Consider the following 230,686-nt stretch of genomic DNA (forward strand, 5'->3'; position numbering starts at 1 on the left):
GCGCGCGAGGTCACGCTGAGCGACGCGATGATGCATGATCTGGCGGGCTATACGCCCTTCGCCGGCCGCAAGCTGCGCGGCTGGCCGGTCACGGTGCTGTCGCGCGGGCGCGTCATCGTGGCGGACGGAAAACGTTCGGTCGAACCAGGCTCGGGCCGCTTCCTGCCGCGCGCGGGAGGCGAGGCGGCGAAACCGACCGGGCGCCTGATGCCGGACATGGACCCCGAGCAGAATTTCGGCGCGACCCTGCTGTGATTCATTTGCCGCAATGTCGGATCGAGCGATGAGAATCCTTGTATTCGGCGGCACCGGTTTCGTCGGACTCAATATCGCTGCGGAACTGCTGGCGCGCGGTCATGCGGTGACATTGTTCGACCGCGCGGGTCTGCCGTCTGACGCAAGGAGGGATTTTGCCTCTCACCGGGATCGGCTGACGGCCATCCAGGGCGACGTCACGGATAGTCGAGCCGTGGAAGCGGCGATTGCCGCGGGCTATGACGCCATCATTCTGGGGGCCGCGATCACCGCCGGACCCGAGCGTGAGGCGAGCGATCCCGAGACCATTTTGCGGGTAAACCTGTTGGCTCAGACGCCGATCCTGATCGCGGCCCGAAGCAGCGGCGTTAGACGCATCATCAATCTGTCGTCTGCGGCAGCCTACGGCGCGAGCGCATTCCGGAGCGTGCTGCTCGATGAAGAAACTCCCTGCGATCCGGCCTCACTATATGCCATCACCAAATTCGCGTCCGAGAAGGTCGCTGCGCGTCTGGCCGGTCTCTGGCAACAGGAGATCATCAGCGTGCGGCTGAGCGCCGTGTTCGGGCCTTGGGAGCGGAGCAACGATGTGCGCGACACCCCAAGCCCGCAGGTGCAGATTCTGGCCGCGATTCAGGAGGGGTACGAAGCTGTTCTATCGCGTCCGGGGGTGAGGGATTGGATCTATGCGGTGGATGTCGCGGAAGCCGTGACATTACTGATCGAGGCCGCGAGGCCGAAGCATCTGCTCTATAACATTTCAAGCGGCGTGGAATGGTCGGCGTTGCGATGGGGTCAGGAGCTTGCCGCGTTGCAGCCGGGCTTCGTTTGTCGGCTGACGGATGCCGGTGAGGTGGCGACGGTCGACCTGCATAGTCCAGCCGACCGGGCGCCGCTTTCGGTCTCTCGGCTGGCAGAGGAGTTCGGCTGGCGCGCGCGGTTTGGTTGCACGGACTCGGCCGCTGATCTGAACCGTTGGTGGACCGAGCATCGAGTGGGAAACCTGACATGAGACTGGCAGGGCGGACTGCGATCGTGACCGGCGCCGGCTCCGGCATCGGCCGGGCCAGCGCGGTGCTTTTCGCGAAACAAGGCGCCCTCGCTGCGCTGGTCGATCGCGACTACGCAGGCTTGCAGGAGACGCTGGCGGCGATCGATGGCGCGAACGGCCAAGCCTCGCTGTATGTCGGCGATGTCGGCGAGGCCGATTTCGCAGAAGATACCGTGGGCGATGTCATGGCGCGGCGTGGGCGGCTCGATGTGCTGATGGCTGCTGCCGGCATTTCCTGCGGCGGAACGGTGCTGACCACCGATCCAGCCGATTGGGACGCGGTGTTCCGCACCAATGTCGGCGGCACCTGGCTTTGGTCGCGCGCGGCCGTGCCGGAGATGCAGCGGCAGGGCAGCGGCTCGATCATCACGCTGGCATCGCAACTCGCGATCGCCGGCGGCAAGGGCAACAGCGCCTGTATCGCCGCAAAGGGGGCGATCATCGGCCTGACCCGGACGATGGCGGTCGATTTCGCCACGGATGGAATCCGCGTCAATGCGATCGCGCCGGGCGCCATCGACACCCCGATGCTGCGTCGCAGCTTTGCCCGTCACGCCGACCCTGAAGCGGCGCGTGAAGCATCGCGCAACCGCCATGCGATGAAGCGGTTTGGCAAAGCAGAAGAGGTGGCCGAGGCCGCGCTGCATCTTGCCAGCGATGCGTCGTCCTTTACGACCGGCACCGTGATGGTGGTCGATGGCGGTTGGCTTGCCGCATGAGCGGCGCCCTTATCGCTCTCGAAGCTCAGGTTCGCGCCGATCTTGCCAAGACCGCGCATCCAAATGCTGCGTGGCTTACGCCCAGGCTCGGGCCGGACGACAGACCGGCACTGGACGTGCTCGTGGTCGGCGCCGGGCAATCGGGCCTCGCGACGGCGTTTGGACTGACGCGCTCGCAAGTGAGCAGCACCCTCGTGCTCGACAAATCTGCGAAGGGACGGGAAGGACCGTGGCTGACCTATGCCCGCATGCATACGCTGCGCAGTCCGAAGCATTTCACCGGGCCCGATCTTGATATTCCGAGCTTGACCTACCAGTCCTGGCACGAGGCGCGCTTCGGCGAGGAGGATTGGCGGAATCTCGACCTGATTTCGCGCGAGCTTTGGGCGCAATATCTGCTCTGGTTCAGGCACGTCCTGGACCTGCCGGTGCGAAACGAGTGCGAAGTCATCGAGATCTCGCCCGCGGCCGGTGGATTGCTCGCGGCCAAGGTGCAGACCGCCGATGGCGTCGACACTGTTTTTGCGCGCAAGATAGTGCTGGCGACGGGGCAGGAGGGCATGGGCGACTGGACCACTCCGGAGCCGCTGCGCCATCTGCCGTCGTCGCTTTGCGTGCATGCGGCGCATCCAATCGATTTTGCGTCCTTGCGCGGCAAACGGGTTGCAGTGATCGGTGCCGGCGCTTCGGCCTTCGATAATGCTGCGACGGCACTGGAAGCTGGTGCGGCGGAGGTGCATCTGTTTTGCCGCAGGGCGGAGATCCAGGTGATACAGCCCTATCGTTGGCTTACCTTCCGTGGCTTCCTTCGCCATTTTTGCGATCTGGATGATGCCTGGCGCTGGCGCTTCATGCGCGCCGTTCTGGAGATGCGGGAAGGCTTTCCGCAGGCGACCTACGATCGCTGCGCCAGCCACGCCAACTTTCATTTGCAGGAGGACGCGCCGATCGACGCCACCAGGGAAACGGCTCATGGTGTCGAATTGCAGACGCCGCGGGGCGTGTTCGCAGTCGACTTCGTGATTTGTGGCACGGGGATCGACATGAATTTTGCAAGCCGGCCCGAGCTGCGAAACTGCGCCGCCAACATCGCGACCTGGGCTGACCGCTACCAGCCACCGTCGGACGAGCGAAGCCCGCGGCTCGGGCGCTTCCCCTATCTCGCCGACGACTATGCGCTGATGGAGCGCGTCGCCGGTGAAACACCGTGGATCGCGGACATTCATGTCTTCGCAATCGCCTCCACCATGAGCTTCGGTGCTTCGGGCTCGTCGATCAATGCGATGACCACGGCGGTGCCGAAGCTCGTGCATGGGTTGACACGCGGCCTGTTTCGCGCGGACATCGAACGGCACTGGGCCTCGTTCAAGGCATATGACGTGCCGCAGGCGGTTGTCACGCGGCAAGCGCCGGCTACGGGCGCGGAACGATGAACGGTTTTCGATGTCACTGGGGAGCTTCGCTCATACCATGCTTGTGTTTCCGGCGGGCCCGACTGGCATATCCCTTGCTTTAAGTTGATGTTCTCGTTCAGAAAATAAACGTGGCAAAACAGGGAATAAGTCCGATGAGCGTTACAGGATCCAGGCGTCTGCTTTCGGTGGTCGCCTCCATCGCGTTGTCACTGGCGGCTGGATCGGTGCAGGCGCAAACGCGTTCCGAAACGTTGCGCTACGTGACCGGGGCATCGGTGAATACACTCGATCCGAATATTCCTGGGTCGACCCGCGAAGCTTTTGCGGTGAGTCTTAGCACCTACGACCGGCTGGTTTCCTTCGGCCGCAAACAACTCAACGGCAAATGGGTGTTTGATCTCGGCAAGATCACGGGGGAGCTGGCGGAATCCTACGAGATCAGCCCGGACGGGTTGAAGATGACATTTCGCCTGCGCAAGGACGCCAAATTCCAGGACGGCACGCCGGTCACGGCGGAAGATGTCAAATGGTCGCTTGACCGGGTCGTCACGGCGCCGGTCCTCGGCAAGGCACAGCTCCTCACGGGATCGATGACATCGGCGGACCAGTTCAAGGTGATCGATCCACTGACCATCGAGGTGACGCTGCCGAAACCGGACAAGCTTGCCTTGCCCAATCTCGCCACCATCTATCCGATCATCTTCAACTCCAAGGTCGCCAAGGCCCATGCGACGGCAGATGATCCCTGGGCATTGGCATGGTTGAAAGAGAACACGGCGGGCAGCGGTGCCTACAAGATCGAGAGCTTCAAGCCGGGTGAACAGGTGATCATGGCACGCAACGAGGCCTGGAATCGCGGAACGGCCGACAAATCGGCGTCCTTCAAGCGCGTCATCGTGCAGTCGGTGCCGGAGCCGGCGACACGCGCCAACCTGGTCGAGCGCGGCGATGCCGATCTCGTCATCGATCTGCAGGCGAGCGACGTCCAGTCGCTCGAGGCCAAAGGCAAGCTGAAGGTGATCTCTACGCCCCAATACAATGCCGTCACCTTCATTTCGATGAACAACCAGATCCCGCCCTTCGACAACGTCAACGTACGTCGCGCCGTCGCCTTTGCGTTGCCCTACGACGACATGTTCAAGGCAGCACTGTTCGGCCGCGGCTCGCCGCTGTTCGGTGCGGCATGGGCGGATGGCAAGCCAACGAGCGGCGCCTATCCGATCCCGCAGCCGGTGAAGCTCGATCTCAATAAGGCCAAGGAATATCTGAAGGCGGCAGGCATGCCTGACGGCTTCTCGACCACGTTCAGCTTCAATGTCGGCCAAGCGTCGACCGCCGAACCGATGGCGGCCCTGGTGAAGGAAACGCTGGCCAAGATCGGCATCAAGGTCGATATCCAGAAGCTGCCGGACGCGCAGATGTCGACGCAGATCAATGAGAAGAAGCTTCCCTTCTTCACCGAGGGCATCGTCGCCTGGCTGCCGTCGACTGACTATTTCTACCGCAACTTCTACACCGGCAATCAGCGCTGGAACTACTCATCGATCAACAATCCGGAACTGGTAGAGATCGCGCAGAAGGCTCGTTTTGAACCCGATGCGGCCAAGTATGAGGAAGATGGCATCAAGCTCAACGCCATCCATTTTAGCGAGATACCGCAGATACCGCTCTGGCAGCCCAGCCAGGACGCCGTGATGGCGTCCTCGGTCGAAGGCTACACCTACCAATTCCACCGCCAGGTCGATTATCGCGATCTTAATCGCAAGTAACCGGTAGGTCAGATGGCGGCCTTTGGAGCAACGGTGATACGGGCGGGCAGGCGCTTACTGTCCTCGCTGCCGGCGCTCTTTGGCGTGCTCGTCTTCACCTTCCTCTTGATGCGGGTGTTGCCGGGGGATCCTGCGGTGTTCTTCGCCTCCGGGCCGAACGCCGGCAAGGAGGAGATCGAGGTCATCCGCAAGCAGATGGGCCTCAACAAGCCGGTGCCGGAACAATTGATGCTGTATCTCTATGATGTCGGCAGCGGCAATCTCGGCAGATCGATGATGACCGGGCAACTGGTCACGAAAGATCTCCGTGAGCGGCTGCCGGCTTCGTTGGAGCTCACCTTCACGGCATTGCTGATCGCGTTGCTCTCGGCGGTGCCGCTCGGCGTGCTGGCGGCCCTGAGACCGGGATCCATCATTGATCACGGCGTGCGGTTTTTCTGCGCGCTCGGCGTCTGTGTACCGACGTTCGTTTCTGGCCTGTTGCTGATCTATGTCTTCTATTACCTGCTCGGGCTTGCGCCCGATCCGACCGGCCGGGTCGATATCTTTGCGTCGCTGCCGCCAAGGCGGACCGGCTTCCTGTTGATCGACTTCCTGATCGCCGGCGATTTCGATGGATGGTGGGCCGCCTTCAAGCAACTGATCTTGCCGGCGCTGAGCATGGCGCTGTTCGTGGTGGCGCCGCTGGCGCGCATCACGCGGGCCTCGATGCTGGTCTCGTTGGGCAGCGATTTCGTGCGTACCGCGCGTTCCGTAGGTCTTCCCTGGTGGCGGGTCGTTGTCACCTATGCGTTGCGCAACGCCATCCTGCCGGTCATCACCATCGCGGGCATCGTGTTCTCGACCATGCTCGGCGCCAATGTCCTGGTGGAAAAGGTGTTCTCCTGGCCGGGCGTCGCCTCCTACGCGCTCGACGCGTTGCTCTCTTCCGATTATGCGCCGGTGCAAGGATTTGTGCTGCTGATGGCGACCGTGTTCGTGATCGTCAATCTGCTGGTGGATCTTCTTTATGGCATCGCCGATCCGCGGGTGACAATCGGATGACCAGTGCGACGCTTCGCCATGCCGGCTGGATTCTGCGCGGCAACCCGCTCACCGCCGTTGCCGCTGCCGGCGTCTTCCTGCTTGCGCTGATCGCGATCCTCGGGCCGTGGATCGTGCCGTATGATCCGATCGTTTCGAATGTCTCGCAAGCCCTGATGCCGCCGAGCGCCGCACACATCGCCGGTACCGATCAACTCGGCCGCGACGTGTTCAGCCGCCTCATCGTCGCGGCGCGGCTCGATCTCGCCATTGCCGTATCGGCGGTCGGAATCTCCTTTGCCATCGGCGCCGTGATCGGCGCGATCTGCGGCTATACCGGCGGCCGGCTCGATCGCGGCGTCGGCCGTTTCGTCGACGTCGTGATGGCCTTTCCGCTGTTCGTGCTCGCCATGGCGATGGTTGCGGCGCTCGGCAATCGGGTCGAGAACATCGTCATCGCGACCGCCATCATCAATCTTCCATTCTACATCCGCTTTGCGCGGGCGGAGGTGAATGTCCGTCGCAATGTCGGCTGGGTCGAAGCGGCGCGCGCCTGCGGCGACAGCCATCTCTCGGTCGTGCTGCGCTTCCTGCTGCCGAACGTGCTCCCGGCCATGGCGGTGCAAATATCGCTCAATCTCGGCTGGGCGATCCTCAATGCTGCCGGACTGTCCTTCATCGGCCTCGGCGTCAAACCGCCGACGCCGGAATGGGGCATCATGGTTGCGGAAGGCGCGCGCTTCATTTCCACCGGCAAATGGTGGCTGGTCGCCTTTCCGGGCCTGGCGCTGATGCTGACGGTGCTGTGCTTCAACCTGCTCGGCGACGGGGTGCGCGATATTCTCGACCCCCGCATGCGAACATGACCGCTTCGCTGCTGGCATTGCGCGACCTGCACGTCAGCTTCTCGACACGGCGTGGCCTTGTCGAGGCGGTGCGTGGCGTCACGCTATCGCTCGGCGAGGGCGAGATGCTCGGCCTCGTCGGCGAGAGCGGCTCGGGCAAGTCCGTCACCGGCTTTGCGATCACGCGGCTGCTCGATGCGGCCGGGCGGATCACGGCAGGCCATATCCAGTTTCGCGGGCAGGACATCACGCGGATCTCGGCGGGTGATTTCCGCCATCTGCATGGCGCGGCGATGGCGATGATCTTCCAGAATCCGCGTGCAGCGCTCAACCCGATCCGTGCCGTCGGGGACCAGATCGCCGATGCGATCACGGCCCATAAGCGAATGCCGCGCGATCAGGCGCGCGCGCACGCGCTGGAGCTGCTGCGCGCCGTGCAAATTCGCGATCCCGAAAAACGGATGGCCGCGTACCCGCACGAACTCTCGGGCGGCATGTGCCAGCGCGTGATGATCGCAATGGCGATTTCCTGCAACCCGGCGCTGCTGATCGCGGACGAGCCGACCACGGGCCTCGACGTCACGACGCAAAAGGTCGTGATGGACCTTCTGACCGGGATTGCGGCTGAGCGCGGCATGGCAACCATCCTGATCACCCACGATCTCGGTCTCGCCGCCCGCTACTGTCGCCGCGTCGTGGTGATGGAGCAGGGCCGGCTGGTCGAGGGGGCCAAACCGAAGACGCTTTTTCACTCACCACAGCACCCCTACACCAGGCGTCTGGTGGCAGCGTCGCCCACGGCGAAGTCGCGGATCGCGGATTTGGTGCCGCAGGAGGAGAGGGGGCGGCATGCTGCGATGCCCATCGCGCCGCGGCCGCAGCCCGCACCGGGCACGCCGCCGCTGTTGGAGGTGCAGAAACTCGCAAAGCGGTTCGATCAAGGTGCCGCGGCAGTGGTAGACTTTTCAATGACGATCAGCGCCGGCGAGAGCGTCGGTCTGGTCGGCGAATCCGGCTCCGGTAAAAGCACGACGTCACGCATCATCTGCCGGCTGATCGATCCGAGCGAGGGCGAGATCGCGTTCGAGGGACAGTCGATCGGCCATATCCCGGCCCGCGATTTTCACCGGTCGCCGTTCCGCAAGGATATCCAGATCGTCTTTCAGGATCCGAACGACAGCCTCAACCCGCGTTTCACGGCCTTTGACTGCATCGCCCATCCGCTGCTGCGGCTTGGCGGCATGCGCCCGGGCGACGCGTTGCGGCAGCGGGTGGAAGAGTGCGCGCAGCGGGTTGGACTAAGGATCGAATTGCTGACGCGCTTCCCGCATCAGCTTTCGGGTGGTCAGAAGGCCCGCGTTGGCATCGCCCGCGCCATCGCCTGCCGGCCGCGCCTCTTGGTGCTGGACGAGCCGACGGCGGCATTGGATGTTTCGGTGCAGGCGGTCGTGCTGCAACTGCTCGACCGGTTGCGGCGCGAGGATGACCTCGCCTTCCTCTTTGTCAGCCACGACCTCAACGTCGTTCGCATGATGTGCGATCGGACCATCGTGCTGCAAAACGGCCGCATCGTCGAACAGGGTGAGAGCCGGGCGATGTTCGACAATCCGAAAACCGCTTACACGCGCGAGCTGGTCGAAGCCGTGCCGCATATCGAGCGAGAGCTGGCTGAGTTCGCGACCTGAGATTATTGACGGGCACGACACCTGCAGGGCGATGCGCGACGGCGTGCGGGTTTGTCGAGGTCGCGCTTGCATAGGTGCCCAGCAAAATAGCTGTGCAGCTTGCCGCGGATGCGGTCAATGGCATGGAAATTGCTGAACATTTGGCTACAGTTCGTCGGTCAGAACGTGGAGAATTTGGAATGCGTGTGGGAGCCGAAGTGCGGCTTGCCGTCGATATCGGAGGCACGTTCACGGATATCGTCTTGGACGTGGGCCAGGATCGCAGGACGCGCAAGGTGCTGACGACGCCCGCGCGACCGGAGCAAGCGGTGCTGGACGGGATGCGTCTCATTCTGGCGGACGCGCGCGCCCACGTATGCGATATCGACGTCTTCATTCACGGCACGACGCTTGCGACCAACGCCATCATCGAACGCCGCGGCGCGAAGACAGCGCTTGTCGGGACGCAAGGCTTCCGCGACGTACTCGATATCGGTACCGAGAGCCGCTACGATCAATACGACCTTGCAATCGACAAGCCGAAACCGCTGGCGCCGCGCGCCCTGCGTTTCACGGTCCCCGAGCGCATCGACGCGCAGGGCGCCGTGCGGTTGCCGCTCGACGAAACCGCCGTGCGAGCCCTCGTGCCCGAGCTACGCGCGCAGAATGTCGAAAGCGTCGCCTTCGCCTTCCTCCACTCCTATGCCAATCCCGAGCATGAACGGCGCGCTGCCGCGATCCTGAAAGAGGAAATGCCGGGCATCTGGGTAACGCTGTCGTCGGCGGTGTGCCCTGAAATCCGCGAATACGAGCGGACCTCGACTGCGGTGGCCAATGCCTATGTGCAGCCGTTGATCGATGGCTATCTCGCGCGCATGGCCGAGGGGCTGCAGGCCGAGCAGTTTCGCGGCGCCATCTATCTCGTGACCTCGGGCGGCGGTGTCACCTCGATCGAAACGGCGCGGCGCTTTCCGGTGCGCCTGGTCGAATCGGGGCCGGCAGGCGGCGCGATTTTTGCGGCGCAGATCGCGGCGCGCCTCGGCGAGAGCAGGGTGCTGTCCTTCGACATGGGTGGCACCACCGCGAAGATCTGCCTGATTGAAAAGTACCAGCCCGAAACCTCGCGTGTGTTCGAGGTCGATCGCGCCGCCCGTTTCCTGAAAGGGTCCGGCCTGCCGGTGCGCATTCCCGTGATCGAGATGGTTGAGATCGGCGCCGGGGGCGGCTCGATCGCGCAGGTCGACACTCTGAAGCGCGTTACGGTCGGCCCCGAGAGCGCGTCATCCGAGCCGGGGCCGGCCTGCTACGGCCGCGGCGGTCAACGCCCCGCCGTGACGGATGCGGATGTCGCGCTAGGCAAGATCGATCCCGACGCATTTGCAGGCGGGACGATCAAGCTTGACCCCGAACTGTCTAAACAGGCCTTATTGCGCGCCATTGGCGAACCGCTGGGACTGTCGGCGGAAACTTCGGCCTACGCCGTGCATGAGGTCGTGTGCGAGAGCATGGCGAGCGCCGCCCGTGTGCATGCGGTCGAGCGCGGCGCCGTCGTTGGCCAGCACACCCTGATCGCCTTTGGTGGCGCTGCGCCGCTGCATGCGGCCCGCGTCGCCGAGAAGATCGGCGTCTCGCGCGTGATCGTACCGTCCAATGCCGGCGTCGGCTCGGCCGTCGGATTTCTTGCGGCGCCCATCGCCTATGAGCTGGTGCGCAGCCGTCATGCCAGGCTCGATGCGTTCGATGTTACAGCCGTATCCGACCTGCTGGATGAGATGGTGACCGAAGCGCGCGCCCTGGTCGAGCCCGGCGCCGCCGGTGCGCCAGTGCGCGAACGACGCGCCGCCTTCATGCGGTATGTCGGGCAGGGACACGAGATCACGGTCGAGCTGCCGAACCGGCGGTTGACGGCCGCGGATCTTGCAGGCCTGCGCCAGGCCTTCGAGACGGATTATGCGGCCTTGTTCGAGCGGTCGATTCCGGGAGCTGCGATCGAGGTGCTAAGCTGGTCGGTGCTCGCGACCACCGAGCCGCGCAATCCGTCGCGCGTTGCGGAGGTGACGCGCAAGCCGGCCGGAAAAGCCGCGGGCAGCCGCAAGTTTTTCGATGGCCGCGCGGGGAAGGTCGTCGAGATTCCGCTATATCACCGCGACCAGATGGCGCCAGGGGCGACCATCGCGGGACCCGCTGTGATCGCGGAAGACGAGACATCGACATTCGTCTCGACGAGCTTCGACGCCCATATCGACGGTGCTGGCAGCATCGTCATGGAACGGAAGGCGGCATGACCATGAATGAGTCTAGCGGCGCGAGCCTGATCGATCTGCAGATCATGTGGCACCGGCTGATCGCCGTGGTCGAAGAGCAGGCGCAGGTCCTGCTGCGTACGGCGTTCAGCCCGATCGTGCGCGAATGTGGCGACCTCTCGGCCGGTGTGTTCGACCTCAAGGGGCGTATGTTGGCGCAGGCGGTGACGGGTACGCCGGGCCACGTCAATTCCATGGCCGAATCGGTCAAGCATTTCATCGCGCATTTCCCGATCGAGACGACGAAGCCGGGCGACGCCTACATCACCAACGATCCCTGGATGGGGACCGGCCATCTCAACGATTTCGTCGTCACCACGCCCTGCTTCAAGGACGGCAAGGTGGTCGCGCTGTTTTCCTGCACCAGCCATTTGATGGATATCGGCGGTATCGGTTTCGGGCCTGACGCCACCGACGTCTTCATGGAGGGGCTCTACATCCCGATGCTGAAGCTGATCGATCAGGGCGCCGTCAATGAAACATTGATGGCGATGATCCGCAGCAACACGCGTCTGCCGATCGACACCGAGGGCGACACCTATTCGTTGGCCGGCTGCAACGATGTCGGCTGCCAGCGCCTTGTCGAGATGATGCGCGAATTCGAGATCTCTTCGCTCGATGCGCTCGGCGATTTCATCTGTGACCGCTCGCGGGAAGCGGTGCTCGCCGAGATCGCCAAGCTGCCGAAGGGCGTCTGGCGCAACAACATGGTCGTCGATGGCTATGATGCACCGGTCACGCTCGCCGCGACACTGACGATCTCGGAAGAGGGCATTCACGTCGACTTCGACGGTACCTCGGGCGCCTCGAAGTTCGGCATCAATGTGCCGCTTTCCTACACCACTGCTTACACCGTGTTCGGCCTCGGCTGTGTGGTGGCCTCGCAGATCCCGAACAATGCGGGGTCGCTCTCGCTTCTGACTGTCGCGGCACCCGAGGGCTCGATCCTTAATGCACCGAAACCGGCGCCGGTGGCGTCGCGTCATGTCATCGGCCAGATGCTGCCCGACGTGGTGTTCGGCTGCCTCCGTCAGATCATTCCCGAGCGGGTGCCGGCCGAAGGCACGTCCTGCCTGTGGAATCTCAATGTACGCGGACAGACGCGCAGCGGCGCCGGCGGCAATTACGGATTCTCGATGGCAGTGACGAGCAACGGCGGTACCGGCGCGCGCTTTGCCAAGGATGGATTATCGGCCACGGCCTATCCCAGCGGTGTACGCGGCACGCCGGTCGAGATCGCGGAGACGCAGACGCCGTTGATCTTCTGGCGGAAGGAGCTGCGTCCGGATTCGGGTGGCGCCGGCCGCACGCGCGGAGGTCTCGGCCAGATCATCGAAGTCGGCAGCGGCGTCGATGCTCCGTTCGACATTCTGGCAGCCTTCGACCGTATAGATCATCCGCCCCGCGGCCGTGATGGCGGCTGTGACGGCGAAGCCGGCTATCTCGGACTTAAGTCGGGGCAGAAGCTGCGCGGCAAGGGCTTTCAGACCGTGCCGCCGGACGATCGGCTGGTGGTGATGACGCCAGGCGGCGCCGGGATCGGCGACCCCGGGGAGCGCGCGCCGGAAAGCGTGCGCGATGACATCGAAAGCGGCCTGGTGTCGAACGAGAATGCGGTTGCGGTTTACGGTTTCGCGGGCTGACGCGTCCGGCGGTGGCATGTGTTTCGATTTCAACAAAAGGAGAGGGCGTATGATTACGCGACGGACTTTCACAGCGGGAGCAGCGACGATGCTCGCCGCCGGCCATCTCTCGACGCGCGCCATGGCGGCAACGGCGAGCTGGGACTTGTCGACGGTGTGGCCCGACGGCAATTTCCACACCCACAACGCCATGGCTTTCGCCGATGCGGTCAAGAAGCAGACCGATGGCGGCGTCAACATCACGGTGAAGGCCGGCGGCCAGCTCGGCTTCAAGGGCCCTGAGCATCTGCGCGCCGTGCGCGATGGTCTGGTTCCACTCGCCGACGTGCTCAACATCCAGCAGGTTGGCGACGAGCCCTTCATGGGCGTCGAAAGCATTCCGTTTCTCGCCGTCTCCATGGACGAGCTGAAGATCCTGCACAAATATGTGCGGCCCGAATACGACAAAATCGCCGCGCGCAACAACCAGAAGATTCTCTATATCGTGCCATGGCCGACGCAATATCTTCACCTCAAGGTGAAAGTGGCGGGCGTCGATGGGCTGAAGAACATCAAGATCCGCGTGCCCGACAAAAACGCCGTCGACATGCTGAACGCGGTCGGCATGGCGCCGGTCATGATTCCCTGGGGCGAGACGATACCGGCGCTGGCGTCCGGCGCGGTCGCCGGGGTTTCGACCTCGGCGGTGTCCGGTGTCGACGGCAAGTTCTGGGAGTTCATGAAGTACATCTATCCGACCAACCATGTCTGGTCGTCGCAGATGCTGACCGTCAATCTCGATTCCTGGAAGGCGTTGAGCGCGGATCAGCAGAAGCTGGTCGCCGACATCGCCGCGAAGATGGAGCCGGATTTTTGGGCGAATTCGCTCAAGGCCGACGTCGATAGCCTCAATCGCCTCAAGGACGGCGGCATGGAGGTGGTGTCGGTATCGGATGCGATGATGACGGATATCCGCGCCCGGACCGCGCCGCTGCTCGAGGCGTTCCTCAAGCGTGTGCCGGCTGCGGACAAGCCGGTGCGGGCCTATCTCGCTGAAATCAAGCGGTAGGAGCGTGGCGTGGTGAGCGTCCTGCCTGCTCCCCCGGAAAGCCTCAACGCAGCGGCGCCGGTGCCGTTGCGCATCCTGCTCGACGCGATCGACCGGCTAGGCCGGCTCGACGGCTGGATCGGCGGCGGCTGCCTGCTGACACTGACGCTGTTGATGCTTGCCGAGGTCGCGACGCGTTTGCTGTCGAACCTCCTGCCGCTCTTTCCTCCGAGCATCTCGATCGCCTGGGAGTATTCCTCCTATCTGATGGCAGCCTCGTTCACCTTCGGCGCTGCCATGACGCTGCGTGTCGGCGGCCATATCCGTGTCGTGCTGCTGCTGAAGAATGTACCGGCGCCGGTCCGGCGTGCGCTTGAGATGCTCTCGGCGTTCGCCGGCTTCGTCTTCATGGCGTTCCTGACCTGGGCGATGGCCAAGTTCGCCTGGGGATCCTTTACGCGCGGGCAGCTATCGACCGCAAGCGACACGCCGCTGTGGTTTCCGCAAGCCGTCGTCACCTTCGGGATGCTGCTGCTGACGCTGCAATTCCTGGCGCGCGCCATTCAGGCGGCGCTCGGGCTGCCGCTCGAAGATCATCGCATGAAGGCGTCGCCCGTGGAATGACCACGCGCGCAACAAAGGCCAGCGCCGCCGCTCCCGTCGTCGGAAAGCACGTTCCATGACCATCGAAGTTATCAGCCTGTTCGTCATTCTGTTCGCACTGCTGGCGGGAGGCCTCTGGATCGGGCTGACCCTCGCGTTCACCGCGACCTTGCTGCTTGCGATGTTCCGGTCGATCCCGCTCGACAAGCTGCTTCCGCAATACGCCTGGAACATCCTGACCACGCAGGAGCTGTTGGCTCTGCCGCTGTTTATCCTGATGGGCGAGCTGTTGTTCCGCACCCGGTTATCGCGATCGCTGTTTCAGGGGCTGGCGCCGTGGGCCGGACTGCTGCCAGGACGTCTGCTGCACGTGAACGTGATCGGCTGCACGATCTTCGCGGCGATCTCGGGTTCGTCGGCGGCGACGACGCAAGTGATTGGCCGCATGTCGCTCAACGAACTGCTGCGCCGGGGTTATTCCAGGGATATCGCGATCGGCTCGCTCGCAGGCGCTGGCACACTCGGCTTTCTGATTCCGCCGTCGAACATCATGATCATCTATGGCGTGCTCGGCGACGTCTCGATCCTGAAGCTGTTCACTGCCGGAGTCCTGCCGGGCCTGTTGCTGGCGGGGACTTTCATGGCCTGGGTGATGCTGCACACCACCCTGAACCGCACGCTGGTGCCCGAGGCGGAGGCGAAGCTCGCGCTGGTCCCCTGGCGCGAGCGCTTCGCCGCCCTGAAGGACCTTGCACCGGCTTTATTTCTGATCGCATGCGTGCTCGGGTCGATGTATGGCGGCCTTGCGACGCCGTCGGAGGCGGCAGCGGTCGGCGTGCTCGGCGCGGCGCTGGTCGCCTGGGGCCAGGGATCGCTGTCGCAGCAGGTGATGCGCGATGTGGTGATCGGGTCGGTGATCACCTGCTCGATGATCGCACTGATCGTGCTCGGCGCTTCGATCCTCGGAAACGCCGCGGCGTTCCTCGGCATTCCGCAATCCGTAGCCGCGTTTGTGAAAGGCCTTGGCCTGTCGCCCTTCATGCTGATCGTCGTGCTGATCGGCTTCTACCTTGTCCTCGGTTGTTTCCTCGATGGCTTTTCGATGATCGTGATGACGCTACCGATCGTGCTGCCGATCGTGAAGGCCGCGGGCTTCGATGACATCTGGTTCGGAGTCTTCCTCGTGCTTGCCGTCGAGATGGCGCAGATCACGCCGCCGGTCGGCTTCAACCTGTTCGTTATCCAGGGCCTGACGGATGACGGGCTCGGCTATATCGCGCGCGTGACCTTACCTTACCTGACCATTATGGTCGGCTTCGTGCTGCTGCTGACCCTTTTTCCGAGCATCGTCACGATCCTGCCCAGACTTCTCTACGGATAGGCCGCTCTCACGCTGTGGAAGACTACTGCGACGTCGCCGGCGCGACGCGGCCGCCTTCAGAACCGAGTGGCGTTCGGCATCGCGCCGCCATCAGTGTTGACCGACGGGCAGCCCATTCAGTTCGTCAAGCGCCTGCCGCATGACCTCCACCAAATCCAGGGCCACAGGCGATGGACTGCGCTGCGGTGGAAAGACGGCGGCGAACTCGAAATCGATCCGCGGCAGGAAATGGCGCGCGACGACGCCTCGGCTCGCGAACTCCTGCGCCGTGAAGGGGTCGCAGATTGCAACCCCAAGCCCGGACGACACCAGCCCGCACATGATCTCCGACAGGCTGGTCTCGACCCGCAGGACGCGACGAACGTCATCGCGGTTGAAGGCCTGATCGATCAGATGACGGCCGGTCGATCCCGCCGTCAGCGACACGAAAGTCTCGCCCTCGAAATCGCGCGGCGCGAGTACAGCCTTGGCCGCCAATCGATGGCCGGCCGGCAAGATCGCAACGCGCGCGGGCGCCGGCAGCCGGACGCAGGGCAGGCCGGAATGGGCAATCGGCACCTCGGCAAAACCGATGTCGCACTGGTGGTTCAAAACCCAGTCGATCACGATCGGCGAGATGACGCCAAAAAAAGACAGATTCAGGTTCGGTCGGTCTTTCAGGAATCCACCCGCCAGCCGCGGCAGATAGCCGTTGGACAGCGCCGGCAGTGCTGCGATCCGCAGCGTACCGGTCCGGCGGCTGCGGATTTCTTCGGCGGCCGTGGTGATGCGTTCAAGTCCGATGAAGGACCGCTCGACTTCCATGTAGAGCGCTGTTGCGGATGCCGTCGGCACAAGGCCGCTGCCGCGTCTCTCGAACAGCTCCATCTTCAACAGTGCCTGAAAATCCCGCAACAGCCGGCTTACGGCGGGCTGAGTCACAGTCATCAGCTTTGCCGCCTCCGTCACGCTGCCTGTCAGCATCATCGCGCGGAAGGCTTCGACCTGCCGCGAATTGATCCGAGCCATGCCTGCTCCCATCCATAACATTTCGGCATGTAGTAGGTGCCATTATTCATTGGACGGCGAAAGCTCGGATTGCGATCTTTTTCATCAAGACCGAGCGCCGCCAATTTTTTGGGCGGCGACGGATCGAAGCAAGCCGGCGAAGCCGAAAACCTCCGGTGCGGATCCGATACGTCGTACCGTGATACCGATGAACAGGGTGCAAAGTGCCCCATTCGCGGGAGGGCTGAGCCGATCAAATGAGGATGTGCTCCGGGTGCCACCTCGCAATCGGTGTTGGAGATCGATCTATATGAAGCATCTCTTCCTTGTGACAGCCGTCAGCATCGCGACGTTGGCCTCAGCCCCGTCGGCGGTTTTTGCGCAACAGAAGACGCTATACGTCGCGGGGTACGGCGGCTCCTTCGAGAAGACGATCCGCGACGAGGTGATCCCGGCCTTTGAGCAGGCCAACGGCGTCAAGATCGAATATGTCGCCGGAAATTCGACAGACACGCTTGCCAAGTTGCAGGCCCAGAAAGGTAACCAGCAGATCGACGTGGCTATCGTCGACGACGGCCCGATGTACCAGGCGATCCAGCTCGGCTTCTGCGGCAAGATCGATGGTCTGCCTGCCGATCTCTACGAGGCAGCGCGCTTCAAGGACGACCGCGCGGTTGGCATTGGTCTGGTGGCAACCGGTTTGATGTACAACACCAAAATCTTCGCGGAGAAGGGCTGGGCGCCGCCCACTTCCTGGAACGATCTCAAGGATCCGAAGTACCAGAAGCAACTGGTCATTCCGCCGATCAACAACACCTACGGCCTGCACGCGTTACTGATGCATGCCAGGATGAACGGTGGCAGCGAGGCCAACGTTGATGCAGGCTTCAAGATCTTCAAGGCCGAAATCAATCCCAATGTCCTGGCCTATGAGCCTTCGCCGGGCAAGATGACCGAGCTGTTCCAGTCCGGCCAGGCCGTGCTGGCGGTGTGGGGTACGGGCCGCGTCCAGAGCTTCGCCAATACCGGCTTTCCCGTCGACTTCGTTTATCCGAAGGAGGGTGCGGCTACGCTCGTGACGACCGCCTGTCCAATCGCCAAGCCCAACGCATCGCCGCTCGCCTCGGCATTCGTCAAGACACTGCTCGAGCCGAAAACACAGCTCGTGATGCTGAAGGACTACGGCTATGGCCCGGTGCTGAAGTCCGTCGTGGTGCCGCCGGAACTCGGCAAGATGGCTCCGATCGGCGAGCGCGCGGCGAAGCTTTATACGCCCGACTGGACCATCATCAACGACAAGCGCGAGGAATGGACCAAGCGGTGGAATCGGGAGGTCGAGCGCTGAGCTGAGGCTCAGCGCCGCCGGCCCGGATTTGGCGATAGCCCGCGCGACGCCACAGGCCTCCATCGACCTCCGCTACAGCAGCATCCGAAAGTACATCCATGTCCTTTCTCGAACTCGACCGTATCGGGAAACAGTTCGGCCCGCAGACTGTCGTCGATGATTTCAGTCTCGCGGTCGGCAAGGGGGAGTTCGTTTCCTTTCTCGGTCCGTCGGGCTGCGGAAAGACCACAACGCTGCAGATGATCGCGGGCTTCCTCGATCCCTCGCGCGGCGCGATCCGGCTCGAGGGGCGTGACCTGACGGCGGTGCAGCCGGCGAAGCGCGGGCTCGGTATCGTATTCCAGAGCTACGCGCTGTTTCCCCATATGACCGCGGCCGAGAACGTCTCCTTTGGCCTCGAGATGCGGCGTGTACCGCGGGCCGAGCGCGCCGAGCGCGTTCGCGCCACGCTGGCGATGGTCGGGCTCGCCGGTTATGAGGACCGTTATCCGCGGCGCATGTCCGGCGGCCAGCAGCAGCGCGTGGCGCTTGCCCGCGCGCTGGTGATCCGGCCGAGCGTGCTGCTGCTCGACGAGCCGCTGTCGAATCTCGATGCCAAGCTGCGCGAGGACATGCAGATCGAGCTGCGCCAGATCCAGCGCAATCTCGGCACCACCACGATCCTTGTCACCCATGACCAGATCGAGGCGATGTCGCTGTCCGACCGGATCGTGGTCATGAGCCAAGGCCGGATCGAGCAGATCGGCACGCCGCAGGAAATCTATGAGCGGCCGGCCTCGGCCTTCGTGTCCCAATTTCTCGGCAAGACCAACGATTTCGCCGCGACCGTCGACGAGACCGTCGCTCCGGCGCGGGTGGCCGCCGGCTCATGGAGCGCGCCCGCGCCTATAGGTTCCGTCGGTGCGGTGACGGTCAGCGTGCGGCCCGAGCGGATCGGCTTCGGTGACACCGGGCTGGCGGCGAAGATTGTCACCCGGATCTTCCAGGGCAATCACTGGCTGTTTCAGTGCGAGACTGAATGTGGCCCGGCGACCGTGATCCGTCAGAACGATGGCAAGTCGCAGCCCGCCGAGGGCGAAGCTGTTCGGCTCACCTGGCTGCCGGAAGACATGAGTCTGCGGCGCGCTGGAGGTGCTGCATGAGCGCCGCCGTCGATACTGCACCGGCAAACGCTGCACCGACGGCTGACAAGCACGAGGCGCGCGCGGCGTGGGCGTTGACCGCACCCGCGCTGTCGCTGTTCGTCGGCGTGCTGGTGATCCCGCTCGCCATGACGGTGATGCTCTCGTTCCACGACTGGGGCCAGTACAAAGGCATCGAGCCGGTTTTCATCCTGAAGAACTGGCACGAGATCGCGACCGATCCGTACTATGCCGAGATGTTCTGGCGGACGTTCCGCATCGCGCTGCTGACGACGCTGATCACCGCCGCGTTCGGCGCGCCGGAGGCCTACATCCTCAACCGCATGAGCGGACGCTGGAAGAGCTTCTTCTTGCTCGTGATCCTCGGCCCATTGCTGATCTCCGTGGTGGCGCGCACGCTCGGCTGGGCGCTCCTGTTCGGCGGCAACAACGGCCTCGTCAACAAGCTGCTGATGTCGCTTGGGCTGATCGGCTCGCCGCTGCCCTTCATGTTCACCGAGACGGGCGTGGTCGTCGCGCTCGTACACGTAATGATGCCGTTCATGGTGCTGTCGGTCTGGGCTGCGCTGCAGCGCGTCGATCCGCAGATCGAGAACGCCGCCTTGTCGCTCGGCGCCAGCCCGCTCACGATCATCCGCCGCATCGTCCTGCCGCAGATCATGCCGGGCGTGCTGTCCGGCGCGATCATCGTGTTCTCGCTGTCCGCCAGCGCTTTTGCGACGCCCGCCATCATTGGCGGCCGCCGGCTCAAGGTCGCGGCGACGCTCGCCTATGACGAGTTTCTCAATACGCTGAACTGGCCGCTCGGCGCAGCGGTTGCGGTCTTGCTTCTGGTGGCCCTCGTGATGATCGTCGTCGGCAGCAACGCGCTGATCGAGCGACGCTATGCCGAGGTGTTCCGATGAGGACGAATGGCCCGCTCGCGCTCATCTTCCACACGATTTTCGTCGTCTTCATGCTGGCGCCGATCGTGGTGGTCTGCCTCGTCGCGTTCACGCCCGAGGGGTACCTGTTGCTGCCGACCACCAGTTTCTCACTGCGCTGGTTCAGGACGATCGCGAACTATCCCGAGTTCGTCCATGCCTTCTGGGTGAGCCTCGGATTAGGTGCGCTGTCCTCGATCGTGGCGCTCCTGTTCGCGGTGCCGGCTGCGCTTGCCATCGCCCGTTACAGTTTTCGAGGCCGCGACGCCCTCGCAGCGCTGTTCCTCTCGCCGCTGATGATCCCGCATGTCGTGCTGGGGATCGCCTTCCTGCGCTTCTTCACGGCGATCGGCATGGGCGGCAGTTTCGCAGGGCTACTGGTCGCTCATGTGGTGGTGGTGTTCCCGTTCGCACTCCGGCTGACGCTGGCTGCGGCAACCGGCATGGACCGCTCGGTCGAGATGGCCGCGATATCGCTAGGCGCCGGCGGCTGGACGTTGTTTCGCCGGGTGACCTTGCCTCTGATCCTGCCGGGCGTCATCAGCGGCTGGGCGCTGGCCTTCATCCAGTCCTTCGACGATCTGACCATGACGGTCTTCCTGGCGGCGCCCGGCACCGAGACGCTGCCTGTTCGCATGTTCCTCTACATCCAGGACAACATCGATCCGCTGGTGACCTCCGTCTCAGCCAGCGTGATCGCAATCACCATGACCGCCCTGATCCTGCTCGATCGCTTCTACGGGCTCGACCGCGTGCTCGCCGGCAAGAGCGATTCAGGGCGCTAGGAGAACCCAAGGAAAACCTATGTCAAAGGAATATGACGTCGCTGTCGTGGGCGGCGGCCTGCTCGGCTCCGCTATCGCCTGGGGTCTGGGCCGGCTCGGCAAGAAAGTCGTTGTTCTCGACGAGGGCGATATCGCCAAGCGCGCCTCGCGGGCAAATTTCGCGCTCGTCTGGGTGCAGAGCAAGGGCTTAGGCATGCCGGCCTACACCGGCTGGACAATGCGGGCGTCCGAAACCTGGGGCAAGCTCGCCGCCGAATTGAAAGATCAGACCGGGCTCGACGTCGCCCTGCAGCAGAATGGCGGCTTTCACCTGACCCTCGGCGAGCACGAGTTTGCGCAGCGCACCCAGCTTGTGACGCGCATGCACAATCAGGTGGGCGCGGCTGACTACAAAATGGAGATGCTGTCGGCGTCGGAGGTCAGGAAGATGCTGCCGCTGATCGGCCCCGAGGTTTCGGGTGGCAGTTTCTGTCCGCTGGACGGACATGTGAATTCGCTGCGCACCTTTCGCGCGTTCCACACCGGACTGAAGTTGTTCGGGATCGACTATTTCCCGGAGCGGCCGGTCTCGGCGATCGCCAGGAGCGGCGGCGAATTCCGGCTGTCGACCTCGCACGACGAGATCCGCACAGGGAAGGTCGTGCTCGCCGCCGGCAACGCTAACCAGACGCTTGCACCGATGGTCGGCCTGTCGGCGCCGATGGGCCCGACCCGCGGCCAGATCGTGGTGACCGAGCGCACCATGCCGTTCCTGCCGCATCCGTTGACCACCATTCGGCAGACCGACGAAGGCACGGTGATGATTGGAGACAGCAAGGAAGAGCAACTCGACGATCGCACGCTGAATCATTCGGTCAGCGCCGTGATGGCGGATCGGGCGCAACGCATGTTCCCCCATCTGGCGCGTCTGAACGTCGTGCGGACCTGGTCCGGCATCCGCGTGATGCCGCAGGATGGCTTCCCGATCTACGATCAGTCGGAGAGTGCGCCGGGCGCTTTCGTCACCTGCTGTCATTCCGGTGTGACGCTCGCCTCCAACCACGCCTTCGATATTGCCCGGATGGTGGCGACGGGCGCGCTCGAACCGGAGCTCGTCGGCGCGTTCTCGGCCCGTCGCTTCGACGCGAGTCACGCCGCGACAAGCAGTGGCTACTACTGACATCGACGCGACGCGCACGCGAGAGAAAGGGACGAAGAGGCATCCAATGTTCAAACGATTCGATCAGGACAGCAGAAGACCGGTGCACATCGTCGTGGACGGGACCGCCGTCGAGGCGCGCGAGGGCGATACGGTTTCCGCTGCGCTGCTGGCCTCCGGCCGTGACGTGCGCCGTGCGACCGCGGTGAGCGGCGCGCCGCGCTTGCCCTATTGCATGATGGGCGTGTGTTTCGATTGCCTTGTCACAATCGATGGTGTCGGCAATCGCCAAGGTTGCCTGGTGCCCATAGCTGAGGGCATGCAGATCGAAATTCAGAAGGGCAAGAGGGAGATCGGCCGATGAATGCGGCTCCCAAGCGCGATAGCTATGATGTCGTAGTCATCGGGGCAGGGCCCGCCGGGCTGGCCGCCGCTGCGACCGTGGCCGAGGCTGGCCTGTCGGCGCTGCTGCTCGACGAGAATGCCGGCCCCGGCGGCCAGGTCTGGCGCGCCATCGCCTCAACCCCGGTGACGGAACGCGATCGTCTCGGCGCCGACTATTGGGCCGGCGCGGACCCCGTCCAGGCGGTGCAATCGAGCGACGCCGAGATTATCCAGCGCGCGACCGTCTGGAGCCTTGACCGGAATCTCGAGGTTGGTGTGTCGGTCGGCGGCGCGTCGTCCTTCGTCAAGGCGCGTCGTGTGATTCTGGCGACCGGTGCGCTCGAGCGGCCGTTTCCGATTTCAGGCTGGACCCTTCCGGGGGTGATGACCGCGGGCGCCGCGCAGACGATGCTGAAGTCATCTGGCCTCGTGCCGGACGTGCGGACGGTGATCGCCGGCCAGGGACCGCTGCTTTGGCTACTCGCCGCGCAGATCCTGCGCCTGGGTGGAAGCATCGACTGCATCCTCGATACGACCGAGCGTCAAAACTATTTTGCCGCGCTGCCTCACGCCTTCGCCTTCATGACTTCGCCCTATTTCTCAAAGGGACTTGCCATGATGCGGGAGGTGCGGGCGAAAGTGCCGGTGGTGACTGGAGTGAGCGAACTCGCTGCTGCCGGCGACGGCCAGCTCGCAACCGTGAGCTTTGTCGCCGGCAGCCGACGCGAGACGATTCCGGCTGAGTTGCTGCTACTGCACCAGGGGCGTGGTGCCCAATGTCAACCTCGCGATGGCGGCCGGGATCGAGCATCGCTGGGACGACCTGCAGCTCTGCTGGTCGCCCGTACTCGATCGTGACGGCAGTACGTCGGTCGAGGGCGTCGCTATCGCCGGCGATGGTGCCGGGATCGGCGGCGCAGGGGCTGCAATTGTCCGCGGACGTATCGCCGCTAGAGCTGCGGTCGAGGCCCTGTCGCCTGCGGCCGCCGCGAAGCTCGCACCCATGACGATGCTCAGATCATCGCTGGCCAAGGCCGAACGCGGCCGCGCCTTCCTCGACACGCTGTTCCGTCCCGCCCTGCAGTTTCGCATCCCCTCAGGCGACACCATCGTCTGCCGCTGCGAGGAGGTGTCGGCCAAGGATATTCTCGACGCCGTCGCGATCGGTGCGACCGGTCCCAACCAGCTCAAGGCGTATCGTCGCACCGGCATGGGTCCCTGCCAGGGCCGGCTCTGCGGTCTGACAGTCACTGAGTTGATGGCGCAATCCCGCGGCAAGACGCCCCAGGAGATCGGCTATTATCGGCTGCGCGCACCGGTAAAGCCGATCACGCTGGCGGAGCTGGCGGCGGTGCCGAAGGCAGAGGCCGACGTCCAGGCGGTGGTGCGCGGATGACGAAGCTCGCGGATGCCATCATTGTCGGTGGCGGCATCCATGGATGCTCGACCGCACTTCATATGTGCCTCGCCGGCATCAAGCCGGTGCTGATCGAGAAGGACTATGCCGGCCGCCACGCCTCAGGGGTGAATGCCGGCGGCGTTCGCCAGCTCGCGAGGCATGTCGCCGAGATCCCGCTCTCGATCCGCTCGATGGGAATTTGGGAGCGGATTGAGGAGCTGGTCGACGATTCCTGCGGCTTCGAAAGCCACGGCCAGGTGCTGGTCGCGGAGAACGACGCCGAATTCGAAGCGTGTCGCGCGCGCGTCGCCGAGCTGAACGCACTCGGCTTCACCCACGAAGCGCTGATCGACGGGCCGGAGCTGCGGCGGCTGGTGCCGGCGGTGGCGGAGAGCTGCCCCGGCGGGGTGGTGTCGCGGCGTGATGGCGCGGCCGATCCGGCTCGAACCACCACCGCGTTCCGCCGCAAGGCTGCCGCGCTCGGCGCAACCGTCTGTGAGGGCAGAGCGGCGACCAACATCCGAAAGCAAGATGGGTTGTGGCGGGTGGATGTCGGCGCCGATACCTACGCAGCGCCGGTGCTCGTCAATGCCGCCGGCGCCTGGGCCGGCCGTATCGCAGCGGCGCTTGGCGAGCCGGTGCCGGTTGAGACCGTGGCTCCGATGCTGATGATCACCTCCCGCGTGCCGCATTTCATCGATCCCGTGGTCATCCTGCGCGGCCGCAAACTCTCCTTCAAACAGTTCGCCAACGGTACCGTGCTGATCGGTGGCGGGCATCTGGCAACCCCGGACCAGGACCGGAACGAGACCGTGCTGGACTGGCGCAGCCTCGCCATCAGCGCACGCACCGTGTTCGAGCTATTTCCCGTGATGCGCGACGCCACCATTGTCCGCGCCTGGGCCGGCATCGAGGCGCGGACGCGCGACGAACTACCCATCCTCAGCGCCAGCGCCCAGCACTCAGGGCTTTATCACCAATTCGGTTTTTCACTGCATGGCTTCCAGCTCGGCCCCGGCGCCGGCGCCGTGATGACGGAGCTGATCACCAACGGCGGCACCCAAACACGGATCGGCGATCTCGGCATCGACCGCTTCCTTCCCTTCACACCCTAGAAACCAAGATGAGGACATCATGAGCATCATCCGCAACATCCGTACGCCCATCATGCACCGCGCGGTTGAAGCCAATGGATTTGTATTTGTTGGCGGCACGATCGCCGACGACACCAGCGTCTCGATGGGCGAGCAGACCCGCAATATCCTTGGCAAGATTGCCGGCTATCTGAAGGAGGCGGGGACGGACACGTCCCGCGTTGTCAGCGCCTCGATCTTCGTGACCGACCTGTCCGGGAAAAAGGAGATGGATGCGGCATGGACCGAGTTCTTCGGCGACAACCTGCCGGCGCGCGCAACGGTCGGTGTGGCCGATCTCGGTGGCGGCGCCCTGATCGAAGTGGTGGTCACCGCGCTCAAGGGTTGACCGCGCCGACTTGCTTATCCCATGCCGACTGACTTTTCATCCTGTCGCGCAGAGGTCAAGCAGCTAAAGGCCTTCTCGAGCTGGACGTCGTACCTTGTGGCCAGCGCCTCGCAATGGCGAAGCCTACTTGCCAAACTTCTCATGTAACAGCGGCCATAGCCGGTCCGGCTTGAACGGGGTCGCCGTAAAGCGGATACCGGTGGCGTTGGCGATGGCGTTGCCGAGCGCGGCGGCGACTGGGTTGTATGGGCTTTCGCTCATCGATTTGGCGCCCATCGGCCCCAGCGCGTCCGACGTGTCGGCAAAGAGCACCTCGGTGCGGGGAATGTCCGCAAAGGATGGCAGATGATAGTCGCGGAATTTGGGATTGATGACCCGGCCGTTGTCGTCGATCACCATTTCCTCATAGAGCGCCGCGCCCAGCGATTGAGCTACCCCGCCCTCAACCTGGCCACGGCACTGCATCGGATTGGCGACACGGCCGGCATCGGCGGCCTGCACGCTCTTCAGGATCTTGAGTTCGCCGGTGTATTTGTTCACGGCGACACGAAAGCCCTGTACATTGAAGGCGACGGAGCGCGGCGTGCCTGTCGAATTGCCGCTGGCGCTGAGAACCTTGCCGAGCGCGTGCGCGGACGCGGCGAGCAAAGCAAAAGGGGTGCGGCGCCCGGCACAGACCGTGGCGTGGTTGTCGAGGGTGCACGCGTCCGGGTTTTCGCCCAATAGTGACGCCGCGAATTGCTTCAGTTGGCCGGCCAGCGCCTCGGCCGCGGCTTGCGTGGCGCGCCCGGCGACGAAGGTCCCGGCGCTGCCATAGGCGCCGGTGTCGTGGCCGCCATGTGCGGTGTCGGATTGCAACAGACGGATTCGATCAACGGTCGTCGCCAGCGCGGACGCGGCGATCTGACGATGCACGGTGCTGGTGCCATTGCCGAATTCGGCGGTGCCGACCGTGAGGTCAAAGCCGCCATCCTCGCGCAGCGAAATGCTGCAATCGGCGAAATGACCGGCTGGCGGCACGGTGTCGATCATGGTCAGCGCGATGCCGTCCCCAGTCAACCAGTCCGCGGAGAGCGAAGGCGGAGGCGCCTCGGCGGCCATCGCGCGCTCGACCAGATCCAGGCATTGATCGAGGCCATAGCTGCCATAGAGCACGTCGTGATACTCGGATTTCGGTGGCGACAGCATGGGATCGCCGGGTTTGACGACATTGCGGCGGCGCATCTCGAACGGGCTGATGCCGAGCTGCTTTGCCAGTTCGTCGATCGCAGCTTCGACGGCGATCAAGGTCTGCGGCAGGCCATAGCCGCGAAAGGCTCCGGCGGGCACGGTGTTGGTATAGGCGGCGATGCCGTCGACCTTCTTGTTCGGGCAGTTATAGACGCCGATGCATTCGCCGACCGAATGACGCAGCACCGGGCCGGCGTGGTTGCCGTAGGCCCCGGTGTTCGAGAGCACGTCGAGCTGCAGCGCCGTGAGTTTGCCGTCCTTGTCGGCGCCTGCTTTGACGGTGACCCGCATCGGATGCCGCATCGAGGTCGCGATGAATTGTTCTTCCCGCGTCAGTTCGAACTTGACCGGGCGGCCGGTCTTGATCGCTGCGAGCGCGAGAATGTCCTCGACGAACATTTCCTGCTTGCCGCCGAATCCGCCGCCGACGCGCTCACAGAATACCCGCACCTTGTCCGGCGGGAGATGGAAGAGGTCGGCCAGCGTACGCCGGATGAGAAATGGCACCTGCGTGCTGGAGCGGACGTTGAGGATTCCATCGGCATCGACCCAGGCAAGGCCGCCATGGGTTTCCAGCGCCGCATGCTGGACTCGCTGGGTCGTAAAAGTACCTTCATAGGTGACGGCGGCCTGCGCCAACGCGCTTGCGACATCGCCAAATTCGCCATGGGTTTCTGCCACGATATTGCGGCCTGCGTTCGCGACGCGGTTTGCCGGCGTCTTGTCGCCGTGAATCGCAGGGGCGCCCGGTGTGATGGCGGCTGTGGGATCGACCACAGCCGGCAGGATTTCGTATGCGACGTCGAGTTGCCGGCAGCCTTCCTCCGCGGCGGCTTCAGTCTCGGCGATCACGGCGGCGACCTTCTGTCCGATAAAGCGGACGACATTGTCGAGCACACGTGTGTCGTCCGGATCCATCCAGTCCCACTCGTGCCGAGCGGTTGAGAACAGGCAGTCCGGCGCGTCTTCAAACGTCAGTATCGTGTGCACGCCGGGGACGCTGAGCGACGCACGTTTGTTGATCGAGATGATTTTTGCGTGCGGATGCGGCGAACGCAGCAACTTGATGTGCAGCATACCTACCGGCGCAACATCGAATGTGTAGCGCGCTGCGCCGCGCACCACCTGCGGTCCGGCTGGGGCAGGGAGGCTGCGGCCGAATGCGGTGCCTGCGGCGGCGTCTTCGATGTTGTTCTTGCCGCTCAGCGCATCCTCAATCGCGCGATAGCCGGTACAACGACAGATATTGCCTTTCAGCGCGGCGCCGAGGTCCTGCCGCTGCGCCTGGTTCAGCGATGCGCAGGTCAGGATCATGCCGGCTGTGCAGAACCCGCATTGAAACCCCTGCGCGTCCAGAAACGCCTGTTGCATCGGGTGAGTGCCGCCATCCGCCGCAAAGCCTTCGATCGTCGTCACGGCGTGACCGTCGGCGCGGAAGGCAGGAATAAGACAACTATGCACCGGCTCGCCGTCGATCAGCACGGTGCAGGCGCCGCAGTCGCCGGCGTCGCACCCCTTCTTGACGCCGAATTGGCCAAGTTCGCGCAGGAACGTGCGCAGGCATTGGCCGGGTTGCGGCGTTTTGAAAAACTCCCGGCCGTTGATCTGGAACGTCATGCGTAGGCCATGCTCTGCAATTCAACGCGGATTTCTTCCGCGAGCCGCAGCGTCATATGCTTGCGCCATATTGGCTTGCCGTGAACGTCGCTGTGATAGAGGTCGTCGGCGATGCACTGAAAAATCGCTTCGCGCAATTCTTTGCTGTTCGGGATTCCTGCAAAGGACAATCGAACAGGCCGCTTGGTCGATGCCGTAATCGTCAGCGCCAATCCGCCGTCGCTGGTCGCGCTACCGATCAGAAGTGCAGCCGAGCGGCCGACCGGCGTCAGCGAAATCTGGCGGAACGCCGAACGCCGCCTCAGGGCCGCGAGCGGGATCTCAACTTGCCGCAACAGATCGCCCGGCGCGAGCACGTTACGCTGATCGCCGATTACGAAATCAGCGACGGGAATTTTCCGCTCACCGCCATCGGCCTGCCAGATCGTGCAGACACCGTCGAGCGCCGAGGTCAGCGAGATCATCGGTCCCGCCGGCAGCGACATGCAGATGTTGCCGCCGACGGTGGCCGTCTTCCAGATCTTGAAGGAGGCGAGAAACGCGCGGCAGCACTGGTTGATCAGCGGCGAGGCGATCCATTCCGGCGGACAGGCCAGCGCATCGAGTTGCGCCACTGTGCAGGTCGCCGCGATTGAAAGCCCGGTCTCGCTGATGGTCAGCGCCGGCCATTTCAGATCGGTAAGATCGATCAGCCGCTTTAGATGGGCCTGCGGTTCCGAGAACAGCCAGGTCCCGCCCGCGAGCCAGGCGTCGCCCGCCGTCCAAACGGGCAATTGATCCCGCGTCGTCGGATGGGCAACCGCGGTAACAGTGTTCAGGTCCATGGATACACCAACGCTTTCAAGTAGATGTGTCTCCAACTATGAAGGCTTGCAAGTCCAGCGCCAAGTTGCCATTCGGGTTGGGACGGTCCTTGCAAGAGGATGCCGTTCGCAACCACGCCTTGGCAAATCAGGTGGGATCATGGACCAAACGCAGGCGATCTGGATCAGGGATCCGCTTTCCATTCTCGCTGACGGCGCCGAGCGCGGCCTCGTGGTCCGCGGCGGCAAGATCGTCGAACTGGTGCCGCGCGGCCGGGAGCCGGTGACCGCAAATGCCGTCGCCTACGACGCCGGTGCCCATGTCGTGCTGCCGGGGTTGATCAATACGCACCATCACTTCTACCAGACGCTGACGCGGGCACTTCCGGCGGCGCTGGACCGCAAACTGTTTCCATGGTTGCAGGCACTCTATCCGGTCTGGGCGCGGCTGACACCGGAATCGCTCCACCTGGGTGTCACCGTAGCGATGTCGGAACTGCTGCTGTCAGGCTGCACGACCACGACCGATCACCATTATGTGTTTCCGGCCGGACTCGAGGACGCCCTCGACATCGAGGTCGCGGCCGCGCAGCGGCTCGGCATCCGCGTGCTGCTGACGCGCGGCTCGATGGATCGGTCGCAGAAGGATGGCGGGCTGCCGCCCGACAGCGTGGTGCAGGACGAGGATATGATTTTGGCCGACAGCGAACGCGTGGTGGCAAAATACCACCAGCGTGGCGGGGATGCGATGACGCAGATCGCGCTGGCGCCGTGCTCGCCGTTTTCAGTGACGACCTCGCTGATGCGCGCGACCGCCACACTTGCTGACAAGCTCGATGTCCGCCTGCATACGCATCTGGCCGAGACCGAGGACGAGAACAAGTTCTGCGAGCAGATATATGGCTGCCGTCCGCTGGATTATCTCGAACAATGCGGCTGGTTAAATGCACGGACCTGGCTGGCCCACGGCATCTTCTTCAATTCCGACGAGATGAAGCGGCTCGGCAAGGCCGGGACCGCCATCAGCCATTGCGCCTGCAGCAACCAGATCCTGGCGTCGGGTTGCTGTCCGGTCTGCGAGATGGAGGAGGCGGGGGTTTCGATCGGGCTCGGCGTCGACGGCTCGGCGTCGAATGATGAATCAAACCTGATGCAGGAAGTCCGCGCGGCCTTCCTGCTGCAACGGGCACGCTACGGTGTCGGCCGCGTCAGCCACAAGGACGCGCTGCGCTGGGCCACCAAGGGCTCGGCGGCCTGCATCGGGCGGCCCGAACTCGGCGAAATCGTGGTCGGGAAGGCCGCCGATCTTGCGCTGTTCAAGCTCGACGAACTGCGTTTCTCCGGCTATGGCGACCCCTTGGCCGCGCTGGTGCTATGCGGTGCGCATCGCGCCGATCGGGTGATGGTCGGCGGCAACTGGGTGGTGCGGGACGGCGCGATCCCCGGTCTCGATGTACCCGACCTGATCCGCCGTCACAGCGCCGCCGCGCGCGCGATGCACGAGAGGTGAGTTGGTCTACTCCCTCGCCCCGCACTTGCGCGCACTTGCGGGGAGAGGTGAAGCGAGCCCTGTCCTTACTTCCCGGGAATCTTCTCGTCGATGCCCTTCACGTAAAAATTCATGCCGAGCACCTGGCCATCGTCGAGATGGGTGCCGCCTTTGCATTCGACTTCCTTGCCGTCCTGGCCGACGATCGGGCACTTGAATGGCTGCAGCTTGCCTTCCGTGATGGCAGCTTCGGTCTCCATCGCCAGCTTCTTCACGTCGTCGGGCATGTTGGTGTAGGGCGCCATCACGACGAGCTTGCTGTTCAGTCCGCCCCAGAAATCTTCCGACTTCCAGGTGCCGTTCAACTCGGCCTTGACACGCTCGATATAATAGGGGCCCCAATTGTTCATGGTCGAGGTGAGCTGCGCCTTCGGTCCGAACTTGATCATTTCGGAATCCTGGCCGAACGCCAGCTTGCCGCGCTCGGCGGCGACCTGCATCGCGGCAGGGCTATCGGTGTGCTGCATGATGATGTCGGCGCCCTGGTCGATCAGCGCCTTGGCGGCATCGGCCTCCTTGCCGGGATCGAACCAGGTGTTGGCCCAGATGATTTTGACCTTGATGTTGGGGTTGATCGTCTGTGCGCCGAGCATGGTGGCGTTGATGCCGGAGATCACTTCCGGAATCGGGAACGAGGCGATGTAGCCGAGCACGCCGGACTTCGACATCTTGGCGGCGATGATGCCCTGGATGTAGCGGCCCTCATAGAACCGTCCCGAATAGGTCGACATATTCTTGTCGCGCTTGTAGCCGGTGGCGTGCTCGAAATGCACGTTCGGATACTTCTTGGCGACCTTCAGCGTCGGCTCCATGTAGCCGAACGACGTGGTGAAGATCAGCTTGTTGCCGGCGCGTGCCAGTTGCTCGATCGAGCGTTCGGAGTCCGGGCCTTCGCTAACATTCTCCAGAAACGTGGTTTCGACCTTGTCGCCGAATTCCTTGATCATCGCGAGGCGTCCAAGGTCGTGCTGGTAGGTCCAGCCGAGATCGCCGACTGGTCCGAGATAGATGAATCCGACCTTGAGTTTGTCGGCGGCGGAAGCGCCGAACAGGCCTGCTCCGGTAACGAGCATCGCTGCAGTCGCCGCGATGAGAATCTTTTTCATGGAATTCTCCGTTTTTCTGACGGGTGGGCGGTCTCTCCCGATACGCGGCGCCCCGTCGCGCGCGCTTCGGGCACATTTATCGGTCGGGCACGAAGACGGTCCCGAGCGCCGCAGGCGCGGTCGAGCCACCGGTTCGTGCACGTGAAATCAGGACAAGGACGATGACGGTCGCGAGATAGGGTAATGCCGACATGAATTGCGATGGGACACCGACGCCCCAGCCCTGCGCATGAAGCTGTAGGATCGTCACCGCGCCGAACAGATAGGCGCCGATCACGAGGCGTCCCGGCAGCCATGACGCGAACACGACCAGTGCCAGCGCAATCCATCCGCGCCCGGCCGTCATGCCTGGAATGAAGAACGGTGTGTAGGCGAGCGGCAGATAGGCGCCGGCGAGGCCTGCGCAAGCGCCGCCGAACATCACCGCGAAAATCCGGATCCTGAGCACGGGATAACCAAGCGCGTGCGCGGAAGCGTGATTGTCGCCGACAGCCCGCAGGATCAGGCCGGCCCGCGTCCGGTAAAGGAAGAACCAGACGCTGGCGACCAGTGCCAACGAGAGATATACGAAGGAGTCCTCGCCGAACAAAATACGCCCGATCAGCGGGATGTCGGTGAGGCCGGGAATAGAAAGATGCGGCGCCAGCGAAATCTTTTCGCCGACGAAGCGGGAGCCGATCAGGCCGGAAAGGCCGATTCCGAGAATGGTCAGCGCGAGGCCGGTGGCGACCTGATTGACCGCCAGTCCCAGCGTCATCAGCGCGAAGATCAGCGACATCAGCACGCCGGCGACGATGCCGCACAGCGCGCCGATGACGACCGAGCCGGAGAGCCAGGCGCCGCCGAAGCCGCAGGCCGCGCCGACGATCATCATGCCCTCGACGCCGAGGTTGAGCACGCCGGAGCGTTCGGTCACGAGTTCGCCGGTCGCAGCCAGCAGCAGCGGCGTGGAAGCCGCCAGCACCGCAAGGATGATGGCCTCAATGAGCTCCACGGGACACCTTTGGCGACGCGAAAATGAGCTTGAACCGGTAGAGGATGAGGGAATCGCAGGCGAGCACGTAGAACAGCAGAATGCCCTGGAAGACCTTGGTGACATCCAACGGAATTTTCATTGCGATCTGCGCCTGCTCGCCGCCGATGAAGGTGAGCGCCAGGAAAAGTCCTGCAATTAATATTCCAACCGGGTTCAGCCGCCCCAGGAACGCGACGATGATCGCGGTGAAACCGTAGCCCGGCGAGATCCCGGGCTGCAGATGTCCGACGGGGCCTGCGACCTCGATGATCCCGGCAAGGCCTGCCAGCGCGCCCGAAATCGCGAAGGTCAGCAGGATCAACTGATTGGAATTGAAACCACCGAAGCGCGCGGCGCGCGGGGCGGCGCCGACGACGCGGATTTCAAACCCCTTGATGGTTTTGCCGAGCAGCACCGCGCTTGCGGCGACCACCAAGAGCGCAATGACGCCGCCAAGATGCAGCCGGCCGCCCTCGATCAGCACGGGCACGGTGGCGACCGGATCGAACCCGGCAGTGGTCGGGAAGTTGAAGCCTTTCGGATCTCGCCACGGACCGCGCACGAGGTAATCGAGCAGGAGGTCGGCGACATAGACCAGCATCAGGCTGGTGAGGATTTCGCTGGCGCCGAACCTGACCTTGCAGATTGCCGGTATCAGGGCGTACAGCGCGCCGCCGATCGCTGCCAGCAGCATCATCGCCGGCAATACCCACGGGCCGGCGTCGGTGCCCTGCGTCTTTACCGCAAGCCAGCTTCCGGCGACGGCACCGATCAGGAATTGTCCTTCGCCGCCGATGTTCCAGGCGTTGGCGAGGTAGCAGAGCGACAGGCCGATCGCGATCATCACCAGCGGTGTTGCCTTCACTGCGATTTCCTGCAGCGAATAGCTGTCGGTCAGGGGATCGATGAAGTAAACGCCAAGCGCGGTGATCGGGTTCTTTCCAAGGATCGCAAACAGGAGGCTCATGGTCACAATCGTCAGGCCGATCGCGATCAGCGGCGAAATCAGCGCGATCGTGTTCGACCGCTCGGCGCGCTTTTCAAGCACCAACTGCATGCGCCGCTTCCTTCTGCTCCAAAGTGCTTCCCCCCATCAGCAGGCCTAGTTTCTCGCGGCTCGTGTCGGCGGTTGGCAACGGCTCCGACAGATGGCCATGGAACATCACGGCGATGCGGTCGGTGATTTCAGCGAGTTCGTCGAGGTCCTGGCTCGTCACCAGCAGCGCAGCGCCGCTGGCGGCGAGATCCAGCAGGGCCTGCCGGATCACGGCGGCGGCGCCCGCGTCGACGCCCCAGGTCGGCTGGCTCACGACGAGGACCACCGGGTTGCGCAGGATTTCGCGACCGACGATGAACTTCTGCAGATTGCCGCCGGAGAGGCTGGCGGCTTCCGGGTCGCGCTTGGCCTTGCGCACGTCGAAGGTTTCGGTGGCGCGGTCGACAGTCTTCAGCGTCGCGGCGGTATTGACGAAGCCGTGCAGAACCATGCCGCTCGCGGCGTGGCCGGTCAGCAGCGCGTTCTCCGAAAGCTTCATGCGCGGCGCAGTGCCGTGGCCAAGCCGCTCCTCGGGAACGAAGGCCGCCCCGAGCTTGCGCCGCTGCGTGATCGAAAGGTGCCCCGCTGCATGCCCGTCTATGATAATTGTGCCGGGGTCTTGTGCCAGCCGTTCTCCCGACAAAGCGGCAAAAAGCTCGTCCTGACCGTTGCCAGCGACACCGGCGATGCCCAGGATTTCGCCACCCTTGAGCTCGAAGGAGATGTTCCGAAGCCGCACACTGTGCGGATCGTCCGGCTCGAGGCTGAGGTCGTTGACGACAAGCCGCGGCACGGTGGTTTTCCGGTTGGCGGGAACCCTCACTTCCTTGATCTCGCTGCCGACCATCATCCGCGCGAGCGAAGCCGCGGTCTCCGCTTTGGGATTGCAGGTCGAAACCTTCTTGCCGCCGCGCAGGATGGTGGCGGTGTCGCAGAGCTGCTTCACCTCTTCCAGCTTGTGGCTGATGTAGAGGATCGCGCGGCCCTCGGCCTTGAGGCGATTGAGCACGACGAAGAGCTGGTCGGCTTCCTGCGGCGTCAGCACCGCGGTCGGTTCATCGAGGATCAGGAATTTCGGATTTTGCATCAGCGCGCGCACGATCTCGATGCGCTGGCGTTCGCCGACGGATAGTTGCCAGACCTCGCGTTTGGGATCGAGCGGAAGCCCGTAAACACGAGATACTTGCTCGAGGCGCGCTGACATGTCCCTGAAAGATTCCTTGCCGTCGAGCCCGAGCGCAACGTTTTCTGCCACGTTAAGATTGTCGAACAGCGAGAAGTGCTGGAACACCATGCCGATGCCGCGGCTGCGCGCTTCCGACGGTCCGGAGAGAACCATCGTCTCGCCCTGCCAGCGCATTTCGCCTTCGCTCGGCTGGATCAATCCGTAAATGGTTTTGACGAGCGTCGATTTTCCCGCGCCGTTTTCGCCGAGCAGTGCGTGGATCTGCTGTGGCCAGATATCGATGTCGATCGCCTCATTGGCGAGGAAGCTGCCATAGCGCTTGGTCAGGCCAACCGTCCGGAGCAGCGGCGTGGCACCGATGGGCAGCTCGGCAGGCGTCGAATCCAGCATTCGTAATCACGCGTCCCAGGAAATGGTGCCTCAATATTGGGCTAGTTTCGGCTCGCGCGTAAGTGGAGAAAAAGCGTCAAGCCTTGCTCAACTCTTTGGCAAGCAAAGCGCCTTCCTGGTCCTTGATTGCTTGGCTTTACGAAGCATTTCCGGATCGCAGCGCGTTGTCCAGGTCGGCCGACAGCGCCCGATCGATGTTGCAGATTTGTAACGGTGCAGACCAATTCGAAACTGTCTCGTCGGTCCTGACGCGAAGTTGAGCAGTATTACTGCGAGCTCAGGGCTGGTGGTTCGTGGGCCTGCCGTTACGGGCTACCTATTCCAGACCCCGGCGTGAACCGCCGCGGCTTCGTCCTCAAGCAACGGGCCCACCACTTCGGTCGCGCGTTGCCCGCTGGCGAACACGTCGCGGCAGGGCAGGTTGAGGGTCGGATTTTCCGGATGGTTGCCGGTGAGATCCCGCAGCCGGTGTTCGCTCAGGCCGTACACCAGGCGGCCGATGCCGGCCCAGTAGATCGCGCCTGCGCACATCGCGCATGGTTCGGCGGACGAATACAGCGTAGTGCTGCGAAGGATATCTGGCGCGACCGTGGTGCAGGCCTGTGTCGCCAGCAGGCGCTCGGCATGCGCCGTACCGTCATGCGACGGCATATAGCCGTTCTCGGCTTCGATCAGTACGGAGCCGCGCTGGTCGACGAGCAGGGCGCCGAAAGGATGATTGCCACGGGTCATGGCGCGGCGAGCGACGTGGAACGATTGCCGCAGGAAATGCACATCGCGTTCCAGCGGGCTCAGCGAGGAAATATCGACCATCGGTCCTGACCGTCAATGCCCCGCCGTGGGCCGCCCGATTTCGGTGAGATTGGCCTCGCTGGCGCGCGCTTCATGAATCTTCCCGCCGGAACAATACGCCTATCTCGCTCGGCGAAACACATATGCGTCTCGCGCAGGTGGCTGTCAGGCATGAACTGCAACCTTCAACGCCTCGGCACGGATCTCTTCGACAAGCCGCTCCTTCAGCATGACGAATTCGGCCGTGGTCTTGATCTTGTAGGATCGCGGATGGGGTAGATCGACCGCGATTTCGGCTTTGATGCGGCCGGGACGTGCGCTCATCACGACGACCCGGCTGCCGAGGAAGATCGCCTCTTCGATGTCGTGCGTCACGAACAGCACGGTCTTCTGGTCGCGCTCCCAGATTCCGAGCAGCATCTCCTGCATCAGTGCGCGGGTTTGATTATCCAGCGCTCCGAACGGCTCGTCGAGTAACAGGATCTTGGGATCGTTGGCAAGGGCGCGCGCAATAGCTGTGCGTTGCTGCATGCCGCCGGAGAGTTGCTTCGGCCAGTGATTTTCAAATCCCGAGAGGCCGACCCGATCGATGAAACCATCGGCGATCTTGCTGCGCTCCGCCTCGGAAATCCCGCGTTCGCGCAGGCCGAACGCGATGTTTTCGCGAACGGTCAGCCACGGAAACAGCGTGTACGACTGAAACACCATGCCGCGATCCGCGCCAGGTCCCGTCACCTCGAGCCCGTCCAGGAGGACGCGGCCGCTTGTCGGCCGATCAAGGCCTGCGATGATGCGCAGCAGCGTGGATTTTCCGCAGCCCGACGGGCCGAGGATGGTGACGAAATCATTGTTACCGACGCTGAGGTCAGTCGGTTCCAGAGCCCGCGTTGGCACATTGCCCTGGCGCGCAGGGAAGGTGCGCGAGACCTGATCGATCTTCAGCTTGGTCATGCCAATTTCCACGGAAACAGCCAGGCGTTGAAGGCCTTGAACAGGAAGTCCGACACGAGGCCGATCAGCCCGATGACGATGATACCGAAGATGATCTGACCGGTGTTGAGCAGCGCCTGGCTGTCGGTGATCATGTGGCCGATGCCCGAGGATGAACCGATCAGCTCGGCGACGATGACGTAGGTCCACGCCCAACCCAGGACCAGCCGAAGGATTTCCGCGATCTCGGGAGCAGACGAAGGCAGCAGCACGCGGCCGATGATGCCGCGGTCGCTGGCGCCCAGGGTGTATGCTGCTTCAACGAGGTCGCGCCGTGTGCTGCCGACGTTCACAGCGATCATCAGGATGATCTGGAACACCGAGCCGATAAAAATGACCAGCAGCTTCTGCAGCTCGCCGATGCCCGCCCACAGGATCAACAGCGGGATGAAGGCTGACGCGGGCAGATAACGGGCAAACGAGACAAACGGCTCCAGGAAAGCCTCTATGGGCTTGTAAGCGCCCATCAGAACGCCGAGCGGCACGGCGATGATGGCCGCCAGCACAAAGCCGCCGACCACCCGCCAGATTGTCATGCCGATGTCGAACAGGAAGCCATGCTTGGTCAGGAGCTCCCAGCCTTCCTGCAGCATGGTCAGCGGGTTGGCGAGAAACGTTTTCGAGACGTGACCGCCGAAGGTCGCCCACGCCCACAGGGCCACGAACAGCACAAAGAACGCGAAGCCGTAGACCGCGCGCTGCTTCGATGTCACGGGATCGAGGGGACGTGTCACAAGGCAAATTCCTCAAAGCGGTACGTTGATCATGGGAAGTCCCGCTCCCTCACATGTGGAAGCGGGACCGGCGCGACGCGACCGAAGCTACTTGATAAAGCTCGTATCAACGAGGTCATCGATTTTCGGAATCGACTTGATGATGCCGATCTCCAGCAACAGGTCTGCAGCTTCCTTGGTAAAGGCCTGGAATTCGCCTGCGAAGAATTTCTGGTTCGCGGCCTTGTCCTGCCAGCGCAGATACTTTGCCGAGTTGCCGAACTGCTCGCCGGACTGCTTCACATCGGAACCCATGATCTCGTAGGACTTGGCCTGGTCCTTTTCGATCAGGGCGACGGCCTCGAAATAGCTGTCGGCCAGTGCTTTCGCTGCCTTCGGGTTTTCGGTCAGGAATTTCGGCGTGCAGCCGAACGTGTCCATGATCATCGGGTAGTCGAGCGTGGTAGCAATGATCTTGCCCTTGTCCGGCGCGGCACGCACCGTCGACAAGTAAGGCTCATAGGTCATGGCTGCATCGTTCTGGCCGGACACGAATGCCTGCGCCGCTGCGGCTGGCTCCAGGTTCACTACCGTGACGTCCTTGACCGAAAGGCCGTTTTTCTTGAGCATCCAGGCCAGGGTGAAATAGGGCGCCGTGCCGGGTGCAGACGCGGCGACCGTCTTGCCCTTCAGATCCTTGATCGAGGCGACATCGTTCCGCGTTGCCATGCCGTCGGCGCCGTAGCTTTTGTCGAGCTGGAAGATCTGCTTGGTGGCGACGCCATTGGCATTCCAGGAAATCCAGGTTTCGACCGTGGTTGCCGCGCACTGGATGTCACCTGAGGCGACGGCCAGATGCCGGTCCTTCTGCGGGATCTTCCTGATGGTCACGTCGAGACCGTTCTTCTTGAAGATGCCGGCCTGGTTGGCGAGCGTGAGCGGCGCAAACCCGGTCCATCCGGAAATTCCGATGGCGACCTTGACGTCCTGCGCGATGGCTGGTGCGGACACAAGAAGGGCCGCGGTTGCCGCGAATATTCCAAGATTACGCATGGCTGAATTCCCTTTGCTGGTTAATGGATTGCGTTCTGTTCGTCCGTTCATCCGCTTGCGCGTTGCTGCTGCATCAGACGCTGATGCATCAGGTACTGGTACCTCAACTGCTGGTACCTCGCTGCTGCATAAATTGTGCCGTACTTCACATGCATCGGTCTGCCTCTCAACCGCCCTTGAAGCGGGCAACCAGTTTGTGAGATTCGCCCGGATAGAGCAGGCGCACGGCCGTCAGCGGCTGTGCGCTGCGCCAGGTATGGCGGTCGATCACGAGGCACGGCGCGCCGATCGCTATCTCCAGGGCCGCTGCGGCCTGCTGGTCGGCCACAATAGCGCAGATCGAATGTTCGGCTTCCGTCCACGGGACATGATGAAGCAGCCACGAGCCGGGCGGTTCGGTCGCAAAATCCGCCGTGGCCGCCTCGGGCACGGCGTCGAGATCGATCAGCCTGTCCTCGATGGCGAAAGGTACATCATCCGCGCTGTGCCGGCATGCGATCGCGATCACCTTGCTGGTTTTCCGTGCTCCGAGACGGTCGCGGTCGGCGGCCGTCGCGGCGCGGTGCGAGCGCTGGATCAACTCATAGCCATAACTGCGGCCGAGCGCGGTAATCTCCGCGCGGATGTCGGCGATCTTGAGCACCGCCGACAGGAATGTGGGGCGGCGTACAAAGGTGCCAGCCTTTCGCCGCCGCTCGATCAGATCAGCTTGCGCCAGTTCCGACAGCGCCTTGCTCACCGTCATGCGCGAGCAGCGATAGCGCGCCATGAGCTCGTGCTCGAACGGGATGCGGTGACCCGGCGGCCATTCGCCGGTCAGGATCCGCCGCTCGATGTCGAGCCGGATCTGCTTGTACAGCGTCGGCTTGTCGGCCGCCGGGAGTTTCTCGCGGTCGGTGGCAAGGCTCATGCCACGAGCCTCCGCACTGCCGCGTTGAATGCGTCGCGCGCCTGCTGGCGGAGGCGGTGACGTCCATTCTCGACGAGCTTGTTGCCGCCTGCCCAGACACAGGCGACGGCGGGCGCGCCTGCCGCAAAGATCCAGCCGTCGAGGATCGTATCCCCGCGGCGTCCGGCGAGCGAGGGATGCGTGGTGTCGAGAGTCACGATGTCGGCGCGCGCACCCGCCTGGAGGCCGACGACCGGTTGTGCGAGTGCCTGGGCGCCGCCGGCGAGTGCAGCATCGAATAGCGCGCGACCGGTTGAGACGCCGGGACTGCCGGACAACACATTGCGCTCCCGGTGTCTTAGCCGCTGGCCATACTCAAGCTGGCGCAATTCGTCGGTGACGCCGACCAGCACGTTGGAATCGGTGCCGACGCCGAACCGGCCGGCTGCGTCGAGGAATTCGCGGGCTGGAAAAATGCCGTCGCCGAGGCTTGCTTCAGTAACCGGGCAGAGCCCGGCGACCGCGCCGCTTCTTGCAAGCGCGGCGGTTTCTGTTGTGGTCATGTGGGTTGCGTGAATGAGACACCAGCGCCGATCGACGGGCGCATGTTCGAGCAGCCACTCAACCGGCCGCCGCCCCGACCAGGCGATGCATTCATCGACTTCTCTTGTCTGTTCGGCGGCGTGAATATGCACCGGTCCGCCTTCGGCCAGCGGTGCAATGGCCGCAAGTTCATCAGGCGTCACGGCCCGCAGGCTGTGCGGCGCGACGCCGACATTGGCGCCCGGCAGCGCGCGGATGGCTGTGCGCGTGGCGGCCGTCAGCCTGGCGAACTGGTCGACGGAGCAGATGAAACGGCGCTGGCCGGCATGCGGTAGCGCTCCACCGAACGACCCGTGCGCGTAGAAACTCGGCAGTAGCGTGAGCCCGATGCCGGTGATCTCGGCGGCCCGCACAATTCGCGTCGCCATCTCCGCAGGGTTTGCGTAGGGTGCACCATCGCGGTCGTGATGCAGATAATGGAATTCCCCGACGCGGGTATACCCATGCTCTAGCATCTCGACATAGAGCAGCGTTGCGACGGCTTCGGTGTCTTCCGGCGTCATCTCCAGCGCGAAGCGATACATCGTCTCGCGCCATGTCCAGAACGTGTCCGCGGAATTGCCGCGCGTTTCGGCGAGCCCTGCCATGCCGCGCTGGAACGCGTGACTATGCAGGCTGGTTATTCCGGGGATTGCCAACGGGTGGCGTTCATCGTGTTCTTCCGGCGCCACGCCGCTCGTGACCTGCGTGATGGTGCCGTCGGTCACCACCACCTGCACGTCGTCGGCCCAGCCTGAAGGGAGCAGTGCTGATCCGAAATGCAGAGTGGACATGTTTCCAAACCGGCTGGACAGAATACCAACACGATTTTATGTATAGACATATTGATACCCCCGTCAAGGTTCCGCCGTTGAGGGAGTGCCGCATGGCTGAGCGCTTCGATCGTATCTGGCACAATGCCCGGCTCGCCACGCTTCGGAAGGACCTGCCCGAGCTCGGCGTGATCGAGCCCGGCGTGATCGCTGCGCGCGGTGGCCGCATCGTCTTCGCCGGCAGCCGTTCTGACTTTCCATCGGATGCCGATGCGGCCGAACGCATCGATTGCGCGGGGCGGTGGATCACGCCCGGACTGGTGGATTGTCATACCCACCTGGTATTCGGCGGAAACCGCGCGCACGAGTTCGAGCTGCGGCTGCAGGGCGCAAGTTACGAAGAGATCGCGCGCGCGGGCGGCGGCATCATCTCGACGGTCGCAGCGACGCGAGCATCCAGCGAGGCCGAACTTGTTGCCGGGGCGCTGCCGAGGCTCGACGCCCTGATCGGCGAGGGCGTGACGACGCTGGAGATCAAATCCGGCTATGGGCTCAATACGGACACCGAGATGCGTCAGCTCGCGGCAGCGCGTGCGTTGGGCCGTAACCGGCCGGTCACGATCCGCGCGACGTTTCTTGGCGCGCACGCGCTGCCTCCGGAAGCGGAGGGCGACAAGGATCGATACATCGATCTGGTTTGCCGGGACATGCTGCCGGCTGTGGCGAAGGCCGGGCTCGCCGACGCGGTTGATGGCTTCATGGAAGGCATCGCGTTTTCAGGAGAGCAAACGGCGCGCGTGTTCCGCGCCGCCAAGGTGCTGGGATTGCCGGTCAAACTGCATGCGGATCAGTTGTCGAACCTCGGCGGCGCGGCGCTTGCCGCGCAGTTCTCCGCCTTGTCTGCCGATCATCTGGAGCATACGGATGAAACCGGTGTTGCCGCCATGGCGCGGGCAGGCACACTAGCGGTGCTTCTGCCAGGCGCGTTCTACTTCATTCGCGAGACGAAGAAGCCGCCGATCGAGCTGTTCCGTGTCCATGGCGTGAACATGGCACTGGCGACCGATTGCAATCCCGGCAGTTCACCGCTGACGTCCCTTCTGCTCACCATGAACATGGGCGCGACATTATTCCGGATGACGGTTGCCGAATGCCTCGCCGGCGCGACCCGCGAAGGCGCGCGTGCGCTGGGTATTCTGGATGAGACAGGCACGCTCGAGGCCGGCAAATATTGCGATCTCGCGATCTGGGATATCGACCGGCCGGCCGAACTCGTCTACCGCATAGGCTTCAACCCGTTGCACTGCCGGGTATGGAGAGGGCGATGAGCGATAAGGACTCAGCCATTGTCCTTTCGCCTGGAAAGGCCAGCCTCGACGATCTCGCGCACGTGCTTGCCGGCGCGGCCGTCGAGCTCGATCCATCATTCTGGCCGCGCGTGGAGGCCGCGTCACGCATTGTGGCGGAGGCCGCGGAGGCGGAAGCGCCGGCCTACGGCATCAATACCGGGTTTGGAAAGTTGTCGTCGAAACGAATTCCTCCGGCACAGACCGCGCTGCTGCAGCGTAATCTCATCGTGTCGCATTGCTGCGGGGTAGGGCCCGCAACGCCCGAACCGATCGTGCGGTTGATGATGGCGCTGAAGATCATTTCGCTGGGACGAGGTGCCTCGGGCGTCCGCCGCGAAATCATCGAGCAGCTCCAGGCCATGTTGGCGCGCGGCATTTATCCGCTGGTGCCGCAGCAGGGATCGGTGGGGGCGTCCGGCGATCTGGCGCCGCTCGCGCATATGACCGCCGTCATGATCGGCGAGGGGCAGGCGCTTGTCGATGGAAAGGTTTTGCCGGGTCGCGATGCGCTGGCCGTCGCCGATCTTACGCCGCTGACGCTGGGGCCGAAGGAAGGCCTTGCCCTGATCAACGGCACGCAGTTTTCAACAGCCTATGCCATTTCCGGATTGTTGCGCGCCCATGGCCTCACCTGCGCTGCGCTGGTGACGGGGGCGTTGTCGGTCGACGCGGCCATGGCGTCGACGGCCCCGTTCCGTCCGGAGATTCAGCAATTGCGGGGGCATGCCGGGCAGATCGCGGCCGGCGCAACACTTACAGCGCTGCTCGAAGGCAGCGATATCCGCATGTCGCATCTCGAGGGCGACGAGCGGGTGCAGGATCCCTATTGCCTGCGTTGCCAGCCGCAGGTGACCGGCGCCGCGCTCGACCTGTTGGTTCAGGCCGCCCGCACGCTGACGATCGAGGCCAATGCCGTCACGGACAACCCGCTGGTACTGGTTGACACCGGCGAAATCGTCTCCGGCGGAAATTTTCACGCCGAGCCGGTCGCCTTTGCTGCTGATCAGATCGCGCTTGTCTTGTCCGAGATCGGCGCCATCAGCGAGCGGCGCATCGCGACTCTGGTCGATCCCGCGCTGAACTTCGGACTGCCGCCGTTCCTGACCCCCGATCCCGGTCTCAATTCCGGCTTCATGATCGCCGAAGTCACGGCGGCCGCACTCTATGCCGAGAACAAGCAACGCGCCACAGCCTGCTCGATCGACTCCACGCCGACCAGCGCCAATCAGGAAGATCATGTGTCGATGGCCGCGCACGCGGCACGCCGGTTGTCTGACATGGCTGACAACCTTGCCACCATTCTCGGCATCGAGCTGCTGGTTGCCGCGCAAGGCATCGGTCTGCGTGCGCCGCATTCGACCAGTCCTGCGCTGGCGGCGGTGATCGCAGCGTTGCGCGAGCGGGTGCCGGCGCTTAGTGACGATCGTTACATGGCCGGCGATCTCGCGAAGGCAACAGCGCTGGTTGAAGCCGGCACATTGCCGGCCGCCGCGATTTCGGTGCTTGAGAGCAACCCGTTTCCAATCCTTGCCGAGAGAGGCCATTTATCATGAACCGTCGACTGGACAACGACCGTACGATCCGGGCGCCCCGCGGGCCCGAGATTAGTGCCAAGAGCTGGCTGACGGAAGCGCCGCTCCGTATGCTCATGAACAATCTCGATCCCGACGTTGCCGAACGGCCGAGCGAACTCGTCGTCTACGGCGGCATCGGCCGTGCCGCGCGCGACTGGGAAAGTTTTGATCGGATCGTTGCCTCCTTGCGCAAGCTCGAGGCCGACCAGACGCTGGTCGTCCAGTCAGGCAAGCCGGTAGGAATCTTCCGCACCCACTCCGATGCGCCGCGCGTGCTGATCGCGAATTCGAACCTGGTGCCGCATTGGGCGACGCTCGATCACTTCAACGCCCTCGACAAGCAGGGGCTGATGATGTTCGGGCAGATGACCGCCGGATCGTGGATCTACATCGGCAGCCAGGGCATCGTGCAGGGAACATACGAAACATTTGTCGAGGTCGGGCGGCGTCACTACGGTGGCAGCCTCGCGGGCAAGTGGATCCTGACGGCAGGCCTCGGCGGCATGGGCGGCGCGCAGCCGCTTGCCGCGACGATGGCCGGGGCATCGATGCTTGCGATCGAATGCCAGCCGAGCCGCATCGAGATGCGGCTGCGCACGGGCTATCTTGACCGGCAGGCGAGCACGCTTGACGAGGCGCTATCGATCATGGCGCAGGCAGCAGAGAACAAGCAACCGATCTCGGTCGGCCTGCTTGGCAATGCCGCCGATATTTTTCCCGAGCTGGTGCGTCGTGGCGTGAGGCCGGACATCGTCACCGACCAGACCAGTGCGCACGATCCGATCAACGGCTACCTGCCAAAGGGATGGACGCTCGCTGAATGGGAAGCGAAACGCCAGGACAATCCGAAAGCGGTTGAAGCGGCCGCCAAGAGCTCCATGGTCGGCCACGTCCAGGCTATGCTGGATTTCCACGCACAAGGCATTCCTACGCTCGACTACGGCAACAATATCCGCCAGATGGCGAAGGATATGGGATTGAAGGACGCATTCGATTTTCCCGGCTTCGTTCCGGCCTACATTCGTCCGCTGTTCTGCCGCGGCGTCGGGCCATTCCGCTGGGCCGCACTATCGGGCGACGCCGAGGACATCTTCCGGACCGATGCCAAGGTGAAGGAACTGATGCCGCACGATAAGCATCTTCACAACTGGCTGGACATGGCGAAGGCGCGGATCAAGTTTCAGGGACTGCCGGCGCGGATCTGCTGGGTTGGCCTTGGCGATCGCCACCGGTTGGGCCTGGCGTTCAATGAAATGGTGGCGAGTGGCGAGCTGAAGGCGCCGATTGTCATCGGCCGCGATCATCTCGACAGCGGCTCGGTTGCGAGTCCGAACCGCGAAACCGAAGCGATGCGTGATGGCTCGGATGCGGTTTCCGACTGGCCGCTCATCAATGCGTTGCTCAACTGTGCCAGCGGGGCGACATGGGTATCGCTGCATCACGGCGGCGGCGTCGGCATCGGCTATTCGCAGCACGCCGGCATGGTGATTGTCGCCGATGGAACCCCGGACGCTGCGCGCCGCATCGAACGGGTGCTTTGGAACGATCCTGCTACGGGTGTCATGCGGCATGCCGACGCGGGCTATGAGAGTGCGATTGCATGTGCCCGAGCCAACGGGCTCGATCTGCCCAGCCTGGCGTTGTAGCGCATTGGAGGCGTTACGCCGATGGTGCGCGCCGGGCGCGATGTTCCCTCAAGACAGCGAGAGTGGCCATGGTGAAACCGTTTCCGTCGAAGACCCTTATCGGCAACCACGTGCTGCATCCCGAAACGCTGATGCTGAACTATGGCTACGATCCGCAACTGTCGGAAGGAGCCGTCAAACCCCCGGTCTTTCTGACCTCCACCTTCGTGTTCAGGACCGCCGAAGACGGCAAGGACTTCTTCGATTACGTTGCGGGCCGGCGCGAGCCGCCCGAGGGGATGGGTGCGGGCCTGGTCTATTCGCGGTTCAATCATCCCAACAGTGAGATCGTTGAAGACCGGCTTGCCGTCTATGAACGTGCGGAGTCCTGTGCGCTGTTCTCGTCCGGCATGTCGGCGATTGCGACCACGATCCTGGCCTTCGCGCGGCCGGGCGACGTGATCCTGCATTCTCAGCCGCTCTACGGCGGAACGGAAACGCTGCTCGCGAAGACGCTTGCCAGCTTCTCGATCGGAGCCGTGGGCTTTGCCGACGGCATCGACCAGGTTGCTGTCGAGCTGGCGGCCGACGACGCCATGCGAAAGGGGCGGGTAGCGATGATTCTCATCGAAACCCCGGCAAATCCGACCAACGGGCTCGTTGATATTGCGATGGTCCGCCGTATCGCCGACAACATCGGCAAGGCGCAGGGCCACACGCCGCTCATCGCGTGTGACAATACGCTGCTAGGGCCGGTCTTCCAGCGGCCGATCGAACATGGCGCTGATCTTTCGCTGTACTCGCTGACGAAATATGTCGGCGGCCATTCCGACCTGATCGCTGGCGCTGCGCTCGGCTCAAGAGCCCTCATGAAAGACATCAAGGCGCTGCGAGGCGCCATCGGCACCCAGCTCGACCCTCATTCCTGCTGGATGCTCGGCCGGTCGCTCGAGACGCTGAGCTTGCGCATGGACAAGGCCAACCAGAATGCGCGGCTCGTGGCGGATTATTTACGCGACCACGACAAGGTGGAGAGGGTTCACTACCTCGCTCATCACAACGAAGCCTCCGACGCCGGCCGCCTGTTCGCGCGACAATGCCTGGGCGCGGGCTCCACGTTCTCGTTCGACATTGTCGGCGGTCAGGCGGCGGCGTCCCGATTTCTGAACGCGCTGCAAATCTTCAAGCTGGCGGTGAGCCTGGGCGGCACGGAGTCGCTTGCCAGCCTGCCGGCAAGCATGACCCACTCTGGCGTTCCGGTTGAAATCCGTCAAAAAATAGGCGTCCTCGACTCCACGATCCGACTGTCGATCGGCATCGAACACCCGTCTGATCTGATCGCAGACATTGCGCAGGCATTGAATCAGGCATAGCCGCATTGGCGCGTCTCTGAAAGACGACCTGAAGGCAACGTAAAGGGGCCCCAGCGAGCGGAGTCCTCGATATTCCGGCCCAACCGCTTCGGTGCGGGATGTCTCATGTTAAGTCTCCTCGGCCCCGGGTGACCGCGCAACGCGCATTTTCGGGTGTCGGGAGAGTCCGATCTTGATCGTGACCAGTACCGGCGCGGCGATCACAAAAAGCAGGGCGACTGCATTGAACGCTGTGTCAAAGGCGATCACGGTGGACTGAGCAGTGACGATCCGGCCCAATAGGCTCGTGGCAGCCCGGCTGGCGGCCGTCGCGTCCATTCCTCTTGCAGCGAGCATGGCTGCCGTCGTCGTCAGCCGTTCGCTGACCGCAGGAACGCCTGCGGTGATTCTGGCGCCGAGCACCGTAAGGTTGGCGGTGATGTTATGGTCGATCAGTGTCTGGAGTCCGGCAACGCCCATGAGACCACCAAGCTGGCGACCTGTATCGAAGAGACCTATGCCGTACGCGAGGTTGCGGTCGTTGAGGTTGCTGAAAGCGATCAGGGTGATCGACAGAAACAGGAAGCCAAGGCCCAGGCCGCGCAACAGGATGGCCGCCATCATGTCGTCCGCTCCGCTTTCGCTGGTCGAGCCGGACAGCATCCACATTGCAACCATGATCATCAAGATGCCAAAGGGCACCGTGGCGACCGGAGCAACGCGGCGGACCTGCATGAGGAAGGCGGCCAAGAGGAGCGTGCCAATGAAAAACGCGCCACTTGGCAACAGGAGCCGGCGTCGGTCCTCCAAAGCTGACATCAGCGAATTCGGCGAGGTAGTGCGCTTGGTGAATTCTGCGAAGGCGTCGGCGGCTTCGATATCCAGAGCGCCAAGGGACGTCGCCAAACGCTTCTGCGCATCCTCGTGAATGGCTTATTGTAACGAGCAGGCTCGGCATGATGACAGGTGTGCAGTAGTAATGGGGAACGCCGAAGGTGCCTCCAAGCACATGGCCAATTCCGTGGCGTGCTTCCATCGGGATGCGTGCCTGGAGGCCAAAAGAGGTGCAAGACGGCGTGCCTTCCCGATCACGCTCGACAAAATCGTGCCCGAGCTGCCCGCTCAAGCGGAGATGCTGCGCGGTGCCGGTTCGAGAGCGTTGATAACGTCCTTTCCTGCGACCGTGATCGGTCGGCTGATTGGAGGCGGCGCGCCCTCCAACGCTGGCAGGCTAATGGCCGCGTGTAGTCCCTTCGACTTGTTGGTCAAGGCTATATCTCCGCCGTGGTGGCGGACAATGGTCCGGGCGATGGAAAGGCCGAGACCTACGCCTCCTGTTTCGCGGTTTCGCGAATTCTCCACCCGGAAAAATGGCGTAAAAACCTGCTCCTGGGCGCTGTCGGGAATACCGGGTCCATCATCCGAGACAATGATTTCGATACTATCTGCGCGCCTCTCCACGCTGACGCGTGCCCGCTCGCCATAACGGATGGCATTCTCGACGAGGTTACGGCACGCGCGGCGGAGTGCGTCTGGTCGGCAGCTGTAGCTGATCTTCTGTCCCTCCGAGAAAGAGACGTCATGACCAAGTTCGGCAAGATCGTCGCAGAGACTCTCCACGAGGGCCGAGAGGTCCACGGTGCGCGTATTTTCTGCGGTTGCATCTTCGCGGGCGAATGCGAGAGTCGCCTCTGTCATCGTCTGGATCTCGGTAATGGTGGAGAGCATTTTCTCGCGGACGTCCTCGTCGGGCACGAATTCTGCACGCAAACGGAGCGAGGTCAGAGGTGTGCGCAAATCATGACCGATGGCGGCCAGCATTCTGGTGCGGTCGTCGACGAAACGGTGTAGTCGCGCTTGCATGCGATTGAATGCCTCGGCCGTACGTCGGATATCGTCGGGGCCGGTTTCCGGCAGCGGTACGATCTCTTGACCACGACCAAGAGCTTCAGCCGCTACGGCGAGGCGGCGCAATGGTTGCGCAATGCCGCGCGCGGCAAATACGGCAATGATGGACAACGACAACGCCGAAAGGCCGAGCGCTAGGGTGGATTTGGAGGTCCAGAAGCCGTCTTGCGCGGGTTTGGCAAATGCAGTGTTCAGCCATGCGCCGTTCGCCAACTGAACGGCCAAGCCCATGCCGGTGGCGTCATCGAGATAAAGAAACTTCGCTGGTCGGGATAGCGGCCAGGCTTCCGGCTTTAGGTCGACCCATTGTGAGGAGGTGGCGCTGCTGCTGGCAGTGTTTCGGGCGAAATCCGGTCTCACCTCGGAGGGCACGCTGTGGCCGGGAAAGGACACGCGCGGCAATGGCTGCGCCAAGCGCTCCCATGCCTCCTCCCGCCACGCGGAGGCTTCCTTCAGACCGTTGGTCGATATCCAATATCTCGCTGAGCTGGTGTTACTGGCGTTCAGGATATCGGTCTGCAGTGCCGGAGGCGTCGCCTCCAGAACCCGGGCGAGCGAGGCGCATCGGCTGAATATCTCGCCCTTGGCGGCCTTCCGAATCGCCTGCCCATGCTCGTCCCAGGAAATGAAGAACACGATTGCTTGTGACAGCATGAGGGACAGCAGCGTGAAACAGATGAAGCGGGCGGCAAGGCTGCGCTTCCACAAGCTCATCATGGCTGCTCGACCTCTGCGACGAGGCTGTATCCACCGCCCCAGTGAGTCTTGATCAAGGCTGGTACTTTCGGGTCGGCCTCGATCTTCTTTCGCAAGCGACTGACCTGATTGTCGATGCTCCGGTCGAACGGATCGGCATCTCGGCCAACGGTCAGGTCAAGGAGCTGATTGCGGCTGAGTACCAGGCCCGGATGATCGAGAAATGCGCACAGCAGGCGGAACTCCGCCGTGCTGAGGGGCACAGCAACGCCGTCGTCTCCTAGCAACTCGCGCCGGTTGACGTCAAAGGTCCACCGATCAAAACGTACAACCTTGCTCGCGAGCCGGCCCTTTTGCGGCGGCAGGCTTTGGACTCGTCGAAGCACCGCCTTGATGCGGGCCAGGAGTTCGCGGGGATTGAACGGCTTGGTCACGTAGTCATCGGCGCCTACTTCCAGGCCGACGATTCGATCGGTCTCCTCCGTCATGGCAGTCAACAGGATAACGGGGAGGTCCGTGGTGCTGCGCAGATGACGGCAGAGGGACAATCCGTCCTCGCCTGGCATCATGATGTCAAGAACCACGAGGTCCAGAGCATTTCGTTCGAGCAAACGGCGGAGTGCGACAGCGTTTTCCGCAAGGCTGATGCGGTAGCCGTGCTGCATCAAGTATTTGCCGACCAAGTCGCGAATGTCGCGGTGATCGTCCACGACGGCGATGTGCGGTGTCGAGTCCATCCGGTTGCTCCGTTCCGCATCATAGTGAAGTCCAGCACCCAACCCACCGAAAAAGTGTAACAGAATGTATCGGTCGCATACGGTCGACGGAGATCAGATCCTGCTGCATAGCGTCCCTGACAGCAAAGTGACGTCAGATCGGGATCGCAAGATGCCGGCCCGATTCCGAGTGGAACCGTTCCTTATGTGCAGCTTCCTGATCTAGGGCTGAAACATTCTAGGCACAAGCTGTCGAAGAAGGTTGTCCCGGCGCACCATCTTTGTCGCAAAGTGTCGCATACATATGTCCTGCCAAGACCTGATGCAATTTGGGAAGCCGCAGCGAAAAGCAAGGTGATTGAAGAGCGCTGACGGGAGCAGTCATCAGCGAAGACGCTCCAACCTGTCGCGAACTATGCAATGCAGCATCCCTGAGACAGATCGCGACAATTCCCGATAGCAGCCGGCAAAGTTCTGCGACAACCGGACCTCATCGTGCGCATGTTCAACGAAACAGGAGCGCTACATGTGCGCGATGGACGCCGTTTCCCATAGGGCAGTTCCGGAAATCTCGAGAGGCTCATCGGCCGGGAACGATGATGACGACGCTACACAGAAGGGGCGGCCTCTTCGCAGGGCCGCACTTCGAATAAGTTGGCTGCTCGTGCTCGTGTTGCGGAATGCCTCGACCTCGGCCACGCCCGTTGATTTGACGTATGATGCAAGTCGCATGGCCATTTCGCGTCTCGTGACAGAGGGCAACTGTTTGACCCCTGAGCCACATCTCAGGTTCGTATGCGGAGAGCCCGTTCGAAGGCAGAAGCGATCTCGCGCGATCTCTGATCTGCAAGGGGAATTATGGCTCAGTGAATCAGATTTCGCAGTCGTTTGAATTCAAAGCCTTACGCAAGCCACCAAACGCGCTTAGCCGACAGGGCCCGGTGCCGCTGGCGGCCTTTCGCCGCTCGGAAATGGCGGTTCGCTTGACATCGGCTTTCTTTGGCTTCGACTTAGGAGAGGCGGCGATAGTAACCTTTTTTGATTTGGCATCGTGCCGATGCCGGTTGATCACGCTCGGCGGCTCCGCAGAACCGATACTGACGCCTTCCGACGGAGAAATGCTTTCGTCGACTAGAGCAGGCTGCGCTGGCGCCTCACTGCTGGCAGCGGTAATTTCAAGTTGATCAGCCTTCGCCAACGCACCACGTGAATCGGAAATGCCTACGGTTGTCTCGGCAACGGACGGGACGACTACTACTGCACTACGCGCTGGCGGTCTGAGTTCCATTGCCGCGAGTACTCCTACACCCAATGGGATGAGGAGGCCCAACAACATCATTCTCAACATGATGCTCCTCCGACTTTGACTGGTGCCGGCGAAAATTCTCCGATGCAATGAGGCAACTTGGCGGCGGCTGACCTAACGACCCGACCCCCGTACCGGGCGGTTGCCGACAGGGTTAACCGCCGGTTTAGATGTTCCTGACGCACCGCCCAGAGACCTTTGCAATCGCGCCGCATAAGTCGCCAGCCATCTCCTGAGTTGGTCGGTCGGTGCCGCTTTCATGCACGGCCGAACACCGGATGCGAAGCTTGCCGGTTTATATCTCGTATTGACTTCCGCTCGGGGCCAGTCGGTGGCAAAATCACTGTTCAGCAAGGCAATCGCCTTAGCGGGTGGTCACGGCTGGCCAAGGGTTTACAGTCAGCGAGCCGAAAAGAGCCGGTCAATATGAAACCAGTATTCACACTGCCACGCCGTGCCCTCGGTCGGACGCGGCTTCCGGTTTCTGTCCTGGGATTCGGAACCGCGCCGCTTGGCGATCTCTACGTGCGACTGGACGACGGCACGGCCATCGATACGGTGAAACGGGCGTTCGAGCTGGGCATCAATCTCCTTGATACTTCTCCGCTCTATGGCAACGGCCTTGCCGAACATCGTTGCGGCGCCGCGGTCAGGCGCGTGCCGCGCCAGGACATCGTCGTCTGCACCAAGGTGGGTCGCTGGATGGATCCGTTTCATGGGCGAGGCGACGGTTCCGGCTTTGCAGGTGGGCTGCCGCACCGGGCAGTGTTCGATTATTCCTATGACGGCACCATGCGTTCGGTGGAACAGTCGCTGTTGCGGCTAGGGACTGACCGGCTGGACCTGTTGCTGATCCACGACGTCGACGTCTGGACTCATGGTCTCGATGCGATCGACAAGCGGTTTCGCGAAGCGATGGCTGGCGCCTATGTGGCGCTGGACCGGCTTCGCGGAGAGGGCGTTGTTGCGGGCATCGGGATCGGCGTCAACGAGGCCGAGATGTGCGTTCGTTTCGCGCAAGCCGGATCATTCGATACAATGCTGCTCGCCGGGCGCTATTCCCTGCTGGAGCAACCGGCGCTGGCGGAGTTTCTGCCGCTTGCGCAGCAACAGGGAATCGGTGTGTTGCTCGGCGGCGTATTCAATTCAGGCATTTTGGCGACCGGCGCGGTGAGCGGTGCCAAGTACAATTACAGGGATGCGCCACCTGAGATCCTGGCAAAGGTGGCGCAGATCGAACGCGTCTGTGCTGCGCATGACGTTGCCCTGCCAACCGCGGCGTTGCACTTTGCTCTGGGCCATCCGGTGGTGGCGAGCGTTGTGCTGGGCGGCCAGAGTCCCCAGGAGGTTGAGCGCAATGTCGCCGCGCTGTCCAGCAAGGTGCCAACCGCGCTTTGGGCAGATCTGAAGGCCGAGCGTCTGCTGGATGCGGAAGCGCCCGTTCCGTTGTCGGTAGCCGGCTGATGCGGATCGATGCGCATCAGCATCTGTGGACACTCGCTCGCGGCGATTATGGCTGGCTGACGCCCGCGCTCGCACCGATCCATCGCGACTTTTCCCTTGCGGACCTGGCGCCGCACCTCGCTGCCGCTGACATCAAGGGGACGATTCTGGTGCAGGCTGCCCCGACCGAGGCGGAAACCATGTTTCTGCTCGACATCGCGGCGAAGGCGCAGGTGGTGCGGGGCGTGGTCGGCTGGACGGATTTTGACGTCGCCGACGGCGCGGCGCGCATTGATGCACTCGCCGCGCACAAGCTCCTGGTTGGGTTGCGGCCGATGGTGCAGGACATTCCCGACGACGATTGGCTGCTCCGCCCAGCCTTGGCGCCGCTGTTAGCGGCCATGGCCCGAAACGGACTGGTGTTCGACGCCCTGGTGCTGCCGCGCCATTTGCCGCGACTGCTGCGGCTGGTCGACGATCATCCCGACATGCAGTTTGTGCTCGACCATTGCGCCAAGCCCCGGCTTGCGACCGGAGAGATAGCAGATTGGCATCGCGATATCGCGCTGCTTGCTGAACGCCCCAACATCGTCTGCAAGCTATCGGGATTGGCGACAGAGGCCGCAGCGGACTGGCAAATTGCGGATCTACGGAAGGCGGTGGATCATGTCGTGGCATGCTTCGGGCCGCATCGCCTGCTATGGGGAAGCGACTGGCCGGTGGTCAATCTGGCGGGCGGTTATGAAAAATGGTTTGTCGCCGCCGAAGCCCTGCTGGCTGATCTGTCACCGGATGAAAGGGAGGCTATCTTCGGCGCCAACGCTGCGCGCATCTATCTCTCAAGCCGAGGACGGAATGTTGAGGCCATTGATCGCCTGGCTACTTTCCCGCGCCGGTGGTCAAACCGCTGACGATATAACGTTCAACAAGTATCCCGACGATGACGAGCGGAGCGATGACGCCGTCGACAGCGCCGCCATTGACCACCAGTTGATGCCCTGCGAGCCGGTTTGATGACGCAAAGGTTTCGTTTTCTTCACGGCTTTTCCACGGCTCTGTTGTTTCGCCAAGCTAGGTCGTGTCGGGGGCGATGACGCCCTTCTTGAAGACGAAACAGCCGTAGAACCGCCGTTCGCCGGTCTGGATCACGCAATAGGCATTCTTCGCACGTTCATAGAAGGCAAATCGCTCGACCGAACCCATCGACAAGGCACGTCCCTGTGTGGCGTCGATTTCCTTCTGGACCTCAAGCTGCACGGGAGGGATCTCGTCGGGCTGACCGACGATTTCCATCCGCAACGCCGGCTTTTCGACAAAGGAGTCGAGCGGCAGGACTGAAAGGACGGCTCGCGCGGCCCGGGCTGCGGTGACATTATCGATCCGCAGGAGGCGGCCCAGCACGGTCTGACGGGCAACCGCGTCGGCTGGGAAATTGGTGTCACAGAGGACGAGATCGTCGCCATGACCCATGGCGCGCAACGCGTAAAGGACGTCGGCATTCAGGATTGGATCGATCGATATCAGCATGCTTTGCCTCCCACAGTCTCTCTTTGGCAGCGGACTGTCTGGCTCAACAATGTGGCCGCATCCGCCTGTCCACCATAGCGCATGATTGAACCGAGGGCCGGCAGCCACGCCTGTGTTCTTCGGTAGATGGTCGTCCTGAAGCACCTTGCAGAGACGACGGACGGCGGACGCAGCGCTCGCCCCGGCAACGCCTCGCAGATATACATAGATACCTTTCTGTTCCAGTGACGTGGTTGTTTAGCAGCGGCATTCCAAGCATCAACCCATCAACCACCAAACCACAATGAGAACAGATCGCCGCAGTTGCGGCGAACCACCGCTGCCTTGGACGGGAATCGTGTGCCTGCGCCGGCATTTGACCAGGATGTCCACAAACCATCTCTCGATGGCCAGTCCTTATCTGACGAAGCCACTGGCTTACCCGAACTATTATGGCGTCGCCGCTGAGCAAACGATCGATTCACCATTCCTGCGATCAATTCGGCGTCACCGTCGAGGAGCAAGAGCGGAAGTCTGACACGCAACAGAAATCCCGGGTGGACATCATTACGACCTTGCATTGTATTGATCGCAAACACTGACAGTCCTTCGTCGGGGCGGAACGCGGTCACGGCTGCTTTTCATCGCGATCATCCGGTTCGGCACAAACAGAGGCCTCTGAAAACGGAGCGTAGCGCCGCTTCATGCGGCAGTGGCCAGATGCAAGGAAAAGCAATCGACAAAAACGCGAGTACCGGTCTCCTGCCAGCGTCAGCTCTGGGTCGTTGTAACGATCTGATCTGCCGTAGCGTCCTTTCGCAAGGCAAGGGTCAGGTTCGCTTGAAGGAAAAAAGCAATGGCGACCACAATTGGCAACCTGATCACCCTCGATGGGGAATTCACCGATTGGCAGCCGAGCAGCACCGTCGAGAGGCCAACAAACACCGTCGCTGAGTATCAGATCTACGGGTCCCTCGTCGACGATGCGGCGCTCGGCAAGAACTATGTGCTCGGCATCAACGCGACGGTGGCAACGGATCCAGCGATCGCCGCCTTTACCTTCATCTATCTCAACACCGATCAAAGCACGGCGACCGGTTATACGCCGTTCGGCAGCGTGGGCGCCGAGTACTACGTGCAGTTCCTCCCGGACGCAAACAGCGTGCTTCAGCCCTATCTTTACTCGGTGACATCTGCCGGCGCCGCGACCCTGCTCAACGACGGTGCGCCGCTTAATTTCGGCATCTCCAGTGATGGCAAGAGTGTTGAAGTAGCGATCCCGCAGGCGTTACTGACGCCACCCGCGGGTACCGCACCCACCTCGATCAATTTCGCCGCCCTGATCAACAACGGCGCGGCGGCGCTGCCGGCCGACTTCAGCAACAGTCCGCAATACACCATCACCGATCCATCGACGCTGGTCGCCGTCGACCACACGATCAAGAAGGTCGGCATCGTTTATTCCGCGACGACGGCCGCATTGTATTTTGGCGGCGGATCGGTAGGAGAAACAGCCTATGCCGATTTGTTCATGGCGGCGCAGCATCAGGCCGAAGCTGCCGGCGTCTCCTATGATCTCTTGACCGAGGCCGACCTCACCAATGTTGCCAAGCTCTCGCAGTACAGTGCGCTGATCTTCCCCAGTATGGAGAATGTCCAATCGACCCAGGTCGCCTCGATCGTCAGCGCCTTGAGCCACGTGGTCTACGACTATCACGTGCCGATTATCACGGCGGGCAACTTCCTGACCAATGATGAGAGCGGCGCGCCGCTGCAAGGCAATTCGTACGCCAACATGCAGGCACTGCTGAACGTGACGCTCGGCGGGTTCGGTACGGCGACCTATTCGGTCACGGCAGATCCCCAGGCGCTCGCCAATAACAACCCGGTGGTGGCCGGCTACGCGGCCGGCGAACTCATCGGCGGGGCCAGCGGCGAGTTCGCAGGGACGACGGCAGGCTACTACAGCAACACCGGATACTTGACGTTTTCGGGTGTCACGCAACCGGCGACCGTGCTGGCCGACATCAACATTCAGGGCGGTGACGTGCTCGCCGGCGTGGTTCAGACGACCACCGGCGGCACCAACACCGTGTTCGCGACCACGGGCCTGCTCGGCGACAGCAACCTGCTCCAGCACGCCATCCAGAACGCGGTATTCGGCACGACGCCAAGCCTGGCGCTCAACACCTCCCGCATGACCGGCATCGTCGCCTCGCGCACCGACTTGGATCAGTCGCAGTTCCCCTCCGACGTCTCGCCCGAGGGCGGCCAAGCCGGCATCTACGACGTCATGATCCCGATCCTGCAGCAGTGGAAGCAGCAGTACAATTTTGTCGGCTCCTACTACGTCAACATCGGCGACAATGCCAATCCGGCCAACCAGAATTTCACCAACTGGGCCGTGTCCGCTCCCTATTATCAGGCGATTATTGCCATGGGCAGCGAGATCGGCAGTCATTCCTATACCCACCTGATCAACCCGCCCACCGTCGACGCCAATGGCAATCCGGTGTCGAACTGGGGCGAGAACACCAACACGCTCTACGTCACGCCACCTGCCAACGGTTCGGCGCCGAACTGGACGTTCGACTACGAATTCGGACAATCGAACACGATCCTGCAGCAGCAGCTTGGCATCGCGATTGCCGGAGCCGCCGTGCCCGGCGCCGGCGAGACCGTGACGACCTCCCAGAAGATCCTGCAGTACTACCAGACCGTGGGCGGGCTCACCGGCTACGTCACCGGCGGCTGGACCGGGGCAGGTTCCGGCTATCCCAACGCCTTTGGCTACATCGACGCGACCAATACCGGTTCGGTCTATATCGCACCCAACATCACGTTCGACTTCACTGAGATCCAGTTTCAGAACAAGACACCCGCCGAGGCGCTGGCCGACTGGCAGGCGCTGTTCAATCAGCTCTCGGCCAACTCTCAGGCGCCGATCATCGTTTGGCCGTGGCACGACTATGGCGTGACCAACTGGGCGACCGACGAAACCGGGAGCGCGCCGAACTATACGACCCAGATGTTCACGGATTTCATAGCCTACGCGTACAACGCCGGCTACGAGTTCGTGACGATGGAGACGCTCGCCGCCCGCATCGCCGCGCAGCAGAAGGCGACGCTCTCCGAGACCACCAATGGCAACCTCATCACCGCGACCGTCACGCCGAATCCCACCGCGCCCGATCTCGGCGGGATGGCGTTGAATGTGATCAACGGCGCCACCGGCCAGGTCATTCAGAACGCTGGCACCTGGTATGCTTACGACAGCGACAGTATCTTCCTGCCGTATGGCGGCGGCACCTTCACCGTCACGCTTGGCACAACGCAGGACGATGTCACCCATATCGATGGGCTGCCGATGCGCGCCGACCTGCTATCGGTGACCGGCGACGGCTCGAATCTCGCCTTCGCGATGAAGGGTGACGGCGTCGTCGACGTTCATGTCAAGACGCCCGATGCGAATGTCGTCTCGATCCAGGGGGCCCCCGCGGCCACGCTGATTGGAACCGACCTGTCCCTGCTATTCAATGACGGCGCGCTGGCCATCTCATCGACTTCGTCGCAGGGGGTGCCGGTTCAGCACAACGTGGCGATCTCCGACGGCGCAAATGCGGTTACGTCGAGCGGCGCCGATATCGTCTTCGGCGGCACCGCCAACGACATCATCAACGGCGAGGCCGGAAACGATGCTCTCAACGGCGGCTCCGGGAACGACGCGATCAACGGTGGAACTGACAACGATAGTCTTGCCGGCGGGGCAGGCAATGACACGCTCGACGGCGGCACCGGGACCAATACCGCGGTCTATTCCGGGACCACGATAGACTATAGCTTTATACTGAATACTGACGGCAGCGTCACCGTAACCGACGTGCGTACGGGTTCGCCTGACGGTACGGATACCGACATCAACATCCAAAATTACCGGTTTGGCAACGGGCTGGTGCTGACTCAGGCCATGCTGCCTTTTGCCGTTGTCACCGGTACCGCCGGCAATGACGTTTTGACCGGCTCCGCCGCCGCGAATTCAGGCCAACTCATCCTGGGGCTGGCGGGCAACGACACGCTGACGGCGGGAGCGGGCGGCAATAATACCCTGGACGGCGGCGACGGCAATGACACGCTTCGCGATGCGGGTGCCGCTGCCGCGGCAGGCATTGTCGATACCATGATCGGCGGTGCGGGCAACGATACCTATGTCGTGACGAGGACAAACGACATCATTGTTGAGCAGCTAAATGCCGGCGCCGATACGGTCCGCGTCAGCATTGGCAGCTATCTGCTTCCCGACAACGTGGAGACCCTTGTTTATACGGGAACCACTGGCGTCAACGCTATCGGAAACGGGCTGGACAACACGTTCAGTGGCTTTAGGGGCAGCAGTGTGCTCGACGGCAGCGAGGGCACTGACACCGCCGTGCTGACCGGCTTGCTCGGACAGTACACGGTCACCACGAATCCGGACGGCAGCGTCACGTTTGCCGATACCAGGTCAGGCTCGCCGGACGGGACCACCACATTCAAGAATTTCGAACTTTTCCAGCTCAGTGATGGGCTTACCCTGACAGCGTCACAGCTTACCTCGGCGGCCATTGTTAACGGAACCAGCGGCGACAATGTGCTGACGAGCGCGGTGCCAGGCGCCCTCATTTTTGGGCTCGGAGGCAACGACACCCTGACGGCAAATGCCGCCAATCAGATTCTGGACGGGGGAGCAGGATCAGACATCCTGAACGACAACGGCCAGACCGGGATATTGCTCTTCGGCGGCGCGGGCAATGATACTTACAATGTGACACAGGCAGGGACTGTCGTCACGGAGCTCGCAAATAACGGTACCGACACCCTGCAGACCTCACTTCTAAGCTATCAACTTCCAGGCGGCGTCGAAAGGCTGGTCTACACCGGCAGCGGAAGTTTTGCCGCGACGGCAACCGCTGCTGGCCAAACGATTACTGGCGGAACAGGTGCAGATGCGCTGGGTGACGGTGGCTTCGCCAACGTCACGCTTCGTGGTAATGGCGGCGCAGACACGTTCACTGTAACCAACGCCTCGACCATCGTTAACGAGTCGAGTGGCAGCACGAACTCAACGGTATTGACCACGCTCTCAAGCTACTCATTAGGTGGCAACGTTCAGAACCTGACATTCGCCGGTACTGGCGCCTTCACCGGTAACGGCAATGGTCTGGCGAACACGATGACCGGCGGTACCGGGAACGACACTCTGTCTGGCAGCGGAGGCGCCGACACGCTGATTGGCGGAGCGGGAAACGACAGGCTATCCGGCGGCGGCGCCGCCGATACGTTCGTGTTCGCGCCCGTCAATCCAACCACGACGAACGGCGTCTACGCTGCGGGCTTCGGTCAAGATGTGATCACCGACTTTTCGGCCAACATGAACAATAGCAGCCACGACGTTCTGCTGTTCTCGTCCTCCATGTTTGCCCCCGGTACGACCGCTGCCGCGTTCGTCAATGGTACGGCCCAGAACGCCGCGGGTGGCCTGGTCTCCGTCGTGCAATCGGGTAACAACGTCGTCATCTCCATTGATCCGACAGACACGATCACGTTGAACAATGTATCGCTTTCGGTGCTCAAGAGCGGCGCTGCCGTCGATATTCACTTCGTCTGACTATCGACCAGAGGAAGAGGAAGTGGTGCGCTTACAAGGCGACTATCCCGTGATCCGATCTTCTGACCTCGCGGCCGCATTCCGGGGGTTTCGCGGCGCCGTCTTCGCTGTCTCAGTGATCTCCGGAATCATCAATATGCTGGCGTTGACCGGTTCCATCTACATGCTGCAGATCTATGACCGCGTATTGTCGAGCCACAGCGTGCCAACGCTCGTTTCGCTGTCCGTCCTGATGTTCGTACTGTATGCGTTCTATGGGGCCTTCGACCTGCTGCGCAACCAGGCGTCAGGCCGCGCGGCTATACTGTTCGACCGCCGCATCGCGGGCCCGGTACATGCCGCGGTCGTAAACTTGCCTCTCAAGGGAGCATCAAGGTCGACGGCGCAACAGCCGATGCGCGATGTGGACGTGATCCGTGGCTTTCTAGCTAGCGGTGGTCCGGTCGCCTTCCTCGATCTGCCATGGATGCCTATCTACCTAGCGTTCGTTTTCTTGCTGCACCCGTGGCTTGGCGTGATGTGCCTCTCAGGGATGTTGCTGCTCGTTCTGCTCACCCTCCTGACCGAACGGCTTTCGCGTGAAGAAGTACAGGCGAGTGCGCGTGCGGACGCCGCGCGCAAATCCATCGCCGACGCAAATGTACGAAATGCTGAAACACTACAGGCCATGGGATTCGCCGGACGCGCCATCGACCGGTTCGAGAAGGTCAACGAGAGCTATTTGATGCTGCAGACCAGGGCCAGCGACGTGATCGCGAAACTGACCGCTGTGTCAAAGTTCCTGCGTTTGGGACTGCAATCGGCCATCCTTGGACTGGGTGCATACCTTGCGCTCCGCGGTGAGCTTACCGGCGGCGCCATCATTGCCGCGTCGATAACCTCTTCCCGGGCCTTAGCGCCAGTCGAACAGGCAATCGCGCATTGGCGTGGCTTTTTGGGCGCGCGGCAAAGCTTTGATCGTCTTTCGAAGGCGCTCGTCGGCCTTCCGGCCGCTCGTCGGCCGTTGGTCCTTCCGCCGCCGGTAGAGCGGCTGACGCTGGAGAACGCGACAGTCTGCCTGCCCGGCGTCGACCGGCTGGTCCTCTTCGACGTCAGCTTCGAAATGCTGGGCGGCCAGGCTCTGGCCATAATAGGTCCGAGCGCGGCGGGCAAGTCGTCATTGGCGCGCGCAATTACCGGCGTATGGCCGCTGCAGCGCGGCTCCATCCGTCTCGATGGGGCCGAGCTCGGTGGTTGGTCGCTCGAAGAGCTGGGCCGACATATTGGCTATCTGCCGCAAGATGTGACGCTGTTCGAAGGTACGATCGCAGAAAACATCTGCCGCCTTGAGGAGGAGAAAGATAGCGTCGCGATCATCGCCGCGGCCAGAGCCGCAGGCGTCCATGAGATGATTCTCCGCTTGCCGGATGGCTACGAAACGAATGTCGGCCCCGATGGTTCGGCATTGTCAGCCGGCCAGCGCCAGCGCGTTGCGCTTGCTCGAGCGCTGTTTCGCGATCCATTTCTGGTCGTGCTCGATGAACCGAACTCGAATCTCGACGCCGAGGGCGAGCATGCATTGTCAGCCGCGATCGAGGGGGTTCGAAGGCGTGGCGGCATTGTGCTTGTCGTTGCGCATCGGCCCAGCGCACTAAACGCAGTCGACCATGTCGCCATGCTCAATGCGGGGCGGTTGAGCGCGTTCGGTCCGAGGGACGAGATACTGAAGAAGGTATTGCTCCATCCGGTTCGGACCGCCGTCAGTTCATGAACTATGAAGCAGGAGTAGTTTCGACATGACTGCTTCGGTTGTGGCTCTCAAGAAAAACTTGCAGCCGTCGAGCGCGGGTCGGCTCGCGGTCAGGGCGGCGGATATCGCCGAGGTGCGAAGGCCGCTCATGATCGGCTTGGCCCTTTCCATTGTGATCGCGCTTGCCCTATTCGGCTGGGGGAACGTCGCGGCATTGTCGGGAGCGGTGGTCGCCAACGGGATGGTCGTGGTCGAGGGCAGCAGCAAGAAAGTTCAGCATCCGCAGGGTGGCGTTGTTGGAGAGATTCTCGTGAAGGACGGCAGCCGTGTTTCGGCCGGTGATCTGCTGGTCAGACTGGACGATACACAAGCACGCGCCTCGTTGGGCATTGTCACATCGCAATTGACGGAGCTGCGCGGACGCAAGGCGCGTCTCGCCGCCGAGCGCGACAATGAGCATGAACTGGAATTTCCGCCCGATTTCACTGCGTCGGCACCGGAGGCCGAACGAGTGGCCAGCGGTGAGCGACGCCTATTCCAGGTTCGGCTCGCATCGGCGAACGGGCAGAAGGCGCAGCTCGACGAGCGAATCAAGCAGAACGAGGAGCAAATCAAGGGGCTCATGCAGCAGAGCACGGCCAAGACACGGGAACGTTCGCTGATAGGCGAGGAGTTGTCGCGGGTCGATGATCTCTACAAGCGAAAACTCCTGCCGGTGACGCGTGTCCTTAGCCTGCAGCGCGACGAGACCCGCATAGAGGGCGAAGTCGGAACGTTGACGGCGCAAATCGGCAAACTGCGTGGCCAGATCGTTGAGACGCGACTTCAGATCATTGCCATCGATGACAACCGGTTTTCCGACGCGCAAAAGGAGCTGCGTGAGATCGAAGGTCGCATTGCTGAGTTGCAGGAGCGAAAAATTGCAGCCGTAGACCAACTGCGGCGTGTCGAGCTCAGAGCTCCGATCGACGGGACAGTTCACGAACTCGGAGTCCACACCATTGGTGGCGTGGTCAATCCTGCGGAACAGTTGATGCTGATCGTTCCGAGCAGCGATTCACTGTCGGTCGACGTTCGCATCCCGAGCACCGAAATCGACCGGCTGAAAATCGGTCGGCAAGCCACACTGCGCTTCACCGCATTCAACCAGCGCACTACGCCGGAGGTCAAGGGCGTCGTTACAAGGCTTTCTCCAGACGCTGTCCGGGAAAAAGAGTCGGGGCAATTCTACTACACTGCTCGCATTACACCCGACAATGACGACCTCGCGCGCCTCGCGGACCAGCGGCTGGTTCCGGGAATGCCGGTTGAAGCTTTCATAGAGACATCGCCAAGAACCGCATTGTCATATCTGACGAAGCCTCTCACAGATCAGTTCGAACGCGCTTTTCGTGAGCGTTGAAGGTCTCGGCTCAAGCTATGGGTATATCAACAGGCCTCCGTATCTGGCTGATTGCTGTCGGTTTTGCGACCATCGATGTCATGGCTGGATACGTTGCCGTCGCGCTGGCGCAGGAGCCGGTCCCGGTGAAGCGGGAGATATTGGCGCTCTATGATGGCGCGCAGGAGGGAGATGCCGATCTCACGCGGATTCATCGTTTCGCCGAACTTCCGCTCAATCATTTGGGCTATGTTCTGCGATTTCATGACATTCGAAACAAACTGCCGGACCCAGCCGAAATAGCGCGTTACCGCGGCGTGTTGACCTGGTTTGTAGGATCGGTGGCCGATAGCAATACCTATCTCGTATGGGCAAGTCAGGTCTCGCGCTCGCCACTGCGCTACGTTATTCTGGGTGATATCGGCATCCCTGTCAGCACGGCCAATATCCCGGCGATCAATCGATTGTTGCAGGCGGCCGGTGTGCATCATACTGGAGACCACATCGCCCCGGCGCTGAGTAGTCGCATCGTGCGAAAAGATCCGAGGCTGACCGAGTTCGAATGCAAGCTTGGTCCTGTTCTGCCCGACTATCCGGTGATTGGCGCGAGCGGGTCAAGCACACGAACAGGCTTGGTCGTGGAAACACCGGCTCCGGACGGTAAGCGGAGCGCAGTGCTTGTGGCCATCGGTAAAGAAGGCGCGTACGCGGCATTGAATTACGAATTCTGTCACGGCCGCCCACCGCTATATCAAGGTAGATGGCTGATTGATCCCTTCGTGTTCTTCCGTGCTGCGTTCGGTTCCGGCGATCAACCGATCCCGGATACCACCACCGCTTCGGGCAACCGCCTCTATCTCAGCGTGCTCGGTGACGAGGGTTGGACTCGATCCAGCAAGATCGAGGGTTTCCGGGATACTGCGGCCACGGCGGGCGAAGTTCTTCGTCGCGAACTGATCGAGCCATTTCAGGACTTGCCGACGACAATTGCGCTGCGGGACGAGGAAGCCGGTGAATCGGGTAAGAGGGGAAGACAGAAGCACCGGATCGTACAACGTCTTCTGGGCAGTCCGAACGTAGATCTGTTGCGTCGCCGCATGCCAGCACCGCTTTCAAGATTTGATACCGAGTATCCCTCGGTTTCAAATCTCTCTCCGCTTGCGAGCGCCGGCCCAGATCGCCTGGTCAACCAGCCGACAAGCGATGACACTGCTTACGCGAATACGGGCCCCGTCGGTGAAAATGGGGCCTTGGCGCTGAGGGAAACCATAACCAACACCGATACGCCACTTCGTCTTAAGCCATTTAGCCTCAACTACCATGCACACGCGGGTGAGTATCCGGCTCTGCTTGGATCCATCAAGGATCGGCTACGTGACGCGCGCCTGGCTACGCTCACGCCGATATCAGCAAATCGTTACGCTGCCATCGTCGATGGGTTCTCAAGCACACGTATTGATCGCATTGGCAGCGCGGCCTGGCGGATCAGCAACCGGGGCGGGCTGCAGACGGTCCGGTTTGATGCTGCCGATGGCCGTGAAGTGGACGTCCGCTCGAGCGTCGGCGTCATTGGACAGAAGCGACAGGGGACGACGCTATACGTTGCGCTCGACGAAACGATTGAATCCGCTGTAGTTTCTCTCACTCCGCTGGCATCCAAGCGTCCGGTATCCGGTAGCCTTGCTCTCCGCGAAAGTCGATGGCTCGTGCGCAAGGTCGTGAAGGACGAGTGCGATTTGAGCTTTGAGGCGCAAGGCTACGGTGACGGTTCGTTCACCTGGTCCGGCGCCATTTCCGACCGCTACATGATCACCGTCGATCGAGCGGGCGAGGAAGTTTGGCAGCAGACAGCAGAACCGGATGAAACAGGGAATGTAAGGTTTGTCGTGGCTGTCGGCGCCATCGTCCCCGTCACGGTTAGAATGAAGTGCACCGGCGTGGCTCACTTCGCGCGACAGTAAGCGTGCAAATGGCTGATCCAATAGATCGCCTCTGATGCAAGTCAGATTTTTGCATTGGCTTTTGATAGAACGGATAAATAAGCTCCTATTCACAGACAGCCGACATTGTTGACGACAGAATATTTTGCGTAGTGCTTGTCGGATATCACCAAGCCAGGAAGTGACGCCTAGTAAAAAAAAGCTTTTGTGGGTGCAAGTGTCGCCGCTCGCGCCTGAATTTTTAGTTTCAGGGCCGAGTTTGACCGACACCGTCGCCATGATGATGGAGTCGACGTATGAATAAGATCTTTTGGTCAGGCGACCGGCCTGCGGTGAGTGTTGCCCTTGAAGTCTGTGAGCCGCCGCCGGTCATCATACGGCAAGCTGTTGTCATGGCGGGAGGCAAGGGAACACGGCTGTTGCCTTATTCGGCTGTGTTCCCGAAGCCCCTCATGCCGCTCGGCGACATGCCAATCCTGGAGCTCCTCCTGCGAAGAATGAAAGCCGCCGGTGTCCAGGAGGTCATCCTGGCGGTTAATCACCTTCGACATCTGATCGAGGCCTATTTCGGCGATGGTTCGGAGCTCGGCCTACGCCTTTGCTATAGCAGCGAGACCAAGCCGCTCGGCACGGCCGGCGCGCTCGGCAACATGCTGGATACTCTAGACGAAACATTCTTTCTGACAAACGGCGATCTGCTCACCACGATGGACCTCAGGCGTATGGCTCTAAGCCATATTGCCGAGCGCGCCGATGCGTCGATCGGAATCTATGAGCGTGAAAACAAGATCGATTTCGGATTAATTGAGTTCGACACCAGAAACCGGCTTTGCGCCTATCGGGAAAAGCCGTCGAGCAAATATCATGTCAGTATGGGTGTGTATATCCTCCAACGAGAGGCCGTTCGGGCCCATGTTTCGGACGTCGACTATCTGGACATGCCAAACCTGCTGCTGAAGATCAAAGCCACCGCCGGAAATGTGGTCTGCTTCAAGGATGATTGCGTTTGGCTCGATATTGGACGACCGGACGACTTCGCGCTTGCCCAGAAGATGTTTGAGGAGGATCGCGACGCATTTTTAGGCCATGCGTAGCGCGGTCGTAACTGGCGGGAAAGGCTTTATCGGGCGACACCTCGTCGAGGCGCTTCGGCGGCGGGGTATCATTGTTACGACGCTCGGCAGAAGAGTATCCGGCGGTGCAAGTGATGCAACGCACATTATGCTGGACGAGGTATCGTGGCACTCCGGGGCTCTTGACCGCATCTTTGGAGACGTCGCACCGGACTGCGTGTTTCACCTCGCTGGCAGGTTGCAGGGAACTCCGGCAGAGCTTACTCATGCGAATGTGGAGCTGACGGAAAGCCTTCTGCGCGCCCTCAGGCGAACGGGCCTGCGACCGCGATTGGTGGTGGCGGGCAGCGCCGCGGAATACGGGTCGGCAATCAGGGACGGCGAGCCGATTTGCGAGACGGCAATCTGCGAACCGCTATCGGTGTATGGGGCGAGCAAGCTTGCCCAGACGCGAGCGGCTCTGGCGTTTGCAGACGCTACCGGTACATCCGTTCTGGTGGCGCGCATCTTTAACCCGTTGGGTGCACACATGCCGACGCATCTTGCAATCGGTGATTTTGGAAACCAGATCGCATCGATGTCCGGGGGGAGGGGGACGTTGCGCGTGGGAAACATCGACGTGCGCCGTGATATGATCGACGTCGAGCAAGTCGCCACACTTCTGTGTCAACTATCGGAACGTCCCGACGCTCGCGGTGTGGTGAACCTCTGCAGTGGCCAGGCGCCACTTCTGCGCGATCTCATCGAGATGCTGATTAAGGAGTCGGGACAGGAGGTCGATATAGAAGTGGATTGGTCGCGGGTGCGAGGGAATGAACCGCGCGCGATCATAGGAAGCGTCGACCGGCTCGCAGAGCTTGGATCTCCGCCCTGGCCGATCGACTTTCCGGCGGTGATCGCCCGTATCTATCGAGGGCTGGTCGACAATAGGGCGCAAACGTCGTGATCCCTGGAAAGTCGCTTTATCGGCGACCGGTGTCCACGGCAAACGGACAGACGCGGCGCGGCTTTCTTGCGGCCACCGCTACCGTCGGACTCTTGTCTGCTGCGCCTGGAAAGCTCAGCTCAGCCGAGGCGGGAGCCATAGGCACGTCCGGGAAGCCGATCCGATGGCTTGCGTTCTACGGCGTGACAGCCGAAGAGGCTGTCCTCGCCACCTACGACATCGTGGTGTTGGATCCGGCCTTCCAGGGCTCGATCGATCTGGTCGCCCGCGGGGGCGCGTGGGTCTGCGGCTATCTGAGTTTAGGCGAGATCAGGGCCGATGACCCGTCCCTGATGTTCCTCGATCATGCGGCGCTGCTACCCGAAAATCCTGACTGGCCGGGAACCCTTCGCGTCGACATCAGGCATCCTTCGTGGCGTTCGCTCGTTCTTGACAGGCAGATCCCGTCGTTCGCGTCCAGAGGCTTCAGCGGCCTGATGTTCGATACGCTTGACACGCCGCCCTATCTCGAGGCTCTGGATCGCATTCGTTTTCATGGCATGCGGGAAGCCGCGATCGAACTCGTGGGGGCCATTCGCACGCGCTGGCCGAAGATGATGCTCATCATGAATCGCGGCTTCGCCTTGCTTCCCGATGTAGTCCAGAAGATCGATGCCGTTATTGCCGAAAGCCTGATGACGTCGCCAGATAGTCCGACCGGACGATACGTCTGGGTTGGTGCCGACCAGTTGGAACTGCAACTCGCGCTGCTAAAGCCGGCCAAGCTCAGAAACCCGCCACTGCCAATTCTGAGTCTCGATTATTGGGATCCTGACGATACGAGGACCATTGCGGAAATCCGCCATCGGGAGCGCGAACTCGGTCACCACCCCTATGTTGCGACGCGATCGCTCAATCAAATCGTACGGGAGATCCGCTGAGCGAGGACGTGCCGATTTTAACGCGGTGACTACCGGCGGCAGGCGCAGGAACGACAATCTGACTCAAGTCAGAGTTCGGGGTTGGCGCTTCCGCAACTCAGCGGATACAAAAATTGGAGAGCGTGAGCCCCGTCCTCGCGAGAATCGCAGCATGTCGACCACCTCAATCAAGGACGACTTTGGGGTCAGGGCGTTATCGCCAGACTATGGGGGGGCTGGGGGCAATCAAGGCAGCAAGGACGCGGCTTATCGGGAGCCGAAACTGCTGCAGGCATTCATCGAATGGCGCAAGCCTGCACTGGAAGGTTTGGTGTTGTTCGCTATGATAACGGCCCTGCAACGTGGGGTCGTTGGTATCGACCGGGTCGCGGGTCTGCCGCATCCCTACTGGCTGCCGGTGCTTCTGGCATCTTGCCAGTATGGACTCGGTGGCGGTGTGATCGCAGCGCTGACAGCCTCCGTACTACACTGGCTTTGGCTTTCGCCGCCATCAGGTGCGCAGGATTTCTATGAGTATATCGGCATGGCAGCCGTTCAGCCCGCTGCTTGGCTGGCCACGGCCCTTGTCCTCGGCGGGCTGCGCAATCTGCATATTCACCAGAGCACTGATCTGACAAATCAGCTTGCGGTGTGCCGTCGCCGCGCGGATGATCTGGGCGCGGGCCTCGCGCGAGCCGCGGCAGAGATCAATGCCCTTGAAAGGCGTATTGCTGGCGACATGCAAAGCGTAGCGGCGCTGTCGCGAAGCCTTTCCTTGATCGATTTGCGCGATCGACAGACAGCGGTAGAGAGCTATGGCGAGCTGTTCCGCGTCGGAACAGGAACGGCGACCTTTACAATCTATCTGAAGGGTCGCGAAGGGTATGTGCCCGTCTGGGCGGTTGACAAAGATGTCGCTTGCGCCACCGGGGAGACGCTGTCCGTGATCGCCATGGACGCCATGATGGCCGAGACCACGAAGTGTGGGGCGGACAAGGACGTTAGAAGCAGCAAAGGCGGCTTGGAGCGCTACGTCGTTCGTGTGCCGCCAGCGGACCACGGCGCGGAGGAGTTGGCGGTGATCGTCTGCGATCTGCGATCGACACAGGGCATAGGGCATTTTCGTCGGCGTGCCGATGAGTTGAGCCGCGCCCTTGCGGCGATTTTGAACGCTTGTCCGGATCGGCCGCGGGGGAGCGAAGCATGAAGCCTGCTACGGCTTTTGATGCCGCCCAATCACTCGCCGGTCGCGACAATAGCGTCCCGTTCTTGCGGGTTGATGGTACGTCCGGGACAACTGGCTGGCTGCTGGCTGCCATTGCCGGATTGCTGGTCTGGCAAATGGCGTTGTCACTCGCGCTTCTCGGCGGGGCCATTGAACTCGGTGCCTATGCCGTCATCCATTTCGCCGCTTGTCTCGCATTGGGCACCTTCCTGATCCGGCGCCTAAGCACCGCCGTGAGCGATGATCGATACTCCACGGCTCTGCAGGTGGTGGTCTGGTCCGCCGTTGCAGGACCGTTCGGAACGTTCGTCGCGGCGGCTCTGCTAGTCCCCACCAAGGAGCAAGTCGGCCTTGGGATCGCCGGTGGCGATGTTGATAGCCTGACGAGCGACGACCACGCGATCGGGAATGCCGAACGTCTGCACATTTCCCTGCTCGATCATCGCATCCGTCTTGAGGGTGCTTCTCATGTCCACCCACTGATGGATGTGCTCGTCGACGGCTCGCCATCCGAAAAGCTCGAGGCGCTGGGCGTGATCTATCAGAGATACGAAACCCAGTTCAGTCCGGTCCTCAAGCGTGCGCTTCGGGACCCCGACGCTTCGGTTCGGGTTTTGGCAGCGACCGTAATGGCCAGACTTCATGCGGCTTACAGCAGCAGGATTGGCGATTGCCAGTCAGCTGCCGCGACCGGACCTGCACTGGGTGCAAACTGGCGAAACCTCGCCGAGGTGCGGCTTGCTTATGCCGAGAGTGGGTTGCTCGAAAGCTCGCGTGCACGCGTACAAGTCGAACTCGCTGTTGGCGACCTCGTACAGGCAGTTGAGCTTGATCCGGCTGATCTCGCCTCAGCCAGTCGTCTCGGCGAGGTTCGGCAGCAATGGCAGCGCGGGCATCGTGATTGTTCATCAGGTGTTTTTGGTCAAGGCAAGTTGAAGCAGTGGGTTGACAATGACCGCCAATGTTGACGTTTGCCTGGTCGTCGAAGGTGGCTATCCCTACGCGGTCGGCGGGGTAGGCTCCTGGATCGATGCGCTGATGCGAGCGTCTCCAAGGCTCAGATTTCATGTCATTGCGATAGGCGTTTCCAGCCAATCGCGGCGCAGAAGCTATGTCCTTCCTTCCAATGCTGTCGATGTCACCGACGTTCTTCTGGATCGGTGCCCTCGTGGAAGGATTCCGACGTCACGCGATGCCGACGGCATCAAACGGCTTCTTCGACTTCTGGAAGACACGCTGACCAGCGGCGATGCGTCGACGTTCGACGAGTTGATCAACCAGTTGCGTCTCACCGGTTTCGGCCAGGCGGCGTTGCTTGATTCCAGGGATGGCTGGCGAGCGATGGAGCAGGCCTACGAGCGGCTCCTGCCCAACGGGCCTCTACTCGATTTTTTCTGGTCCTGGCGTTTCCTGGTGCGCAGCCTCCTGGCGGTATCGAGCACGCGCTTGCCGCGGGCTCGAGTGTTTCATTCAGTTGCGACCGGATTTGCCGGCCTGGTGGGAAGCTACGCAAAAATCACTGCAAAAGCACCGTTGCTGGTCACTGAACACGGGATTTATACCAATGAGCGTCGTATCGAACTTGCCGTTGCGGACTGGCTGTTCGACTCCGGGACCGGCGGATTTGGCGTCGATGGCGCGCAGGCCGAGCTACGCTCGATCTGGCTTAAAGCATTTCGGTCGTTTTCTCGCATAGGCTATTCGTTTGCCGATGCAATCACTACCCAATACCGCGCCAATCAGTCCTTTCAGCGCGCGGACGGCGCCCCTGACGGCAAGCTTTGTATCGTCCCCAATGGCATTGACGCCGCTCACTTCGCTTCGAACCCGCGAGACTCGGCACCGCGCCGACCAACAGTGCTGATGATCGGGCGGATCGTACCGATAAAGGACATTCGTACCTTCATCGTAGCCGTCACTCTACTGCGGGACCTCGTACCGAATGTGAGCGCAATCCTCATTGGCCCGGAGGATGAGGATCCCGAATACGCCGCAAGTTGCCGCCAACTGGTCAGCCAACTCGGCGCCGAGGCGTCGATCGAATTCCTCGGGCGCGTACCCGACGTAATGAAATACCTGCTCTCGTCGGACGTGCTGGCACTTTCCAGCATCAGCGAAGCTCAACCCATGGTCATGCTGGAAGCCGCAGCGGCCGGACTGCCGGTGGTGTCGACCGACGTCGGGTCCTGCCGCGAGATTATCGAGGGCTTCGACGGGGACCCCGTCGAAGGCAGCGGAGGAATCGTGGTCGAGCCTTGCAATCCGAAGGCGATGGCGGAAGCCTTGGCTACGATCCTGCTCGACGACATCGTGCGAGCGCAAATGGCTGAAGTGATGCGGCGACGCGTCTCGACGTACTACCACAAGGACCGCATTACCGGTCTTTACGAAGGGCTCTATGCCAATCTCATCGCGCGGCCCGCAACTTGCGGCGAAATGGACAACCATGACCAGCGTCAATATCACAATTGAAAGGATGACTCGGCGCGGCACGCTCTCGAGCGTATTCGGTGCCTATTCCTATGCTGCGCTTCTCGTCGCCGGACCATGGATTTTTACCGTGATCGGGATTTTTTGCCTGGGCACCGCGACGTGCGACGCCAACTGTGCCGATCTGACGGTATTTCGCTCGATCGTGATCTATAACTCGATGTATGCGCTGATCGTCACCAGCCCGCTGGCATTTCTAGCTGGCCGGTACGTATCCGAGCAGTTGGATGCCGGGTGTGCTGAATACGTCTTCTGCGGGCTTGTCCTTTCGCTCGCCATCTTTGGCCTCCTGAGCATCGCGGTGGTAATGCCTTTCTACGTCTACGCAACCACGCTCGACCCCGTCGAAAAGATCGCGAGCATTCAGAATTCAGTCATGATCGGATGCTCGTGGTTGCTCATTCCGTTTCTCGGGGCATTTCGGGCCCATAACTCCGTTCTGATCGCTTTTGGTGCGGGCGCCGTTTCGATGCTTGTTCTCGGCAGCACGTTGCGAGACCCGCAGGTCACGTCACTTCTGCTGACTTTCAACGCCAGTTTCGCCATTACGAATGCGATCCTGCTTGCCGCTGTGGTGCGTCGCATTGGCACGAGGATCGTAGTCGACCCTGAACTGAAGCTGAAGCTCGGAAGAAATTGGGAGCTGATGGCCGCCGGAGCCGCTTACGCCCTTGGGTTGTGGATCGACAAGATCATCATGTGGCGTTCCGCGCCGTCTGGCGGTCTTCTTGTCGCGGGCGGGCTGCAGACGATGCCGAGCTACGACACTGCAATGTTCTGGGCGCAGCTGTCGTCGATACCTGTCATCGCCGTTTTCTTTGTCCATGTCGAGACACGGTTTTCCGTGCTGCTCCGTGCGTACCACAGGCGAATGCAACAGCAGGCGAGCCTGCGGGAGTTGAATGAGATCGTCAAGGATATAGGATCTTATGTGACTTCAAGCATGTTCGGCCTGTTCGCCACACTCGTTGTCGTTGCCGTTATGATGGTCATGTTCTCGCTTGCGTTCATGGACGCGCTTGGCCTTCGGCCGACGTATATGAGCATACTGCGCGTATCGCTGTGCTCCATGGCATTCTATGCGAGCGCAATGTTCTGTTTCACGTTCTTGCTGCACCTTGATCTGCGCCGGCCGGCGTTACAGATCGTGTCGATCTTTCTCGTGCTCAATGCCACGCTCACCGCGGTGCTTCTGCCGTTCGGTCCGGAGTTCTACGGATATGGAAACATGATCGCTGCCGCCGTAGCTTTACTGGCCGGGTTCGCGTTCATTCTGAGGGAGCTGTCCTGGCTTCACTACCATGCCTTTATCACCAACAATCCGTCACTCTAGGAGAAATCCGGCAATGCACGGGAGGCGACATGGAAGCAGCGTTCCGCAGATTGCTGGCGATTATCTGCGAGACCTGCGCGCCAGCACGAGTGGCGGGGCAGCTCAAACGGGAGAACCCTAGTCATGTGGAACGGCAAGAAAGTGCTTGTTACCGGCGCCGGCGGGTTCATCGGAAGCCACCTCACGGAGGGGCTCGTTATGGCCGGCGCGACGACGACGGCGATGCTTAGATACAACTCCGGATCGCTGATCGGAAACCTCGAATTCATCGAAGGCGATGCGCGCAAGGAAGTGCGGATCGTCAGCGGGACCATAGAAGACAGCGATTTCGTATATAAGGTCGTCGAAGGCCAGGATATCGTCTTTCACCTGGCGGCGTTGATCGCCATTCCCTATTCGTACGAGGCACCCCGCAGCTACGTCCGCACCAACATCGAAGGCACGTTGAATGTACTCGAGGCGGCCCGGCGGTACGGCGTCTCGCGAGTAGTCCACACGAGCACATCCGAAGTCTATGGTACCGCACTCAAGACGCCGATTGACGAGAGTCATCCCCTACAGGGGCAGTCGCCGTACTCCGCGTCGAAGATCGCCGCCGACAAACTGGCCGAGAGCTATTACCGTTCATTTTCGACGCCGGTGACGACACTGCGGCCGTTCAACACATTTGGGCCGCGTCAGAGTGCGCGTGCGTTCATCCCGACCATCATTTCACAGGCGATCAAGCGCAATGAGGTTCGGCTCGGCTCTCTCATCCCCGAACGGGACATGACTTTTGTCGGCGATACAGTCGCCGGCTTCATGGCGGCGGCAACGGTCCCCGGTATCGAGGGCAGGACGATCAATCTCGGCACCGGCGAAACGCACTCGGTCGGCTGGTTCGCGGAACGAATTCTTGGGCTGATGGACGTTGACAAGCCGATTGTCGAGGACGATGAGCGACGGCGCCCTCCATTGAGCGAGGTAATGAAGCTCGTATCGGACAATGCGCAAGCGCGGGAGGTGATGGGCTGGTCGCCAAAAGTGTCACTCGACGATGGCCTGCGGCAGACCATCGAGTTCGTCAGGAAGCATCCCGCGTTCTATCAGACTGACAGATACGTCAGATGAGTTGCGTCTCGAATTGATGGTCGTCCATATGGGAAGAGCACGTCAGTTCATTGTCGTGGTGATTGTCTCACTGCTTGTCGCGGCGGCGCTGTTGTCGCCTGGTCGTGAGGAACAAGTCGCCATGCTCGCAAGCGAAGGGCGGCACAACGCTGCGATTGCGCTTCTCGAGCGGCAACTGGCTGGCTCTCCTCGCGATCCTGACTTTCTGGCGGCGCTCGGCCGCTCCCACGCCGCGCTTGGCGAGGTGGATAAAGCAATAGACGCCTTCGATGCCTACTTGACTGTGCGGCCGGACGATCTGGCTACGCGCGAGAGGCAAGCTGTCCTTCTGCTCCAGAGCGGATCGATCGATCGCTATCTCGACGCGGCAGCGCAGGTAGTCGCGGCGAAACCGTCTCCGAGTCGGGTAACCCGGCTTATTGAGCTGTTTCGTTTGTACGGCCGCGTCGAGGACGAATTGGCTGCGCTGCGGACCTATGCCGGCATGGCAATGCTGGAGCCGTCCCAACTCGAGCGGTTGGGAGCGATGCTCGCCGAACGAGGGGATTGGGGCGAGGCGCAGCGTTGGCTGGAGTTGGCAGACCGGAACGCGCAGCCTGGGGACTGGCAAGGACGTCTGCTGCTGCTGGAGATTGCTATCCAGAGTAACCAGCTGGATTCGATATACGAGAGGGCGCAGGCCTGGATGAAGGCGTGGCGAAGTGCCTTCCTGTCGGGAAGGCTGATCCTCAGGATAGCACGATCGGGGCACACCACTCCCGCGACAGGATTGGCGCTCAAATACACGGATCTGATGCCAGACGACACCTTCGAGGTCGCCGGTTTGCTTGCCCGTAGAGGATACCAGGGCCTCGCGCATCAAATGCTGGTCAGGTGGGCAGAACGTGTCCCCAAACCAACCGGAAGGGAATTGCGTGCGTTCGCCCAGGCGTCGGCATTGCTTGGCGACATGAGCGTGCCACTTGGCAAGCTGGCTCGGTTGGCGCGCGATGGATCGAACGTTGCAGCGCTTGGAGAGCTGGCCGAGGAATTGTCAGATGCATTCGGTCAGCCGGCTCTGATAGCGATGCGGCCGCTGCTGTCGAAAGAGGCTCTGTTGGCGCGGCCGCTGTTTGCGGCGGAACTCTCCTTGTTCGAGGGCAATCGGGAGATGGCGCGCTGGTTCTTGAGCCGGATCGAACCCGCAGAGCTTCCAGCGGACCGGCTCGCAGCCTGGCTCGGGCTGCTGAATCGGGTCGAAGCGGATGCCGACGTGTTCAGACGGCTCGCGGTGCTATGGTCCGCCGGACGTCTGCCGGCAGAATTGATACCTCACCTTGCCAAACAAGCCGTGAAGATGGGCGACTTCAGAACGCATGATTTGATATGGGCGTCTGCGAGGCAATAGCCGGACGCAAGCCGTCGAAATGCCGTGCCTAGCTGCCCGGCTCCTTAAGTAGCATCTATTGCTGACACAAGTCAGATTTTTGCGCTGGCGTTGCAGACGAAAAGAAGTATGCCAGTTCTGGGCCATACTCGGTTTCCAATTCGTCCCGTATGCCAAGAATGCATTGAAGCGATAGGTTACATTAGAGAGAAAATCGGATTCGCCGACGCTGGCTTTCAAAGCCAATCAGGAAGTGGAGCGACCCCATGCGCGCCATAATCAGAAATTCCGTTCTGGCCATCATGGCGGCTGCCGTGTTTGGTGGTGACATGGCCTACGGTCAAGGCAGCTTGTCGGAGCGCGGTACAGTGGACGGCTCCGCGCCTGCGCGGACTCCAGTGGGTAACCCGCCGCTCGGCATCGGCGACAAGCTCAAGATCGCTTTCTACGAGACGATCGATTTGGGAGCCGGCAAGCAGAATGAGCCTCAGGGCGCGCTGCGGACCTACTACCAGCGCATGGATCTGGGCGGCGACTACACCGTCGAGCAGGACGGCACCATTTCAATTCCGCTACTTGGGCGCTTTCCGGTCGACGGAAGGAATCTCGACGACCTTCGCGCCGACCTGGCCATCTCGTTCACGACCATCATCGGGCGGAGTGCGAACCTCGACGTAAGGATCCTCGACCGCTCTCCGATCTATGTGGTCGGACGGGTGAAGAATCCTGGGGCGTACAAGTACGTACCCGGAATGATCGTGCTGCAGGCTATCGCGCTCGCCGGGGGGCTCGATCGAGGTGAGGGAAGTGTCTCCGGCATGATCGAGGGTACCCGGGCGATGGAGAGGTTGCGAAGCGCAAGCGTTCAGATCAAGCAGTTGCTTGCACGCCGTGCGCGGCTGGAGGCGGAACGGGATGGCATTTCCACTCTGCCGATACCCGTCCAATTGACGAATTCGGCCGGCGAGCGAACCACGCGCACGTTCCTTGCTACAGAAAATGCGATCCTTCGTGCTGAGCAAGCCAGGCGTCGACAACAAGACAAGGAGATTGCGTCGCGCGTCGCGGCGACGCGGAAGGAGGTGGAAGCGCTGAAGCGCAAGCTTGACCAGGTCGATGCCCAGAGAAATCTGAGAACCGAACGTCTGGACGATCTGCAAAAACTCAAGGACCGCGGTTTGGTGTCCAGCAACACTGTCCTTACGCTGCGCTCGGAGTTGGCCGATATCGAAGCGAACCGCCAGGGTAATCTCGTCGCGGTCCTGCAGGCAGAGACGCGTCTTGCCGAGGCGGAGGGTACTAGCGTACGGCTCGCCTTCGAAAACACGGCCAATCTTGCGAACGCTATCGCCGCGGTCGACCGAGAGATCACAGCGACGCAGGAAACAATGATTTCCTCCAGCGTTCTGGCGACAGTTCTCAACAGATCCAACGGCGGTGGAATCCGAGCAGAGTCGTTCGAAATTGTGCGCCAGTCGAAGGAGGGCGCAATAACTCTTCAGGCGACGGAGACGTCGCTATTAATGCCAGGGGATGTCCTGAAGATCAATTCCGATATGGCTCCCACTGTAGATCCAGGCTCGTTCTGGTTGCCGCAACCGGAATTGGCGACGCCACATGTTCACCGCACCGTCGAAAGATGAGTCCCCCGATGACTTCGCTTGCTGTCACGGGTGAAGATAAGGGTCGGTAACGTTCACCGTTGTCGCGCCGAAGTTGATGAGCATAGGGGGTGGCTGGGCAAGTTTACTCTCCGATCGGGGCTCTGTCGCGGCACCGCCGACTTTGCTTCTAGTCCCCTGCAACATTGGCGCGCTTTCCGGTGCCCGGCCGCGGTCCGCAGCCGTTGCAGCCGGGCTGTAACGTAAGTGGCAGCGTTCTTCCAAGGCGGTAGCGCCGTGCGGGGCTATCCGGATGACTAGCCTTTCGGAGTACTACTCCAAAAGATGATATCCGTTTGGCGATATCCTTTGGGAGTAGTCCTTATAACCAGCGATGATACCGGAAAACGAAATTCCTGCTTACGACGTATAGCCCCTTTGCCCTCAGGTAATCGGCGCGAGCAATGGTAACATAATTTTGCTGAAATTGGCGACATGGGCGCAATTCGGAGTCAACCATGGGGGCGAGGGCTTCCGATGAAAATGCGGCAGATAGCGCTTGTCGAAAATTCGCGGCCGACGTTGCTACCTCCACCTACGGTATCCTCGGCCAGATTTCTTGAAGTAGTATGCGAGCAAGGCGAGTGCTTGCAGTTACGGCCGCAGCAACGCGTTCCGCTTCCTCCAGAAGACAAGGTGATCGTTCTGAGGGAAGGCATGCTCGCAATAGACGCGATGCCTGAAAGAGGAAAGCTGCAAGTACTGGACTTCCTCGGGGCTGGAGACATTGTCTCGGCATCGGCTGTCCTGCCCACGCCGGGTGTGTCGTTACGGGCAATCACGAGCACGTCGCTCGTCTCTCTGGATCCTCCTGCCGCCGATCGGGCGCTGCCAGCGTACGATTATTGGAATTTTCTGATCGCGCGCTGCGTGAACCAATTGGCTCGTGTGAACATTCATCAGCTGATGATCGGTCGCCTCGAGACCGAGCCGCGTGTCGCCTCGTTCATTCTGGGTCTCGCGCTGAGGAGCATCCGTAACGATATGTCTGAAGTGACGGTCGAGCTTCCGATGTCGCGCACAGATATCGCCAATTATCTTGTCATCAACTGCGATACCTTGAGCAGGACGATGATGAGATTCTGCGATTGCGGATTGATCGAACGAAAGAGCCGTCATGCCATTCGAGTCGTGGATATTGATGCGTTGAGGAACAAATCGCCACTCGCCTCACTGCTGTCAGCGGTATTTGAAAACGGAAGCTCCCGTTCGACGGCCAGCTTCGCGCGTTACACGAAAAGAAGCGCGCCCTCGCCGTTTGTGCACGAGCATCGTTGTGTCATTCCGCCGGTCGCAGCGACCGGCCCATTCTTACCTTCTGGCACAATGCACCCTTATGCCTTACGTGACCGCTAGCGGGATCGGAGACGAAGATGTGTGGAATCGTCGGTGTCGTGGCTCAGGGACCCGCTGTTGCTCCAATTATCGATGCGTTGAGGCGGCTCGAATACCGAGGATACGATTCCGCCGGCATTGCGACGCTCGAAGATGGTCTTCTCACGCGACGGCGTGCAGTCGGAAAGCTCGATAAGCTCGAACGAAAGCTTGATGGTGAGCCGCTCGCCGGCCTAATAGGAATCGGGCACACGCGTTGGGCAACGCACGGCCGTCCGAACGAAACGAATGCTCATCCGCATGCGGTCGACGGCGTCGCGGTCGTCCACAATGGCATCATCGAAAATCATCGCGAATTGCGCAAAGAGCTCGAGCTGGCCGGAGCGCGTTTTACCACGGACACCGATACCGAGGTGATCGCTCATCTTGTAAGTCAACAACTCAAAGGCGGCTGCAAGCCGGTCGATTCGGTACGGAACGCGCTGCCTCGCCTGGAGGGAGCGTTTGCTCTCGCGTTTCTGTTCGAGGGCCACGAGAACCTTATCATAGGAGCCCGCAAGGGATCGCCGCTGGCCGTTGGCTACGGTAGAGGCGAAATGTTCCTGGGGTCCGACGCGATTGCTATTGCGCCGTTTACCGACATGATCAGTTACCTGGAAGACGGCGACATCGCAGTTATCACGCGACAGGGAATCGAATTCCTCAATATGGACGGCAGGTGCCTTAAACGTTCGGCAGCCAAGATCGCTGGCTCGGCCATCTTGATTCAGAAGGGTGAGCACCGGCACTTTATGGCCAAGGAAATCCACGAACAGCCGAGGGTGGTTGGCCACACCCTTGCACAATATATCGACGTTGCCAGCGGCAAGATCACGTTGCCGAAGGAAGTAGAGCTGGAGCTTCGCAACATTGATCGAGTGTCGATCACGGCTTGCGGAACCGCGTTCTACGCCGGGCTGATCGCCAGGTACTGGTTCGAACGGTATGCAAAGCTACCGGTGGAGATCGACATAGCGTCCGAATTTCGATATCGCGACCTGCAGCTGGATACTGGTAACCTGGCAATTTTCGTGTCGCAGTCCGGAGAAACCGCCGATACGCTCGCTTCGCTAGAGTTTGCCAAAGCTCATGGGCAACGCATTCTTTCAGTTGTCAACGTGCCGACGTCAACGATGGCGCGCGCGAGCGAGATCGTGCTCCCGACGCTCGCCGGCCCGGAAATCGGTGTTGCTTCCACCAAGGCGTTTACCAGCCAACTGGCGACGCTGGCGTGCATTGCTGTTGCGGCCGGGCGCGCTCGGGGCGTGCTTTCGGCCGACGAGGAGATGCTGCTGGTGCAGGCTCTCGCGGGCGTTCCAAGCTACATGGGATGTGCACTCGAACTAGAACCCAAGATCTGTCAGCTTGCCCGTAAGATAGCGCGGGCTCGCAATGTGTTGTTTATCGGCCGCGGAACGAACTATCCATTGGCGCTGGAAGGAGCACTCAAGCTGAAGGAGATAACGTACATCCACGCCGAGGGTTATGCTGCTGGAGAACTCAAGCATGGGCCGATCGCACTTATCGACAAGAATCTCCCGGTCGTCGTGATCGCGCCCAGCGACATGAGTTTCGAAAAGACCATGTCGAACATGCAGGAGGTGATCGCTCGCGACGGCCGCACGATCCTCATTACGGATCAAAAAGGGGCATCGCTTGCGGCGGCAGCCTGGTCGACATTGATCGTTCCAGACGTGCCGCACCTGGTGGCGCCGCTCGTGTTGGCTTTGCCGTTACAGCTTCTTGCGTACCACACGGCGCTTGTTCTGGGGACCGATGTCGACCAGCCGCGCAATCTCGCCAAGTCGGTGACTGTGGAATAATTCCGCGACGCTCGTTGCAGGCGACAAACTATGCGTTCGAAGGACTGCCGCATCTCTCGTTTGGATGGAGTTCGCTTTCAAATCTCGTCGTCGGAGCCGAAGGAGTCGGTCTCGCTATTCGGGATATCTTCGGCGGGGCCTGCGTACAGGCCGCGCTGGATTGCCAAGATCGCAGCCTGTGTGCGATTTTTCGCCCCAATCTTGCGAAGGATTGATTTCACATGAATTTTTACAGTCGATTCCGCGATATGGCAATTGCGGGCGATGACCTTGTTGGAGTCGCCCCGGCAGAGACAGCGCAGAATGGCCTGTTGGCGGCTTGTCAGCATTGGCTCGGAAATATTGAGAGTCGAGCAAACAATCGGGAGGTCGCCAATGTCTCCATTGAACTCGAGGTAAGGCACCTGATCATACAAGAGTGAGCCTTGCGGTTGATGAGCAATGCTCGAATGTCCGTTTCTCTCGCGTCTCGGGATCGATATGCCGCCCTGATGCGGGGCAACCGCAGGCGGTCGCTCTGTCGGCATGTCGTGGGAAAAGTCTGGCCCAGGAGAGGCGGCCATGTTTGCCGATCTTTCGGCCTGGATGGCCACAGCCGGGAAATAGGTGCCACCATGCAGAACGAAAGATAGTGCCTGCAGGGCAAGGCCCGGATCCATGGAATTGGCGAGGTAGCCGCGGGCTCCCGAGTTCATCGCGGCGAGTATGCTTGCTGTGCTTGTATCATCCGCGAAAATCGCCAGCGCGGCTTCCGGACGCAGCGCATGCAACACCTGCATCTCGGCCAGTATAGCGCTCGTTGAGGGACTGGAACAGCCGACACTGAAAAGCAGCAGGTCGCAATCGTGCGCTACGATCCTGGCGTGCGCGTCTTCGGGCAGAAGGGAAACAAGTACAACATTTTCGCTTCTGGCCCAGAGTTTCAGGAAACTCTCGACCGTCGCCCGTCGAAACGCCATTGCATCCACAATGACAACTGTTCTTTGAGACGGAGCTAACATAACGCATCACTGACTTACTATTTGAGAAATATTCCTAGGCCCCAAAAATAGTACGACGATGAGAAAAGATTAGCTTATAGGCGCAGGATAGTTCCCCGGCCCTTTTCGCCTCATTCTAGAACGATAACTGCTTCGTTATCAACACATTCTACCATAGAGCGGCGCGATGAAATGTCAGCAATCCGATTGACATTTCTGATACCGGGGACGACCCGCGTCTCTTCGTTTGCGGGTTCTATGATCGCTAAGGATGTTGTCATCTGGAGAAAAATCAGTGGTTGAATTGGGTCTCCGCTCATTCCGCTCAGGGCGGTTGTTGCGGCATTTGAAAGCTCTGAGGCGCACAAATATCAGATGTCAGCGTTGTTGCCGCGCTATGACTTCGTTGTCATCAATCCATTGACCACCGAGTCGATGTAAATGATGAAAGGATAGCTTCAGCCGCAAAGCTCCAGTTTTCAGAGGCAAGTAAGTAAACGTCACCGCGCGTGTGCATTCGGAGTTTCGTGTGCGCCATGTGTGCACTGAGAATGCAGATCTTGGCGTTTTGGGCTTCCAACCGGTTGATATGCTTTCTGGAAAAACAAAATATATCAAAGCTCGTTCGCGCCAGCATGTTGGCCTGGCGAAAGGAAAGCTCGTGGTCGTGAAGCCGTCGTATCAATATCCGACGACCTTGTCGCCACTCGCGGCATCTTCGGGTATTCAGTGCGGGCCAGTCGGTGATTACAAATTATGCAGATCGAACTAAAAGACAGCAGATAGCACCGTGGTGCTCAATTGAATCGGGCAGTAGCGCTGTCGCGATTGGAGTGGGCCGCGACGATGCGCTGCATCATGTCGACGAATGCGGCTTGCTCCCTTTCGCTCAAACTATCGATCGTAGCGTGGTGCGCGGCTCGCGCCGAGGCCTCGATTTTTGCCAGAAGCGCTGCTCCGGCCGCGGTCAATTTACAGAGCCGCGCGCGGCGGTCCTCATCATCTACTGCTCTCTCGACGAAATTGCGGACGGCCAGCCGCTTGAGCGCTCCGGTCGTCGTCGTCCTGTCCAGCGCAATATCAGCCGCTAACGTGGTCTGATCGGCGGTTTTTCGCACCGCTAGCGCCGAAAGCAGGCTGTACTGCAGCGGCGTCACCTCGAATTCTCCGCACGCTTCCTGAAACAGCGCGACGTGAATCTGATGCAGCCGCCGGATCAGAAAGCCCGGTCGTTCTGACAGTGGCCATGGGCGGTGCTTGATCTCACCGCGACGATTTTTTGCCTTCCGCAACGCACTCTCCCAGCCTCGGAACATCAGCGCGAATAGCTCGATTCGATCGGCTTCGCCACGCATGGATCATGGCATGAAGTTTGCTTTTGTAAAATACGAAGTATGCTTCGTATTCTGGCGACAGCGGCGACCAACTTCGCCGGCGAGGACAGAGGAGATCTTTCCATGGCTATCAGCGCCACCTTCGACCGGCTTCTGCGCGGCGGCCGCGTGATCTGCCCGGCCTCTAGCATCGATGGCATCAGGGACGTCGCCATTCGCCACGGCAAGATCGCGGCCGTGCAGAGCGACATCTTGCCGACCAGCGCCAGAGAGGTGATCGACGTAACCGGCAAACTGGTATTGCCGGGCCTCATAGATACCCATGCGCATGTCTATCAATATGTCACCGGTCGGTTCGGCATGAATGCCGACATGGTGGGCGTGCAGTCCGGCGTGACGACGTTGGTCGATCAGGGCGGTCCGTCCTGCATGACGCTGGCCGGTTTCCGGCACTTCGTCGCCGAGCCTGCGAAGTCGCGCGTTTATGCCTTCCTGTCGGCTTACCTGGTCGGTGGATTGGAGGGCCATTACTATCCGCAACTCTATAGCCCTGAAGGTGTCGATATCGACGCCACGGTGAAGGCGGCGACAGCCAATCTCGACATTGTTCGCGGCATCAAGGCCCATGCGGAAATCGGCGGTTTCGCGCGTTGGGGCATTCGCGTCATCGAAATGGCAGCCGAGATCGGACGCCGCGCAGATCTGCCGGTCTATGTGCACTTCGGCCAGCTCTGGGGCCTGCCCGAAAGCGGCACCAACGGCGAAGACGTCGATACGATTCTGGCGCGCGTGATCCCTTTGCTGCGAGAGGGCGACGTGCTGGCGCATCCGTTCACACGCCACCCCGGCGGTTTCGTCAACCGCGAGGGTGAAGTGCATCCCGTGATTCAGGCGGCGCTCGATCACGGCTTGGGGGTCGATGTCGGTCACGGCAGCCATTTCTCCTATCGCCTCGCCAGGAAGGCGCTCGCCGCCGGCATCATTCCCACCACGCTCGGCGCGGACATTCACGGCTACAACACCCACGTGCCAGCGCCTGCCGGCACGCCCGACCAGCATGAGGACGACGAAAATCATCCCTTCGCCGGTCAGGCCAAGTTCAGCCTGGTCCAGGCGATGAGCTCGATGTTGGCGCTCGGCCTCACGCTCGAACAGGTCGTACCGATGGTCACCTCCAATCCAGCCAGAATGCTCGGCCGTGCCGACGAAATCGGCGCCCTTGGGATTGGCAGGGAGGCCGACGTCTCGGTGCTTACGCAGCAGAGCGGACGATTTGTCCTTCGGGACAATGAGAACAATGAGGTCGTCGCCGAGCGTCTGCTGCAGCCTGAGTTCTGCCTGCGTGCCGGCACGCGATACGACGCAGTGGCGCCAATTCTGCCGCAGGCAGTTGCGGCCTGAGGAGGTCACGTCAGGTCGATCGGGGAGAACGTCACCGTGCGCAATGAGCGCGAGTTTCCTTCCGCAGGCGGAGCGGGCGCCGGACAAGGCGTCGGCGCCCGGCTGCCACGAAAGGAAGACGATCGATTGATGCGTGGCCGTGGCCAGTTCGTTGCCGACATTCGCCTTGCCGGACTGCAGGACGTTGCTTTTGTGCGCAGCCCTTTGGCGCATGCGCTGATCCGCGGCATCCACGCGCCGGAGCGTTGTCGCGGCAGCATTTTCACCGCGGCGGACCTCACCGGCGTCAATCCGATCCGCGCAGTTTCGGGGTTGCCGGGATTCAAGATTTCCGAGCAGCCAGTGCTTGCCACCGGCAAGGTGCGCCAGGTCGGAGAGCTCGTCGCGATGTGCGCGGCGCCGACGCGTGCTGAAGCAGAGGACATCGCGGCGGCGGTGACGCTTGATCTCGAAGAGCTTCCAGCCGTACATGACATGCGGGAGGCGCGCGAGCCGGGCTCGGCACTGGTGCATGAGCATTGGGGCGACAACGTCTTTCTCGAAACCAATTTCGAGGTCGACATCTCCAGGGCGTTCGATGCGCCGATCAAGGTGTCACGCGAGATATCGACCGCGCGGCAGTGCATGTCGCCGCTCGAGGGGCGCGGCGTGGTCGCGACCTTCGATCACCGCCTCGACCAGCTCACGCTCTATTCCTCGGCCCAGATGCCGCACATCACGCGCAGCGGGCTTGCCGAGTGCCTCGGCATGGAGCAGGGCCGAATCCGTGTTGTTTCGCCTGACGTCGGCGGCGGCTTCGGGCACAAGGGAATCCTGCTGCCGGAAGAAGTCTGCCTTTCCTGGCTGACGATGCGTCGCGGCCATCCGGTGCGCTGGACCGAGGACCGTCGCGAGCATCTCACCGCGAGCTCCAACTGCCGCGAGCATCACTACAAGATCACCGTCTATGCCGATCGCGACGGCCGGCTGCGGGGCATCGACTGCGAAGCGACCGTCGATTCCGGCGCCTACTCGTCTTATCCGTTCTCGGCGTGCCTTGAGGCGGCGCAGGTCGCCAGCATCCTGCCGGGGCCTTACTTGATGCCGGCCTATCGCTGCCGGACGTTTTCGGTCGCGACCAACAAGTGTCCGATCTTGCCTTATCGCGGCGTGGCGCGCACCGGCGTGTGCTTCGCGCTGGAATTGATGCTCGATCTGGTCGCGGCGGAAGCCGGGCTGGAGCTGGGCGAAGTGCGTCTGCGCAATCTGGTGCAGCCCGAGCAGATGCCGTTCGACAACATCACCAACAAACATTTCGACAGCGGTAACTATCCCGAGGCGATGCGACGGGCGCTTGCGTCCATCGACGTCGAGGGCGTGCGGGCGCGTCAGCGCAAGGGCGAGGTAGATGGACGCCGGATCGGCGTCGGCGTCTCCATCTATTGCGAGCAGGCGGCGCACGGGACGTCAGTCTATTCCGGCTGGGGCATCCCGATGGTGCCCGGCCACGAACAGGCGTCTGCGCGCTTGACGCCGGACGGTGGCCTCGAACTGCGGGTGGGGGTGCATTCCCACGGTCAGGGGATGGAGACAACCCTCGCGCAGGTCGCGCATGAGATGCTGGGCGTCGACGTCGTCAAGGTGCATATCATCCTCGGCGATACGGCGATGACGCCGTACTCCACCGGCACTTGGGGCTCGCGCTCGATGGTGATGGCGGGCGGTGCGGTCGCAACCGCCTGCCGCGAACTGGGCGAGCGCGCCAGACGCATCGGTGCGAAGCTGTTGCAGCACGATCCGGCTGCGGTGGTGCTGCAGAACGGCGAAGTGCGCGGCGTCAACGGCAGCATCACCTTGAAGGAGATCGCCCATACCTGGTATCGCCGGCCGCAGGATCTGCCTGCTGACGTCGATCCCGGAGGACTGGAGGTCACGGCAGGCTACAAGCCGCAGCGCGATACCGGGACCTTCAGCTATGCCGCACATGCCGCGGTCGTCGCCGTCGATCCGGATCTGGGAGAGGTCGAAATCCTTGACTACGTCATCGTTGAGGACGGCGGCGTTCTCGTCAATCCGATGGTGGTGGACGGCCAGATCTATGGCGGTCTGGCGCAGGGCATCGGCACTGCGCTGTACGAGGAGATGCCGTTCGACGCGGCAGGTCAGCCGCTGGCGACGACGCTCGCGGACTATCTGCTGCCTGGTCCCACCGAAGTGCCGGCGCCGCGTCTCGATCACATGGAGACCCCGTCGCCCTATACGCAGTTCGGCGTGAAGGGCATCGGCGAGGGTGGCGCGATAGCACCGCCGGCAGCGATCGCCAATGCCGTCAACGACGCACTGCGGCCGCTTGGCGTGGAACTGATGCAGTCGCCGATTACGCCGTATCGCGTCGTCGAGGCGGTTCTGGCTGCGCGCGACGCAGAAAGGCCGGCGGCATGAAACCGGCGCCTTTCGGCTACGAACGTCCACGCGACTTGCAGGCGGTATTTGCCATGCTCGGGGAGGCCAAAACTTCCGCCAAGATCATTGCCGGCGGCCAGTCGCTTGGTCCCATGCTCAATCTGCGGCTGGTAGAACCACAGTTGATCATCGACATCACTGGTCTTGCCGAGCTCAAGCAGGTCGAGCGTCGCGGCGACGAACTCGTACTCGGGGCCTGTGTCACCCACGCCGACATCGAGGACGGACGCATTCCGGACATTACGCGCGGCGCCATGCAGGGCGTCGCCGGCAACATCGCCTATCGCGCCGTTCGCAATCGCGGCACGGTAGGCGGGTCGCTCAGCCACGCCGATCCCGCGGCAGACTGGGTATCCGCGCTCTCGGCGCTGGGTGCGAAATTGACGCTTCGAAGCTGCGCCGGTGCGCGGATGATCGCGATGAAGGATTTTATCGTCGGCGCGCTCGAATGCGCGTTGCGCGCCGGCGAGATCGTAGAGACGATCCATGTCCCGACGCTGCCGTCGTCAGCGCATTGGGGTTACTTCAAGAGTTGCCGAAAGACAGGCGAGTTCGCGCATGCGATCGGCGCGGTCCTGATTGACCCGAGCGCCGCAACTGCCCGCGTCGTCATCGGCGCGATCGATGCCGCGCCGATCGTTATCACCAATACCGCAGAACTGTTCGGCGGACGCATTGCCGGCGACTACAAGGATCGCTTCGATCCGCGCGTGGCGGATACCATTCTCGCCAAGGCCGGCATATCCAGCGCCGCCCGTCGTCATATTCATGTAGGTGTGCTGAAGCGTGCGGTCTGCGAGGCTGCTGCATGAGCATGATTGAACTCATCGTCAACCAACGCGCGGTGCGGGTATCAGCGGAGCCGCGCACCAACCTCGCGGATTTTGTCCGCGAAAAACTCGATTTGACCGGCACGCATCTCGGCTGCGAACACGGCGTCTGTGGAGCGTGTACGGTGCTGCTCGACGGCGTGCCGGCGCGCTCGTGCATCACCTATGCGATGGCCTGCGAAGGAGCAGAAGTCACCACGATCGAAGGGCTCGATGAAGACAACGTTACGACGGAGCTTCGTGCGGCCTTCACCCGTGAGCATGCACTGCAATGCGGTTACTGCACACCGGGAATGCTGGTCTCCGCGCGTGATCTCGTGCTGCGCCTGCCGCAAGCCGATGAGCGGCTCATCCGCGTCGGCCTGAGCGGCAATTTGTGCCGGTGCACCGGCTATGTCGGCATCGTTCGGGCGGTCCAATCTGTGATCGAAGCGCGGCGCGCCCGCAATATCGCGCCCGAGCCGGGCGGAGGACGGAAGATCCTGGGCCCCGTCGGCTCGGGTCGAAGCGTGCATGATGGGGCGGGCCAAGCCGAGCGCATACCGCCGGTGGGAAGCGAACAAACGTCGCCCGAAGCTGCCAGTTCGGTCGCGTCGATTCCGGACTTCATCCCGGCCACCGTTCTGGAGCAGCAGTTCACCGTCGCGCACCCGCCCGAACAGGTCTTTGCGATGTTTGGCGACATCGCAGCCGTTGCGGCCTGCCTTCCCGGCGCGTCGTTGACGGCGCCACCGAAGCCTGAGCGCGTCGAAGGTGCCATCCGCGTCAGGATTGGTCCTATTGCCGCGACATTCTTGGGTGCTGCGCGCGTCGACCGCAGCCCGCTCGATATGTCCGGCCGCATCGTCGGCATCGGTAACGACCGGCGCAGCCGATCGTCGACCCAGGGCGAAATCCGCTATCGGCTGATGCCGATCGAGCAGGGGACGCGCGTCGATCTTTCCATCGGGTACACGCTCACCGGAATGCTGGCGCAGGTCGGCAGACCCGGGCTGGTGCGCGATCTCGTGGCACGATTGATCGCGGAATTTGCCGACAATCTCAACCGCTGTCTGTCGGGTACATCACCGGCCGGTGCCGCTCCGGCCGAGCTGAGCGGAATGGCGCTGGTTTTCGGCCTTTTGCGGGCGCGGGTCGTGCGTTGGTTTGGTCGTTTCTCGTCCAACAAAGACGGAGCGGCGTGATGGATCGACGTTTCCGTGTGGTGCGGAAGCTACGGGGTTCGAACTGTAGACAGATTAACAGCGCGAGATTGGAGAAGGATATGACACGGACTTTCAGAATTGCTCGGGCGATTGCGCTGGCGGTCGCCTTCTTGAGTGGTGCCGCTGAGGCTCAGACCATCAAGATCGGCGTCAACGAGCCCCTCACAGGCGCGTTCGCTGCTTCCGGCACCTACGTCGTCAACGGCGCCAAGATCGCGGCCGATGAGATCAATGCGAAAGGCGGCATTCTTGGCAAGAAGCTCGAACTCGTCATCGAAGACAACAAGAGCAATCCGACAGAAGCGGCCGCGGTCGCTGAAAAACTGATCACGAGTGACAAGGTGCCAGTCCTGATGGGGGCATGGGGCTCGAGCCTGACGCTTGCCGTGATGCCCAAGCTGATGGAATACGAAACGCCGATGGTGGTCGAGACCTCTTCGTCGGGCAAGATCACCACAACCGGCAATCCCTACATCTTCCGCATCTCGCCGCCGTCGGCGATTGAGGCCGCGGCCTTCAAGGGGATCGTCGACAAGCTCGGGTTGAAGAAGGTCGATTTCCTCGTCATCAACAATGACTGGGGACGCGGCACCGCTGAGGACTTCAGCAAGATGATGAAGGAAAAGGGGATCACGATCGGGGCCGTCGAGACCATGGATCAGGGCGCTCAGGACATGAGCGCACAGCTCTCGAAGCTCAAGGGCACCGATTCCGAGACTATCATCGTGACCACTGCGGTGAACCAGCTCACGCTCATCTTCAAACAGGCTGCCGCACTGGGCCTCAAGAAGCGCATCATCACCACCGGCGGATCGCAGAATCCGGATCAAATCATCGCGCAGGCAGGGGCTGCGGCCAACGGCACTATGCACCTGACGACCTTCCTGCCCTGGTTTCCCGACAAGACGCCGAACCCGGAGGCGACCAACTACTTCATCGCTGAATGGAAGAAGCGCGGCTTCGACTTCGCTGGCTGCACTGAGAGCTTCCGCGGCTATGACGGCATCCGTACCGCGGCAGCCGCGATCGAGAAGGCGGGCAAGGCGGAGCCTGCCGCGATCAAGGCGGCTCTGTGGGATATCAAGATCAAGGGCCTGAACGGCGACATCGTGTTCCGGAAATCCGGTCCCGAAGGCAAGGAGAGCGGCCAGAGCTAACCCAACGTCTATCTGATCGAAATCACCGACGGCAAGATCGGCATGAAGACACTCTGACGTCACGAGACTGACCGTCGAGGGCCGCGACAGACCGCCGTCCTCGACGGCATCGGATATCCGGGAGCCACCTTGAGCGAATTTCTGCAACATCTGGTCAACGTGCTAGTGCTCGGCGGCACCTATGCGCTGTTGGGCATAGGTCTCACCTTGATCTTCGGCATCATGAACGTCGTGAATTTCACGCATGGGGTGCTGTATACATTCGGCGCCTACATCATGTTCATCGTGGTGCATCAGCTCGGGGTTAACTTCTTCCTGGCGCTGCCGCTCGCTGTTGTCGCCGGCTGGCTTCTTGGCGCGGCGGTCGAACTGACCTTGCTGCGACCGCTGCGCGGCTCCGACATCGACACGACGATGTTGGTCATGATCGGTGCCTGGATCGCGATGCAGTCCGGCGCCCTGTGGATCTGGGGCGGCGTGGCGAAATCGGTATCGACGCCGTTTCCCGAATCGCCGCTGGTGCTGGGTCCGGCATCCGTGTCCTGGTTGCAGTTGTTCGTGCTCGCCGCGGCCGCGATGCTGATCGTCGTTACCTATCTCCTGATCAACAGGACAAAACTCGGTTGCGCGATGCGGGCGACGTTTCAGGATCAGGACACCGCCTCGCTGATGGGCGTTAATGTCGACCTGATCTACACCTCGACGTTTGCGATCGGTTCGAGCCTTGCCGCCGCGGCGGGTGCGCTGCTCGGTCCGGTCTACGTGATCTTCCCGCAAATGGGTGATCTCGCCGCTGTTAAGGCATTCGCGATCGTGATCCTCGGCGGGCTTGGGAACATCACCGGCGCGGTCATCGGCGGCTTCATTCTGGCATTGGCGGAGGAACTGGGTGCCGGCTATGTCTCATCGGGATATCGCGACGCCATGGGCTTTTTGATCATTATCGCGGTTCTGATCTTCAAGCCGACCGGACTTTTCGCTCGCTCGGAGCGGGTTGGATGAAGTCAGGGATCGCCATTCTCACGGTCGTCGCGTTTGCATCGGTACCGCTCTGGCTGCGCGATCCGTATCTCATGAACGCGCTGATCACGACCGGCATCTTCATCATCGGCGCGATGAGCCTCAATCTGCTGCTCGGGTTCACCGGCCAGCTCAGCCTCGGTCACATCGCGTTCTTCGGCATTGGCGCCTATGTGAGCGCATTGACGTCGCTTGGTTTTGACGTCGGCTTGCCCTTCGGCATCCGCATCGTTCACGTTCCCTGGCCGCCGATAGCGGGCTTCGTGTTGGCCATCGTCGTTGCTGGATTATGCGGATATCTCGTGGGGCTGCTCTCGTTTCGCGTGCGCGGCGCCTATTTCGTGATCGTGACGATTTCCTTCGCCGAAGTGGTCCGGCTGGTGGCGCTGAATTGGGTCGAACTGACGCAGGGCCCGCTTGCGCTGACCAATATCCCCTCGATTACAATCGGATTGCCAGGTCTCGGAGATCTCAGCCTCCGCACCAAGCTGCAGAACTATTACCTCGTGCTTACCGTCGCGGTCATTACCCATCTGCTGATCTCGCGCCTCGTCCATTCCCATTTCGGCCGCGCCATGCGCGGGCTGATGGAAAACGAAACGCTGGCGGTATCAGTCGGCATCGACGTGACGAAGACGCTCACTTTGGCGGCCGTGATCTCGGCAGGGATCGCCGGCGCAGCGGGCAGTCTCTACGCGCACTACATCCGGATCATCGATCCCGAGGTGTTTGCCTTCATCAACACGGTGACGATGGTGATCATGGTCATCGCCGGTGGCAAGGGCTCGCTCGCCGGTCCTATCGTCGGCGGCATGATCTTCGGACTGCTGCCTGTGTTCTTGCGCCCGATCATGGCGCCGGAGGCGCAATGGATCGCCTATGGCGGCGTACTGATCGTCATTCTGTTCGTATTGCCGCTCGGCATCGTGCCGTCGCTGGCCCTGCGATTTGCGAAGCGGCGGGAACGGATTGAACCGATTGCCCCGGTCGCGTTTTCCGAGCGCGACGCCAAGGAGCATGCGTGAAGACGGTTCCCGCGACGGCTTTGAGGGTGGAAAAGGTCGCCGTGCATTTCGGGGGGCTCGTTGCGCTCTCGGACATGAATTTCACGGTCGGCGAAGGCGAGATCGTCAGCCTGATCGGACCTAACGGTGCTGGCAAGACGACAGCGTTCAATGTCGTTACCGGCTTCCTGGATCCAACCCGTGGCGCTGCGAGCTATCGCGGGACGGCGCTCAATGGATTGAAGCCGCATCAGATCGCCGACCTGGGATTGATCCGGACCTTCCAGCGCACCAGCGTTTTTCCGAACGACACCGTTTATGACAATCTGCTGGTCGGGCTGCACCGTCAGGGCAGGGTGAGCCTGCTCGAGGCCGTTCTGGGCCTGCCGCGCGCGCGGTCTTCGCAGCGGCGCTTGCGGGAACGCGCCGGTGAACTCGTCGAATGGGTTGGGCTCGAACGCCGCGCCCACGATCTTGCCGGCTCGCTGTCCTATGGCGAGCAGCGTCTTGTCGGCGTGGCGCTGGCGCTGGCGGCCGAGCCGTCGATGCTGCTGCTCGACGAGCCGGTCTCCGGCATGAATGCCTCCGAAACCCATACCTTCGTGCAGTTGGTCCGCAACATCCGCGATCGCGGTGTCACCATCCTGCTCGTCGAGCACGACATGCCGATGGTGATGAGTGTTTCGGATCGGATCGTGGTGTTGAACTACGGCCGGATCATTGCCGAGGGTTCACCGGACGTGATCCGGAACGATCCAGCCGTCATCGAGGCCTATCTCGGGCAGGGAGCGACACGTGCTTGAAATCCGCGATATGGTATGCGGCTATGGTGGTGTTACGGCCTTGCGCGGCATTTCGCTGGAGGTCAAGGCCGGGCAGCTCGTCGCCTTGATCGGTACCAACGGCGCCGGCAAGAGCACCACGCTGCGCGCCATCTCCGGGCTGGTTGCGCCGCGTTCCGGATCGATGTTGTTCGAGGGCAAGGATATCGCAGGCGCCAAGCCACCGCGCGTGGTGGCCAGCGGGATCGCGCATTGTCCCGAAGGACGGCGGGTATTTCCGCGCATGACGGTCGAGGAAAATCTCGATATGGGTGCCTATCTGCGCACCAAATCCGCGGAGATATCGGAGGACCGCGCTCGGATCTATGCCGAGTTTCCGCGCCTTGCCGAGCGGAGAAAGCAGGCTGCCGGCACCCTGTCGGGCGGTGAGCAGCAAATGCTGGCGATCGGCCGGGCGCTGATGTCACGTCCACGCCTGATTATGTTCGACGAGCCTTCCCTTGGGCTCGCGCCCAACATCGTCGAGCGAACTTTTGCGATCATCCGCGGCATTCGCGATGCCGGCACGACGGTGCTGCTGGTGGAGCAGAACGCGTTTGCGGCGCTCGAAATGTGCGATCACGCCTATCTGCTGGAAGGTGGCCGCATCGTTCTCTCAGCGACTGGCGCCGATATGATCGAGAACGAGCACGTTCGGAAGGCCTATCTTGGCGGATGAGCGGACCGAAACGGCGGCGTTGCAGGGCGACAGGCAATGGATCCCGGTCTGCGGGCTCAGCAGGCTGATTTCACAGACGATCGTCTGCGTCCGCGTGACCGGGCTCGATTTGATCTTGGTCTGGAGCGAAGGACGCGCGGTAGCCTGCGAACGGATGTGCCCGCACGAACAGGCTGACCTCAGCCTCGGACACTTGTCGGGAGGACGCCTGTTCTGTCCCCGTCACGCCGCCTCATTCGATCTCCGTAGCGGGCAGATTTCCTACGGCTGGCCGAGCCGGCCGCTGCGGCTATACCCGCTCCGGATCACCGACGATCGGGTCTGGATGGACGCAGGCGCGATCAAGGCGCTGATGCCGTAGACAACGGCTACCCGACCAGCTTTCGGGCGATATCGACCAGTGCGCCGTCAGGACGCCGCAGCTCGCTGAGGATACTGAAATGGTCTGCGCCTTCGATCGGAAAAAGCTTGCCCGGCGCGCCCGCGGCAATGCGCGCTTCATGAAGCTTGATTGAATCGAAAACCAGCGCCGGCAGTTCGGCCATGCCGTAGGCGATGTCGAGGCGCTTGTGGACGGCGGGAAGGCGAAGCGGCGAAAGTCTTGTGATTTCCTGGTCGGTCAGCTTCAGCGCATTGTTGAGCCCCGTATCGCGGATGGGTACAAGATCGTACACGCCGGAAATCGCCAGTCCCGCGGCGACGCGCGGATGATCGAGCGCCATTGCGACGAGATGGGCGCCGGCCGACCAGCCCGAGAGTACGACGGGCCCGGAGATGCCGTATGACTCTCCGTTTTGGGCCAACCAATCGAGCGACCGGGATATCTCTGTCACGATCTCCGTCAGCGACGCGTCTGGGGCCAGCGAATATCCGGGAATGGCAACCGACCAGCCATGGGCCGCGACGCCTTCGACCAGCATGGCAAACACTTCGCGCGAATTGCGCTGCCAGTAACCGCCATGCAGGAAAACCAAGCAGGGAGCTGTCTTCTCGGCGGCCGGATAGAGATCGATCTTCGTCTTTTCGCGGTCGCCATACGGCATATCCAGAAACGATTTTCGGCTGGCACGAAGCGTTTCGGACAACCGGTTTCTTTCCGCGATCAGCGCTGCACTGTTCCTTACCGCTGCGTTGTTGTCATATGCAGCGTCGCGCTCCGCTTGGGAAAGCGCGGCCCAGTTCGGCCGAGGATCTGAAGGCCTATCCTTCGTCGCCATAGTATCGTTCACACCAGTTGCTCCTTAAGCAATATCCATGCGCTCTCAGGAGCAGTATATTCGCGCGGCCCGCACCGGCAATCGAAAGATCGGCAAGTGCTGGTGCTTTACATCGTGGTACACTTTGGCAAACTCTTGCCTAGCACTGGAGTTTGGCAATCAAGACAAACACCGGCCCAGAATGCAGATACGACCAGGCAACGATGATTTGCTGCTGATAATCGATGTGCAGAACGATTTCTGCCCTGGCGGCGCGCTAGCCGTTGCCGATGGCGAAGCTGTGGTGCCGGTCATCAATCGTCTCGCCCAACGCTTCGACCATGTGGTGCTGACCCAGGACTGGCATCCGCCAGGCCACAGCTCTTTCGTCACGTCGCATCCGGGAGCGAGCCCCTTCGAAAGTGTCGCCATGCCATACGGTCCGCAAACCCTTTGGCCCGATCATTGCGTCCAGGGCACCGCCGGGGCGGCGTTTCATCCAGAACTCGTGGTCGACCGGGCAGAGTTGATACTCCGGAAAGGCTTCCGCCCCGAAATCGACTCTTATTCTGCGTTTTTTGAAAACGACCGGCGCACGCCTACCGGCTTGGCGGGTTATTTGCGCGACCGCGGTCTGCGGCGAATCTTCCTGGCCGGACTCGCCACCGATTATTGCGTCCACTATTCCGCCGTGGACGCACGCCGGCTCGGCTTCGATACAGTGCTTGTTGAGGCCGGATGCAGGGCCATCGATCTGGCGGGCTCGCTCGACGCGGCCTGGGCCGGGATGGCCGCCGTCGGCGTGCAGCGTGTCAACGATCTTTAGCGCAGCCGTCGCTTAAGCGACCTCCCGGCGGGCCTCGATCCCGTTGAGCGCGCCGGCAACCGGCACGCGAACGCGCAGCGAATTGCCGGGCAGATAGGCGATCGGCATATCCTCGATCTCGATCGTCCTCGAGCTGCCGGGATCGGCGCCGGCGGTGATAGCCTTACGTTCAGCGATTTCCAGCGGGCGACGGCGGCGAGCAGCTCGGTGATCTGCCCGCGGATCCAGAGACGATCGGCGCCGCCTTGACGCCTTCGACCGGCAGAGACAGGTCGATCTCGCCGCAAGGTTGGTGGCACGGCAGCTCACGCTCGGCCATTCGCCGCAGCCGCCGATCACCACGCTCGCGCATGCGGTGCTGCGCGAAGATGCAGGTTTCCATGCGTATCAGTTGCTGGAGGCGGGAGTCCGGCAATTCGGCGTGTGGGGCAACACGGACGAGGGCCGGCACATCCTCGTTGCGGTTACCGCTACCTGGCGGCCCATTCTCCGACCGAACGCGCGTCACTGCAGACAGCCGACATCGCCCGACGATGCGGGGTGGCGAGCTGCATCAAGAGGCGCGATCGTCCTGACGTCACGCGTTGAGGGCGTACCAAGGGCGATCTGAAAGCAGACCTGACGCGCTGCGATCTTCGCCGCGATCCTGGCGCGTGCTTCGTCGCGTTCGATGCGTGGTAGCGTCAGCTGCAGGTGGTGGTGCACCCTGTCGGCTTCGGCTTCATCCAACTACTACAGCTTGTAGCCGATCTTTCGCAGCAGGTCCTTCCGCCACGCAATGTCGGCGTCGGTTTCGACACCCAGCGGCGAGGCGCCATCCACCACGCCGAGCACGCCTCGGCCGAGCTCCGTTTGTGCGACGATCACCTGTGTCGGGTTGGCCGTCGCGCAATAGATGCGGCAGACCTCGGGCACCGCGCGCACCGCAGCCAGTACGTTGACGGGAAAGAACCCGTCGCCCAGAAAGATCAGGAAAGTGTGGCCGGCGCCGATGGCCAATGCGTTGTCGCGTGCGAGGGTAAGGGCGGGTTCGTCATTGCCCGACCAGCGCACCAGCCGCTTGCCAGAGGCCTCGCAGAAGGCCAGCCCGAAGCGGATGCCCGGAACCGCGCCCACCAGCGCCTCGTGGAGGTCCTCCACGGTCTTGATGAAATGCGACTGGCCGAAGATGAAGTTGGCGTCGTCCGGCTTGACGATGGGCACCACGGTGAGTTCCATGGCTGCGCTCCTGCAGGGTGAGCTACGCATTCCATGGTAGGCTGCCGGCAGATGATTGCAAGCCGCCACAGGCGGCTGATTTCGCTGCCACTTCCTCGTGGGGCTCGAATACCTGGACCGCTTCGCCGGCCGCGTTGATGGCGCGGAACATCACGGCGGCCCGCGGGGGGCCATGGTCGCGGCAGCAAGTCCGCGAGCTTTCATTACCGGGAATGATGAGCGATAATCACCAGCGGGATGGAAGCGGTGCACGGAGATGGTGAGGGCCGATGCCAGAGCGGACACACAGTCGATACAGCGATATCGCCGTCCACCCAGAGCGAGAGGAGCCGACGGCTAACGGTTAGCGAGCCATAGGATCAGGGAAAGGATCACGCTGACCAGCAGCGATGTTGCGAGCGGGATATAAACGCGGAGGTTGTCGCGCTCGATGACAATGTCGCCGGGCAACCGGCCCAAGCCGATCTTGTTGATCACTGGCCATAGCAGCCCAAGCGCAACGAGCGACAAGCCGAAGATGATGAGCAGACGCGAGATCGACATTGCGCCGAGCCTACGATCACGATGGGTGAGCCGACTGAGGGAGAGCAAGCGGGATTTGGCGTTTTGCGTGCTGCTGTGACCGCGTCCGTCGCACGGCTCGGATGGGTCAGTATAGCGTTTTCGAGCGAAGTGGACACACGCACTTGGGCAGGCCGACACCATGATTGCACTGTTCACGGATTTTGGGTTGCACGGCCCGTATACGGGTCAGATGAAGGCGGTGCTGCACCAGATGGCGCCGGGTATACCCATTATCGACCTCTTCGCCGATGCGCCAGTCGGCAATCCCAAGGCATCGGCGTATCTGTTGGCGGCCTATGCTGCATGGTTTCCGGTGCGAGCCGTCTTTCTCTGCGTTGTCGATCCCGGCGTCGGCGGGACGCGGCCATCCATTTTTCTCGAGGCCGACGGCCGCTGGTATATCGGCCCCGGCAACGGCTTGTTTGAGTTGATCCAGCGCAGAGCTCAAGAGACGCGCAGCTGGGACATCGACTGGAAGCCGAAGCATCTCTCGGCCAGCTTTCACGGGCGCGACCTCTTCGCCCCAGTGGCAGCTATGCTGGCGCGCGGTGATCCGCCCCCCGGCCGGCCACGTCACGATGGCGCAGATCGCAGGGAAGACTGGCCGGATGACCTCTGCGAGATCGTTTACGTCGATCACTACGGCAATGCGATGACCGGGCTGAGGGCGGCTATGCTGCCGCCCGGCGCCAGGCTCACCGCGGTGGGTCGGGTTCTGGACCGCGCGAGAACCTTCAGTGATCTGCCGCCAGGCGCGGCTTTCTGGTATGAGAACTCCAACGGGCTTGCCGAAATTGCCGTCAATCAGGGGCGGGCGGACCGCGATCTCGGTCTTGCCATCGGCAGTCCGGTCGAGTTTGTCGCATGAACAAAGGTCTGCCGCTTTGACTCGAAGGCAACATTCGACCAAACAGCGCCCTCATCCGCATCGGCCGAAGCCGCCGGAGCGCCGCCACAAGCCGCAGGCTAGCGCTAACAGGCGCCTTGCTGAGCAGACCCGCAAGATCCTGCGCCAACACTACATGAGCAAATACCGGGTGCAGTGAAATCGCGAAGACTTAACTTTGAAGCAAGTCTCCGGCAGTTCTCAAGCTTGCCACGAACAGACATTCCGCGTGTGGCTTGACTGTGCGTGTGTCGCGAAGGTGGAAGTACTCCGCGACGTGGCTGCCGCGCGCGGACCGTGAAAGATGCAAGCTCCTTGAAATCGCCGGTGGCTGCGCGATAATCTGCTGCTGGACGGCGCGTCGCTCCGCAGTCTCCGCGAGGATGCCGGAGGCACCGGTACAGGCCTTAAATACCGTCAAGATCCGCTCGGCCAGGCCTCACGTCCCAAACCTCATGCGGCTGCTGCGCCTCAGCCCTGTCCGGATGCAAGGACTCATTGTGATGTTGCAGCTTGGCACGCCGGCCGCAGCGTCGGCGGCCTCCGCTTGGTGACCGTCGCGGCTACCGACCACCAGACGGTCCCCGACACTTTAGGGCAAGCGGTGGATTTGAGAAGTCAGCCCATTGGTCGAGGGAGGATGTGCTATGAGAGCCTCGCCAGACTATTCGCGTCGTCGCTTCCTTCATGCCGGCGCAGCAGCAACCGTTGTCGCTGCGGCGACAACGCCCGTTCGTGCGGCCGCTCAGGCGGGTACGCAGCCGCCACCCTCGACCGCGACGGCGCCGCGGATTCTGCGCAAGCCACCGCTGCCTGAATTGGAGCGCATCGCCAAATCCTACAACTTGGCTCTCAGCCGCGACGATCTGACGTCGTTTCGCAACCTCATGGACGGCGTGCTGGCGTCGTACCGTCGCCTCGACCAGTTCGCGGAGCCGACATTGGCGGTGAAGTACCCGCGGGACGCGGGGTTCCGTCCACCCGCCTCGGACAATCGGCTCAACGCTTGGTACTGGAGGTGCTCGATCAAGGGCGCAGCTTCGGGGCCTCTCGCGGGCAAGAAAATCGCCATCAAAGACAATGTGTGCGTCGCCGGCATCCCGATGATGAACGGTTCCAATGTGCTGGAGGGCTACGTCCCCGACGTGGACGCGACCATTGTGACCCGCATCCTCGATGCCGGTGGGGAGATCGTCGGCAAGGCCGTGTGCGAGCATCTTTGCTTCTCGGGCGGTAGCCATACCTCCGACACTGGGCCCGTGCTCAATCCTCACGATCCGAAGCGATCTGCCGGAGGCTCCTCCAGCGGCAGCGCGGCGCTCGTCGTCGCCGGCGAGTGCGACATGGCCATCGGGGGCGACCAGGGAGGGTCGATCCGAATTCCCAGCTCTTTCTGCGGAGCGGTTGGCCACAAGCCCACGCACGGGCTTGTGCCATACACAGGTGTTTTCCCGATTGAATTAACACTTGATCATACCGGGCCCATTGCCCGTACCGCCGGCGATGCCGCCCGGCTTCTCGAGGTGCTCGCCGGGGCCGACGGCCTCGACCCGCGCCAACCGGCGGGACTGCGTATGGAAGCCTATACCAAGCAACTCACCGGCGACGCCCGCGGCCTGCGGATCGGGATCCTTAAGGAAGGGTTTGGCTGGCCCAATTCCGAGCCCGATGTCGACGCCATGGTGCGCGAGGCGGCGCAGCGCTTGACGCGAGCGGGGGGAACCGTGATCGAGGTATCGATCCCCCTCCACCGCGACGGAATCCATATCTGGAATGCTATCGCCGTCGAGGGCGCCACGGCGCTGATGGTCGCGGGCAACAGCATGGGGACCAACTGGAAAGGGCACTACACGACTTCGCTGCTGGACTTCTACGGCCGGAGCCGGCGGGTGCGCGCCAACGACCTTTCGGAGACCGTCAAGCTCGTTGTCCTGCTCGGCCAGTACATGCAGGACAATTACCAGGGCCGCTACTACGCGAAGGCCCAAAACCTCGCGCGCGTGCTAAGCGCCGCCTACGATGAGCAACTCAAAGGCGTCGATCTCCTGCTCATGCCGACGTTACCTTTGAAGGCCACGCTACTCCCACCGCCGGACGCGAGCCGCGAGGACTACGTTGCGCGGGCACTCGAGATGATTTCCAACACTTGCCCGTTCGACGTCACTGGCCATCCTGCCGTCTCGGTTCCGGCAGGCGTGTCGGCAGGGCTCCCTGTTGGCATGATGCTGGTCGGACGCCATTGGGAGGACGGCACGGTGTTGCGTGCGGCTGACGCGTTCCAGATCGTCGGGTAGACGGCAGCAGCGAATTGCCGGCTAACGGCAGCGCCGGGGTCCAAGGTTCGGAAACAGGATGCCCGCGAGCCGGCGAGCGACGCGGCTGCCCTGACATCGATGCCGGGCTCGCCTGCCGACGTGGAGTCGGGGTCTCGTGCCGGGATCATGCGGAGGTCAGGTCATGGAGGTCGAACGTACTACATTCGGCACCATCACAATTGACGGGAAGATCTGAACACGACGTGATCGTTCGTCTGTCCGGCGAAGTGGCAAGGCGGAAGAAGAAGCTATCGAAGAAGTACTACGGCATCTCGCATGTCCTCTCGAAGGACGAAGCGAAGTTCGTCTTTGAGGACGGATGCGAGCAGCTAATTCCTGGCTCGGGCCAGATGGGCAACGTGCATCTATCGCCGCAAGCTGAGGCGTACTTTGCGAAAAAGGGTTGCGCGGTCCTGTTTCAGCCGACGCCTGAGGCATCCATACGTTCAACAACTCCTGCGCGAAGAAAGATTGGCCTTTTTCACGTTAGCTCCTGAATCGGTGAACTGCATACTCGAAGACCTGCTACTGCAAGTAGCGCGAAGCTACGCCATCGTCGGTCGCCCGCTTTTTCATTTATACCAACTGATGCCCGCGAACGGCTTCGGTCGGTCAAGCCGGGACTTGTAGGACTTTCGATCCGCTGTAATGTAAGGGATGCATGCGGAATCCGTATGGCTGCTTCCCGAAGGGCGCAGCGCACAATAAGCAGGCGCGAACCAACGTGCCGGTTTTAGATAGAGACCGACATGGCCGTTGGCGGATCGTTTGACACGTTCCCCAAGCTGCTGGCGCGAAATGCCGCGCGGTTTAGCAGCCGTCCTGCGTTTCGGCACAAGGATCTCGGCATCTGGCAGACGTGGACCTGGGCCCAAGTCGCAGAGATCGTGCGCGCTTACGCTGCGGGCTTGCATCGGCTTGGACTGCAGCCGGGAGACACGATCGCCATCGTTGGTTCCAACCGGCCGAAGCTCTATTGGACGCTGATGGCAGCGCAGGTGCTGCGCGCGATTCCGGTTCCGGTTTATTCGGATGCAGTGGCTGACGAGCTTGCTTATGTCCTCGCTCACGCTGACGTGAGGTTTGTTGCGGCGCAAGATCAAGAGCAGGTCGACAAGGTCTTTTCTGTATCCGACCGGGTGCCGCATCTCCACAAGGTCGTCTATGACGAGCCGCGTGGCCTCGATGACTACGATCACGACCGGTTGATCGGAATCCGCGATGTCATCGAAGATGGCCGAACCGCGCTTGCGGCCAGCGCGGCGCTCGGCAGGCAGATCGATGAGTTCATTCGGCAGGGTGAAGGTTCTGACATCTCGATCATCCTCTACACCTCGGGAACGACCGGCGCGTCGAAGGGCGTCATGCTGTCGGCGCGAGGCTGCATCGACGCTGCGACTGACACCGTCAGGTTTGACAGCCTGACCGACAAGGACGTGGCGCTCGCCTACCTGCCGCTCGCCTGGGTTGGTGATCATTACCTCAACTATGCACAGGGCATTGTCGCCGGATTCTGCATGGCGTGTCCCGAGAGCAGTGAGACGATCGAACAGGATCGGCGCGAGATCGGACCAACCTTCTATTTCGCCCCGCCGCGTGGATTCGAGGCCATGCTGACGCGGGTGATGATCCGCATGGAGGACGCTGCAGCCATTAAGCGGCGCATGTTCAACTACTTCCTTGGCATTGCGCGGCGGTATGGCGAGTCGATTTTGACCGGAAAGTCGGTGCCGCTGTCTGGCCGGCTGCTCTATGCGGTCGGGCGTTTGATGGTCTACGAGCCCCTCAAGAACGTTCTTGGCCTGTCTCGCGTGCGCGTCGCCTACACTGCAGGCGAGGCCATCGGTCCGGATCTGTTCGCGTTCTACCGCTCGATCGGATTAAACCTGAAGCAATTGTACGGCCAGACCGAAGCGTTCCTTTACGTTACCTGCCAGCCGGACGGTGAGATCTACTCCGATACGGTCGGCCCGGCTGCACCGAACGTCGACATCCGCATTGCGGAAACAGGCGAAGTGCAGTTTCACTCGCCGGGCATGTTCGTTGGATACTTCAAGGATCAGGCAAAGACCGCGGAGGCCATGACGTCCGACGGCTACGTCAAGACCGGCGACGCCGGTTTCTTCGACGAGAAGACCGGGCACCTGAAGATCATCGATCGCGCAAAGGATGTTGGTCGGCTGGCTGGCGGCACGATGTTTGCGCCGAAGTATCTTGAGAACAAGTTGAAGTTTTTTCCCAACATCAAGGAAGCGGTCGTTTATGGCGACTCCAGGGATTTCGTTTGCGCCTTCCTTAATATCGACCCGGTCGCTGTGGCGAACTGGGCCGAACGCAACAACATCGCATACGGTTCCTATCAGGAGCTGGCGGGGCATCCGCTGGTCTACGACATGGTGGCGAAAGATGTTGCCGAGGTGAACCGCTCCCTCGCGGAGGGAAAGGTGCTGGCGGGTGCGCAGATTCGTCGCTTTCTCATTCTGCATAAGGAACTCGACGCAGACGATGGCGAATTGACCCGCACGCAGAAGGTTCGCCGCGGGTTCATCGCCGAGCGATATGCGCCACTTGTCACGGCGCTCTACGACGGTTCGCATGAAGCCGACATTTCCACCGAGGTCACTTTTGAGGACGGCCGCAAAGGCGTGATCGCGGCACGGGTCAGGATCCGCGACGTGGAAACAATTGGTGCGGCGGAACCTTTGGGGAGAGCCGCATGAGAATGCCGGACACGAGCGAAGTCCTGCTTCAGGTCGAGGGCGTGTCGCTGGCGTTTGGCGGCGTGAAAGCGCTGAGGGACGTTTCGTTTGACATCAGGAAAGGTGAAATTCGCGCCATCATCGGACCGAACGGCGCCGGGAAGACTTCGATGCTCAACGTCGTCAACGGCTTTTATCATCCCAATCGCGGCGTCATCACCTTCAAGGGAAGGACCCGCGCCGAGATGCAGCCGTTCGAGGCGTCCCGGGGCGGTATCGCGCGCACCTTTCAGAACGTCGCACTGTTCAAGGGAATGAGCGCGCTCGACAATATTATGGCTGGCCGCACATTGAAGATGCGCCGGGGACTTCTGTGGCAGATGCTGCGCTACGGCCCTGCGCTGGCGGAGGAGATCGAGCATCGGCACCGGGTCGAGGAGATCATTGATTTTCTGGAGATTGAGGCGATCCGCAAGGTGCCGGTTGCGCGTTTGCCATACGGCCTGCAGAAACGCGTCGAACTCGGCCGCGCCCTTGCGATGGAGCCGGATCTTCTTCTCCTCGACGAGCCGATGGCAGGCATGAACCTCGAGGAGAAGGAGGACATGTCGCGCTTCATCATCGACGTCAACAATCATTACGGCACGACCATTGCGCTGATCGAGCACGACATGGCTGTGGTGATGGATCTCTCCCATCGCGTGGCGGTGCTCGATCACGGCGTGAAGATCGCCGACGGCACGCCGGATGAGGTCAAGGAGAATAAGGGCGTCATCGACGCCTATCTCGGCGTCGCGCACTAGGAGCATTGCGTGATCGGGTTGGGTCAATTTCTCGAAGTGCTGATCGGTGGATTGATGTCCGGCGTGCTGTACTCGCTGGTCGCTCTCGGTTTCGTGTTGATCTTCAAAGCATCCGGCGTCTTTAACTTTGCGCAAGGCGCAATGGTGTTGCTCGCCGGGCTTGCGCTGGTTCGCTCGCTCGACCTGCTGGTGGCATGGGGTTTCCCGCTTTGGGCTGCGATCATCTTTGGCTTTGGCTTCGCTGCCGTGATCATGGCGATAACCGCCTGGCTGATCGAGCGGTTCGTGATCGGGCCGCTTGTCAACCAGGACGGCCTCACGCTGTTCATGTCCACCATCGGCGTAACATTCATCCTCGAGGGTGCGGCGCAGATGATCTTCGGTTCCGATGCTTACCCTTTGCGGCTATTTCCGACGGACGCCTGGTTCCTGTTTGAAAATCTCTTTCCCGGTGGAATTCTGGTCAACAAACTGGATGTCTGGGGCGGCTTTATCGCCGGCATTCTGGTCGCGGGCCTCGCGATCTTCTTCGAGCGTACCAAGACTGGTCGCGCACTCAGGGCGGTTGCCGACGACCACCTGGCCGCGCAGTCGGTCGGGATTCCAATCAGCTGGATCTGGTTCGTGGTCTGGCTTGCTGCCGGTCTCGTCGCGCTTGTTGCGGCGACCGTGTGGGGTACCAAACTGGGCGTACAGTTCTCCATCACGTTTCTCGCGCTGAAGGCCTTGCCGGTTCTGATCATCGGAGGCCTTACCTCGGTTCCAGGGGCCATCGTCGGCGGGCTCATTGTGGGCGCGGGCGAGAAGATCGCCGAGGTGTTCCTGGGGGCTCATATTGGTGGCGGTATCGAATATTGGTTCGCCTATGTGCTGGCGTTGGCGGTGCTGCTCGTACGGCCGCAGGGGCTGTTCGGCGAGCGGATCATCGAACGCATCTGAGACGAGGAGTTCGTTGTGCTTTATCGTGAGGCCGGCCAATTCAAGACGACCTATGCGGAGGATATGGCGATCTTCCCGATCCGCCAGGACCGTATGGCGCTCGCCATCTTGCTCGGTATCGCCTTCATTGGCGTGCCGCTGCTGGCCGACTTCGATATTTGGCCGTTCGGCAGCGACTATCTGCTTCGCGCCATTCTGCTGCCCTTCCTGATCCTCGCGCTCGCCGCTATCGGCGTAAACATTCTTGTCGGCTATTGCGGTCAGATCTCGCTCGGCAGCGGCGCGTTCATGGCCATCGGCGCCTATTCTGCTTACAAGCTGGGGACCGGTGTTCACATTCCGCTTGCCTGGCTTGGCTTCGCGCTGTCGATCCCGCCGCTGCCCGTACTGGTAGCCATTCTGCTCGGCGGGCTCATGGCGGCTGTTGCCGGAATCCTCTTCGGTATTCCCAGTCTGCGGATCAAGGGCCTCTATCTGGCGGTCGCAACACTCGCAGCGCAGTTCTTTTTCGACTGGGTGTTCCTGCGGGTGTCGTGGTTCACCAATTATGCGCCGTCAGGGTCGGTCAATGCACCGACACTAGACTTCTTCGGTCTGAACGTAGGCACGCCGATCGAGCGCTATATGCTGTGCCTGATCTTCGTAACGGTGTTCGCGGTTCTGGCGAAAAACCTCGTTCGCGGCAATCTCGGCAGACAATGGATGGCGATCCGCGACATGGACATCGCCGCCGAGTTGATCGGTATCCGGCCGCTCTATGCAAAGCTCACGGCTTTCGCGGTTTCTTCATTTATCATCGGCGTGGCGGGCGCACTCTGGGCGTTCGTCTATCTGGGCTCGTGGGAGCCGCTCGCCTTCTCGATCGACCGCTCGCTGCAGCTTCTGTTCATGGTGATCATCGGCGGCCTCGGATCGATCATGGGTTCGTTCGTCGGTGCGGCCTTCATCCTCATTCTGCCGATCATGCTGAACCTGATTCCAACCCAGCTCGGTGTGCCGATTTCGACGGAGACGATTACTCATCTGGAGTTTATCATCTTTGGATCGTTGATCTGCTATCTTCTCATCAAGGAGCCACACGGGTTTGCCCGGCTTATATCGATTGGCAAGGAGAAGCTCAGACTTTGGCCGTTTCCTTACTGAAGAGCGATCGGGTTGAGATCGCACGCGGGTGACGGCCGTTGGTGGAAGGAGTGAGGAAGCAAAGCCCCCGACACAAAAGAGGGCTCAAAGAGGAGGACATCAATCATGCTACGCAACAAACTGATGCTGGCTGCAGCCATCCTTTCGGGCGGGGCGCTTGCCTCTCCTGCTGCAGCGCAGAACGAGCAGTTCATCCCGATACTATCCTACCGAACGGGCGCGTATGCCGTGAATGGCGTGCCGTACGCAAACGGCGTGGCCGACTATTACAACCTTATCAACGAGCGCGACGGCGGCATTAACGGCGTCAAGCTCATGGTCGAGGAATGCGAGACCGGCTATGCCACCGACAAGGGCGTTGAATGTTACGAGCGGCTCAAAGGCAAGGGTCCGACCGGTGCAGCCTTCATCAATCCGCTGTCGACCGGCATTACATTCGCCCTCACCGAAAAGACCGCAACCGACAAGATCCCGATTATCACGATGGGCTATGGTCGCGCCGATTCGAAGAACGGAGCCGTGTTCGCGTACAATTTTCCGCTGCTCGGCACGTACTGGTCCGCAGCCGATATCGCGATCCAGCACATCGCCAAGGAGGTCGGCGGTTTCGACAAGCTGAAAGGCAAGAAGATTTCGCTGCTCTACCACGACAGCCCTTACGGCAAGGAGCCGATCCCGATGCTGCAGGTGCTGGCAAGGAAGTACGGCTTCGAGTTTACGCCGATCCCGGTCACGCACCCCGGTGTCGAACAGAAGTCGCAATGGCTGGCGATCCGCCAGAACCGGCCGGACTATGTCCTGGTCTGGGGCTGGGGAGTCATGAACGGCACGGCGGTCAAGGAAGCCGCGGCCGTTGCCTATCCGCGCGACAAGATGATCGGTGTCTGGTGGTCAGGGGCGGAGCCGGATGTAACACCCGCTGGCGATCAAGCCACAGGCTATAAGTCGCTTATGCTTCAGCATGGTGCAGGCAAATTCCCCGTGCATGCCGACATCGAAAAATACGTCTATGCAAGGGGCAAGGGGTCGTCGTCGGAGCCTGGCAAGGTCGGCGAGGTTCTCTACAACCGCGGCATGGTGAACGCCATGCTCGGGATAGAGGCGATCCGCAAGGCGCAGGAAAAATTCGGCAAGAAGCCTCTCACGGGCGAGCAGGTCCGATGGGGTTTGGAAAACCTCAACCTCTCTGAAGCCCGTATCAAGGAAATCGGCTTCGAGGGCATGTTGAAGCCGATCAAGATTTCCTGCTCCGATCACGAGGGCGCGCGGGAGGGGCGCGTGCAGCAGTGGGACGGCAAGGGCTGGAAAGTCATCTCCGACTGGTACACGGCCAACCAATCCGACACCGAGCCGCTCGTCGACGACGTTTCCGCGAAGTATGCGGCGGAGAAGAAGATTCAGCCGCGCGACTGCTCGAAAGAAAGCTGAGCACATCTCGGCGATCCAGGAGGAGCGTTCGCTCCTCCCGGATCTTCGGAGAGCCGATACCGTCTGGAGAGAGTAGCGTGTCAAACCGTAAGGCGCCCACGGCGACAGAAGCGGCAGCGCCGTTTCTGTCGGTCAACAATATCGAGGTTGTCTACGATCACGTCATCCTCGTATTGAAGGGTGTATCGCTGGATGTGTCGCGGGGCGGTATTGTCGCGCTTCTCGGTGCCAATGGTGCGGGCAAGACAACGACGCTGAAGGCGGTCTCCAATCTGCTGCATGCGGAGCGTGGCGAGGTCACCAAGGGCTCGATCCTGTTCGACGGCGTCGAAGTGCAGTCCCTGTCGCCAAACGATGTGGTGCGGCGCGGCTGCATTCAGGTGATGGAGGGACGGCGTTGCTTTGCTCACCTCACGGTCGAAGAGAATCTCCTGACCGGCGCCTTTACGCGGACCGACGGCAAGGCAGCGATCGCGCAGGATCTGGAGCGAGTCTATGCCTATTTCCCCCGTCTCGGGGAGCGGCGTGGTTCGACCGCCGGCTATACGTCAGGCGGCGAACAGCAGATGTGCGTGATCGGCCGTGCGCTGATGTCGCGCCCGACGATGATCCTGCTCGACGAGCCTTCGATGGGCCTCGCGCCGCAGATAGTCGAAGAGATCTTCGAGATCGTGAAGGATCTGAACGTCAAGGAAGGTGTCTCGTTTCTTCTCGCCGAGCAGAACACCAATATGGCACTCAAATACGCCAATTACGGATATGTCCTCGAAAATGGCCGCGTGGTGATGGATGGCGAGGCGAGGGCGCTCGCCGCAAATGAGGACGTCAAGGAATTCTATCTTGGCGTCGCCGGGGAGAAGCGAAGATCATTCCGCGATGTGAAGCACTACAAGCGGCGCAAACGCTGGCTCATTTAGGCAATGGCGCCAAGCGATCGGCGCGCGTTGAGGCGCGCCGCGCGAGGCGTGGCGCAAGACCAGACCGTGGTTTGTCTCACACCGGCATCCGATCAGTGCAACATCGATGTCGGTTTGGTCATCGAGGCAAGCATACCACGCGTCGTTCCGCCAAGAATGATGTGTGCGCCGAATGTTTCCGCAACCGATAAGGCGTAGTTGGAACGCCACCTTGCGATGTCCCGTAAGACAGGTTGACAAGAATATCTTTGATCATGTGTCTGCCTCCAGTTAGGTGTTATGTTGCCAAAGAAGCCATGCGAACTCCGAGAGTCTCAGCAGCGGGATCGGAAACGCGAACCGAAACGCACCGTGTCGGAAAAAGAACGACGATCGAGACGCCTCCGCTCCCCCCAAGCAATGTTTCACGGAACGATTAGATCAGAAACGTGCGTCTGCGACCGAATTCGCATATGTACGTAGCCCTAGGCTGTAGCTCCCACATCAGAGCAGGCCTGTTCGAAGCAACACTCGCCATCAGCCTCAGCTGGTCGCGAATCAACGACGGGTTCAAAGTGGGCCGTTCTAGCAAAGCGCGCGTTGTCAGCAGGGCAGCGAAGCGAAAAAATTCTTCACCGCGGACTGCGACCTCTACTTCATCCCCCCTAGGGATGATGGCCCTCCATCTGCTCGCGCAATGGAGAAAGTCTGGCCGCAAAGGCCTCGTCTTTCTTGCTGAAAACGAGAATAGGGCCGAGCGGCTGGGTGCCATCATTCATGCCCTCGACCCTTCATGCGATGTACTCGTTTTTCCGAGACTGAATACGCTGCCTTTCGATCAACTGGAGCCATCGCACGAAATCGCGGGTAGACGAAGCTCGGTCTTGAGGCGCCTTGCCAAGCCTGAGAAGCCGATCCTGCTCGTGTCCACGGCAGAGGCCGTGATGGAGCGCTTGCCTACGCTGGCGAGTTGGTCCCGCGTGGTCATCCGTTTGAAAGTGGGCGCGGCGTTTTCTGAGCAAGAACTTCGGGCGCGGCTTGAGGCCCTCGGATATGACCTCGATGACGAGGCGGACTATCCCGGCGGTGCGCTGTTTCACGGGAAGACATTCGAGATTTTTCCCGCCGGTGCGCTTGGCCCGTTCAGAGTAGAGCATTCCGGCGGGGTGATACGTCGGATCGTGGCGTTCGATCCGACAGAACATGACATCGTTCTTGAGACGAAGGAGCTTCTCATCGACCCGATGTCAGAGCGGCTGGCGTTCGGGAATAGACGCGGAAAACGCTCGACCCTGTTCGACTATTGTGGTCGTGCCAAGTTGACAGCGGATGCAGGGGTTTCAGCGCATGCCGACGGCTGGCTTAGCACCATCGAGGAGGCGGCCGGTCGCGCTGACAGAGAGCGCGAATACCTCGGGAGGCGCGAATGGAAGCAGGCGACCAAGCGTATGAACGTGTTGTCGCAAAAGGCATCTTTCGCTCCCACACCGGACTTTTCGCAGGTCGCATCACCCAGGAAGGCGCTCCGCGCCTTCGTCGACGCGACGCAACGCGCCGGTTCACGGCTGGTTTTCGTCGCGGCGCAGGAGGACGACCTGCGCGTGATGGAGCGGATGAGCGGTGTCAAGGCGGAGCGCTTTGCGGATTGGAAGGATGCGACGGCCGGACGGAACCGGGAAGCGGCGCTTCTGGCCGACTTCGATAGGGGTTTTGTCATGCCTGGCGGGAAACCTCTTGTTGTCGTCACTGCTTCCGATGTGCTCGGCAGCAGGGCTCATCATTCGCAGCCGATGGCTAGAAGCTGGAGCGCGGCTTTCGACCACGCAGATGTGCCCGAGCGGGGTATAGTGGTCGTTCATCTGCAGCGGGGACTAGCCTTGCTCGACGGCTTGCAAACCGTGGCAACGGGGAGCGGGTCGTCTCGCGAAATGATCAGGCTCGTATTTGCGGGAGACGATGCCGTTCTCGTTCCGCCCGCCGACCTGACCATGATCTGGCCATACGCGTCGGAGCTCGGCGAGTTGAGCCTCGACAAAGCCGATGGAAGTACCTGGTGGACTCGGCGAACTGAGGCGGAGCACGAAATCCAAATCGCCGGCAAGCAGCTTTCCAAACACATCAGCCAGCGACGCCGCCGACGCGCTCCGAAACTTGTACCCCCTGGTCCCGCCTACGAGAGGTTCGTCGCGCGCTTTCCGTATTTCACGACGGTCGACCAAGCGAAGGCCATTAGGGACGTTTTGGATGATCTTGCGTCGGGCCACCCCATGGACAGGGTCATTTGCGGCGACGTCGGGTTCGGCAAGACCGAGGTGGCGTTGCGAGCCACGGCCGCCGTCGTGTTGTCAGGGAAGCAGGTGGCGATCGCGGTACCGACGACGGTCCTAGCAAGACAGCATGTCGCGACTTTCCGCAAACGTTTCGCACCTTTCGGTATCGAAGTGGGAAGTTTGTCGCGGACCGATTCGGGTTCGGAGGCGAGAGGGGTGAAGGAGGGGCTGAAGAGTGGAAAATTGAAGGTTGTGGTCGGAACGCAGGCTCTCGCCTCGAAGGACGTGAAGTTCGCCGGCCTCGGACTCGTCGTTATCGACGAGGAACAGCATTTTGGGGCGGCAGAAAAGGCGACACTTTCCGGGCTGGCCAAAAGTGTTCATAACCTTTGGATGAGCGCCACGCCGATTCCACGGACTCTCGCCGGCGGTCTTGCTGGCTTCAGGGATCTCAGCATCATTGCCTCTCCGCCCGTTCATCGACTCCCGGTCGTCACCAGGATCGCTCCGCTTTCGGATGCTGCTATTGCCGCGGCATTGCTGCGCGAGCAAAGGCGCCATGGGCAGAGCTTCTTGATCTGTCCGCGTATTCAAGATTTGGACCCGATGCTGGCGCGCGTTCAATCGGTGGCCCCGGATCTCCGCATCGTCTGTCTGCATGGCAAGCTGCCCGCCGACGACATAGACGACCGAATGATGAGCTTCGTCGAAGGCGCGGCGGACGTGCTGCTGGCGACCAACATCGTGGAGAGCGGTCTCGATATCCCACGTGCAAACACGATCGTGGTCTGTTGGCCCGAAAGGTTCGGTCTTGCGCAACTTCATCAACTCAGAGGAAGGGTGGGACGCGGTGGGATACGCGCGTTTGCGCATTTGTTGACCGATTCGGACTCGGAGCGATCTGAGAAGCGATTGGCCGTTCTGCAGGAGTTCAGCAGACCGGGCGCAGGTTTTGCCATCAGCGCGCGGGATCTGGACCTCAGGGGAGCGGGGGATGTGCTTTCAAAGCGGCAGTCGGGCCATGTGCAGGTGTTCGGACCCGTGCTCTACAGCCACCTTCTAAAATTGGCCTCGGAGAAAGCCGACGATAGGGCGGCCGACCTGTGGGTGCCCGACCTAAATCTGCCGGTAGGGGACATGTTGCCCGCGGGCTACGTGCAATCGGAGGCGGTTCGGCTGGAAATCTACGGTCGCGTTGCCAGATGTCGAAGCGAAGATGAGCTGGACGATTTGGAGGAGGAGACTTCCCGTCGCTTCGGCAGATTGCCTCCGGCGGCCCGCGATTTCTTTGCCGTAGCAAGGCTCAGGATCGAGTTCAGGCGAAGAGGAATCATAAGGTTTGATGTCGGCCCGGATGCCGTAGCCGCGACATTTCTGCCGGGACGGCTTCGGAAATCCAGGGCGCGATCGCTGCAACGCGACGGCGATCGGGTCGTCTACATCAGTAACGGTGGTCGTGAAGGAGCGCTTAGGAAGGTCGAAGAGTTCCTCGATCTTCTGGACGAGTGACCGCGGCCACTCACAAGCTCCACGTAAGATGTGATTAAAAATGGCACGGTACGGATCCGTCCGGAAACCCGTGAATCGTTTGTTGCGTTGCTTTCACGGAGCACACCTGGTGGGGAAGCGAGTGAGATATCGAGCACGGCGGGCACGCGGTGCTGGAGCATCATGGGAGAAGAAAGCATTTGATGAAGATGATCAAGGGACCGGCGATATTCCTCGCTACGTCAAGGACGCAGAGTTCAACCCGACGGGCTGACGGAGCCACTAGAAGCAAGCGGCCATAAGCAGGCCGCGTGGCGCACGGACCCGTCCCGATCCGGCGCGGGCGGGTGCATCGGCGACATCGGCACCCACGCCTTCAATCTCGCCTGCTTCGTCACTGGACTTGAGCCTGACGAACTACTCGCCCAGCTCTCGACCTTCGTTGGCGGCCGGCGTCTCGATGACGACGTCCAGATCCTTCTCAAGTGGAAGGGAGGTGCCAATCAAGTGGAAGGGAGGTGCCAAGGGTATGCTTTGGGCGAGCCAGGTCGCGGTCGGCAATGAGAACGGCCTAAAGCTGCGCGTATATGGGATCAAGGGCGGCCTCGAATGGGCACACGAAAATCCGAACTATCTCTGGTTCACGCCTTACGGGCAGCCCAAGCAACTCTTGACCCGCGGCGGTGCCGGCGCCTTGGTCGAGGCGGGCCGTGTCACCGGTGTGCCATCGGGGCAGCCCGAGGGTTATCTTAAGGGTTTCGCAATAATCTATGCTGAGACGGCGCGCGCCATCCGAGCAGCACAGGCCGGCAAAGCGCCGGATCCGGCGATGATCTTCCCGACCATCGAGGATGGCCTCGCCGGCGTGAAGTTCATCGAAGCCGCGGTGAACTCATCCTCGAGCAATGGCGGCGCCCTGGGTTCGGATCGCGTAAATGCCGACGTATTAACTTTGCGCGCCGAAGGCGAGTCATAGAGCGGGCTTCGACTAAGCTCGGGCCGACAACGTTCTAAGTAGGCCTAACGGATCCGTGGGGGAGCTATTGGACCGCCACGCTACGTGCCGGTCAGAGCGAACAACAATTAGCTTGCGATCCAGCTCGGATGGTTTTTCTCCGACATCGAGAAGCCTGAGAGGCACGCTGTAAGCCTCCGCGTATTTCAAAAGGAGGGTTACATCCAAACCAGGATCAGTTCGTACCAGCGTGTAGTAAGGTCCCAGCCTGTCATAGATAGATTCGCCCTCGGACAGCCAGAAATGCGGCAGTCGCGCCCCCGGCACCGTTGAGGGGGTGAAGCTTCCCATCGTGTATTCCGGCGCCGTTGTGCCATCGTAGGCGATGATGGGGGAGTTCGCGTAAAAATATCCAAAGTTCAGGCCGGCGCAGCAGTATTGTTGAACGTTCAGCTCATATGCGGCCTTACCCAAAGCTTCCCTTAGTTCGTCGCCCTGCTGTCCGCTCTCCTCAATGTCATCCGGTACTGCGCTTCTTTGCTCAAACATGGCGTGCGCGTGGTTCATGGCGAAATGAGACACTTGAGCCGTAATCGGCATGCGTTCGGCTTCATAGGCGTCGAGTATTGCATCGCTGGCCCAGCCCTTCAGATGAGCGGCAAGAAGCCACGCCAGATTTTCGGCGTCCGCAATTCCGGCGTTCATGCCGTAGCCTGCATAGGGTACCCAGATGTGACTGGCATCGCCGCATATGAAGACACGACCTTGCCGGAATCGATCCGCAACCAATCTTCTTCCAATCCAATCCTCCTTGCTGAGAACCTTGTATTGAAAGTCGGGACCAACGCCCAGAATGGTACGTATGGATGCGTTCCGATCGACGCTTTCGAAGTCAGTTTCGTCAGGCTTCAGATAGTTGTGGACGAGCCAGCGCTGCTTGCCGTCGATCGCGTATACGTTTCCGCAGCGTCTTGGGTTGAGTGAAAACATCGCCCAAGCCGGCGGCACCACCATCTTTGCTATGAGATCCGGCGCCTCTACGTAAGTGGACTGAACGCGTTGGACGACCGGGTCGCCTTTGAACGCAGCGCCGATCTGCTTGCGCACCGCGGAACTGCCGCCGTCGCATCCGATGAGAAATCGCGCGCGGAATTGCTGTTCGTTGCCGGAGGCCGATGTGGCGAACGCGGTTACGCCAGACTGATCCTCCTTGAATCTTGAATAGGCAGTCTCATTGAAAATGGTGATGCCATCCGTACTAGCTGCTCGCTGAAACAGGATGGGCTCAAGAAATATCTGATTGATGCGGTGTGGCGGTTCGGGAGTAGGCCACCAACCGTCAGGCCCGGACTTATCGGAGTAGCGATACTTCCTGGCGGGAATCTTGATCCTTGCGATCTCGATGCCGAGGGTCGTGGTCCTATAGCTGACATCATTGGGATAGTCCTCCGGCAATCCGGCATTTCGCAGGTCTTGCGCGACTTTGAGGCGCCGAAAAATCTCCATCGAGCGGGCGGAGACATGATTGCACTTCACACTCGGCGGTTCGCCGGCGGGACGACGTTCTATGATTCCAACGCCAATCCCGCGGGAAGCCAGATCGAGCGCCAGCGTAAGCCCTACTGGACCGGCGCCTACGATAAGTACATCAAACGATGCGGTTTCAGTCAGCATGAGGAGATTATCTCTTGGCAAAGGGCGGGGGTACCAGCCGAAGCAGATGCCAAGGACTCGGCATGGGGCCCTTCGCCTCGATCAAAATCGGTCCAGGATTTGATGCGCGTTCGACAAGAAGTCGCTCCAAATCGGACGGCCCTTCGGCGAGCTTGTAGGGAATCTCGAAAGCGGCGGCGAGCCGGTCATACTTTGGATTACATAGCTGAACGCCAAACTCTTCGCCGAACTGATCCTGCTGCATCTTGCGCACATTTCCAAAGTGACCGTCGTTGAAAACGACAATCGTCACGTTGAGATTGTACTTCCTTGCCGTCGACAGCTCCTGCAGTCCCCAGCCGAAGCCGCCATCCCCATTAATACTTACGACCATGCGCTTGGGATTGGCCGCAGCGACCCCGAGAGCGGTCGGAAACCCGTATCCAAGCGTGCCTTGATAGCCTGGTGTCAGGAAGGTGTGCGGTTGATAAACCGGATAAGCCAGCCGCGCAAAATAACCAACTTGCGTGAGTTCGTTGACCAACACTCCGTCATCGGGAATTCCTGCTCTCAGGGCCCGAACCCAGGCCCCTTGGGGTTCGATTCCGAACATCTGCTCACGTGCAGAAGCCCTTCGTTTTTCAAAGTCGACATCGCAGGGCCGACGTTTTGAACAGGCCGCATCGAGTGCAGAGAGCGCCAGCCGACAGTCGGCCTTAATCGCAATATCAGCCCGTCTCGGCGCTCCGAATACAGCTTCATCAAGGTTGATAAAAATGTAGGTCTTGTCATCGGGCGGCCAGGCCGGCTTACCCATTGCCGTCTCGACAAAGCGGCTGCCAACGACGAGAACGACGTCGGCCAGCGAAAAGAGATCGCGGCCTTCAAGCGTGTTGAATGCAAGGGGGTGCCGGTCAGATACGGCACCTTTGCCGTTCTCGCCCATGACGATCGGCATCTGAAGTTTTTCAGCGAGGGCCTGCAGTTCGAGGGAGGCGTTCGATGCGATCACGCCGCCTCCTACATACAGGACGGGAAAGCGGCAGGCCGAAAGCACCTCAGCGGCGCGTTCGATCTCCGCAAGCGGAGCACGATCTGTCCCAACAGGTTCCGCAGGGTCGACCAGCGGTATATCGGCGGTCGTACTCAGGAGATCATGTGAGATCTCGATTCCTACCGGTTGGGGGATTCCCTTCTTCAATTGCTGAAATGCCTGTCTGACCAGATTGGGGATGTCCTCGGCGCGGGATGCACGTCCGTTCCACTTGGTCACCGTGCCTAATATTTTCGTTTGGTTGCGAACTTCATGAAGGAGCCCGAGCCCCTTCCCAACGGCTGACGAATGAATGTCGCCGCAAATGCAGAGGACGCGTGAATTGCAGGCATAAGCGGTGGCGAGCCCCGCCATGGCGTTTAGAAGGCCGGGGCCCGGCACCACCATACAAACGCCGATTCCGTTCGTTGAACGGGCATGTCCGTCGGCCATATACGAGGCCGCTTGCTCGTGTCTCGCCACAAGGTAGCGAATTCTGTCCTTCATCTTGCGAAGCCCGTCGACGGCCCAGTCGAGCTGAACGCCTGGCACGCCAAAGACATCAGTGACGCCCTCCAGCGCGAGCTGACGCGCAAGAGCGTCTCCGCCGGTCTGTTCCATTCAATCGCCTCCGGTGCCTTCCCGACAAACGTTGGGGACGTTATGTTGACTTGAGACAGATGTCCACTGTCCGAACACCGAGCTTAATTGCGGGCAAGAACCTCGAGGGAAGTTGCATGGACACGTTGACATCAAGGACACGCTGGATCCGAGCACCTCATTCAATCCTCATAAGACGCTTCCAAAAAAATTGAGCCCGTTCGTTCGAGCGCTGCCGGGGCTACTTGACCCGTTTCTTTGGTGTCACTAGAATTGAACATAATGTCCACTAGATGGACAGCCTAGGAGAGCGCGAGGAACACAGAATGATGGCGCCGGGTCCACTGGAATCTCGTCGTGATGACTTCGCTCGACCGCGCTTCAACTCATCGTGGTGGTCGTCGCTGCGTCGGAGCGCTAGCTGCCTTGCGATGCTCTTCACCGTTCTGGCCAGCTCGCAGGGGCTGGCGCAGGAGTCGCGGCGGCCCGTCACCTTCGTTGTTCCGTTTTCGCCCGGAACCGGCCCCGACATCATCGCAAGAATAATTGCTGAAAAACTGCAGCCGAAGCTTGGTCAGCCCGTTATCGTCGACAACAAGACGGGCGCTAGTGGCAGCATTGGATCGCAAATGGTCACGCGCGCTACGCCGGATGGCCATACGCTGGTCGTAACTGCTGACCCGCCGTTCACGGCTAATGTCAGCCTGACGAAGCCGGTTATCTACGACCCCGTTAAGGGCTTCACGCCCGTCATTGAAGCTGCAGTAGGAACGCTTGCTCTCGTCGTCCATCCTTCTCTGCCGGCCAGTTCGATCAAGGAGCTGATCGCGTACGCGAAGGGTCGTCCTGGAGAGATCAATTATGCTTCGCCTGGTGTCGGCACTCCGCACCATCTCGCGATGGAATTCTTCAAGCTCACGGCAAAGATAGATTTGATGCACGTGCCGTTTCGAGACTCGGCTGGCGCGATCTCCAATCTCATAGGAGGCCATATCAGTGCGATGTTCCTGCCGGTTCACGTGGCGCTTCCTTTGGCGCCGGACAAGGTAAGGATTCTTGCGGTAGCGACGAAGACGCGCGCGCCGCAGCTTCCGGATCAGCCGACGTTGGACGAACTAGGATTCGCCGGTTTTGATGCGGATATCCGCTACGGTGTTCTCGGGCCGCCTGACATGCCGCCGGCTATCGTCGCGCGCTACAACTCGGAGATCGGGGAAATTCTTCGCTCCCCCGATGTGGCAGAGAGATTGGCAAAACAGGGATTGAGGCCAGTTGCTGAAACGCCGGAGAAGTATGTGGCCAACATTGTTCAGGACCTTGCGAAGTGGAGCCGTGTTGTCACGGACGCCAAGCTCTCGACGGACTAGCCCCATTCTGCCGACTAAGCGCTGATAGCGCTGATCGCATTCGACCAGCAACCTGGAGAACACGATATGTCCCATAGCCGTTTTGATGATCCGGATAAGCTCGTTGATACGGACAGGGGCTTCGTTAGCCGCGAAATTTTCGTTGATCCTGACCTCTACAAGGAGGAGTTGGAGAAGGTTTTCACCCGTGCCTGGCTGTTCATCGGGCACGAGAGCCTGATCCCCAAACCCGGCGACTTCTACACAACCCGAATGGGAGAGGAGTCTGTCATTCTGTGCCGGGACAAGCAGGGCATCGTGCACGCGTTTCTCAATTCGTGCCGTCATCGCGGCATGAAAGTGTGCCGCTATGAATCCGGGAATACCTCGCTCTTTACATGCCCATACCACAGTTGGACGTACACAACTGATGGCAAGCTCCAAGGCGTGCCCCATTTTAGAACCCTGTACGAGGGGCTTGATCGAGAGGCAAATTCGCTCGTTTCAGTTGCCAAGCTTGCGATTTACAAGGGAACGATCTGGGCCACCTGGGACAAGGATGCTCCCGATTTCATCACCTATCTCGGCGACGCGAAGATTCATCTCGACCAGGCGCTCGATTGCCGTGATGGCCGGAGCGGCGGTTCCGAGGTGATCGGCGTACATAAGTGGATTTTCCCGGCGAACTGGAAATTCGCCGCCGAGAATTTTCTCGGCGACACCTACCACAATCCGAGTCATCGCTCTGTCGATCTTATCGGCATCGGGCCGAGCGCCGCAGCGGGAAAGAAGGGGCGCCGGGACGACGAGCTGGAAAAGGCGCAGCACGTTTGGATCAGTTTCCCGGAAGGACACGGCGTTCATAGCGCGATCCAACCCGAAGAGAATGAGTATATCGAATCGTTTCTGGATAACCCGGTGCTGGAGCAATATTTCCGTCACTGCTTCGAGGAGCGCAAACGGCGACTCGGAGAGCAGGCGAGGCTGTTGCCGTTCGTCGGCACGATTTTCCCAAATACGTCGTATCACGGGCGTCAGCCTCGCGGGCTTTGCGCCTGGCACCCACATAGCCCGACCTCCACCGAAGGGTGGCGGTTCTTTCTGGTCGACGCTGATGCGCCGCAGGAAGCCAAAGACTATCTACGTCGCTACTACATGCGCTACTCGGGTCCGGCCGGGATGACCGAGCAGGACGACATGGAGAACTGGCTCTATGCCACCGCTGCCAGTATGGGGACGGTCGCTCGCCGCTATCCGTTCAACTATCAGCAGTCGCTTGGTGCCTGGACGAAAGAGCACGCTCTCGGTGGCACTGTCAGCCTCCAGATTACCGAGGAGATTGCGCGCGGCTATTACGCGCGCTGGAAGTCGTACCTCAGGGGTGCCGCGTGGGATGAACTCCTTGGTGTTAGCGGAAACTTGCCTCAGAGGGCAGCAGAGTGATTCCATCGCGCGTAGTCATCGTGACGGGCGGGACCTTCGGGATTGGCCGCGCCATTACCCTTGGCCTTGCCGCACGAGGGCATTCCGTGGTCGCGTTCGGACTTGAGACCGCGCAGGTTTCGAGCACCGCTGCCAACGCTATTCCGAGCCTGGAAGCTGAGATCAAGCAGCGCGGCCTTCAGGCCGTGCTGATGGAGGCAGACGTTTCCAGTGCCGAGGACGTCGCTCGGGTCGTCGATCAAACGCTGGGGAAGTACGGACGAATCGACGCACTCGTGAACAATGCCGCAATCGGTCCGCTCGGTACCGTGCTCGACATCGACGAGGCCCTGTTCGATCGCATCATGGCGGTGAACCTGAAGGGGCCTTATCTGTGCAGCCGCGCGGTGATTCCGCACATGATCAGGGCCGGCGGTGGTGCAATCATCAACGTAGGCTCAGGCGCCGGCTGGGGAAAACCAGGCATGGCGGCTTACAGCGCGAGCAAGGGGGGACTCGTGGCGCTCGGGACAGCGACCGCCTACGATTTCTTGCACCATCATGTTCGCGTCAACACGGTGGTACCGGGCGGCGGCGGCATTGTGACCGGGATGAGCCTCGGTCGGGTAGGCCGCGATCCGTCGCGGTTCGGTCAGGGCGCGCCCGGGACCGCAGCCGGCCGTGCCGTGAATGGCGAAGACGTCGCCAACGTCGTCGCCTTCCTGATATCACCGGAGGCGGAGACGATCTCCGGAACAATCATCGATGTCGGTTGCTTTGCCCATCAGGGTGGCCCCGTACCAGCGAAGCCCGCGACCCACACTATCTAGGCCCTCAAGGAGAACAGCATGGCCGCCGTGCTTGAAACCATCCCGCCGTCGCCGACCGGATCAGCCGAGCTTCCGCGCACGGACGCTCACTATCGGCTGAGGGCAGATATCGAAGAATTCCTCTATGCGGAAGCCGAACTGCTCGATGAGCGCCGGTTTCGCGACTGGCTCGATCTGCTTGCTGATGACATTACCTATTTCATGCCGATCCGCCGCAACGTCAAATTCGGGCAGCATGGCGAGCGAGAAAACACCCGCACAGGGATCGGGATCAGCTGGTTTGATGAGGACAAGTGGACGCTGACGAAACGAGTCGACCAGATCCTGACGGGCGTTCACTTCGCCGAGGAGCCGCTGTCGCGTGTTTGCCACATGGTAAGTAACGTCCAGATCAAGAAAGTGTTGCCATCCCTGGATGATCCGCGCGAGGTCGAAGCGCGATGCCGCTTCTTGATTTATCAGAATCGGGTCGAGTACGAGACCTATACGTTCGTCGGGAAACGCACGGACGTGCTCCGCATGACTGATAACGGCTGGAAGATCGCGCGGCGTGAGATCATCCTCGATCAGAATGTGCTCCTGGCAAAGAACCTGTCGGTATTCTTCTAAGGCGCGGCAATGATCAACGTTCTGACCCTCAAACCGGGCGACCGTCTCGAGCTTGAAGACGGGACGATCGCTGAGGTTCTGGAGAATATGGACGACGGAATGTGGGTTCAGGTTCGTTACCTTGAGGTTGCGCGAAATCCTGCGGAGGTCGGCGACATTGAGCTCTGCCATGCGCAGGATATTGCAAAGCTTCTGAATGCGACCTGAAATGTCGAGGTTCCGGGACAGACCTATGCTTCGTTTCGATTACCTGCCGAGCGACTTTCACCCGCTGTTCCTGTTTTTGGGCGAGCGCGAAGACCTGACGGCGTTAGCAGGCCTCCTTCGTATGTTTGCAGAGGGACGGAGATCTTTCGACGTCGGGGAGCAATTGCCCGGCGCCCGCTCAAAAGCGAAATTGACGGTTGTTCCGGAAGAAGGAGGCGCAGGAAACTACGGATTAAAGCCTGATGGGCCGGGCAGTTTCCGGTGGGGCCTCAATGCGTGGCAGGCTGAAGAGATCGCCCGACGTATTGAGCTTCTTGCCGCCGCCAATAACAAATCGGGATCCGAAATCATCGAATTGGGCACGGAGGACGAGATTCCCGTCAAGATTTCCCTTGGAGAGTTCACGGACGACTTTCTCGTCCGACGCTTTTAGCGCGGCAATGCGACAACGGCAGCGCCGTGTCTAGGGCTGCTGTCGAACCTTGCGGGTACTTTCAACCTCAGGCGCCGCGACGCCAGGGCGCTTTGGTCGATATCCGAGCTGAGTTGAAAGCGTGCTGGCCGCACCCACAACGAGCTTGGCAATCTTCGGAACGTCGGAGTCATTCACGCGTGCGGTCGGCCCGAAAACGCCAATCGATCCGATGACCTCGCCGTTGTGGTTGAAAAAGGGAGCCGCTACGGCGACCGCGCCAAGAATGACTTCACTTCTGCTCGTTGCATACCCTTGGGCGCGAATGGCCTTCAGCGCGGTGACGAACTCGATTTGCCGGGCCTTGCTGAGAGCCTTGCTGATCGCTGCCGCCTGCCTATCCTCGTCAAGAAAGGCGAGGATCGCCTTGCCGGTTGCCCCGACGACGAGGCCGCCTCTGTCTCCGATGCCCCTTGCAATGTGCAAGACGTGATGGCTCTCCAGTTCGAGAACGCAGATCCGATGGTCGTCCTGCATGACAAACAGTGCGGCGGTTTCGCCGGTTTTCTCGCGAAGGCCCGCGACGATGGGTCTCGCCACATCAATGAGCTTGATTCCAGACAGCCACGCATGCGCGAGATGCATCACGCCATGGCCTAGCCTGAAGCGTTGAGGATCACCTTCGGCAGTGATCAGCCCGGTGCCTGCGAGAGTTTGCAGCAGCCGGTATAGGGTCGGTCGGCTCAGTCCCACGAGACGCTGGATTTCGAGAACGCTCATCACGGGCGTTTCGGCCGTGAAGCACTGCAGAACCGCGATGGCTCGATCGACAGCCCTGACCGTCGACAGGGATTCGCCGCCGGACTTTTCCGCGCGACGGCGCTGACGACCTACGCTGTTCGAGTCGGAAGATGAGGCGACTTTTTTGGGCTTACGTTTCACGGGCGATCACGAACTCATGGAACTTCCTTGTACCGGCGGTCCGGGCCCCGGTCAAACCGTCGCACGTGCTTCCGGAGACGTGCCTTGGGATCGAGGTGTGTCCGCAACGCTAACCGTGCGGAGGGTCGTCCTTTCGAGGGGTTCCTCCAGCAGAGTTGACCATCTTGACGCTCCGCAACTGACCCTCTAGCCTCCATATTGAACATGATGTCCATGCAATGGACACATCCATCCGGTGCAAGCCGGCCAAAGAAATGACAGGGAGAAAATGGATGAGCGCGATCTCGCGTCGGACGGTTTTGCTGACCGGCTTGCTGGCTCCGACGATTGTCTATGGTCAGCATTTTCCTTCGCGCACTGTCACCATCATCATCCCGTTCGCTCCCGGCGCGTCCAGCGACGGGGTGGCGCGCATCGTGGGAGAAAAGCTCGCGCAGCTTCTGGGGCAGCCTTTTGCTATTGAAAATCGACCTGGAGCAGGGGGGACTACGGGACTAATCGCTTTGGCGCGGTCGAGTCCCGACGGTCATGCAATTGGAATTGGGGCGACGGGTGCGCTCGTTATCAATCCTCACGTGCCCGATGCGAGCCCGAACTTCGAACCTCTGCGCGAGCTAACGCCGATCGCAAAGCTCGTCGATATTCCCCTGGTGCTTGTTGCCAATCCGGACGCTGGCGTTAGATCGCTCAAGGAACTGATCGACCGCTCTCAACAGAAAGTGGATGGATTTTCCTACGGTTCGACGGGCGTGAACTCCTCGCAGCACCTCGCGATCGAGCTTCTCAAAAAGGCAACCAAGGCAAACCTCGTCCATGTGCCTTATCGCGGGAGTGCTCCCGCTATGACCGACGTTCTCAGCGGCCAAATCCCGCTGTGTTCCGTCGACCTGACTTCGGCGCATCCGCACATCAAGGCGGGAAAGGTTGTGCCGCTGGCGATCATGTCGGCCCGGCGGGTTGATTTGGTCCGCGATATTCCAACGGTCGCAGAACAGGGTGTGCCGAACTTCGAAGTCTCCGCGTGGCTTGGCATGCTTGGGCCGGCAGGTATTCCGAACGAAATCGTCGTGCGGGTGTCTGAACATATCAGAACCTCGCTCGCTGATTCCACGGTGCGTGAGCGGGTGCGCCAGATTTCATGCGTTGATGCTTATCTCGACTCGTCGGATTTCACGGCTTTTCTCCAAAGAGAGTCAGCCAAGATGCGCGATCTGGTCCGTTCAGGCTGAAACGACAAGCGCGAATAACTGAGAGGCCGGTTCTGCCAGCAAACTGACCGCAGCCGACCATTCACATGCCGGCCGCTGGCCAACACTTTGGAGAGCACCATGAATGGACTTCATCGCATCTGGTCGCTGCTGCGCCTCGTAACAGTAACCATCGCCTTCTCGCCATTGATTGCCGGAGCACAGCCGCAGGCCTCCTCCTCTTATCCAAACCGACCAGTTCGCCTTGTTGTCGGCTTTGCGCCCGGCGGCAGCAACGACATTCTGGCGCGCGTGCTGGCGGAAAAATTGCACAAGGCCCTTGGCCAGCCGGTGATCGTGGAGAACAAGCCAGGAGCGGGCGGGGCCACGGCAGCAAGCTTCGTCAAAAGCCAGGAGCCGGACGGATACACGCTCATGGTTGGAGCGAGCGGCGCGATGGTCGTGGGGCCGGCCGTCTCGGCACAAACGCCGTATGACACCAAACGTGATTTCCAGCCGATCAGTATCCTGGCGACTTTCCCTCTCGTATTGGTCGTCTCGGCGGATGCGCCCTTCAAGTCCTTGCCCGAGTTCATTGAATGGACGAAGAAAAATTCGTCCAGCGCAAACTATGCGAGCGCCTCTCCAACGTTCACGCTCGCGTTTGAACTGCTGAAACTCAAGACCGGCGCGACGCTGCAGCGCGTTTCATACCGAGGCACTAACGATGCGGTGGTCGCGGTTTTGTCCAAGCAGGTGACTGCGGCGATGACGGACACGCTTCCCGCGATGCCGCTGATCAAGGACGATAAGCTTCGTGCCTTGGCAGTGACAGCGTCAGCCAGACTGCCGCAGCTGCCAGATGTTCCCACGATCGCAGAAGCAGGTGTTGCCGGTGCTGAAGCCATCTTCTGGTCGGGATTGTTCGCGCCCAAAGGCACGCCGAAGGACATCACGGCGAGCCTTGAAGCGGAAGTGCATAAGGTAATGCAGGACGATGAGGTGCGCCAACGTCTCCGAACCCTCGCCACGGAGGCGGCGAGCAGCACGTCGCAGGAGTTCTCCGCGAGGATCACATCGGAGCTGCAGTCGTGGAGCGCCGTCGCGAAATCGGCGAATGTTCAGCTCGATCAATGATGGCCGCCGGCAGCTAAACGTGATTTGGAACCGTTTTGGATCGATCCGGCTTTGGAAGGAAGCTTCCTTCAGCATGACACCATCACCTCAAGCAATGCTTGTGCCCGAGAGGTCCGTACGCGTTCGAGTGCGCGTTCCAGCGCGCCAGGCAATTCTTCGCCCCGTTCAACCCGCTCGGCGTACGCGCCGTGCGCGCGTGCAATGCCACAATAATCGGGAGACGGTTCTAGGGATGTAAGTGGCATTTTGTTCGCATGAGCCGCTGCGCCGTTTGGATACATGCCTACCGTGGCGCGCCGGACTGCGTTCCAGATGCCGTTATTGAAGACGATCGTGAGGACAGGCAGCCGATGCACCGATGCCATGTGATGACAGGCAACCGGATTGGAGAATATGTATGACCCGTCGCCGACGCAGGCAATGACTTCACTGGTGGGATCAGCAAGCTGCGCGCCGAGGGCGGCCGGCAGTGCCCATCCAAGGCCCCCCGCTTGTGGAACGGTGAAAAGGGTTCGAGGCTTCTCGAACGTCATCGCAGCAGGTTCGCAAGCCAACTCGGAAAATACGATCGCTGAAGCATCTTTGGCTTGTGAAATGCAGTGGCTCACCCAAGCCGGGCTCATTGGCGCGCCGCTACCTGCTTCAATCCGGCTTCGAACCTGCTGTCGGAGGGCGGCGCAGCGGGCGTGGATATCGCGACGGCGATCGCTGATCTGCGCGCCGTCGAGGTCCTCGTGACTAGCCAACGTCTCGTCAAGGGCTCTTATCGCCTCTGCGGGGCTGCCTGTCAGTAAGACATCAAACTGATAGCCGCGCATTGGAACGCGGGAAAATAACGGATCGGAACCGATCGCGATGGTCTTGCATCCGGCCGGCAGCGACACCTGGTCAGGGATCCACGGGACCATCGCATCCAGCACGAGCACGATGTCGGCTCCGCGCAGCCAGTCAGCCGGATCTCTGCCAATGTGCATGGGATGGCTGGTGGAAAGCGAGTTGCGCGTGGCCCAGAACTCGCAAGTTGGTAATGCATACCGATCCACGAATTCTGACAGCGGCTCGAAGTCGCCGGTACCGGTGCCTCTCTGCGCAATGACGAGCGGCGACTTCGCGTTCGCAAGCAGTTTTGCGGCCTTTGCGATGGCTTCGTTGCGCGGCCGGCCCGATCGTGCGGCCGCGGACGTGCGGGTTCGGACTTTGGAATCCGAGACCTCCGCGAGGGCTTCCCTCGGGAGACTGAGATACACTGGCCCTGGCGGCTCGCTGGTAGCCAATGAAACTGCGCGTGAAACGACATCAATGGCTTGGTCTCCATACCGAAGCTCATAGTCCCACTTCACGAACTCTCGCACCATCGCCGCCTGGTCGCGCATTTCCTGCCCCCAGTGGATCGGGGTTGTGCGGCTGCCGGCCCGCCCTGTCTCCGTGATGGGTGTCCGTCCTGAGCACACGATCACCGGGACATTGTCTGACGCCGCGTTGATAATTCCCATGGTTGCGTTCGCAAGTCCAACGTTGACGTGAACCATGACAGCCTGGGGGCGACCTGTAACAAGATAGAAGCCATGCGCCATACCCATGGCGACGGCTTCGTGCGACACGAGAAGTGGTGTGGGAAACGACAATTGTGTCGTCGACGCCCTGGCAAAGGCTTCGATGATGGGCGGAAAGTCGGTCCCTGAGTTCGAGAACAGGTACTCGATCCCGTCTGCTTTCAACTGCGAAAGGAATGCCTCGGCACCCGATGGAAAGCCAACAGCGTCCTTTCGGGCATCGCCTGACCCGAGAGCAGGTTGGTTGCGACTTCCGCGTTCCGTATTCATCCCATCGCTCCCCTGGTACCGATCGAACGCGCCGCGGTTTTGCCGTTGGAGAGAACCTGAACGGAGGGTCCGATGCAGTTTCACGCTTAATCTTCGACTTGCCTCGATGCCACTGTCCGTATAGTGGACATTAAGATCATTTCTGCGCAGATTGAGGAGCAGGTCGCTTGGTGTCAAGCGGCGAGGGGCCTTGCAAAACGATGGAGGGGATGCATTGAGCGACTACCGCGGCACGACCATCGCACGAAGGCTGTACGCCTGCCATCGTCTGCAGAACGTCCTGAGGCTGAGCCAATGAGCAACGCGTCTGTTGTCATTGTTGGTGGCGGTCCAGTCGGAATGGGACTTGCGATCGAACTTGGTCAGCGGGGCATCAACTGCACCGTCGTTGAGCGCTACAAGCAGCCGCAACGCATTCCCAAAGGTCAAAATCTTACGCAGCGCACCATGGAGCATTTCCACTTCTGGGGTATCGAGGAACAGCTCCGGGCTGCACGAACAATTCCGCGTGAGTACGGAATCGGCGGGCTGACTGCCTACAAGACGCTTCTCGGCCCCTATACGTATGATTGGATGCAGCGGGAGCTCGTTCGGCCCTTCTACTTCACCGATAACGAGAGATTGCCGCAATACGCAACGGAAGCCGTTCTGCGCCAACGCGCCGACGAGATACCCGCAATCCAGACGCTGTACGGATGGACCGCCGAAAGCCTGATCCAGGATGCTCGCGGCGTCGATGTCGTGGTTGCCGAGCGGGAAGGGGGTGAACGCCGGACACTGAGGGCCGACTATGTGGTTGGTTGCGATGGTAGCCGTTCGCTGGTCAGAGAGCATGCTGGTATCAGCCAGATCCGTTCGGAGCATGACAGGCTGATGGTGCTCCTCGTCTTCAAGTCGCACGGGCTGCATCGGCTTTTGGAACGCTACCCCGGCAAGTCCTACTACAACATTCTCGACCCCGAGCTTAAAGGTTACTGGAAGTTCTTCGGGCGTGTAGATCTGGGAACAACCTGGTTCTTCCATGCTCCCGTGCCGCTAGGCACGACGAAAGACAATTTCAATTTTCGCGAATACCTCCATTCCGCCGTCGGCGCCGAGTTTGAGCTCGAGTTCGAACATATCGGCTTTTGGGAGCTGCGGATTGCCATCGCAGATGCCTACCGAAAGGGGCGGATCTTCATCGCAGGCGATGCGGCTCACAGCCATCCGCCCTACGGCGGCTATGGGGTCAATACTGGCCTGGAAGACGCGAGGAACCTCGGTTGGAAGCTTGCGGCCGTGTTTGAGGGATGGGGCGGCGACAAGCTCCTTGATTCCTACGACGAAGAGAGACGGCCGGTCTTCAAATCGACTGCGCGTGACTTCATCGAGAAAGCGATTGAGACGGATAGGTCCTTCCTGGCGCAACATAGCCCCGAGCTGAACAAGGGCGCGTTTGAACGCGCGTGGGAGGCGCGTCGCTCCGGTGCCCCGTCCGAAGTCAATGCCTTCGAACCAAATTACGAGGGCTCCCCAATCGTATGGGGCCCCACTGACGCCAATTGCAGTGCGATTGGCGCACATACGTTCACGGCGCGTCCCGGGCATCATCTGGCTCCCGCATCATTGTCAAGCGGACGCAATGTCTATGATGAGCTTGGAACAGGCTTCACGCTTTTGGCGCTGGATGTCGACGATGCTGCGGTAAAGGCGTTTGCATCGGCGGCAACGGCGCTAAACGTGCCGCTAGCAGTGATCCAGGACAGTCGTACCGGCGAACGTGCGCGTTACCAGGCGGCGCTGGTGCTTGTTCGACCGGATCAATTCGTCGCGTGGACGTCAGACAATGGTGAAGTTGATCCGCAAGCGGTTCTAAAGCGAGTGACAGGCTCGATAAACAGCACAGCGACGCCCTTTCGATCTTCTTCATCAGCAATATGCTGAAAAGGTGCGCCGGCCAGCAGCGTCTGTGAATTTGGCTTGTCACGTCAGCATAGCAGTTCGCGCGCAATCACCATGCGTTGGATCTCGTTGGTGCCTTCGAGTATCTGGGTCAGCTTGGCTCGCGCATCATGCGTTCGACCGGATAATCCATGGTATGGCCGTATCCCCCCGAAAATCTGAACGGCATCGGTCATGACGTTCATAGCCATATCGCTACTAATGCACCTGGCCATGCTGGCAAGGATGTTCAAGCGCTTCCGGTCGGCGGCATCGCCTGCGCGGGCACATTCGTAGACCAGCGCGCGCCGCTTCAATCTGCATGAAGCGCTGGGCTTCGCGAAACCGGCACGCTACTTTGCTGCCGAAGTAGATGGGACCGACCAGGAGGGTACAAACTACCGCGGTACTGCACGAGGTGATCCGGTACTGCAATGCTGTACCGGAGAGGCACGGCATCATCGCGAGAAGAACAGGCGATCGGCTTAAGCTTTGAATTTGTGCAGGCCCAAAAATCAGCTATTCCAGACGAGATGATAAAGCGAAACAACATCAATACGTTATCGCATCGATTTTGCGTTGCCCCGGTGATGGATTGGAGCGAGAGTTCAAGTTTTTCAAGCGGTTAGAAGGCGACGTGTGCACGATGTGTGCACCGAGAGATCAAGAATAATCTAACGAGGGCCCCAGAAGCTTAGGCCGCTTAGAGACTTACCCCTGGGTCTTCGTCGGATGCGTACTCTTCTCGACCATCCGGCGCGGCTCCAGAAAGGCGGGGGGAATAGGACCCTTTGGGCAGCTTGGGGATGCGCAGTTCGACCGCACTGGCGCGCGTCTCCCAGTTTCGGTTGCGATAGCCGTTGCTGAGCACGGCACCCGGAGCTCTTCTCGCCGAAGCCAGCGCCGGTCAGTCCTTCGACCTCCAGAGCTCTATCAGCTGCTGGATGGCAAAGCCGATCATCTCGCGCAGCAGATCGGCGTCTGGGACCTTCTCCACAAGCCTGCGAAGGTTCATCATCTCGTCGATCATCGGTGGTCCGTCGAATCGGATTGGTGCTAGTAACCCGACCCTACCGGACGAATCATCGATGACCACCGCGAAGCCGCTCGGTCGCTACGGCGTTATGTGGGACCACCCGTCGCGAGCGGCTTCGCTATACCGAGCTACATCACCTCAAGGGACACGACCCGTGTGTGTGTGATGCGCGAGCACGAGGAAGTAGTATGATATCAGGTGCTTGGAGATCAGAGGAAGTTTATCCCAACGCCAAGAGAGTAGAAACAGCGGATATTGCCTGGGAGTGGCTCCGCCGCGATCGCGAGTACCAAAGAGCGTATCAGGCGCTGGTCAGCGACCAACGATCGCGCGGGATGACGGACGATTTCCGACAGCAATGGGGGCTGTCCTTTCGCGGCTGATCCGCAAAAGGCCTTCGACAAACAAACGATTTTCTGGGCGCCCGAGGCTCTGTCAACGGTGCTACCGGTCCGCGGGGCTGTCTGCTCGGTAGTCTCCAGGGGGTATGCCTTCGATATCGCCAGATTGGAGGGTGGCGAGTTTCGTCCTGCGCCAGATGGATGGCATGCCATTGTGCCACTCGGAGGCGCGGACCATCGCCTTTTGTTGAGAGAACTTCGACCGACCGGCTCATTGCTTGCTGTCGAGCTGCCGCTCGACTCCAATTTCGACATTCGCTCGCAAGCAGCCCTTCGATTTTGGTCGGCGCTCGAACTGCGTCCCCTCGGGCCTTGCCCGTTTGCTCTGTCTTTCCCGCGTCGGCACCGGCTTATCCTTGCTATGCGTGCCATGGATGGGTGGCTGGAGGGAAACAGCTATCGCGAAATCGCGCAATGCTTATTTGGGAAGCATCGTGTCCCCGATCGGAACTGGAAAACGCACGATCTACGCGGCCGTACCATTCGCTTGGTCCAGACGGGGCTAGCTCTGATGCGGGGCGGCTATCGCGCATTGCTCCGTCATAAGCGCAAAGACATGCGCGACACTTCCTGAACATTCGGTGCTTCGCATTGAGGTATCGAATATCGATCCCCGATCCGCGTCTCCCTCGCACATCGCCTCGCCGTTGTGATCTCCGCCGCGCCTGACGATCCGACGACCCCGTCTGCGAGCAAAATGATGACTGAAAAAATCCGAAGGTCTGTCACGTAGATTGGGGCCGGGATCAACAAGGAGGCTGCTTGATCGACTTTGTTGCATCAATGAATGAACTGGCGCACTCTAGAGCTGCGGAGTCTTCTGGAGCTGTTACCGGCGCCAGGAGGTTAGCAGTCGCCCAGATCCGCGAGCAGTGAGGCCGCCAGGCCTTCTTCGGCGATAGAAATTGATGCTGCATCACCGTTGGCAACGCCGGGTCCCAGACCGCGTCGACCGCCTTCCCTGCAAGGGGTTCTGCAATGGTCGGTGCGGCCCGGAGGGCAGCCTCGTAATCGTCCGCGCAGAAACGCCACGGTTGCGCACCGTGCTCTCGCATGACGTGATTGCCTATGCGTATTCCTGGCCAGTCGAAATCGCCATGATAAAGAAGTCGAGCGCCGGCGGACGCAAGTTGAGACAGGAGGCATCGCTGCGCAGCAGCCGGCATGCCGTCAGTGCAGACCACCGGAGCACAATTGGGCCCCCAGCGATCGGCAGCGATCGAAAGCAGGTTTGCATTCTCGCAAACATATACTTCGCGCCCGGCGACGTTCCATGCGGGCGACGAACGTAGCAAAGCGCGCAGCGATGCGTACGCCGGCTCTCCTGGCGGCCTTCCGTAGCTTTCTGTTTCGCTCGTGGGAAGATTCAGGAAGAGCGCAGGGCGTGCCAATTCATTGACGAGAACACCCACCTTCGCCCAGGTGTCGCGGTCTCGTTCGCCGCTCTGTCTCTCTTCGTCCGGGATCTCCTCCATAGAGTCATCGTAGGCTTATGGAATCCTTGATAGCCATCGGTTGTCCTCCGTCGGTGCCGTTGACCTTTCCCGTGCGAACGGCGAAATCCTTCGTCGGCATCGCCGCGGTCGCCACGCGGCTCAGGCTCGCGAGCGACGACGGTTGCCGCCGTGAAGGGTTGGCTTGGGCAGCACTGAGTTTCGAAAGTGTCCCGCCGCAGGCGCCATCGGCTGGTAGGCTTGAAAATGTTCCCCATCTGTTCTATGCAGTCAATATCCTCGCTGGGCCAACACCCTGCAAATCCCAGCCTTGCCTACTTTAAGAGGCGTTCGCGTCAATCCCTGGTAATTAACCTCTATATAAGGCATTGCGCTAGTCCGATTTGACTATTATAGAAGGCGTATCTGGCTAAAAGTGCCAGATTGACTATTATAGGCGGCAGGTATGGACCTTATTGAACTGGGTGAGTGTGTTAAGGCGGCCCGTAAATCCAAGGGATGGTCGCAGACCAAGCTGGCACATGCTGCAGGCGTCAGCCGCGCACGACTAGAGGCGCTTGAGAATGCGCGCCTTGCGGAAATGGGCATCAAACATCTGCTTCGCATCTTGAATGCGTTAGATCTCGACCTGCGGTTGACGCAGTTTAATCGCGGTCGCCCGACACTTGAGGATCTGGCAGCGGAGGAGACTCGCTAATGCTCCGCGTCTGGACTGATCAGCAGTCGGCTGGACATTTGGACCGCCATGGACCGCGTGGGACAGCTTTCGTCTACGAGCCGAAAGTGGCAACCGAACGTGCAGTCTCGATTACCATGCCGGTGCGAACAGCATCTTGGAATACGCAACATGGTCTTGCGCCGATATTCGACATGAATCTCCCGGAGGGGGCGCTCCGGGCGTACCTCATGCGAAGTTTTGCCAAGGCAACCGGAACGTTTGATGATTTCGATTTGCTAGCGGTCGTTGGACGAACCCAGATCGGGCGCATCCGTTACTCTGATCTTGATGCCGAGCTAAGCGAGGACGTTCCATTCCAATCGATCGACGAGATACTCAGCGCAAAGCGCGGTGGCGAGTTGTTTGCTTATCTGCTTGAGAAGTTTGCGGTCCATTCAGGGCTTTCGGGCATCCAGCCCAAGGTGATGATCCGCGCTGTCGACGACGTTGGAAAAGGTGCAGGTGATCGCCAGTCCCAGAGCTTCCGCAGCGCTACACACATCGTGAAGTTTTGGGACCCGAACGAATATCCCGAGCTGGCTGCCAACGAACATTTCTGTCTGTCGGCCGCAAAAGCCATAGGATTGACCGTTCCGGATTTCCAGCTTTCGGACAACGGTGCCGCCATTGTTGTAAAGCGCTTCGATATACGGCTTGACGGCACTTATCTGGGCTACGAGGACTTTTGCGTCCTCAACGGTGTACCCACTATCGAGAAATACAATGGTGGCTACGAAACACGCTTGTTCAAGCGTGCTCGCGAATTCATCGATCCTGCTGGGCAGCGCAACGCGCTAGAGGATCTATTCAAGTTGTTCGTCCTCAATTGTGCACTTCGCAATGGTGACGCACATCTGAAAAACTTCGGTGTCATCTATGAAGATGTAACTGGTGCTGCACGTCTTGCGCCGGTCTATGATCTCGTCAGCACGGTGCCCTATTTGCCGAAGGACGGCATGGCGCTCACGTTGAATGGTTCGACCAACTGGCCGGACCGCAAAGCGTTGGAGCGTCTTGGTCAAACCCGCTGCGATCTTTCCCTGCAGGCCATCAATAGGATCGCTGAGCAAGCCGCGGACGTTCTGGCGAAGTTGGCACCGGAGGTAACGAAGTATTTCAGCGAGAATTCCGCTCATCGCGAGATCGGAGATAAACTTCTGGCGGCCTGGCAGAAGGGCATTCGCGAGAGTCTTGGCTTTTCGAGTGTCGTACTCGTATAACCAGACGTCTTGCGACGTCGGCATAAATGCGGCGCCGTTCCAGGTGTATGCAACTGCGGGTCACCATCGTTTGTTCGACAAAGCCCGCATGACATCGTATCGCTATTTTGATCGAGGCGCGAGAGGGCAGCAACGCACAGAGACTCATGGCCGTGCTCGATCTGGATTCGCCGTCGATGGCGGCCGACCGCGAGCGATTGTCGGCTGAAACGGCCGTTGCGGTAGAGGCGTCGACACCGAGACATGGCTGGAAATTACGGCGGCTGGCCGCCGCCGGCATCCTGCAATTCATCCACGGATTCCGAACGCTTCATCGCGCCTCCGGCTGGGAGCATGACCCCGAGCCGTCGGCCCACGATCGTATTCTTGCCCGAGGGCGATGTGGGCACTGCGGGTCATCGGCCCTGTTCGCGCGAGAACGGCGATCCCGGTTCCCCTGTAGATCGCCTCGATCTCCGGGCTTCGGTACAGATCCGCGGATGCTCGATCGGCCATGGCCTTGAACGGCGCATCGTCCCTGCGCAGCATGATCCCGTAGGGTTCGGCCTTCGAAAAAGTCTCGTCGCTGATGATGCAGGCAGATGGGTCCTTCGATCTCGCGATCGCGACGGCGAGGCAGCCGCATGCCGTGCGCTCGCGACGTGGTGGCGCACCATTGGGCCGCAAAGCTGTTCGCATGTGGAGCTTCCGCCGGCCCTATGAATCGGTGAACTGGATTCATCGGCTAGTGCATAAGGTCGTTTGTGCATCTCCCTTCGTTGCCAATAACCTTCAGCGTCCCGAACGCACAAAGTACCTTGGTACATCTCGCCAGGCGGACACAATCCACTTCCTCCGCGAAGGTGTCCGGAGTCACGGCAAGGCACCACTACCTACACCCGAACGGGCGTAACCGATATCATGCCAACCATCCGAACGTTTGCGATCCGAATTGACGACTCGGCTTTTGGCCTGCCGTGGTGACATTCTTTCTTGAGTTCGGGAGCGTCCGTCCAGTCGGCGCGAAGCGATTTCGGTAGGGCAGCAGCCATGGGTGTTCGGAGTGTATCGGACGGCGGTCACCTCGGCATCAAGTATCCGCTCGGGTACGATGCACCAGGCTCGTGGTGGCTTTCCGCGGATTCGTGGCCACTCTTCCCGACCCACACGGGAGATAACAGCGCCGGCAATGGCGGCAACGGTTATTTTGCCGGGAGCCTGATCGGCAAGAGCTACGCTGCTTTCGAGCCGTTCAACGTGGCGCAGGCCGGCTCCCATGCGACAGCCGACGCCTATCAGACGAACATTGCGTATTTTGATCAGTCCGCGACCCAGATCGCGGGAATTGGCGGTGATGGCGGCAATGGGAATGCCGCATTGGGCGGAAACGTCGGCGCGTTCGGGTCTGTCGGCCCTGGCGTGATCGCCACCGGTGACAACAGCGCCGGCAATGGCGGCGATGGCTACTTCTTCGGAGCAATGGTGCACGCTCCTGTCGCGGTCTATGCTCCGATCAACATTGCGGTGGCAGGATACAATTCCAGTGCCCACGCTGATCAGACGAACCATGTGGTGTTCGATCAATCCGCGTTTCAGATGGCCGGCGTCGGGGGGGATGGTGGGAACGGCAATGCCGCGACTGGCGGAGATGTGTCTGTCTCCGGAACTGGCCACGGGCCCCACCAAACCATCGGCGGGTCAGGCCTCGCGTCCGACCACGGCGGGATTGGCTCCAATGCGATCGCGAGCGGGGATAACCACGCCGGCAACGGCGGAGACGGATACTTTTACGGGGGCGTCGTTCACGCGTCCTTTGCGTTATACTATCCGATCAATATCGCGGTGGCAGGATACAATTCCAGTGCCCACGCTGATCAGACAAACAATGTGGTGTTCGATCAATCCGCGTTTCAGATGGCTAGCGTCGGGGGTGACGGCGGGAACGGCAATGCCGCGATTGGCGGAAGTCCGGACCTGTTCTCGTCCATCTTCGATTTGATCGGCTCTGACGTCATCGCGACCGGCAACAACGGCGCCGGCAACGGCGGCAACGGCCATTTCTCGGGAAGCATGGTCGACATCGACGTGGCGATCTACGCCCCGATCAACATTGCGGTCGCCGGATACAATTCAACAGCCGACGCTCATCAGAGCAACGATGTCGTGTTCGATCAGAGCGCGATCCAGATTTCCGGAATCGGTGGTGACGGCGGCCACGGCAACACTGCGCTTGGCGGCGATTTCGCCATGCACCTGTTGTCGGACCTTCACTTGCTGGATCATGTCTAAACGGGGCTCTCGATTTTTCATTTGACGCAGTTTCTTGACGCGCACCGGTCTCCACCCACGGATCAAGTCACAAGGCATGCTTCGCTCGAAAACGCTCCAGCGGCATTGAAGCTCACCGGATCTCGGCGGCGAGACGGTAGCATTTCGGGCGTACACCGTTGCCACAGGGTGGCATCAGCTTTGGCGGCTAGACCGCTCCGGTGTCCAAATCCAAAATCCTTGCTGTCCACATTGGGACGCACAGTGCGCAAACCATCAGGGAGATTCACATGTCAAAGGCTAAGGTAATGTTTCCTTCCGATACGATCGCGTTCAAGGACGTCGACACCGGCGGCAACAGCGCAGGTAACGGTGGAGACGGCGTCAACACGGGTAACATCAGCAGCAGCCCAAGCATCAGCTTCAACCCCTACAACAAGGCGGAAGGCGCCGACGTGCACGTCAAGACCGGCGATCAGGTTCACCAGAAGGCGGACTGGGACGCCGGCGGCGCGAACGCGGAGGCGGAGAAGCATTCGAAAGCAGAGACCGGAAAAGCCGTATCGAATGGCGACCAGGAATCGGACAGCGGCCACAACAAATCCGACGTGGACGCCAGCACGACGGCCTATCAGGAAAACTACCTCAAGGCCGACATGAGCCAGACTGTGATGGCCGGCATCGGCGGCGACGGCGGCGACCACAACAAGGCGGAAGGCGGAGATGTCGACTTCAAGGCCAGCATCGAGTCCGCGAACCTGAACGACGCGCTTAACAACTACGAACACTACCATATCGACGATTCAGGCATGTTCGTGCACGGCTGATCGACACCTCCAGGAGCAGAGAACCGGCGGCCAGGGCTGCCGGTTCTCACTTCGCCGCGAGGTCGGCGAACAACTGGGTGGCAAGGGTCGGACTTCAGATCTCTGGCGGGGACCGCAATGCTGATGCCACCGCTCCGGCTGCAAACGATCTCACCACCGCGGACGCCGTTGAAGGTGGCCTTACGGGCATGCGCGGGATCGCTCGGACTCGTTTTTGCGTATAGCTGCAGCTATAATCTCCTTCTCCTCGCGCCTTCCATCTATCTGCTACAGATCTATGATCGCGTCCTGTCGAGCCGCAGCGGCGATACGCTCCTGATGCTGACGCTGATCGTTGCGTTTACCGTCGTGGTTGGCGGAGTGCTTGATGCACTGCGCCGCGCTGCACTGGGCCGGATGGGCGAGTGGCTTGAGGAAGAACTCCATCCGGCAGTGCTCTCCGCGTGCTTCAAGTACGCCTATGAAGCGGATCGGGCGCGGGCATCGGAAGCATATCGCGATCTTACGTCCCTGCGTCAGTTCGCTCAGTCCGGAGCTAGCTCGACGCTGTTTGACGCGCTCTGGACGCCGCTCTTTCTCGGCGTCCTCTTCCTTGTGCATCCGTTGCTGGGAGTGATCGGCGCACTCAGCGCGCTTCTCCTGCTTGGTCTCGGGCTTGCCGGAGACTGGCTCACGCAAGGCCCGCAGGCGCGCTCGGCTGCCGCACTGACGAAGAGCCAGGGGTGGTTCGCCATGGCCGTCGGAAATCTCCACGTCATCAGGGCGATGGGAATGCTCGACGGAGCCGCGCGCTTCATCGGCCAGGCTGCGCAGGATGCAAGGAGCGAGCAGGCGGTGGTGCAACGCCGCCACGAGACCATCATGCTGATCTCCAAACCCGCGCGGGCGCTGGCGCAGGTCCTGATCATGGGCACTGCCGCCTGGCTCGTCCTGGAACAGAGTAGAAGTGCTGCCATCATCTTTGCCACGAGCATGCTGTTCGGACGCGCGCTCGCGCCCATTGAAGGGGCGATTGCGGGATGGAAGGCTTTCGCGATGGCCCAGGCCGCCTACCGCCGGCTCAACGACATCATGGCCGCTGTCACCCCGGTTGCGAACATCAAGGCTCTCCCGGACAGGCCGAAGGGCAACCTCATCGTCAACAATGTTGGCGCCGTCATGCCAGGGTCGAGCCATTTGATGCTAAAGGATGTGTCGTTCAGTCTCGCGCCTGGTGAATGCCTTGGCATCATTGGTCCATCCGGCTCCGGCAAATCCACACTCGGCAAGATCATCACCGGAATCTCCGCTCCGACGGTAGGTTCGGTCCTGCTCAATGGCATCGACGTCTTGGCCGTGCGCGATCTGGGAGGCGGCCGGCGCCTCGGATACCTGCCGCAGGATATCGATCTCTTCGGAGAAACCGTAAAGGACATCATTGCACGGCTGGACGACGCGGATTTGCAGAAGGTCATTGAAGCAGCAAAGCTGGCCGGCCTTCACGAGACGATCATTCGGCTGCCGCAGTCGTACGATACGGTCGTCGTTGGCGGAGGGGCCAATCTCCCGCGTGGTTTTCGCCAGCGCCTCGGCCTTGCACGGGCGTTTTTTGGCGACCCGCACCTCGTGGTCCTCGACGAGCCGAACTCCAGCCTGGACGCTCTCGGCGAGCGCATGCTCTTCGACGCCATTGAGCGGATGAAGGCGGCCAATACAACTGTCATCATCATCACCCACCGGATCGGGATCCTCGGCGCAACGAACAAGCTTGCCATCATGGAGGGCGGTGCGGTCAGCGCATTCGGTGACAGCAAGGAAGTTTTCGAAAGGTGTTTGACACGCCCCCAAGTTGCTTCGCGCGAATCTGTCTCATGAAAATTTCATTCGCTCACATCAACATTCGGGAGATTCCACGATGGCTGGTGTCAGCGGCGCTGGCGTTTTGCGACCGGCTGCGCGGTGTCACCTGGCTCCGCATCAAACGTTTTCACCGTCTCTTTGCCCGGAGGGGATGGGATCGTCTGAAAATTGCATTCGCTCACGTCGAGATGTGGCAGGTGCCACGGTGGTTGAGATCGGCGCCGCCGGCGCTCCGCGACCGACTTCGCGGTGTCACCTGGACAGGCAACCTGCTGGTTTGCGGCTTTGTCGTTGGTCTCGGTACCTGGTCAACCTATGCCCCCCTCGAGAGCGCAGCGATTGCCGTCGGCACCGTCGAGTCCGAGTCGAGCCGCAAGACGATTCAGCACCTTGAGGGTGGCATCATCAGGGAAATTCTGGTCGCGGACGGCGACGTTGTCCGCGCCGGACAAACGCTGATCTCGTTGGAGGACACCAAGGCGCGCGCCGAAGCGCAGAGCCTCCAAGGCCAGTTGTGGGAGGCGACGGCACGAGAAGCACGGCTGCAGGCGGAACAGCATGGAGAGGAACAAGTGTTGTTTCCGGCCAGCTTGGAGATGGCGCAGTATGCTAGTTCGTCGGTCGCAGATGTCCTTGCGGGGCAGCAAGCCATCTTCGAAACGCGTCGGCAGGTCTTTCAATCGCAAGCGGCCGTAAATCGGGAGAAAAGGTCGCAGGTGGAGAAAGAGATCGAGGGCCTCAGGGCGCAGGAAAGCGCGGCCTCAAGGCGCATCGAAATCGTCCGCGAGGAAGCGGCGACCGTCGCGATGCTCGTTAATAAGGGGCTTGAGCGGCGTCCGCGCCTTCTGAACCTCGAGCGGGAGATGGCTGACATCGAGGGGCGGCGGGGTGAGATTGTCGCGCAGATATCGCGCGCCGGGCAGGTTATCAACGAATCGCAGGCGACTCTTCTCAAACTCGAGAACGACCGCCAGAACGAGATCGCGCAGTCGCTGCGCGAGGTGCAAAACCAGATTTTTCAGATACGCGAACGACTGCAGGCGGCCGACGACCAACTGTCACGAACGGCGGTCAAGGCGCCCCAGGACGGCGTGGTGACGGACCTGAGGATTCATACCCCAGGCGGCGTCATTGGCGCCGGCGCACCTCTCATGGACCTGGTTCCCCGGCAAGATCGGCTCATCGTAATTGCGCGCGTCAGGCCCGAGGACATCGATGTGGTCCGTCCCGGACTGGGCGCGGACGTGAACCTCCTGCCTTACAATCAGCGGCGCGTACCACGGCTCCATGGGACTGTGACGCACGTTTCTGCCGACCGTCTGGTCGACAAGCGCACGGATCAGCCCTACTACGCAACGAAGATTCGAGTGCAAGATCCGGCAGGCGCGGGGATCGATGGTGTCCAGATTATTCCGGGAATGCCGGCCCAAGTGTTCATCAAGACGGGTCGCGGCACCGTGGCGCTCTACGCTCTCAGGCCTCTGCTCGACAGCTTCCACGGCGCGTTCCGTGAGGACTAAGCTGCGACCAGAACTGCGAGTTCAGGAAACTCTCAAGATGATCGCACGCGTGAGGGCTGCGCATGACCGTTGGCTCGCCGGCTCCAGCGAATGACCGCCTCGGTGCGGTTATGCGCGGAGCATTTTCGCATGATACGTTGAATATGCATTTTTACGGTGTTTTCCGAGAGTTTGAGCCTGACGGCAATCAACTTGTTGGGAAGGCCGAGCTGCAGCGCCTCGAGCACATGTTGTTCGCGTGGCGTAAGGTCGACCATCGCCTTCTCCGGCACAATCCTGGTGGCGCCGTTACCTTCGTTAGCTCCGAATAGCTCGGGCGCGTCGGGACATTCCGATATCGCCTTGAAGTTCGACGCTCCATTTTGCCCAACGATCGGTAACGGTCGGTAGACCCCGCCGGCAAGAACCAGGCGCAGTCCGGCGATAGCGACTTCGACCGGGATCGATGTCGGAAAAAAGCCGCGCACTCCCCGTTGCATCGCAGCTGAAGCCGTCGCATCGTCGTTGCGATTTGACAACACGGCAACAGACGCTTTCGGGCAGGATTCTGCGAGGAGGGCAAGGCTTTCCTCGATCGAAGGGTCAGTGATCTGCTTGTCCCCGATATTCAGCGCAATCAAGCGGATATCTCTGCCGGATAATGAGTTCAGGCCACTCGTCGTTGCCATCTCGACGATCTCGAATCCAGTGAGTTCTCTCTTGAGGATATTGAGGATGCACGTACGCGCCAGGACATGTTGCTCGATGATCACGAGCACCGGCGGTGACCCCTGGGCTAGTTCCGCGAGATTAATAAGATCGTTGTCCATGATATCCTCGAGTTCAGAGAAACGCTGAGTACTCCACCAGTTTTGATTTCCATTTTCCATGGAGCAAGTCTGCCCCACACACTCTGCAGCGAATTGCTGCTGATCGCGACGTGCTTCCGACTTTCAAGTTCGTCAGGAACGTCGTCAGGGGACCTTCTGGTCCGTTGCAATAGATCTTGGCAGCGGTTCCGTTGTTCCAGGCTAGCTGCTGCAAATATTGCGATACGCGCTCGCCGCCGCCGAATTCGCGGGACCGTCGACGACGTATGCTTCATCTTCCGTCACGAGATATAGAAACGGCCTATCTCCGGTATCTTCGCCCGACGGTTTCTTTCCTTTGACACGGCCGCAAATGGTGTCGACGGACTTTCCGAGCGTATTTTTGCGGATGGCCCGTTTCATCTCACCGAACTCGGCAGATGCCGGGTCCTCCAACTTCGCAGCAATCGTGGTCCTCGCCTTGATAATGACCGGATCGGACATCTCAGCGGGCCGACCAGATGCCGGAGCCTCGACTTTCGCTTCGATCATGGTGGACTTCGCCCTTTTCTCGGCGAGTTGGGGCCTGTCGCGGACGTCGGCAATCGACGGCTTTTCCGTCTTCGTCGCGATCGTGGACTTGAGTTTTGTTGTCGCGGAATTGGTCTTGGATGACGCTGGCGCCGGTTCAATCGACCGACTGACCGCCATCCCGTTGAGACAGCCGGACCCGCTCGCGTCCGTGCATGCTTCCATGCTCGCTTGCGGCGGTAATAGGCAGCTACAGCCAACCAGGGTCGCAGCCAGAACACCAATGAGAAGCGTTCTCATGCTAATCCCTCATAAGGGGCCTGAGTTCTGCTCGCACTTCTTGCGACGATCTATGTTGCGCTGGTTGTCTATCATTTGCGCAAAAGTATTAACTGCTGCTTAAACGCCGGTCCTTCGCCGCAGCAAGCTCTTGCATCGTTGTGCCGGCGCATCACAGTTCACGGTAGGTGAGCACTTTTCGTGGCGGATCGGGTCACACTGCTCAGCAGGTCGATATCTACTCCACTTAGCGCTATCATCACGGCCTTGCTGGACATCATTGCGACCGCCATCCTGCGAATGGCGCACGATAGCGTTCGCTCTCGATCACTGAGACATCTGGGAGCGCGCGTCGCTAGCAAGAACTCTCGGATCGCAGGAGTGATCGGGTTCGGTTGTTGCTCGCCAGTCGCCATATGTCGGTGAATTGCGGCACGTTTACTTTTCACAATTCGCTGCGGCTGCGCTCTATGCTTGCGCGTGGGAACGCGCACCATCGCTCCGACCGACAGCGCAAGTGCATCTTGCCGGTAACCGGGAGTCATTAATCTTCTTGCGTTCATTATGGAGGGCGGGAATCGGCCTGCTCACTCCATCTGTCGTGACGATGCTTCCAGGATTTTGGCTCGTTCTCCAAGCGCGGACGCAGACGGATCAAAAATTGAGCTGGATCAGTCCGAACGCACCATGCGCGACCTTTCCCGTCCCGCCGAGGCTAACCGGGTAGTCCCAGTTGGCTGAATATTCCACCGCCACCTTCAGCCCATCCATGACCCACTCGCCTCCGGTAAGGAAAAGCCGGTGTTGCGGGACGAATCCGATCCGGGTTGGCACGCCGTTTTGCAGGATCGATGCGCCCGCCATGTCTTTGCTGCCGGAATATCCCACCGAGATGAAATCGCCCTGCGCGCCGATCTCCGTTATCCACGGGTTCCAGTCGAACTGGTAGGCAATCGAGGCCTGCCAAGTCATCGGCATCATGTTCCGCGCAATGCCGAGCCCATCGACAAACCTGGCGTCCTGAATTGCGGCATTTACCTCGCCCACGAAAGCGAACGGGCCGAAACTGGTCTTGAGGCTCGCGGCCACTCCAGGAATCCGGCCGATCTGATTCAGGAACGGTAGGTAGGACGTACGCAAAAATCTGCTTTCGAAAACGGAGGTGTCGTAGTCGACATGGAAGTCAAGGGTCCATGGACAAACCAGCGAGTCCTTCAACTGATCATAGGGCACGCCGCAATGGCCCCTCGTCCGGAAGCCGAGACTGGCATTGTAATCGTCGATTTTCGTCCGGCCGGGGATGATGCTGTCGCTGCCTCTGTAGGTCATGACTGAGCCGTAAAAGGGCGCCGGGTCGAACGGGAATGTGACTGGCGTAGGTCGGAACGGACGCTCAGGCAGCGGGGTGTAGCCGAGCCAACGCATCAGTTGGCTCACGGCCGGTGCGACGACCAACGGACTGACGCGTGGAACAACGACGGGCGCCGGCGGCGGCTGCCGCGGTGGGGTTGGCCAGGCGAATTCCAGGCCTCCCGCCGTCTGACGGTTTTCAAACACCTCGGTCGTCAGCGGAGTGCCGATCGAGAGCGTATCCAGGCGTGCCACGCCCGTGGACGTACCGAAATGCAAAACCTCCACGCCGAAGCGGGCCGCGATCGGGAATTGCATTAGATCGCCGACTGAAATGTGAGTCCGATCAAGCGTGAAGCGATCCACGCCTACGCCGGGGACGTTGGTCGGCACCACTGGTTGATTCCCGGTCGGGAATATTGCGCCAGTGCCGCTGTCGAAGTGGAGAACCAGAGCACCGGTCAACCAGTCGCTCAGTTTGATATCGAAATCGAGTTCCGCCGTACCCAGCTGCAGGTTTTCTTGTGTGGGGCCGGTGAACGAGCCGGCCCGTGAGGCCACGCCTTCAACCACGCCGCTCAGCGAGAGGAAGTTATTGATCTTCGGTCCGGTCTTGTTGAGCGTGTCGCGGAGGATCTGGCGCGTCGCGTTCTCGTTCGCCGCCCAGCCGATCTCCAGCTCTCTTACACGCTCGTTAAGTGGCCTTTTCGCTGCGGCTTCCGACAAATCTGGAGCGGGCAGTGCGGGCGGATCGACGGGCGGTGACAGAGCCGTGGGTGCAGGCTTCGCCGCAGTCACAGCAGGCGCCGGATGTTGGTGCACCGCCGCGGGCTTGGTCCGCCGCACCGGCGATGTCCCCTCCAGGGCGTTGAGACGTTCGGAAAGTTTGCGGTTCTCCGCCTTTAGCTCTCCGAGCATACGCCGGAGAACTGCGATGTCCTCGTTCTCCGCGGCGGCGGCATGGGAAGGGACGAGCAGGGCGAGGCTGAACAATGCGGGCGCGGCGTGAAAGACAAATGGGTACACGGAGTAGGCGCGGTACCGGCCGCGCGTAGTTGACTTTACGGTGCTAGTTTCCGCAGCGTGCCAACGTCGCCCAGATCCGGCGACGCGCTCATCCCGCTTACCCCAGATCATACGCGGCCCCATCACTACCGCCGTTCGACGTCACTCACATCGTCGAACTAACTCGTTCACAACAATTCCGCTCTGGTAATCAGACTGTCTCAGCCAGCGTTTCATCCGTCAGGCCGACTACAGACAAGAGCCCGCTCAACAACGCGGAGCAAATGATTGCCGGAGCCCCCCAGCAATGTTGGGATAAGAGTGACGCGGATGACGAATTACGCAAGCGCCACGAAGTGATATATCCAAAGTGATGTATCTAAATTACAGGAGGAGCCGCGAACAGCCTCGGGCGGCGGTCAGGCAACTTCAAGTGGCGGCACGGTTTTTTCACCTAAGCTTGCAAAGTGCGTAAACACGCGTGACCCAATTGGAACCAGAATGTAATCCAAATGGGTGGATTGTGCCGACAGGAATATCAACTTAAAATTTCCACTCGCCTTAATCTGGTCCTCGGTCTGGTCCACGAAAGTCAGCATTGCGGAATTTTGATTACGGCGAAGCCTCACTATGGCGTTAGCACGACCGAAATAAAGCCGGCGCAAGGCCGACAAAAAATTCGGACTCGTGGGGAATAATAGTGGGTGAACAATTGTGTTGCCTCCAGGAGCGACACAGCGGTCAGAAAATCCCGCATTCAACGGGCCTTCGCAAACGGAGTTCGACTACAGCCACAGATCGAAAACAATCAGAGGTTAAATGGGGGGCGTCGAAATGTTGGCGTGGCTCATATCCTCTAGCGTGCGTTTACGCACCCTCATTGTAGTCGCCGCCTCGGGCCTACTGATCCTCGGCGCCGTTGACGTCAGGAACAAGCCGCTCGACGTCATCCCCGAATTGGCGCTGCCCTCGCTCACCGTGAAGACGGAATCGCTTGGCCTCTCCAGCGCCGAGGTTGAATCGCTGATCACTGTGCCGCTGGAGGCGGACCTGCTTAATGGCGTCCCGTGGCTTCAGGTCATCCAGTCGGAATCGATGGCGGGACTTTCGACGATCGAGATGATCTTCGCGCCCGGCACCGATCTGATGAAAGCGCGCCAGATGGTGCAGGAAAGGCTGACGCAGGCGCACGCGCTACCGAACGTCTCCAGCCCGCCGGTTATGCTTCAGCCGGTTTCCTCGGCCAGCCGAGTAATGAACATCGGCCTGAGTTCGAAATCCGTCTCACTGATCGACATGTCCGTCCAGGCGCGCTGGAATATCGCACCGCGCCTCGCCGGAGTTCCGGGCGTGGCGAATGTCTCGATATGGGGTCAGCGCGAGCGGCAGGTGCAGGTGCTTGTCGATGCCCGGAACCTGAACAAGAAGGGCGTCAAGCTCGATCAGGTGATCAAGACGACAGGTGAGGCGGTGTGGTCCTCGCCGCTCACCTACCTGAACTCATCCACGCCCGGCACCGGCGGCTTCATCGAAACGCCGAACCAGCGGCTCAGCATCCGTCACCAGCTGCCGATCTCCACCGTGGGTACCTTCGCCAAGGTGCCGCTCAGCGGCACGACCACGAGCGTCGGCGACGTCGCCTATCTCGTGGAGGGGCATCAGGCCCTGATCGGAGACGCCATTGTCGGCGAAAACCCCGGTCTGATGGTGGCGATCGAGAAATTCCCCGGCTTCAACACATTGGACGTGACGCGCGGCGTTGAGCGCGCGCTCAACGAACTGAAACCCGGGCTGCCCGGTATCGAGATCAATACGACCATCTACCATCCCGCGAGCTTCATCGAACGCGCGACCAGTAATCTGGGCAACGTCATGCTCATTTCGATCATCCTGGTCGCCGTCGTGCTTGGCCTTCTGATGGGCAACTGGAGGACCGCGGTTATCGCGCTAGCCGCGATCTCATTGTCGTTCGTCTGCGCTGAACTTCTGTTAAAGGCCGTCGGAATCTCGCTTAGTATGATAGTCGTCGGCGGCCTGCTGATGGCGTCCGGCGTGATCGTGCATGACAGTATTATCGACGCCGAAAATGTGCTGCACCGCTTGCGTGCGACGCAACGCGACGGTCGGCTCCGCTTCATGGTCGTCGTCCGTGCGATGCTGGAAACGCGTCGGCCGATGCTGTACGCGTCGCTGATCGTCGTACTCGCAGTGCTGCCCGTTCTGTTCATGTACAGCCGGTCCGCTGCGTTCTTCGCGCCGATGGCCTGGGCCTATATTGCCGCCGTGTCCATCTCGATGCTGGTGGCGTTGATCGTGACCCCCGCGCTGGCCGCGGCACTGCTCGTCAATGCGCCACTGATCCCGGTGGGCGGTTGGGTCATCAATAGGTTGGCCAGGCCTTTCGATCGGATTGTCGGCCGCGTCATCCGCGCGCCGCTCGCCTGCATAGGCGCCTGCGTCGCGGCGGCGATCGCGTGCTTCGCGCTCTGGAGCCCACTCGAACGCAACATGGTCCCCAGCTTCAGAGAGACCGATCTTGTGATCGAATGGCAGGGTCCGCCCGGCACTTCGCTGCAGGCAATGATCCGGTCGACCGAGAACCTGATCCGCGACCTGCGGCAGATCCCGGGAGTGCAGAACGCGTTCGCCAATCTCGGACGGGCTGTGCTTTGCAACTGCGAACGTGCGACGGACGTCAATACGGGGCAAGTGTGGGTCAACATCGATCCGAAGGCCGATCGCGAAGCAACGGTGGATGCCGTCGAAGCCGCCATCACCGCCTATCCAGGGATGCGTGGCAAGCTTGGGACGTACCTGTCCACCAAGCTGCGCGAGGCGCTCACCGGTGACCCGGATTCCATCACCGTGCGTGTCTATGGCAACAGCCTCGATATCATTCGCGCCAAGGCGGAGGAGATCCGCGCATCGATGGCGAAGATCCCCGGCATTGAAGATCCCCGGGTCGAACTACAGGTCGAAGAACCCTCGATCGAAGTCAAGGTGGATCTCGATCGCGCAGCTAGTTACGGCCTCAAGCCGGGCGACGTCCGCAGGGCGACCTCCGCGATGGTCGGCGGCATCACCGTCGGTGCGCTTTTCGAGGACCAGAAGGTTTTCGACGTGGTTGTCTGGGGGCGGCCGGAGTTGCGCGACAACATCGATGATGTGCGAAATCTGATGATCAATAGCGATAGCGGGTCCCAGGTTCGCCTGGCTCAGGTTGCAGACGTCCGCATCGCGCCGGCCACCAGCATCATCCAGCGGCAGGGGTCGTCGCGTCGTATCGATGTTTCCGCGAAAGTGGACGAGCGGGCGCTCGGTGATGTGGCGGATGATGTCGCCCGGAACGTTAAACAGATCGCTTTCCCGTTCGAGCACCGTGCCGAGGTGCTCGGCGAATACAAGGAGCAGCGAGCTTCTCTGCGATCGATATATAGCTACATGGCGGCGGCTGCGGCGTTGATGTTCCTGCTGACGCAGGCGGTGCTCCGCAGTTGGACACTCAGCGCCCTGTCGCTACTCGGCGTACCGGTCGCTGCACTTGGCGGCCTCGCTGCGGCCGCAATCAATGATGGTCACTTCTCGCTTGGCTCTTTGTTGGGTCTGGCAGCGGTGCTCGCACTGATGGTGCGGCAGGGTATTGGTCTGGTCGCCCATTTTCAGCATCTGCAATTGAACGAGGGGGAGCCGTTCGGCGAAAAGCTGGTACGTCGCGGCGTCCAGGAACAGTTCCCGAGCATCATCGCCTCATCGGCGACGACGCTCGCTCTGGTGCTTCCGTTCGCGTTCATGGGCGATGTCGCCGGACTCGAAATCGCACACCCGCTCGCGCTCTCGGTCTTGGGCGGCGTCGTTACCATGACGCTCGGAACATTGCTCGTGCTGCCGGCGCTTTACTTGCGGTTCGGCGCCGGCTGGACGGCCGATCGGCTCGATCTTGAAATGGAGACCGCATCATGACCGCCGCTTGTGCCGCTTCGAAGGTCGTCAAAAGGGGGGAACGTCCCATGGCCCGCTTCAACGCATTGATGGTCACGGCATTTATCGCGTGCCTCGCAGTGCCCTGTGCATCAGCACTGGCCGCTGAGACGGCAGTCAAGAAGATCATGCCAGCGCGCGTCGAGGCCACAAATGACGCAAAGATCATGAAGGTGACGCTTACGCCGAAAGCGGCTGAACGGCTCGGCATCGTGATCGACGAGGTGCGCGCCGATCCGTCGGGTCGCCGGATCGTGCCATACGCATCTGTTCTCTACGACCTAACCGGAAAGACGTGGGTCTATATCAGCGCCGATCCGTTGACTTTCGTTCGCGGCGCGGTGCTGATCGATACCATCAAGGGCGACAACGTGTATCTGACGGACGGGCCCCCCGCTGGTACGAAGGTGCTTGCGGCTGGAGTGCCACAGGTCTTCGGCACAGAGGTGAAGGTAGGTCACTAGCTGTGCGTCGAAATTGATTTTCCACGGCGGCCTCGGCCTGAGTGGGGGGATTTTTTCCGATGATGAGGCTGATTATTGGTTCGAGTCTGCGCTTTCGTTATCTCGTCCTCGCCCTTGGAGTGGTGCTGACCTGGTTTGGCCTCGCACGACTGCGGGACGTACCCGTGGACGTATTCCCGGAATTCGCGCCACCCCGGGTCGAGATCCAGACCATCTGTCTTGGGCTTTCATCCGCCGAAGTTGAGCAACTCGTCACGGTGCCGCTGGAAAACGCGCTGAACGGCGTCCCGGACATTGACGTGATGCGTTCGAAGTCGGTGGCGCAATTGTCGTCGATCCTGTTGATCTTCAAGACGGGCGTCGACGGGATCAGCGCGCGGCAACTGGTCAGCGAGCGAATGGCGCTCGCGACGAAGAGCCTGCCGACATGGGCGGCGCCGCCGTTCATGATGCCGCCATTGTCCTCCACCAGCCGGATCATGAAGGTCGGCATTACTTCCAAGGAGAAGTCCGTGATGGACTTGTCGATGCTCTCCTATTGGACGATCCGGCAACGGCTGCTCGGAGTTCCCGGCGTTGCGAACATCGCGATCTGGGGAGAGCAGCTCAAGATGCTTCAGGTCATGGTTGATCCGAAGCGTCTGGCCGAGGTGGACGTTACACTCGACCAGGTGCAGGAGGCGGTTTCCGACGCCCTCGACGTTGGTCTGCTGCGCTATGCCCGCGGCGCGCATATCGGTACCGGGGGCTTCGTCGAAACACCCAATCAGCGCTTTCAGCTTCGCTTCGTCGGCGGCGGCGTCACACCTGAGACGCTCGCCAAGGTGCCGGTGACCAGACCGGCCGGGAAACCGCCGCTGTTGCTGAGCGACGTGGCCAGTCTGGTCTATGCGCCGCAGGGCATGATCGGCGATGCCGTCATCAACGACGGCCCGGGCCTCATGCTCATTGTCGAAAAGTTTCCCTGGGGCAACACGCTCGCCGTCACCCGTGGGGTGGAGGACGCGCTGGAGCGAATGAAGCCTGGCCTTCCAGGGGTCGAGATTGACACGACAATCTTCCGGCCGGCGACTTTTGTCGAGGACTCGATCCACAACCTGTCCTGGGCACTGCTGCTGAGCTGCCTGCTGGTCACAGGAATCATACTCCTCTTCCTTTACGAGTGGCGTACTGCGATCGTCTGCATCATTGCTATCCCGCTTTCGCTGCTGGCGGCCGGCCTCGTTCTGTTCATGTCCGGCGCCACGGTCAACACCATGACCTTGGCCGGCTTCGTCATCGCGTTGGGGGTTGTCGTCGACGACGCGATCCTCGACGTCGAGAACATCATGCGGCGACTTCGTCTTGCGCGGCGCGCAGGAGACACGCGAAGCACGGCGCGCATCATTCTGGACGCTTCACTCGAGGTGCGGGCGCCGATCGTCTACGCGACCCTCATCGTGGTCACGGCGGTCGTGCCGGTCTTGTTCATGCAGGGCCTGACCGGATCCTTCTTCAAGCCACTGATTGCCGCCTACGTGCTCGCGATTGCGGCCTCGCTCGTTGCGGCGATGACGGTGACGCCGGCGCTCTGCCTGATCCTGCTGCGTGGCGCGCGACTCGAAGGGCGTGAATCACCTGTCATCGTCTGGCTGCTGCGCCATTATGCGCCCTTGCTGGAACGCGTCACCCGGGCTCCACGCATGGCCTATATCGCTGTCGGAATAGTGATGCTCTCGGGGATCGGTGTTTGGCCGCTGCTCGGCCACTCGCTGCTGCCTTCGTTCAAGGAGCGCGACTTCCTGATGCACTGGGTTACCACCCCCGACGCGTCGCTGCCCGAGATGCTGCGCATCACGACCCGCGCGAGCAAGGAACTGCGCGCCATTCCGGGCGTACGAAACTTCGGCGCCCATATAGGCCAGGCCTTCGCCGCTGACGAAGTCGTCGGCGTCAATTTCGGGGAGAACTGGATCAGCATCAGCAAGGACGCCGACTACGACAAGACGCATGCCAGGATCGAGGAAATGGTGGAGGGCTATCCCGGCCTCTACCGCGACGTGCAGACCTATCTGAAGGAACGGATGCGCGAGGTCCTGACCGGCGCAGGAGAGGCGATCGTCGTCCGCATCTTCGGCCCGGATCTTGAGGTTCTGAGGGACAAGGCAGAGGAGGTCCGCACGGCGCTCGCGGACGTTCCGGACCTCGTCAACCTGCATAAGGAGTTGATGGTCGAAGTACCGCACATTCAGGTGACGGTGAAGCTGGAGGAGGCGCAACGCTACGGTTTGAAGCCGGGTGATGTCCGGCGTGCCTCCGCATCACTGATGGCTGGAACCGAGGTCGGCGATATTTTTATCGGCGGGCGCACTTACGACGTGCAGGTGTGGACCTCGCCGGATGCCCGCCACAGCGTCGACTCGGTCCGCGAGATGCTGATCGACACTCCGACCGGGCAGCGCGTCAAGCTGGCGGAAGTAGCCGACATCAGCATTCGGCCGACGCCAAACGTCGTCAAGCGTGAGGCGAGCTCCCGTCGGATCGACGTGCAGGCGAATGTCAAAGGACGCGATCTCGGCGCGGTCGCCACGGACGTGCAGTCGCGTTTGGACAAGCTTGCGTTTCCGCTCGGATACTACGCCGTGTTGCAAGGCGAATATCAGGAACTAAGCGCCGCGCGCAGGCGACTCGAACTGTTCTCCGTCCTCGCGCTCGCTGTCATCTTCGTCCTTCTGCAACAGTCTTTTGAAAGCTGGCGGCTGGCAGCGCTCAGCTTCGTGACCCTTCCTTCGGCGCTGGTCGGCGGCGTGCTGGCGGCGTGGCTGGCGGGAGGCGTGATTTCCCTTGGCTCGCTGGTTGGTTTCCTGACGGTGCTTGGCATCGCCGCCCGCAACGGGATCATCATGATCAATCACTTCCAGCATCTGGAACGCCATGAGGGAGAGGTTTTCGGCATGAAGCTCGTGCTTCGCGGCGCGAGCGAGCGGTTACGGCCGATCCTGATGACGACCGGCGCTGCCGGGCTCGCGATCCTGCCACTGATCATTTTCGGCGACCTGCCGGGCCACGAGATCGAATACCCGATGGCGGTCGTCATTCTGGGCGGCCTCGTGACATCGACGCTGCTCAACCTGTTCATCTTGCCTGCATTTTATCTGCGTTTCGGCCGCGGCACCGGTTCGTCGACGGATCGTGTGGCCGTTCCGGGAGCGGCACAGCTATCCGGGAGCGTGTGACATGAAGACCGTACATCGCCACAACGGTTGGATTGTTGCCGCTGCTGCGGCTCTGTCCGCACTTGCGTGTCCGATCACAGCAGCCACGGCCGAGGATGGTCGCTTTGAAAAGCTCTCCGTATATCTCGAACGCAATGTACAGGATCATGATGCCGAGATCCGGTTCGAGGCCACCGGCGCGGAGGATGGGCTGGCCGCGTTGAAGGTGATGGCGCCGGGCGAGCGCACGGTGATCGACCTCAGATCGCCGGACTCGAAGCTGGGAATTCGCAGTCTCACGCTCGAATCGCCCGAGCCCGATGATGACAAGATCGTGCGGGCGGATTTCCCGGCGGGCGCATATCGTTTCGAGGGAACGACGACCAAGGGGGCGAGCCTGCGCGGTGAGGCGCGGTTGAGTCACGTGTTCCCGAAACCCGCCGCGTTCGAATATCCGCGGCCTGATCAGAAAGACGTGCCCGCCACCGCGCTGACGCTGCGCTGGTCTGTGCCGGAGGGGATCGAGGGCTGCACAGTCGTGATCGAGCAAACCGGCTCGGCCTACGAAATCCGGGCGCTTCTGCCGGGCTCAGCAAGATCCTTCACGGTACCTGAAGGGTTCCTGCGCGCCGGCAAGGCCTACAAATTCGCGATCGGGACTGTCGCAAAGGACGGCAACCGGTCGTTCATCGAAGCCGGCTTCACCACGGCGAGGGCGCGATGATCCAGCCCGCTCGCGAAATGGCAGATCGGCCCAACGGCCACATCGGGCTGAAAACTTCCGCAACCTTGGGCGATAGTTGGCCGGACCGCCGCCCGCAACTGGAGGCATTCACATGTTCGACAAGCAGGGTTTGGAGCGACAGATGAAGACGGCGAGCGAGCAATCTGGCCGGCTGGCCAGGTGGCGTGCCGCGTTCATGGCGGGCACCGTTCTGATGACGGCCGGGTTCGTGGTCTCTGGCGGCGCGGTCGCGGGCGATATCAAAGACGAACCGCGCTTTAAGAGCGGCAAGGATTACTCGTCGCTGAAGGACTGGAATCTGAAAGCCGAGAACATCGTCCCGCACGGGGTCAACCCGCTCTATTACCCGATCGTGCCGGGCCACAAGCACGTGCATGAGCGGCCCGATCACCCGGACGGAAAATATCGCAAGGAGACCGTGGTCCTCGATAGCACCGAGGATTTCGACCTTCCCGGTATCGGCAAATTCAAGACGGCGGTTGTGCAGGAAGAAGAATACATGGATGGCGTCCTGACACAGCGCGCGCTCAACTGGTTCGCCGTCGATAAGACCACCAACAGCGTCTATGCCTTCGGCGAGGTGAGTTGGGAAATCAACGAGGAAGGAAAACCGGTTTTTGAAGGCACATGGCGGGCGGGCGATCTCGACGGCGACGGCGTCGCCGAACCGGGTCTGTTGATGCCCGGCACGTTCACGGTGGGCGGCCGCTATATATTCGACGGCGGCCAGAACCAGGCCTATGGCGGCGCCGAGAACATGGAAGCCGGCATCGAAATCACGGTTCCGGCGGGGACGTTCAAGAACTGCGTCCGGGTTCGCGAGCAGGGTCTAATCAACCTGAAAGACATCACCGACAAGATCTGGTGTCCGGTCGTTGGTGTTGTGCTTGACACTTCCGACGGCAAACTCGTCGCTTCCGCCGCGCTGCCGAAGGACAATCCGGCCTCGGACGTTTCAAGCATCGGGAAGCTGCGCGACAAGCCGCTGAAGTATACGCCGCCCGTGGCGAAGGTCTCGGGAGACCAGGCGACGAAGATCGCGCTCGCGGAGATCCCCGGCAAGGCTACGTCCGTGAAGATCGAGCGGAAGAAAGGCAAGAATGTCTACGTGGTTGAGATCCAGACGCCGAAGGATGGCGAGAAAGACGTCTTCGTCGACATCGAGTCCGGAAAGATCGTCGGAACGGACTGATGTGAACGGTGCGAGCGCCCTGATCCACGATTTTCGTCGCACGGGTTTCTCCTCCCACGGGTGACGAAATCGTGGATCACGGGCGATCCCTCCGTGTTCCGTGCCGGCGTAGCGATTGAACGGGAAGGATACCGCCATGAAGAGGACGATCCACTGGGGCCTGCTCGCCAGTCTTCTTCTTGTTGCGCCAGCCGTGGCCGTCGTGCAGGCCCAGCAACCGGGCCCTTCGAAAGAGCGTGCGCCGCCTGCGGCAAAGATCACGGAAGAACAGGCGAAGAAGATTGCGCTTGAGCGCATCCCCGGCAAAGTCACCGACGTGGCGATCGAGAAAAAGGGCGGCAAGAATGTCTACGTGATCGAGATCCAATCACCGGAGCAGGGCGAGAAGGACGTCTTCGTCGACATCGAAACCGGAAAGATTATTGGGACGGACTGACATATACCGGCTGCATACGAGGTTCGTATTGGAAAGGATACCGCTATGAGAAGGGCAATTTGCACGGGCCTGTTCGCCGTCCTGCTCGCGCCGGCGATGGCGGCGGCGCAGGCACAGGCGCCGAAGGGTCTTGGTACTGAAGAGTTCGGTATGTCGCCACGCGAGCTGGTTCAGGCGATCGAGAAGACCGAGGAACTGATCGCGCGCTGCATGCGCGAACAAGGCTTCCAGTACGTGGCGGCCGACCACAACACGGTGCGGGCGGGCATGGCGGCGGACAAAAAGCTTCCGGGCCTCAGTGAGGAGGAGTTCGTCAGCCGTTATGGCTTTGGCGTATCTACCTTCTATACCGGTTTGCCGCCTCAGCTCGCCACCGGCTACAGTCCCGCCCGCGTCGGCCTCGGCGAACGCAATGTGCAAATTTTCCGCAAGCTTTCCCCCGCGGATCAGGTCGCTTACAATCGCGCGTTGTTGGGGGACGACGTGAGTAGCACCTTCGCGGTTGCTTTAGAGATCGAGGATTTGTCGCGGACCGGCGGTTGCACACGCAAGGCCCTCACTGAAACATTCAAACCGGATCAGTTGAAGGCCAGCCACTACAATCCTCAGGACGCGCTCATCAACAAGGACCCGCGGATGAAGGCCGCCCTTGGGTTCTGGCAGCGGGAGATGAAGAAGGCCGGCTTCGAATACGGCCACCCGGACGAAATCGAACCCGACCTGCGGAACCGGCTCAGCACGCTGACCGAGGGCGGCAAGCTGTTGGCGACCAAGATGTCGCCGGACCAGAAAGCCGCTCTGCGGAAACTGCAGGATTACGAGCGCCTGGTCGCGGCCAGGAGCTTCAAAATGCAGGAGGAGGTACTGACGCCAGTCGAGGAGAAGATCCAGGAGGAGCTGTTCTCTCGGAAAGTGCAATAGACCAATTAGGATGTACACTCCCGTACTTTCCCAGATCGGCGGCTATGAGTAATCTCATTTTCCTGGCAGCGCATCGCATGACGAAAGCGAACGCAACGCTTCCTGCGAAGATGGCCCGCACGCTGTCGATGGCGGGAGGGACTACGGCATGGTCGCAAAGCGCGTAAACGTTCTCTGGGCTATCTTGGGCGCGGTTGGGGGCATGGCGCTTGGCGCCTGGTACATGGGCTCCAGGATCCAGTCGCCGGCGGAAATGGCGGCGCGCACCGCAGCGCCCGAGCCATCCGCGATCCTTGTGCCTGTGGAGTCGCGTGTACTGAGTTCCGATGTGGTCACCCGCGGCACGGTCCGCTTCGGACTGCCGCAGCCGATTTCGATCGCGCCTTCGACGGTCAAGGGAGGCGTCGGGCTGATCTCGTCGCTGCCCCGACCCAATACGAACTTTGGAGAAGGCGAGGTGATTCTATCCGCATCCGGCCGTCCGGTCTTTGTCCTCAGCGGCGCGACACCGGCTTTTCGCGACATGGCGCCCGGAACCAGCGGTGGCGATGTCCGCCAGCTCGAAGAAGCCTTAGCTCGTCTTGGCTTCGATCCGGGCACAGTCGATGGCAATTACGATCAGAGGACATCCGCCGCCGTCGAGCGCATGTATAAAAAGGCAGGTTGGGATCCTTACGCACCGACCCGCGAACAGCGCGCTGCCGTCGCGGCGCTCGAGCGAGAATGGTCGGATGCCGCGCGCGCCCAGCTTGCGGCCGAGGCCACGCGCGAAACAGCGGTGAAAGCGGTCGCCGCCGCGCGGGCGATCGCGGAGCAGAACGCTCGTCAGGCCGCGCTCGACAGCGCCGCGCGCGTTGGCGATAGCCGCCAGCTGGCAGACGCGCGGGCCGGAAAATCCCTCGCGCTTGAGACCGAACGTGCGCGGGCCGCGCATTCCGCGACGGCGGCCAGTGCCGACGTCGCCACGCAGGTCTCCGATCGTGCCCTGATCGTTCTCGATCCGCGCCAGACCGAAACGGCGCGCGCCGCGGCCGAGGCCAAGCTTAAAGTGGCGCGTGCCGCGCAGCGCAAGGCGAAGCTGGAAGCCGATCTGGCGATTCAGACCGCGGCGCGCGAGGCCGCGCTGGCCGAGGAACGCATCCGGGTCGCCGAGGGAGCCGTGAAGGCGGCCCGCCTCGAAGGCGAGCGCAGCGTACGCGCCGCGCTGGAACAGCAAGAGCTCGCTGAATTTGACGTCAAGGTCGCAAGCGAACGAGCACAGCGGCTGAACGCCGAACTCACGGCCGCGCGCGCGAAGCTTGGCGTGCAGGTGCCGGCGGACGAGGTCGTTTTCATCCCCTCGCTTCCGATCCGCGTCAACGAGGTGACCGCTGCAGTCGCTGCCAATGCTTCCGGGCCGGTCATGAGCGTGACGGATAACCAGCTCAGCATCGACTCGCAACTGCCACTTGAAGCCGCGCCGCTGGTGAAGCCCGGGATGAAAGTTGCGATCGACGAGCAGGCGCTTGGGATCAAGGCGACCGGGATCGTCGAGACGGTGGCGACCACACCCGGCACGCGCGGCGTGGACGGCTACCACTTCTATCTCGGGGTCAAGGTGGAGACTACGCCTGTGCTCCTGGCGGGGTTTTCCGTCCGGCTGACAATTCCGATCGAAACGTCGAAGGGCGAGGTCACCGCGGTCCCGACCAGCGCGGTGTCGCTTGCCGCCGACGGAACATCGCGCGTGCTGGTCGAACGCGGCGGCAAGCAGGAATACGTCACCGTGCAGCCGGGGCTTTCGACGGGCGGCTATGTCGAGGTCAACACCCCCGACGGACGATTGATCCCCGGCCAACTTGTGGTGGTCGGCTATAAGACAGCCGAGCCGACGGCACCGCCGGCCGCGGTCAAATGAAGCTCGCGGAGGACATGCGGCCGGCGGTGCCGATCAAAGCGGCTGCAGCCGACGCCGATCATGTCCTCGATCTGCGTAAAGTGTGCAAGCAATTCGGGATCGATCCCGCGGTCGACGCATTGGTCGATGTCGACCTCGTTTTGCGGCGCGGCGAATGGCTGTCGATAACCGGTCCGTCCGGCTCGGGAAAATCCACGCTGTTGAATATCCTCGGCTGCCTCGACCGGCCAACCAGCGGACAGTACGTTTTTGATGGTATCGAAACGACGAAGCTTAGCGAGAATGAGCGGGCCGGGCTGCGCAGCCGCCGCGTTGGATTCATCTTTCAGTCATTCCACCTGCTGCCCTATCGCACTGTCCTTGAGAACGTCATGCTGGCGGAAGTATACCGCCGGCAGGCCGGACGCGGGCGACGCGAGCGGGCGATGGAGGAAATTCGCCGCGTCGGCCTCGAGCATCGCGCCAATTTCTTGCCTTCCAAATTGTCCGGCGGCGAACGTCAGCGGGTGGCGATCGCCCGCGCCCTGATGGGATCACCGAGCCTGCTCTTGTGCGACGAGCCGACCGGCAATCTCGATTCCAAGAACACCGAGTCGATCCTGGATTTCTTCACCGAGCTCAACAAGGAGGGCATGACGATCGTCGTCGTGACGCACGACGAAAACGTCGCGCGCCGGAGCTCGCGCCGGGTCAACATGAAGGATGGCGAGCTCTTTGGTGGAAGCGAGACGGCATTGCCACCTCCATCCAGGGCGCGCATCGCGGCGTCCGGGATCACGATGCGCGACCTCGCCTCCGAGGCCATCGCCGGGGCGATTGCGCGTCCGGCCCGGATGGCGCTGACGGTGCTTGGCATCGTGATCGGTATGTCGGCGCTGGTCGCCACCATCGGGCTGACGCGAACCGCCGGTAACCGCATCATCAGTCAGTTCGATCAACTCGCGGCCACGGAATTATTCATCACGGCGCGGCCGGGAATGGCGACCGGCACGATTGATCCACGTGCCATTCCATGGGACGCGCCGGAACGGCTGGTCCGGTTGAACGGTGTCGTGGCCGCGGGCCTGCTCAGCGACGTCAATGTCCACGACATGCTCGTCAGCGCCTCGCCGGTGGTGGATCCCGCCAATCAGACCGCATTCAAACTGGCGGTGCGCGCCGCCTCGCCGGATTTGTTTCGCGCCGTGCGTGCCGACCTCGCCTCGGGACGGTTTATCGACGGGGGGCATTCTGCCCGCGCCGAGCGCGTTGCGATCCTCGGCCCCGATGCCGCGCGCCGCCTAGGCATCACCGGCGTCGAGCGGCTGCCCGCGATCTATGTCGGGGACGAACTCTATCTCGTGATCGGTATCCTCCGAGACGTGGTGCGAAAGCCGGAACTGCTTGGTTCGGTCATCATTCCCGAGGGCACGGCGCGACGGCATTTCAGTCTGTTCGGGCCTGGCATGGTGGTGGTGGAGACGAAGATCGGCGCCGCTTCCCTGATCGCGCTGCAGGCGCGGGCGGCACTTCGGCCGGACGACCCGCGCACGCTTCGCGTGCAACTGCCGCAGGAGCCGCGGCGCGTGCGCGACGACGTGCAAACCGATCTCAATATGATGTTCCTGCTGCTGGGCGGCCTGTCGCTCGTAGTCGGCGCGCTCGGGATCGCAAATATCACCCTGGTGGGAGTAATGGAGCGGACTGCGGAGATTGGACTGCGCCGTGCCATTGGCGCTACTCGTCGCCACATCGCTTCACAGTTCCTCATCGAGAGTGCGTCCATGGGTGTCGTGGGGGGACTGCTCGGATCCAGCGTCGGCGTGCTGATCGTGGTGGGTGTCTCGGCGTATCAGGTCTGGACCCCGGTGCTCGACCCGCTCGCTCCCTTGCTGGCGCCAGCTGTCGGCGGGGTGATCGGTCTGCTGTCGGGGGTCTATCCCGCCTCGCGTGCCGCCGCGCTCGAACCGGCCGAAGCGTTCCGACATTAGTTCGGACATCAAACCAATTGGTTGGTAAGAGAGGTCGAATCGGGTGGCGCTTTTGCCTACAAGGGCAATCCTCTCGCTGCTTTCTGGCTTCGCTCCGTGGATGGGAGTAAGACCATCAAAGCAACGGGTCAGGGGCCGATGGCTTCTGGCACGTCGGTAATTACTGTGCACGCGACGATCAAATAACATTCCTCGCGTCCATTGCACGGCGGACACGTGTTGTCGTCCAAAGCAAGTTATCTTACGGCAGCGATCCTCTCAGGTCTGCGACACCAATATCCAGGGTGACTCGGTTACCGTTCTCAGAAGTGGTGTGCGCGCGGATTTCACCGTGTTCGGACACAGTCATGACTCGAACGACGATCGCGCCGACCAAAAGCAGCGTGACCATGATCAGCCCAATTCCGGCCGGCGTTAGGTATAGGTTGGACCCAAAGCGCATCATTGCTGCACCCATGCGCATCGCCCGCGGCCCGTTGCAACACGCTTGGTTGAGTCGTTGGGCGATTTGGTGGCGTGGCGGCGGCGATCCGGCGTTCATTCTCTTGTGCACCGTCTTGTGCGCGCCGCACACCCAGCCCGAGCGCTCGCACGGTTAGGACGGTGCCGGGGTAGGCGACGTTCACAAAATCAAATTGAGCGCGAATGCCACCGGCGAATGAAGGCAAGTGCTTTCAAAGGAAGTTGAGCACGCTGATGCGAAACAGATCACATGAGCTGTCCGCCAGCCGGAATAGGGTTGCCGAGTAATCACCGTTTACGCTCAGCGCGCGTTTACGCTCAGCCCGCCACGAACACGTTCGCTTACGTGATAGGCATTTTGCCACAACCATCGGGGATGGGCGTCCCTGGCGTTGTCACGATCCGGCCGGGCGGCGGTGATGCTTCCTGGTCATATGCAGTCCCTCTTAGGGCGTGCTTACACATGGGACGGGGCAAGCAGATGCATGATCGAACCGTCACTCCGAAGCCATCGGTGGGCGAGCCCCCCGGGGCTCAAAGGCGTTGGCCGCGACCTGCGCATCGATGCCTGCCGCGGCATCGCGCTATGGTGCATCTTTCTTGACCATGTCCCCAACAACATCGGAAGCTGGCTGACGCTGCGGAACTTCGGCTTTTGCGATACCGCGGAAGTATTTATGTTCGTCTCGGGTGTGACCTGCGCGCTGGCCTACGGCAAGGCTCATTGGTGCGAGGGCTGGAGCGGCGTAGTCAGCCGTACGCTGTGGCGGAGCTGGGACATCTATGTCGCATTTCTGCTGCTCACTCTCGCTTGCGCCATTATGGTTCACTCACCAATTGGCTCTGCGCAGCAAACTCTGTGATCCGCTTCCGGTATCCCGAAGCCGAACTTCCGCGCCCCAAGGAAATGGTGACTATTCGACGAAGCCGGCCAGTCTGGGCAGCCACAAACTGATGCTCGGGAAATAAATGCACAGCATCAAGCCGAGCACCTGCAGCGCAACGAACGGATACATGGCCGTGAATACGTCGTTCATGGTGACGCCCGGCGGCGCCGTGCCCTTCATGTAGAACAGCGTCGCCCCGAACGGCGGCGTCATGAACGCGGTCTGCAGATTGACCGCAACCAATGTGCCGAACCAGGTCATCAGGGCGGCGTTGCTGCCGATGTGGTCGGAGAAGTCGTACTTCAACAGGATCGGCCCGAACACCGGCAGGACGATCAGGCAGATCTCGATCCACTCGAACGGGAAGCCGAGCAGGAAGATCAGAACCATGATGAAGGTGAGCATTTCCCACTTGGTGTCGATGCCGAAATGGGTGAGCGTCGAGATCATCAGGTCGTCGCCGCCGAGCACGCGGAACACGTAGGAGAAGCCGGTCGCGCCGAGGAAGATCAGGAACACCAGGCCGTTGGCGCGGCAGGAGGAATAGATCGCCTCGTTCATCATCTTGAACGTCATGCGCCTGTTCAGCGCGGCGATGAACATGGAGCCGAGCACGCCGACAGCACCGCTCTCCGTGGGCGTGGCCCAGCCGGCGAAGATCGAGCCGAGCACGATCACCAGCAGCGCCGTCATGGGGAACAGGCCCCGCCACAGGGCGTACCAGAACGCTCGGCGGGTCTGCGGCCCGTAGCCGGGCGGCAGCTTGGGCGCGGCGCCTGGCCTGAAGATGGCGACGAGCACGATATAGACGAGGTAGAGGCCGGAAAGCAGGAAGCCCGGCATGATGGCGGCGAGAAACAGGTTGCCTGCCGAGGTCGACAGCATCTCCGCCATCACCACCAGCATGATGGCCGGCGGAATCAGGATGCCGAGCGTTCCGGCCGAGGCGATGGTGCCGATGGCAAGCCGCTTGTCGTAGCCCGCGGCCAGCATCTGCGGCAGGGCGATCACCGACAGCGTGATAACAGCCGCGCCGACCACGCCGATCGGCGCCGCCAGGATCGTGCCCATCACCATCACGGAAACCGCCAGCGCGCCCGGGCACCACTTGAGCAGGACCTCGGTTGCGTCCAGCATGTCCTTGGCGGAGCCCGATCGCTCCAGGATCGCGCCCATGAAGATGAACATGGGGATCGACGCCAGGACCGGATCGTTGGCGACCCCGCCCCACATGCGCAGTACGATATCGGACAGGCCGATCAGGTTGAACGTGCCGAGCCAGGCGCCGAAGACGGCAAAGACGAGCGCCAGTCCGCCCATGATGTAGGCGACCGGGTAGCCGATGAAAATGAAGAAAAACATCGACACGAACATGATCAGAGCGAGATTGTCGGCCAGCCAGTCGAGCACGTTGGAGTCCTCCAGTTGGATTAGACGTCCGTAATCACATGTCCGATTTGCAGATTGACTTCCCGCTCCGACTTATGACCGAACAGGAAGACGATCACGCGGAGCAGTACGCTGAGAATGCCGAGCACCACCATCCACAGCCCGGCAGCGTAGATGCCCTTGATGATCCAGCGGTGGGTCAACCCGACCGTGCTATCGGACTGCTCGCCGAGCCGATAGGATTGCGCAACGAAATCCAGGCTGTAGTAGGCGACCAGCGCCATGTAGGGCAGCGCCAGCACGAGGCAGCCGGCGAGTTCGATCCATGCCCTGCCGCGATACGACATCATCTCGGTGAAGGTATCGACCCGCGGATGCGCGTTGATCGTGTAGCAGTAGCCCATCCAAAGCGAGAAGATCGCGGCGTGGAAGTGCCATTCCAACTCTTGCAGCCTGGTGTACGGCAGCTGCAAGCCAAACTTGCGCGCGACGACATCGAACGTGGTCACGCACGCCATGATGACGAGCAGCCACCCGGACGCCAGGGCAACAACCTCGAGCGCCCGCCGCATATTCTCGGCCAGCTTCAGCAATGCACTCATCGCGACAAAGTCCTGCTGTGGCGGAACCTGCGGCAGTGCACCATGCGCAACCGTTCTCCAGACACATTCCCTCCGCCATTTTGCCCGCCCTGCCTCAGCAACTGCTGTGCCATCGGCAGATACGACCTCTCGCTCGCACACCGCATCAGGATTGAGATGCGCGTGCGGCCGATCGGCTACCGGGCTGTTCGGTTGATCTCATCGCCGCCCGGCGAGGCAACTTCCCCGGCAGGAGTTGGCGCAGCCCCGCGCTGCACCGGCTGCCTCCGCTCAATCCTTCTGATAGGTGGTTTTCATCGCCTGCGACGCGCCCCAAACCGAGAACTTCTTGCGGTAGTCCAGGTAGTGGTCGGCAACCTTCTTGAACAGCGGGTCCTTGGCCGATTCCTCCGCCAGCACTTCCAGCCAGGCTTTCTCCAGCGTGGCCAGGTCTTGGTCGCTCCAGCGCTTGATCTGAACCTTGTGCTTGTCGCGCATCTCGGCCATCGCCGCGAACTGGGAGTGGTCGCTCTCGACGTAGGTGTGCATGATGGATTCGCCGAGGGCGATCTCGATGATCGCCTTGTTCTGATCCGACAGCGCCTCCCACGCCGCCTTGTTCATCAGAAGCTCGCTCACCGAGGTCTGCTGATGCCAGCCTGGGAAATAGTTGAACTTGGCGATCTGATGGAAGCCCAACTTGGTGTCCATCGTCGGCATCGAGAACTCGGTCGCGTCGATCACGCCGCGTTCCAGCGCAGGATAGATGTCAGCCGCTGCCATCAACTGGGTGGAGACGCCCAGCTTCTGCATCACCTGCGCGCCAAGGCCGAAGAACCGCATCTTCAGCCCCTTCAGCTCCTCGATCGACTTGATCTCGTTGCGGAACCAGCCGGAGGTCTCGGGCGCGATGGCGAAGGAGTCGATCGCAAACAGGCCGTGCTTGGCGTAGATCTCATTGCGCAACTGGTTGCCGCCGCCGAACCACTTCCAGCCGAGGAACTCGCCGATGGGTGGGCCGAACGGCACGGTGGTGAAGAAGGCCAGCGCGGGGTACTTGCCGGTGTGGTAGCCGGGCGTCGTCCAGCACGATTCGATCGAGCCCTTGGCCACCGCGTCGAAGCACTCCAGCGGCGGGATCAGCGCACCGGGCTCGTAGAACTTGATCTCCAGTTTGCCTCCCGACAACCGCTCGACATTCTTCGCGAAGCGCACGCCCGAGGTGCCGAGGTGTGGCAGCTGGCTGCCGAACGCGCTCTGCATCTTCCAGCGGACTTTATCCTGCGCGTTCGCATCTGTGGTCACCGCCGTGAGCGCCAAGGCGGATAGCCCCACGAATCCCATTAACAGTGTGGATTTCATCATGTTGCAGCTCCTCCCTTCGTTGCCCGGAATGCCGACGCGCGGCTCACGCGGCCCAATGGTCGCTCGCGGTACGTTTGTTGAGGTGGTCGCGCGCCGCTCCTTTGTTGCTGTCAAAGCAAGCATTTCGCGTGCCGGTGCAGCACGGCGAGTGCTCGGTGAGAAACCGGCACAAAAGGACTGTCGGCTTTATTGAGAGTGCGATGCCCGCCGACGGCATTCCCCGCTGCGAATTCGCCTCGAACGGAGACGTCGGCACGTCCCGTCTGGAAGAGCAGCTCTAAACAAGACTACACGATCCGGCGCCCATCCAAAAGACCTCACATTGGCCGAACGCGGCACGAACAATTCTGCCAAAATCAGTGACCCTAATGTCCGCTCCGGGTCAATCGCGTCGTTTTTCGGCCAGCCACTTCCGGTCCACCCCGATCAGCGGACATTCGCAGGGTACGTCGTCACGTCAAACGTGCCAAAAGCCGACCGAAATATCCGCCTGGCTGACCGAGAGTCGCGCAGGTAGGCTTACAAGAAAGTCGAGGCGGCAACCACGGAGGCACGACCCGAAACACATCTCGCATGGTTTGCTTGATGCGCTCCAGCTTCTCTGACGGTATAATGCTCATGTGACAGATGGTGTTGCGTCTGACGGTGGAACCCACTCCTGCAGGCCCGGGTTGCCGCCCGCTGCTACAATCGGAGCCTGAATATTGGAGAAATGCTCGCAGAACTCAGTCTGTGCGGGCGTATCAACGAGTTATAAGAAGTTGTCCAGCGATCGCGTGTAGCGCGAGTTAGTCAAAGCGCAGAACCCATCAGGGCTCCACCAAGAGGGCAGCGTCTTGCAATCCATATCCAAGATTCACGGTGGCTATTATCTGGCAATCTTTGTGCTGGCGTCCGCGACGCTTTCCTACCAGATCCTGGTAACGCGCTTCTTCAGCGTTATGCTCCATTATCATTTCGCATTCGCGGCCATTTCACTTGCCATGCTCGGGCTCACCCGCGGAGCCATGGAGGTCTACGGCAAGCCCGCCCGTTATGCCGCCGAGCGGGTCGGAATCGAATTCGGACGCCACTCGTCATGGTTCGCACTCAGCAGCGTTGGCGCAATGATCGTTTTCCTGTGCGTGCCGCTCCTTGTATCCGCAGAAAATATACCGATCGCTCTGGCGCTGGCGACCATCACTTTCGTGGCTCCGTTCACGGAAGGCGGGGTTTGCATCACGCTGTTGCTGACGCGTTTGCCGTATAGCGGCGGGTGGCTCTATGCAGCCGATCTCCTGGGCGCCGCAGTTGGATGTCTCGGGGTGATCTTCATACTGCTGGTGATTGACCCCGTAAGCGCCACGCTATGGATCGGAGCCTTTGCTGCCGGCGTTGGCTGGATCGTCGTGCGAACCAGCGATGACGTCCGCAGCGTGCGTTTGAGCGGGGCTGTCGCGCTAACGCTGGCCGTCGCTGCCACCGTGCACTCCGGCCTTGACCTGACCGGTCGAAGCCATCTCGGTGTGTTCTGGGCCAAGGGCGCTGAGCAGACCGGCACGCTGTTCGAACGCTGGAATACCTATTCGCGGGTAAGGGTGCGGGAATTGGCCGGGAAGGTCCCGTTTGGCTGGGGCATGGTCCGCACTCCTGAGGCCCGGGTCGACCAACACTACCTCGACATCGATGCCGATGCAGGCACGATCATCACCAGGTATGATGGCGACATCGGAAAGCTCGCCTACCTGAAAGATGATGTCATCAATGCAGCCTACCTCGTGCAGCCGGCGGCCGACGTCGCTGTCGTTGGCGTGGGCGGCGGTCGTGACATCCTTTCCGGTCTGCTCTTCGGCGCCAGCCGGATTCGCGGAATTGAGATCAACCCGGCGATCTTCGAAGTGCTCACCGAAAAATTCGCTGATTTCTCCGGCCATCTCGATCGCCAGCCCGGCGTGTCCTTGGTCAATGCCGAAGCGCGAAGCTACATCAACCACTCGCCCGAGCGGTATGACCTGGTGCAGATTTCACTTATCGACACCTGGGCGGCAACGGCGGCCGGTGGCCTGACGCTCACCGAAAATCGTCTCTATACCGTGGAGGCGTGGGATGATTTTTACAGGGCGCTCAAGCCTGGCGGGCTGTTGTCGGTATCACGCTGGTACGATGCCGAGAAGCACCGTGGCGAGCTATACCGACTGATCGCGATTGCCGCGAGCGCGCTGCAGCGCAAAGGAGTGTCGGCCGGGGAGCTGCGGCATCACGTCGTCGCGGTCAACGTTGGCGGCATCGTGACGGTGATTACCCGGCCTGACGCGTTCAACGACGCAGAATGGCAAGGCGCGCGAGAGAGACTTCAAGCGCAGGGCTTCAAGATATTGTTGGGGCCGGACGTCACCTTCGATACCGTCACCTCGACATTGCTGTCCGACAAGGCGGACCAGGCTTTCTTCGATTCGCTGCCGGAAAACATCGCTGCTTCGACGGACGACAATCCGTTCTTCTTCTATACGTCGCGTTTTAGCGATTTCGTGAGCACGCATGGTTGGGAGATCATGAGCAACAATGCCGCGATCGGCATCACCGGCTTGCTGATCATCGTAGCGCTCTGCGCTTGCGGATATTACATCGTGCTGCCCTTCCTTCGTCTTGCGAGGCGGATGCCGATGGCGACGCTGACGCCGCCCGTGGCCTATTTCAGCGCGATCGGGATGGGCTTCATGCTGATCGAGATATCGCAGATGCAGCGCCTGATGGTCTTTCTCGGACATCCCGTCTACGGGCTGAGTGTAGTGCTATTCACAATTCTTCTCTTTAGCGGGATTGGCAGCGCCACGGTCGGTGCGGACACCTCCTCCCGATCACGCGTCACCGCCTTCAGGATTGCCGCCCTCTTCACCACGCTCGTGGTGGCAGGGCTGCTGACGCCGCTGATCACCACCTGGGCGCGGTCGCTGTCAACCGACATGCGTATTCTGGTGTCCGTCCTGCTGCTGGCTCCTCCTGCATTCTGCATGGGGATGATGTTCCCGCTTGGCCTCGGTGTCTGGCGCCGTCATCATGAACTGCTGCCGTTCTTCTGGAGCACCAACGGAATTACGTCGATGCTGGCGTCGGTGCTGGGCATGGCCTTGTCGATCCAGTTCGGCATCGCCAAGACCTATGCGCTGGGGGTGTGCTCCTATGCGGTCTGCGCCATCGTGATCGTTGCAAGCCGCCGGGTGCAGTCTATCGACATGTCAGCCGCGAAGGCGGCCGTTAGCCCGGGGGCCTGTATCGCAGAAAAGGACGGCGGCGGCCACATCAGTGAAGGGAAGTCCGAATATCGCGTCTTCGGCGAGGCAAGACGGCAGTGGAGAGAGAGGCGTTCATAGGGGCCCACAAACGAGCAGACCGCTATTCAAGCTGGCCGCTGGTTGCTTTCCAAATAGAACAGAGGGCTGAGCAGGGTCTCCCGCCGAAATCCAAATCGTTCGCAGCCGTCATCGAAGACTACATTCGCTACCGTGAGCGGGATCATCGCCGCGGCAAGACTTCAGCGGGGATGTTGAGGCAGATCATTCGTGTTTCGAAGTTCTGGCGAGAGTACGCTGGTGAACTGGCCGTTGAAGCAATCGACGACAGCTTGCTTACTAATTCATACACGGCGCACGTAGGCCGAGCCTTTAGGGCGCACACAGGTATGAATAGGTTTCTTCCGCTCTCGTTGCGACAATATCTATGTCGACGATGATTGGAGGTGTCTGGCCCTTCCAATGCGCTAATGGTATCGCGCCGCAGAAAAGGCGGATAGAGGGCTTGTGTTCGCGTTGGGTCAGCGCGAGATATTCGACAAGTAACATGGAACGGCAAGATCGAACGCGGCACCGCCGGCCGCCACGGATTTTCCGAGCAAAACGGCTGAAGCAGTCAGGGCTCAGCCGCCTCGTGGCCGGTCTGCAAGAGCCGATGACGCCTGTCGGCGGCGACTACGCCCTCATTGTCGCTAACCGTACTCGAGTTTTACGATCTACTTAGCGTTTGCTGCTGCCGCCCTCCGTTGCTCGGCTCTTCCTATCCGCCATGTGATTCAAATATGCCAAGATCAGGCCGAGTTCCTCATCGCTCAGGTCCTCTTCGGCCAAGCTGGGCATCCGCTGCTCGGGCCAAACCCGAACCGAGCGTGGATCTCGGATCAGCGCGCGCAAACCGGCATCGGTGAAGTACTCCGTCGGGTTCATCGGCACATTCAGATCGGGGCCAGCCGACGCCGATCCTGCCTGGTTCATCGTGTGGCATGTGAAGCATTTGTTCACGAAGAGGGTTTGCCCGTCTCGCGCCGGATGGAGGGCAGGGAGCATGGGATCAACCGCGAGCGAGGGCCACCGCTTGGCTGGCGCGTCTTGCACCGACAAACTGACAATTTGGTAGGGCCACATCATGGTTGGGACGGATGACGCTTGATCGCCGAGCCATACGACATAGAAGGCGCCGGCGCTCTTATCCTTACCTGGAATTGGCGGCCACGGCCTGTCGGCGGCTTCGATTGCCATATACGCGACGATGCCGTCGTTGGCGTACACCAGATCGCGAGGGAGTTGCGTCACGAAGCCGTCTTGCGCTACCGCTTCCACCACGGCATCGGGCGGAATAACAACTCCTTCAAGCAACTTCGCGAGCGCCACGGCTCGATACGTCCGAGGAGTACGGTATGCGACATCACGCGACGTGGTGATTTCGACGACATCCGTGCGGGCAAGCAGCGCGTCCCGATCGAAAATATGGACACCGCCATCGGCTGACACCGTCAACGTTGGACCGGCTGCCAAAACCGATGTTGGCGCTGTGAAGGCAACCAGCGAGAAAGCTAACGTGACAGCGAGCCCGATCATCGTTGTACGCATATCGGAAGCGTCCCTCGAGCGCGGCAATGGTAGGCGCACAATGCGACTATCGCAGAGTTACACCTATTCCCAACTCCTCCAGCAGCGAAGCCCAACTCTTCGAAAGATCTCGTCTCGTGTAGGCCACTGCGTAAGGGCTCTTGACCAAAAGCGCGCCGTTCGAGAAGGCAGCCTCTCGCTAAATACACAAGAGCAAACAAGGAGTTGTGAACCCTATTCGCTTCCGCTTTGTGGTAGGTTTCCAGACGTCCATACCTTGAACAAAGCGAAAGTAAAAAAGGAGGATGGGCCCGACACAGACAATCAATCAGATCCTACGGTGCAGTCTGCAGTTTCTCAGCGAGGTCAGTTTTGCCTGAGACCGTACGAGGGGGTGCCCCAGGATAGATGTTCTCGCTCACCTCGAAGAGACGCTCATGACGGCTCTGTATGAAGAGGGAGAGACGATCATGATCAAGGTGAAGATTAATGGCGAGGAACTGAATTGGGATGGCGATCCTGATCTTCCGCTACTGTGGTTTATCCGTGATGAGGTGGGCCTGACGGGCACCAAGTTCGGCTGCGGCCAGGCCCTCTGCGGTTCATGCACCGTCATCGTGGACAAGCAGGCGGTGCGCGCCTGCATCACCTCCGTGTCCGACGTCCGCGGCCGCGAGGTCACCACTATCGAAGGCCTTCATCCAACTGGCGATCACCCGGTGCAGAAGGCCTGGCGGCAGCTCAATGTCCCGCAATGCGGCTTTTGCCAGACCGGCCAGATCATGCAGGCGGCGGCGCTGTTGATGGATAATCCAAAGCCGTCGCACGACCAGATCCGCGAATCCCTGTCCGGGAATATCTGCCGGTGCGGCTGCTACCAGCGCATCGAAAACGCCGTCCATCTCGCATCGACGGGGGTGTGACATGAATATCCTCACCAATCCCAAGAAGCTCCGTGGCTTCGAGAAGCACATCAAAATCGAGAACGTTTCGCGTCGCAGCATCCTCAAGGGTCTCGGCCTCGCCGGCGGGTTCGTGCTCGCAGCACCCGTGATGACGCGTACGGCCTTTGCATATGAGACCGGCGCCAGTCAGATGCCGCACGGCACCGTGGTCGACCCACGGGCGTTCGTCGCGATTGCGCCGGATGGAATCGTCACCATCGTCGCGCACCGCGCCGAGATGGGAACCGGCGTCCGCACCAGCCTGCCCCTGATCGTCGCCGAAGAGATGGAGGCCGACTGGAAGCGCGTTCGCGTCCAGCAGGCGCCTGGCGACGAGGTCAAATTCGGCAACCAGGATACCGATGGATCGCGCAGCACGCGGCACTACCTGATGCCGATGCGCCAGATCGGCGCCTCGGCCCGCACGATGCTCGAGCAGGCCGCAGCGAAACGCTGGGGCGTGCCGGCGAGCGAGGTGAAGGCGGTCAATCACGAAGTCATCCACAGCGCCAGCGGTCGCAAGCTCGGCTTTGGTGAATTGGCCGCCGACGCCGCAAAGCAGTCGGTGCCGAGCGTCGAGGGCCTCAAGCTTAAGGACCCCAAGGACTTCCGCTATCTCGGCAAGGGCGAAATCGGGATCGTCGACCTCCACGACATCACGACGGGCGCGGCCCGTTACGGCGCCGACGTCCGCCTGCCCGGCATGAAATACGCCGTCATTGCCCGGCCGCCGGTGACCGGGGGCAAGGTCGTGTCGTTTGACGGGGCGGAGGCGATGAAAGTCTCCGGCGTCGAGAAGGTTCTGGAAGTCAAGGGCTGGCCGTGGCCCTCGAAATTCCAGCCGCTCGGCGGCGTCGCAGTGATCGCGCGCAACACCGGCGCTGCGATCAAGGGCCGCGACGCTCTGAAGATTGTCTGGGACGATGGCGCCAACGGCAAATACGAATCGGTCGCCTACCGGGCCGAACTGGAGGCGGCCGCACGGAAGCCCGGCCTGGTGGTGCGCAAGGAGGGCGACGTGGAAGCCGCCTTGAAGGGCGCCGACAAAGTGATCGTGGGCGAGTACTATCTGCCGCATCTCGCCCATGTCGCCATGGAGACGCCGGTTGCGGTCGCGGACGTCAAGGGCGACCGGGCCGAGATCTGGGGACCGGTGCAAAGCGCGGGCGGAACGCGCGAGGACGTCGCCAAAACGCTTGGCATTCCCCAAGAGAATGTCACCGTCAATGTGACGCTGCTCGGCGGTGGCTTCGGGCGCAAGTCGAAGTGCGATTTTGCCATCGAAGCGGCGCTACTCTCCAGGGAACTCGGCGCCCCCGTAAAGGTGCAATGGACGCGGGAAGACGACGTTCGCAACGGCTTCCTGCACACCGTCTCGGTGGAACGCATCGAGGCTGGCCTCGACAAGAACGGTAAGGTGACGGCCTGGCGCCATCGCAGCGTCGCGCCGAGCATCGCCTCGACATTTGCCGCCAATACCGTGCACCAGGCCCCGTTTGAACTCGGCATGGGGCTTGTCGACATGCCTTTCGAGATCGCCAACGTCCAGTGCGAGAATCCGGAAGCGGCCGCGCACACCCGCATCGGCTGGTTCCGCTCGGTGTCGAACATCCCACGCGCCTTCGCGGTGCAGTCGATGGTCGCTGAAATCGCCCATGCCACCAAACGCGATCCAAAGGATATGCTGCTGGAGCTGATCGGCTCGCCCCGGATCGTCAAGCTCGATTCGGTGAAGGACCTCTGGAACTATGGCGAGCCCTATGACAGCTATCCGATCGATACCGCGCGTCTTCGCAAGGTCGTCGAACTGGTCGCGGACAAGGGCGGCTGGGGCCGGTCCGTCCCCAAGGGCCACGGGCTCGGCATTGCCGCGCATCGCAGCTTCGTCAGCTATATCGCGACGATCGTCGAGGTCGCCGTTGACGACAAGGGCAAGCTCACCGTGCCGCGGGTCGATACCGCCATCGATTGCGGAACCTACGTCAATCCGGAGCGGATCCAGTCGCAGATCGAGGGCGCCGCGATCATGGGCCTGAGCCTCGCCAAGCATGGCGCGATCACCTTCAAGGACGGCAAGGTGCAGCAGGGTAATTACGACGACTTCCCGGTGATCCGGATCGACGAGTCCCCGGCTGTCACGAACGTCTACATCGTACCTGCCGGCCCCGACACGCCGCCGAGCGGTGTCGGCGAGCCGGGCGTGCCGCCCTTTGCGCCGGCGCTGATCAACGCGATCTTCGCCGCGACCGGCAAGCGCATCCGCGCACTGCCGATCGGCAAGCAATTGGAGGCATAAGGGGAACGCTAGACCGCACGGGCCGTTTTCCTCGATCGGATAAGGAGTTCAGATCGATGAAACCCAACTCAACAGCGCTCGTGGTGTCGCTATTGTCGAGCGTGCTTCTATTGAACGCTCAGGCCGCGACCGCTCAAACGACGTCGCCGCCGAGCGCGACTGCGACGCGGCCGGCTACGACACCACCCGGGCAAACCTCTATGCCAAACGAAAGCCCGCCGGCCACCACAACTCAGACCACCGGCGAAGCCAGTCGCGATCCTGTGGTGAAGAAAATGAACGAAAACGAGAAAGCGAAAGTCGAGACCAAGGGCAAATAGAAACAGAAGCGGCGGACCTTTCAGTCCGCCGCTTCTCGCGTCGAGACTTCACCCGCGGCTATTTCTTGACGGCGAACACCCAAACCACGCCGCCCTGCGGCACGTTGTTTTCCACCCCGATGTTCTGGGTGGCAAGCGCATCCTGGATGCGTTGCGCGTCGACGCCCCAGCCGGACTGGATCGCAATGTATTGCGTGCCGTCGACCTCATAGGAAACCGGCATGCCCATGATGCCGGAGTTGGTCTTCTGCTCCCACAATAGTTCGCCGCTCTTGGCGTCGAAGGCGCGGAAGTAGCGATCATTGGTCCCACCGACAAACACAAGATCGCCCGCGGTCGCCAGTACCGAACCGAACAATTGCGACTTCGGGAAGCTGTGCGACCAGACTTTCTTGCCGGTTGCGGGATCCCAGGCCTGTAGTTCGCCGATGTGTTTGGCGCCGGGACGGAGCGTCAGACCGATGTCCTCAGGCTTGGTGCCAAGCCAGAGCTGGCCTGGAACCAGCGCCACCTTCTCGCCAGAGAAGCCGCCGCAGGTGTTCTCGTTGGCCGGCACATAGACATATTTTGTCTTCTGGCTGTAGGCCGCCGACGGCCAGTCCTTGCCACCCCACAGTGACGGGCAGAACTCGACCCGCTTGCCGACCACCGGCTTGTGCGCGGGGTCGACAATCGGCTTGCCGATCTCGGGCTCAATGCCTTTCCAGACATCGGTGTGAACATAGGGCCAGCCGGTTACGTAGCTGATCTTGTCCGGCTTGCGCTCCAGCACCCAGAAGATCGCGTTGCGTCCGGGGTGGATCAGGCTCTTGACGGTCCGGCCATCCCTTTGCACGTCGACCAGCATCGGCGCCTCCACCTCGTCCCAATCCCAGGAGTCGTTTTGATGGTACTGGAAATGTGTCCTGATCTTGCCCGTCTCGGGATCGAGGCCGAGCACGGAGGTCGTGTAGAGGTTGTCACCGGGGTGAGCGTCCCCGGGCCACGGCGCAGCATTACCAACACCCCAATAAACGGTCCTGGTGTCCTTGTCGTAGTTGCCGGTCATCCAGGCCGACCCGCCGCCGGTCTTCCAGTCGTCGCCCGTCCAGGTCTCACTGCCGGGTTCACCTGGCGCCGGGATGGTGAAGGTGCGCCACAATTCCTTGCCGCTGTTGGCGTCATAGGCCACCACGTAGCCACGGACACCGAACTCGCCGCCGGAGCCGCCGACGATGATCTTACCGTCGATGACGAGGGGCATCAGCGTGAGATACTGACCCTTCTTGTAGTCCTGGACCTTCGTGTCCCAGACCACCTTGCCCGTCTTCGCGTCGAGCGCAACCACGTGATCATCGGTCGTGGCGAGATAGAGCTTGTCCTGCCACAGGCCGACGCCGCGGTTGGTCGGATGCAACTGGAACAAATCGTCCGGTAGCTGCCGCTTGTAGCGCCAATATTCTTCGCCGGTCTTGGCATTCAGCGCGATCACCTGGCCCATCGGTGTGGTGACGAACATCGCACCGTTGTTGACGATCGGCGGCGCCTCATGGCCCTCGATCACGCCGGTGGAGAAGGTCCACACGGGGGTGAGATTCTTGACGTTGGAGGTGTTGATCTGCTCGAGCGGACTGTAGCCCTGCCCGTCATAGGTCCGCCGATACAGCATCCAGTTGCCCGGTTCGGGATTTTCCAGACGGGCTTGCGTCACCGGGCTGTAATTTTCGATCGGACCGGCAACAGCAGCGGTCGAGATAAGGGTTGTGCACGCAACACAACCCGATAATAGCCATTGCTTTCTGGTCATGGACGTCATCTCCCTAGCTCTTTCTCTCTGCACACCCTTGGTGGTGCGATCATCTGGGGCATGGGAATCCGATGCGACCGCGCCCCATCACCCTGGTTGTTGAGCACCTACCTTTCCAACGAATGTTGCAGCTATGGTGAGCGAACCGTCGGCTATTGCCAGCGGGAGTGCCGGCAGACGCCGGGGCGCGGGCCCGAACACGACTTGCGCGCCTTCCCGCGGATTGAATTCGGAATTGTGACAAAAGCACTTGAGAACGTCTTTGTCGCCCGTCTCGGACTTCAGCCAGCCGGTGACAGAACATCCGGTGTGAGTACAGATGGCCGAATAGGCTGCGATGCCCTCAGCAGAGCGTGAGCGGGTCTCCTCATCCATTTCGCCGGGATCAAGCCTTATGACCAGGATCTCGTTCAACCGCGAGCCGTTGCGGACGACCGAAGTCTTGGGGTCCTTTGGCCAGGCGTGCAGTGGCGGTTCGCCGAGCTTCACGTCACCGGGCGCGATGACGGCGCCGACGCGTTCGCCTTCGGAGACAACAAGAAGATCGCCTTTCTTCGGCCGGTCGCTGCTGCCGGGCTGATCTTCTTGTGCCGCAGCGAACTTCCCCCCCGTCAGAAACGCTCCGGTGGCGAGCGTCGTCAAAAGAAGCGAGCGTCGCGTTGGCTTCGGACACCGCATTTGTCTTCTCCAGCTCCGCTATGAGCCTGGATCTTAGTCGCGTGTAACCTCGGCGCTTGACGGGAAAGCTCATGAATCCCGCGAGCAAGACGAGGTTACGCTCAGTCGTGCTACACCTCCAGAAGGCTCAGCGCGGCTTTTCACCGCTGCCTGTCGCCCCGGTCGAGGTGCCCGTGGCTGAGCCCGTTGTCGGCGGAGTAGTGTCAGTCTTTCCAGGGGGGCGGGCGGAAGCACCCGGCTTTTCCTGCTCGCCGACATACCCCGACTCACCGGATTGGCGAGTCTTGGCGCCCTTGTCAGCTTCCTCCTGCATCTGCTGCATCTGTGGGTTCGGTGTCGTCTGCTGCTGCGCCAGCGCTGGCAGGGTGATCATGGTTCCGCTCGCGACAAGCATCGCAACCATTGTTGTTCGCATGGAAAGTCCTCCCCATCGTAGCGTCACTTCAATACCAACGCGCCGGCTCGCGATGGTTTCCTAGTTCATCTTCCTATTTTCAAGACGAGGGGATGCGGCAAGCGCGCAGCCGCGCCGCTAGTGAGATACGCAACATAGAAGGCATAAGGCGCCGATTTCGCGTTAACATGATCCCAGCGCCGAACGGCCTTAAGATCGCGCCTACGCCGCTGGCTCCTACGGTCCCCTTGTCCGGGGCGCGCTTCGGTCATTAGATCAATACGGGGCCCGGTTTTCGGCACACAGGCGTCGGCCGCGTAGGCGGCCGGTCGCTCAAGGACGTGAAATGAGCAACGGATGTACGTTTTCGCCGCCTCCCATTAGCGGATTCGACGGCTCGAAGCGCTCGCGCGCTTCTCGCTTTTTGACGAGCGAGCGCGCAACAACAAAGGCGTCCCTCAGGCTCTTGGCTTGCCGGAGTGCTATATTGAAAAAGGCGTTGCCGAAATAGGTCCACTTGGCTTTGTCCCGGCAGCCGAACGATGGATGGTCGGCATCGGCCGCGGTGATAACCAGCGTATCGGGGTTCGCAAGACGAGGGATAAAGACCCCGGAATAGCAGGCCGAGATGACCACTACCTTGTATCGCATGCCGGTCCGCGCCAGCATGTTGGCGAGATTAGACGGCGTGAGCGTTTGCGTAAGCCGCCCCGCTTTCACTGCAAGGCCGGCGCGGGAGCCGTGCGAGGTGAGAATTAAAAACAGAATGTCGTTGTTGGCGTCCATCCCGTTGGCCGTCGCTTGCAAGGACATGGCCAGGCCCTCGATCGTCGCATCTCCGCCTTTCTTCGAGTTGTATTGCACGTTGATCGGGGCGCCCCCGAAACGGCCCGCTACGACCTGTGCTGCGCCGGTCGCCTCGCTTCTAAACACGCCTTGATCGCCAAAAAGGCCAAAGGAAACCACGCTCACCTTGCGAGTGTTCTCAACGGCGTGCACCGTCGAAACCGACGACGCAACGGTCAAAACAAAAGCAATGAGCGGAGCGCCGATCCGGCTGATCCAACGTGGATACACAGCTTCACCAGGGCATTTCTATCAACAGGTCACGTGAAAGAGTCCGTTTCTCTTTGCGCGCGACCGGTTGAACATCTGAATTGTCTCGGGTGTCGGCTTCAACACGACCTCGCAGCCCTTTCTTTCGAAATAGGCTTCAGCTTCCGATGATAGGTGCACGTTGCCCATCTGACCCGAGCCAATAACGACCTGAGCGCACCCCTTCTCGAAGAGAAACTTTGCCTCGTCTTTTGAAAGCACGTGCGAGGTACCATACAGCTTCTTTGATAGCTTCTTTTTCCGCTTCACAACTTCGCCGGAAAGGCGAACGACCACGTCGTGTTGATAGATCTTTCCGTCAATCGTAATCGCGCCAAATATGGTGCTGTCAATCTTCATCGTGACCTCCTAATCAGGCTCCCGCTCCAACACGCAGCAGGGGGGCCCTTGTCGCCATCATACTCATTCACGAGCGTTCCGGTCTGCCGATCCGGATCGAGACGCGCCGCTGCCCCCAGTTGCCCGGGTGCGCCTCGAACAAGCCAGGGATTGCGGTGGAGCAAATGCCGCAGCGGCCGTTCGCTGTGAGCCGCCAAGTGGTGATGTCATACCAATCTCGGCCGATGATCCGCTCACTGCAGCCCGGGCAGTACGTGCTTTGGCCCCTCTCGTCATGGACATTGCCGGTGTAGACGAAATGCAGCCCGACGTTGCGGGCGATATCGCGAGCCGCCGTCAGCGCGAAGGCCGGCGTACGGGGCAGATCCAGCATCTTGTAGTCAGGGTGGAAGGCGGTGAAATGCAAGGGCACGTCAGGTCCTAGCCTTGTCATCACCCATTCGCTCAGCTTTTTCACCTCCTCTGGGCTGTCATTGTGACCCGGGATCAGCAGCGTTGTGATTTCGAACCAGACCTTCGTCTTGTTCTTCAGATACTCGAGCGTCTCGATGACGGCGCCGAGACGCCCCGTGCACATCCGCTTGTAGAACGCCTCGGTGAACGCCTTGAGGTCGACATTGGCGGCGTCCATGAAGGTGTAAAGCTCCTCCCGCGCCGCCGCGTCAATGTAGCCCGCTGTGACCGCCACGTTCTTGATCCCGCGCCGGCGCGCCACCTTGGCAACATCGACGGCATATTCCAGGAAGATGACGGGGTCATTGTAGGTGTAGGCGATGGAACGCGAGCCCGTGGCAATCGCAGCCTCGACAATATCTTCCGGCGAGGCTGCGTCCTGAAGCCGGTCAAGTTCTCGCGCTTTGGAGATGTCCCAGTTCTGGCAGAATTTGCAGGTCAGGTTGCACCCAGCGGTACCGAACGACAACGCGGGAGTTCCGGGCAGATAGTGGTTCAGTGGCTTCTTCTCTATTGGATCGACACAGAACCCCGAGGAACGGCCGTAGGTCGTGAGCACGATCCGGTCGTCCTGCCGGCCCCGCACGAAGCACAGGCCGCGCTGGCCTTCGTTAAGCCTGCAATAGCGCGGGCAGACATCGCACTGGATACGCCCGTCTTCGAGCCGGTGCCAGTAGCGGCCAGGAACGCCTTCCAAACGCTCGGGTTCGGTCATGGAATTGTGTGGATCGCTGGGCAGGCCTCAGTTTGTTGCCAATGGGCGTGACGGAGAGCTGCCATGATATCTAGCCGGGTCCGCCTAAGGGCACCAACGCCCGGGGACATCGGCTTATCTTACTCCTGATGGGCGAAGATGGTAAGCCGAACCGTCGACAATCTCGGCCGCTCAGGTCCAAGAGCACTCCCCATGCCCAATCCTAAAAGCATCATGCCCTAGTCTTCGTCCGGCTCGCGCACGACCGGCGGTTCGTCGGCGCGATTCTCTTCCTCTCCGTCCTCATCCTCTTCGTCTTCTTCAGGATCTCGGGGCGGCATCGTGGTGCCCATGATCACGAAGGGACTCCAGTCGATCAACCTGATGGAAAATTCCTCGGGGATGTGTGGGGTCATGGTGCTGCTCCTCGGGTGTGGGCCCTGGCGGATTTTACCCCCTCTGATGCGGTTTCCGCATGAGGGTTAGCGCCGCGCGGGGCATGCCATCGGTGGTTCGCCTACGGCGGCTCGTGTTCGTGATGCGAGCTGAGAGGCGGGCATCTCGGTTCCGCCGCCAAAGCCGATGACCTTCATCCTCATGATGGATTGGAACGAACGTGAAATTTATTTGGAGGGTTAGAGGGCCGCGTGTACAGGACGTGTGCACCGGGAGGTCAAGAAAAATCCATTGATGGCAAATCTGAGCCGAAGAATCTGAGCCGACGCCTGAGGCGAGATGTGGACATCGGGCCGCGACGCGGACGGATCGGATTGACGAGAGCAGCGTACCCCGCTTGCGACCGACTGAACTCACCCGTCGGAAATGGAAAACGGACCGGCCCTTCGTCTTGCCGGTAGGGCAGGGTCTGCTGGCTCCGCGTAAGAGCGAAGAACCGTAACGACGGGGGTTCGAGTCGCTCCCCCGCTACTCAGTTCTACGATTTTGCACGCTTTTTCTTCGATTTCCTGCGATGACGAGTGCGAGGCTACCTATCTCGTCGTCGAAATGTCCGAAATCATCATCCTTGAAGGTGAGGGCGACGTCACCATCCATGGAATAGAGGCTCTCGAACACGATCAGCTTCGGCTGTTGGGGCTCGGTCCGTAGCCGGAAGTGAACACGAACGCCGCCTCCTCGCCGTGGAGGTCGGCCAACTCGCGCTCAAGCTCGACCAGTGGATGACTGGTGCCGGCGATGTTTACGCGTGCCGCCCCGCGCCGGTGCCCATGCGGATCGCGGTTTCGACCATGGCGCCGATCACCTTCGGGTGCTGCCCCATCGCGAGGTAGCCGTTGGAGCACCAAATCACGACGCTGCGCGGGCGCGCAGGCGAGTGCCAGATGGCGCGGGGATAGCGCCCGGCGATGCTCAAGATCTGCAAAGACGCGGTAGCGCCGTTCGTCCCGTAAACGCGAAGGGGCGCGCTGGAAATAGCCGTCGTAGTTCATGACAGCCCTCCGGTTGTGACGGTCTCAGATGTTCGTGCGACGCCCCTGGTCAGGACCCGCCCTCATTGCGTTGTTCGTCCCTGATGACTTGCATTCTCGCGAGACTTTGCCATCGCGCTGCGCACCGCTTCAGCGATGCGCCCGCCTGGCATGTCGGCGCTAAGACCGCGCACAAATTTGCCATCGGCGTCCATCAGGTAGAGATAGGTACTGTGATCCATGACGTAGTCCTCTGCGCGCGGCCCGCTCCTACGAAGTTCGAAATAGGCTCCGTACTCTTGGGCAACGGCAGCGATCTGCTGCGGCGTGCCCGTGAGCCCGACGATCCTCAAATCAAATGACTGGGTGTAGTCCCCCATGACCGTCGGCGTGTCGCGCCGCGGATCGACTGTGATGAACAACGGTTGGAGCTTGTCGGCGTCGGGGCCGAGCTTCTCGAGCGCGGCGGAAATCTCAAGGAGCGCCGTCGGGCAGCTATCGGGACACGAAGTGAACCCGAAATAAACCAGAAGCCATTTCCCACGGTAGGTCTGATCCGTGACCGTCGTGCCGTCAGGTGAGGTGAGTGTGAACGGGCCGCCGATCGTCACCGGCGAGTTGGCTGCGCGTACGAGCGGTTGGCTCAACACCAACGCGGTCGCGACAGCAATGCCGAAAGGGATTGCCCGTCCGAGGTCCAAAAATATGGGACGGCGACGCATCAAATGCCTCCCCGCGGTGGCGGTGCTTAGCCGCCACAAACCTCCATCTCGTTTCTGCAGGTGTTTCTTAGACGATTTTTGCCCTCAGGCTTCATAAGCTTTGCTTAAGGTTTCGAAAAGGAGTTCTGATTTTCCTAACCCCTGTAAATGGCGGTTAGCTCTCGACGAATTTTCCTGCGGACATCAAAGATCAAGAGAGTGCTGTGATGAGTGGCTTAGCCATGAAGTGGCTGATCGGGGTGTCGTCGATGGTCGCGGCGGTCGCAACGCCGCTCCCGGCGCCAGCCTACGAAGCGGGCCCGGTCGCGGGCGGCGGATCGATCACGGGCAAGGTCGTGTTCAGCGGAACCCCCGGCACCCGCAAGGTCATTCCGACCAAGGACATCGAGGTGTGTGGCGGTCCTTACGAGGAGACACTCATTCAGGTCGGGCCAGACAAGAGCGTGCAGAACGCCGTCGTGTATCTGGCCGACATCGCGAAAGGAAAAGCCTGGCCGGCGGACGCCAAGAAGCCGGAAATCAACAACAACAAATGCAAATTCGAACCCAACATTCAGGTGGTTCGCGTGGGCGGGCTGGACGTCGTCAACAGCGATCCGATGCTGCACAACACGCACGGCTATTACGGCAAGCGCACCGTATTCAACCTCGCTCTCCCCAACCAGGGTCAGCGAATTCCCGTCGAGTTGCCGCGGCCAGGCGAGGTGCGCATCGATTGTGACGCACATGGCTGGATGGAAGCGTTTATCTATGTCGCCGACAATCCCTACTACGCCGTCACTGGCGCCGACGGCAAATTCACCATCCCTGACGTTCCGGCCGGAACCTACAAGCTGGTGGCGTACCAACCCTTCACCGGCCCGAACGAGCAGACGGTGACCGTAGCGGCGGGGAAGCCGAGCGATCTAAATATCGAACTGAAGAAGGGCGCCTCTTCGGCGCAAGGCGGCTCCGGCGCGAAGTAACGGGCTTCTGCGGCTCGACCCGAGCCGAAGGAACAAGAAAATCTGGCGACGTGGTGAACAACCGGAGTCGCCTCGCGGAGAGGAGCGACGCCTTGTAACCAAGGGAGGAAACGCATGTCCGAGCTTGAGCGCGACCGGCGTGAAATAGCTGCGGTGCTCGAACAGCCCGGGGTGCGTCCTGACCCCTCGCTGCGGATTACCCGACGCACGTTCGTGCACAGATCATGTCTGGTCGGGGCGGCGACCGTAGCCGAGACCTTCGCTTGGTGGCCGCTGCTCAACACACTCGACGTAGCTTATGCGGCCGAGGCGCCATTCAAGTTCGCCTGGATATCCGACACCCATCTCTATCCAAAGTCCCTCAATACGCGCTTCGTCGAGAAGACGGTGCGTGCCGCCAAGGAGGTGCAGGCGATGAGTCCGCCGGCCGACTTCCTGATTTTCGGCGGCGACCTGGCCCAACTTGGCAAGGTCGAAGAACTTGAGCTCGGTGTGGAGATCTTGAAAGAAATCAACATCCGCAGGGTCTACATTCCGGGCGAGCACGATTGGTACCTCGACATGGGTAAGAAGTGGGGCGAACTGTTCGGTCAGCCCAACTGGACATTCGACCACAAGGGCGTGCGCTTTGTCGGGCTCGACACCGTCAGTCGCGGTCCGGACTATTGGACGGCGAAGAAGATGAGTCCCGAGGAGCGCATGGGTCACATGGCCACGCTCGACGGCACCGTCGCTGGCCCGTGGGCGGGTGTCGGCCGCGATCAGCTCGACTGGCTGCAGAAGACGCTTGCCAATTGGGATCGGAACCGGCCGGTCGTCATCTTCAGCCACAATCCGCTCTACGAATACTATCCGCCGTGGAACTTCTGGGTGCGCGACTGGCGCGAGGTGAACGAGGTGCTCAAACCCTACACCAAAGTGACCAACATCCACGGTCACACGCATCAGGTGCTCTACAACGAGATCGGCACCATGCGCTCGATCGGCATGCTGGCAACCTCATGGCCTTGGCCTTACGCGCCGGAAGGGGTGCCGAAGCTTACAAAGCCGATGATCCGGGTCGACCCCGGTGATCACTTTGACGGGGTCGGTTGGGCCAAGATCGACGTCAGCGCGCAGGACAAAATCGACGCCGAATACGTAATGTGGCGCAAGCAGGTGTACGCGCAGTCTCCAGATGACTATGCGAAGAGCATTCCCGAGGTTTTGCGGCCCCGGGTCGCTGACAGTATGTGGCCATATTAGGAGGAATGGGCATGACCGCGTCGATAACATGCCGTTTCATTCTGTTCCGCGCTGCCCCGGCGGTAGCGCTTGCCGTCCTGATCGGCCCTGCGGGTGCGCACAAGGATCCGGTGACGCCGCAACTGCTGAACTCCTACCAAGCAGTGTTCATGGAGCAGGTCCGCAAAGGCGACCTGCTGTTCCATGGCGATGCCGCAACCGAGGAGGCGATGGGGGTCGTGTTGTCTAAGACGGGAATGGCCTGTGCCATGTGCCATCCCATGACGGCCGATACCCACCCCGCCACGTTCCCGAAGTTCCAGGCGCAGATGGCCAAGTTCGCGACGCTGCGCGACATGATCAATTGGTGCATCGAGAAGCCCAACCAGGGAGAAAAGATCGCCGATGACTCGGACGCGATGAAGGCGCTGGAAGCGTACATCTATTGGTCGCAGAGTGGCTCGGTGTTGAATCCGGGGAAGTTCTGATTTCGATGCTGCGAAGCGAAGGCTTCTAGCGCGGGTCATTGCTGTCGAAGGTGCGTTGAGCTGAGAACAGGAGAGAACGCATCAACAGACAAGCAAGGGGGAATGCTCCATGGCGGAAGTGTTTCCGGCAGAGAGACTGCGCGGCAGGTTCACCGGCATCAACCTGGATGATCTGGTCGATTGGCGCGTGGTCCGAACTTGGCTTTATTGGGGCATGTTCTGGCTCCTCGTCATGCCATCGGTCGGCGTGGCGATCTCGGGTCTCTTCAACTATCCAGATTATCTTGGGACCAATAATCTGGGGCTGACCTTTGGCCGGCTGCGGCCGGTTCATGTCAACGGCGTCATCTTCGGCGCCTTTTCCGCCCTCTTCATCGGCGAATGTCACTATCTGGTCCCGCGCCTCTGCGGCGTGCGGGTACCATGGGCACAATGGGGCGTACCGCTAGCATGGCTTTATAACATCAGCTTGGCGGCGGGGCTCATCTCGCTGCCTTTTGCGCAGAACCATGGCCTGGAGGCAGGCGAGCTCCCGCTCTTCGCCGAGATTCCCATCTTCATCGTCATCGCGGCGACGACGGCACAGTTCCTTCTCACCATCGCGCAACGGCTCGAGGCGCCGCTCTATGTGGCGCTCTGGTATCTCATTGGGGCCTTCGTATGGACGACGATGAATCTCCTGCTGGGCAGCTTTATCCTCCCCTACACAATTTCGGGCATTAACAGCGCCGCGTTCCACGGCCTCTACATCCACTACATCGTCGGACTATGGCTCACGCCCGCAGGCTACGTGCTCATCTACTATTTCCTACCGGTCAGTGTGCGCAATCCACTTTACGCACACCAGCTGTCGCTGGTGGGCTTCTGGTCGCTCGCGCTGTTCTATCCCTTCGTTGGCATCCACCATTATCTGTATAGCCCGATCGCCGATTGGACCGAGACTCTCGCGATCATTACCTCCATGTTGCTGATTATCCCCGTGTGGACGGTGCTGGTGAACTTCTTCGGTACCGTGAAAGGGCGTTGGGATAGTTTTGGGAAGAATCTCCCCGCGAAGTTCCTGATCATGGGCTCGCTGATGTACCTGGCCGGTTGCTTCCAGGGTTCGACTGAGGCGTTGCGCTCGATCCAGCAGCCCACCCATTTCACCGACTTTGTCATCTCGCACTCGCACCTCACCGTTTTCGGCACGTTCGTGGTCTGGGCGATGGGCGGCCTGATTTACGTGTGGCCGCGCGCGTTCAAACGCGAGCTTTGGTCGTGGACGCTTGGCAACTGGTCGTTTTGGCTGATCACCGTCGGTATTTCCACCATGGGTCTGGTGCTGACTGCCGGCGGACTGCAGCAAGGCTTCGAATGGATGAATGGCACCGAGTGGGTCGACACGGTAGTCCGGATGAAAGCCTATTGGCTGGTGCGTACCCTCAGCGGCATCACGATGGACATCGGGATGTCCCTGCTCGTCTTCAATCTCATGATGACCGCGCTTAGTCGTCCGGCCGAGGGGAGAGAGCCCGTTCCAATCCCAGGTGCTGCCCCAGTTCCCGCCGGAGGGCCAGCTGAATGAGTGCGCGCTTTGTCGCTCTGGTGGCCGGGGTCTTCTTCTTCTTCCTTGCCGTGGCCACGCAGGGCATCCTGCCCTTTATTGAGCCGACGGCGCGGACGACCGACGTGACCGCCGTGGTCCGCACCGATTTTGGTCAGCTCAAATGGATAGTGACCGATGCCACTGATTATACGCCGCTGCAGCAGCTCGGCCGCCAAGTGTATCTGCGCGAGGGGTGTTGGTACTGCCATTCGCAATACGTGCGTCCGGTAACCGGCGAGACGCGCCGTTGGGGCCCGGTCTCCGAGGCGGGCGAATACGCCTTCGATGTGCCGCACCTGTGGGGCACCCGGCGTATCGGGCCGGATCTGACGCGGGTCGGGCTCAAGTACAGCGACGAATGGCATCTCGCGCATTTCTGGAATCCGCGAATGCTCTCGCCGGATTCGAATATGGCGCCTTTTCGGGGACTGTTCGACACATCCGCAGAACAGGTCAAGATTGTCGATGACGGAGCTGGTAATCGCAGCCTGGAACGAACGCCCGTTACTGAGAAGCTCTTCGCATTCGCAAGCAAGGAGCAGGTCAAGCTCACCCCGAACGCCGATGGTCTTCTGTTCGTGCCCATGGCGGCGCGCGACAAGGCTCCGATCATTTGGACACCGAACAAGGAATATACCGGCGACACCGTCAACATCGCAGCCGAGACAGAAGCGCTGCAGGGTCTCATCGCGTATCTCCAAAAACTCGGCATGAATCGCGGCAAATGGCGGGACCTGTTTGAGCCGCAAAAGCTTGAAGTTACGGATGCTACGGTGCCGCGATCGAGCGAATGGATCGCCTACGGCAAGGAGGTCTATCAGCGCAGATGCCTCGGCTGCCACGGGGAGAGCGGCGACGGTAATGGACCGGCCGCGACCTTCATGTACAAGCAGCGCCCGAGGAACTTCACGGCGGCGGTTTTCAAGTTCAGGCTGACCAAGGAGCCGTTGCCAACCGATGGTGACCTTCTGCGCACCATTACACGCGGCGTTCGGGGCACGGCGATGCCCGCCTGGCACGAGCTGCATATTATCGACCGCCTCGCTGTCATTCAGTACATCAAGTACGAGCTGGCGGTCGACCGCGCCGACCCGGCAAAGCCCTATGCCTATTTCAAGGAGGAACCGCCGGGTCCGCCTCTGTACATCGGGCGGCCGCCTGTTCCGTCTGAACAGATGCTCACTCGCGCCAAGGATGTGTGGCAGAATGCAAAGTGTTGGGAGTGCCATGGCCGAACCGGGAAGGGTGATGGCGAAAAGGCTCCTGGGCTAAAGGACGATCTCGGCTTTCCAAGCCCGCCCGCGGACCTTACCGCCGGCCAATTCAAGTCAGGTCCTACAGTTGAGGACATCTTCCGTACGATGACGACCGGGTTGAGCGGCACGCCCATGCCATCCTACCGGGATCCGCTGTCAGAAGAGGACCGCTGGGCGCTCTCCTACTACGTGCTTGCACTATCGGCCTACAAGGATCCGCTGTCAGGCGAGCCGCTGCCGATCGCCCCCAGTGATCGCAGGGCACTCAACGATCCTGCGCATGAGGCCGATACGCCGGACAAAGCCTACGTCCCAAGCGGCCGCGCCGCGGCGAGCCGCGGCGGAGCTCACGTCCTGGCCGGCCGCAACGGGAATAGCGTGGCCGAGCAACGGGCCGCCAAGGAGTAATGAGCGATGACCATCTATTTCGAGATCGTCGGCCCCTACATTGCAGCCTTGATGATGGGTCTCGGTGCACTCTGCGTCTTCATTTGGGGCGTGCTCTCGGGCGCCTTCAGCGGCGCCAACGATGCATCCATACGTTTCCTGCAGAGGGAGATCGGCGATGACGGATCCGACGCGAACGCCAAACACGACGGCGAATAACAGCTCACCCTCCGATAGGGAGGAGATGGAGGAGTATGCCGGCGGCACTATTCAGTCTCGCCACGGCTACATTCCCGTGTGGCTGCTGGCTGTCTATGTCGTCCTCTTCATCTGGGCGCTGTACTATCTCGTCGTCTATTGGGGTGGGCTGGGACCGGGACGGATCTAGCGATCGCGGCCCACAGGCAAGCTGGTGACTGATTCCGATTCGAAATAAGGGAGCAGGAATTGCCGGTTCAGAAGGAGCAGAAGGTGCTGGTAGCCAGGATCATTCTCGCCCTCGTGGCCTTGAATCTGCTGTTCCTGTTCACCGAGTTAGCCATAAACGTAGTCCGTGTCTATTTCGGCTGACCAGGAGGGCGCGCATGATCGAGAATCCGGTTTTTTCGCTCGCCGATGCGAGTGCGATCCAGATCATCGCGTTAGTCGGCTTCGCGATAGCCACCGTCGCCTTCTTCGTTTGGGTCGCCTATCTCGTGCGTGGGTAGCGGCGGCGAAGTGGTGCCGTCGCTGCATAAGCGCTGGATGGGCGGGGTAATCTGCCTATGGCCGCCTATCTGATAATCTTCTTCGCGGGGTTCGCAGGCAGCTTTCACTGCATCGGTATGTGCGGCGGCTTCGCCTGCGCGCTGGGCCACGATCCGCAGGGAGGCGGCACAACCGTTCTGCGCCATCTGCTGTACAACACGGGTCGATTGACAACGTACTGCTTTCTCGGCGGACTAGCGGGCGCCCTCGGTCAGGTCATATGCACGCCGCAGGGAACGACAGTCCCGCTGCTGACCGGTCCGCTTGACACCGGTCAGCGAATTCTCGCTGTCCTCGCCGGACTGCTGATGATCGCCATGGCGCTGCAGTTCTTTGGCCTGCTGCCGCACCTGCATCGCGTCACCGCCGGCTTCGGCGCCAGTACGCTCGCGGCATCGCTGCGAAGCCTGTTGACGGCACCGGGACATGCCGCCCCGCTCTCGTTTGGCGTATTCAATGGCTTCCTGCCTTGTCCGCTGGTCTACGCCTTTGCCGCCCAGGCGGCGAGCACGGCCGGAGCGTTGCCGGGCTTTCTCACCATGGCAGCGTTCGGGCTTGGGACTTTCCCCGCAATGCTTCTGATGGGCGGCGTCGGCCGAGCGCTGGCACCGGCGTGGCGGCAGCGCGGCGTGTGGCTGGCCGGCAGCTGCATCCTGCTGCTCGGTCTCGCCACCGTCGGCCGCGGCATTCTTCCCTTCGCCGCGCACATCGCCCATGGTTGGCCGGGAGGATATCCGGCGTGACGGGACAGGACCATGCCCTGTGCAGCCATTGCCTGTTGCCTGTCGGGCGGCGGGCGATGCGACGCACGGTGAACGGCGAGGCTTGTGCATTCTGCTGCTACGGCTGCTGTATCGCCTACCAGGTCAATCACGGCAAAACCGAGGAGTGGGAGGCCGCTTGGCTGTTGATCCGGCTCGGTGTCGGCGGTTTTCTCTCCATGAATATCATGCTGTTCAGCCTGCTCCTGTATACCGACGCTTTCAGCGGCGCAGATGCCGAGATGCTTCCCTGGATTCATCTCCTGCTCTGGCTATTCGCCACACCCGCGGTGATCATTCTCGGCGGACCGTTTCTGCGCGAGACGTGGCTCAACAGCAAGGAAGGGCGCTTGACCTCTTCGGCGCTGATCGTCATCGGCGTCGGCGCCGCCTATCTCTATTCTGCCTTCGCCGTCATCGAGCACAGTCCCAATGTCTATTTCGACACTGCGAGCATGGTACTGATGCTGTTCACCGTGGGCTACTATCTCGACGCCGTCGCGCGCGCGCGGGCGGCGCGTGACCTGCAGCCGCTGTTAGCGGCGGAAAGCGAGTGGGCGACCATCGTCAGCGGCGACGGAGCGCACCGCCGGCCGGTGCGTGAGGTTGGCGCCGGCACTTTGGTGCGGGTTCGGCCGGGGGAGCGCATTCCCGTCGACGGCGTGGTCAAAGAGGGCGGATCGCACACCAACGAGGCCGTGATCACCGGCGAAAGCCGGCAGATCGCCAAGGACGTCGGATCGCATGTCTTTGCCGGCAGCATCAATCTTGACGGGCCGCTCCTGATCCAAAGCAGCGGCGTGGCAAACGCGACCCGCTGGGCGCAGATTTGTCGATCGGTACGGGATGCATTGATCCGCCGCAGCCCGAGCCAGCGTCTCGCCGACAACATTGTAGGCGTCTTCGTGCCGATTATTCTCGTTCTGGGCATTGGAGCGTCGGTGTACTGGGCACAGCACCTGCCGTTTGACCGCGCCTTCCTGATCGGGCTCGCTGTGCTGGTGGTGGCCTGTCCGTGCGCAGTGGGTCTGGCAGCACCGATGGCCACGTCGCTTGGCATCGGACGACTGGCTCGGCACGGCTGCCTGCTGCGCGACCCCGCCGCGCTCGAGGCGCTCGCGCGCATGCGGTTGATCGCCTTCGACAAGACCGGCACGCTCACCTCAGGCGAGACGCGCGTTGTCGCCATTGATACCAACGGCACCAGCGCCGACGTGGTGCTCGCGCATGCCGCGGGACTGGAACGCCATTCCGAGCACGGCTTGGCCCGCGCCGTCGTTGCAGCGGCCGCGGATCGGGGACTCGAGCCGATTTCCATCCGCGACGTTCGGGTCGTGCCGGGACGCGGCATCCGCGGCAACTCGAACGGTCGGACCGTGGCGGCCGGCAGCGCCGTCTTGATGCGCGAGTTGGGCTGGTCGCTGGCGTCCGGTCTGGCCGAGCGCGGGCGATTGCGCGAAGCGACTGGCCACTCGGTGGTCTATGTCGGCTGGGGCGATGGGGTGCATGCGGTACTGTCGCTTGACGACACTCCGCTCCCGGAGGCGCGCGCGACGGTCGAAGCTTTGCGTTGCCGCAAAGTGCACGCGATACTGTTAACCGGCGACCTCCCGGCAGCCGCGCAGCGAATTGCCGCAGCAGTCGGGATCGAGAGCGGCGATATCGAGGCGGACCTCTTGCCTGCGGCCAAGCGCGCGGCGCTGGAACGGCGACGGCGGAACCATGGCATGGTCGCGATGGTCGGTGATGGCCTTAACGACGCGCCGGTGTTGGCCGGAGCCGATGTGGGGATTGCCGTTGGTTCGGCGACTGATCTCGCCCGCGAGGCTGCAGAGGTCGTGCTCCCTCCGGGAGGGTTATGGATGCTGCCGTGGGTGATCGACGTCGCTCGCGCCGTTCGCGCGACCATCCTCACCAACCTGGCGTGGGCGTTCGGTTATAATCTCATCGCCGTGGGTCTGGCGATGGCCGGAGTACTCCTGCCGGTGTTGGCGGCGGCAGTGATGGCCGGCTCAAGCATTGTCGTCGTGCTGAATTCGCTGCGGCTGGAGCGGCTGCCCGAGCCAGCTCCATCCGCCGCAGCGGAGAGCGCTCCTCCACCTCGCAGCACCGCCGTTCCGGTCAATAGTGAAGCTCTCCAAGCGGGCTGACCCGCCTGTCTAGTGCCGCCAATTTGAAGTTCCTGCCACAGTTGCGCAAGCTCCGTCTTGGGAATTTCAAATCGACAAGCGGCACGAGAATCATAGTTTTGCTAGCGCTCTTCTTTTTCTTCCGAAGTTCGGGGTCAAAGAGGATGACGCGATGTATCACGAACTTCGGAAGCAGGGCACTAGCCGAAGGTGTCGCGCGTAAAGGCAGCGTACCAGCTTTGCGCCTCGCGTGCGGCCCGGTGGCGGGTTTCGGCGCTTTCCTGCACCTGGCTGACGAAGTTGTCGATGATCTTGATCGTTCCGGCCGCTGGCTTGAAGCTGACAGCATTGCTCACCGCATCGTCGGGACTAAGAAAAGTATAGCAAGTGTTGAACAGATGAGGCGAAACGCGCTCGGAGCCGGTAAGTGCCTCGACGATAGCAAACGCACAGGCCTTGGCCTGGCTATTCGCAACAAACGCCGATTTCGGCATGTCGCCCGCACTGGCAGCATCGCCCACGACGTGGATCCCCGGCTGTAGCTTCGACTCGAACGTTATGGGATCGACCGGACACCACCCAGATTGATCCACGAGCCCGATTTGCTGCGCGAGCTGGCCGGCCATTTGCGGGGGTATGACATTTGCGACCGCCGCCTTGAATGTGTCGCTCGCCGTCTTGACGGATCGTTCCCTCAAGTCGACCGCCTTTATCCCACCGGTGAATTGGGCGGGTAGCCATTCGATCATACCCGGATAGTGGCGTTCCCAAGCATCCAGAAATAGATCCTGCGAGTTGAAGCTATCTTTCGCATCGAGGATCAGGATCCTTGAGCGCGGTTTATGTTGCTTGAAATAATAAGCAACCAGAGAGGCGCGTTCGTATGGGGCGGGCGGGCAGCGGAACGGGTTGGGGGGCGCGACGAGCACGAAGACGCCGCCATCCTCCATGCTTTCGAGTTGTCGTCGCAGCAGCTGCGTCTGTGGGCCCGCGTTCCAGGCGTGCGGGATGACCTGCGTTGCCGCCTCGTCATAGCCCGCGAGGGCGTCGTAATTGAAAGCGATGCCAGGGGCAACGACGACGCGGTCGTAAGGCAATATTCGACCACTCCTGAGCCCGACGGTTTTTGCGATCGGATCGATCGCTGTCACGAAGTCATGAATGACATTGATGCCGTATCGATGCGCGAGCGTCTCATAGCCATGCGTAAGCGACTCGAGCGAGCATAACCCGGCGAGATAAAGGTTGCTGAAAAAGCAGGTCGTATAATCCGGCTTTGGCTCAACCAGCGTAACCTCGATCGTTCGCGCGCTGGCGGCCAAGTACTTGGCGGCCGTGGCACCGCCGATGCCGCCGCCAACAACGACAACCCTCGCGCTGGCCTCGCCGGCAGCCGATCGAGGACCGAGCCCTGCAAGGACCATTGCTCCCGTCAAGCAGCCGAACTCTCGACGCGTCCAGGACTTCATGGCCTAACCTGCCTGTTCAGCGCTGCGAGATAGCGCGCCACCGTCGCGATTTCTTCATCACTGAGCGACAGGGCGATGGCGCGCATGATATGGCTCGGACGCTCACGCGATCTGTACGCAAGCATTGCGCGGGTGAGCATCTCCGGGCTCATGCCGAGGATCGTCGGAATACCACCATCGCCGCCATCCAGGCGATGGCACGACGCGCACATCGCGGCGAGTTGTGCTCCGCCATCGCGGTCCGCTGCCTGGCTACGATCGGCGAAAATAATCAATGAACCTGCAGCAATCGAAACGGCGATCATTTGGTGCATGCTGAGAACGGCCCCATCCCGGGGTTTGCGATCGCCGATCCCTCTGTTCGTGGCGCGAAGGGGCATGGCAACATCAATACGATACAGTTTAAGCGACAGTGAGGTGGTGCTCCAGTGCGTAGACGCCGCCGCCATCCTCTTCCCAAACAAACTCGAGCCGGCCGCTCTCTGTCGCGCGCAAGTAGAATTCGATAAAAGGATTCGCCGCCACGGCTTCGTGAAGATCGACGCTGAACACCACGACGCCATTGTGGCGGCAGATGAACTTGTTGATAATCTTGCGCGGGATGACGTTGTCTTGGCCATCGTTCCGCAGCCCGGTCTCCATCTGATGACTGATCAGGGTCTTGACCGGAAACACCTCGCCGATCGCGGCGGTGCTTGGCACTTGCACACGGGGGGCCGGAGCGAACATTCCGCACCTCCTTTCGTCACTTGCATCCGTTGGTGGCGACCTCGACCCAGGTCTTGGTCATCAGCAGCGCACCGTCGTTCATCTCCGCCACCGCCAGGACATGTTGCGGTTCGGCGAGGCGAATGCGTGTCGTCACGCGGGGCTCGCTGCGTTGTGGGACGAAATGAAATGTGACGACCTCGACAAGCGGGTTTCGCGGCGCCAGCACGGAGACATGCCTGACGTGATCGGATTCGGTCATGGGACTGTCGATCACCAGCGTGAGTGGCACGGTATAGCCATTCGGAAAGACCCGCGGCATCACCAGATGAAGGCGCTCCGACACGATCGGGTTTTTTCCGGTCAAATGCCTGATAAGTTCCGTCGCATCATCGCTCGGGGGCAGCGGTGAGGCGAGGGTGGCACTCGCAAATCCGGCGCCCCCCGCAATGGCAGCGGTCAGGACGGTTCGGCGCGTAAAGCCAAGTGGCCTTGTCTTCTCCAACGCGAGATCCTCCTTATCGACAGGCGGAACTCTCCAGGCGGGCGCTCGATATTTCTAGCCTCCTTACCATGGGTGCTCTCAACCATGGGTGCTCTCTCAAGACGACTCCGCCTCGTCGGAGGCGCCTGCGACCGTCGGCGCAGCGCGACACCTAATCCTGTTGACGGGCACAACGGGGCTGCATGGGACCGCGTGCGCGATCGAGATCGGCTCAGAATTCCATGTCGCTGCGATGGTGGTCGTGGTCATGGCCCGGCAAAGGTGGCGGCGGCGGCATCGGCAGCTCGGCAACCATGGCCTCAGTGGTGATGAGCAGGCCGGCGACTGAGACCGCGTCCTGCAGCGCGGTGCGCACCACTTTGGTTGGATCGATGATACCCTTGGAGACCAGGTCGCCGTACTTGCCAGTCTGGGCATCATAACCCCAGTTGTACTGCTCCTTCTCCAGGATCTTGCCGACCACCACCGAGGCGTCGGCGCCGGCGTTTAGTGCTATCTGGCGGGCTGGCCAGCTGATTGCCTTCTTGACGATGTCAACGCCATGCTTCTGGTCCTCGTTGGCAGGCTTCACCCGGTCGAGCACCTCGGCGGCGCGCAGCAGCGCCACCCCGCCGCCCGGCAAAATGCCTTCCTCAACCGCGGCGCGCGTCGCATGCATCGCGTCGTCGACGCGATCCTTGCGCTCCCTCGCATCGATCTCTGTGGCCCCTCCGACATGGATCACCGCCACGCCGCCGGCGAGCTTGGCAAGCCGCTCCTCTAGCTTCTCGCGGTCATAGTCGGAGGTGGTCTCCGCGATATGCTGCTTGATCTGGTTGATCCGGGCCACGATATCCTCCTTCTTGCCCGCGCCGCCGACGATCGTGGTGCTTTCCTTGTCGATCATTACCGTTCTGGCGCGGCCGAGCATGTCGAGCGTGGCGTTCTCAAGCTTCATGCCGAGATCTTCCAAGATGGCGGTACCACCGGTAAGGATGGCGACGTCTTGCAGCATCGCCTTGCGGCGATCGCCAAAGCCGGGCGCTTTCACCGCCGCGACCTTGAGGCCGCCGCGCAGCTTGTTGACCACGAGGGTGGCGAGTGCTTCGCCTTCGACCTCTTCGGCGATAATGAGCAGCGGCTTGCCCGTCTGCGCCAGGGCTTCCAACAGTGGCAGCAGTTCCCGCAAGTCCGAGAGCTTCTTCTCATATCCGAGGACGTAGGGATTCTCCATCTCCACCCGCATCTTGTCGGCATTGGTGATGAAGTAAGGCGAGAGATAACCCCGATCGAACTGCATGCCCTCGACTACGTCGAGCTCAGTCCCGAGCGACTTCGCTTCTTCGGCCGTGATCACGCCCTCATTGCCTACCTTTTTCATGGCCTCGGCGAGCAACCTGCCGATTTCGGCATCGCCATTGGCGGAGATGGTGCCGATCTGCGCGATCTCGTCGTTGGAAGTTATCTTCTTCGAGTTCTTCTTGAGATCCTCGACGACAGCCTCGGCCGCAAGGTCGATGCCGCGCTTCAGGTCCATCGGATTCATGCCGGCGGCGACTGCCCTGGTGCCTTCGCGAACGAGGGAAGCCGCCAGCACGATTGCAGTGGTTGTGCCGTCACCGGCGACATAGGAGGTCTTGCTCGCGACCTCGCGCACGAGCCGCGCCCCCATGTTCTCGAATTTGTTCTTGAGCTCGATATCTCCGGCGACCGTCACACCGTCCTTGGTAATGCGGGGTGCGCCAAACGACTTTTCCATTACGACGTTGCGGCCCTTGGGCCCGAGCGTCACCTGCACCGCGTTGGCGAGAATGTCGACGCCGCGCAGCATGCTTTCACGCGCCCTGCCGGAAAATGCGATTTGCTTGCCTACCATGGATGGTTCCCGATTTGATCAGGTGACCTCGCGGGCGCCGCGGGCCTCCAATTCCGAATTTGCAGTCCTCCCTTTGCTTGTCCGCACAACAGCGACCCTCGGAGCGTACGCGTGCGGCGCGCTTGCGCTGGTGATTTCAACCCACACGATTTCAAGCCGTCCAATGTTTTAAGCTGGCGGCCAAAAAGCCAATCAAATTGCTTTGCCGCGGCATTAAGAATATCTTATCGGGGTGATCACGACCCGGCAGCTATGTTATCTTGATGCGCTTGCCCGTCATCAGCATTTCGGACGAGCCGCGGCGGAGTGTTGTGTCAGCCAGCCCGCTCTTTCAATGCAGATCCACGAACTGGAAGGGCTTCTCGGCATAGAGTTGATCGAGCGGCGCCCGGGCGCGCCGATGTTCACCGAACTTGGCATCGAGATCGCGCAACGCGCCGGAGTGATCCTTGGTGCAGTGCGTGACCTGACAGACCTGGCTCAACACGGAGCCAAGGTGCTGAGCGGAACGTTGCGCCTTGGCGTCATCCCGACGCTGGCGCCGTATATATTGCCGCGGTTGCTGCCGCAACTGGAGCTCGGGTATCCCGATCTGCGGCTTGATTTGGTGGAAGCACAGACCAAGGTGCTGCTCGCGGATCTCGAGCGTGGCGCTCTCGAAGTATTGTTGTTGGCGTTGCCGCTCAAGGCGGCCGCGGTTGAAGTTTTCCATCTCATGAGAGACCGCTTCCTCTTTGCTGTACCCGCCGACGACCCTCTTCCGGAAACGGCCCGCGTGACACCCGGCGAGGTGAAGAAGCGTAAGCTCATTCTGCTGGAAGAAGGCCATTGTCTGCGGGATCAGGCGCTCGACTACTGTGCCAAGGGGCGTTGGACTGTGGCCTCGAGCCTCAGTGCAACGAGCCTTGCAACGGTCATGCAGATGGTGGCGAGCGGATATGGCGCCACGCTAGTGCCAGAAGTCGCGGCCGATGTCGAGTTGCGCGACGACCGAGTAAAGCTCCTGCGTTTTGTCGAACCGCAACCCGGCCGCCGTATCGGGCTTGCGTGGCGCCGGACGTCTCCACGCAAGGCCGACTTCCTGGCGCTTGGTCAGATGGTGAAGAACGCGCTGAATGCACCCGTGCGGCCGCAGTGTATTCGCCACGAGCGCACTGGCCTGCGAACGGAAATCTAGTGGTGCTGATTCAGCCAACGAGCCTTTTCGAAGATTTCCGGTAACTTGCAAACATGAGGGCGGCAAGATACGCAAAAGGCATAGTGGCATGGTGAAGGCGCGACCGCGGATTCCAGCGATCGTAGCCAACCGCAGAAAGGGTGACGATCAGGGCTATCCTTTCTCTCTGATAGTGCTTTCGGCGAACCGCGTGAAGGTTGGCTCTGGTGGCGGTTCTGGGGGCAGGAAATGAGCCGCACAGCTTTCGCTAGTGATCAGATGACGCATAGCGGCCAAAAGGGTTTCGGCATGACCAAGCACGGCCGATCGGGGCACCCAACCCGATCGCCGCGTTTCCGTTTCCTGCAGAAGCTCGAAGCACAGAAGAACGATCGCAAGGACCGCTCTCGGATCAAGGACCCGAAACAGTCCGTCGAGGAGTTATTCCACCCCCGGAAGCCAACACGAACCTGATGGCGGATGACTCAACATCCGCCGCCCTGTATGGGCGCCGTGTGCGATCACCTTCGTCGCGCAAGCATCGGATTGCGGGGTGCGGGCCATAGAAAGGCGATGGGTTCGTGAGACGTGGCGCGTAGTAGCGATATACGCGGGTCGGGCGTGTCCGCCGCGGTGTATCCCACCAGTGCCACAGGCGCAAAACGCGGATTACCGTCTCTGGATTACCGTCTCTTGCCCTCGATGCGGCATCGGTGCACACTTCCTCAATCCTGATCATGCCGAGGCGCCCGCCGCGGTGCCGTCGCGCCGAGGCGAATAGCCCAACGCTGGAGCTGTCCAGCGGCAGGGACGGGCCATGGTTCGATCTCGTGATAACGCAGTGGTACCCGACAGGTGGCCGTATCGGCGTGCCCTGGCGGCGATCGCTGCGCTTGGCTTGGTCGCTGCAGTCGGTAGCCTCTGCTTTTTCACCGTTGACAGCGCGGACTACGCGATCGTCACGGATTTCGGCAAGCCGACGCAGGTGATCACCGCGCCGGGGCTGGGGTTCAAGCATCCCTTGCAGAGCGTCCGTCTACCGCCAGGCCGTCACGGCCGCAGGTCTCGGATGCATGGCAGCGCTCGAAGCCGACAGATTCCTGACAGTTCTCACACGACGACCAAGCAGCAATCCGTGAAGGAGGCCATCGTCGCTTGACGGCGGTGAGCCGCTCGGATTTGATCAATCGCTTACCAGGCTCGGGACATCAACTCATGGCTGAAGGTCGAAGGTTCAAATCCTCCGGGATTTGAACCTACGACGTTTTTGTCCGTGCGATCGCAAGTCCGGCCGCGCGCAACTTTCCATATGACATGGCGACCGAAACTACGATCGCAGTATTGCGGCCTAGGCACCGGTAAAGCACAGCGCTACTTTGCTTCTGACTTTGATCGGCTTTCCAGTCGCTTGTTCGACGCTAACGGGATCGCTGCGGTGAGTCGTGGGTGGCGTCGTGTACCGCGGTACTGCACGCGCTCAGCCAGTACAGCAATGCAGTACTGGATCGAGAAAAGATTGACGAAGGCGAATTACATGAAGTTACCAGAATTGCTTTAACCAGTTGAAAAGAAAGGAAAATGCGATAGTTCTATCGCACGGATCAATTGTCGGCCAATAAATCGATTGGACCGACTTGGCTACAAAAGTGATTGAAAACAAGATGTTAGACAGATGCTTTGCCGTTGCCCCCATGATGGATTGGACCGACCGGCATTGCCGCGTGTTCCACCGTCTGATGAGCCGGCGTGCGCGGCTCTATACGGAGATGCTGACGACCGGCGCCATTATTCACGGCGATCGCAGGCGGTTGCTCGGCTTCGATACGAGCGAGCATCCTGTGGCGCTGCAGCTCGGCGGGTCGGAGCCGGCCGACCTCGCGACCGCCGCAAGAATCGGCGAGGATTTCGGCTACGACGAAATTAATCTCAATGTCGGCTGCCCGTCCGACCGGGTAAAGGACGGCCGCTTCGGCGCGTGCCTGATGGCGGAGCCGGCGCTGGTGGCCGACGGCGTCGCCGCCGTGAAGCGGGCGGTCAAAATTTCCGTCACGGTCAAATGCCGGATCGGGATCGACGACCAGGATCCGGAAATGGCGCTCGATGAGTTGGCGCGCGGCGTGGTCGGCGCCGGCGCGGACGCGCTCATCGTGCATGCCCGAAAAGCCTGGCTCAACGGATTGTCGCCGAAGGAAAACCGCGACATCCCGCCGCTCGATTACGACAGGGTGTACCGGCTCAAGGCCGCGCTGCCTGATGTGCCCATCGTCATCAACGGCGGCATCGGCAGCATCGCGGAGGCTGCGCGGCACCTCGACCACGTCGACGGCGTGATGCTGGGGCGGGCGGCCTATCAGGAACCGTGGCGGTTGCTCGACGTCGATCCGGAATTGTTCGGCGAGGCGGCGCCATACGCCACCATGAAGGATGTCTTCGAAGCGATGTTTTCCTACATCGAAGACCACTTGGCACAAGGGGCAAAGCTGCATTCGATGACGCGGCACTTCGTCGGCGCGTTTCACGGCGTGCCCGGCGCGCGTGCCTTCCGCCGCCATCTGGCGGAGAAGGGGGGCAGGCCGGGCGCCGGCGTCGACGTGCTGCGCGATGCGATCGCGCTGGTCGAGGATCGCGCGGCGTTGGTCGCGGCGTGAAGCGCGGCGCGCGCTCGCGGCTGGTACCGAGCGGACACTGGACCTCGTGTTTTTTGACGATGCAATTCCTGGGAGGGAGAGCGACATGGGTCAGAAATCCGGACATCCTCTTGACTGCAATTGCCTGGGCCGCAGGAATTTTCTCAAGATCGCGGGTGCGGTGACGGCGATCGGAATAAGCGGAAGAAGCATCTTCCTTGCAGATTCGGCACGCGCCGACGCCCTTTCGAAGGAGTTGCGCGACAAGTTGACACCAGAGCAAATCGTCCAGGCCATGAAGAACGGCAACAAGCGTTTTCGTATGGGTGAAAGAAAAGAGCGCAATTACCTTCGCGAACAAAAAGCGAGTGCCAAGGGGCAATATCCCGCGGCCGTGTTGCTGACATGCATCGATTCACGTGCGCCGGCCGAGGTCATCATGGACCTTGGAATCGGCGATATCTTTAATTGTCGGGTTGCGGGCAACGTCAGAAACGCGGACATTCTCGGCAGCATGGAGTTCGCATGCAAATTGGCAGGAGCAAAGGTGGTTCTTGTGATGGGCCACACGTCCTGCGGCGCCATCAAGGGCGCAATCGACAATGCCGAGTTAGGCAATCTGACGGGATTGCTGACCAAGATCAAACCCGCGATCGAGGCGACGGCCTATGCGGGCGAACGCTCGGCAAAGAATTACGCCTTCGTGGATGCTGTGGCACGAAAGAACGTTGAGATGACCGTTGCGGATATCCGAAAGGACAGCCCGGTACTCGCGGAGCTCGAAGCGAAGGGCGGGATCAAGATGACCGGCGCGATGTACAACCTGGAGACGGGTGCGGTGGAGTTCTTCGACTGATGACGCCGGTAGGCAGAACCGCGGATATTTTCGCCGCACCAGGCTGATTATCACTCAGCGCTGGTCGAGGATCGCGCGATGGCGTCAATCGCGGCGCGACGGGATCGCGAGTATGGTTTGCGGCGTGTCTCCGCGCCAGGCCCGCGCGATCAATTCGCGGATCGCATCGCGCTCGATGGTGCGCGGATTCCAGTACGGGTTCTTCACGGCTAGATCAGCGGCCTGGTCGATGCCGCTCTCGGGCATGCCGATCTCGCGCAGCGACAGCGGTGCAGCAAGTTTTCGCGCCAGGTCATGGAGACCGAGCGCGGCGTCGGGTGCACCAAGTGCTGCGGCGATGCGCGTCATCGCGTCAGGCGCGGCAGGTGCATTGTAGGCGAGGGCATGCGGAAGAATGACGGTGTGGGTCTCCGCATGCGGCAGATTGAACGACCCACCCAGCGTATGGCAGAGCTTGTGATGCAGGGCCATGCCGACGGCGCCGAGGCAGATGCCGCTGAGCCAGGCGCCATAGAGCGCGTCGGCGCGCGCGGTCCTGTCGTCCGGTCGAGCGCAGATCCTGGGCAGGGCGTGCGCCAGCGTGCGGATACTCTCCTGCGCCATCAGCGATATCACGGGATTGCGATCCCGCGCGTAGAGCGCCTCGACCGCATGCGCGATAGCGTTGATGCCTGAGGTCGCGGACAAGCCCGACGGCATCGTCATCGTGAGGTCGACGTCATAGATGACGACCTCGGGAAGAATTTTCGGGCTCGATTGCGTGGTCTTGATCCCGCCGCTGGTCTGGCCGACGACCGGCGTCATCTCCGAACCAGCGTAGCTTGTCGGCAGCACGATTTGCGGCAGGTCGGTGCGCAGCGCGATCGCCTTGCCGAGGCCGGTGGTCGAACCGCCACCGATCGCGACGAGACAATCGGCCCGCACCTCGCGCACGGTCTCCATCGCCCGTTCGGTGACCTCGATGGGGGTATGCATGACGGCCCCGGTAAAGACGCCGGCGAAGCGCTCGCCGATCATCTCGCGGATTCCGGCCACCAGATCTTTCTGGCGTGGCGTCGCCAGCACCAGCGCACGGGTGACGCCGAGGCGGGACAGTTCGTCGGGTAATTGACGTAGCGTACCGGTGCCGAACACCACCCGCATCGGCGCGCTCTGGTAGACGAAGTCTTGCATGGCCGCTCCTAGCGGAAGAGACAGCCGGCCCCGGATCGTTCCGGAGCCGGACTTTCCGCATTGACATCCCGCCTCAAGAGGCGGGCTGTGCAACCTTACGCAAGCCGGCCATCTCTTCAAGGCTGCTCGCGGGGGCGTTCGCCGGCCGTCGGGCCAGCAGGATGATCGCCCCGGCAGCGATCGCCGAGATGCCGATCGACAGGAACATCGGCGTCGGGCTCTGGTAATATTGCTGAAGCGCGCCGGCGACGAACGGTCCGAGAATGGCGCCGACGCGCGCGACCCCGAGTTCCATCCCAACCGCAGTGGCGCGTACGCCGGTCTCGTAGGACGCCGCGGTAAAGTTGTTCAGCACGAACTGTGCGCCGATGATGAAAAACCCGGCGGCCGCAACCGATGTGATGTTGACGATGTGATCATTCAGCACCACGAGGGAGAGCACCGCGAGGCCGCCGATCGCCCACCAGGTCGCGATCAGGCCGCGGCTGCTGCCGGACCGGTCGACGAGATGCCCAAGCACGAGAGCGCCGACGAACGACATGATCTGCATCAGCGCACCGAAGCCGAAACTTGCCGCAAAAGTTTCGCCACGCTGCATCATCACGGTCGGAATCCACCCCGACAGGCCGAAGATGCAGAACAGGCTGAGGAACGCCGACGCCCAGATCGCGAACGTGGTCCGGCGATATTTGGCCTGGAGCAGCACCGCCACCGAATTGACCGGCTTCTCGGACCCATCAACGGCAATTTCGGCCGACTCGTAGACATTGGCGCGCTCGGGGCGGAGCTTGGTCAGCATGTCGCGGATTTCGTCGACCCGGCCTTGTAGCGCAAGAAACTTCGGCGATTCCGGCAGCATCAGGTGCATGAAGGGCAGCAGCAGGAACGACAGCGAGCCGATCCAGTACAACGATGTCCAGCCGAACACCGGCGTCGCAAACACGCCGGCGACACCGGCGAGCGTTCCGCCGAGCGCCCAGCCGAGGGCAACTCCCCATAGTGCAAACGTGTTGGCCACGCGCCGCGGCGCCAGCTCGTTGATGTAGGTGGTCGCCAAAGGCAGCAATACGCCGAGCCCGATGCCGGTCAGGAGCCGCAGGATGCAGAATGACAGGAACGAGTCCGCCGAGGTTGCGGTGAGCAGCGTGAAGATGCTGGTGATCCACAGGCCCCCGAGCAGGGTGCCGCGGCGGCCAAGGCGGTCGGCGATGATGCCGTGGATCGCAGCGCCGAGCAGGAATCCAACGAGGCCGCTGGAGATCAGTACTCCCGCCTGGCCGGCCTGCAGGCCCCAGGGCTTTGCCACATAGTGGATGACGTAGGCCGGATTGAACGTGTCATATCCGTCGAACAGCGTGAGCAGTCCCATGATGGCGCCGAGGCGCCAGTGAAATTTTCCGACCTTTGCCTCGGCTAGTTCCTCGTGAAGATCGATTGCTTTCGCAGTCATGGCCGTATCCCCTCCCGGATGGTGACTATGTCGTGTGAGACCGCTTATTCCGCGGCTTGATGGATGCCGTGTCCGGCGACAGTGGTTTCGCCGAGGTCGAGCTTGAACAGGTCGATGGCATTGCGCCGGCCGATCTTGTGGCGATCGTTCTCGCTGATGCTGGCGCTATTGAACCAGTCAGAGGCATGGTCGACGTTTTCAAACGGCCAGTCGACCGAGAACAGGATGCGGTCCGCTCCGATCTCGAGAATGGAATCGATCAGCGTTTGAGTGCGGAAATTGCCCGACGTGGTCAGGAAGAAGTTGGCGTTGAAGTAGTCGCAGATCTTCTTCTTCGCCTTGTGCTTCGGCGGCGCCTTGACCCAGCCGTTGCGATGATCCACGCGCCACATGCTGTAGGGCAGGCCTTCGCCCATGTGGCCGAGGATGATCTTGAGTTTTGGATAGGCATCGAACAGGCCCGATCCCATCAGGCGCAGCGCATGCACCGCGGTCTCCTGTCCGAACGCCCAGGTCGGGCCCATCAGCCACGGATGCCCCTCGTAGATCGCGCAGTCTTCCGGCAACGGATTGCGCGGGTGCAAATAGAAGGGCAGGCCGGTCCGCTCGACCGCCGCCCAGAACGGCCAGTATTGCGGCAGGTCGTAATAGACCGGGCGCTTGCCGTCGCCGATTTGCGAGAAGCCGTTGACCAGCGCACCGCGGAAACCGAGCGTCTTGATGCAGCGCTCGAGTTCCTTGATCGCCAGATCCGGATCCTGCATCGGCAGCGCGGCAAACGCCTGAAACCGCGACGGGCGCTTGGCAACCTGTTCGGCGAGGAAATCATTGGCCCGGATCGCAATCTCGTTGGCGTAGGCGACATCGGGAATGGCCTGAACCGCGGGCGCGTTCAAGGAGAGGATCATCATCTCGACGCCGTGCCGGTCCATCTCGGCCAGCCGCTTGTCCTGGATATCCAGCAGGCGATCCTTCAACTCCGGCCAATAGGAGTCCGGCACGAAGCCCGCCGAATCCATCAGCGTGTCCGGAATGGCGAAATGTTCCTCTAGCGCGATCTTGCCCTGCATGTCGTCCTCGCTGATATCAGATGTTGATCAGTACTGTCCCTGCGGCGCCAGCCCGAGTGCGAGCTGGCCATACATGGTGCCGACGGCGTCCCAGTTCATGCTGATGTGGCGGCCGACGGCGTTGGCATCGCGCCAGGCACGCTGCACCGGGTTGGAGAGATCGAGACCGAGCCCGCCGGTCGAAGCGTTCAGCGCTTCGGTGGCGCGGATGGCGAGTGCGACCGAAAACGCCTGGCCGCGGCGGCTGACGATGCGGTCCTCGACCGAAACCGGGCAGCCGCTACGAATTGTCGCCGCACGATCCCTGAGGTCGCGTAGCAGCACCTCGCGCGCGGCGTCGACGGAAGCGGTCGCCTCCGCGACGCGCAACTGGATGGTCGGGAAATCCGCCATGCGATTGTTGTGGCCGGCCACCGCGCCGCGGGTGATCCGCCTGGAGGTGATGGCCAGATAGTCTTCCAGCGCGCCCGCCGCCGCGCCGACCGCGGCCGATGCCAGGCAGGAAGGGATGTTCGACAGCATCGGAATCGCGAAGGTGGGGTTGTTGGCATAGAGCGTGGCGCCCGGTGTTTTTCCCGATGTGGTATCGGCGAACGATAGCAGGCGATGCGCGGGCACGAACACGTCATTCAGCACCAGCGTCTTGCTGCCGGTGCCGCTGAGGCCGACGACATTCCAGGTATCGTCGATGACGTAATCGGAAGCGGGGACCAGCAGGAAGGCCGGCGCGAACTGGCCGCTCTCGGTCTTCGATGGCACCAGCGCCGCACACAGCGACCATTGCGCGTTGTCGCAGCCGCTGGCGAACGACCAGCACCCGGTGAGGCGATAGCCGCCTTCGGCCTCGATCGCCTTGGCCGCCGGCGCATAGGAGCCGCAGGCCAGCGCATCGGGATTGCTGGCCCAGACGTCGCACTGGGCGCTTTCCGAAAATCCCGCGATCAGCCATTGATGGGCTGCGAGCAGGCCGCCGACCCATGCCGTCGAGGCGCAGTTTTTCGCAAGCTCGATGTTCAGTTCGACCAGCACGTCGAAATCGTGCTCGTAGCCGCCGAACATCGCCGGCTTGACGATGTCGAAATAGCCGATGTTGCGCAGGGCCGTGATGTTCTCTTCCGGAACGCGGCCGGCCTTTTCCGTGGTGTGGGCGCGCGCCTTGATCTGCGGCGCGATCTGCGCCACGCGGCCGCGCAACTCGGCGATATCAGGGCGAAGCGACGGCTGTGCCGGTACGTCCTTCAACTGGGCGACTGATACCATTGGTTTGCTCCGTGTCTTCGATTGGTTGAAGGGCGGTCAGGTGACTGGCGCGGTTCACGCAGCCTGGCTGTCGTGCGGCACCGAGAAGCAGTAGGTCGCATCCTGGTAGATCAGCGGTTCGATCGGATCGCGCACGTTCACCGTCTCGGCTTCGCCGATGAAGATCGTGTGCGTGCCGTAGGGCACGGCGGCCGCCTTTTTGCAGAAGATGTTGATCTGCGCGTCGGCGAGGTAGGTGACGCCCTCGGCCGAGGTCATCCAGTCGCCGAGCCCGAACCGTTCTTCGGCCGGAAGCGCGCCGCTGAAGGCGGACGAAAGCGTGACCTGATCGCGGCGCAGCACGTTGACGCAAAACCGGCGCGCCAAGAGCATGATGTCGTGCAGCAGCGTCTGCTGGTTGACGCAGACGATCAGCGAGGGTGGGTCGAGCGACAGCGACGTGACTGCGGTTGCCGTCATTCCGTGGCGGCGGTTCTGGTCTGATGACGTGATCACCGACACTGCGGCGGGAAATCGCCGCAACGCGCGCTTGAACGTTTCACGCAATTCGTCGGATGCCGAATCCAGCGACATGGTTTCCTCCACTGAAATCCGCTCTTCCGACGGCTTAACTTTCTCCAACAATAGTTGTATTTGCAAATGTCAGTCAATAGAAATTTTCAAATGCAACAATTGCCTTGAAAAACGATCAGGGTCCGGCTATGGAAGATTGCAAAAGTTGCACCGAGGCAGGACGCAAGACCTTGTACAGGCTGACAAATTCATTTCCCTATTTGCTCAACCGCGTCGGCGTGCAGATGGGTGAACTGTTTTCCAGGCGCATTGCCGGCTACAGCGTGACCCTGCCGATGTATCGCGTGATGGCCGCGCTTTGGGAAACCGGCGATCAGCGGCTCGGCGATCTCGCTGCGATGACGACAATCGAGATATCGACGTTGTCGCGGCTGGTCAGTGAGATGAAACGGCGCGGCCTCGTCACGCGCGCGCGGCTGAAGGACAACGGCCGCACCGTTGCGATCAACCTTACGCCGAAGGGGCGAACGCTGGTCGAAGAGTTGATCCCGATCGCCATCCACTTCGAGGAGGTTGCGGTCCGCGATTTCCCGTCGAAGAACATTTCAGACCTGAAGTCGGTTCTCGCAGAAATCTACGAGAGCCTGAAGTCGCTTGAGCCCGAGATCGAGGAAGCCAACAAGGCGCGCAAGGCGTCGAGGCCGAAAGGCTGACGGCTCCACGAACGCGCCTCCGCCTTTTGCTTTCTGAGCAGACTGGCGTTCGCCTTTAGCTGCGCATGGCGGCGCGAAAGCCGACGAAGCTCAGCGCGCCCGCCACGGCGACGGCAACCCAGCTCGCCCAGAACGGCACATCGACGCCATTCAAGGTGACGGACCACCCCATCACAATCCGGATCAACTGCAGGAGTGCGATCAGGGCAAAGATGGCGGCGGCAAGCGTGCAGAAGCTTCTGATGGTCATTGCCGATCTCCGACGCACACGAGGATGTGTTCGTACTCCACAGCTAAAATGGGCATGGCTGACGCGCGAGCCACTCCCCTCGAGCAGGGGGTAGCTTAACAGAGCCATCTCGATCTGTCGCACAGTGGCCATTTCGCGACGCCGCGAGTCGGAGATCACTTCTGCCCTTTGGGCTCCTTTGAGACGTCCCGACGGCGACTGAGGATGTCTGTTTATCAGGGGGAAGAGTAGACATGGCTTGACCGGCAACGAACGTCTGCAAATGACCCCCAAAGCGGTAGTCGTGAAGTTCGAGCTAAAGCTCTCCCAATTTGGCTGATGTTTTCGCCATCTCTTTAAGGTTGAGGCAATCAATTTACGCTATTTCCTCGCCTGTTGCCTTCAAGATGGCGATGGTTGGCCAAGGAAACTTCTAATGTTCCTCACTGCCTGTCTGATTGTGTTGGTCTTGAGTGCCGTGGTGTCGTTTCGTCGATCTAGATCGCTATCACGGAACTTTCAGGGGCGGCTCGCAGCGTTTTGGCCCTCTCTTTGCGCAGGCATTTGCGCGTTGGGGCTAATCGGATTTGATCGCATTCAAGATAAGCAAGAATTTGTCCCCTCTACCACGATCCATCTCATGATGCTCATTGGTGCTTTCGCTTTCGGTTGGTTTGCTGGCGTCTTTGCCGAACATTACGCTCAAGAGCAGGCCTCCCCGCGCGGAAATTCTGCACGGATTGGCGGGCCAGATTGAGGGCGCCGCGATCAATACATCGCTCGTGATCGTGGGTTTCTTCGGTTGGGCCATTCTGGGTCTGATCCCCAAGCAGGACCAGCAAGGTTAGAAAAGGCGCAAATCGGTAGTGGCCGATGATTATAGCTACAATCTATCTTTGTCTTTCTGTACTTGGCGGAATGTGCTCGCTCTATCTCACTGCCCGTGTGTTTCATTCAGCGGTCCGAGCAGGGACAGTCGAAGCGGCAGCAAGGCGGGTATATGACCGAGTGGAATATCCCGAAGCCTTCTTTGGCGTGCTCATTGCGTGGGTGTTGATTGACGCGATGATGATCGTAACCTCGTTTGTGTCGCTACAGATATGGATCGAACATTTTCAACGATGAGGGCGCCATCCCTCATTGATCGCTTCCAGTCCTAACGACGGCTTTTGGCAGATTTTGTTGCAAAAGTCGGCTGGGACCGATGATGTCGTTCGGCCATTTCACTTAGGGCGACGGGGTTTGGTCCGCCGACCCCGACGCTCTCTACGCAACTTTTACGCTACGCAATGCACAGAGCCTGAGTGGGTGGTGGACGAGCGACCAGCAATGCGAGCCGCCGCAGGTTCTGGGCGATGGCAGCCAGAACAAACTCGTCCTGAGCACCTCGTGGTCCACGCAGTCGAAGCCGACCGAGTTTCAGGATACGTTTCAAGTGCGCGAACCGCATCTCGATCTTCTTGCGCTCACGTCGTGACTTCTCAAAGCCTTCGGTGTCAGCAAACGACCGGGCAATGTCTCGGGCGTGTTCATGGATGTCGCGTGGGATCTTGCGCGATGGATCTTTCGGACAACACTGCGGTTTGAGTGGGCATACATCGCAGTCGAGCTTGCTGGCGCGATACAGAAGGGTCTTGCCCTCATGCACGGTGCCGTTCGTGCCGAGGCGCTTCCCACCCGGGCAGTGGTAAACGTCGCTCGTCGGGTCATATCGAAAGTCGCTGCGCGAGAAGGTGCCGTCATCCCGCTTCGACTTGTCGAACACGGGGATATGGGGCGCGATGCCTTTCTCCTCGACCAGCCAGTTCAGCATCGGAGCTGCCCCGTAAGCGGTATCTCCGACAAGCCGCTCAGGCTTAAGGCCGAAGCGCTCCTCTGTTCGCTCGATCATGGTCTTTGCGGCGCCAACCTCGGCCTGCCGAATGGAGCGGGAGGCCTCGACGTCAACGATGACGCCGAACTTCACGTCGATGAGATAGTTGTCGGAATAAGCGAAGAATGCCGGTCCCTTGTGAGCGTCGGTCCACTGGGCCGCGGGATCGGATGGCGAGACGAACTTTGGCACAACGTCGCTCGCGGCGCCCCACGCCGTATCGTCGAGGGTCGCCAGATACTCCTTCACCGCGCGGCTGGACCTCGCCGGATCGCGATCCTTGCGCCAATCCTGACCTGCGATCGAGCGTTGCTTATTAGCGTCGGCCGCAATCAGGCTCGCATCGACGGCAAAGCCTTCGCCGCCAACCAGACCGGCCACGATGCACGCCTCGACGATCCGCTCGAACATGTGGCGGAAAACATCTCCATCGCGGAAGCGCTCGTTGCGGACGCGCGAAAATGCCGAATGATCCGGGATAGCGTCCTCGATACCGAGCTTGCAGAACCAGCGATAGGCCAAGTTCACCTGCACTTCACGGCAGATCAGCCGCTCCGAGCGGATCGCAAACACATACCCCACGACCAGTATCCGGATCATCAGCTCCGGATCGATCGACGGACGACCTATCGACGAATAGTGAGGTGCAAGTTCGCTCCGAAGCCAGGATAGATCGAGCGCGGCATCGATCTTCCGCACCAGTGATCTTCGGGAACCGCGTCGCCAAGATGAAACTCGTAGAACAGTTGACCTTGGTCACTCTTCAGGCGGCCCATCATGGATCGACATCTCCGAGATTCGCGTCAACGTAACGGAATCACGGTTCGTGGCCTGCCTCAACCGACTTTTGCAACAAAATCCAGGGCAGACCAGAAGTGATCGGTACACCGTCAAAACGACGTGAATGCCCAAGGCCGACAACCGGCCCGGCCCACATCATTGCAAGATCAATCCTGATCAAGTGACCAAGCTCGTTGACCGACTAATCTGACAGCAACAGAGGAGAACTCATATGACGTCATTCGTCCTTGTCCCCGGGGCAGGCGGCATGGCTTGGTATTGGCACCGCGTGGTCCCGCTTATTCGCGCAGCGGGGCACGAGGCCATCGCGGTCGATCTGCCTGGCGACGACAGGCACGCCGGTCTCGCGGCGTATGCGGACCTCGTTATCCGTGCTTTCGCGAAACGTAGCGACGTTATTCTCGTCGCGCAGTCGCTAGCGGGCTTCACGGCCCCCCTTGTTTGCGCGCGTGCACGCCTGCGGATGATCGTGTTCGTCAACGCGATGATCCCCGAGCCCGGCGAGACTGCTGGTGCATGGTGGGGCGCAACAGGAGCGACCGAAGCGCGGGAACAAGCTGCGGTGCGCCGCGGCTATGCGACGGAATTCGATGTGGGAACGTACTTTCTGCACGACGTGCCGCTGGACGTACTGCGCGCCGGCCCGGAACAACCACGCGAGGAAGCCGAGGCCGTTTTCGGCGAGCCCTGTCGCTTCGAGCGCTGGCCCGACATCCCCATTCATGTTCTTGCGGGAAGAGACGACCGTTTTTTCCCGATCGAATTTCAACGGCGTGTCGCGCGTGAAAGGCTCGGAAAGGAGCTGGAGGAAATTCCCGGTGGCCATCTCGTCGCCTTGTCGAATGCGGAAGGGCTGACCGAGCGCCTTCTTGCGCATGAGAGAGGCCTAACACGCTAGTTCCTTGCCGTTGTCTCTTGAGCACAAGCCCGAATTTGTCTGATAGCCAGGGCCCTCGAGCCGACCGAGCATCCGGGCCAGATAAAGTTGGTCGGGAAACAAGAGCCGGAAATTGATTCCGGCAATATGCCCGCGAACTTCGACTGTTGGCCCATCGCGTCGATATCGGCATGTCTGCTTTTGCCCCGCTCTTGGAGGCTAAGCGGACATCAGTCCACGCCCTAGTTCGCCGCCGTGCGGCGCTTGCTGCGGCCTGCGACGTCGGGATAGCCGTGCAGCATCACCTTGTCGGCCTGCACGCCCCAGCTTTCCAGCCGGTCCAGAAAACTCATGCCGAGCAGGTTGGTCTTCATCTGCCCGCGCGGCACGACCAGCGCCGGAACCGACTTCTCGACGAGCTGGCCTACCGCGAGGCGATCGAGCGTCAGCCGCGCCGCTTTGGTGTGACCGCCGGCGGTTTCGACGTCGACATTGTATTCAAGCATCTCGATCGGCAGGCCGATCGCCTTCGCCGTCTCCCAGGTCAGCACCACCGACGTCGCGCCGGTGTCGATCACCATCGGCGCCTTGACGCCGTTGATCTTGGCATGCAGCGCGAATTCGCCGGCCTTGCCGCGCGCGATCTGCACGGCGGGTGCCGGCTCCAGGCTGCGTTGCCGCAGCATTTTCGTGACCGAGTTGCTGGCGCGCGCGATCTGGTCGGGATCGCCATAGGCGACGACGGCGCCGGCGGTGGCGGCGAGCATCGCGAGAACGAGCATGATGCGGATCACAGCACGCCTCCGCCGGTTCGGCCCAAGATTCGTCGCGGGATCAGCCGTGCTCGGTGCGCGGCGGCATTTGCACGAGGCCGGCCTCCGCCATGCGCGCCGCAAGCCCTTCCATCACGGCCAATCGCTCCGCGGTCTCCATGCGGTGCCAGCGCGCGATCTCCGGCAACGTTCGTCCGCAGCCGAAGCAGAGTTTGGTTTTGGGGTCCATCATACAGACTGCGATACACGGCGTTTCTTTGCTCATCTAGCGATAGTGAAATGGTTTGCGTCCCTTGCGCAAGCGCTCCAGCTACAACCCTGTTACAAACCGGTTCCTGCACTCATGATCGGTTTGTGACGCGCCCGCCGCTTGTCGTCGGCGGACGTTGTGACGGTGGGTTCCGGCTGCAACGGAGGAGCCTCCTCTTCGACCATCGGCGCCAGTGCGCTCATGACGCGCTCCGGCGGGAAGGTGACGATGACTTCGGTGCCGATGCGCAATTTCGATTTCAGCGTGAAGGTACCGCCGTGCATGTCGATCAGGCTCTTTGCGATCGGCAGGCCGAGCCCCGCGCCCTGTTCGGCCGATTTGATCGAGTTGGAGCCCTGGCCGAACGAGGCCAGCACGATCGGGATTTCATCCTCGGCAATGCCGGAGCCGGTGTCCTTGACGCTGAGATATTGGCCACCGGAAGCGGTCCAGCCCACCTTGAGCCAGATCTCGCCGCCTGGCGGGGTGAACTTGATCGAGTTGGACAGCAAATTGAGCACGACCTGGCGCGTGGCGCGTTCGTCGCCCCAGATCCTGGGCATGCCGTGCTCGAACACTTCGTGGATGGTGATGCCGCGGCTGCTCGCGCGCAGCTTCAACAGGTGATGGCAGTCGGCGACGACATGCACCAGCGACACCGCTTCCTCGTTCAGCTCGTAGCGGCCGGCCTCGATGCGCGACAGATCGAGAATCTCGTTGATGAGGTTGAGCAGGTGGACGCCGGAATTGTGGATGTCGGCGGAATATTCCTTGTACACCGGCACGGTATGCGCGCCGAAAATTTCGCTCTTCATCACCTCGGAGAATCCGAGGATCGCATTCAGCGGCGTGCGCAACTCGTGACTCATCTGCGCCAGAAAGCGCGACTTGGCGACGTTGGCGGATTCGGCGCGGTGCCGCGCTTCGTCGGAGATCGCCTTGGCCTGTTCGAGCTCACCGATCAGCGCGTCCTTTTCGGCGCGAGCTTCCAGGGTCGCCAGCGTCGTCGAGTGGAGCTGATGGGCGAGCAGGGCAAAATAGGCTTCGGCAGCGACCGCAAGCAGCGCGAGCGCGTAATTGTCGAAGGTTCCGCCCAACACGAAATTGAGCGCGATCGCCGCCGTCACCGGTGCGGTCGCCGCCATCGCGGCAATGGGGAGCGTCGCCGCCAGCATGCTCGACACCGCGATCACCAGCAGCATCAGGAACATCATCATCGTGTTCGAGACGGTGTCGACGCCGGCCGGATGCATCAGGATCGCCGTCCAGCTCAGGCCGTAGAGCAGGTCGAGCAGCACGAACCGGGTCTGCCATCTGCGCGTCGCGGCGAGCGAGGGCTGCTCGCCGAGGAAACGCCAGCAATTGCGAATGATGGCAAAATGGATGCAGAGCATGCCGACGGTCCAGACCGCGGCCGGCACGGCGTACTTCCAGAGGCCGAACAGCACGCCGGTCGCAACCACCAGCAGCATGACGACAAAGGAGGCCGATATCCGGGTCTGGGCATATTGCCGGAGCAATTCGGTATCGAACGCCGGGCGGGTGCCGCTTGATGACGTTAACCGATCCCGCGCCTCGCGTACCCGCTGCGCCGCCACGCGCCGGGTGTTGACCGGCGGTGCGACCGGCGCTTCTGCCGGAAGCTGGACAACCTCAGGCTTTTCTGCGGGACTACTCATCAAACAACACAAATCCTGCCCGCGAACCGCGCGGGCTTTTTGCATTGTCTATCAGTGGGGCTAAATCATTAAGCGATGACTTAAAGAGCTAAAAATTTCCGTTAACGGGAGGTTAAAATTAACCTGTCGGGCAGGTGGAACCCCGCTTCTGCAGGGACAAGAAGCGGGGCCCGTTCGGCTACTTTAACCGGTTTTTTTAACTCACCGCTCCAGCCGGGCCATCAGGCTCGACGTATCCCAGCGCTTGCCGCCCATCTTCTCGACCTCGGCGTAGAACTGGTCGACCAGCGCGGTCACCGGCAGGTTGGCGCCGTTGCGGCGGGCCTCGGCGATGCAGATCGAGAGGTCCTTGCGCATCCATTCGACCGCAAAGCCGAAATCGAACTTGCCCTCGTTCATGGCCTTGTAGCGGTTCTCCATCTGCCAGGACTGCGCCGCGCCCTTGGAGATGGTTTCCACCACGGCTGCAACGTCGAGCCCCGACTTCTTCGCGAAATGAAGGCCCTCGGACAGGCCCTGGACCAGGCCTGCGATGCAGATCTGGTTGACCATTTTGGTGAGCTGGCCGGCGCCGGCGGGCCCGAGCAGTTTGCACATCCGCGCGTAAGCGCCGGCGATGATCGGCTCGGCCGCGGCATAGGCATCTTCCTTGCCGCCGCACATCACGGTGAGAACGCCGTTTTCCGCGCCCGCCTGGCCGCCGGACACCGGCGCGTCGATGAACTTGAAGCCTGCCTTGGTGGCGGCGGCATCGAGCTCGCGGGCAACCTCGGCGGAGGCGGTGGTGTGGTCGACGAATACGGCGCCCTTTTTCATGCCGGCGAAGGCGCCCTCAGTGCCGGTCGTGACCGCGCGCAGATCATTGTCGTTGCCGACGCAGCACATCACGAAGTCCTGGCCCTCGGCCGCGGCCCTCGGCGTCGGCGCGGCGCGTCCGCCGAATTTGTCCGCCCAATCCTTCGCCTTGGCGCCGGTCCGGTTGTACACGGTCACCTCGTGGCCGCCTTTTTTCACCAGATGTCCTGCCATGGGGAAACCCATTACGCCGAGACCGAGAAAAGCGACTTTAGCCATGTGTGCTACCTTGAAGTTTTGCCGGCGACATTGGGCTGGCCGGACGGTGTTCTTGAGGGAGGCCGCACCATACAAGCTGCGCATGGGAGGGCAACGCCTTCGTTTGGCGGGCAGGGCCGGAACTGTGCTAGGATACGGGCCTCAAGAACCTCACAAAAAAGGGAGTGATATCGCATGGGCGTCAGCGTGGGCGTGCTCGACCATTTCAACATCCGGACCCGCAACCTTTCCGATACGGTCCGGTTCTATGAGGACATTCTGGGACTGGAAAAGGGCGCCCGGCCCAACTTCGCCTTCCCCGGGGCGTGGATGTACAGCGAGGGCAAGGCGGTGGTGCACCTCGTCGATATCTCCAAGACCGAGGAACCGCAGAAGCCCGACTCCGGCGTCGTCCACCATGTCGCGTTTGCCAGCTACGGCTTTGAGGGCATGAAGCGGCGGCTGGAGCAGAAGGGCATGGCGTACGACTCCCGGCAGGTTCCGGGCGGCGACCTCTGGCAGATCTTCGTCAATGACCCCAACGGCGTCATGATCGAACTGAACTACGAGGCGGCCAAGGAGCAGACGGCTGCTGCCCCCGCCGAACGGCGGGATGACGTGGGAGCGAGGTAGCCTTTTGCGTTGAACCGCTCTATGGGTCGCATCGGACTGACGTAGCGTTTTGGACCGCGGCTTTCTCGGTTGCTCCGACGTGGGCCGGTCGCGTCGAGAAAGCGCGTCAATACAACAGAGTAGGGCCGGGTTCTCAATCAGGACCGAAACGGCTTCAGGAGATGCGCGAGTGAGCGTTACGCAGCAACAGGTTCTGGATTCCCTTGGCCGGGTGGCCTCGCCCCGTGGCGTGCCCCTGACCAATGCCAACGTGCTGTCGGCGATCTCGGTCACCGACGGCAAGGTGTTCTTCTCCATCAACGTCGACGCCGCTGAGGCCCGTGCCTGGGAGAGCGTGCGCGCACAGGCCGAGGCCGCCGTACGCGCGATCCCCGGTGTCACTGCTGCGATGATCGCGCTGACGGCCGAACGCAAGCCCGGCTCGCCACAGGCGGCGCCTGCGCCGCACCGGCAAGCGCATTCACATTCTCCCGGCGTGCAACCGGCGTCCGCCCACCGTCCGCCGCAAGGCGGGGCGTCGCCGATGTCGAAGCAGGCGGAGATTCCGGGCGTTGCCGCCGTCATCGCGGTGGCCTCGGGCAAGGGCGGCGTCGGCAAGTCGACCACCGCGCTCAACCTGGCGCTGGGTCTGCGCGATCTGGGCCTGCGCGTCGGCCTGCTCGATGCCGACATTTACGGTCCGTCGGTGCCGCGGCTGACCGGCATCAACGAGAAGCCGCAACTCGACGACAACAGGAAGATGATTCCGATCCAGCGCTTCGGCCTTGCCATCATGTCGATCGGCTTTCTGGTCGAGGAAGACACCGCGATGATCTGGCGCGGGCCGATGGTGATGTCGGCGATCACCCAGATGCTGCGCGATGTGGCTTGGGGCACGCTCGATATTCTGGTCGTCGACATGCCGCCCGGCACGGGCGATGCGCAATTGACGCTGGCGCAGAACGTGCCGCTCAAGGGTGCGGTGATCATCTCGACCCCGCAGGATCTCTCGCTAATCGACGCGCGGCGAGGGCTTGCGATGTTCAAGAAGGTCAACGTTCCGGTGCTCGGCATCGTCGAGAACATGAGCTACTTCCAGTGCCCCGAATGCGGCACGCGCTCGGACATTTTCGGTCATGGCGGCGCGCGGCATGAAGCGGAGCGGCTGGGCGTGCCATTCCTGGGCGAGATTCCGCTGCACATGTCGATCAGGACCACTTCCGATGACGGTAACCCGGTGGTGGCGAGCGAGCCGGACGGTCCGCATGCCGCGATCTACCGGGCCATCGGGAACAAGGTTCGTGACCAGCTTCAGGGCGCCATTGCCGCAGCCTGAGGCCGCTTTATGCGGTCCTCCTAAGACTTTGGTTTAATCAGTGCTGTCATGCCTTTGTCGCGTTTTCGACAGCCAACTTCCGTGTTAAAGCCGCCCCGCCAGAGCGCCCCGGATGACGTGGAATTCGCCCCGCCGGAGGACTGCTCGAGGAATATGGGAAACGCCCCGTCTTAAGGAGACTTGAATGAAGCGTCGTGATTTTTTGAAGGTTTCAGCGGCCGGTGCTGCCGCGACAGCCGTTGCCTCGCCGGCGATCGCGCAATCATCGCCTGAGATCAAATGGCGCCTGACGTCGAGCTTCCCCAAATCGCTCGACACCATCTATGGCGGCGCTGAACAGGTGTCGAAATACGTCGCCGAGATGACCGACAACAAGTTCCAGATCCAGGTGTTCGCGGCCGGCGAACTCGCGCCGGCCCTGCAGGCGCTTGATGCGACCTCCAACGGCACCGTCGAGATGTGCCACACCGTCTCCTATTACTATGTCGGCAAGGATCCAACCTTTGCGGTCTTCGCCTCGGTCCCGTTCGGCCTCAACGCGCGCCAGAACAACTCGTGGTGGTATCAGGGCGGCGGCGAGCAACTCGGCAACGAGTTCTTCAAGAAGTTCGGCGTGATCGGCTTCCCCACCGGCAACACCGGCACCCAGATGGGCGGCTGGTTCCGCAAGGAGATCAAAACGGTTGCCGACCTGTCGGGCCTCAAGATGCGCATCGGCGGCATCGCTGGCCAGGTCCTGCAGAAGGTCGGTGTGGTGCCGCAGCAGCTCGGCGGCGGCGACATCTATCCCGCGCTCGAAAAGGGCACCATTGACGCGGCCGAGTGGGTCGGTCCCTACGACGACGAAAAGCTCGGCTTCTCCAAGGTCGCGAAGTACTACTACTATCCAGGCTTCTGGGAAGGCGGCCCGACCGTCCACTCCTTCGTCAATCTGGAAAAGTGGAATGCGCTGCCGAAGAATTACCAGGCGATCCTGACCAACGCATGCGCCAACGCCAATAGCTGGATGAATGCGCGTTATGACATGCAGAATCCGACGGCGCTGAAGCGTCTGGTGGCCGGCGGCACACAGCTTCGTCCCTTCACCAACGAAGTGCTGGAAGCCTGCCTGAAGTCGACCAACGAGCTGTGGGCCGAGATCTCCGCCAAGAATGCCGACTTCAAGAAGTCGATCGACGCGATGCAGGCCTACCGCTCCGACCAGTATCTGTGGTGGCAGGTCGCCGAATACACCTACGACAGCTTCATGATCCGCTCGCGCACGCGCGGCTGATCTAGTCCTTGAGCAGAAGCCCGGTCTCCGCGAGGAGGCCGGGCTTTTTGCGTTCGGCCGGCCAGGGCCCTGCCGGCTTGCCCTGAACGTTCGGATTTTGCGCGAAGTGGTGAAGCTGGAGCGCCGCTTCGGCGGTACACCACAGGGCTCGGACACAAAATCGCGAAAACAACCCCATGCAAAGTAGAATGGGTGCCGGCTCGCAGCACTCGTGCTGCGTTGCGTCCGGGGTAGGAGAAGAAGAAATGGCCCGTCGTCACGGCCCAACCCGATCTCATCCTGGCCTGGCCTCTTGGTGGAAAACCAGCCGTTTCCGGAGCTCGCGGCGCAGCAACCGGAGACTCAGCAGCGCCTGCATCGTGGTCGTGACAATGGACAAGTACCAGATGTGTTCTGCACGGAAACCGGATTGCGCCGACAACCATAGATGCGCCTCCACTGGGCAATCTGCGGGCGCCATTGTTCGGGATCGAGCGTGAGATAGTTTTCCGCTTTTTGGAAATACACCCAAAGGACGAGAACGCCGCCAGCGACTGCGAGGGAGCTGGCGAGGCCAGCTCCCTTCACACTAGCGCGCATATCCTTCGATTCGTTCGACGTAGTTCATGATGCGGTGCATGACTTCCTGAAGTATTCCGGCGCCCGAATCGCACCCGTTGAAATAGCAGGTGGAGATTCTTACTTTCTGATCGAGAGGAAGGGAGGCCCCCTCTGGGATCGATATCTTGAAGACCTGTCCCCTTTGGCGCACATCACCCGGTATCTGGAATTCAGGCGGCATGGCATCAGTCATCGGCAGCAGGTCCTCGACGACTCCAATGATGGACTGGGCGTAGGAGCGTACATAGACGCGGTGCCCGACCTTGAGATCGAACAGATAGCTGTCGGGGAGATAGGCGAGGATGAAGCTCGGGCCGGTGTAGATGGTGGCGATGTTATTGCCGCCTGGGCCGAGCACGGCTCCAGCGCTCATGACCTTGCTGCCCACATATCCGGCGACCGGCGCATACAGGGCACCGCCGGCATAGGCCTGCTGCAAGGAATCGTACGTGTCCGACACTTGCTTGAGGGCATTGTGGTAGGCGGCCAGCTCGCCCGCAAGCGAGACTCGCTCCGCTTTCAAAGACTGCTGCTTCTCGGCGGCGGCAAAGGCCGCCCTGGTCATGTCGGTCAAGAGCTTGTCCACCACAAGACCGTTCCTGCTCGCGCTGGAGAGCTTGTCGAGATAGTCCTGCGTCTGCCTGACGTTGGCCTCGGCCGCCGGCAGCAACATGCCGATCGCGACTTGCCTTGCCTCGATCGCCGCGATCCTGGTGTCCAGCCGGGACTTTTCCACGGCGAGCTCGGCAAGCGTGCGAGAAATGGATGTCGATTCGACGACGGCGATCTTCTGCCCGGCCTCCACTCTGTCTCCGGGGTGAACGAAAACCTGCCTGACCCGCGTCTCCTGGTAGGGCACCCCGATGGCGATATGCTCGCGTGTGACCATCCCGGAGGCCTTCAGCAGCACAACCCCACCGGAGATCAGATGGATGGCGAGCGCGCCGGTGACGGCGAGGCCGATGGCGATGACGACGAGGTTCCTCAGCCGCCTCCAGCGCACCTGGCTGACGTTGAGTGGCGCGCTCGCCGCATATTCTGCCAAAACTGCCATCTTTTACTCCGCGGCTTGCTGCATCGGTCTGAGGCTGAAAATCCGCTTCGCTATACGGTGCGACGCTTCGCCGTCCCCGAATGGATTTTGGGCAGGCAGAAGCTGCGGCGCATCGGAGCTGGTCAGACGCCTCACCCCGGCGACGATTGCATCGCGGTTCGACCCCACCAGCATTCCAAAACCGGCCTCGACGACCTCTGGCCGCTCAGTGCTCTCGCGCGTGATGAGGATCTGGAGACCGAATGTCGGCGCTTCTTCCTGGATGCCGCCCGAATCGGTCACGACGGTCCATGACCGGCTGAGCAGGTAGACGAAGTCGGTATATTGGAGAGGCTTCAGCAGGCGAATATTCGACCGCTCGCCGAGCGCCCGCATGACCTGTGCCCGGATGTCCGGGTTGGGGTGAACGGGGACGAGGATCAGCTTGTCGCCATCACTTGCAAGCTCGCGCAGGGCCTTGAGGATGTCGTCCAGGGGCGCCCCGATATTCTCGCGCCGGTGCAAGGTCGCCAATACGAGCTTCCTGTCGCGCGGGAGGTTTGCGATCTCCCGGTCGATCGGAACATAACCTCCGGCAAGCCTGGAGCGTGCATATAGCAGCGCGTCGACCGCGGTATTGCCGACCACGCTGATGCGATCGCTCTGCACACCCTCGCGAAGCAGGTTATCGCGCGACCGCTCGGTCGGCGCGAAATGCAATGTGGAGGCGATCGCAATGAGCCGCCGGTTGAACTCCTCCGGCCAGGGCGATTGAAGCGTTCCGGTCCGCAGCCCGGCCTCGACATGCGCAACGGGGACATGGTTCAGAAAGGCCGCCAGGGCGCCGGCTGCAGCGGTCATCGTGTCGCCTTGCACCACGGCGCAATCATACTGTCCTGACCCAAGCAGGGATTGCATCCGCTGGGTGATCAGCGCGAACTTGCCGGCGAGACTCGGCTCCCGCATGACACCATTGCCGCCATGGGTAAGGTCGATTTTGAACAGATCCAGCAGCCCGTCCGCCAGATCGATATGCTGCCCTGACCAGAAGACATCCACGTGCGCGCCGCCCTCACGCAGGGCGCGATAGACAGGACCGAGCTTGATGATCTCTGGCCGAGTGCCAAAGGTGATGAGAATCCGCATATCTATTCCAGTTAACCGGGAGATCAGCGTGTGGCGGCCAGGAAATCGTCGGGAACGTCGTGAGTTGTTTTCGACCACACGATGGGGGAGGTGGCGAACTGCGATTCGCCCAGATAGATTTTCCAGGCGCGGAACGTGGCGACCATGTTGATGTATAAAGATACGGGCCATCGTATCGCGACGCCGAGCCAGTCGAGCCTGCCGTAGACGCGGTAGCTGGCGGTCAGCCGCGCGACATAGCGGAACACCACCGCGAGGAGATTGAGCGAAAGAGACCACTGGAAAAGCTGGTACATCTCGCGCGGCAGGATCTCGGGATCGATCAGGCCCGCGAGCGCCATGATCATCAGGACGATGGATCCAGGGCCCAGGAAGTTCGTAATCATTCCCTTTCGATCGCGCAGGAAGAAATAGATGTCCCAGGGCTGACCTTGCCAACCGAGCTTGTGCATCGCTTCGAAGGCGATGCCATAGACCCAGCGGGTCTTCTGCTTGATGGAGGCCGCCAGGTGCTGGGGGAAGAACTCGCGGGTCGCTACATAATCGGCCCCGTCTTCGGCCTGCGCGGACAGCGCGGCGAATATCGACTTGAAGCCCGCGCGCTTGGCCTCGACGCCGAGAATGTAATCCTCGGTCACCGTCCCGGACATCAGGACCTGCCCACGGGTGTTCAGAAAGTGCCTGACGAGCGCCTGCGTCAGGCAGGTGCCGACCCCGGCGGAAGGAATGGCCGCCCCGAGCGCATTGCGCACGATTAGTTCGCGCGTGTGGCGCTCGGCGAACTCCTCCATATAGGTCGAGGCAACATAGGCCCCCCTGCGGCGGCTGAGCGAGAAGACGGGAACCTGGATGAAATCGTATTCGCCGGCATATTTCGCATAGATCTCGAAGCTGCGTGGATCGATGACATCCTCGCTGTCGTGCAGGACCACCAGGTCCGGCGCCTGCCTCTCCGCGAAGCTCTGGACGAACATCTCGTTGAGCATCTGCCCTTTGGATGTGGGGCCGGGCAAGCTGTTCACGATGACCCGCACGCGATCTGGATGGGCCGCGGCAAGGGCTTCAGCGACGCATCGCGTGCCCGTGTCGTTCGGATAGACTCCGAGGAAGATGGAGACCTGCGGGATACCGATCCGGGCGAGGTTGCCTTCCACCATCCTGCCGATGACATCCTCCTCGCGCCAGTTGGCGACGAAGATCGCAATTTTTGGGAGTGGAACCGGCTCGACAACGGCGCGCCGAAGGGGAAAATGCACGATCCCGAAGGAGAGCAGATCGATGAGAACATCGTCCAGTGATGACAGGTTAATCAGCAGGCTGACGATAAGGAAAAGCGAAATCAGTATTTCGTTCATGATTCACAATGAGCTCGCTTCGCATTGCCGAAGCCGGCCACACACCCTCCAGAGAGCGCAAAGTTCAGCGATAGTGTAACGGAATGCCGACCATCGGCCCCTATGGAGGGCGCCCACAACTGATGGTGGATCAGCCAAACCAATGAGCGTCACGTAAATCAAATCCAAGCAATCATCTATTCCGGATGACTACGGCCGTGGGATCGAGGAGGCCACGCTTCACGCAAGCAGACGACGACGCAACTGATCGAGGCCAATGCGCAGCGCGGGCCGGCATCAAGCCATCGGTCAGCTTTGGCGCACACCTCGCAGTCTGCGTCCGCCATCATGGTGGTGATGACGGCACGGCCGCGGCTCGAAGGCGGTGAGATCGCTGCGACGCTTTTCATCGGCTTGAATGAAGTTGCGTGCTTTGGCAGGTCAACGAAACAGCGGACGTCATACGCAGTGGTCACTCGGCAGAGTTCACGCCGGCACCGGAAAGACCCGGTCGCCAATGGATAATGGCGCGACCAGTCGCCCCGCGCGTGCCGGATACTCTGGATTAGATTGTCCGTGAAGATGCGCCGAGGCGGCGTAGACGATCGTCGCCGCCGAATTTCGACGCGGCGAGCACTTCATTGATGGATGTGCCGGGGTGCAAGGCGTCAGCCAGACCGTATCCGGCAGCGACGTCGCAACCTTAAGCAATGCTGAACGTGAAGGGGAAATTGCGGACGGTTTTCTTCCACGGACCCTCATCTTTTGTCCCTAGAACCTGATCAGGCGACGGAAATGGGGGCGGTGCATGTCCATCCTGGTAATGGCGTTGCGGTTCATGGGGACGGTTTGGCTGTGGGCGGCTGGCCTGCTCATCGTGTCCAGTCACCTCGTTGTTCTTCATCTCGACGGCTTCTGGGCTCTCGTTAACCTTCTCAACCCATGGAACATCGCCAGCATGCTGACGCTTGATCTCACAGCGGCTCCCGGATTGCTGCTGCTGATGGCGGCTGATCAGCTGACAACGACCGATACCTCGTCTAGGCCATTATCCGATCCCATCCATTAAGCGCCGATCGATGGCGCGCGCCTGCGGTCGAACTGGTTCACGGTCTGCGCTATAAGTGCGGATGAAACTCCCCGCAATCCCCATCCGCCGCGATGGCCGGCTTGACCAGGCCCAACCAGTCAAAATCAATGTGCGGTACTAGCGCAGATAACCAAGGCTCGCCGAGGGGACGCCGAGAGCCCGGCTGCACCCAACTGGCTTAAATTTGGGGTTTACCCCCAATGTCGGGATGGAAATCGGGAACCGGTTGTTCCATGCTGGCAGCGAAGGCCTCGCCAAGAAGGCTGACACACGCAACCAACAGGGATGGATTCAATGAAAAGAAGAGATTTTCTTAAAGTAACCGGCATTGGCGCGGCCGGCGCTGCAACGCTGGCGGCTCCCGCCATCGCGCAATCGATGCCTGAGCTCAAATGGCGTTTGGCGGCGAGCTGGCCAAAATCACTCGACACGCTGTGGGGCGGCGTCGAACACATGGTCAAGCTCGTTGCCGAAGCCACCGACAACAAGTTTCAAGTCCAGGCTTTTGCCGGCGGCGAAATCGTCCCGGGGCTGCAGGTCCTTGATGCCGTACAGAACGGCACCGTCGAGATGGGACATACGGCCTCGTACTATTACTTCGGCAAGGATCCGACATTTGCGTTCGGCACGGCGGTGCCGTTCGGACCCAACCAGCGCATCAACCAGGCCTGGTACATGCTGGGCGGCGGCAGAGATCTGCTCAACCAGTTCTACAAGAGCTACAACGTCACGTCATTTTTGGCTGGCAACACCGGCTGCCAGATGGGCGGCTGGTTCCGCAAGGAGATCAACACGGTCGACGATCTGAAGGGGCTCAAAATGCGCATCGGCGGCTTTGCCGGGCGCGTGATGCAGAGATTGGGCGTCGTGCCGCAGCAGCTTGCCGGTGGCGACATCTATCCCGCGCTGGAAAAAGGCACGATCGACGCTGCAGAATGGGTCGGGCCCTATGACGACGAGAAGCTCGGCTTCTACAAGGTCGCGCCGCATTATTACTATCCCGGCTGGTGGGAAGGCGGCCCAATGCTGCTCGGCCTCGTCAACCTCGACAAATGGAACGCGCTGCCGAAATACTATCAAAGCGTCATCGAGCAGGCGGGGCAGGCCGCCAATAGCTGGATGATGGCCAAATACGATCAGGGCAACCCGCCGGCGATGAAAAAATTGCTCGCTGGCGGTACCAAGCTCCATGCTTTTTCGCCGGCGATCATGCAGGCCAGCCTCAAGGCGACAAAGGAATTGTATGCCGAAACGTCGGCGACCAACCCGAACTTCAAGAAGGTGCTGGAGTCGATGAACGCGTTCACGGCCAATGGATACCAGTGGTTCCAGGTCGCGGAGCTCGGTTACGACAGCTTCATGGCGCGCAACCCGCAGGGCTGATCGCCTCGCAAAAGCTCACGCATCGACAAACGAAAACCCCGGAGCGAAAGCTTCGGGGTTTTTAGTTGTGTGCCGAGTATGAACGACAGCTTGGAGGTGGAAGTCCTCTGTCTAGCCTGATGACGGCGAAGGACTAGCGAAGCGCAAGGGCGTCACCGCGAGGTGGGGTCTGAAGAAAGCGTGGAGCAAAGCCGCGGCCCGATGGACAAACACCGGATAACGAGGCCTGCCCGGCCGGACGAGCGAGCAGCCAATCGCGAAGTCCATGGTCATCAAAGGTCGGGGTGGTAGATCCGGCGGGCGTGCGGTGAAGGCGGTCGGTCTTACCTCGGGAGGTCTGCGCTGCGTCCCAGCTTTGGGACTGAGGCCGCCGCAAGGCGGCCTGACCGCAGCGCAGAAGTCAGCAGAGGGCGTAGTAGGCGGCAGCGCGCCGCCGAAGGCCTGAACGGTGGAAGCGGTTAGTAGAGCGGCGATCTCGTGCGAGCCATGCGGCAGAAGAACCAGGTCGAGCTGAACTTGGGCACCGGAGCGGAGGGTGAAGCCCGAAGCGCCGCCGCCCGAGAGCCCGAAGCGCGCCCGGCGAGAGCCTGTCCCGAACGCCCGGCGGTTGCGGGACCGTCGATGGAAGACGTGGTTGAGCGTGAGAACCTGAAGAAAGCGTTGGCGCGAGTGAAGCGCAACAAAGGTACGGCAGGCATTGACGGTATGAATGTCGATGACTTGTCGGCCTACCTGAAGGAGCACTGGCCTACGGTTCGGGTCCAGTTGCTTGAAGGCATCTACAAGCCGCAGCCGGTGTGGCGCGTCGAGATACCGAAGCCGTCGGGTGGCATGCGGCTGCTCGGCATTCCGACGGTGCTCGACCGCTTTATCCAGCAGGCGGTGATGCAGGTGCTGCAAGCCGACTGGGACGGAACGTTCTCCGAGACGAGCTTCGGCTTCCGGCCGAAGCGCTCGGCGCATCAGGCGGTAGAGCGGGCGCAGACGTATATTGCGTCCGGACACGCCATCGTCGTGGACATCGACCTGGAGAAGTTCTTCGACCGGGTCAACCACGATATCCTGATGGGGCTTGTTGCCAAGCGGGTTGCCGACAAACGCATCCTGAAGCTGATCCGCGGCTTTCTGACCGCGGGTGCGATGGAAGGAGGCCTTGTCAGCCCGACGGAGGAAGGCACGCCGCAGGGTGGGCCGCTCTCGCCGCTGTTGTCGAACCTGATGCTGGATGTGCTGGACAAGGAACTGGAGAAACGCGGCCATCGCTTCGTGCGCTACGCCGACGATTGCAACATCTATGTGCGCAGTCAGAAGGCGGGCGAGCGGGTGCTGGCCGGGATCGAGCGGTTCATCGAGAAGCGCCTCAAGCTCAAGGTCAACAAAGCCAAGAGTGCGGTTGCCAAACCGAGCGTTCGCAAGTTCCTGGGCTTCAGCTACACGAGTGGACGAAAGCCGCGACGGCGCGTTGCGCCGCAGGCCATCGCCCGCTTCAAGGCGAGAATTCGGGAGCTGACGCGGCGCACGCGTGGACGAAGCCTTGCGCAGATCGTCAAGGAGCTGTCGGTCTACCTCATCGGGTGGCGGGGTTACTTCGGCTTCTGCCAAACCCCGTCGGTGTTGCGCGCGCTTGAGGAATGGATCAGGCGGCGGTTGCGCGCCATCGCCTGGAAGCAATGGAAGTGTGGACCTGCTCGCTTTGCCGAGCTGCGACGCTGCGGCGTCGGCCGGGACCTGGCGGCGCGAACCGCCGGAAGCCCGCGTGGCCCTTGGCGGCTCGCAAGCAGCCCCGCGCTCACCACTGCAATGCCAATTGCTTTCTTCGGTTCACTCGGCCTGACTTCCATCACAGAACTACGACATGCATAATCCACCGAACCGCCGTATACGGACCCGTACGTACGGTGGTGTGGGAGGGGAGGAGCCGAGAGGCTCCCCCCTATCCCGATCTTCTCTGCGAAAAAAGGTGACGCGCTACTGTTTCGGTCCGCCGAAATCCAGCGGCGGCATCTCGATCTGCGGTACCTCGATCTTGATCGTGTTCGGATCGACCGTCGATGCCGTACCCTTGTAGTGCATCACCATCTGCGGGAACGCGATCACCAACAGCACCATGATGACCTGGATCACGACGAACGGCACGGCGCCCCAATAGATCTGGCCGGTCGTGACAGCATCCATGCGCTTGCCTGTCACACGATCGAGGTAGGATTCCTTTGGCGCCACCGAGCGCAAATAGAACAATGCGAACCCGAACGGTGGATGCATGAATGACGTCTGCATGTTGACGCCGAGAATCACGCCGAACCAGATCAGGTCGATGCCGAGTTTTTCCGCCACCGGCCCGAGCAGCGGGATGATGATGAAGGCGAGTTCGAAGAAGTCGAGGAAGAAGGCGAGAACGAAGACAAGCGCGTTGACGAAAATGAGGAAGCCGACCTGGCCGCCGGGGAGGGAAGTCAGCAGATGCTCGACCCACACATGGCCGTTCACGCCGTAGAAGGTCAGCGAGAACACCCGCGCACCGATCAGGATGAAGACGACGAAGGCGGAAAGCTTCGCGGTCGATTCCGTGGCTTGCCGGATCAGGTCCCAGCTTAGCCGTCGCTTGGCGGCGCCGAGAATGATCGCACCGGCCGCCCCCATGGCGCCGCCCTCGGTAGGGGTTGCGATGCCGATGAAAATCGTACCGAGCACGAGGAAGATCAGGAACAGCGGCGGCACCATCACAAATGTCGTTTGCTGCGCCATCGCCGACAGGAAGCGGAAACCGGTGAATCTGTGGGTCAGCCAGTTCACGACCGCCACGAAGAAAGCGAACAGGATGCCATAGAACATGCTGAGCACGACGTAGTCGGCGCCGCGGGCCTCCGAACTGCGCATCATCAACCAGCCGAACACGCAACTGGCGATAAAAAGCACGCCGAGGGACGATAGTCCGCGGCTGCCGTCCTTTTCCCGGAAGCCAATGGCCTCCGCCGGCAGCCCCGGAGCCGCCTTCGGGAAGATCATCGTCACGAGAAAGGCATATCCGGCATACAGCCCCGCAAGCACCATGCCCGGGATGAAGGCGCCTTCGTACATGTCGCCGACCGACTTGCCGAGCTGGTCGGCCATCACGATCAGAACCAGCGAAGGCGGAATGATTTGCGCCAACGTGCCTGAGGCCGCGATGATGCCCGTCGCCATCCGGCGGTCGTAGCCATAGCGCAACATGATCGGCAGCGAGATCAGGCCCATCGAGATCACGGAAGCGGCAACGACGCCGGTGGTAGCAGCGAGCAGGGCGCCGACGAACACGACGGCATAGGCGAGACCGCCGCGGATGGTGCCGAACAATTGTCCGATGGTATCGAGCAAGTCCTCGGCCATGCCGGATCGCTCCAGCACCAATCCCATGAATGTAAAGAACGGGATCGCGAGCAGCGTGTCGTTGTTCATCACGCCGTAAACGCGCTCAGGGAGAGCTTGCAGGAAGTCCGGCCGGAACTCTCCGAGTTGGATGCCGGCGATAGCGAAAAGCAGGCCGACCGCGCCGAGTGAAAACGCCGCCGGATAGCCAAGCAGCAGCATGATCACCAGCGCCGTGAACATGATCGGAGCCATGTTGGCGATAAGAAAGGCTGTCATCTCTTGTCCTCTGCCACCGCGTCTGCGATCAGCGTTTTTCGATCGCCTCGACCAGGTGTTCGACCTCGGCCTCGATCGGGTTCACCTGTGATGCGTGCGGATCCGGAATAAGGCCGCGCATCACGGCAATGCGCTTGATCAGCTCGGAGATGCCCTGAACCAGCAAGAACACGAATCCGATGATAACCAGCGATTTGGCGGGCCATTGCGGAAGCCCGCCTGCGTTGCCCGATTGCTCGTTGACCTCGAACGAGCGCATAAAGAACGGGCCGCCGGTGATGATCATGACGATGCACAGCGGCATCAGAAAGAACGCGTGCCCAACGACATCGATCACGTTGCGTGCGGTCTTCGGCAGCGCATTACTGACGATGTCGATCCGGATGTGTTCATTGTCGAGCAAAGTCCACGGCGAGCAAAGCAGAAAGACGATGCTGAAGAGCACCCATTGAAGCTCCAGCCATGAATTGGAAGAAATGTCGAACGTCTTGCGCATGACGGCATTGACGGCCGATATCACCACGGCGACGAGAATCAGCCACGCCAGGCGCTTACCCGTCCACCGCGTGAACGCGTCGATTCCACGGCTCAATTTCAAGAGCGCTTGCAACGGCAATCCTCCCCAATTCGCATCTGCAGTCTTGACGGTACCCGTCGGGCACTGCGGCCTATCCAGCCCCGCTAGCATGAAGCCGTTGCACCAAACCAGCGGGCGAAGCAGCCGTCAATTGGAAGTTTGTTGATATTGAAAGGGAATTAGCCCTGTGGATCGGGGTCATCCACCCCCGGGCGCCGGCCTGTCCGGGCCCGCGGTCGCTATTGCTTTTGAGGGCCGAAATCCAGCGGCGGCGGGAGCTCGATTTCCGGCACCACGATCTTGACCTTGCTGAGATCGACGTCGAGCGGCTTGTCGAGCAGAGCCGTTACCGTGACGGGGAAGGCGATCACGATCGCCACCATGATCGCCTGCAGGCCGATCCAGGGCAGGGCGCCCCAATAGATGTCGGAGCTCTTCACTTCCTTGGGCGCAACCCCGCGTAGATAAAACAGCGCGAAGCCGAACGGCGGATGCAGGAACGACGTCTGCATGTTGACGCAGAGCATGACACCGAACCAGATCAGCGCGGCATCGGGGCCGACGACCGGCGCCAGCACCTTCTGGGCGATCGGCGCCACCATCGGCAGGATGATGAAGGCGATCTCGAAGAAGTCGAGGAAGAACGCCAGGAAGAAGATGAAGAGGTTGATGAAGATCAGGAAGCCCCAGACGCCGCCGGGAAGCGTGGTCAGATGGTGCTCGAGCCAGACGCCGCCGGAGACGCCGAGGAACACCACCGAGAAGCAGGTCGAACCGATCAGGATGAACACCACCATGGTGGAGAGGCGCATCGTCGATTCGTAGCCCTGCTTGATCAGGTCGCGCAGGTCCGGAATGCGGACGGCTTCGAGGCAGAGCCAGACGACGGCGAGATAGACCACCGCGAAGGTCAGCTTGAACAGCTTTCCTTCGCCGAGCAGGACGCCGACAATGGCGCCGACGCCGGTGGCGGCGATGCCGATCAGCAGCATCTTGTGCCCCTTGCTGCTCAGCTCCTTGTGGTGAATCGCGGCGAGCACGATGGCGCCGATCGCGCCCATCGCGCCGGCTTCCGTCGGGGTCGCCAGGCCGAGCATCATGGTGCCGAGCACCACGAAGATCAGCACGGCCGACGGGATGATGCCCATCAGGCATTTGCGCCAGAGCGGCCAACCGGTCAGCGTCCGCGCTTCCTTGGGCACGGCCGGCACGTGATGGGGCAGGAAGAGCCCGAGAAAGAACGTGTAGCCGGCGAACAGGGCGATCTGGAGCAGCGACGGCCCCCAGGCGCCGAGATACATGTCGCCGACCGACTTGCCGAGTTGGTCGGCCATCACGATCAGCACCAGCGAGGGCGGCACCAGTTGGGTGATGGTGCCGGATGCGGCGAGCACGCCGGTGATGTAGCGTACGTTGTAGCCGTAGCGCAGCATCACCGGCATCGAGATCAGCGCCATGGCGATGACCTGCGCCGCCACCGTGCCGGTAATCGCGCCGAGGATGAAGCCGACGATGATGACGGAATAGCCGAGGCCGCCGCGGATCGGGCCGAACAACTGGCCCATCGAATCCAGCATGTCTTCGGCGAGCCCGCATCGCTCGAGGACCGAACCCATGAAGGTGAAGAAGGGGATCGCGAGCAGCAATTCGTTGGAAAGCACACTGCCGAAAATGCGGCCCGGAATGGCCTGCAGGAAGTTCATGTCGAAGAAGCCGAGATAGATCGACAGGAACCCGAACGACAGCCCGAGCGCGGCCAGCGTGAACGCCACCGGAAAGCCGATCAGCATGGCCAGAATCAGGCCGCCGAACATCAGCGGCGGCATCATCTCCAGCGTGATCATTGGGTAGGCCTCTCGTATTTCGCATCGATCACGACGTAACCCTTCAGCGCAGCGATGCGCTTGATCACCTCGGAGACGCCTTGCAGCGCCAGAAAAACGAAGCCCACGGGAACGACAGCCTTGATCGGCCAACGAATCAGGCCGCCGGCATTGCTCGAGGTTTCGCCGACTTCGTAGGCCTGCATGAAGAACGGCCACGACAGATAGCTGAGCAGCAGGCAGGACGGGATCAGGAAGCAAAGCGTGCCGATCAGGTCGAGCCAGAGCTGGCCGCGCTCGGACAGCGTCAGATAGAGAATTTCGACGCGAACATGCTCGTTCTTCTTGAAGGTATAGGAGGCGCCGAACATCACGAAGACGGCGAACATGTACCACTGCAATTCGAGCCAGGCGTTGGAGCTGTAGCCGAACGCGTAGCGGATCATGGCGTTGGCGGCGCTCACGACGCAGGCTGCGAGCACGAGCCAGTTGCAGACGCCGCCTAGTTTCTCATTGAGCCAATCGATTGAATTACTCAGTGCTAACAATGGGCGCATTACGCTCTCCTCGGACACGTCATCGACGCGCCGGATTTTTCATTGATATTGCATCGCAGCCCCCAGCCAGGCACGCAGAGCCGCCGCCGCTCGGCGGGCGCGCGGGTTCGTTCCGGCGCGAAAAGCGCGCGGATCCACAGCTCATTCGCTGGAGCAATTGCAACGATAGTCCCCCCAAATCTCGCGCTTACTGCCGTCTTGACTGCATCTTGAAGATGCAGCGGCCTGTTCCGGCCGTGCTGGCGTGAAAGCAGGCGCACCATTTCAGTGGGGCGGGGCGGCGTCAATTGGGGAATGGAAAATCGGCGCGCAGGGTCAATTTATTGCGCGGAAGGCCTTAACCGCGCACCGAAAATTTCAACCGCCGGTAACGCTCATATGGCGGCTAACACTCGGACGGTTATGCCGGCGGTCGATGATGAAGTCGTGGCCCTTCGGCTTCAGCCCGATGGCGCGATCGATCGCGGCCGACAGCAGGTCGTCGTCGGCCGACGCCCGCAACGGTTTGCGCAAATCGGAGGCATCCTCGTGGCCGAGGCAAGTGTGCAGCGTGCCGGTACAGGTGATCCGTACCCGATTACAGGATTCGCAGAAATTATGCGTCATCGGCGTGATGAAGCCGAGCTTGCCGCCGGTTTCGCCGACCCGGACGTAGCGGGCGGGGCCGCCGGTATCTTCATCGAGGTCGGTCAGCGTGTAGTGCTGGGCGAGGCGGGCGCGCAGCAGCGACAGCGGCACATACTGGTCGATGCGCCCTTCGCCGATGTCACCCATCGGCATGACTTCGATCAGCGTCAGCGCCATGCCCTTGCCGTGCGCCCATTCCATCAGCGCGGGGATTTCGTCCTCGTTCATGTTCTTCAGCGCCACCGCGTTGATCTTGACTGCGAGGCCTGCGCTGCGCGCGGCCTCGATGCCGGCCAACACTTTGTCCAGGTCGCCCCAGCGTGTGATGGCGCGGAACTTCTGCGCATCGAGCGTGTCGAGCGAGACGTTGACGCGGCGGACGCCGCAGTCGCGCAATTCGCCGGCAAAGCGCTCCAGTTGCGAAGCGTTGGTGGTCAGTGTCAGTTCATCAAGCGCGCCGCTCGAAAGATGCCGCGACAGCGAGCGCACCAGCGACATCACGTTGCGCCGGACCAGCGGCTCGCCGCCGGTGAGGCGGATCTTGCGCACGCCCTTGGCGATGAAGGCCGAGCACAGCCGGTCGAGTTCTTCCAGCGTCAGCAGGTCCTTCTTCGGCAGGAACGTCATGTCCTCGGACATGCAGTAGAAGCAGCGCAGGTCGCAGCGATCGGTCACCGACACGCGCAGGTACCGGATGGTCCGGCCGAACGGATCGACCATCGGCTGGAACCGGTGATCGGATGAAGTCAATGAGGAACCGCTCATAACCTGCCTTGCTGGTTTCGGCGCGGAGCTGCCCGCGAAGTCGCTAGCACAATCTAGGCACCTTCCAGCCCGCCTACAATCCGCAACCTGCCGAAGCTGGGCAGCGGGATCAGCGCGCGGCGGGCTGCGCCGGGGCATGGTCTGGCGCGGCGGCCGCCTTGGGTGGCTTCGGCTGCTTCGGCCGCATCGGCTTGCGCACCCTCGGCGGCGGCGCGGCCGGCTTGAGCTCCGCGAAGACCGGGCTGGGCTCAATGATGGTCGTCGTCGCCGGCGAGGCAAAATCGCCGGGATTGCGGATCACCTGGACCGGAACCGTGACCGGCTGGAACTTGGGGCTCGCGAAGGTGACGGAGAAGCCGGCATCGGGTGCGGGTACGTCGATTGAGCAGGGGGTTCGCAGGCCGGCCCGAGCGAGGTCGTGGCATCCGCTCCACGGTTCCCAAATGGTTAGCGCCGAATATTGGCGTTTTAGATACATCAGATAAATCAGATGGTTAGGATCGGGAAGGAACCTTGCTGAGGCTTTTAACTGCCGCCGGCAACTCGCGCATATGGCCGATCAGCCGGTCGGGCTTCAGTTCGGCGATCGGCACATCGGTGTAGCCGAACTCGACGCCGATCACGGGAATGCCGGCCCGTCTCGCCACGCCGACGTCGGGGCCGGCGTCCCCGACCATGATGGCCGCTGCCATATCGCCGCCCGCCCGCGCCACCGTCTGCTGCAGGATGATGGGATCGGGCTTGGAGACGCCGAACGTGTCGGCGCCGCAGATGGCGGAAAACCGTCCGCTCAGGCCCAATTGGTCGAGCAGCCGCTTCGATAGCCATTCCAGCTTGTTGGTGCACACCGCAAAGCGGCAGCCCTGCGCCGCAAGCTCATCGAGGGCGGCTTCCAGCCCCTCGAACGCCCGCGAGGCGTCCGCAATGTGGGCGGCGTAATAGTCGATGAAATCGCGCATGAGGCGGTTGACGTCTTCCACGCTCATCGCGCGGCCTTCCAGCTCGAGCCCGCGCTCGATCAACTTGCGGGCGCCGGCGCCGATCATGTTGCGCGCTGATTTCAGGGGCACGGGCGGCACGCCCGCGCGGTCGAGCGCGAAATTGAGCGCGGCAATCAGGTCGGGCGCGGTGTCGACCAGCGTACCGTCGAGGTCGAAGACAACAGTGCGGGGAAGGGTCATGGGAATTCGCTAGCGGCAGGCAAAGCATCGTGCAAGTAGGGAAGTACAAATCCCGGGAGGAACCGCCATGCGAGAATTCGCCGGCACGACGGCGTTTGTGACCGGCGGAGCCGGAGGGATCGGCTTTGCGCTCGGCCGGGCGTTTACTCAGTCCGGCATGAAAGTGATGCTGGCCGATATCGAGGCTGATGCGCTGCAGGCTGCGGTCAATCGAGGTGGGGCTCGAGCCCGCTTCCGTCGCCGCGCGCGTGCTGCAGTGCCGCTGATTTGCCCGAGGTGTCAAAATGTTTTCGCGGGATCGCTCAAAGCATCCATGCAGGCGATCACCCCGCTACTTTGCATGGGGTTGTTTTCGATATTTTAGCTGGGAGCGACAATCACGCCGGCCTTGCGCACGCTCGTCGCTGCTTCGAGCGCAAAAAGCCTCAGCAATCCGAACCTGGCCGATCGAACCATCGGTGCGCTGGCGTTTGAGGCCAGTTACGGCGATC

189 protein-coding genes and 10 pseudogenes (2 of these 199 cut by a window edge) are annotated in these 230,686 nt (G+C 61.3%); 122 read left to right on the plus strand and 77 right to left on the minus strand.

The window, feature by feature from the left end; translation table 11 throughout:
• The 13 genes from hydA to V1288_RS24005 form a co-directional block, all read left to right on the plus strand.
• Window positions 1–255: the final stretch of a dihydropyrimidinase gene (hydA, locus tag V1288_RS23945; RefSeq protein ID WP_334359382.1), read on the plus strand. 1,215 nt of this gene lie to the left of the window's left edge; the window shows 255 of its 1,470 coding nt (coding positions 1,216–1,470); its start codon lies beyond the left edge, outside the window; its stop codon occupies window positions 253–255.
• Between the two features lie 28 nt (window positions 256–283).
• Complete coding sequence (locus V1288_RS23950) at window positions 284–1,267, plus strand: NAD-dependent epimerase/dehydratase family protein (protein ID WP_334361388.1); 984 nt, start codon at window positions 284–286, stop codon at window positions 1,265–1,267.
• Complete coding sequence (locus tag V1288_RS23955) at window positions 1,264–2,025, plus strand: SDR family oxidoreductase (RefSeq protein ID WP_334359383.1); 762 nt, start codon at window positions 1,264–1,266, stop codon at window positions 2,023–2,025. Before V1288_RS23950 ends, V1288_RS23955 begins: the two co-directional genes overlap by 4 nt.
• Window positions 2,022–3,458 (plus strand): NAD(P)/FAD-dependent oxidoreductase, encoded by a 1,437-nt coding sequence (locus V1288_RS23960; RefSeq protein ID WP_334359384.1) that lies wholly within the window; start codon window positions 2,022–2,024, stop codon window positions 3,456–3,458. The genes V1288_RS23955 and V1288_RS23960 overlap by 4 nt, the downstream gene beginning before the upstream one ends.
• A 134-nt stretch (window positions 3,459–3,592) precedes the next feature.
• Window positions 3,593–5,209 (plus strand): ABC transporter substrate-binding protein, encoded by a 1,617-nt coding sequence (locus V1288_RS23965; RefSeq protein ID WP_334359385.1) that lies wholly within the window; start codon window positions 3,593–3,595, stop codon window positions 5,207–5,209.
• 12 nt (window positions 5,210–5,221) lie between these two features.
• Window positions 5,222–6,253: an ABC transporter permease gene (locus V1288_RS23970; RefSeq protein WP_334359386.1), complete on the plus strand. Its 1,032-nt coding sequence runs from the start codon at window positions 5,222–5,224 to the stop codon at window positions 6,251–6,253.
• On the plus strand, window positions 6,250–7,098 hold the full coding sequence (locus tag V1288_RS23975; RefSeq protein ID WP_334359387.1) for an ABC transporter permease: 849 nt from the start codon (window positions 6,250–6,252) through the stop codon (window positions 7,096–7,098). The genes V1288_RS23970 and V1288_RS23975 overlap by 4 nt, the downstream gene beginning before the upstream one ends.
• Window positions 7,095–8,762, plus strand: coding sequence for an ABC transporter ATP-binding protein (gene nikE, locus V1288_RS23980; protein ID WP_334359388.1), 1,668 nt, complete (start codon window positions 7,095–7,097; stop codon window positions 8,760–8,762). Before V1288_RS23975 ends, nikE begins: the two co-directional genes overlap by 4 nt.
• 179 nt (window positions 8,763–8,941) lie before the next feature.
• Window positions 8,942–11,026 (plus strand): hydantoinase/oxoprolinase family protein, encoded by a 2,085-nt coding sequence (locus V1288_RS23985; RefSeq protein ID WP_334359389.1) that lies wholly within the window; start codon window positions 8,942–8,944, stop codon window positions 11,024–11,026.
• Between the two features lie 2 nt (window positions 11,027–11,028).
• A complete protein-coding gene (locus V1288_RS23990; RefSeq protein ID WP_334361389.1) occupies window positions 11,029–12,687 on the plus strand; it encodes a hydantoinase B/oxoprolinase family protein in 1,659 nt (552 codons plus the stop codon).
• A 49-nt stretch (window positions 12,688–12,736) separates the two neighbouring features.
• The gene (locus V1288_RS23995; RefSeq protein ID WP_334359390.1) at window positions 12,737–13,735 is read left to right on the plus strand and encodes a TRAP transporter substrate-binding protein; all 999 of its coding nucleotides are present in this window, start codon (window positions 12,737–12,739) and stop codon (window positions 13,733–13,735) included.
• Window positions 13,736–13,744: 9 nt separating this feature from the next.
• Window positions 13,745–14,338, plus strand: a complete 594-nt coding sequence (locus tag V1288_RS24000) for a TRAP transporter small permease subunit (RefSeq protein WP_334359391.1) — start codon at window positions 13,745–13,747, stop codon at window positions 14,336–14,338.
• Window positions 14,339–14,393: 55 nt separating this feature from the next.
• Entirely contained in the window at window positions 14,394–15,698 is a 1,305-nt protein-coding gene (locus V1288_RS24005; protein ID WP_334359392.1) for a TRAP transporter large permease, read from the plus strand.
• Window positions 15,699–15,788: 90 nt separating this feature from the next.
• Here V1288_RS24005 and V1288_RS24010 read toward each other — a convergent pair whose 3' ends face one another.
• Window positions 15,789–16,706, minus strand: a complete 918-nt coding sequence (locus V1288_RS24010; RefSeq protein ID WP_334359393.1) for a LysR substrate-binding domain-containing protein — start codon at window positions 16,704–16,706, stop codon at window positions 15,789–15,791.
• A 289-nt stretch (window positions 16,707–16,995) separates the two neighbouring features.
• On the opposite strand from V1288_RS24010, the gene V1288_RS24015 reads away from it, so the two are divergent.
• The 9 genes and pseudogenes from V1288_RS24015 to V1288_RS24055 all read left to right on the plus strand — a co-directional run bounded on the left by V1288_RS24015 (window position 16,996) and on the right by V1288_RS24055 (window position 25,283).
• Window positions 16,996–18,030 carry an ABC transporter substrate-binding protein gene (locus V1288_RS24015; protein WP_334359394.1) on the plus strand — a complete coding sequence of 345 codons (1,035 nt, stop codon included), beginning with the start codon at window positions 16,996–16,998 and terminating at the stop codon, window positions 18,028–18,030.
• Between the two features lie 98 nt (window positions 18,031–18,128).
• On the plus strand, window positions 18,129–19,172 hold the full coding sequence (locus V1288_RS24020) for an ABC transporter ATP-binding protein (protein WP_334359395.1): 1,044 nt from the start codon (window positions 18,129–18,131) through the stop codon (window positions 19,170–19,172).
• The gene (locus V1288_RS24025; RefSeq protein ID WP_334359396.1) at window positions 19,169–20,077 is read left to right on the plus strand and encodes an ABC transporter permease; all 909 of its coding nucleotides are present in this window, start codon (window positions 19,169–19,171) and stop codon (window positions 20,075–20,077) included. Before V1288_RS24020 ends, V1288_RS24025 begins: the two co-directional genes overlap by 4 nt.
• Window positions 20,074–20,880 carry an ABC transporter permease gene (locus V1288_RS24030; RefSeq protein WP_334359397.1) on the plus strand — a complete coding sequence of 269 codons (807 nt, stop codon included), beginning with the start codon at window positions 20,074–20,076 and terminating at the stop codon, window positions 20,878–20,880. Before V1288_RS24025 ends, V1288_RS24030 begins: the two co-directional genes overlap by 4 nt.
• A 19-nt stretch (window positions 20,881–20,899) precedes the next feature.
• On the plus strand, window positions 20,900–22,039 hold the full coding sequence (locus V1288_RS24035) for an NAD(P)/FAD-dependent oxidoreductase (protein ID WP_334359398.1): 1,140 nt from the start codon (window positions 20,900–20,902) through the stop codon (window positions 22,037–22,039).
• Between the two features lie 46 nt (window positions 22,040–22,085).
• The gene (locus V1288_RS24040; protein WP_334359399.1) at window positions 22,086–22,382 is read left to right on the plus strand and encodes a (2Fe-2S)-binding protein; all 297 of its coding nucleotides are present in this window, start codon (window positions 22,086–22,088) and stop codon (window positions 22,380–22,382) included.
• Window positions 22,379–23,798 (plus strand): annotated as a pseudogene (locus V1288_RS24045) (FAD-dependent oxidoreductase). The gene V1288_RS24040 and the pseudogene V1288_RS24045 overlap by 4 nt, the downstream one beginning before the upstream one ends.
• Window positions 23,795–24,916 carry an NAD(P)/FAD-dependent oxidoreductase gene (locus V1288_RS24050; protein WP_334359400.1) on the plus strand — a complete coding sequence of 374 codons (1,122 nt, stop codon included), beginning with the start codon at window positions 23,795–23,797 and terminating at the stop codon, window positions 24,914–24,916. Before V1288_RS24045 ends, V1288_RS24050 begins: the two are co-directional and overlap by 4 nt.
• Before the next feature lie 19 nt (window positions 24,917–24,935).
• On the plus strand, window positions 24,936–25,283 hold the full coding sequence (locus V1288_RS24055) for a RidA family protein (protein ID WP_334359401.1): 348 nt from the start codon (window positions 24,936–24,938) through the stop codon (window positions 25,281–25,283).
• Between the two features lie 123 nt (window positions 25,284–25,406).
• Here V1288_RS24055 and V1288_RS24060 read toward each other — a convergent pair whose 3' ends face one another.
• Together V1288_RS24060 and V1288_RS24065 are read right to left on the minus strand one after the other, a co-directional pair.
• A complete protein-coding gene (locus V1288_RS24060; RefSeq protein ID WP_334359402.1) occupies window positions 25,407–28,130 on the minus strand; it encodes a molybdopterin-dependent oxidoreductase in 2,724 nt (907 codons plus the stop codon).
• On the minus strand, window positions 28,127–28,954 hold the full coding sequence (locus V1288_RS24065) for an FAD binding domain-containing protein (protein WP_334359403.1): 828 nt from the start codon (window positions 28,952–28,954) through the stop codon (window positions 28,127–28,129). Before V1288_RS24065 ends, V1288_RS24060 begins: the two co-directional genes overlap by 4 nt.
• A 139-nt stretch (window positions 28,955–29,093) precedes the next feature.
• On the opposite strand from V1288_RS24065, the gene V1288_RS24070 reads away from it, so the two are divergent.
• Entirely contained in the window at window positions 29,094–30,443 is a 1,350-nt protein-coding gene (locus V1288_RS24070) for an 8-oxoguanine deaminase (protein WP_334359404.1), read from the plus strand.
• Window positions 30,444–30,508: 65 nt separating this feature from the next.
• Here V1288_RS24070 and V1288_RS24075 read toward each other — a convergent pair whose 3' ends face one another.
• The 10 genes from V1288_RS24075 to V1288_RS24120 all read right to left on the minus strand — a co-directional run bounded on the left by V1288_RS24075 (window position 30,509) and on the right by V1288_RS24120 (window position 41,028).
• A complete protein-coding gene (locus tag V1288_RS24075) occupies window positions 30,509–31,588 on the minus strand; it encodes a BMP family ABC transporter substrate-binding protein (RefSeq protein ID WP_334359405.1) in 1,080 nt (359 codons plus the stop codon).
• Between the two features lie 76 nt (window positions 31,589–31,664).
• Window positions 31,665–32,582: an ABC transporter permease gene (locus V1288_RS24080; RefSeq protein WP_334359406.1), complete on the minus strand. Its 918-nt coding sequence runs from the start codon at window positions 32,580–32,582 to the stop codon at window positions 31,665–31,667.
• Window positions 32,569–33,660: an ABC transporter permease gene (locus tag V1288_RS24085; RefSeq protein WP_334359407.1), complete on the minus strand. Its 1,092-nt coding sequence runs from the start codon at window positions 33,658–33,660 to the stop codon at window positions 32,569–32,571. The genes V1288_RS24080 and V1288_RS24085 overlap by 14 nt, the downstream gene beginning before the upstream one ends.
• The gene (locus V1288_RS24090) at window positions 33,644–35,215 is read right to left on the minus strand and encodes an ABC transporter ATP-binding protein (RefSeq protein ID WP_334359408.1); all 1,572 of its coding nucleotides are present in this window, start codon (window positions 35,213–35,215) and stop codon (window positions 33,644–33,646) included. Before V1288_RS24090 ends, V1288_RS24085 begins: the two co-directional genes overlap by 17 nt.
• A 312-nt stretch (window positions 35,216–35,527) precedes the next feature.
• Window positions 35,528–36,028, minus strand: coding sequence for a nucleoside deaminase (locus V1288_RS24095; RefSeq protein ID WP_334359409.1), 501 nt, complete (start codon window positions 36,026–36,028; stop codon window positions 35,528–35,530).
• A gap of 144 nt (window positions 36,029–36,172) precedes the next feature.
• Window positions 36,173–36,958, minus strand: a complete 786-nt coding sequence (locus V1288_RS24100) for an ABC transporter ATP-binding protein (protein WP_334359410.1) — start codon at window positions 36,956–36,958, stop codon at window positions 36,173–36,175.
• Window positions 36,955–37,731, minus strand: coding sequence for an ABC transporter permease (locus V1288_RS24105; RefSeq protein ID WP_334359411.1), 777 nt, complete (start codon window positions 37,729–37,731; stop codon window positions 36,955–36,957). Before V1288_RS24105 ends, V1288_RS24100 begins: the two co-directional genes overlap by 4 nt.
• An 87-nt stretch (window positions 37,732–37,818) precedes the next feature.
• Window positions 37,819–38,763, minus strand: a complete 945-nt coding sequence (locus V1288_RS24110) for an ABC transporter substrate-binding protein (protein WP_334359412.1) — start codon at window positions 38,761–38,763, stop codon at window positions 37,819–37,821.
• A gap of 166 nt (window positions 38,764–38,929) precedes the next feature.
• A complete protein-coding gene (gene hutC, locus V1288_RS24115; protein ID WP_334359413.1) occupies window positions 38,930–39,673 on the minus strand; it encodes a histidine utilization repressor in 744 nt (247 codons plus the stop codon).
• Entirely contained in the window at window positions 39,670–41,028 is a 1,359-nt protein-coding gene (locus tag V1288_RS24120) for a formimidoylglutamate deiminase (protein WP_334359414.1), read from the minus strand. Before V1288_RS24120 ends, hutC begins: the two co-directional genes overlap by 4 nt.
• A 92-nt stretch (window positions 41,029–41,120) precedes the next feature.
• Here V1288_RS24120 and hutI point away from each other — a divergent pair, with 92 nt between their 5' ends.
• The 4 genes from hutI to V1288_RS24140 all read left to right on the plus strand — a co-directional run bounded on the left by hutI (window position 41,121) and on the right by V1288_RS24140 (window position 46,928).
• Window positions 41,121–42,335: an imidazolonepropionase gene (gene hutI / locus V1288_RS24125; RefSeq protein WP_334359415.1), complete on the plus strand. Its 1,215-nt coding sequence runs from the start codon at window positions 41,121–41,123 to the stop codon at window positions 42,333–42,335.
• Window positions 42,332–43,909, plus strand: a complete 1,578-nt coding sequence (gene hutH, locus V1288_RS24130; RefSeq protein WP_334359416.1) for a histidine ammonia-lyase — start codon at window positions 42,332–42,334, stop codon at window positions 43,907–43,909. Before hutI ends, hutH begins: the two co-directional genes overlap by 4 nt.
• Complete coding sequence (gene hutU / locus V1288_RS24135) at window positions 43,906–45,576, plus strand: urocanate hydratase (RefSeq protein WP_334359417.1); 1,671 nt, start codon at window positions 43,906–43,908, stop codon at window positions 45,574–45,576. The genes hutH and hutU overlap by 4 nt, the downstream gene beginning before the upstream one ends.
• A 68-nt stretch (window positions 45,577–45,644) precedes the next feature.
• A complete protein-coding gene (locus V1288_RS24140; protein WP_334359418.1) occupies window positions 45,645–46,928 on the plus strand; it encodes a cystathionine gamma-synthase family protein in 1,284 nt (427 codons plus the stop codon).
• Between the two features lie 108 nt (window positions 46,929–47,036).
• On the opposite strand, the pseudogene V1288_RS24145 reads toward V1288_RS24140, so the two are convergent.
• The 4 genes and pseudogenes from V1288_RS24145 to V1288_RS24160 form a co-directional block, all read right to left on the minus strand.
• Window positions 47,037–47,711 (minus strand): annotated as a pseudogene (locus tag V1288_RS24145) (MFS transporter); the annotation flags it as partial.
• A gap of 318 nt (window positions 47,712–48,029) precedes the next feature.
• Window positions 48,030–49,532, minus strand: coding sequence for a sensor histidine kinase (locus tag V1288_RS24150; protein ID WP_334359419.1), 1,503 nt, complete (start codon window positions 49,530–49,532; stop codon window positions 48,030–48,032).
• Entirely contained in the window at window positions 49,529–50,248 is a 720-nt protein-coding gene (locus V1288_RS24155) for a response regulator (RefSeq protein ID WP_334359420.1), read from the minus strand. The genes V1288_RS24150 and V1288_RS24155 overlap by 4 nt, the downstream gene beginning before the upstream one ends.
• 850 nt (window positions 50,249–51,098) lie before the next feature.
• The gene (locus V1288_RS24160; protein WP_334359421.1) at window positions 51,099–51,575 is read right to left on the minus strand and encodes a hypothetical protein; all 477 of its coding nucleotides are present in this window, start codon (window positions 51,573–51,575) and stop codon (window positions 51,099–51,101) included.
• 384 nt (window positions 51,576–51,959) lie between these two features.
• Between V1288_RS24160 and V1288_RS24165 the strand changes: the two genes are divergently transcribed.
• Entirely contained in the window at window positions 51,960–52,997 is a 1,038-nt protein-coding gene (locus V1288_RS24165; protein ID WP_334361390.1) for an aldo/keto reductase, read from the plus strand.
• Window positions 52,997–53,887: an amidohydrolase family protein gene (locus tag V1288_RS24170; RefSeq protein WP_334359422.1), complete on the plus strand. Its 891-nt coding sequence runs from the start codon at window positions 52,997–52,999 to the stop codon at window positions 53,885–53,887. Before V1288_RS24165 ends, V1288_RS24170 begins: the two co-directional genes overlap by 1 nt.
• On the opposite strand, the pseudogene V1288_RS24175 reads toward V1288_RS24170, so the two are convergent.
• Together V1288_RS24175 and V1288_RS24180 are read right to left on the minus strand one after the other, a co-directional pair.
• Window positions 53,856–53,989 (minus strand): annotated as a pseudogene (locus tag V1288_RS24175) (carbohydrate ABC transporter permease); the annotation flags it as partial. The gene V1288_RS24170 and the pseudogene V1288_RS24175 overlap by 32 nt on opposite strands.
• A gap of 58 nt (window positions 53,990–54,047) precedes the next feature.
• A complete protein-coding gene (locus tag V1288_RS24180) occupies window positions 54,048–54,503 on the minus strand; it encodes an RbsD/FucU family protein (protein WP_334359423.1) in 456 nt (151 codons plus the stop codon).
• Window positions 54,504–55,338: 835 nt separating this feature from the next.
• Here V1288_RS24180 and V1288_RS24185 point away from each other — a divergent pair.
• The 16 genes from V1288_RS24185 (at window position 55,339) to glmS (ending at window position 80,476) form a co-directional block, all read left to right on the plus strand.
• Window positions 55,339–60,126, plus strand: a complete 4,788-nt coding sequence (locus V1288_RS24185) for a hypothetical protein (RefSeq protein ID WP_334359424.1) — start codon at window positions 55,339–55,341, stop codon at window positions 60,124–60,126.
• 22 nt (window positions 60,127–60,148) lie between these two features.
• Window positions 60,149–61,876 (plus strand): type I secretion system permease/ATPase, encoded by a 1,728-nt coding sequence (locus V1288_RS24190; RefSeq protein WP_334359425.1) that lies wholly within the window; start codon window positions 60,149–60,151, stop codon window positions 61,874–61,876.
• A 25-nt stretch (window positions 61,877–61,901) separates the two neighbouring features.
• The gene (locus V1288_RS24195) at window positions 61,902–63,257 is read left to right on the plus strand and encodes an HlyD family type I secretion periplasmic adaptor subunit (protein ID WP_334359426.1); all 1,356 of its coding nucleotides are present in this window, start codon (window positions 61,902–61,904) and stop codon (window positions 63,255–63,257) included.
• Window positions 63,258–63,274: 17 nt separating this feature from the next.
• On the plus strand, window positions 63,275–65,197 hold the full coding sequence (locus V1288_RS24200) for a hypothetical protein (protein WP_334359427.1): 1,923 nt from the start codon (window positions 63,275–63,277) through the stop codon (window positions 65,195–65,197).
• A 275-nt stretch (window positions 65,198–65,472) separates the two neighbouring features.
• The gene (locus V1288_RS24205; protein WP_334359428.1) at window positions 65,473–66,270 is read left to right on the plus strand and encodes a sugar phosphate nucleotidyltransferase; all 798 of its coding nucleotides are present in this window, start codon (window positions 65,473–65,475) and stop codon (window positions 66,268–66,270) included.
• On the plus strand, window positions 66,263–67,195 hold the full coding sequence (locus tag V1288_RS24210; RefSeq protein WP_334359429.1) for an NAD-dependent epimerase/dehydratase family protein: 933 nt from the start codon (window positions 66,263–66,265) through the stop codon (window positions 67,193–67,195). Before V1288_RS24205 ends, V1288_RS24210 begins: the two co-directional genes overlap by 8 nt.
• A 29-nt stretch (window positions 67,196–67,224) precedes the next feature.
• The gene (locus tag V1288_RS24215) at window positions 67,225–68,115 is read left to right on the plus strand and encodes an endo alpha-1,4 polygalactosaminidase (protein ID WP_334359430.1); all 891 of its coding nucleotides are present in this window, start codon (window positions 67,225–67,227) and stop codon (window positions 68,113–68,115) included.
• A 151-nt stretch (window positions 68,116–68,266) separates the two neighbouring features.
• Complete coding sequence (locus V1288_RS24220; protein WP_334359431.1) at window positions 68,267–69,301, plus strand: hypothetical protein; 1,035 nt, start codon at window positions 68,267–68,269, stop codon at window positions 69,299–69,301.
• Window positions 69,298–70,287 (plus strand): hypothetical protein, encoded by a 990-nt coding sequence (locus V1288_RS24225; protein WP_334359432.1) that lies wholly within the window; start codon window positions 69,298–69,300, stop codon window positions 70,285–70,287. The genes V1288_RS24220 and V1288_RS24225 overlap by 4 nt, the downstream gene beginning before the upstream one ends.
• On the plus strand, window positions 70,271–71,791 hold the full coding sequence (pelF, locus tag V1288_RS24230; protein ID WP_334359433.1) for a GT4 family glycosyltransferase PelF: 1,521 nt from the start codon (window positions 70,271–70,273) through the stop codon (window positions 71,789–71,791). Before V1288_RS24225 ends, pelF begins: the two co-directional genes overlap by 17 nt.
• Window positions 71,766–73,142 carry an exopolysaccharide Pel transporter PelG gene (gene pelG, locus V1288_RS24235; RefSeq protein ID WP_334359434.1) on the plus strand — a complete coding sequence of 459 codons (1,377 nt, stop codon included), beginning with the start codon at window positions 71,766–71,768 and terminating at the stop codon, window positions 73,140–73,142. The genes pelF and pelG overlap by 26 nt, the downstream gene beginning before the upstream one ends.
• Window positions 73,143–73,265: 123 nt before the next feature.
• Window positions 73,266–74,252, plus strand: coding sequence for a GDP-mannose 4,6-dehydratase (locus V1288_RS24240; protein WP_334359435.1), 987 nt, complete (start codon window positions 73,266–73,268; stop codon window positions 74,250–74,252).
• Window positions 74,253–74,268: 16 nt separating this feature from the next.
• Window positions 74,269–75,639, plus strand: a complete 1,371-nt coding sequence (locus V1288_RS24245; RefSeq protein WP_334359436.1) for a tetratricopeptide repeat protein — start codon at window positions 74,269–74,271, stop codon at window positions 75,637–75,639.
• A gap of 245 nt (window positions 75,640–75,884) precedes the next feature.
• Entirely contained in the window at window positions 75,885–77,261 is a 1,377-nt protein-coding gene (locus V1288_RS24250) for a polysaccharide biosynthesis/export family protein (RefSeq protein ID WP_334359437.1), read from the plus strand.
• 495 nt (window positions 77,262–77,756) lie between these two features.
• Window positions 77,757–78,635 (plus strand): Crp/Fnr family transcriptional regulator, encoded by an 879-nt coding sequence (locus V1288_RS24255; protein WP_334359438.1) that lies wholly within the window; start codon window positions 77,757–77,759, stop codon window positions 78,633–78,635.
• 17 nt (window positions 78,636–78,652) lie between these two features.
• Window positions 78,653–80,476, plus strand: a complete 1,824-nt coding sequence (glmS, locus tag V1288_RS24260; RefSeq protein WP_334359439.1) for a glutamine--fructose-6-phosphate transaminase (isomerizing) — start codon at window positions 78,653–78,655, stop codon at window positions 80,474–80,476.
• A 77-nt stretch (window positions 80,477–80,553) separates the two neighbouring features.
• Here glmS and V1288_RS24265 read toward each other — a convergent pair whose 3' ends face one another.
• A complete protein-coding gene (locus tag V1288_RS24265; RefSeq protein ID WP_334359440.1) occupies window positions 80,554–81,435 on the minus strand; it encodes a response regulator transcription factor in 882 nt (293 codons plus the stop codon).
• An 818-nt stretch (window positions 81,436–82,253) separates the two neighbouring features.
• The gene (locus V1288_RS24270; protein ID WP_334359441.1) at window positions 82,254–82,811 is read right to left on the minus strand and encodes a MarR family winged helix-turn-helix transcriptional regulator; all 558 of its coding nucleotides are present in this window, start codon (window positions 82,809–82,811) and stop codon (window positions 82,254–82,256) included.
• Window positions 82,812–82,913: 102 nt separating this feature from the next.
• On the opposite strand from V1288_RS24270, the gene V1288_RS24275 reads away from it, so the two are divergent.
• From V1288_RS24275 to V1288_RS24320, 10 genes are all read left to right on the plus strand, one after another.
• Window positions 82,914–84,191, plus strand: a complete 1,278-nt coding sequence (locus tag V1288_RS24275) for an amidohydrolase/deacetylase family metallohydrolase (RefSeq protein ID WP_334359442.1) — start codon at window positions 82,914–82,916, stop codon at window positions 84,189–84,191.
• 129 nt (window positions 84,192–84,320) lie between these two features.
• Window positions 84,321–86,612, plus strand: a complete 2,292-nt coding sequence (locus V1288_RS24280; RefSeq protein WP_334361391.1) for a xanthine dehydrogenase family protein molybdopterin-binding subunit — start codon at window positions 84,321–84,323, stop codon at window positions 86,610–86,612.
• Entirely contained in the window at window positions 86,609–87,445 is an 837-nt protein-coding gene (locus V1288_RS24285) for an FAD binding domain-containing protein (RefSeq protein WP_334359443.1), read from the plus strand. Before V1288_RS24280 ends, V1288_RS24285 begins: the two co-directional genes overlap by 4 nt.
• Window positions 87,442–88,647: a xanthine dehydrogenase family Fe-S subunit gene (locus tag V1288_RS24290; protein ID WP_334359444.1), complete on the plus strand. Its 1,206-nt coding sequence runs from the start codon at window positions 87,442–87,444 to the stop codon at window positions 88,645–88,647. The genes V1288_RS24285 and V1288_RS24290 overlap by 4 nt, the downstream gene beginning before the upstream one ends.
• 80 nt (window positions 88,648–88,727) lie before the next feature.
• The gene (locus tag V1288_RS24295; protein ID WP_334359445.1) at window positions 88,728–89,825 is read left to right on the plus strand and encodes an ABC transporter substrate-binding protein; all 1,098 of its coding nucleotides are present in this window, start codon (window positions 88,728–88,730) and stop codon (window positions 89,823–89,825) included.
• 129 nt (window positions 89,826–89,954) lie between these two features.
• A complete protein-coding gene (locus V1288_RS24300) occupies window positions 89,955–90,827 on the plus strand; it encodes a branched-chain amino acid ABC transporter permease (protein WP_334359446.1) in 873 nt (290 codons plus the stop codon).
• Window positions 90,824–91,870 carry a branched-chain amino acid ABC transporter permease gene (locus V1288_RS24305; protein WP_334359447.1) on the plus strand — a complete coding sequence of 349 codons (1,047 nt, stop codon included), beginning with the start codon at window positions 90,824–90,826 and terminating at the stop codon, window positions 91,868–91,870. Before V1288_RS24300 ends, V1288_RS24305 begins: the two co-directional genes overlap by 4 nt.
• A complete protein-coding gene (locus tag V1288_RS24310; RefSeq protein ID WP_334359448.1) occupies window positions 91,867–92,652 on the plus strand; it encodes an ABC transporter ATP-binding protein in 786 nt (261 codons plus the stop codon). Before V1288_RS24305 ends, V1288_RS24310 begins: the two co-directional genes overlap by 4 nt.
• A complete protein-coding gene (locus V1288_RS24315; protein ID WP_334359449.1) occupies window positions 92,645–93,349 on the plus strand; it encodes an ABC transporter ATP-binding protein in 705 nt (234 codons plus the stop codon). Before V1288_RS24310 ends, V1288_RS24315 begins: the two co-directional genes overlap by 8 nt.
• The gene (locus tag V1288_RS24320; protein ID WP_334359450.1) at window positions 93,339–93,710 is read left to right on the plus strand and encodes a Rieske (2Fe-2S) protein; all 372 of its coding nucleotides are present in this window, start codon (window positions 93,339–93,341) and stop codon (window positions 93,708–93,710) included. Before V1288_RS24315 ends, V1288_RS24320 begins: the two co-directional genes overlap by 11 nt.
• 7 nt (window positions 93,711–93,717) lie before the next feature.
• Here V1288_RS24320 and V1288_RS24325 read toward each other — a convergent pair whose 3' ends face one another.
• Entirely contained in the window at window positions 93,718–94,566 is an 849-nt protein-coding gene (locus V1288_RS24325; RefSeq protein WP_334361392.1) for an alpha/beta hydrolase, read from the minus strand.
• Window positions 94,567–94,747: 181 nt separating this feature from the next.
• On the opposite strand from V1288_RS24325, the gene pncA reads away from it, so the two are divergent.
• Window positions 94,748–95,371, plus strand: a complete 624-nt coding sequence (gene pncA, locus V1288_RS24330) for a bifunctional nicotinamidase/pyrazinamidase (protein ID WP_334361393.1) — start codon at window positions 94,748–94,750, stop codon at window positions 95,369–95,371.
• 169 nt (window positions 95,372–95,540) lie between these two features.
• Here pncA and V1288_RS24335 read toward each other — a convergent pair whose 3' ends face one another.
• From V1288_RS24335 to V1288_RS24350, 4 genes are all read right to left on the minus strand, one after another.
• Complete coding sequence (locus V1288_RS24335; protein ID WP_334359451.1) at window positions 95,541–95,753, minus strand: hypothetical protein; 213 nt, start codon at window positions 95,751–95,753, stop codon at window positions 95,541–95,543.
• A 122-nt stretch (window positions 95,754–95,875) separates the two neighbouring features.
• Window positions 95,876–96,100: a hypothetical protein gene (locus tag V1288_RS24340; RefSeq protein WP_334359452.1), complete on the minus strand. Its 225-nt coding sequence runs from the start codon at window positions 96,098–96,100 to the stop codon at window positions 95,876–95,878.
• Between the two features lie 3 nt (window positions 96,101–96,103).
• On the minus strand, window positions 96,104–96,589 hold the full coding sequence (locus V1288_RS24345; protein ID WP_334359453.1) for an adenosine-specific kinase: 486 nt from the start codon (window positions 96,587–96,589) through the stop codon (window positions 96,104–96,106).
• 336 nt (window positions 96,590–96,925) lie between these two features.
• Window positions 96,926–97,132, minus strand: a complete 207-nt coding sequence (locus V1288_RS24350) for a DUF2905 domain-containing protein (protein WP_334359454.1) — start codon at window positions 97,130–97,132, stop codon at window positions 96,926–96,928.
• A 160-nt stretch (window positions 97,133–97,292) separates the two neighbouring features.
• Between V1288_RS24350 and V1288_RS24355 the strand changes: the two genes are divergently transcribed.
• The 11 genes and pseudogenes from V1288_RS24355 to V1288_RS24405 form a co-directional block, all read left to right on the plus strand.
• Window positions 97,293–98,021, plus strand: a complete 729-nt coding sequence (locus tag V1288_RS24355; protein WP_334359455.1) for an SAM hydrolase/SAM-dependent halogenase family protein — start codon at window positions 97,293–97,295, stop codon at window positions 98,019–98,021.
• Window positions 98,022–98,686: 665 nt separating this feature from the next.
• On the plus strand, window positions 98,687–100,333 hold the full coding sequence (locus V1288_RS24360; protein ID WP_334359456.1) for an amidase: 1,647 nt from the start codon (window positions 98,687–98,689) through the stop codon (window positions 100,331–100,333).
• A gap of 224 nt (window positions 100,334–100,557) precedes the next feature.
• Window positions 100,558–100,851 (plus strand): hypothetical protein, encoded by a 294-nt coding sequence (locus V1288_RS24365; protein WP_334359457.1) that lies wholly within the window; start codon window positions 100,558–100,560, stop codon window positions 100,849–100,851.
• Between the two features lie 252 nt (window positions 100,852–101,103).
• On the plus strand, window positions 101,104–103,074 hold the full coding sequence (locus V1288_RS24370; protein WP_334359458.1) for an AMP-binding protein: 1,971 nt from the start codon (window positions 101,104–101,106) through the stop codon (window positions 103,072–103,074).
• Entirely contained in the window at window positions 103,071–103,856 is a 786-nt protein-coding gene (locus V1288_RS24375; RefSeq protein ID WP_334359459.1) for an ABC transporter ATP-binding protein, read from the plus strand. The genes V1288_RS24370 and V1288_RS24375 overlap by 4 nt, the downstream gene beginning before the upstream one ends.
• Before the next feature lie 9 nt (window positions 103,857–103,865).
• Window positions 103,866–104,795 carry a branched-chain amino acid ABC transporter permease gene (locus V1288_RS24380; protein WP_334359460.1) on the plus strand — a complete coding sequence of 310 codons (930 nt, stop codon included), beginning with the start codon at window positions 103,866–103,868 and terminating at the stop codon, window positions 104,793–104,795.
• 15 nt (window positions 104,796–104,810) lie between these two features.
• Window positions 104,811–105,938 carry a branched-chain amino acid ABC transporter permease gene (locus V1288_RS24385; RefSeq protein WP_334359461.1) on the plus strand — a complete coding sequence of 376 codons (1,128 nt, stop codon included), beginning with the start codon at window positions 104,811–104,813 and terminating at the stop codon, window positions 105,936–105,938.
• A gap of 105 nt (window positions 105,939–106,043) precedes the next feature.
• Window positions 106,044–107,366: an ABC transporter substrate-binding protein gene (locus V1288_RS24390; protein WP_334359462.1), complete on the plus strand. Its 1,323-nt coding sequence runs from the start codon at window positions 106,044–106,046 to the stop codon at window positions 107,364–107,366.
• A 77-nt stretch (window positions 107,367–107,443) separates the two neighbouring features.
• A complete protein-coding gene (locus tag V1288_RS24395; RefSeq protein ID WP_334359463.1) occupies window positions 107,444–108,283 on the plus strand; it encodes an ABC transporter ATP-binding protein in 840 nt (279 codons plus the stop codon).
• A gap of 650 nt (window positions 108,284–108,933) precedes the next feature.
• Entirely contained in the window at window positions 108,934–112,041 is a 3,108-nt protein-coding gene (locus tag V1288_RS24400) for a DEAD/DEAH box helicase (RefSeq protein WP_334361394.1), read from the plus strand.
• A gap of 243 nt (window positions 112,042–112,284) precedes the next feature.
• Window positions 112,285–112,996: pseudogene (locus V1288_RS24405) on the plus strand (Gfo/Idh/MocA family protein); the annotation flags it as partial.
• Between the two features lie 12 nt (window positions 112,997–113,008).
• On the opposite strand, the gene V1288_RS24410 reads toward V1288_RS24405, so the two are convergent.
• Both V1288_RS24410 and V1288_RS24415 read right to left on the minus strand, forming a co-directional pair.
• Entirely contained in the window at window positions 113,009–114,649 is a 1,641-nt protein-coding gene (locus V1288_RS24410; RefSeq protein WP_334359464.1) for an FAD-dependent oxidoreductase, read from the minus strand.
• A 7-nt stretch (window positions 114,650–114,656) separates the two neighbouring features.
• The gene (locus tag V1288_RS24415; protein WP_334359465.1) at window positions 114,657–116,282 is read right to left on the minus strand and encodes a thiamine pyrophosphate-binding protein; all 1,626 of its coding nucleotides are present in this window, start codon (window positions 116,280–116,282) and stop codon (window positions 114,657–114,659) included.
• 305 nt (window positions 116,283–116,587) lie between these two features.
• Here V1288_RS24415 and V1288_RS24420 point away from each other — a divergent pair, with 305 nt between their 5' ends.
• The 6 genes from V1288_RS24420 (at window position 116,588) to V1288_RS24445 (ending at window position 121,108) form a co-directional block, all read left to right on the plus strand.
• Entirely contained in the window at window positions 116,588–117,628 is a 1,041-nt protein-coding gene (locus V1288_RS24420; RefSeq protein WP_334359466.1) for a Bug family tripartite tricarboxylate transporter substrate binding protein, read from the plus strand.
• 66 nt (window positions 117,629–117,694) lie between these two features.
• A complete protein-coding gene (locus V1288_RS24425; RefSeq protein WP_334359467.1) occupies window positions 117,695–119,050 on the plus strand; it encodes an aromatic ring-hydroxylating oxygenase subunit alpha in 1,356 nt (451 codons plus the stop codon).
• A complete protein-coding gene (locus tag V1288_RS24430; RefSeq protein WP_334359468.1) occupies window positions 119,047–119,859 on the plus strand; it encodes an SDR family NAD(P)-dependent oxidoreductase in 813 nt (270 codons plus the stop codon). Before V1288_RS24425 ends, V1288_RS24430 begins: the two co-directional genes overlap by 4 nt.
• An 18-nt stretch (window positions 119,860–119,877) precedes the next feature.
• Window positions 119,878–120,468, plus strand: a complete 591-nt coding sequence (locus V1288_RS24435) for a 3-phenylpropionate/cinnamic acid dioxygenase subunit beta (protein ID WP_334359469.1) — start codon at window positions 119,878–119,880, stop codon at window positions 120,466–120,468.
• Between the two features lie 9 nt (window positions 120,469–120,477).
• On the plus strand, window positions 120,478–120,675 hold the full coding sequence (locus V1288_RS24440; protein ID WP_334359470.1) for a hypothetical protein: 198 nt from the start codon (window positions 120,478–120,480) through the stop codon (window positions 120,673–120,675).
• 25 nt (window positions 120,676–120,700) lie between these two features.
• Window positions 120,701–121,108, plus strand: a complete 408-nt coding sequence (locus tag V1288_RS24445; protein ID WP_334359471.1) for a hypothetical protein — start codon at window positions 120,701–120,703, stop codon at window positions 121,106–121,108.
• Between the two features lie 30 nt (window positions 121,109–121,138).
• Here V1288_RS24445 and V1288_RS24450 read toward each other — a convergent pair whose 3' ends face one another.
• Complete coding sequence (locus tag V1288_RS24450) at window positions 121,139–122,029, minus strand: IclR family transcriptional regulator (protein ID WP_334359472.1); 891 nt, start codon at window positions 122,027–122,029, stop codon at window positions 121,139–121,141.
• 272 nt (window positions 122,030–122,301) lie between these two features.
• Here V1288_RS24450 and V1288_RS24455 point away from each other — a divergent pair, with 272 nt between their 5' ends.
• Both V1288_RS24455 and V1288_RS24460 read left to right on the plus strand, forming a co-directional pair.
• Window positions 122,302–123,258 (plus strand): Bug family tripartite tricarboxylate transporter substrate binding protein, encoded by a 957-nt coding sequence (locus V1288_RS24455; protein ID WP_334359473.1) that lies wholly within the window; start codon window positions 122,302–122,304, stop codon window positions 123,256–123,258.
• Between the two features lie 99 nt (window positions 123,259–123,357).
• Window positions 123,358–124,353, plus strand: a complete 996-nt coding sequence (locus tag V1288_RS24460; RefSeq protein WP_334359474.1) for a Bug family tripartite tricarboxylate transporter substrate binding protein — start codon at window positions 123,358–123,360, stop codon at window positions 124,351–124,353.
• A gap of 68 nt (window positions 124,354–124,421) precedes the next feature.
• On the opposite strand, the gene V1288_RS24465 is transcribed toward V1288_RS24460, so the two are convergent.
• Window positions 124,422–126,176: a thiamine pyrophosphate-requiring protein gene (locus V1288_RS24465; protein WP_334359475.1), complete on the minus strand. Its 1,755-nt coding sequence runs from the start codon at window positions 126,174–126,176 to the stop codon at window positions 124,422–124,424.
• A gap of 123 nt (window positions 126,177–126,299) precedes the next feature.
• On the opposite strand from V1288_RS24465, the gene V1288_RS24470 reads away from it, so the two are divergent.
• The gene (locus tag V1288_RS24470) at window positions 126,300–128,099 is read left to right on the plus strand and encodes an FAD-dependent monooxygenase (protein ID WP_334359476.1); all 1,800 of its coding nucleotides are present in this window, start codon (window positions 126,300–126,302) and stop codon (window positions 128,097–128,099) included.
• Between the two features lie 44 nt (window positions 128,100–128,143).
• On the opposite strand, the gene V1288_RS24475 is transcribed toward V1288_RS24470, so the two are convergent.
• Complete coding sequence (locus V1288_RS24475) at window positions 128,144–128,413, minus strand: acyl-CoA dehydrogenase family protein (protein ID WP_334359477.1); 270 nt, start codon at window positions 128,411–128,413, stop codon at window positions 128,144–128,146.
• 421 nt (window positions 128,414–128,834) lie between these two features.
• A pseudogene (locus tag V1288_RS24480) lies at window positions 128,835–129,126 on the minus strand (transposase); the annotation flags it as partial.
• A gap of 194 nt (window positions 129,127–129,320) precedes the next feature.
• On the opposite strand from V1288_RS24480, the gene V1288_RS34130 reads away from it, so the two are divergent.
• The gene (locus tag V1288_RS34130) at window positions 129,321–129,515 is read left to right on the plus strand and encodes a transcriptional regulator domain-containing protein (protein ID WP_442893982.1); all 195 of its coding nucleotides are present in this window, start codon (window positions 129,321–129,323) and stop codon (window positions 129,513–129,515) included.
• Between the two features lie 172 nt (window positions 129,516–129,687).
• Complete coding sequence (locus V1288_RS24485; protein ID WP_334361395.1) at window positions 129,688–130,107, plus strand: DUF2285 domain-containing protein; 420 nt, start codon at window positions 129,688–129,690, stop codon at window positions 130,105–130,107.
• Window positions 130,108–130,279: 172 nt separating this feature from the next.
• Here V1288_RS24485 and V1288_RS24490 read toward each other — a convergent pair whose 3' ends face one another.
• Window positions 130,280–131,008, minus strand: coding sequence for a TIGR02679 family protein (locus V1288_RS24490; RefSeq protein WP_334359478.1), 729 nt, complete (start codon window positions 131,006–131,008; stop codon window positions 130,280–130,282).
• Window positions 131,009–131,432: 424 nt separating this feature from the next.
• Here V1288_RS24490 and V1288_RS24495 point away from each other — a divergent pair, with 424 nt between their 5' ends.
• Window positions 131,433–131,684 carry a helix-turn-helix domain-containing protein gene (locus tag V1288_RS24495; protein WP_334359479.1) on the plus strand — a complete coding sequence of 84 codons (252 nt, stop codon included), beginning with the start codon at window positions 131,433–131,435 and terminating at the stop codon, window positions 131,682–131,684.
• A complete protein-coding gene (locus V1288_RS24500) occupies window positions 131,684–132,925 on the plus strand; it encodes a type II toxin-antitoxin system HipA family toxin (RefSeq protein WP_334359480.1) in 1,242 nt (413 codons plus the stop codon). Before V1288_RS24495 ends, V1288_RS24500 begins: the two co-directional genes overlap by 1 nt.
• Before the next feature lie 435 nt (window positions 132,926–133,360).
• Here the strand turns inward: V1288_RS24500 and V1288_RS24505 are convergent.
• Window positions 133,361–133,540: pseudogene (locus V1288_RS24505) on the minus strand (amino acid ABC transporter substrate-binding protein); the annotation flags it as partial.
• 621 nt (window positions 133,541–134,161) lie between these two features.
• Here V1288_RS24505 and V1288_RS24510 point away from each other — a divergent pair.
• From V1288_RS24510 to V1288_RS24525, 4 genes are all read left to right on the plus strand, one after another.
• Window positions 134,162–135,193, plus strand: a complete 1,032-nt coding sequence (locus tag V1288_RS24510) for a hypothetical protein (protein ID WP_334359481.1) — start codon at window positions 134,162–134,164, stop codon at window positions 135,191–135,193.
• Window positions 135,194–135,462: 269 nt separating this feature from the next.
• Entirely contained in the window at window positions 135,463–135,999 is a 537-nt protein-coding gene (locus tag V1288_RS24515) for a hypothetical protein (RefSeq protein WP_334359482.1), read from the plus strand.
• Between the two features lie 117 nt (window positions 136,000–136,116).
• A complete protein-coding gene (locus tag V1288_RS24520; protein WP_334359483.1) occupies window positions 136,117–137,853 on the plus strand; it encodes a type I secretion system permease/ATPase in 1,737 nt (578 codons plus the stop codon).
• A gap of 173 nt (window positions 137,854–138,026) precedes the next feature.
• Window positions 138,027–139,358 carry an HlyD family type I secretion periplasmic adaptor subunit gene (locus V1288_RS24525; protein ID WP_442894046.1) on the plus strand — a complete coding sequence of 444 codons (1,332 nt, stop codon included), beginning with the start codon at window positions 138,027–138,029 and terminating at the stop codon, window positions 139,356–139,358.
• Between the two features lie 32 nt (window positions 139,359–139,390).
• Here V1288_RS24525 and V1288_RS24530 read toward each other — a convergent pair whose 3' ends face one another.
• The 3 genes from V1288_RS24530 to V1288_RS24540 all read right to left on the minus strand — a co-directional run bounded on the left by V1288_RS24530 (window position 139,391) and on the right by V1288_RS24540 (window position 143,332).
• Window positions 139,391–140,167 (minus strand): response regulator transcription factor, encoded by a 777-nt coding sequence (locus tag V1288_RS24530; RefSeq protein WP_334359485.1) that lies wholly within the window; start codon window positions 140,165–140,167, stop codon window positions 139,391–139,393.
• A gap of 201 nt (window positions 140,168–140,368) precedes the next feature.
• Complete coding sequence (locus tag V1288_RS24535) at window positions 140,369–140,977, minus strand: hypothetical protein (RefSeq protein ID WP_334359486.1); 609 nt, start codon at window positions 140,975–140,977, stop codon at window positions 140,369–140,371.
• Between the two features lie 633 nt (window positions 140,978–141,610).
• Window positions 141,611–143,332, minus strand: coding sequence for a hypothetical protein (locus tag V1288_RS24540; RefSeq protein ID WP_334359487.1), 1,722 nt, complete (start codon window positions 143,330–143,332; stop codon window positions 141,611–141,613).
• Window positions 143,333–144,172: 840 nt separating this feature from the next.
• Between V1288_RS24540 and V1288_RS24545 the strand changes: the two genes are divergently transcribed.
• From V1288_RS24545 to V1288_RS24585, 9 genes are all read left to right on the plus strand, one after another.
• A complete protein-coding gene (locus V1288_RS24545) occupies window positions 144,173–147,271 on the plus strand; it encodes an efflux RND transporter permease subunit (protein WP_334359488.1) in 3,099 nt (1,032 codons plus the stop codon).
• A gap of 47 nt (window positions 147,272–147,318) precedes the next feature.
• Window positions 147,319–147,753, plus strand: coding sequence for a hypothetical protein (locus V1288_RS24550; protein WP_334359489.1), 435 nt, complete (start codon window positions 147,319–147,321; stop codon window positions 147,751–147,753).
• A 59-nt stretch (window positions 147,754–147,812) separates the two neighbouring features.
• Window positions 147,813–150,968, plus strand: coding sequence for an efflux RND transporter permease subunit (locus V1288_RS24555; RefSeq protein ID WP_334359490.1), 3,156 nt, complete (start codon window positions 147,813–147,815; stop codon window positions 150,966–150,968).
• A 1-nt stretch (window position 150,969) separates the two neighbouring features.
• A complete protein-coding gene (locus tag V1288_RS24560) occupies window positions 150,970–151,671 on the plus strand; it encodes a hypothetical protein (protein WP_334359491.1) in 702 nt (233 codons plus the stop codon).
• 112 nt (window positions 151,672–151,783) lie between these two features.
• Window positions 151,784–152,884: a PepSY domain-containing protein gene (locus V1288_RS24565; protein WP_334359492.1), complete on the plus strand. Its 1,101-nt coding sequence runs from the start codon at window positions 151,784–151,786 to the stop codon at window positions 152,882–152,884.
• 136 nt (window positions 152,885–153,020) lie between these two features.
• Window positions 153,021–153,320, plus strand: coding sequence for a PepSY domain-containing protein (locus tag V1288_RS24570; protein WP_334359493.1), 300 nt, complete (start codon window positions 153,021–153,023; stop codon window positions 153,318–153,320).
• A 45-nt stretch (window positions 153,321–153,365) separates the two neighbouring features.
• The gene (locus V1288_RS24575) at window positions 153,366–154,241 is read left to right on the plus strand and encodes a hypothetical protein (protein ID WP_334359494.1); all 876 of its coding nucleotides are present in this window, start codon (window positions 153,366–153,368) and stop codon (window positions 154,239–154,241) included.
• Window positions 154,242–154,494: 253 nt separating this feature from the next.
• Window positions 154,495–156,138, plus strand: a complete 1,644-nt coding sequence (locus tag V1288_RS24580) for a peptidoglycan-binding protein (RefSeq protein ID WP_334359495.1) — start codon at window positions 154,495–154,497, stop codon at window positions 156,136–156,138.
• Entirely contained in the window at window positions 156,135–158,108 is a 1,974-nt protein-coding gene (locus tag V1288_RS24585; RefSeq protein WP_334359496.1) for an ABC transporter ATP-binding protein/permease, read from the plus strand. The genes V1288_RS24580 and V1288_RS24585 overlap by 4 nt, the downstream gene beginning before the upstream one ends.
• Window positions 158,109–158,349: 241 nt before the next feature.
• Here V1288_RS24585 and V1288_RS24590 read toward each other — a convergent pair whose 3' ends face one another.
• On the minus strand, window positions 158,350–158,565 hold the full coding sequence (locus tag V1288_RS24590; RefSeq protein ID WP_334359497.1) for a hypothetical protein: 216 nt from the start codon (window positions 158,563–158,565) through the stop codon (window positions 158,350–158,352).
• Between the two features lie 486 nt (window positions 158,566–159,051).
• On the opposite strand from V1288_RS24590, the pseudogene opgC reads away from it, so the two are divergent.
• Window positions 159,052–159,400 (plus strand): annotated as a pseudogene (gene opgC, locus V1288_RS24595) (OpgC domain-containing protein); the annotation flags it as partial.
• Window positions 159,401–159,484: 84 nt separating this feature from the next.
• Here opgC and V1288_RS24600 read toward each other — a convergent pair.
• The 3 genes from V1288_RS24600 to V1288_RS24610 all read right to left on the minus strand — a co-directional run bounded on the left by V1288_RS24600 (window position 159,485) and on the right by V1288_RS24610 (window position 162,792).
• Entirely contained in the window at window positions 159,485–160,867 is a 1,383-nt protein-coding gene (locus V1288_RS24600) for a TRAP transporter large permease (RefSeq protein WP_334359498.1), read from the minus strand.
• A 20-nt stretch (window positions 160,868–160,887) separates the two neighbouring features.
• Window positions 160,888–161,448: a TRAP transporter small permease subunit gene (locus V1288_RS24605; RefSeq protein ID WP_334359499.1), complete on the minus strand. Its 561-nt coding sequence runs from the start codon at window positions 161,446–161,448 to the stop codon at window positions 160,888–160,890.
• 270 nt (window positions 161,449–161,718) lie between these two features.
• Window positions 161,719–162,792: a TRAP transporter substrate-binding protein gene (locus V1288_RS24610; protein ID WP_334359500.1), complete on the minus strand. Its 1,074-nt coding sequence runs from the start codon at window positions 162,790–162,792 to the stop codon at window positions 161,719–161,721.
• A gap of 836 nt (window positions 162,793–163,628) precedes the next feature.
• Here V1288_RS24610 and V1288_RS24615 point away from each other — a divergent pair.
• Window positions 163,629–166,142: a hypothetical protein gene (locus V1288_RS24615; protein WP_334359501.1), complete on the plus strand. Its 2,514-nt coding sequence runs from the start codon at window positions 163,629–163,631 to the stop codon at window positions 166,140–166,142.
• A 639-nt stretch (window positions 166,143–166,781) separates the two neighbouring features.
• Here the strand turns inward: V1288_RS24615 and V1288_RS24620 are convergent.
• Window positions 166,782–167,651 (minus strand): c-type cytochrome, encoded by an 870-nt coding sequence (locus tag V1288_RS24620; RefSeq protein ID WP_334359502.1) that lies wholly within the window; start codon window positions 167,649–167,651, stop codon window positions 166,782–166,784.
• 449 nt (window positions 167,652–168,100) lie between these two features.
• Here V1288_RS24620 and V1288_RS24625 point away from each other — a divergent pair, with 449 nt between their 5' ends.
• The 3 genes from V1288_RS24625 to V1288_RS24635 are packed head-to-tail and all read left to right on the plus strand — an operon-like array spanning window position 168,101 to window position 171,190.
• The gene (locus V1288_RS24625) at window positions 168,101–168,553 is read left to right on the plus strand and encodes a (2Fe-2S)-binding protein (RefSeq protein ID WP_334359503.1); all 453 of its coding nucleotides are present in this window, start codon (window positions 168,101–168,103) and stop codon (window positions 168,551–168,553) included.
• A gap of 1 nt (window position 168,554) precedes the next feature.
• Window positions 168,555–170,870 carry a xanthine dehydrogenase family protein molybdopterin-binding subunit gene (locus tag V1288_RS24630; protein ID WP_334359504.1) on the plus strand — a complete coding sequence of 772 codons (2,316 nt, stop codon included), beginning with the start codon at window positions 168,555–168,557 and terminating at the stop codon, window positions 170,868–170,870.
• 56 nt (window positions 170,871–170,926) lie between these two features.
• Window positions 170,927–171,190 (plus strand): hypothetical protein, encoded by a 264-nt coding sequence (locus tag V1288_RS24635; protein WP_334359505.1) that lies wholly within the window; start codon window positions 170,927–170,929, stop codon window positions 171,188–171,190.
• A gap of 58 nt (window positions 171,191–171,248) precedes the next feature.
• Here V1288_RS24635 and V1288_RS24640 read toward each other — a convergent pair whose 3' ends face one another.
• From V1288_RS24640 to V1288_RS24680, 9 genes and pseudogenes are all read right to left on the minus strand, one after another.
• Entirely contained in the window at window positions 171,249–172,976 is a 1,728-nt protein-coding gene (locus tag V1288_RS24640; RefSeq protein WP_334359506.1) for a methanol/ethanol family PQQ-dependent dehydrogenase, read from the minus strand.
• A gap of 87 nt (window positions 172,977–173,063) precedes the next feature.
• Window positions 173,064–173,654, minus strand: coding sequence for a QcrA and Rieske domain-containing protein (locus tag V1288_RS24645; protein ID WP_334359507.1), 591 nt, complete (start codon window positions 173,652–173,654; stop codon window positions 173,064–173,066).
• Between the two features lie 127 nt (window positions 173,655–173,781).
• Window positions 173,782–174,069: a hypothetical protein gene (locus V1288_RS24650; protein ID WP_334359508.1), complete on the minus strand. Its 288-nt coding sequence runs from the start codon at window positions 174,067–174,069 to the stop codon at window positions 173,782–173,784.
• Window positions 174,070–174,381: 312 nt separating this feature from the next.
• The gene (locus V1288_RS24655; protein WP_334359509.1) at window positions 174,382–175,125 is read right to left on the minus strand and encodes a C13 family peptidase; all 744 of its coding nucleotides are present in this window, start codon (window positions 175,123–175,125) and stop codon (window positions 174,382–174,384) included.
• A 21-nt stretch (window positions 175,126–175,146) separates the two neighbouring features.
• Window positions 175,147–175,503, minus strand: coding sequence for an Mth938-like domain-containing protein (locus V1288_RS24660; RefSeq protein ID WP_334359510.1), 357 nt, complete (start codon window positions 175,501–175,503; stop codon window positions 175,147–175,149).
• A gap of 67 nt (window positions 175,504–175,570) precedes the next feature.
• Window positions 175,571–176,671: an AmmeMemoRadiSam system radical SAM enzyme gene (amrS, locus tag V1288_RS24665; protein WP_334359511.1), complete on the minus strand. Its 1,101-nt coding sequence runs from the start codon at window positions 176,669–176,671 to the stop codon at window positions 175,571–175,573.
• A gap of 218 nt (window positions 176,672–176,889) precedes the next feature.
• Window positions 176,890–177,066 (minus strand): hypothetical protein, encoded by a 177-nt coding sequence (locus V1288_RS24670; RefSeq protein WP_334359512.1) that lies wholly within the window; start codon window positions 177,064–177,066, stop codon window positions 176,890–176,892.
• Between the two features lie 687 nt (window positions 177,067–177,753).
• Window positions 177,754–178,098: pseudogene (locus V1288_RS24675) on the minus strand (aminotransferase class I/II-fold pyridoxal phosphate-dependent enzyme); the annotation flags it as partial.
• Window positions 178,099–178,160: 62 nt separating this feature from the next.
• A complete protein-coding gene (locus V1288_RS24680; RefSeq protein WP_334359513.1) occupies window positions 178,161–178,799 on the minus strand; it encodes an SCO family protein in 639 nt (212 codons plus the stop codon).
• A 206-nt stretch (window positions 178,800–179,005) separates the two neighbouring features.
• On the opposite strand from V1288_RS24680, the gene V1288_RS24685 reads away from it, so the two are divergent.
• The 10 genes from V1288_RS24685 to V1288_RS24730 all read left to right on the plus strand — a co-directional run bounded on the left by V1288_RS24685 (window position 179,006) and on the right by V1288_RS24730 (window position 188,365).
• A complete protein-coding gene (locus tag V1288_RS24685; RefSeq protein ID WP_442893983.1) occupies window positions 179,006–179,764 on the plus strand; it encodes a carboxypeptidase regulatory-like domain-containing protein in 759 nt (252 codons plus the stop codon).
• Window positions 179,765–179,878: 114 nt separating this feature from the next.
• Window positions 179,879–181,009, plus strand: coding sequence for a metallophosphoesterase family protein (locus tag V1288_RS24690; protein ID WP_334359514.1), 1,131 nt, complete (start codon window positions 179,879–179,881; stop codon window positions 181,007–181,009).
• A gap of 11 nt (window positions 181,010–181,020) precedes the next feature.
• On the plus strand, window positions 181,021–181,476 hold the full coding sequence (locus tag V1288_RS24695; RefSeq protein ID WP_334359515.1) for a c-type cytochrome: 456 nt from the start codon (window positions 181,021–181,023) through the stop codon (window positions 181,474–181,476).
• A 109-nt stretch (window positions 181,477–181,585) separates the two neighbouring features.
• Complete coding sequence (locus V1288_RS24700) at window positions 181,586–183,043, plus strand: cbb3-type cytochrome c oxidase subunit I (RefSeq protein ID WP_334359516.1); 1,458 nt, start codon at window positions 181,586–181,588, stop codon at window positions 183,041–183,043.
• Window positions 183,040–184,728, plus strand: coding sequence for a cbb3-type cytochrome c oxidase subunit II (locus V1288_RS24705; RefSeq protein ID WP_334359517.1), 1,689 nt, complete (start codon window positions 183,040–183,042; stop codon window positions 184,726–184,728). Before V1288_RS24700 ends, V1288_RS24705 begins: the two co-directional genes overlap by 4 nt.
• 6 nt (window positions 184,729–184,734) lie before the next feature.
• Complete coding sequence (locus tag V1288_RS24710; protein WP_334359518.1) at window positions 184,735–184,926, plus strand: hypothetical protein; 192 nt, start codon at window positions 184,735–184,737, stop codon at window positions 184,924–184,926.
• Window positions 184,927–185,154: 228 nt separating this feature from the next.
• Window positions 185,155–185,277: a hypothetical protein gene (locus V1288_RS24715; protein WP_334359519.1), complete on the plus strand. Its 123-nt coding sequence runs from the start codon at window positions 185,155–185,157 to the stop codon at window positions 185,275–185,277.
• A 14-nt stretch (window positions 185,278–185,291) separates the two neighbouring features.
• A complete protein-coding gene (locus V1288_RS24720; RefSeq protein ID WP_334359520.1) occupies window positions 185,292–185,414 on the plus strand; it encodes a hypothetical protein in 123 nt (40 codons plus the stop codon).
• A 57-nt stretch (window positions 185,415–185,471) separates the two neighbouring features.
• A complete protein-coding gene (locus V1288_RS24725; RefSeq protein ID WP_334359521.1) occupies window positions 185,472–186,197 on the plus strand; it encodes a sulfite exporter TauE/SafE family protein in 726 nt (241 codons plus the stop codon).
• Window positions 186,194–188,365: a heavy metal translocating P-type ATPase gene (locus tag V1288_RS24730; protein ID WP_334359522.1), complete on the plus strand. Its 2,172-nt coding sequence runs from the start codon at window positions 186,194–186,196 to the stop codon at window positions 188,363–188,365. The genes V1288_RS24725 and V1288_RS24730 overlap by 4 nt, the downstream gene beginning before the upstream one ends.
• Before the next feature lie 179 nt (window positions 188,366–188,544).
• On the opposite strand, the gene V1288_RS24735 is transcribed toward V1288_RS24730, so the two are convergent.
• The 5 genes from V1288_RS24735 to groL form a co-directional block, all read right to left on the minus strand.
• Window positions 188,545–189,813, minus strand: a complete 1,269-nt coding sequence (locus V1288_RS24735; RefSeq protein WP_334359523.1) for an NAD(P)/FAD-dependent oxidoreductase — start codon at window positions 189,811–189,813, stop codon at window positions 188,545–188,547.
• Window positions 189,810–190,118, minus strand: a complete 309-nt coding sequence (locus tag V1288_RS24740; RefSeq protein ID WP_334359524.1) for a c-type cytochrome — start codon at window positions 190,116–190,118, stop codon at window positions 189,810–189,812. Before V1288_RS24740 ends, V1288_RS24735 begins: the two co-directional genes overlap by 4 nt.
• 97 nt (window positions 190,119–190,215) lie before the next feature.
• Entirely contained in the window at window positions 190,216–190,542 is a 327-nt protein-coding gene (gene soxZ, locus V1288_RS24745) for a thiosulfate oxidation carrier complex protein SoxZ (protein WP_334359525.1), read from the minus strand.
• Between the two features lie 16 nt (window positions 190,543–190,558).
• Entirely contained in the window at window positions 190,559–191,026 is a 468-nt protein-coding gene (locus tag V1288_RS24750; RefSeq protein ID WP_334359526.1) for a thiosulfate oxidation carrier protein SoxY, read from the minus strand.
• A 211-nt stretch (window positions 191,027–191,237) separates the two neighbouring features.
• Window positions 191,238–192,881, minus strand: a complete 1,644-nt coding sequence (gene groL / locus V1288_RS24755; RefSeq protein ID WP_334359527.1) for a chaperonin GroEL — start codon at window positions 192,879–192,881, stop codon at window positions 191,238–191,240.
• Between the two features lie 232 nt (window positions 192,882–193,113).
• Here groL and V1288_RS24760 point away from each other — a divergent pair, with 232 nt between their 5' ends.
• From V1288_RS24760 to V1288_RS24770, 3 genes are all read left to right on the plus strand, one after another.
• Entirely contained in the window at window positions 193,114–194,058 is a 945-nt protein-coding gene (locus V1288_RS24760) for a LysR substrate-binding domain-containing protein (protein ID WP_334359528.1), read from the plus strand.
• Between the two features lie 1,640 nt (window positions 194,059–195,698).
• Entirely contained in the window at window positions 195,699–196,685 is a 987-nt protein-coding gene (dusA, locus tag V1288_RS24765; RefSeq protein WP_334359529.1) for a tRNA dihydrouridine(20/20a) synthase DusA, read from the plus strand.
• Window positions 196,686–196,770: 85 nt separating this feature from the next.
• Window positions 196,771–197,520 carry a carbonic anhydrase family protein gene (locus tag V1288_RS24770; RefSeq protein WP_334359530.1) on the plus strand — a complete coding sequence of 250 codons (750 nt, stop codon included), beginning with the start codon at window positions 196,771–196,773 and terminating at the stop codon, window positions 197,518–197,520.
• Between the two features lie 84 nt (window positions 197,521–197,604).
• Here the strand turns inward: V1288_RS24770 and V1288_RS24775 are convergent, their stop codons facing one another.
• The 5 genes from V1288_RS24775 to V1288_RS24795 form a co-directional block, all read right to left on the minus strand.
• Window positions 197,605–198,693: a maleylacetate reductase gene (locus V1288_RS24775; RefSeq protein ID WP_334359531.1), complete on the minus strand. Its 1,089-nt coding sequence runs from the start codon at window positions 198,691–198,693 to the stop codon at window positions 197,605–197,607.
• A gap of 73 nt (window positions 198,694–198,766) precedes the next feature.
• The gene (locus V1288_RS24780) at window positions 198,767–200,143 is read right to left on the minus strand and encodes an MFS transporter (RefSeq protein ID WP_334359532.1); all 1,377 of its coding nucleotides are present in this window, start codon (window positions 200,141–200,143) and stop codon (window positions 198,767–198,769) included.
• Between the two features lie 44 nt (window positions 200,144–200,187).
• Window positions 200,188–201,213, minus strand: a complete 1,026-nt coding sequence (locus V1288_RS24785) for an amidohydrolase family protein (RefSeq protein WP_334359533.1) — start codon at window positions 201,211–201,213, stop codon at window positions 200,188–200,190.
• A 27-nt stretch (window positions 201,214–201,240) separates the two neighbouring features.
• Complete coding sequence (locus V1288_RS24790; protein WP_334359534.1) at window positions 201,241–202,473, minus strand: acyl-CoA dehydrogenase family protein; 1,233 nt, start codon at window positions 202,471–202,473, stop codon at window positions 201,241–201,243.
• A gap of 54 nt (window positions 202,474–202,527) precedes the next feature.
• Window positions 202,528–203,046, minus strand: a complete 519-nt coding sequence (locus V1288_RS24795) for a flavin reductase family protein (protein WP_161855370.1) — start codon at window positions 203,044–203,046, stop codon at window positions 202,528–202,530.
• Window positions 203,047–203,216: 170 nt separating this feature from the next.
• On the opposite strand from V1288_RS24795, the gene V1288_RS24800 reads away from it, so the two are divergent.
• On the plus strand, window positions 203,217–203,699 hold the full coding sequence (locus tag V1288_RS24800; RefSeq protein WP_334359535.1) for a MarR family winged helix-turn-helix transcriptional regulator: 483 nt from the start codon (window positions 203,217–203,219) through the stop codon (window positions 203,697–203,699).
• 55 nt (window positions 203,700–203,754) lie between these two features.
• Here the strand turns inward: V1288_RS24800 and V1288_RS24805 are convergent, their stop codons facing one another.
• The gene (locus V1288_RS24805) at window positions 203,755–203,949 is read right to left on the minus strand and encodes a hypothetical protein (protein ID WP_334359536.1); all 195 of its coding nucleotides are present in this window, start codon (window positions 203,947–203,949) and stop codon (window positions 203,755–203,757) included.
• A 632-nt stretch (window positions 203,950–204,581) separates the two neighbouring features.
• Between V1288_RS24805 and V1288_RS24810 the strand changes: the two genes are divergently transcribed.
• On the plus strand, window positions 204,582–204,776 hold the full coding sequence (locus V1288_RS24810; RefSeq protein ID WP_334359537.1) for a hypothetical protein: 195 nt from the start codon (window positions 204,582–204,584) through the stop codon (window positions 204,774–204,776).
• A gap of 434 nt (window positions 204,777–205,210) precedes the next feature.
• Here the strand turns inward: V1288_RS24810 and V1288_RS24815 are convergent.
• A pseudogene (locus tag V1288_RS24815) lies at window positions 205,211–206,580 on the minus strand (transposase).
• 233 nt (window positions 206,581–206,813) lie between these two features.
• On the opposite strand from V1288_RS24815, the gene V1288_RS24820 reads away from it, so the two are divergent.
• Complete coding sequence (locus V1288_RS24820; RefSeq protein ID WP_334359538.1) at window positions 206,814–207,500, plus strand: alpha/beta fold hydrolase; 687 nt, start codon at window positions 206,814–206,816, stop codon at window positions 207,498–207,500.
• Between the two features lie 221 nt (window positions 207,501–207,721).
• On the opposite strand, the gene V1288_RS24825 is transcribed toward V1288_RS24820, so the two are convergent.
• The 4 genes from V1288_RS24825 to V1288_RS24840 form a co-directional block, all read right to left on the minus strand.
• Window positions 207,722–208,273, minus strand: coding sequence for a TIGR02281 family clan AA aspartic protease (locus tag V1288_RS24825; protein ID WP_334359539.1), 552 nt, complete (start codon window positions 208,271–208,273; stop codon window positions 207,722–207,724).
• A gap of 40 nt (window positions 208,274–208,313) precedes the next feature.
• Complete coding sequence (locus tag V1288_RS24830) at window positions 208,314–208,517, minus strand: DUF1289 domain-containing protein (protein ID WP_247516741.1); 204 nt, start codon at window positions 208,515–208,517, stop codon at window positions 208,314–208,316.
• Between the two features lie 56 nt (window positions 208,518–208,573).
• Complete coding sequence (locus V1288_RS24835; RefSeq protein WP_334359540.1) at window positions 208,574–210,181, minus strand: sensor histidine kinase; 1,608 nt, start codon at window positions 210,179–210,181, stop codon at window positions 208,574–208,576.
• A 201-nt stretch (window positions 210,182–210,382) separates the two neighbouring features.
• The gene (locus V1288_RS24840) at window positions 210,383–211,339 is read right to left on the minus strand and encodes an NAD(P)-dependent oxidoreductase (protein ID WP_334359541.1); all 957 of its coding nucleotides are present in this window, start codon (window positions 211,337–211,339) and stop codon (window positions 210,383–210,385) included.
• A gap of 90 nt (window positions 211,340–211,429) precedes the next feature.
• Between V1288_RS24840 and V1288_RS24845 the strand changes: the two genes are divergently transcribed.
• From V1288_RS24845 to V1288_RS24855, 3 genes are all read left to right on the plus strand, one after another.
• Entirely contained in the window at window positions 211,430–211,867 is a 438-nt protein-coding gene (locus V1288_RS24845) for a VOC family protein (RefSeq protein WP_334359542.1), read from the plus strand.
• A 169-nt stretch (window positions 211,868–212,036) separates the two neighbouring features.
• A complete protein-coding gene (gene apbC, locus V1288_RS24850; protein ID WP_334359543.1) occupies window positions 212,037–213,182 on the plus strand; it encodes an iron-sulfur cluster carrier protein ApbC in 1,146 nt (381 codons plus the stop codon).
• Between the two features lie 184 nt (window positions 213,183–213,366).
• Complete coding sequence (locus V1288_RS24855) at window positions 213,367–214,455, plus strand: TRAP transporter substrate-binding protein (protein WP_334359544.1); 1,089 nt, start codon at window positions 213,367–213,369, stop codon at window positions 214,453–214,455.
• 568 nt (window positions 214,456–215,023) lie between these two features.
• Here V1288_RS24855 and V1288_RS24860 read toward each other — a convergent pair.
• The 3 genes from V1288_RS24860 to V1288_RS24870 are packed head-to-tail and all read right to left on the minus strand — an operon-like array spanning window position 215,024 to window position 218,589.
• The gene (locus V1288_RS24860; protein WP_334359545.1) at window positions 215,024–216,100 is read right to left on the minus strand and encodes an HlyD family secretion protein; all 1,077 of its coding nucleotides are present in this window, start codon (window positions 216,098–216,100) and stop codon (window positions 215,024–215,026) included.
• A 12-nt stretch (window positions 216,101–216,112) separates the two neighbouring features.
• Entirely contained in the window at window positions 216,113–217,234 is a 1,122-nt protein-coding gene (gene wecB, locus V1288_RS24865; protein ID WP_334359546.1) for a non-hydrolyzing UDP-N-acetylglucosamine 2-epimerase, read from the minus strand.
• A gap of 23 nt (window positions 217,235–217,257) precedes the next feature.
• Complete coding sequence (locus V1288_RS24870; RefSeq protein ID WP_334359547.1) at window positions 217,258–218,589, minus strand: glycosyl transferase family protein; 1,332 nt, start codon at window positions 218,587–218,589, stop codon at window positions 217,258–217,260.
• Window positions 218,590–219,376: 787 nt separating this feature from the next.
• On the opposite strand from V1288_RS24870, the gene V1288_RS24875 reads away from it, so the two are divergent.
• The 3 genes from V1288_RS24875 to ltrA all read left to right on the plus strand — a co-directional run bounded on the left by V1288_RS24875 (window position 219,377) and on the right by ltrA (window position 222,904).
• Window positions 219,377–219,637: a hypothetical protein gene (locus V1288_RS24875; protein ID WP_334359548.1), complete on the plus strand. Its 261-nt coding sequence runs from the start codon at window positions 219,377–219,379 to the stop codon at window positions 219,635–219,637.
• 315 nt (window positions 219,638–219,952) lie between these two features.
• Window positions 219,953–221,041 (plus strand): TRAP transporter substrate-binding protein, encoded by a 1,089-nt coding sequence (locus V1288_RS24880; protein WP_334359549.1) that lies wholly within the window; start codon window positions 219,953–219,955, stop codon window positions 221,039–221,041.
• Window positions 221,042–221,527: 486 nt separating this feature from the next.
• Complete coding sequence (gene ltrA / locus V1288_RS24885; protein ID WP_334355225.1) at window positions 221,528–222,904, plus strand: group II intron reverse transcriptase/maturase; 1,377 nt, start codon at window positions 221,528–221,530, stop codon at window positions 222,902–222,904.
• Between the two features lie 105 nt (window positions 222,905–223,009).
• On the opposite strand, the gene V1288_RS24890 is transcribed toward ltrA, so the two are convergent.
• The 7 genes and pseudogenes from V1288_RS24890 to V1288_RS24920 all read right to left on the minus strand — a co-directional run bounded on the left by V1288_RS24890 (window position 223,010) and on the right by V1288_RS24920 (window position 230,195).
• Complete coding sequence (locus tag V1288_RS24890; RefSeq protein WP_334359550.1) at window positions 223,010–224,665, minus strand: TRAP transporter large permease; 1,656 nt, start codon at window positions 224,663–224,665, stop codon at window positions 223,010–223,012.
• A 28-nt stretch (window positions 224,666–224,693) separates the two neighbouring features.
• The gene (locus tag V1288_RS24895) at window positions 224,694–225,275 is read right to left on the minus strand and encodes a TRAP transporter small permease subunit (RefSeq protein ID WP_334359551.1); all 582 of its coding nucleotides are present in this window, start codon (window positions 225,273–225,275) and stop codon (window positions 224,694–224,696) included.
• A 206-nt stretch (window positions 225,276–225,481) separates the two neighbouring features.
• A complete protein-coding gene (locus V1288_RS24900) occupies window positions 225,482–227,086 on the minus strand; it encodes a TRAP transporter large permease (RefSeq protein ID WP_334359552.1) in 1,605 nt (534 codons plus the stop codon).
• Window positions 227,083–227,622 carry a TRAP transporter small permease subunit gene (locus V1288_RS24905; protein ID WP_334359553.1) on the minus strand — a complete coding sequence of 180 codons (540 nt, stop codon included), beginning with the start codon at window positions 227,620–227,622 and terminating at the stop codon, window positions 227,083–227,085. The genes V1288_RS24900 and V1288_RS24905 overlap by 4 nt, the downstream gene beginning before the upstream one ends.
• Window positions 227,623–227,979: 357 nt before the next feature.
• Window positions 227,980–229,014 (minus strand): GTP 3',8-cyclase MoaA, encoded by a 1,035-nt coding sequence (gene moaA, locus V1288_RS24910; RefSeq protein ID WP_334359554.1) that lies wholly within the window; start codon window positions 229,012–229,014, stop codon window positions 227,980–227,982.
• 109 nt (window positions 229,015–229,123) lie between these two features.
• Window positions 229,124–229,446: pseudogene (locus V1288_RS24915) on the minus strand (hypothetical protein); the annotation flags it as partial.
• Window positions 229,447–229,508: 62 nt separating this feature from the next.
• Window positions 229,509–230,195, minus strand: a complete 687-nt coding sequence (locus tag V1288_RS24920; protein ID WP_334359555.1) for an HAD family hydrolase — start codon at window positions 230,193–230,195, stop codon at window positions 229,509–229,511.
• A gap of 67 nt (window positions 230,196–230,262) precedes the next feature.
• On the opposite strand from V1288_RS24920, the gene V1288_RS24925 reads away from it, so the two are divergent.
• Window positions 230,263–230,559, plus strand: coding sequence for an SDR family NAD(P)-dependent oxidoreductase (locus tag V1288_RS24925; protein ID WP_334359556.1), 297 nt, complete (start codon window positions 230,263–230,265; stop codon window positions 230,557–230,559).
• 12 nt (window positions 230,560–230,571) lie between these two features.
• A protein-coding gene (locus V1288_RS24930) for a helix-turn-helix domain-containing protein (RefSeq protein ID WP_334361397.1) crosses the window boundary here: on the plus strand, window positions 230,572–230,686 show its 5' portion. 83 nt of this gene lie beyond the right edge of the window; 115 of the gene's 198 nt are visible here — the first part of the coding sequence; its start codon is at window positions 230,572–230,574; its stop codon lies beyond the right edge, outside the window.

The sequence above is a fragment of the Bradyrhizobium sp. AZCC 2176 genome (genome assembly GCF_036924645.1).
Classification (GTDB): domain Bacteria; phylum Pseudomonadota; class Alphaproteobacteria; order Rhizobiales; family Xanthobacteraceae; genus Bradyrhizobium.

Coding starts and splice junctions, on each gene's coding strand:
- V1288_RS23950 (WP_334361388.1), top strand. CDS start 284: ATGAGAATCCTTGTATTCGGCGGCACCGGTTTCGTCGGACTCAATATC.
- V1288_RS23955 (WP_334359383.1), top strand. CDS start 1,264: ATGAGACTGGCAGGGCGGACTGCGATCGTGACCGGCGCCGGCTCCGGC.
- V1288_RS23960 (WP_334359384.1), top strand. CDS start 2,022: ATGAGCGGCGCCCTTATCGCTCTCGAAGCTCAGGTTCGCGCCGATCTT.
- V1288_RS23965 (WP_334359385.1), top strand. CDS start 3,593: ATGAGCGTTACAGGATCCAGGCGTCTGCTTTCGGTGGTCGCCTCCATC.
- V1288_RS23970 (WP_334359386.1), top strand. CDS start 5,222: ATGGCGGCCTTTGGAGCAACGGTGATACGGGCGGGCAGGCGCTTACTG.
- V1288_RS23975 (WP_334359387.1), top strand. CDS start 6,250: ATGACCAGTGCGACGCTTCGCCATGCCGGCTGGATTCTGCGCGGCAAC.
- nikE (WP_334359388.1), top strand. CDS start 7,095: ATGACCGCTTCGCTGCTGGCATTGCGCGACCTGCACGTCAGCTTCTCG.
- V1288_RS23985 (WP_334359389.1), top strand. CDS start 8,942: ATGCGTGTGGGAGCCGAAGTGCGGCTTGCCGTCGATATCGGAGGCACG.
- V1288_RS23990 (WP_334361389.1), top strand. CDS start 11,029: ATGAATGAGTCTAGCGGCGCGAGCCTGATCGATCTGCAGATCATGTGG.
- V1288_RS23995 (WP_334359390.1), top strand. CDS start 12,737: ATGATTACGCGACGGACTTTCACAGCGGGAGCAGCGACGATGCTCGCC.
- V1288_RS24005 (WP_334359392.1), top strand. CDS start 14,394: ATGACCATCGAAGTTATCAGCCTGTTCGTCATTCTGTTCGCACTGCTG.
- V1288_RS24010 (WP_334359393.1), bottom strand. CDS start 16,706: ATGGCTCGGATCAATTCGCGGCAGGTCGAAGCCTTCCGCGCGATGATG.
- V1288_RS24015 (WP_334359394.1), top strand. CDS start 16,996: ATGAAGCATCTCTTCCTTGTGACAGCCGTCAGCATCGCGACGTTGGCC.
- V1288_RS24020 (WP_334359395.1), top strand. CDS start 18,129: ATGTCCTTTCTCGAACTCGACCGTATCGGGAAACAGTTCGGCCCGCAG.
- V1288_RS24025 (WP_334359396.1), top strand. CDS start 19,169: ATGAGCGCCGCCGTCGATACTGCACCGGCAAACGCTGCACCGACGGCT.
- V1288_RS24030 (WP_334359397.1), top strand. CDS start 20,074: ATGAGGACGAATGGCCCGCTCGCGCTCATCTTCCACACGATTTTCGTC.
- V1288_RS24035 (WP_334359398.1), top strand. CDS start 20,900: ATGTCAAAGGAATATGACGTCGCTGTCGTGGGCGGCGGCCTGCTCGGC.
- V1288_RS24040 (WP_334359399.1), top strand. CDS start 22,086: ATGTTCAAACGATTCGATCAGGACAGCAGAAGACCGGTGCACATCGTC.
- V1288_RS24050 (WP_334359400.1), top strand. CDS start 23,795: ATGACGAAGCTCGCGGATGCCATCATTGTCGGTGGCGGCATCCATGGA.
- V1288_RS24055 (WP_334359401.1), top strand. CDS start 24,936: ATGAGCATCATCCGCAACATCCGTACGCCCATCATGCACCGCGCGGTT.
- V1288_RS24060 (WP_334359402.1), bottom strand. CDS start 28,130: ATGACGTTCCAGATCAACGGCCGGGAGTTTTTCAAAACGCCGCAACCC.
- V1288_RS24065 (WP_334359403.1), bottom strand. CDS start 28,954: ATGGACCTGAACACTGTTACCGCGGTTGCCCATCCGACGACGCGGGAT.
- V1288_RS24070 (WP_334359404.1), top strand. CDS start 29,094: ATGGACCAAACGCAGGCGATCTGGATCAGGGATCCGCTTTCCATTCTC.
- V1288_RS24075 (WP_334359405.1), bottom strand. CDS start 31,588: ATGAAAAAGATTCTCATCGCGGCGACTGCAGCGATGCTCGTTACCGGA.
- V1288_RS24085 (WP_334359407.1), bottom strand. CDS start 33,660: ATGCAGTTGGTGCTTGAAAAGCGCGCCGAGCGGTCGAACACGATCGCG.
- V1288_RS24090 (WP_334359408.1), bottom strand. CDS start 35,215: ATGCTGGATTCGACGCCTGCCGAGCTGCCCATCGGTGCCACGCCGCTG.
- V1288_RS24095 (WP_334359409.1), bottom strand. CDS start 36,028: ATGGTCGATATTTCCTCGCTGAGCCCGCTGGAACGCGATGTGCATTTC.
- V1288_RS24100 (WP_334359410.1), bottom strand. CDS start 36,958: ATGACCAAGCTGAAGATCGATCAGGTCTCGCGCACCTTCCCTGCGCGC.
- V1288_RS24110 (WP_334359412.1), bottom strand. CDS start 38,763: ATGCGTAATCTTGGAATATTCGCGGCAACCGCGGCCCTTCTTGTGTCC.
- hutC (WP_334359413.1), bottom strand. CDS start 39,673: ATGAGCCTTGCCACCGACCGCGAGAAACTCCCGGCGGCCGACAAGCCG.
- V1288_RS24120 (WP_334359414.1), bottom strand. CDS start 41,028: ATGTCCACTCTGCATTTCGGATCAGCACTGCTCCCTTCAGGCTGGGCC.
- hutI (WP_334359415.1), top strand. CDS start 41,121: ATGGCTGAGCGCTTCGATCGTATCTGGCACAATGCCCGGCTCGCCACG.
- hutH (WP_334359416.1), top strand. CDS start 42,332: ATGAGCGATAAGGACTCAGCCATTGTCCTTTCGCCTGGAAAGGCCAGC.
- hutU (WP_334359417.1), top strand. CDS start 43,906: ATGAACCGTCGACTGGACAACGACCGTACGATCCGGGCGCCCCGCGGG.
- V1288_RS24140 (WP_334359418.1), top strand. CDS start 45,645: ATGGTGAAACCGTTTCCGTCGAAGACCCTTATCGGCAACCACGTGCTG.
- V1288_RS24150 (WP_334359419.1), bottom strand. CDS start 49,532: ATGATGAGCTTGTGGAAGCGCAGCCTTGCCGCCCGCTTCATCTGTTTC.
- V1288_RS24155 (WP_334359420.1), bottom strand. CDS start 50,248: ATGGACTCGACACCGCACATCGCCGTCGTGGACGATCACCGCGACATT.
- V1288_RS24160 (WP_334359421.1), bottom strand. CDS start 51,575: ATGTTGAGAATGATGTTGTTGGGCCTCCTCATCCCATTGGGTGTAGGA.
- V1288_RS24165 (WP_334361390.1), top strand. CDS start 51,960: ATGAAACCAGTATTCACACTGCCACGCCGTGCCCTCGGTCGGACGCGG.
- V1288_RS24170 (WP_334359422.1), top strand. CDS start 52,997: ATGCGGATCGATGCGCATCAGCATCTGTGGACACTCGCTCGCGGCGAT.
- V1288_RS24180 (WP_334359423.1), bottom strand. CDS start 54,503: ATGCTGATATCGATCGATCCAATCCTGAATGCCGACGTCCTTTACGCG.
- V1288_RS24185 (WP_334359424.1), top strand. CDS start 55,339: ATGGCGACCACAATTGGCAACCTGATCACCCTCGATGGGGAATTCACC.
- V1288_RS24195 (WP_334359426.1), top strand. CDS start 61,902: ATGACTGCTTCGGTTGTGGCTCTCAAGAAAAACTTGCAGCCGTCGAGC.
- V1288_RS24200 (WP_334359427.1), top strand. CDS start 63,275: ATGGGTATATCAACAGGCCTCCGTATCTGGCTGATTGCTGTCGGTTTT.
- V1288_RS24205 (WP_334359428.1), top strand. CDS start 65,473: ATGAATAAGATCTTTTGGTCAGGCGACCGGCCTGCGGTGAGTGTTGCC.
- V1288_RS24210 (WP_334359429.1), top strand. CDS start 66,263: ATGCGTAGCGCGGTCGTAACTGGCGGGAAAGGCTTTATCGGGCGACAC.
- V1288_RS24220 (WP_334359431.1), top strand. CDS start 68,267: ATGTCGACCACCTCAATCAAGGACGACTTTGGGGTCAGGGCGTTATCG.
- V1288_RS24225 (WP_334359432.1), top strand. CDS start 69,298: ATGAAGCCTGCTACGGCTTTTGATGCCGCCCAATCACTCGCCGGTCGC.
- pelF (WP_334359433.1), top strand. CDS start 70,271: ATGACCGCCAATGTTGACGTTTGCCTGGTCGTCGAAGGTGGCTATCCC.
- pelG (WP_334359434.1), top strand. CDS start 71,766: ATGACCAGCGTCAATATCACAATTGAAAGGATGACTCGGCGCGGCACG.
- V1288_RS24240 (WP_334359435.1), top strand. CDS start 73,266: ATGTGGAACGGCAAGAAAGTGCTTGTTACCGGCGCCGGCGGGTTCATC.
- V1288_RS24245 (WP_334359436.1), top strand. CDS start 74,269: ATGGTCGTCCATATGGGAAGAGCACGTCAGTTCATTGTCGTGGTGATT.
- V1288_RS24250 (WP_334359437.1), top strand. CDS start 75,885: ATGCGCGCCATAATCAGAAATTCCGTTCTGGCCATCATGGCGGCTGCC.
- V1288_RS24255 (WP_334359438.1), top strand. CDS start 77,757: ATGAAAATGCGGCAGATAGCGCTTGTCGAAAATTCGCGGCCGACGTTG.
- glmS (WP_334359439.1), top strand. CDS start 78,653: ATGTGTGGAATCGTCGGTGTCGTGGCTCAGGGACCCGCTGTTGCTCCA.
- V1288_RS24265 (WP_334359440.1), bottom strand. CDS start 81,435: ATGGCGTTTCGACGGGCGACGGTCGAGAGTTTCCTGAAACTCTGGGCC.
- V1288_RS24270 (WP_334359441.1), bottom strand. CDS start 82,811: ATGCGTGGCGAAGCCGATCGAATCGAGCTATTCGCGCTGATGTTCCGA.
- V1288_RS24275 (WP_334359442.1), top strand. CDS start 82,914: ATGGCTATCAGCGCCACCTTCGACCGGCTTCTGCGCGGCGGCCGCGTG.
- V1288_RS24280 (WP_334361391.1), top strand. CDS start 84,321: ATGCGTGGCCGTGGCCAGTTCGTTGCCGACATTCGCCTTGCCGGACTG.
- V1288_RS24285 (WP_334359443.1), top strand. CDS start 86,609: ATGAAACCGGCGCCTTTCGGCTACGAACGTCCACGCGACTTGCAGGCG.
- V1288_RS24290 (WP_334359444.1), top strand. CDS start 87,442: ATGAGCATGATTGAACTCATCGTCAACCAACGCGCGGTGCGGGTATCA.
- V1288_RS24295 (WP_334359445.1), top strand. CDS start 88,728: ATGACACGGACTTTCAGAATTGCTCGGGCGATTGCGCTGGCGGTCGCC.
- V1288_RS24305 (WP_334359447.1), top strand. CDS start 90,824: ATGAAGTCAGGGATCGCCATTCTCACGGTCGTCGCGTTTGCATCGGTA.
- V1288_RS24325 (WP_334361392.1), bottom strand. CDS start 94,566: ATGGCGACGAAGGATAGGCCTTCAGATCCTCGGCCGAACTGGGCCGCG.
- pncA (WP_334361393.1), top strand. CDS start 94,748: ATGCAGATACGACCAGGCAACGATGATTTGCTGCTGATAATCGATGTG.
- V1288_RS24335 (WP_334359451.1), bottom strand. CDS start 95,753: ATGGAAACCTGCATCTTCGCGCAGCACCGCATGCGCGAGCGTGGTGAT.
- V1288_RS24345 (WP_334359453.1), bottom strand. CDS start 96,589: ATGGAACTCACCGTGGTGCCCATCGTCAAGCCGGACGACGCCAACTTC.
- V1288_RS24350 (WP_334359454.1), bottom strand. CDS start 97,132: ATGTCGATCTCGCGTCTGCTCATCATCTTCGGCTTGTCGCTCGTTGCG.
- V1288_RS24355 (WP_334359455.1), top strand. CDS start 97,293: ATGATTGCACTGTTCACGGATTTTGGGTTGCACGGCCCGTATACGGGT.
- V1288_RS24360 (WP_334359456.1), top strand. CDS start 98,687: ATGAGAGCCTCGCCAGACTATTCGCGTCGTCGCTTCCTTCATGCCGGC.
- V1288_RS24370 (WP_334359458.1), top strand. CDS start 101,104: ATGGCCGTTGGCGGATCGTTTGACACGTTCCCCAAGCTGCTGGCGCGA.
- V1288_RS24375 (WP_334359459.1), top strand. CDS start 103,071: ATGAGAATGCCGGACACGAGCGAAGTCCTGCTTCAGGTCGAGGGCGTG.
- V1288_RS24390 (WP_334359462.1), top strand. CDS start 106,044: ATGCTACGCAACAAACTGATGCTGGCTGCAGCCATCCTTTCGGGCGGG.
- V1288_RS24400 (WP_334361394.1), top strand. CDS start 108,934: ATGATGGCCCTCCATCTGCTCGCGCAATGGAGAAAGTCTGGCCGCAAA.
- V1288_RS24410 (WP_334359464.1), bottom strand. CDS start 114,649: ATGCTGACTGAAACCGCATCGTTTGATGTACTTATCGTAGGCGCCGGT.
- V1288_RS24415 (WP_334359465.1), bottom strand. CDS start 116,282: ATGGAACAGACCGGCGGAGACGCTCTTGCGCGTCAGCTCGCGCTGGAG.
- V1288_RS24420 (WP_334359466.1), top strand. CDS start 116,588: ATGATGGCGCCGGGTCCACTGGAATCTCGTCGTGATGACTTCGCTCGA.
- V1288_RS24425 (WP_334359467.1), top strand. CDS start 117,695: ATGTCCCATAGCCGTTTTGATGATCCGGATAAGCTCGTTGATACGGAC.
- V1288_RS24435 (WP_334359469.1), top strand. CDS start 119,878: ATGGCCGCCGTGCTTGAAACCATCCCGCCGTCGCCGACCGGATCAGCC.
- V1288_RS24440 (WP_334359470.1), top strand. CDS start 120,478: ATGATCAACGTTCTGACCCTCAAACCGGGCGACCGTCTCGAGCTTGAA.
- V1288_RS24445 (WP_334359471.1), top strand. CDS start 120,701: ATGCTTCGTTTCGATTACCTGCCGAGCGACTTTCACCCGCTGTTCCTG.
- V1288_RS24455 (WP_334359473.1), top strand. CDS start 122,302: ATGAGCGCGATCTCGCGTCGGACGGTTTTGCTGACCGGCTTGCTGGCT.
- V1288_RS24460 (WP_334359474.1), top strand. CDS start 123,358: ATGAATGGACTTCATCGCATCTGGTCGCTGCTGCGCCTCGTAACAGTA.
- V1288_RS24465 (WP_334359475.1), bottom strand. CDS start 126,176: ATGAATACGGAACGCGGAAGTCGCAACCAACCTGCTCTCGGGTCAGGC.
- V1288_RS34130 (WP_442893982.1), top strand. CDS start 129,321: ATGATATCAGGTGCTTGGAGATCAGAGGAAGTTTATCCCAACGCCAAG.
- V1288_RS24490 (WP_334359478.1), bottom strand. CDS start 131,008: ATGGAGGAGATCCCGGACGAAGAGAGACAGAGCGGCGAACGAGACCGC.
- V1288_RS24495 (WP_334359479.1), top strand. CDS start 131,433: ATGGACCTTATTGAACTGGGTGAGTGTGTTAAGGCGGCCCGTAAATCC.
- V1288_RS24500 (WP_334359480.1), top strand. CDS start 131,684: ATGCTCCGCGTCTGGACTGATCAGCAGTCGGCTGGACATTTGGACCGC.
- V1288_RS24515 (WP_334359482.1), top strand. CDS start 135,463: ATGTCAAAGGCTAAGGTAATGTTTCCTTCCGATACGATCGCGTTCAAG.
- V1288_RS24520 (WP_334359483.1), top strand. CDS start 136,117: ATGCTGATGCCACCGCTCCGGCTGCAAACGATCTCACCACCGCGGACG.
- V1288_RS24525 (WP_442894046.1), top strand. CDS start 138,027: ATGTGGCAGGTGCCACGGTGGTTGAGATCGGCGCCGCCGGCGCTCCGC.
- V1288_RS24530 (WP_334359485.1), bottom strand. CDS start 140,167: ATGGACAACGATCTTATTAATCTCGCGGAACTAGCCCAGGGGTCACCG.
- V1288_RS24535 (WP_334359486.1), bottom strand. CDS start 140,977: ATGAGAACGCTTCTCATTGGTGTTCTGGCTGCGACCCTGGTTGGCTGT.
- V1288_RS24550 (WP_334359489.1), top strand. CDS start 147,319: ATGGCCCGCTTCAACGCATTGATGGTCACGGCATTTATCGCGTGCCTC.
- V1288_RS24555 (WP_334359490.1), top strand. CDS start 147,813: ATGATGAGGCTGATTATTGGTTCGAGTCTGCGCTTTCGTTATCTCGTC.
- V1288_RS24560 (WP_334359491.1), top strand. CDS start 150,970: ATGAAGACCGTACATCGCCACAACGGTTGGATTGTTGCCGCTGCTGCG.
- V1288_RS24565 (WP_334359492.1), top strand. CDS start 151,784: ATGTTCGACAAGCAGGGTTTGGAGCGACAGATGAAGACGGCGAGCGAG.
- V1288_RS24570 (WP_334359493.1), top strand. CDS start 153,021: ATGAAGAGGACGATCCACTGGGGCCTGCTCGCCAGTCTTCTTCTTGTT.
- V1288_RS24575 (WP_334359494.1), top strand. CDS start 153,366: ATGAGAAGGGCAATTTGCACGGGCCTGTTCGCCGTCCTGCTCGCGCCG.
- V1288_RS24580 (WP_334359495.1), top strand. CDS start 154,495: ATGGCGGCGCGCACCGCAGCGCCCGAGCCATCCGCGATCCTTGTGCCT.
- V1288_RS24585 (WP_334359496.1), top strand. CDS start 156,135: ATGAAGCTCGCGGAGGACATGCGGCCGGCGGTGCCGATCAAAGCGGCT.
- V1288_RS24590 (WP_334359497.1), bottom strand. CDS start 158,565: ATGGGTGCAGCAATGATGCGCTTTGGGTCCAACCTATACCTAACGCCG.
- V1288_RS24605 (WP_334359499.1), bottom strand. CDS start 161,448: ATGAGTGCATTGCTGAAGCTGGCCGAGAATATGCGGCGGGCGCTCGAG.
- V1288_RS24610 (WP_334359500.1), bottom strand. CDS start 162,792: ATGATGAAATCCACACTGTTAATGGGATTCGTGGGGCTATCCGCCTTG.
- V1288_RS24620 (WP_334359502.1), bottom strand. CDS start 167,651: ATGCGTACAACGATGATCGGGCTCGCTGTCACGTTAGCTTTCTCGCTG.
- V1288_RS24625 (WP_334359503.1), top strand. CDS start 168,101: ATGATCAAGGTGAAGATTAATGGCGAGGAACTGAATTGGGATGGCGAT.
- V1288_RS24630 (WP_334359504.1), top strand. CDS start 168,555: ATGAATATCCTCACCAATCCCAAGAAGCTCCGTGGCTTCGAGAAGCAC.
- V1288_RS24635 (WP_334359505.1), top strand. CDS start 170,927: ATGAAACCCAACTCAACAGCGCTCGTGGTGTCGCTATTGTCGAGCGTG.
- V1288_RS24640 (WP_334359506.1), bottom strand. CDS start 172,976: ATGACCAGAAAGCAATGGCTATTATCGGGTTGTGTTGCGTGCACAACC.
- V1288_RS24645 (WP_334359507.1), bottom strand. CDS start 173,654: ATGCGGTGTCCGAAGCCAACGCGACGCTCGCTTCTTTTGACGACGCTC.
- V1288_RS24650 (WP_334359508.1), bottom strand. CDS start 174,069: ATGCGAACAACAATGGTTGCGATGCTTGTCGCGAGCGGAACCATGATC.
- V1288_RS24660 (WP_334359510.1), bottom strand. CDS start 175,503: ATGAAGATTGACAGCACCATATTTGGCGCGATTACGATTGACGGAAAG.
- amrS (WP_334359511.1), bottom strand. CDS start 176,671: ATGACCGAACCCGAGCGTTTGGAAGGCGTTCCTGGCCGCTACTGGCAC.
- V1288_RS24670 (WP_334359512.1), bottom strand. CDS start 177,066: ATGACCCCACACATCCCCGAGGAATTTTCCATCAGGTTGATCGACTGG.
- V1288_RS24680 (WP_334359513.1), bottom strand. CDS start 178,799: ATGCGTCGCCGTCCCATATTTTTGGACCTCGGACGGGCAATCCCTTTC.
- V1288_RS24685 (WP_442893983.1), top strand. CDS start 179,006: ATGAGTGGCTTAGCCATGAAGTGGCTGATCGGGGTGTCGTCGATGGTC.
- V1288_RS24690 (WP_334359514.1), top strand. CDS start 179,879: ATGTCCGAGCTTGAGCGCGACCGGCGTGAAATAGCTGCGGTGCTCGAA.
- V1288_RS24695 (WP_334359515.1), top strand. CDS start 181,021: ATGACCGCGTCGATAACATGCCGTTTCATTCTGTTCCGCGCTGCCCCG.
- V1288_RS24700 (WP_334359516.1), top strand. CDS start 181,586: ATGGCGGAAGTGTTTCCGGCAGAGAGACTGCGCGGCAGGTTCACCGGC.
- V1288_RS24705 (WP_334359517.1), top strand. CDS start 183,040: ATGAGTGCGCGCTTTGTCGCTCTGGTGGCCGGGGTCTTCTTCTTCTTC.
- V1288_RS24710 (WP_334359518.1), top strand. CDS start 184,735: ATGACCATCTATTTCGAGATCGTCGGCCCCTACATTGCAGCCTTGATG.
- V1288_RS24720 (WP_334359520.1), top strand. CDS start 185,292: ATGATCGAGAATCCGGTTTTTTCGCTCGCCGATGCGAGTGCGATCCAG.
- V1288_RS24725 (WP_334359521.1), top strand. CDS start 185,472: ATGGCCGCCTATCTGATAATCTTCTTCGCGGGGTTCGCAGGCAGCTTT.
- V1288_RS24735 (WP_334359523.1), bottom strand. CDS start 189,813: ATGAAGTCCTGGACGCGTCGAGAGTTCGGCTGCTTGACGGGAGCAATG.
- V1288_RS24740 (WP_334359524.1), bottom strand. CDS start 190,118: ATGATCGCCGTTTCGATTGCTGCAGGTTCATTGATTATTTTCGCCGAT.
- soxZ (WP_334359525.1), bottom strand. CDS start 190,542: ATGTTCGCTCCGGCCCCCCGTGTGCAAGTGCCAAGCACCGCCGCGATC.
- groL (WP_334359527.1), bottom strand. CDS start 192,881: ATGGTAGGCAAGCAAATCGCATTTTCCGGCAGGGCGCGTGAAAGCATG.
- dusA (WP_334359529.1), top strand. CDS start 195,699: ATGTTAGACAGATGCTTTGCCGTTGCCCCCATGATGGATTGGACCGAC.
- V1288_RS24770 (WP_334359530.1), top strand. CDS start 196,771: ATGGGTCAGAAATCCGGACATCCTCTTGACTGCAATTGCCTGGGCCGC.
- V1288_RS24775 (WP_334359531.1), bottom strand. CDS start 198,693: ATGCAAGACTTCGTCTACCAGAGCGCGCCGATGCGGGTGGTGTTCGGC.
- V1288_RS24780 (WP_334359532.1), bottom strand. CDS start 200,143: ATGACTGCGAAAGCAATCGATCTTCACGAGGAACTAGCCGAGGCAAAG.
- V1288_RS24785 (WP_334359533.1), bottom strand. CDS start 201,213: ATGCAGGGCAAGATCGCGCTAGAGGAACATTTCGCCATTCCGGACACG.
- V1288_RS24790 (WP_334359534.1), bottom strand. CDS start 202,473: ATGGTATCAGTCGCCCAGTTGAAGGACGTACCGGCACAGCCGTCGCTT.
- V1288_RS24795 (WP_161855370.1), bottom strand. CDS start 203,046: ATGTCGCTGGATTCGGCATCCGACGAATTGCGTGAAACGTTCAAGCGC.
- V1288_RS24805 (WP_334359536.1), bottom strand. CDS start 203,949: ATGACCATCAGAAGCTTCTGCACGCTTGCCGCCGCCATCTTTGCCCTG.
- V1288_RS24820 (WP_334359538.1), top strand. CDS start 206,814: ATGACGTCATTCGTCCTTGTCCCCGGGGCAGGCGGCATGGCTTGGTAT.
- V1288_RS24830 (WP_247516741.1), bottom strand. CDS start 208,517: ATGAGCAAAGAAACGCCGTGTATCGCAGTCTGTATGATGGACCCCAAA.
- V1288_RS24835 (WP_334359540.1), bottom strand. CDS start 210,181: ATGAGTAGTCCCGCAGAAAAGCCTGAGGTTGTCCAGCTTCCGGCAGAA.
- V1288_RS24840 (WP_334359541.1), bottom strand. CDS start 211,339: ATGCGCAGCTTGTATGGTGCGGCCTCCCTCAAGAACACCGTCCGGCCA.
- V1288_RS24845 (WP_334359542.1), top strand. CDS start 211,430: ATGGGCGTCAGCGTGGGCGTGCTCGACCATTTCAACATCCGGACCCGC.
- V1288_RS24855 (WP_334359544.1), top strand. CDS start 213,367: ATGAAGCGTCGTGATTTTTTGAAGGTTTCAGCGGCCGGTGCTGCCGCG.
- wecB (WP_334359546.1), bottom strand. CDS start 217,234: ATGCGGATTCTCATCACCTTTGGCACTCGGCCAGAGATCATCAAGCTC.
- V1288_RS24870 (WP_334359547.1), bottom strand. CDS start 218,589: ATGAACGAAATACTGATTTCGCTTTTCCTTATCGTCAGCCTGCTGATT.
- V1288_RS24875 (WP_334359548.1), top strand. CDS start 219,377: ATGTCCATCCTGGTAATGGCGTTGCGGTTCATGGGGACGGTTTGGCTG.
- V1288_RS24880 (WP_334359549.1), top strand. CDS start 219,953: ATGAAAAGAAGAGATTTTCTTAAAGTAACCGGCATTGGCGCGGCCGGC.
- ltrA (WP_334355225.1), top strand. CDS start 221,528: ATGCGGCAGAAGAACCAGGTCGAGCTGAACTTGGGCACCGGAGCGGAG.
- V1288_RS24890 (WP_334359550.1), bottom strand. CDS start 224,665: ATGACAGCCTTTCTTATCGCCAACATGGCTCCGATCATGTTCACGGCG.
- V1288_RS24900 (WP_334359552.1), bottom strand. CDS start 227,086: ATGATCACGCTGGAGATGATGCCGCCGCTGATGTTCGGCGGCCTGATT.
- V1288_RS24905 (WP_334359553.1), bottom strand. CDS start 227,622: ATGCGCCCATTGTTAGCACTGAGTAATTCAATCGATTGGCTCAATGAG.
- moaA (WP_334359554.1), bottom strand. CDS start 229,014: ATGAGCGGTTCCTCATTGACTTCATCCGATCACCGGTTCCAGCCGATG.
- V1288_RS24920 (WP_334359555.1), bottom strand. CDS start 230,195: ATGACCCTTCCCCGCACTGTTGTCTTCGACCTCGACGGTACGCTGGTC.
- V1288_RS24925 (WP_334359556.1), top strand. CDS start 230,263: ATGCGAGAATTCGCCGGCACGACGGCGTTTGTGACCGGCGGAGCCGGA.